The 230,686-nt window shown below is 69.6% G+C and carries 178 protein-coding genes, 1 tRNA gene, 4 pseudogenes and 1 riboswitch (1 of these 184 only partly in view); of the genes and pseudogenes, 106 read left to right on the top strand and 77 right to left on the bottom strand.

Features of this window, described 5'->3' with window-relative positions:
* Positions 1 to 1,122: 1,122 nt before the first annotated feature.
* The 19 genes and pseudogenes from NQK81_RS15530 (at position 1,123) to NQK81_RS15435 (ending at position 47,724) form a co-directional block, all read left to right on the top strand.
* On the top strand, positions 1,123 to 1,920 hold the full coding sequence (locus NQK81_RS15530) for a helix-turn-helix domain-containing protein (protein ID WP_371878873.1): 798 nt from the start codon (positions 1,123 to 1,125) through the stop codon (positions 1,918 to 1,920).
* A gap of 109 nt (positions 1,921 to 2,029) precedes the next feature.
* Positions 2,030 to 2,881: a prephenate dehydrogenase gene (locus NQK81_RS15525; protein WP_257488771.1), complete on the top strand. Its 852-nt coding sequence runs from the start codon at positions 2,030 to 2,032 to the stop codon at positions 2,879 to 2,881.
* A gap of 432 nt (positions 2,882 to 3,313) precedes the next feature.
* On the top strand, positions 3,314 to 5,260 hold the full coding sequence (locus tag NQK81_RS15520; RefSeq protein ID WP_257488770.1) for an ABC transporter ATP-binding protein: 1,947 nt from the start codon (positions 3,314 to 3,316) through the stop codon (positions 5,258 to 5,260).
* 32 nt (positions 5,261 to 5,292) lie between these two features.
* A pseudogene (locus tag NQK81_RS15515) lies at positions 5,293 to 14,600 on the top strand (amino acid adenylation domain-containing protein).
* 580 nt (positions 14,601 to 15,180) lie between these two features.
* Positions 15,181 to 27,153, top strand: a complete 11,973-nt coding sequence (locus NQK81_RS15505) for a non-ribosomal peptide synthetase (protein ID WP_257488767.1) — start codon at positions 15,181 to 15,183, stop codon at positions 27,151 to 27,153.
* 88 nt (positions 27,154 to 27,241) lie between these two features.
* On the top strand, positions 27,242 to 32,803 hold the full coding sequence (locus NQK81_RS15500) for a non-ribosomal peptide synthetase (protein WP_257488766.1): 5,562 nt from the start codon (positions 27,242 to 27,244) through the stop codon (positions 32,801 to 32,803).
* Between the two features lie 14 nt (positions 32,804 to 32,817).
* The gene (locus tag NQK81_RS15495; protein WP_126733878.1) at positions 32,818 to 33,027 is read left to right on the top strand and encodes an MbtH family protein; all 210 of its coding nucleotides are present in this window, start codon (positions 32,818 to 32,820) and stop codon (positions 33,025 to 33,027) included.
* 271 nt (positions 33,028 to 33,298) lie between these two features.
* On the top strand, positions 33,299 to 34,474 hold the full coding sequence (locus tag NQK81_RS15490; protein ID WP_126733876.1) for a cytochrome P450: 1,176 nt from the start codon (positions 33,299 to 33,301) through the stop codon (positions 34,472 to 34,474).
* Positions 34,475 to 34,497: 23 nt separating this feature from the next.
* On the top strand, positions 34,498 to 35,655 hold the full coding sequence (locus NQK81_RS15485; RefSeq protein WP_257488765.1) for a cytochrome P450: 1,158 nt from the start codon (positions 34,498 to 34,500) through the stop codon (positions 35,653 to 35,655).
* Positions 35,645 to 36,841, top strand: coding sequence for a cytochrome P450 (locus NQK81_RS15480; protein WP_257488764.1), 1,197 nt, complete (start codon positions 35,645 to 35,647; stop codon positions 36,839 to 36,841). The genes NQK81_RS15485 and NQK81_RS15480 overlap by 11 nt, the downstream gene beginning before the upstream one ends.
* 200 nt (positions 36,842 to 37,041) lie before the next feature.
* Positions 37,042 to 38,283 carry a cytochrome P450 gene (locus NQK81_RS15475; protein WP_257488763.1) on the top strand — a complete coding sequence of 414 codons (1,242 nt, stop codon included), beginning with the start codon at positions 37,042 to 37,044 and terminating at the stop codon, positions 38,281 to 38,283.
* 12 nt (positions 38,284 to 38,295) lie between these two features.
* Positions 38,296 to 39,453, top strand: a complete 1,158-nt coding sequence (locus NQK81_RS15470) for a glycosyltransferase (RefSeq protein ID WP_257488762.1) — start codon at positions 38,296 to 38,298, stop codon at positions 39,451 to 39,453.
* 21 nt (positions 39,454 to 39,474) lie between these two features.
* Positions 39,475 to 40,692 (top strand): glycosyltransferase, encoded by a 1,218-nt coding sequence (locus tag NQK81_RS15465; RefSeq protein WP_257488761.1) that lies wholly within the window; start codon positions 39,475 to 39,477, stop codon positions 40,690 to 40,692.
* A 15-nt stretch (positions 40,693 to 40,707) separates the two neighbouring features.
* Positions 40,708 to 41,922, top strand: coding sequence for a glycosyltransferase (locus NQK81_RS15460; RefSeq protein ID WP_257488760.1), 1,215 nt, complete (start codon positions 40,708 to 40,710; stop codon positions 41,920 to 41,922).
* 64 nt (positions 41,923 to 41,986) lie between these two features.
* Positions 41,987 to 42,760, top strand: coding sequence for a class I SAM-dependent methyltransferase (locus tag NQK81_RS15455; protein WP_443092898.1), 774 nt, complete (start codon positions 41,987 to 41,989; stop codon positions 42,758 to 42,760).
* A gap of 20 nt (positions 42,761 to 42,780) precedes the next feature.
* Complete coding sequence (locus NQK81_RS15450; protein ID WP_257488758.1) at positions 42,781 to 43,926, top strand: glycosyltransferase; 1,146 nt, start codon at positions 42,781 to 42,783, stop codon at positions 43,924 to 43,926.
* 32 nt (positions 43,927 to 43,958) lie between these two features.
* Positions 43,959 to 44,777, top strand: a complete 819-nt coding sequence (locus NQK81_RS15445; RefSeq protein ID WP_257488757.1) for a PIG-L deacetylase family protein — start codon at positions 43,959 to 43,961, stop codon at positions 44,775 to 44,777.
* Positions 44,778 to 44,790: 13 nt separating this feature from the next.
* Entirely contained in the window at positions 44,791 to 46,620 is a 1,830-nt protein-coding gene (locus NQK81_RS15440; RefSeq protein ID WP_257488756.1) for an ArnT family glycosyltransferase, read from the top strand.
* A 63-nt stretch (positions 46,621 to 46,683) separates the two neighbouring features.
* The gene (locus NQK81_RS15435) at positions 46,684 to 47,724 is read left to right on the top strand and encodes a methyltransferase (protein ID WP_192746246.1); all 1,041 of its coding nucleotides are present in this window, start codon (positions 46,684 to 46,686) and stop codon (positions 47,722 to 47,724) included.
* 356 nt (positions 47,725 to 48,080) lie between these two features.
* On the opposite strand, the gene NQK81_RS15430 is transcribed toward NQK81_RS15435, so the two are convergent.
* The gene (locus NQK81_RS15430; RefSeq protein WP_257488755.1) at positions 48,081 to 49,367 is read right to left on the bottom strand and encodes an aminotransferase-like domain-containing protein; all 1,287 of its coding nucleotides are present in this window, start codon (positions 49,365 to 49,367) and stop codon (positions 48,081 to 48,083) included.
* Positions 49,368 to 49,538: 171 nt separating this feature from the next.
* On the opposite strand from NQK81_RS15430, the gene NQK81_RS15425 reads away from it, so the two are divergent.
* The 15 genes from NQK81_RS15425 to NQK81_RS15355 all read left to right on the top strand — a co-directional run bounded on the left by NQK81_RS15425 (position 49,539) and on the right by NQK81_RS15355 (position 66,928).
* On the top strand, positions 49,539 to 50,369 hold the full coding sequence (locus NQK81_RS15425; RefSeq protein ID WP_257488754.1) for an alpha/beta fold hydrolase: 831 nt from the start codon (positions 49,539 to 49,541) through the stop codon (positions 50,367 to 50,369).
* The gene (locus tag NQK81_RS15420) at positions 50,366 to 52,102 is read left to right on the top strand and encodes an amino acid adenylation domain-containing protein (protein WP_257488753.1); all 1,737 of its coding nucleotides are present in this window, start codon (positions 50,366 to 50,368) and stop codon (positions 52,100 to 52,102) included. Before NQK81_RS15425 ends, NQK81_RS15420 begins: the two co-directional genes overlap by 4 nt.
* Before the next feature lie 14 nt (positions 52,103 to 52,116).
* Entirely contained in the window at positions 52,117 to 53,307 is a 1,191-nt protein-coding gene (locus NQK81_RS15415) for a cytochrome P450 (RefSeq protein WP_257488752.1), read from the top strand.
* 101 nt (positions 53,308 to 53,408) lie between these two features.
* Positions 53,409 to 54,467, top strand: a complete 1,059-nt coding sequence (hppD, locus tag NQK81_RS15410) for a 4-hydroxyphenylpyruvate dioxygenase (protein WP_257488751.1) — start codon at positions 53,409 to 53,411, stop codon at positions 54,465 to 54,467.
* Complete coding sequence (locus NQK81_RS15405; protein ID WP_257488750.1) at positions 54,464 to 55,537, top strand: alpha-hydroxy acid oxidase; 1,074 nt, start codon at positions 54,464 to 54,466, stop codon at positions 55,535 to 55,537. Before hppD ends, NQK81_RS15405 begins: the two co-directional genes overlap by 4 nt.
* Positions 55,538 to 55,606: 69 nt before the next feature.
* Positions 55,607 to 57,022 carry an NDP-hexose 2,3-dehydratase family protein gene (locus tag NQK81_RS15400; protein ID WP_257488749.1) on the top strand — a complete coding sequence of 472 codons (1,416 nt, stop codon included), beginning with the start codon at positions 55,607 to 55,609 and terminating at the stop codon, positions 57,020 to 57,022.
* Complete coding sequence (locus NQK81_RS15395) at positions 57,019 to 57,984, top strand: NAD-dependent epimerase/dehydratase family protein (protein WP_257488748.1); 966 nt, start codon at positions 57,019 to 57,021, stop codon at positions 57,982 to 57,984. The genes NQK81_RS15400 and NQK81_RS15395 overlap by 4 nt, the downstream gene beginning before the upstream one ends.
* The gene (locus tag NQK81_RS15390; protein WP_257488747.1) at positions 57,981 to 59,090 is read left to right on the top strand and encodes a DegT/DnrJ/EryC1/StrS family aminotransferase; all 1,110 of its coding nucleotides are present in this window, start codon (positions 57,981 to 57,983) and stop codon (positions 59,088 to 59,090) included. The genes NQK81_RS15395 and NQK81_RS15390 overlap by 4 nt, the downstream gene beginning before the upstream one ends.
* A gap of 16 nt (positions 59,091 to 59,106) precedes the next feature.
* Positions 59,107 to 59,724: a dTDP-4-dehydrorhamnose 3,5-epimerase family protein gene (locus tag NQK81_RS15385; protein ID WP_257488746.1), complete on the top strand. Its 618-nt coding sequence runs from the start codon at positions 59,107 to 59,109 to the stop codon at positions 59,722 to 59,724.
* A gap of 196 nt (positions 59,725 to 59,920) precedes the next feature.
* Entirely contained in the window at positions 59,921 to 61,624 is a 1,704-nt protein-coding gene (locus tag NQK81_RS15380; protein WP_257488745.1) for an ArnT family glycosyltransferase, read from the top strand.
* A 285-nt stretch (positions 61,625 to 61,909) separates the two neighbouring features.
* On the top strand, positions 61,910 to 63,010 hold the full coding sequence (gene dpgA, locus NQK81_RS15375; RefSeq protein WP_126733854.1) for a 3,5-dihydroxyphenylacetyl-CoA synthase DpgA: 1,101 nt from the start codon (positions 61,910 to 61,912) through the stop codon (positions 63,008 to 63,010).
* Positions 63,004 to 63,666 carry an enoyl-CoA-hydratase DpgB gene (gene dpgB / locus NQK81_RS15370; RefSeq protein ID WP_257488744.1) on the top strand — a complete coding sequence of 221 codons (663 nt, stop codon included), beginning with the start codon at positions 63,004 to 63,006 and terminating at the stop codon, positions 63,664 to 63,666. Before dpgA ends, dpgB begins: the two co-directional genes overlap by 7 nt.
* A complete protein-coding gene (dpgC, locus tag NQK81_RS15365; RefSeq protein ID WP_257488743.1) occupies positions 63,663 to 64,880 on the top strand; it encodes a (3,5-dihydroxyphenyl)acetyl-CoA 1,2-dioxygenase DpgC in 1,218 nt (405 codons plus the stop codon). The genes dpgB and dpgC overlap by 4 nt, the downstream gene beginning before the upstream one ends.
* Positions 64,877 to 65,674, top strand: a complete 798-nt coding sequence (gene dpgD, locus NQK81_RS15360; RefSeq protein ID WP_257488742.1) for an enoyl-CoA-hydratase DpgD — start codon at positions 64,877 to 64,879, stop codon at positions 65,672 to 65,674. The genes dpgC and dpgD overlap by 4 nt, the downstream gene beginning before the upstream one ends.
* Before the next feature lie 171 nt (positions 65,675 to 65,845).
* Complete coding sequence (locus NQK81_RS15355) at positions 65,846 to 66,928, top strand: 3-deoxy-7-phosphoheptulonate synthase (protein WP_257488741.1); 1,083 nt, start codon at positions 65,846 to 65,848, stop codon at positions 66,926 to 66,928.
* Positions 66,929 to 67,067: 139 nt separating this feature from the next.
* On the opposite strand, the gene NQK81_RS15350 is transcribed toward NQK81_RS15355, so the two are convergent.
* Positions 67,068 to 67,469, bottom strand: a complete 402-nt coding sequence (locus tag NQK81_RS15350) for a winged helix-turn-helix transcriptional regulator (protein WP_257488740.1) — start codon at positions 67,467 to 67,469, stop codon at positions 67,068 to 67,070.
* 28 nt (positions 67,470 to 67,497) lie between these two features.
* Here NQK81_RS15350 and NQK81_RS15345 point away from each other — a divergent pair, with 28 nt between their 5' ends.
* Complete coding sequence (locus tag NQK81_RS15345; protein ID WP_257488739.1) at positions 67,498 to 68,064, top strand: hypothetical protein; 567 nt, start codon at positions 67,498 to 67,500, stop codon at positions 68,062 to 68,064.
* 299 nt (positions 68,065 to 68,363) lie between these two features.
* On the opposite strand, the gene NQK81_RS15340 is transcribed toward NQK81_RS15345, so the two are convergent.
* A complete protein-coding gene (locus NQK81_RS15340; RefSeq protein ID WP_257488738.1) occupies positions 68,364 to 69,245 on the bottom strand; it encodes an oxidoreductase in 882 nt (293 codons plus the stop codon).
* An 88-nt stretch (positions 69,246 to 69,333) separates the two neighbouring features.
* Between NQK81_RS15340 and NQK81_RS15335 the strand changes: the two genes are divergently transcribed.
* The 4 genes from NQK81_RS15335 (at position 69,334) to NQK81_RS15320 (ending at position 72,274) form a co-directional block, all read left to right on the top strand.
* The gene (locus NQK81_RS15335; RefSeq protein WP_126733848.1) at positions 69,334 to 69,981 is read left to right on the top strand and encodes a response regulator transcription factor; all 648 of its coding nucleotides are present in this window, start codon (positions 69,334 to 69,336) and stop codon (positions 69,979 to 69,981) included.
* 243 nt (positions 69,982 to 70,224) lie between these two features.
* Positions 70,225 to 70,539, top strand: a complete 315-nt coding sequence (locus NQK81_RS15330) for a hypothetical protein (protein ID WP_257488737.1) — start codon at positions 70,225 to 70,227, stop codon at positions 70,537 to 70,539.
* Between the two features lie 34 nt (positions 70,540 to 70,573).
* A complete protein-coding gene (locus NQK81_RS15325) occupies positions 70,574 to 71,785 on the top strand; it encodes a peptidoglycan-binding protein (RefSeq protein ID WP_257488736.1) in 1,212 nt (403 codons plus the stop codon).
* Between the two features lie 78 nt (positions 71,786 to 71,863).
* Positions 71,864 to 72,274, top strand: a complete 411-nt coding sequence (locus NQK81_RS15320; protein ID WP_257488735.1) for a hypothetical protein — start codon at positions 71,864 to 71,866, stop codon at positions 72,272 to 72,274.
* A 6-nt stretch (positions 72,275 to 72,280) separates the two neighbouring features.
* Here the strand turns inward: NQK81_RS15320 and NQK81_RS15315 are convergent, their stop codons facing one another.
* Together NQK81_RS15315 and NQK81_RS15310 are read right to left on the bottom strand one after the other, a co-directional pair.
* Positions 72,281 to 73,267: a glycosyltransferase gene (locus NQK81_RS15315; protein WP_257488734.1), complete on the bottom strand. Its 987-nt coding sequence runs from the start codon at positions 73,265 to 73,267 to the stop codon at positions 72,281 to 72,283.
* A gap of 52 nt (positions 73,268 to 73,319) precedes the next feature.
* A complete protein-coding gene (locus NQK81_RS15310; protein WP_126737683.1) occupies positions 73,320 to 73,946 on the bottom strand; it encodes a TetR/AcrR family transcriptional regulator in 627 nt (208 codons plus the stop codon).
* A 55-nt stretch (positions 73,947 to 74,001) separates the two neighbouring features.
* Here NQK81_RS15310 and NQK81_RS45410 point away from each other — a divergent pair.
* Positions 74,002 to 75,405 (top strand): annotated as a pseudogene (locus tag NQK81_RS45410) (flavin monoamine oxidase family protein).
* Positions 75,406 to 75,455: 50 nt separating this feature from the next.
* On the opposite strand, the gene NQK81_RS15295 reads toward NQK81_RS45410, so the two are convergent.
* The gene (locus tag NQK81_RS15295; protein ID WP_257488732.1) at positions 75,456 to 76,271 is read right to left on the bottom strand and encodes a hypothetical protein; all 816 of its coding nucleotides are present in this window, start codon (positions 76,269 to 76,271) and stop codon (positions 75,456 to 75,458) included.
* Positions 76,272 to 76,462: 191 nt separating this feature from the next.
* Positions 76,463 to 77,203: a hypothetical protein gene (locus tag NQK81_RS15290; protein ID WP_257488731.1), complete on the bottom strand. Its 741-nt coding sequence runs from the start codon at positions 77,201 to 77,203 to the stop codon at positions 76,463 to 76,465.
* 160 nt (positions 77,204 to 77,363) lie between these two features.
* On the opposite strand from NQK81_RS15290, the gene NQK81_RS15285 reads away from it, so the two are divergent.
* On the top strand, positions 77,364 to 77,801 hold the full coding sequence (locus NQK81_RS15285; protein WP_257488730.1) for a hypothetical protein: 438 nt from the start codon (positions 77,364 to 77,366) through the stop codon (positions 77,799 to 77,801).
* 3 nt (positions 77,802 to 77,804) lie between these two features.
* Here the strand turns inward: NQK81_RS15285 and NQK81_RS15280 are convergent, their stop codons facing one another.
* The 4 genes from NQK81_RS15280 to NQK81_RS15265 form a co-directional block, all read right to left on the bottom strand.
* Complete coding sequence (locus tag NQK81_RS15280) at positions 77,805 to 78,362, bottom strand: M23 family metallopeptidase (RefSeq protein ID WP_257488729.1); 558 nt, start codon at positions 78,360 to 78,362, stop codon at positions 77,805 to 77,807.
* Positions 78,363 to 78,746: 384 nt separating this feature from the next.
* The gene (locus tag NQK81_RS15275; RefSeq protein ID WP_257488728.1) at positions 78,747 to 79,187 is read right to left on the bottom strand and encodes a hypothetical protein; all 441 of its coding nucleotides are present in this window, start codon (positions 79,185 to 79,187) and stop codon (positions 78,747 to 78,749) included.
* Positions 79,188 to 79,292: 105 nt separating this feature from the next.
* Positions 79,293 to 79,574 carry a hypothetical protein gene (locus tag NQK81_RS15270; RefSeq protein WP_192746216.1) on the bottom strand — a complete coding sequence of 94 codons (282 nt, stop codon included), beginning with the start codon at positions 79,572 to 79,574 and terminating at the stop codon, positions 79,293 to 79,295.
* Positions 79,575 to 79,585: 11 nt separating this feature from the next.
* Positions 79,586 to 79,852: a hypothetical protein gene (locus tag NQK81_RS15265; RefSeq protein ID WP_126737688.1), complete on the bottom strand. Its 267-nt coding sequence runs from the start codon at positions 79,850 to 79,852 to the stop codon at positions 79,586 to 79,588.
* 156 nt (positions 79,853 to 80,008) lie between these two features.
* Between NQK81_RS15265 and NQK81_RS15260 the strand changes: the two genes are divergently transcribed.
* From NQK81_RS15260 to NQK81_RS15250, 3 genes are read left to right on the top strand one after another with little or no spacing between them, the layout of a single operon-like run.
* Positions 80,009 to 80,431, top strand: a complete 423-nt coding sequence (locus NQK81_RS15260) for a helix-turn-helix domain-containing protein (RefSeq protein WP_257488727.1) — start codon at positions 80,009 to 80,011, stop codon at positions 80,429 to 80,431.
* Positions 80,432 to 80,433: 2 nt separating this feature from the next.
* A complete protein-coding gene (locus NQK81_RS15255) occupies positions 80,434 to 80,916 on the top strand; it encodes an ImmA/IrrE family metallo-endopeptidase (protein WP_126737690.1) in 483 nt (160 codons plus the stop codon).
* The gene (locus tag NQK81_RS15250) at positions 80,913 to 81,992 is read left to right on the top strand and encodes an MAB_1171c family putative transporter (protein WP_257488726.1); all 1,080 of its coding nucleotides are present in this window, start codon (positions 80,913 to 80,915) and stop codon (positions 81,990 to 81,992) included. The genes NQK81_RS15255 and NQK81_RS15250 overlap by 4 nt, the downstream gene beginning before the upstream one ends.
* Positions 81,993 to 81,995: 3 nt before the next feature.
* Here the strand turns inward: NQK81_RS15250 and NQK81_RS15245 are convergent, their stop codons facing one another.
* Genes NQK81_RS15245 through NQK81_RS15235 form a run of 3 tightly spaced genes read right to left on the bottom strand, consistent with a single transcriptional unit; the run spans position 81,996 to position 84,332 of the window.
* On the bottom strand, positions 81,996 to 82,667 hold the full coding sequence (locus NQK81_RS15245; protein ID WP_257488725.1) for an RlpA-like double-psi beta-barrel domain-containing protein: 672 nt from the start codon (positions 82,665 to 82,667) through the stop codon (positions 81,996 to 81,998).
* Entirely contained in the window at positions 82,667 to 84,166 is a 1,500-nt protein-coding gene (locus NQK81_RS15240; protein WP_257488724.1) for a glycosyltransferase family 2 protein, read from the bottom strand. The genes NQK81_RS15245 and NQK81_RS15240 overlap by 1 nt, the downstream gene beginning before the upstream one ends.
* Before the next feature lie 4 nt (positions 84,167 to 84,170).
* On the bottom strand, positions 84,171 to 84,332 hold the full coding sequence (locus tag NQK81_RS15235; protein ID WP_257488723.1) for a hypothetical protein: 162 nt from the start codon (positions 84,330 to 84,332) through the stop codon (positions 84,171 to 84,173).
* A 262-nt stretch (positions 84,333 to 84,594) separates the two neighbouring features.
* Here NQK81_RS15235 and wecB point away from each other — a divergent pair, with 262 nt between their 5' ends.
* A complete protein-coding gene (gene wecB / locus NQK81_RS15230) occupies positions 84,595 to 85,797 on the top strand; it encodes a non-hydrolyzing UDP-N-acetylglucosamine 2-epimerase (RefSeq protein ID WP_257488722.1) in 1,203 nt (400 codons plus the stop codon).
* Complete coding sequence (locus NQK81_RS15225) at positions 85,794 to 87,521, top strand: DUF2334 domain-containing protein (protein WP_257488721.1); 1,728 nt, start codon at positions 85,794 to 85,796, stop codon at positions 87,519 to 87,521. The genes wecB and NQK81_RS15225 overlap by 4 nt, the downstream gene beginning before the upstream one ends.
* Before the next feature lie 40 nt (positions 87,522 to 87,561).
* Here the strand turns inward: NQK81_RS15225 and NQK81_RS15220 are convergent, their stop codons facing one another.
* Both NQK81_RS15220 and NQK81_RS15215 read right to left on the bottom strand, forming a co-directional pair.
* Positions 87,562 to 89,283: a tetratricopeptide repeat protein gene (locus tag NQK81_RS15220; RefSeq protein ID WP_257488720.1), complete on the bottom strand. Its 1,722-nt coding sequence runs from the start codon at positions 89,281 to 89,283 to the stop codon at positions 87,562 to 87,564.
* Positions 89,280 to 90,470: an ATP-binding protein gene (locus NQK81_RS15215; protein ID WP_257488719.1), complete on the bottom strand. Its 1,191-nt coding sequence runs from the start codon at positions 90,468 to 90,470 to the stop codon at positions 89,280 to 89,282. The genes NQK81_RS15220 and NQK81_RS15215 overlap by 4 nt, the downstream gene beginning before the upstream one ends.
* Positions 90,471 to 90,621: 151 nt before the next feature.
* Here NQK81_RS15215 and NQK81_RS15210 point away from each other — a divergent pair, with 151 nt between their 5' ends.
* The 3 genes from NQK81_RS15210 (at position 90,622) to NQK81_RS15200 (ending at position 93,455) form a co-directional block, all read left to right on the top strand.
* Positions 90,622 to 91,686: a DUF5925 domain-containing protein gene (locus tag NQK81_RS15210; protein WP_257488718.1), complete on the top strand. Its 1,065-nt coding sequence runs from the start codon at positions 90,622 to 90,624 to the stop codon at positions 91,684 to 91,686.
* 52 nt (positions 91,687 to 91,738) lie between these two features.
* Positions 91,739 to 92,035 carry a hypothetical protein gene (locus tag NQK81_RS15205; protein WP_257488716.1) on the top strand — a complete coding sequence of 99 codons (297 nt, stop codon included), beginning with the start codon at positions 91,739 to 91,741 and terminating at the stop codon, positions 92,033 to 92,035.
* A gap of 313 nt (positions 92,036 to 92,348) precedes the next feature.
* Positions 92,349 to 93,455, top strand: coding sequence for a hypothetical protein (locus NQK81_RS15200; RefSeq protein WP_257488715.1), 1,107 nt, complete (start codon positions 92,349 to 92,351; stop codon positions 93,453 to 93,455).
* Between the two features lie 63 nt (positions 93,456 to 93,518).
* On the opposite strand, the gene NQK81_RS15195 is transcribed toward NQK81_RS15200, so the two are convergent.
* The 9 genes from NQK81_RS15195 to NQK81_RS15155 form a co-directional block, all read right to left on the bottom strand.
* Positions 93,519 to 93,887 (bottom strand): YciI family protein, encoded by a 369-nt coding sequence (locus tag NQK81_RS15195; protein WP_126737700.1) that lies wholly within the window; start codon positions 93,885 to 93,887, stop codon positions 93,519 to 93,521.
* 108 nt (positions 93,888 to 93,995) lie between these two features.
* Complete coding sequence (locus NQK81_RS15190; protein ID WP_257488714.1) at positions 93,996 to 96,707, bottom strand: helix-turn-helix transcriptional regulator; 2,712 nt, start codon at positions 96,705 to 96,707, stop codon at positions 93,996 to 93,998.
* A 9-nt stretch (positions 96,708 to 96,716) separates the two neighbouring features.
* On the bottom strand, positions 96,717 to 96,914 hold the full coding sequence (locus NQK81_RS15185) for a hypothetical protein (RefSeq protein WP_257488713.1): 198 nt from the start codon (positions 96,912 to 96,914) through the stop codon (positions 96,717 to 96,719).
* 534 nt (positions 96,915 to 97,448) lie between these two features.
* On the bottom strand, positions 97,449 to 98,003 hold the full coding sequence (locus NQK81_RS15180) for a hemerythrin domain-containing protein (RefSeq protein WP_192746200.1): 555 nt from the start codon (positions 98,001 to 98,003) through the stop codon (positions 97,449 to 97,451).
* 164 nt (positions 98,004 to 98,167) lie between these two features.
* On the bottom strand, positions 98,168 to 99,109 hold the full coding sequence (locus NQK81_RS15175) for a DUF5996 family protein (protein ID WP_257488712.1): 942 nt from the start codon (positions 99,107 to 99,109) through the stop codon (positions 98,168 to 98,170).
* 21 nt (positions 99,110 to 99,130) lie between these two features.
* Complete coding sequence (locus NQK81_RS15170) at positions 99,131 to 99,517, bottom strand: isochorismatase family protein (protein WP_257488711.1); 387 nt, start codon at positions 99,515 to 99,517, stop codon at positions 99,131 to 99,133.
* An 85-nt stretch (positions 99,518 to 99,602) separates the two neighbouring features.
* Entirely contained in the window at positions 99,603 to 100,382 is a 780-nt protein-coding gene (locus NQK81_RS15165; RefSeq protein WP_257488710.1) for a tyrosine-protein phosphatase, read from the bottom strand.
* Between the two features lie 41 nt (positions 100,383 to 100,423).
* Positions 100,424 to 100,789, bottom strand: a complete 366-nt coding sequence (locus NQK81_RS15160; RefSeq protein WP_257488709.1) for a hypothetical protein — start codon at positions 100,787 to 100,789, stop codon at positions 100,424 to 100,426.
* 116 nt (positions 100,790 to 100,905) lie between these two features.
* Positions 100,906 to 100,978: transfer RNA gene (locus tag NQK81_RS15155), tRNA-Ala, on the bottom strand.
* A 269-nt stretch (positions 100,979 to 101,247) separates the two neighbouring features.
* On the opposite strand from NQK81_RS15155, the gene NQK81_RS15150 reads away from it, so the two are divergent.
* From NQK81_RS15150 to NQK81_RS15110, 9 genes are all read left to right on the top strand, one after another.
* Positions 101,248 to 103,401, top strand: coding sequence for a pectate lyase-like domain-containing protein (locus tag NQK81_RS15150; RefSeq protein WP_371878872.1), 2,154 nt, complete (start codon positions 101,248 to 101,250; stop codon positions 103,399 to 103,401).
* A gap of 191 nt (positions 103,402 to 103,592) precedes the next feature.
* On the top strand, positions 103,593 to 104,147 hold the full coding sequence (locus NQK81_RS15145; protein ID WP_126737158.1) for an HdeD family acid-resistance protein: 555 nt from the start codon (positions 103,593 to 103,595) through the stop codon (positions 104,145 to 104,147).
* A gap of 38 nt (positions 104,148 to 104,185) precedes the next feature.
* A complete protein-coding gene (locus NQK81_RS15140; RefSeq protein ID WP_257488708.1) occupies positions 104,186 to 105,841 on the top strand; it encodes an NAD(P)/FAD-dependent oxidoreductase in 1,656 nt (551 codons plus the stop codon).
* Positions 105,838 to 107,259, top strand: a complete 1,422-nt coding sequence (locus tag NQK81_RS15135; RefSeq protein WP_257488707.1) for an ATP-binding protein — start codon at positions 105,838 to 105,840, stop codon at positions 107,257 to 107,259. Before NQK81_RS15140 ends, NQK81_RS15135 begins: the two co-directional genes overlap by 4 nt.
* Before the next feature lie 139 nt (positions 107,260 to 107,398).
* Positions 107,399 to 108,487: a hypothetical protein gene (locus tag NQK81_RS15130; protein ID WP_257488706.1), complete on the top strand. Its 1,089-nt coding sequence runs from the start codon at positions 107,399 to 107,401 to the stop codon at positions 108,485 to 108,487.
* Positions 108,487 to 109,641, top strand: coding sequence for a toxic anion resistance protein (locus NQK81_RS15125; protein ID WP_257488705.1), 1,155 nt, complete (start codon positions 108,487 to 108,489; stop codon positions 109,639 to 109,641). Before NQK81_RS15130 ends, NQK81_RS15125 begins: the two co-directional genes overlap by 1 nt.
* Positions 109,638 to 111,263 (top strand): vWA domain-containing protein, encoded by a 1,626-nt coding sequence (locus NQK81_RS15120; RefSeq protein WP_257488704.1) that lies wholly within the window; start codon positions 109,638 to 109,640, stop codon positions 111,261 to 111,263. Before NQK81_RS15125 ends, NQK81_RS15120 begins: the two co-directional genes overlap by 4 nt.
* Positions 111,260 to 111,856, top strand: coding sequence for a hypothetical protein (locus NQK81_RS15115; RefSeq protein WP_257488703.1), 597 nt, complete (start codon positions 111,260 to 111,262; stop codon positions 111,854 to 111,856). Before NQK81_RS15120 ends, NQK81_RS15115 begins: the two co-directional genes overlap by 4 nt.
* Positions 111,857 to 111,987: 131 nt before the next feature.
* Positions 111,988 to 113,181 carry a hypothetical protein gene (locus NQK81_RS15110; RefSeq protein WP_257488702.1) on the top strand — a complete coding sequence of 398 codons (1,194 nt, stop codon included), beginning with the start codon at positions 111,988 to 111,990 and terminating at the stop codon, positions 113,179 to 113,181.
* A 52-nt stretch (positions 113,182 to 113,233) separates the two neighbouring features.
* Here NQK81_RS15110 and NQK81_RS15105 read toward each other — a convergent pair whose 3' ends face one another.
* Both NQK81_RS15105 and NQK81_RS15100 read right to left on the bottom strand, forming a co-directional pair.
* Complete coding sequence (locus NQK81_RS15105; protein ID WP_257488701.1) at positions 113,234 to 114,028, bottom strand: LmeA family phospholipid-binding protein; 795 nt, start codon at positions 114,026 to 114,028, stop codon at positions 113,234 to 113,236.
* A 45-nt stretch (positions 114,029 to 114,073) separates the two neighbouring features.
* Positions 114,074 to 114,328, bottom strand: a complete 255-nt coding sequence (locus tag NQK81_RS15100; protein ID WP_093932065.1) for a hypothetical protein — start codon at positions 114,326 to 114,328, stop codon at positions 114,074 to 114,076.
* A gap of 175 nt (positions 114,329 to 114,503) precedes the next feature.
* On the opposite strand from NQK81_RS15100, the gene NQK81_RS15095 reads away from it, so the two are divergent.
* Complete coding sequence (locus tag NQK81_RS15095) at positions 114,504 to 115,208, top strand: class I SAM-dependent methyltransferase (protein ID WP_257488700.1); 705 nt, start codon at positions 114,504 to 114,506, stop codon at positions 115,206 to 115,208.
* On the opposite strand, the gene NQK81_RS15090 is transcribed toward NQK81_RS15095, so the two are convergent.
* From NQK81_RS15090 to NQK81_RS15080, 3 genes are all read right to left on the bottom strand, one after another.
* Positions 115,195 to 115,788, bottom strand: coding sequence for a maleylpyruvate isomerase mycothiol-dependent enzyme family protein (locus tag NQK81_RS15090; RefSeq protein WP_257488699.1), 594 nt, complete (start codon positions 115,786 to 115,788; stop codon positions 115,195 to 115,197). The two genes, NQK81_RS15095 and NQK81_RS15090, sit on opposite strands and share 14 nt — an antisense overlap.
* A gap of 7 nt (positions 115,789 to 115,795) precedes the next feature.
* Positions 115,796 to 117,205, bottom strand: a complete 1,410-nt coding sequence (locus NQK81_RS15085; protein WP_257488697.1) for a M20/M25/M40 family metallo-hydrolase — start codon at positions 117,203 to 117,205, stop codon at positions 115,796 to 115,798.
* A gap of 344 nt (positions 117,206 to 117,549) precedes the next feature.
* Complete coding sequence (locus tag NQK81_RS15080; RefSeq protein WP_257488696.1) at positions 117,550 to 117,960, bottom strand: DUF6228 family protein; 411 nt, start codon at positions 117,958 to 117,960, stop codon at positions 117,550 to 117,552.
* Between the two features lie 96 nt (positions 117,961 to 118,056).
* Here NQK81_RS15080 and NQK81_RS15075 point away from each other — a divergent pair, with 96 nt between their 5' ends.
* Positions 118,057 to 118,890 carry a hypothetical protein gene (locus tag NQK81_RS15075; protein WP_257488695.1) on the top strand — a complete coding sequence of 278 codons (834 nt, stop codon included), beginning with the start codon at positions 118,057 to 118,059 and terminating at the stop codon, positions 118,888 to 118,890.
* Here NQK81_RS15075 and NQK81_RS15070 read toward each other — a convergent pair.
* The 4 genes from NQK81_RS15070 to NQK81_RS15060 all read right to left on the bottom strand — a co-directional run bounded on the left by NQK81_RS15070 (position 118,887) and on the right by NQK81_RS15060 (position 120,970).
* Positions 118,887 to 119,360 (bottom strand): hypothetical protein, encoded by a 474-nt coding sequence (locus tag NQK81_RS15070; RefSeq protein ID WP_257488694.1) that lies wholly within the window; start codon positions 119,358 to 119,360, stop codon positions 118,887 to 118,889. The genes NQK81_RS15075 and NQK81_RS15070 overlap by 4 nt on opposite strands.
* A 121-nt stretch (positions 119,361 to 119,481) precedes the next feature.
* On the bottom strand, positions 119,482 to 119,787 hold the full coding sequence (locus tag NQK81_RS45405) for a CPCC family cysteine-rich protein (protein WP_371878871.1): 306 nt from the start codon (positions 119,785 to 119,787) through the stop codon (positions 119,482 to 119,484).
* A gap of 107 nt (positions 119,788 to 119,894) precedes the next feature.
* Positions 119,895 to 120,425 (bottom strand): hypothetical protein, encoded by a 531-nt coding sequence (locus NQK81_RS15065; protein WP_257488693.1) that lies wholly within the window; start codon positions 120,423 to 120,425, stop codon positions 119,895 to 119,897.
* A gap of 80 nt (positions 120,426 to 120,505) precedes the next feature.
* Positions 120,506 to 120,970: a VOC family protein gene (locus NQK81_RS15060; protein WP_257488692.1), complete on the bottom strand. Its 465-nt coding sequence runs from the start codon at positions 120,968 to 120,970 to the stop codon at positions 120,506 to 120,508.
* A 48-nt stretch (positions 120,971 to 121,018) separates the two neighbouring features.
* On the opposite strand from NQK81_RS15060, the gene NQK81_RS15055 reads away from it, so the two are divergent.
* Complete coding sequence (locus NQK81_RS15055; RefSeq protein WP_257488691.1) at positions 121,019 to 122,035, top strand: NAD-dependent epimerase/dehydratase family protein; 1,017 nt, start codon at positions 121,019 to 121,021, stop codon at positions 122,033 to 122,035.
* Positions 122,036 to 122,052: 17 nt separating this feature from the next.
* Here NQK81_RS15055 and NQK81_RS15050 read toward each other — a convergent pair whose 3' ends face one another.
* Both NQK81_RS15050 and NQK81_RS15045 read right to left on the bottom strand, forming a co-directional pair.
* Positions 122,053 to 124,404, bottom strand: a complete 2,352-nt coding sequence (locus tag NQK81_RS15050; protein ID WP_257488690.1) for a helix-turn-helix transcriptional regulator — start codon at positions 124,402 to 124,404, stop codon at positions 122,053 to 122,055.
* The gene (locus NQK81_RS15045; protein WP_257488689.1) at positions 124,401 to 125,534 is read right to left on the bottom strand and encodes an Hsp70 family protein; all 1,134 of its coding nucleotides are present in this window, start codon (positions 125,532 to 125,534) and stop codon (positions 124,401 to 124,403) included. The genes NQK81_RS15050 and NQK81_RS15045 overlap by 4 nt, the downstream gene beginning before the upstream one ends.
* Before the next feature lie 294 nt (positions 125,535 to 125,828).
* On the opposite strand from NQK81_RS15045, the gene NQK81_RS15040 reads away from it, so the two are divergent.
* The 5 genes from NQK81_RS15040 (at position 125,829) to NQK81_RS15020 (ending at position 132,167) form a co-directional block, all read left to right on the top strand.
* Entirely contained in the window at positions 125,829 to 126,902 is a 1,074-nt protein-coding gene (locus tag NQK81_RS15040; protein ID WP_257488688.1) for an IniB N-terminal domain-containing protein, read from the top strand.
* Positions 126,903 to 127,025: 123 nt separating this feature from the next.
* On the top strand, positions 127,026 to 128,792 hold the full coding sequence (locus tag NQK81_RS15035) for a dynamin family protein (protein ID WP_257488687.1): 1,767 nt from the start codon (positions 127,026 to 127,028) through the stop codon (positions 128,790 to 128,792).
* Positions 128,789 to 129,994 (top strand): GTPase, encoded by a 1,206-nt coding sequence (locus NQK81_RS15030; RefSeq protein WP_257488686.1) that lies wholly within the window; start codon positions 128,789 to 128,791, stop codon positions 129,992 to 129,994. The genes NQK81_RS15035 and NQK81_RS15030 overlap by 4 nt, the downstream gene beginning before the upstream one ends.
* 68 nt (positions 129,995 to 130,062) lie before the next feature.
* Positions 130,063 to 131,628 carry a long-chain-fatty-acid--CoA ligase gene (locus tag NQK81_RS15025; RefSeq protein WP_257488685.1) on the top strand — a complete coding sequence of 522 codons (1,566 nt, stop codon included), beginning with the start codon at positions 130,063 to 130,065 and terminating at the stop codon, positions 131,626 to 131,628.
* Complete coding sequence (locus tag NQK81_RS15020) at positions 131,628 to 132,167, top strand: TetR/AcrR family transcriptional regulator (RefSeq protein WP_126737180.1); 540 nt, start codon at positions 131,628 to 131,630, stop codon at positions 132,165 to 132,167. The genes NQK81_RS15025 and NQK81_RS15020 overlap by 1 nt, the downstream gene beginning before the upstream one ends.
* On the opposite strand, the gene NQK81_RS15015 is transcribed toward NQK81_RS15020, so the two are convergent.
* Positions 132,164 to 132,565, bottom strand: coding sequence for a PPOX class F420-dependent oxidoreductase (locus NQK81_RS15015; protein ID WP_257488684.1), 402 nt, complete (start codon positions 132,563 to 132,565; stop codon positions 132,164 to 132,166). The genes NQK81_RS15020 and NQK81_RS15015 overlap by 4 nt on opposite strands.
* Before the next feature lie 142 nt (positions 132,566 to 132,707).
* Here NQK81_RS15015 and NQK81_RS15010 point away from each other — a divergent pair, with 142 nt between their 5' ends.
* From NQK81_RS15010 to NQK81_RS14990, 5 genes are all read left to right on the top strand, one after another.
* Positions 132,708 to 133,925 (top strand): family 8 glycosyl hydrolase, encoded by a 1,218-nt coding sequence (locus NQK81_RS15010; protein WP_257488683.1) that lies wholly within the window; start codon positions 132,708 to 132,710, stop codon positions 133,923 to 133,925.
* Between the two features lie 307 nt (positions 133,926 to 134,232).
* Positions 134,233 to 135,201 (top strand): ABC transporter substrate-binding protein, encoded by a 969-nt coding sequence (locus tag NQK81_RS15005; protein ID WP_257488682.1) that lies wholly within the window; start codon positions 134,233 to 134,235, stop codon positions 135,199 to 135,201.
* Positions 135,188 to 136,090, top strand: a complete 903-nt coding sequence (locus NQK81_RS15000) for an amino acid ABC transporter permease (RefSeq protein ID WP_257488681.1) — start codon at positions 135,188 to 135,190, stop codon at positions 136,088 to 136,090. Before NQK81_RS15005 ends, NQK81_RS15000 begins: the two co-directional genes overlap by 14 nt.
* Positions 136,083 to 136,850, top strand: coding sequence for an amino acid ABC transporter ATP-binding protein (locus tag NQK81_RS14995; RefSeq protein ID WP_306856040.1), 768 nt, complete (start codon positions 136,083 to 136,085; stop codon positions 136,848 to 136,850). The genes NQK81_RS15000 and NQK81_RS14995 overlap by 8 nt, the downstream gene beginning before the upstream one ends.
* Complete coding sequence (locus tag NQK81_RS14990; RefSeq protein ID WP_257488680.1) at positions 136,847 to 138,583, top strand: aminotransferase class V-fold PLP-dependent enzyme; 1,737 nt, start codon at positions 136,847 to 136,849, stop codon at positions 138,581 to 138,583. The genes NQK81_RS14995 and NQK81_RS14990 overlap by 4 nt, the downstream gene beginning before the upstream one ends.
* An 84-nt stretch (positions 138,584 to 138,667) precedes the next feature.
* Here NQK81_RS14990 and NQK81_RS14985 read toward each other — a convergent pair whose 3' ends face one another.
* Entirely contained in the window at positions 138,668 to 139,840 is a 1,173-nt protein-coding gene (locus tag NQK81_RS14985) for a macrolide family glycosyltransferase (protein ID WP_257488679.1), read from the bottom strand.
* A 290-nt stretch (positions 139,841 to 140,130) separates the two neighbouring features.
* On the opposite strand from NQK81_RS14985, the gene NQK81_RS14980 reads away from it, so the two are divergent.
* The 6 genes from NQK81_RS14980 (at position 140,131) to NQK81_RS14955 (ending at position 145,737) form a co-directional block, all read left to right on the top strand.
* Positions 140,131 to 141,687, top strand: coding sequence for an alpha/beta fold hydrolase (locus NQK81_RS14980; protein ID WP_257488678.1), 1,557 nt, complete (start codon positions 140,131 to 140,133; stop codon positions 141,685 to 141,687).
* Positions 141,688 to 141,830: 143 nt separating this feature from the next.
* Positions 141,831 to 142,733, top strand: a complete 903-nt coding sequence (locus NQK81_RS14975) for an ABC transporter ATP-binding protein (protein ID WP_257488677.1) — start codon at positions 141,831 to 141,833, stop codon at positions 142,731 to 142,733.
* Positions 142,730 to 143,461 (top strand): ABC transporter permease, encoded by a 732-nt coding sequence (locus NQK81_RS14970; RefSeq protein ID WP_257488676.1) that lies wholly within the window; start codon positions 142,730 to 142,732, stop codon positions 143,459 to 143,461. Before NQK81_RS14975 ends, NQK81_RS14970 begins: the two co-directional genes overlap by 4 nt.
* Before the next feature lie 20 nt (positions 143,462 to 143,481).
* Complete coding sequence (locus NQK81_RS14965) at positions 143,482 to 144,111, top strand: hypothetical protein (protein ID WP_257488675.1); 630 nt, start codon at positions 143,482 to 143,484, stop codon at positions 144,109 to 144,111.
* Positions 144,108 to 144,431, top strand: coding sequence for a transcriptional regulator (locus NQK81_RS14960; RefSeq protein WP_034320046.1), 324 nt, complete (start codon positions 144,108 to 144,110; stop codon positions 144,429 to 144,431). Before NQK81_RS14965 ends, NQK81_RS14960 begins: the two co-directional genes overlap by 4 nt.
* The gene (locus tag NQK81_RS14955; protein WP_257488674.1) at positions 144,418 to 145,737 is read left to right on the top strand and encodes a DNA polymerase IV; all 1,320 of its coding nucleotides are present in this window, start codon (positions 144,418 to 144,420) and stop codon (positions 145,735 to 145,737) included. Before NQK81_RS14960 ends, NQK81_RS14955 begins: the two co-directional genes overlap by 14 nt.
* A 167-nt stretch (positions 145,738 to 145,904) precedes the next feature.
* Here NQK81_RS14955 and NQK81_RS14950 read toward each other — a convergent pair whose 3' ends face one another.
* Positions 145,905 to 146,324, bottom strand: coding sequence for a hypothetical protein (locus NQK81_RS14950; RefSeq protein ID WP_257488673.1), 420 nt, complete (start codon positions 146,322 to 146,324; stop codon positions 145,905 to 145,907).
* Positions 146,325 to 146,413: 89 nt separating this feature from the next.
* On the opposite strand from NQK81_RS14950, the gene NQK81_RS14945 reads away from it, so the two are divergent.
* A complete protein-coding gene (locus tag NQK81_RS14945; RefSeq protein ID WP_257488672.1) occupies positions 146,414 to 147,541 on the top strand; it encodes a CapA family protein in 1,128 nt (375 codons plus the stop codon).
* Positions 147,542 to 147,599: 58 nt separating this feature from the next.
* On the opposite strand, the gene NQK81_RS14940 is transcribed toward NQK81_RS14945, so the two are convergent.
* Entirely contained in the window at positions 147,600 to 148,625 is a 1,026-nt protein-coding gene (locus NQK81_RS14940) for a family 2 encapsulin nanocompartment cargo protein polyprenyl transferase (protein ID WP_257488671.1), read from the bottom strand.
* Positions 148,626 to 149,083: 458 nt separating this feature from the next.
* Between NQK81_RS14940 and NQK81_RS14935 the strand changes: the two genes are divergently transcribed.
* Both NQK81_RS14935 and NQK81_RS14930 read left to right on the top strand, forming a co-directional pair.
* Positions 149,084 to 149,848, top strand: a complete 765-nt coding sequence (locus tag NQK81_RS14935) for a bestrophin-like domain (protein WP_257488670.1) — start codon at positions 149,084 to 149,086, stop codon at positions 149,846 to 149,848.
* A gap of 4 nt (positions 149,849 to 149,852) precedes the next feature.
* Complete coding sequence (locus NQK81_RS14930; protein WP_257488669.1) at positions 149,853 to 151,073, top strand: DUF6923 family protein; 1,221 nt, start codon at positions 149,853 to 149,855, stop codon at positions 151,071 to 151,073.
* Position 151,074: 1 nt separating this feature from the next.
* Here NQK81_RS14930 and NQK81_RS14925 read toward each other — a convergent pair whose 3' ends face one another.
* Positions 151,075 to 152,091, bottom strand: a complete 1,017-nt coding sequence (locus NQK81_RS14925; RefSeq protein ID WP_371878870.1) for an autoinducer 2 ABC transporter substrate-binding protein — start codon at positions 152,089 to 152,091, stop codon at positions 151,075 to 151,077.
* Between the two features lie 270 nt (positions 152,092 to 152,361).
* Here NQK81_RS14925 and NQK81_RS14920 point away from each other — a divergent pair, with 270 nt between their 5' ends.
* Positions 152,362 to 152,844, top strand: coding sequence for a DUF4396 domain-containing protein (locus NQK81_RS14920; protein ID WP_371878899.1), 483 nt, complete (start codon positions 152,362 to 152,364; stop codon positions 152,842 to 152,844).
* Between the two features lie 86 nt (positions 152,845 to 152,930).
* On the opposite strand, the gene NQK81_RS14915 is transcribed toward NQK81_RS14920, so the two are convergent.
* From NQK81_RS14915 to NQK81_RS14900, 4 genes are all read right to left on the bottom strand, one after another.
* The gene (locus tag NQK81_RS14915) at positions 152,931 to 154,151 is read right to left on the bottom strand and encodes a glycoside hydrolase family 88 protein (protein ID WP_257489763.1); all 1,221 of its coding nucleotides are present in this window, start codon (positions 154,149 to 154,151) and stop codon (positions 152,931 to 152,933) included.
* Positions 154,152 to 154,245: 94 nt separating this feature from the next.
* Entirely contained in the window at positions 154,246 to 155,631 is a 1,386-nt protein-coding gene (locus NQK81_RS14910; RefSeq protein WP_257488666.1) for an FAD-binding oxidoreductase, read from the bottom strand.
* A 140-nt stretch (positions 155,632 to 155,771) separates the two neighbouring features.
* Positions 155,772 to 156,998 (bottom strand): DUF8814 domain-containing protein, encoded by a 1,227-nt coding sequence (locus NQK81_RS14905; RefSeq protein WP_257488665.1) that lies wholly within the window; start codon positions 156,996 to 156,998, stop codon positions 155,772 to 155,774.
* Between the two features lie 106 nt (positions 156,999 to 157,104).
* Positions 157,105 to 160,056: an AfsR/SARP family transcriptional regulator gene (locus NQK81_RS14900; protein ID WP_306856039.1), complete on the bottom strand. Its 2,952-nt coding sequence runs from the start codon at positions 160,054 to 160,056 to the stop codon at positions 157,105 to 157,107.
* A 143-nt stretch (positions 160,057 to 160,199) separates the two neighbouring features.
* Between NQK81_RS14900 and NQK81_RS14895 the strand changes: the two genes are divergently transcribed.
* Together NQK81_RS14895 and NQK81_RS14890 are read left to right on the top strand one after the other, a co-directional pair.
* On the top strand, positions 160,200 to 160,856 hold the full coding sequence (locus NQK81_RS14895) for a hypothetical protein (protein ID WP_219145448.1): 657 nt from the start codon (positions 160,200 to 160,202) through the stop codon (positions 160,854 to 160,856).
* Positions 160,857 to 160,899: 43 nt separating this feature from the next.
* The gene (locus tag NQK81_RS14890; RefSeq protein WP_257488664.1) at positions 160,900 to 162,471 is read left to right on the top strand and encodes an alkaline phosphatase D family protein; all 1,572 of its coding nucleotides are present in this window, start codon (positions 160,900 to 160,902) and stop codon (positions 162,469 to 162,471) included.
* A 171-nt stretch (positions 162,472 to 162,642) separates the two neighbouring features.
* Here the strand turns inward: NQK81_RS14890 and NQK81_RS14885 are convergent, their stop codons facing one another.
* Complete coding sequence (locus tag NQK81_RS14885; RefSeq protein ID WP_257488663.1) at positions 162,643 to 163,647, bottom strand: winged helix-turn-helix domain-containing protein; 1,005 nt, start codon at positions 163,645 to 163,647, stop codon at positions 162,643 to 162,645.
* Positions 163,648 to 163,791: 144 nt separating this feature from the next.
* Positions 163,792 to 164,952 (bottom strand): glycoside hydrolase family 88/105 protein, encoded by a 1,161-nt coding sequence (locus NQK81_RS14880; protein ID WP_257488662.1) that lies wholly within the window; start codon positions 164,950 to 164,952, stop codon positions 163,792 to 163,794.
* Between the two features lie 237 nt (positions 164,953 to 165,189).
* Between NQK81_RS14880 and folP the strand changes: the two genes are divergently transcribed.
* Positions 165,190 to 166,056 (top strand): dihydropteroate synthase, encoded by an 867-nt coding sequence (folP, locus tag NQK81_RS14875; RefSeq protein WP_126737369.1) that lies wholly within the window; start codon positions 165,190 to 165,192, stop codon positions 166,054 to 166,056.
* Here folP and NQK81_RS14870 read toward each other — a convergent pair.
* Positions 166,053 to 167,573 (bottom strand): sensor histidine kinase, encoded by a 1,521-nt coding sequence (locus tag NQK81_RS14870; protein WP_257489761.1) that lies wholly within the window; start codon positions 167,571 to 167,573, stop codon positions 166,053 to 166,055. The two genes, folP and NQK81_RS14870, sit on opposite strands and share 4 nt — an antisense overlap.
* A gap of 216 nt (positions 167,574 to 167,789) precedes the next feature.
* Between NQK81_RS14870 and NQK81_RS14865 the strand changes: the two genes are divergently transcribed.
* The 5 genes from NQK81_RS14865 to NQK81_RS14845 all read left to right on the top strand — a co-directional run bounded on the left by NQK81_RS14865 (position 167,790) and on the right by NQK81_RS14845 (position 172,585).
* Complete coding sequence (locus NQK81_RS14865; RefSeq protein WP_257488661.1) at positions 167,790 to 168,851, top strand: ABC transporter substrate-binding protein; 1,062 nt, start codon at positions 167,790 to 167,792, stop codon at positions 168,849 to 168,851.
* Positions 168,852 to 168,867: 16 nt separating this feature from the next.
* On the top strand, positions 168,868 to 169,650 hold the full coding sequence (locus NQK81_RS14860) for an ABC transporter ATP-binding protein (protein WP_257488660.1): 783 nt from the start codon (positions 168,868 to 168,870) through the stop codon (positions 169,648 to 169,650).
* Positions 169,637 to 170,530 carry an ABC transporter permease gene (locus tag NQK81_RS14855; protein ID WP_257488659.1) on the top strand — a complete coding sequence of 298 codons (894 nt, stop codon included), beginning with the start codon at positions 169,637 to 169,639 and terminating at the stop codon, positions 170,528 to 170,530. Before NQK81_RS14860 ends, NQK81_RS14855 begins: the two co-directional genes overlap by 14 nt.
* A 27-nt stretch (positions 170,531 to 170,557) precedes the next feature.
* On the top strand, positions 170,558 to 171,562 hold the full coding sequence (locus NQK81_RS14850; RefSeq protein ID WP_257488658.1) for an iron-siderophore ABC transporter substrate-binding protein: 1,005 nt from the start codon (positions 170,558 to 170,560) through the stop codon (positions 171,560 to 171,562).
* A 90-nt stretch (positions 171,563 to 171,652) separates the two neighbouring features.
* Entirely contained in the window at positions 171,653 to 172,585 is a 933-nt protein-coding gene (locus NQK81_RS14845; protein WP_126737373.1) for an acyl-ACP desaturase, read from the top strand.
* A 454-nt stretch (positions 172,586 to 173,039) separates the two neighbouring features.
* Here NQK81_RS14845 and NQK81_RS14840 read toward each other — a convergent pair whose 3' ends face one another.
* Positions 173,040 to 174,719, bottom strand: a complete 1,680-nt coding sequence (locus tag NQK81_RS14840) for a DEAD/DEAH box helicase (protein ID WP_257488657.1) — start codon at positions 174,717 to 174,719, stop codon at positions 173,040 to 173,042.
* A gap of 275 nt (positions 174,720 to 174,994) precedes the next feature.
* On the opposite strand from NQK81_RS14840, the gene NQK81_RS14835 reads away from it, so the two are divergent.
* Together NQK81_RS14835 and NQK81_RS14830 are read left to right on the top strand one after the other, a co-directional pair.
* The gene (locus NQK81_RS14835; protein WP_257488656.1) at positions 174,995 to 176,332 is read left to right on the top strand and encodes a serine hydrolase domain-containing protein; all 1,338 of its coding nucleotides are present in this window, start codon (positions 174,995 to 174,997) and stop codon (positions 176,330 to 176,332) included.
* A gap of 25 nt (positions 176,333 to 176,357) precedes the next feature.
* A complete protein-coding gene (locus NQK81_RS14830) occupies positions 176,358 to 178,088 on the top strand; it encodes an acyl-CoA dehydrogenase family protein (RefSeq protein ID WP_257488655.1) in 1,731 nt (576 codons plus the stop codon).
* A 66-nt stretch (positions 178,089 to 178,154) separates the two neighbouring features.
* On the opposite strand, the gene NQK81_RS14825 is transcribed toward NQK81_RS14830, so the two are convergent.
* A complete protein-coding gene (locus tag NQK81_RS14825; protein WP_257488654.1) occupies positions 178,155 to 180,518 on the bottom strand; it encodes a Tex family protein in 2,364 nt (787 codons plus the stop codon).
* A gap of 161 nt (positions 180,519 to 180,679) precedes the next feature.
* On the opposite strand from NQK81_RS14825, the gene NQK81_RS14820 reads away from it, so the two are divergent.
* Positions 180,680 to 182,170 (top strand): chitinase, encoded by a 1,491-nt coding sequence (locus tag NQK81_RS14820; protein ID WP_257488653.1) that lies wholly within the window; start codon positions 180,680 to 180,682, stop codon positions 182,168 to 182,170.
* A 135-nt stretch (positions 182,171 to 182,305) separates the two neighbouring features.
* Here NQK81_RS14820 and NQK81_RS14815 read toward each other — a convergent pair whose 3' ends face one another.
* Genes NQK81_RS14815 through NQK81_RS14805 form a run of 3 tightly spaced genes read right to left on the bottom strand, consistent with a single transcriptional unit; the run spans position 182,306 to position 186,590 of the window.
* Positions 182,306 to 183,973, bottom strand: coding sequence for a GMC oxidoreductase (locus tag NQK81_RS14815; RefSeq protein WP_257488652.1), 1,668 nt, complete (start codon positions 183,971 to 183,973; stop codon positions 182,306 to 182,308).
* Entirely contained in the window at positions 183,970 to 185,427 is a 1,458-nt protein-coding gene (locus NQK81_RS14810) for a flavin-containing monooxygenase (RefSeq protein WP_257489760.1), read from the bottom strand. The genes NQK81_RS14815 and NQK81_RS14810 overlap by 4 nt, the downstream gene beginning before the upstream one ends.
* Positions 185,428 to 185,474: 47 nt before the next feature.
* Positions 185,475 to 186,590 (bottom strand): winged helix DNA-binding domain-containing protein, encoded by a 1,116-nt coding sequence (locus NQK81_RS14805; protein WP_257488651.1) that lies wholly within the window; start codon positions 186,588 to 186,590, stop codon positions 185,475 to 185,477.
* Positions 186,591 to 186,668: 78 nt separating this feature from the next.
* Between NQK81_RS14805 and NQK81_RS14800 the strand changes: the two genes are divergently transcribed.
* Positions 186,669 to 187,697: an AraC family transcriptional regulator gene (locus NQK81_RS14800; RefSeq protein ID WP_126737379.1), complete on the top strand. Its 1,029-nt coding sequence runs from the start codon at positions 186,669 to 186,671 to the stop codon at positions 187,695 to 187,697.
* Here the strand turns inward: NQK81_RS14800 and NQK81_RS14795 are convergent.
* Entirely contained in the window at positions 187,624 to 188,289 is a 666-nt protein-coding gene (locus NQK81_RS14795; protein ID WP_257488650.1) for a TetR/AcrR family transcriptional regulator, read from the bottom strand. The genes NQK81_RS14800 and NQK81_RS14795 overlap by 74 nt on opposite strands.
* Before the next feature lie 125 nt (positions 188,290 to 188,414).
* Here NQK81_RS14795 and NQK81_RS14790 point away from each other — a divergent pair, with 125 nt between their 5' ends.
* Positions 188,415 to 188,681: a hypothetical protein gene (locus NQK81_RS14790; RefSeq protein ID WP_126737381.1), complete on the top strand. Its 267-nt coding sequence runs from the start codon at positions 188,415 to 188,417 to the stop codon at positions 188,679 to 188,681.
* 93 nt (positions 188,682 to 188,774) lie between these two features.
* Here the strand turns inward: NQK81_RS14790 and NQK81_RS14785 are convergent, their stop codons facing one another.
* The 3 genes from NQK81_RS14785 to paaI are packed head-to-tail and all read right to left on the bottom strand — an operon-like array spanning position 188,775 to position 191,037.
* On the bottom strand, positions 188,775 to 189,368 hold the full coding sequence (locus NQK81_RS14785) for a TetR/AcrR family transcriptional regulator (protein ID WP_126737382.1): 594 nt from the start codon (positions 189,366 to 189,368) through the stop codon (positions 188,775 to 188,777).
* The gene (paaK, locus tag NQK81_RS14780) at positions 189,365 to 190,651 is read right to left on the bottom strand and encodes a phenylacetate--CoA ligase PaaK (RefSeq protein WP_257488649.1); all 1,287 of its coding nucleotides are present in this window, start codon (positions 190,649 to 190,651) and stop codon (positions 189,365 to 189,367) included. Before paaK ends, NQK81_RS14785 begins: the two co-directional genes overlap by 4 nt.
* Entirely contained in the window at positions 190,648 to 191,037 is a 390-nt protein-coding gene (gene paaI, locus NQK81_RS14775) for a hydroxyphenylacetyl-CoA thioesterase PaaI (RefSeq protein WP_185927413.1), read from the bottom strand. Before paaI ends, paaK begins: the two co-directional genes overlap by 4 nt.
* A 201-nt stretch (positions 191,038 to 191,238) precedes the next feature.
* On the opposite strand from paaI, the gene paaZ reads away from it, so the two are divergent.
* Genes paaZ through paaE form a run of 6 tightly spaced genes read left to right on the top strand, consistent with a single transcriptional unit; the run spans position 191,239 to position 196,902 of the window.
* Positions 191,239 to 193,269: a phenylacetic acid degradation bifunctional protein PaaZ gene (paaZ, locus tag NQK81_RS14770; RefSeq protein WP_257488648.1), complete on the top strand. Its 2,031-nt coding sequence runs from the start codon at positions 191,239 to 191,241 to the stop codon at positions 193,267 to 193,269.
* Positions 193,266 to 194,210, top strand: a complete 945-nt coding sequence (paaA, locus tag NQK81_RS14765; protein ID WP_126737386.1) for a 1,2-phenylacetyl-CoA epoxidase subunit PaaA — start codon at positions 193,266 to 193,268, stop codon at positions 194,208 to 194,210. The genes paaZ and paaA overlap by 4 nt, the downstream gene beginning before the upstream one ends.
* Entirely contained in the window at positions 194,207 to 194,491 is a 285-nt protein-coding gene (paaB, locus tag NQK81_RS14760; protein ID WP_007034026.1) for a 1,2-phenylacetyl-CoA epoxidase subunit PaaB, read from the top strand. The genes paaA and paaB overlap by 4 nt, the downstream gene beginning before the upstream one ends.
* A 1-nt stretch (position 194,492) precedes the next feature.
* Positions 194,493 to 195,350, top strand: coding sequence for a 1,2-phenylacetyl-CoA epoxidase subunit PaaC (gene paaC / locus NQK81_RS14755; RefSeq protein ID WP_126737387.1), 858 nt, complete (start codon positions 194,493 to 194,495; stop codon positions 195,348 to 195,350).
* Complete coding sequence (gene paaD, locus NQK81_RS14750; RefSeq protein WP_005168083.1) at positions 195,344 to 195,832, top strand: 1,2-phenylacetyl-CoA epoxidase subunit PaaD; 489 nt, start codon at positions 195,344 to 195,346, stop codon at positions 195,830 to 195,832. Before paaC ends, paaD begins: the two co-directional genes overlap by 7 nt.
* Complete coding sequence (paaE, locus tag NQK81_RS14745; protein WP_257488647.1) at positions 195,832 to 196,902, top strand: 1,2-phenylacetyl-CoA epoxidase subunit PaaE; 1,071 nt, start codon at positions 195,832 to 195,834, stop codon at positions 196,900 to 196,902. Before paaD ends, paaE begins: the two co-directional genes overlap by 1 nt.
* A 50-nt stretch (positions 196,903 to 196,952) precedes the next feature.
* On the opposite strand, the pseudogene NQK81_RS45530 reads toward paaE, so the two are convergent.
* From NQK81_RS45530 to NQK81_RS14735, 3 genes and pseudogenes are all read right to left on the bottom strand, one after another.
* Positions 196,953 to 197,441, bottom strand: a pseudogene (locus NQK81_RS45530) (ATP-binding cassette domain-containing protein); the annotation flags it as partial.
* A gap of 627 nt (positions 197,442 to 198,068) precedes the next feature.
* A pseudogene (locus tag NQK81_RS45525) lies at positions 198,069 to 198,518 on the bottom strand (ATP-binding cassette domain-containing protein); the annotation flags it as partial.
* A gap of 966 nt (positions 198,519 to 199,484) precedes the next feature.
* Positions 199,485 to 199,622 carry a hypothetical protein gene (locus NQK81_RS14735; protein ID WP_257488645.1) on the bottom strand — a complete coding sequence of 46 codons (138 nt, stop codon included), beginning with the start codon at positions 199,620 to 199,622 and terminating at the stop codon, positions 199,485 to 199,487.
* Between the two features lie 55 nt (positions 199,623 to 199,677).
* On the opposite strand from NQK81_RS14735, the gene NQK81_RS14730 reads away from it, so the two are divergent.
* Positions 199,678 to 200,766, top strand: coding sequence for a dihydrofolate reductase family protein (locus tag NQK81_RS14730; RefSeq protein WP_257488644.1), 1,089 nt, complete (start codon positions 199,678 to 199,680; stop codon positions 200,764 to 200,766).
* A gap of 204 nt (positions 200,767 to 200,970) precedes the next feature.
* Here NQK81_RS14730 and cobN read toward each other — a convergent pair whose 3' ends face one another.
* The 11 genes from cobN to NQK81_RS14675 form a co-directional block, all read right to left on the bottom strand.
* The gene (cobN, locus tag NQK81_RS14725) at positions 200,971 to 204,552 is read right to left on the bottom strand and encodes a cobaltochelatase subunit CobN (protein ID WP_257488643.1); all 3,582 of its coding nucleotides are present in this window, start codon (positions 204,550 to 204,552) and stop codon (positions 200,971 to 200,973) included.
* A 35-nt stretch (positions 204,553 to 204,587) separates the two neighbouring features.
* Positions 204,588 to 204,701, bottom strand: a riboswitch (cobalamin riboswitch).
* A 32-nt stretch (positions 204,702 to 204,733) separates the two neighbouring features.
* Complete coding sequence (locus tag NQK81_RS14720; protein WP_257488642.1) at positions 204,734 to 205,411, bottom strand: response regulator transcription factor; 678 nt, start codon at positions 205,409 to 205,411, stop codon at positions 204,734 to 204,736.
* Positions 205,396 to 206,838, bottom strand: a complete 1,443-nt coding sequence (locus NQK81_RS14715) for a sensor histidine kinase (RefSeq protein ID WP_257488641.1) — start codon at positions 206,836 to 206,838, stop codon at positions 205,396 to 205,398. Before NQK81_RS14715 ends, NQK81_RS14720 begins: the two co-directional genes overlap by 16 nt.
* Positions 206,822 to 207,061, bottom strand: coding sequence for a hypothetical protein (locus tag NQK81_RS14710; RefSeq protein ID WP_257488640.1), 240 nt, complete (start codon positions 207,059 to 207,061; stop codon positions 206,822 to 206,824). Before NQK81_RS14710 ends, NQK81_RS14715 begins: the two co-directional genes overlap by 17 nt.
* A gap of 56 nt (positions 207,062 to 207,117) precedes the next feature.
* The gene (locus NQK81_RS14705) at positions 207,118 to 208,272 is read right to left on the bottom strand and encodes a glycerate kinase family protein (RefSeq protein ID WP_257488639.1); all 1,155 of its coding nucleotides are present in this window, start codon (positions 208,270 to 208,272) and stop codon (positions 207,118 to 207,120) included.
* A gap of 17 nt (positions 208,273 to 208,289) precedes the next feature.
* Positions 208,290 to 209,720, bottom strand: coding sequence for an SLC13 family permease (locus NQK81_RS14700; RefSeq protein ID WP_257488638.1), 1,431 nt, complete (start codon positions 209,718 to 209,720; stop codon positions 208,290 to 208,292).
* Positions 209,721 to 209,790: 70 nt separating this feature from the next.
* Positions 209,791 to 210,720: an aminoglycoside phosphotransferase/kinase family protein gene (locus NQK81_RS14695; RefSeq protein WP_257488637.1), complete on the bottom strand. Its 930-nt coding sequence runs from the start codon at positions 210,718 to 210,720 to the stop codon at positions 209,791 to 209,793.
* 124 nt (positions 210,721 to 210,844) lie between these two features.
* Entirely contained in the window at positions 210,845 to 212,098 is a 1,254-nt protein-coding gene (locus NQK81_RS14690; protein ID WP_257488636.1) for an HNH endonuclease signature motif containing protein, read from the bottom strand.
* A gap of 444 nt (positions 212,099 to 212,542) precedes the next feature.
* Positions 212,543 to 212,788 (bottom strand): helix-turn-helix transcriptional regulator, encoded by a 246-nt coding sequence (locus NQK81_RS14685; RefSeq protein ID WP_257488635.1) that lies wholly within the window; start codon positions 212,786 to 212,788, stop codon positions 212,543 to 212,545.
* 3 nt (positions 212,789 to 212,791) lie between these two features.
* Entirely contained in the window at positions 212,792 to 213,643 is an 852-nt protein-coding gene (locus NQK81_RS14680) for an ABC transporter permease (protein ID WP_257488634.1), read from the bottom strand.
* Complete coding sequence (locus tag NQK81_RS14675; RefSeq protein WP_257488633.1) at positions 213,640 to 214,545, bottom strand: ABC transporter ATP-binding protein; 906 nt, start codon at positions 214,543 to 214,545, stop codon at positions 213,640 to 213,642. The genes NQK81_RS14680 and NQK81_RS14675 overlap by 4 nt, the downstream gene beginning before the upstream one ends.
* 99 nt (positions 214,546 to 214,644) lie before the next feature.
* On the opposite strand from NQK81_RS14675, the gene NQK81_RS14670 reads away from it, so the two are divergent.
* The 3 genes from NQK81_RS14670 to NQK81_RS14660 are packed head-to-tail and all read left to right on the top strand — an operon-like array spanning position 214,645 to position 217,855.
* Complete coding sequence (locus tag NQK81_RS14670) at positions 214,645 to 215,733, top strand: ferredoxin-like domain-containing protein (protein ID WP_257488632.1); 1,089 nt, start codon at positions 214,645 to 214,647, stop codon at positions 215,731 to 215,733.
* Complete coding sequence (locus NQK81_RS14665; RefSeq protein WP_016332061.1) at positions 215,730 to 216,353, top strand: precorrin-8X methylmutase; 624 nt, start codon at positions 215,730 to 215,732, stop codon at positions 216,351 to 216,353. The genes NQK81_RS14670 and NQK81_RS14665 overlap by 4 nt, the downstream gene beginning before the upstream one ends.
* On the top strand, positions 216,350 to 217,855 hold the full coding sequence (locus NQK81_RS14660; RefSeq protein ID WP_257488631.1) for a precorrin-2 C(20)-methyltransferase: 1,506 nt from the start codon (positions 216,350 to 216,352) through the stop codon (positions 217,853 to 217,855). The genes NQK81_RS14665 and NQK81_RS14660 overlap by 4 nt, the downstream gene beginning before the upstream one ends.
* A 122-nt stretch (positions 217,856 to 217,977) precedes the next feature.
* Here the strand turns inward: NQK81_RS14660 and NQK81_RS14655 are convergent, their stop codons facing one another.
* Positions 217,978 to 218,607 carry a response regulator gene (locus NQK81_RS14655; RefSeq protein WP_257488630.1) on the bottom strand — a complete coding sequence of 210 codons (630 nt, stop codon included), beginning with the start codon at positions 218,605 to 218,607 and terminating at the stop codon, positions 217,978 to 217,980.
* Positions 218,608 to 218,701: 94 nt separating this feature from the next.
* On the opposite strand from NQK81_RS14655, the gene NQK81_RS14650 reads away from it, so the two are divergent.
* Positions 218,702 to 222,361 (top strand): nSTAND1 domain-containing NTPase, encoded by a 3,660-nt coding sequence (locus tag NQK81_RS14650; RefSeq protein WP_257488629.1) that lies wholly within the window; start codon positions 218,702 to 218,704, stop codon positions 222,359 to 222,361.
* Between the two features lie 265 nt (positions 222,362 to 222,626).
* Positions 222,627 to 224,810: an RNA polymerase recycling motor ATPase HelR gene (gene helR, locus NQK81_RS14645; protein ID WP_257488628.1), complete on the top strand. Its 2,184-nt coding sequence runs from the start codon at positions 222,627 to 222,629 to the stop codon at positions 224,808 to 224,810.
* A 90-nt stretch (positions 224,811 to 224,900) separates the two neighbouring features.
* Here helR and NQK81_RS14640 read toward each other — a convergent pair whose 3' ends face one another.
* The 5 genes in view from NQK81_RS14640 to cbiE are tightly spaced (at most 33 nt apart) and all read right to left on the bottom strand, a layout consistent with a single transcriptional unit that may run on beyond the window.
* Positions 224,901 to 228,005, bottom strand: coding sequence for an arabinosyltransferase domain-containing protein (locus NQK81_RS14640; protein WP_257488627.1), 3,105 nt, complete (start codon positions 228,003 to 228,005; stop codon positions 224,901 to 224,903).
* A 33-nt stretch (positions 228,006 to 228,038) separates the two neighbouring features.
* Positions 228,039 to 228,782, bottom strand: a complete 744-nt coding sequence (locus tag NQK81_RS14635) for a cobalt-precorrin-6A reductase (protein WP_257488626.1) — start codon at positions 228,780 to 228,782, stop codon at positions 228,039 to 228,041.
* Entirely contained in the window at positions 228,779 to 229,774 is a 996-nt protein-coding gene (locus NQK81_RS14630; RefSeq protein WP_257488625.1) for a Gfo/Idh/MocA family protein, read from the bottom strand. The genes NQK81_RS14635 and NQK81_RS14630 overlap by 4 nt, the downstream gene beginning before the upstream one ends.
* Complete coding sequence (gene cobM, locus NQK81_RS14625) at positions 229,771 to 230,532, bottom strand: precorrin-4 C(11)-methyltransferase (protein WP_257488624.1); 762 nt, start codon at positions 230,530 to 230,532, stop codon at positions 229,771 to 229,773. Before cobM ends, NQK81_RS14630 begins: the two co-directional genes overlap by 4 nt.
* On the bottom strand, positions 230,529 to 230,686 hold the final stretch of the coding sequence (cbiE, locus tag NQK81_RS14620; RefSeq protein ID WP_257488623.1) for a precorrin-6y C5,15-methyltransferase (decarboxylating) subunit CbiE. 982 nt of this gene lie beyond the right edge of the window; the window shows 158 of its 1,140 coding nt (coding positions 983-1,140); the start codon falls outside the window, past its right edge; it ends in the stop codon at positions 230,529 to 230,531. Before cbiE ends, cobM begins: the two co-directional genes overlap by 4 nt.

Genomic DNA, 230,686 nt, shown 5'->3' with positions numbered 1-230,686 from the left:
CGCGCGGACGAACCTCCTTCCGGTGGATCGATGGACGACGCCGCCGGAGAGGGCGGCGCGGATGAACCGGGGCCGGGTTCCAGCCTGCCACGCTTCGCTTTGCTCGTGGGTGTTCCCCGGCCGGGTGAGATTCCGCCCGGACGGTGGGACGAGGGCTCGGCCGTTCGTGTGAATAAGTATCGAAGAACGGAACATGAACCGCCGGTGCTGTGATCATCCCGGTAGAAGACGAGCCGCGCGAACGGCCTAACAAGACCTGCGAACAGGCTAACCGGGGACACCGGGAACGAGCTTGTACGCGGGCCCTTTACTTATGTTCGCCAATCGAGTCAATACCGCATGCGGAGTTCCGGATATTGATCTTGAGCGCCCGGTTACCTACGAAAATCACACTGTTCGTCAATTGCCGACATGGATTGTTCATGCCATGCTGCACAGGTGCGCATCAGCTGGGGCTGACATGGTGTGCACGCTTTGCTGGGGACAGAGGGGGTGCGTCGGTGACTCGCGACCACGAGGCAAACCAAAGACTTCACTCGCCGATCCTCTGAACCGAGCAGGTATGGAGTCCATAGATCGGACATGTCCGGGACCTCGCGCCGAAGCGGGTGCCGGTTCCGTCAGGCTGACCAGGTGTCGGTCCTGCCGGGCCGGAGTCGCCGAGCGTTCGTCTCGCAAATCGCCGTCGGGGCGATGGGAGGATGCCGTTCAGCTTCGGTAGTTCGTCGGAACACGCGCCAGCGGTCAACTGGGAGACCGTCGGGGCGAGCCGCCGCATGCGGTTCTTCCTTGTGGCGCTTGAGGGATCCTCACCGTCGAGGACACCCCGCCCTGCTGCCGAGGCCGGCGTCGGACGGGTTCATGGTGTCCAACCACCGAAGCCAAGCAGTTGGACGGTGAGGTTTCCGTGCCATGTCTGAAAGTTGCTGAATCAACAGATTCAATGGGGGCTAGGTGGATCCGACGAGAGTTGACTTGTCCGCTCTCCCTGTCGTCGAAATCGAGCTGTCGAGACTGTCCACTGCGTGTTCGCCGCGAACTTCGGGCGAGGATCCAGAGCATGTCGAGACACTGTTGTCGGCGGAGTGGGAGCTACCGCCCATTCTCGTTCACCGACCGACGATGCAGGTGGTCGATGGCCTGCACCGGCTGAAGGCGGCACGAGTACGAGGCGATACGAAAATCTCCGCGAGGTTCATCGACGGCGCCGAATCCGACGCCTTCGTACTCGCGGTGGAAGCGAACATCCGGCACGGTCTGCCGCTTTCCCTCGCGGACCGGAAACGGGCGGCCGTCCAGATCATCGGGACGCATCCGCAGTGGTCCGACCGGCGGGTGGCTTCGGCGACCGGCATCTCCGCGGGAACCGTGGCGGACCTGCGCAGGCGGGGCGGCGAAGGCGGGAACGGCGCCAGGATCGGGCGGGACGGGCGGATCCGGCCGGTGGACAGTTCCGAGCGGCGGAAGCTCGCCGCCGAGCTGATCCGCAACGATCCCGGCCTTTCGCTGCGCCAGGTCGCCAAGCAGGTCGGCATCTCCCCGGAGACGGTCCGGGACGTGCGCGGCAGGCTGGAGCGCGGGGAAAGCCCGACCCCGGACGGGAGCAGGCGGCTGCGCACGAAGCCGGATCCGTTGAGCCTGACGGAAACCGACCTCGGTCACTCGCTGGACCGGGAACGGCTCACCGTGCTGGAGCGGCTCAAGGCCGACCCGGCGCTGCGGTTGAGCGAGGTCGGCCGGATCCTGTTGCGCATGCTCGCCATGCACTCCATGGACGGGCAGGAATGGGAACGGATCCTGCACGGAGTCCCGCCGCACCTGTACGGCGTGGTCGCCGGTTTCGCCAGGGATCACGCCCGGGTCTGGGCGGGGTTCGCGGATCATCTGGAGAGCCGCGCGACCGATCTGGCCGCACGGTGATCGCTTAGGCGCGAAGGGGACTTTTCCGCGTGTGGCGCGGAGAAGTCCCCTTCGCGGTGCCCAGGCCGCGTGGCTCGACATCGACGGGAGAGCGGCCTAAGAAGTAGCTGTGACCATCGAGAAGGCGCTTGTCGTCGGCACCGGCCTGATCGGCACGTCGGCCGCGTTGTCCCTGCGGGAAAAGGGTGTCGCCGTCCAGCTCACCGACATCGACGAACACGCCGTACGAGTGGCGCGGGAACTCGGCGCCGGCCGTGACTGGACCGGCGAGGAAGTGGATCTGGCGGTGATCGCCGTCCCGCCACACCTGGTGGGGGAGCGGCTGGCCGCACTCCAGAAGCAGGGCGCGGCGCGGGCGTACACCGACGTCGCCAGCGTGAAGGCCGGCCCGATCGCCGACGCGGAGCGGCTCGGCTGCGACATGATCTCTTACGTACCAGGGCATCCGCTCGCGGGACGCGAGCGATCCGGTCCGGCCGCGGCGCGCGCCGGCCTGTTCGCGGGCCGCCCGTGGGCGCTGTGCCCCGGCGTCGAAACCGGGGCCGAGGCACTGCGGCTGACCCGCGAACTGGTGTCGCTGTGCGGGGCCGAGGCCGTCACCGTCGGCGCGGCCGAGCACGACTCGGCGGTGGCGCTGGTGTCGCACGCGCCGCACGTCGCCGCCTCGGCGGTGGCGGCGAGCCTGGCGGGCGGCGACGACGTCGCCTTGCGCCTCGCCGGGCAGGGACTACGCGACGTCACCCGGATCGCGGCCGGAAATCCTTTGCTGTGGCGGAAGATCCTCGCCGGGAACGCGCTGCCGGTGGCGGCGGTGCTCGACCGGATCGCGGCCGATCTCGCCTCGGCGGCCTCGGCGCTGCGGTCGGGCGACCTCGACGGCGTGACGGATCTGCTGTGGCGCGGGGTGGATGGCCAGGGCCGGATCCCCGCCGCTCCGGCCGGGCGGTCGGTAGCTGGGTGAAGGCGTCCTTCACCGCGTCTGATGCGGTGATGGGCCCTTTCGGCCCACGTCGGTCGTGAGGGAGGCAGGTGGCGGGGTTGCGAAAGTGGCTTTCGCAACGTCGCCGCGGGGGCTGAGGTGGCTGGCCTGCTTAGGTGGGCGTGGCGGGGTTGCGAAAGCTACTTTCGCAACCTTCGACGTTGCGAAAGCCACTTTCGCAACGTCGCCGCGGGGGCTGAGGTGGCTGGCCTGCTCAGGTGGGCGAGGCGTGTCGCGAAAGCCACTTTCGGGACATCAGGCGTCGCGAAAGTGGCTTTCGCGACACGGCCACCGGGCGGACAACGTCCTTTGTGGACGAACAGAACGCAGATGCTCCGCGGGGGCCACTCGTGGACATCGACACGATTCAGCACGATTGAACTCGCCGACTCCGTGCGTGAGAGGGATGCCCAAATGGAAGTAATGTTGCGCTTCGGGGCGTCGCCCAAGAGCGATGACGACCCCGATCCCTGGTCGAACCGGGTCCGGCCGGGGACGGTGCGCAGAGTCCTCGCGTATTTCCGCCCCCACGTCGGCAAGGTGGCGATCTTCGTCCTGATCGCCGCGATGGAGGCGTTCGTCGTCGTCGCGACCCCGTTGCTGATGAAGGAACTCATCGACGGAGGCATCCTGAAGAACGACTTCGGGGTCGTCATCCTGATGGCGGTGCTGACCGCCGGCCTCGCCGTGGCGGGCGCGCTGCTGTCGCTGTTGTCCGCCTTCGTCTCCGCGAAGATCGGGGAGGGGGTCACCTACGACCTCCGGGTGCAGGCCCTCGACCACGTCCGGCGGCTGCCGATCGCGTTCTTCACCCGCACCCAGACCGGGGTGCTGGTCGGCAGGCTGCACACCGAGCTCATCATGGCGCAGCAGGCGTTCGGTCATCTGCTGATGGCGGCCACCAGTGTGGTCACCGTCCTGCTCGTGCTGGCCGAGCTGTTCTACCTGTCCTGGCTGGTCGCCGTGGTCACGCTGGTGCTGGTCCCGCTGTTCGTCATCCCCTGGATCTGGGTGGGGCGGATCATCCAGCGCCGCACCGGAACGCTGATGGAGACGAACGCCGGGCTCGGCGGACTCCTCCACGAGCGGTTCAACGTCCAGGGCGCGATGCTCTCCAAGCTCTTCGGCCGCCCGGACGAGGAGATGGCCGACTACCGCAAGCGGGCGGGCAAGATCCGCAACATCGGCGTCAGCATCTCCATCTGGGCGCGGATGTCCTTCGCCATGATGGCGCTGATGGCGTCGATCGCCACGGCGGTCGTCTACGGCGTCGGCGGCGGGCTCGTGATCGAGGGGGCGTTCCAGCTCGGCACGCTCATCGCCATCGCCACCCTGCTGGGACGGCTGTTCGGGCCGATCACCCAGCTGTCCGGGCTGCAGGAGACCGCGCAGACCGTGGTGGTCAGCTTCGCGCGGATCTTCGAGCTGCTCGACCTCAAACCGTTGATCCAGGAACGCCCGGACGCCAAGGAACTTGACAAGAGCAAGGCGCCGGGGATCGAGTTCGACGACGTGGTGTTCCGCTATCCCACCGCGGACGAGGTGTCGCTGGCGTCGCTCGAACACCTGCGGACCAAACGGGAGAACGGCGACAAGACGGCGGACGTCCTGCGCGGCATCAGTTTCGAGGCGCCCTCGGGCACCCTTACCGCGCTCGTCGGCCCGTCCGGCGCGGGTAAGAGCACCATCACCCACCTGGTCTCCCGGCTCTACGACCCGAATGGCGGCGCGGTCCGCTTCGACGGGCACGATCTGCGCGACCTGACGTTCGACTCGATCCGCGGCACGGTCGGGGTGGTCAGTCAGGACGCCTATCTCTTCCACGACACGATCCGGGAGAACCTGCTCTACGCCCGCCCGACCGCCACCGAGGAAGAGCTGGTCGAAGCCTGCAAGGGGGCGCAGATCTGGGACCTGATCCGGTCGCTGCCCCGCGGGTTCGACACCGTCACCGGCGACCGCGGTTACCGCATGTCCGGTGGGGAGAAGCAGCGCCTGGCCATCGCCCGGTTGCTGCTGAAGGCGCCGACGGTCGTCGTGCTCGACGAGGCCACCGCGCATCTGGACTCCGAGTCGGAGGCGGCCGTCCAGCGGGCGCTCAAGACCGCGCTGCGCGATCGGACGTCGCTGGTGATCGCGCACCGGTTGTCCACGATCCGCGAGGCCGACCAGATCCTCGTGATCGACGGCGGAACGGTCCGTGAACGCGGGACGCACGACGAGTTGCTGGCCAGGGGCGGGCTGTATTCGGAGCTCTACCACACGCAGTTCGCCAGGCCGGAGAACAACGCGCCCAAGCCGGAGCCCGAGGAAGACGAGTTCGACGAAGAGCCGCTGGACACCGTGGTCTACGGAGGATGACGATGAGTTCCGCAGCGCAGGCCGCACCGACGGTGCTCGATCTCTTCGCCAGGCAGGTGGACCGGGCCCCCGGCGCGGTGGCCGTGGTCGACGGGGACCGGATCCTGACCTACCGCGAGCTCGACGAACTCGCGGGCAGGCTGTCCGGCCGGTTGGCCGCCCGTGGCGCCCGCCGGGTCGCGGTGATGCTCGACCGCTCGGCGGATCTGCTGGTCGCGCTGCTCGCCGTCTGGAAGGCGGGCGCGGCGTACGTGCCGGTGGACGCCTCGTACCCCGCGCCGCGGGTGGCGTTCATGGTCGCGGATTCGGGTGCGTCCCTGATGCTGTGCTCGGCCGGGACGCGCGACAGCGTCCCGGACGGGATCGAGGCGATCACCGTCGCCGACGAGGCGGGCGACGTCGCGGTGGTTCCGGCGAGCCCGGAGGACCTGGCGTACGTGATGTACACGTCCGGCTCCACGGGGAAGCCGAAGGGCGTCGCCGTCCCGCATTCGAGCGTCGCGGAGCTGGTCGGGGATCCCGGCTGGGCGATGGGCGCCGACGACGCGGTCCTCATGCACGCGCCGCATTCCTTCGACGCGTCCCTGTGCGAGATCTGGGTGCCGCTGGTGTCGGGCGCCCGGGTGGTGATCGCCGCGCCGGGGCCGGTGGACGCCCGACGGCTGCGGGAGGCCGTCGCGGGCGGGGTGACGCGGGCGCATCTCACCGCCGGCAGTTTCCGTGCGGTGGCGGAGGAAGCGCCGGAGTCGTTCGCGGGGCTGCGCGAGATCCTGACCGGCGGGGACCTGGTGCCCGCGCACGCGGTGGACCGGGTGCGCCACGCCGCGCCCGGCGCGCGGATCCGGCATCTGTACGGGCCGACGGAAACGACCTTGTGCGCCACCTGGCACGTGCTCGAACCGGAGGACGACCCGGTGGCGGTGCTGCCGATCGGGCGTCCGCTGTCCGGGCGGCAGGCCTGGGTGCTGGACGACTCGCTGCGGCCGGTCGCCCCGGACGTGGTCGGTGAGCTGTACCTGTCCGGTGCCGGGCTGGCCGACGGCTACCTCGACCGGCCGGGGCTGACGGCGGAGCGGTTCGTGGCGGATCCGTTCGCGCCGGGCAAGAGGATGTACCGCACCGGTGACCTCGCGAAATGGACACCGGACGGCGAGCTGCTCTTCGCGGGCCGCGTCGACGACCAGGTGAAGATCCGCGGGTTCCGGATCGAACCCGGTGAGGTCGAAGCCGCGATGACCGCGCAGCCGGACGTCCACGAGGCCGTCGTGGTGCCGATCGACGGCCGCCTGATCGGCTACGTGGTGGCGGACGTGGAACCCGCGCTCGTCCGCGAGCGGCTTCAAGCGGTCCTGCCCGACTATCTGGTCCCGGCCGTGGTGCTGGCGGTGGCCGCGTTGCCGTTGACCGGCAACGGCAAGGTGGACCGGGCGGCGTTGCCCGCACCCGATTTCACCGCGAAGGCCGAAGGGCGCGAACCCGTCACCGAGGCGGAGCGTGTCCTTTGTGGACTGTTCGCCGAGGTGCTCGGCATCGAGCGGGCTGGCGTCGACGACGGCTTCTTCGAGCTGGGCGGGGATTCGATCCTCGCGGTGCGTGTCGCGGCCCGGGCGGCGAAGGCCGGTCTGCTGGTGACGCCGTCGCAGATCTTCGGCGAGCGGACTCCCGCGCGGCTGGCCGCGGTGGCGGGTGCCGTGGAGGACCGGCTCGTCGAGGGCCCTCTGGTCGAGCTGACCGCGGAAGACGAGACGGAACTGGCGGCCTCGGTCCCGGACGCCGTCGAGGTCTGGCCGCTCGCGCCGCTCCAGGCGGGCTTGCTCTTCCAGACCACCCTCGACGACCAGGGTCCCGACATCTACCAGACCCAGTGGATCGTGGAGCTGACCGGACCGCTGGACGTGGCGAGGCTGCGGTCGGTGTGGGAGGCGGTCTTCGCCCGGCACCCCGAACTCCGGCTGACCTTCCACCGGCTCGCGTCGGGTAAGGCGGTGCAGGCCGTCGCCGGCCGTGTCGAGCTGCCGTGGCGCGAGGTCGACCTGTCCGGCGCCGGCGATGTCGAAGAGGCCGTCAAGGCGCTGTCCGCGGCGGAACAGCGGGACCGGTTCGACCTCGCCAAGGCGCCGCTGTTCCGGCTCGTGCTGATCAAGGTCGCCGAGGACCGGTATCGGTTGCTGGTGGTGAACCACCACATCCTGACCGACGGCTGGTCGGTGGCGGTGATCCTCAACGAGGTCTCGGCGGCGTACACCTCCGGCGGTTTCCCGGACCGGACGGCCGCTTCGTACCGTGACTACCTGGCGTGGTTGGACAGGCAGGACAAGGACGCGGCGTGCGCGGCCTGGCAGGCGGAGCTGTCGGATATCGATGTGCCCGCCCTGGTCGCCAAGTCGGACACGGCGACGGACTACGACTACCGCGTCACCCATCTCGCGCCGGAGCTGTACACCCGGCTCACGGGTTTCGCCCGCGACCACGGGCTGACGCTCAACACGGTGGTGCAGGGCGCCTGGGCGCTGGTGCTGGCGCGGCTCGCGCGGCGGACCGACGTCGTGTTCGGCACCACGGTCGCCTGCCGTCCCGCCGAACTCCCTGGCGTCGAGTCGATGCCGGGGCTGATGATGAACACGATCCCGGTGCGGGTCTCGCTGGACGGCGGGCAGTCCGTTGTGGACATGCTCACCGCTCTGCAGCGGCGACAGGTCGAACTGATGCCGCATCAGCACCTGGGGCTGACGGAGATCCAGAAGACGGCCGGACCCGGCGCGATGTTCGACACGCTGCTGGTGTTCGAGAACTATCCGCGGGACTTCGCCGATCAGTTCTCGTATCTGGGCACGGTCGAGGGGACGCACTACCCGGTGACGGTCGGGGTGATCCCGGGCGAGGAGTTCCGGATCCAGCTCGCCTACTGGCGCGGGCAGATCGACGAGGCCGTCGCCGACTCCCTGCTGGATTGGTTCGCCGGTGCGCTCGAAGCGGTCGTCGAGGATCCGTCCGCGTTCGTCGGACGGACCGGCATGGGCGAGATCCCGTTGCCCCGCTGGGAACCCGCGTTGATCGACGGCGAGCCGCTGCCGGAGCTGATCGGGCGGATGGCGGCCGAGCGGCCGGACGCGGTGGCGGTCACGGACGGCGAAGGCGACCTGACCTACGCGGAACTGTGGGACCGTGCGACGAGGTTCGCCTCCGTGCTGCGGGCGGCGGGCGTCGACCGGGAGCGCCGGGTCGGCCTGGTGGCCGGACGGTCCGCGTGGTGGCTGATCGGGATGCTCGGAGTGTCGCTTTCGGGCGGTGTCTTCGTCCCGGTGGACCCCGCGTACCCGGCCGAGCGGGTGAAGCTGATCTTCGGCAGCGCGGATCCGATGCTGGTGGTGTGTCAGGGAAAGACGCGCGACGCGGTGCCGGAGGAATTCGCCGACCGCGTCGTCGTGCTCGACGACCTCGACCTGGCGGCGGCCTCGGACGTGGTCTTGCCGACGGTGGGGATGCGCGACGCGGCGTACGTGATCTACACATCGGGATCGACGGGAACCCCGAAGGGCGTGATCGTCACCTACTCGGGCCTCGGCAACCTGGCGATGGCACATATCGACCGGCTGGCCGTGACGCCGTCGTCCCGTGTCCTGCAGTTCGCGGCGCTCGGCTTCGACACCATCGTGTCCGAGGTGATGATGGCGTTGCTCTCCGGGGCGACGCTGGTGATGCCGCCGGACGAGGATCTGCCGCCGCAGGCGTCGCTGAGCGACACCCTGGAGCGGTGGGACGTCACGCACGTGAAGGCTCCGCCGTCGGTGCTGGCCACCGTCGACGTGTTCCCGGCCGGGGTCCAGACGGTGACCGCGGCGGGGGAGCTCTGCCCGCCGGGACTGGTGGACAGGCTTTCGGCCGACCGCCGGATGCTCAACGCCTACGGGCCCACCGAAACCACGATCTGCGCGACGGTGAGCATGCCGCTGGCGCCGCGCGGCGAGGTGATCCCGTTCGGCGGGCCGATCGCCGGGGTGCGCGGCTATCTGCTGGACGCGTTCCTGCGGCCGTTGCCGCGCGGAGTGGTCGGTGAGCTGTATCTGGCCGGAATCGGGGTGGCGCGGGGTTATCTGGGCCGCGCGGCGCTGACGTCGGAGCGGTTCGTCGCCGATCCGTTCGTCCCCGGTGAGCGCATGTACCGGACGGGTGACCTGGCTTATTGGACGGACGAGGACGAGCTGGTGTCCGCCGGCCGGGCCGACGACCAGGTCAAGATCCGCGGGTTCCGGGTCGAGCCGCGCGAGATCGAGTTCGCGTTGTCCGACGATCCACGGGTCACGCAGGCGACGGTGACGGTTCGCCAGGGGCGTCTGGTCGCCTACGTGTCGCCGGGCGACGTCGACCCGGAGGCGCTGCGGACCGGACTCGCCGAACGGATGCCCGCGTACATGGTGCCCGCGGCGGTGATGGCACTCGACGTCCTGCCGCTGACCGCGCACGGGAAGATCGACCGGAAGGCGTTGCCCGAACCGGATTTCTCGTCGAAGACGGTCGGCAGGGAACCGGCGACCGAGGCCGAGCGGATCCTGTGCGAGGTCTTCGCCGAGGTGCTCGGGCTGGCGCGGGTCGGGGTCGAGGACAGCTTCTTCGAGCTGGGCGGGGACTCGATCTCGTCCATGCAGGTCGCGTCCCGCGCGCGTCGCGACGGCATCGCGCTGACCCCGAAGCAGGTGTTCGAGCACCGGACGCCGGAACGGCTCGCGCAGCTGGTGGTGAAAGCGCTTGTGCCACAGCAGGAATCGAACGCGGACGGGGTTGGTGAAGTCCCCTTGACGCCGGTGATGCGGCTGTTCGGGGACGGCGCCGCGGCGCCGGGCTTCGCGCAGTGGATGGTACTGGGCGCACCGGCGGACTTGACGGAAGAGACACTGACCGCAGGGCTGACGGCGGTGCTGGACACGCACGACATGCTGCGGGCGCGGATGGTCGACGGGCGGCTGGTGGTCGGTGAGCGTGGCGCTCCCGCGGCCTTCACCCGCGTGAAGGCCGACGACAGCACGCTGGACGAAGTGGCGCGGGAGGCCGTCGCGCGGCTGGATCCCGCCGCGGGCGTGGTCGTCCAAATTGTGTGGTTGGACGCCGGACCGGACCGGGTCGGCAGGCTCGTCGTGGTGGCGCACCATCTCGTGGTCGACGGGGTCTCGTGGCGCGTCCTGGCGGCGGACCTGCGAACGGCGTGCGAGGCCGCGGCGGCCGGGCGGAAGCCGGAACTGGAGCCGGTGGCGGTGTCCTTCCGCCGGTGGGCGGGTTTGCTTCAGGAGTGGGCGGTCTCCGCCGAACGGGTCGCGGAACTCGCGGCGTGGCAAGCGATTCTCGGACAAGGCGAACAGCCGCAACCGGCGGGCGCCGTGCGTTCGCGGTCATGGACGGTGCCTTCGGCCCAGACGTCGGTGCTGGCCGGGCGGGCGCCGGTGGTGTTCCACTGCGGCGTGCACGAGGTCCTGCTGGCCGGGCTCGCGGGAGCGGTGGCCCGGTGGAGCGCCGTGGACACGGTGCTGGTGGACGTCGAAGGCCATGGTCGCCATCCCGCCGAAGGAATGGACTTGTCCAGGACGGTGGGCTGGTTCACCAGCACGCATCCGGTGCGGCTCGACGTCGCCGGGATCGACCTGGACGGGGTGCTCGCCGGTGACGCGGCGGCCGGGACGTTGCTGAAGGCGGTGAAGGAACAGTCGCGCGCGGTGCCCGGCGACGGGCTCGGGTTCGGATTGCTGCGCCATCTCAACGCCGAGACCGAGCCGGTGCTGGCCGCGCTGCCGTCGGCGCGCATCGGGTTCAACTACCTCGGCCGGTTCGCCGCCGGTGAGAGTGGCGAGGTGCGGGCGTGGCAGCAGGTCGGCGAGATCGGCGGCTCCATCGACGCGGACATGCGGCTGCCGCACGCGCTGGCCGTCAACATGATCGTCCAGGATCTGCCGGACGGGCCGGAACTGATCCTCATGCTCGAATGGTCGGACGACGTGTTCGACGAAGCCGGAATCGAACGACTGGTCCAGGAACTGCTGGCCGTGTTGTCCGGACTGGCCTCCCAAGCGGAAGACCCCGCCGCGGGCGGGCACACCGCATCCGATTTCGGTCTCCTCGAATTGGATCAGGACGAGATCGAGAGCTTCGAAGCATTGGCAGCGGAACTCAGCGAAGGCCGGGCATCGTGAACACTTCGACGACAACCTCTGGATCGGCCCCTTTTGGATCGGCACTGGCCGAAGTCTGGCCGCTTTCCCCGATGCAGGCGGGCATGCTCTACCACGCGTCCTTGGACGACGAGGCGCCCGACATCCACCTCATCCAGCAAACGCAGATCATCGACGGACCACTGGACACGGAACGGTTCCGGAAGGCCTGGGAGACCGTCCTCGCGAGACACGCAGCACTGCGGGCGAGCTTCCAGCGACGGAAGAACGGCGAGACGATCCAGCTCATCCCGCGCGAGGTCAAGCTTCCGTGGGCCGAACGCGATCTGTCCGATCTGTCCGAAGTGGACGCGCTGGCCGAGGTGATCGCGCTCGCGGAGAAGGAACGCTCCACGCGGTTCGACCTCACGCGGCCGCCGCTGCTGCGGCTGATGCTGATCCGGCTCGGCCCGGACAAGCACTGCCTGGTGACCACGAGCCATCACCTGCTCATCGACGGATGGTCGCGGGCGCTCATCGAGGCGGATCTCCTGGAGGTCTACGCGACGGGTGGCGTCGCGCGTGCCCCCGGTTCCTACGGGAATTACCTCGCCTGGCTGGGAAAGCAGGACAAGGAGGCGGCCAAGGCGGCGTGGCGCGCGGAATTGGACGGGGCCGACGGAACGTCGCTCGGGCTGCCGGAAGCTCCGGGGAAGGCGCACGGGCTGCCGTCGAGCGAGGTCGTCCGTCATTCGCCGGAGTTCACCTCCGCGCTGGCCGAGTTCGCCCGCCGCCACGGGTTGACGGTCAACACGCTCGTGCAGGGCGCGTGGTCGCTGGTGCTGGCGAGGTTGGCGCGCCGTCAGGACGTCGTGTTCGGCGCGGTGGTCTCCGGGCGTCCCGCAGAATTGCCCGGCGCGGAGCAGACCGTGGGGTTGTTCATCAACACCGTGCCGGTCCGGGTGCGGTTGGACGCCGCCCAGCCGGTCTTGCGGATGCTGACGGAGCTGCAGGGACGGCAGTCGGAGATGATGGCGCACCACCATCTCGGCCTGCCGGAGATCCAGAAGCTGGGCGAAGCGGGTTTCGACACGATCGTCGTGTTCGAGAACTACGCCGATCCGGCGACCGGCTCGGCGTCCGAGCTGAGCCTGACCCTGCGGGACTTCAACCAGGCGACGCCGTACGCGATGACCCTCGGTGTCATGCCGGGCGAAAGCCTGGAGATCGAACTGCAGTATCACGCCGTCGAAGCGTCCGTCGCCAAGGCGGCGCTGAACGGGCTCACCCTCGTGCTGGAGCGGATCATCGCGGCGCCGGGGACACCGGTCGGCAGGCTGGACGTGCTGGACGACGCCGGCCGCGAGCTGGTGGTCGAGCTCTGGAACGAGACGGACGACATCGTGGACGCGTCGTCGGCGGTGGAGCTGTTCGGCCGTCAGGTGGCGCGGACCCCGCACGCGACAGCGGTCGTGGCCGCGGACCGGGAGTATTCGTTCGCGGAACTCGACGAATGGTCCGGCAAGCTCGCTACGGTCCTGATCGCCCGGGGGGTGCGCCGGGGCGACTGTGTCGGTGTCGTGGTCGAGCGGTCGGCGGAACTGCTGGCGGCCTGGCTCGCGGTGTGGAAGGCCGGGGCGGTCTACGTGCCGATCGATCCGGACTATCCGGCCGAGCGGGTCGCGTTCATGCTGGAGGATTCCGCGGCGACCGCGGTGGTGTGCCGGGCCGGGACCGCGACGCCGTCCGGATATCAGCGGATCCTGGTGGAGGATCCGGTCGAGGGCGAGGCGTCCCTGGTCCCGGTCGGGGCGCACGATCTCGCGTACGTGATGTACACGTCCGGCTCGACCGGAACGCCGAAGGGCGTGGCCGTCCCGCACGGCGCCGTCGCGGCGCTGCTGGGCTACCGGGTGTGGGATCTGCACCCCGGTGACGCCGTGCTGATGCACGCGCCGCACACCTTCGACCCGGCGTTGTACGAGGTCTTGGTGCCGCTAGTGGCGGGGGCGCGGGTGATCCTCGCCGGTCCGGGCGTGATCGACGCGGACACCCTTGCCGCGCACGCGGCGCGAGGCCTCACGTCGGTGAACTTCACCGCGGGCCAGTTCCGTGCGCTGGTGCAGGAGAAGCCGGACTGTTTCGCGGGGCTGCGCTACTTCCAGACCGGCGGGGACGTGGTGCCGCTCGGCGCGGTGGAGCGGGTGCGGCAGGCGTGCCCGGACCTGCGCGTCCTGCACACCTACGGGCCGACCGAAACCACGTTCTGCGCGTCGTGGAAGGTGATCCGGCCCGGTGACGAGCTGGGTTCGACGCTGCCGATCGGCAAGCCGCATCCGGGGCGGCGGCTGTACGTGCTGGACGTCTTCCTGCGGCCGCTGCCGCCGGGCGTCGCGGGCGACCTGTACATCGCGGGCGCCGGGGTGGCGCACGGTTACCTCGGCCGGACCGCGTTGACGGCCGAACGGTTCGTCGCCGATCCTTTCGCGTCCGGCGAGCGGATGTACCGGACGGGCGACCTGGCGTACTGGAACGACGAAGGCGAACTGGTCTTCGCCGGGCGCGCGGACACGCAGGTCAAGATCCGCGGCTATCGCGTGGAACCGGGCGAGGTCGAGGCGGTGCTGGCGGACCAGCCGGGCGTCGACCAGGCGGTGGTGGCGGTCCGCGACGGACGGCTGATCGGCTACATCGTGTCCGGCGCCGGGGTGGACCTGGTGCGGCTGCGCGACCGGATCGCCGGGCTGCTGCCGGAGTACATGGTGCCGTCGGTGGTGATGGCGCTGGCCGCGCTGCCGGTGAACGCGAACGGGAAGGTCGACCGGAAAGCGTTGCCGGAGCCCGATTTCAGCGGGCATATCGCTGGCAGGGAACCGGTCACCGAGATCGAGCGGCTGCTGTGCGAACTCTTCGCCGAGATGCTCGGGCTGGAACGGGTCGGCGCGGACGACAGCTTCTTCGAGCTGGGCGGGGATTCGATCGTCTCGATGCAGCTGGCGGCGCGGGCGCGGCGCGAGGGGATGACCTTCGGCGCGCGGGAGGTCTTCGAGTACCGGACGCCGGCGGGGCTCGCGTCGTTCGTCGAACTGGGGGAGGAGCCGGACGAGGTGCCCGCGGCGCGGAAACCCGCCGCCGACTTCGAACTAGTCGATATGGGGAAGGACGAGATCGAGGAATTGGAGTCGGAGTTCGACACCGTTTAGGGGCTGCGGTTCGCGTTGGGGTCGTGAGTGGCGTTTCGGGTTCTAACCCGAAACGCCACTCACGACCCCCTTTCGCTTTCCGGCGGTGTGTGGGGCGGTGTCGCGAAAGCCACTTTCGGGACATCAGGCGTCGCGAAAGTGGCTTTCGCGACGCGGGTTGGCCAGGTGAGGGGTTGCGAAAGCCACTTTCGCGACGCGGGGCTGGCCAGGTGAGGGGTTGCGAAAGCCACTTTCGCAACGTTGAAGGTTGCGAAAGTGGCTTTCGCAACACCCCGGCCTGAGGTGAGCTGGCGTGAAGGGGACTTTCGCCGCATCGGACGCGGGGAAAGTCCCCCTCGCTCCTGGCGTCCCTGGGTGCGGTGACGTTCAGTAGGAAGTGTGTGGAAATAGGGACACTCAACGTCCCTGTTTCCACACACCCCCGCGTTCACGGCAGAAAACGGGGCCCGTTGGACATGTTGTCCGGGTCGGCCCTTCGGGCGACGATTCGGTGGGGGGACATGCCGCATTCGACGTCGGCGCCTCGACTTCGCGCAGGACGGGATTCGCCGAAGAACTTCGCTGATCGAGGGAGATATTGATGGCTCAGTCGCGGATCGAGGACATCTGGCCGCTGTCGCCGTTGCAGGCAGGGCTGGTCTTCCACGCGGTCTACGACGGTGACGGGCTCGACGTCTACATCGGACACTGGGTCCTGGAGCTCGACGGCCCTGTGGACGCGGCGAGGCTGCGCGCGGCGTGGGAGGCGTTGCTGGCGCGGCACGCGTCGCTGCGCGCCTGCTTCCGGCAGCGCAAAACCGGCGAGACGGTCCAGATCATCGCCCGGCAGGTGGAACTGCCTTGGCGCGAGATCGACCTGTCCCACCTCGAAAACCCCGATGCGGCCGTACGGGAGCTGGCCGAGGAGGACCGGACGAAGCGGTTCGACCTCGCGACGGCGCCGCTGCTGCGGCTGACGTTGATCCGGCTCGGCGACGACAGCCACCGCCTCGTGGTCACGTGCCATCACGCGATCATGGACGCCTGGTCGCTGCCCATCGTGTTCGACGAGCTGTCGGCGCTGTACGCGGCGGCGGAGCTGCCGGAAGTGACGCCGTACCGCGAATATCTCGCGTGGCTGAGCCGTCAGGACAAGACGAAGGCGCTCGCGGCCTGGACGGACGAACTCGGTGACCTCGAAGCGCAGACCCTGGTGGCGCCCGCCGATCCGGGACGCGCGCCCGGCGTTCCCGAGAGCGTCACGGTCGAGCTGCCCTCGGAGCTCACGCGCTCGCTGGAGGACCTGGCCCGCGGCAACGGGTTGACGCTCAACACGGTCGTGCAGGGCGCGTGGGCGATGGTGCTCGCGCAACTGACCGGACGCACGGACGTCGTGTTCGGCGCGGTCGTTTCGGCGCGCCCGCCGGATCTGCCCGGCGTGGAAGGAATGGTGGGGCTGTTCCTCAACACCGTCCCGGTGCGCGCGCGGCTTCGCGGTTCGGCGCCGGTCGTCGAGATGCTGGCGGAGCTGCAAAGACGGCAGTCGGCACTCATCCCCGACCAGTTCGTCGGGCTCGCGGACATCCAGCAGGCCGCCGGACCCGGCGCGAGCTTCGACACCATGATCGTCTTCGAGAACTTCCCGCGCGAGCTCGGCGGGCCGGATTCCGCCGCGCCCTTCGGCATTCGCGTGAACCAGGGGCAGGAGGCGGCCCACTACCCGTTGACGCTGGTCGCGGTCCCCGGCGAGTCGATGCTCGTCAAACTCGACTACCTCACGGACCTGTTCGACGAGGCCGCCGCGCGAAACATCGTCGAGCGGTTCACCGGCGTGCTGCGCCAGCTGTCGCGTGACCTCACCGTCGCCGACATCGACGTCACCACCGCGGCCGAGCGCGAAACGGTCGGCCGGTGGGGTGTCTCGGCCGAGGCCGAACCGAACGTCCTGGCACCGGATCTGTTCTCGCGTCAGGACGAAAGCGCGGTCGCCGTCGTCGCCGGCGACGAAACGCTGACGTACGGGGAACTGGCCGAGCGCGCCGAACGGCTCGCGGGGTACTTGAGCGGCAAGGGAGTCCGGCGCGGCGACCGGGTCGCCGTCGTGATGGACCGGTCGCCCGAGCTGATCGCGACCCTGCTCGCGGTGTGGAAGGCGGGCGCTGCGTACATCCCGCTGGACCCCGCGTACCCGGCGGAACGCGTGAAGTTCATGCTCGCGGACGCCGAGCCGTCGGCGGTCGTGTGCACGGAAGCGCACCGGGACGCCGTCCTGGACGGAGGTCTCGCACCGATCGTCCTCGACGATCCCGAGACCCGGCGGGCGGTCGCGGAGTCCGCCCGGCTGTCGATCGGCGCCACGGCGGACGATGTCGCGTACGTGATGTACACGTCGGGCTCGACGGGCATGCCCAAGGGTGTCGCGGTGTCGCACGGCAACGTCGCCGCCCTGGTCGGCGAACCGGGCTGGGACGTCGGCCCCGGCGACGCGGTCTTGATGCACGCCTCGCACGCTTTCGACATCTCCCTGTTCGAGCTGTGGGTGCCGCTGGTCTCGGGCGCCCGGGTGGTGCTCGCCGGATCGGGTGCGGTGGACGGCGCGGCGCTGGCGAGCTACGTGGCGGACGGCGTCACGGCGGCCCACCTGACGGCCGGGAGTTTCCGGGTGCTGGCGGAGGAGGCACCGGAGTCGGTCGCCGGGCTTCGCGAGGTGCTGACCGGTGGTGACGCGGTGCCGCCGGCGGCGGTCGAGCGGGTGCGGCGGACCTGCCCGGACGTACGGGTGCGGCATCTCTACGGGCCCACCGAGGCCACGCTGTGCGCGACGTGGTGGGTGCTCGAACCCGGTGACGAGATGGGATCGGTGCTGCCGATCGGCCGTCCGCTCGCGGGGCGGCGGGTCTACGTGCTCGACGCGTTCCTGCGGCCCGTGCCCGCGGGGCTGCCGGGTGAGCTGTACGTCGCCGGAGCCGGTGTGGCGCAAGGCTATCTGGGCCGTTCGACGCTGACGGCCGAGCGCTTCGTCGCGGATCCGTTCGTGCCCGGCGGGCGCATGTACCGCACCGGGGACCTCGCATCCTGGACGGAGAACGGCACGCTGGCGTTCGCCGGCCGCGCCGACGACCAGGTGAAGATCCGCGGCTACCGGGTGGAGCCCGGGGAGATCGAGGTCGCGCTCGGCCGCCTGCCCGGGGTCGCCCAGGCCGTGGTGATCGCCCGTGGTGAGCAGCTGATCGGCTACGCCGTCCCCGAAGCGGGGCAGGATCTCGACCCGGCGCGCCTGAGCGGGCGACTCGCCGAGACGCTGCCCGAGTTCATGATCCCGGCCGCGATCCTGGTGCTGGACGAACTTCCGCTGACCGTCAACGGGAAGGTGGACCGGCAGACGCTCCCCGAGCCGGACTTCTCCTCGAAGGCGGCGGGCCGCGAACCCGCGACCGAGGACGAGCGAGTCCTTTGTGGAGTATTCGCGGACGTCCTGGGGCTGGAGCGGGTCGGCGTCGAAGACAGCTTCTTCGAACTGGGCGGCGACTCGATCTCGTCGATGCAGGTGGCCGCCCGCGCCCGGCGGGAGGGGATCTCCCTGACGCCGCGGCTGGTGTTCGAGCACCGGACGCCCGAGCGGCTGGCGGCGCTGGCCAAGGAGGCCGCAGCACCGTCCACAGTGGAGTCAGGGGTCGGCGAGATCCCGATGACGCCGGTGATGCTCGCCCTCGGCGAGAACGCCGTGCGCCCCGGCTTCGCGCAGGCACGGGTGATCGTCACCCCCGCCGAATTCGACCAGAACACGCTGGTCAAGGCCGTGCAAGCGCTGCTGGACACGCACGACCTGCTGCGGGCGCGGGTGGAATCGGGACGGCTGATCGTGCCCGAGCCTGGTGCGGTCGACGCGGCCGCCCTGGTGACACGGGTGGTCGCGGGGAACCTGGACGAGGCCGCCGAACGCGAGGTCCGGACGGCGACGGCCACGCTGGACCCGGCGGCCGGGGCGATGCTGCGCGTGGTGTGGATCGACTCTCCTGACACCGGGGAGGGACGGCTCGCGCTGGTGGCGCATCACCTGGCCGTCGACGCGGTCTCGTGGGGGATCCTGCTGCCCGATCTGCGCTCGGCCTACGAAGGCGCGGCGCTCGAACCCGTGACGACGCCCTTCCGGCAGTGGGCGCGGCGGCTGGCCGAGCAGGCGCGCGACGAGCGCACCGTGGCCGAAACCGAACGCTGGATCGCCCTCCTCGACGGCGCGGAACCGGCCGTGGAACCGAGCCCGGGCAAGACGCACTCGTGGTCCGCGACGGTGTCCGGGGACGCGGCGAACGACCTGTTGACCCGGCTGCCCAACGCCTTCCACTGCGGGATCCAGGACGTCCTGCTGGCGGGTCTCGCGGGCGCGCTGCGCGGAACCGGCGGCGCAGTGCTCGTGGACGTCGAAGGCCACGGCCGCGAGGCCGCCGACGGCGAAGACCTGCTGCGCACCGTGGGCTGGTTCACCAGCGTGCACCCGGTCCGCTTCGACGTCACCGCGGGGGACCTGCTGAAGACCGCCAAGGAACAGATCCGTGCGGTTCCCGGCGACGGACTCGGCTACGGGCTCCTGCGGTACCTCAACCCCGACACCGGCGCCCGGCTCGCGGAGCTGCCGTCCGCGCAGATCGGCTTCAACTACCTCGGCCGGACAAGCCTTTCCGCCAAGGACCCGGCATGGCAACCGGCGGGTGAAGGGCCGCTCGGTGGTGGCCCGGACATGATCCTGGCCCACCCCGTGGAGGTCGGTGCGGAGGTCCAGGACACGCCGGACGGGCCCCGGCTGGGGCTGGCCATCGACGGCCGGGACGTCGACCCCGCCACGGTGGAACGTCTCGGGGAGGCCTGGCTGGCGACGCTGAACGCGCTCGCCGCGGATGCCACCGCCGGCGGGCACACGCCGTCCGACTTCGCGCTCGTCGACTTGGCGCAGCAGGACGTGACCGAGCTGGAAGCCGCGACGCCGGGGCTGACCGACATCTGGCCGCTTTCGCCGCTCCAGGAAGGCATGCTCTTCGAGCGGGCCGTCGCCGACGACGGCGTCGACGTCTACCAGAGCCAGCGGATCCTCGACCTCGACGGGCCGCTCGACGCCGAGCGGCTGCGCGCCGCGTGGAACCAGGTGGTCGCCCGGCACGAGACGCTGCGGACCGGTTTCCACCAGCTGGCTTCCGGCGAGCCGGTGCAGGTCGTCGCCGCCGAAGCGGAAATCCCTTGGCGCACGGTCGATCTGTCGCACGTCGGGGAAGCGGACGCGGCCGCGGAGATCGAACGCCTGCTCGCCGAAGACCAGGCGGAGCGCTTCGACGTGACCAAGGCGCCGCTGCTGCGGCTGATGCTGATCAAGCTGAGCCCGGTGCGGCACCGGTTCGTGCTGACGTCGCACCACGTTCTCCTGGACGGCTGGTCCACGCCGCTCGTCCTGGGTGAGGTGTCGATCGCGTACGCGGGCGGGCAGGCGCCGTCGAAGTCACCGTCCTATCGGGACTATCTGACGTGGTTGAGCCGCCAGGACGAGCAGGCGACGCGGGCGGCGTGGCGGGCCGAACTCGCCGGTTCAGACGAGCCGACCGTCGTGGACGCCGACGCGGACAAGGCGATGGTCGTGCCGGGAGAGCACGCCGAACTGCTGCCCGAGGCCGCGACGCGTGCGCTCACCGGCTTCGCCCGCGGTCACGGCCTGACGCTGAGCACGATCGTGCAGGGCGCGTGGGCGCTGGTGCTGTCGCGGCTGGCCGGCCGGACGGACGTCGTGTTCGGGACGGTCGTCTCCGGGCGTCCCGCGGACGTGCCGGACGTGGAACAGATGGTGGGGATGTTCATCAACACCGTCCCGGTCCGCGTGCGTCTCGACGGGGATCTGCCGGTGCTGGAAATGCTCCAGGATCTGCAGGCCCGGCAGTCCGCGCTGTCCGAGCACCAGTACCTGGGGCTGTCGCAGGTGCAGCGCGCGGCGGGTTCGGGCGCGGTCTTCGACACCATCGTGATGATCGAGAACTATCCGCACGACGCCGACGGTCTCGGTGACGACGGCGGTGTCGCGATCAGCGCGGTCGAGACCCGGACCGGCACCGGTTATCCGCTGACCATGAGCGTTTCGCCCGGCAAGAGCCTGCTGATCCGCGTGGCCTACCGGCCCGACCGGATCGACGCCGGGACCGCGGCCGAGGTCGCCAGGCAGGTCGTTCGGGTGCTGGAGCGCGTGTCGGCGGAGGCCTCGCTTCCCGTGGGCCGCCTCGGTGTGACCAGCGAACCGGCACGCGTCTCCGTGGTGGAGCGGTGGAACGCGACAGGCGAGGCGACATCCGGGGTCACGGTGCCGGAGCTGTTCCGGCGGCGGGCCGCGAAATCCCCCGAAGCGGTGGCGGTCGTCGACGGGGATCGCACGCTGTCCTACGCCGAACTCGACCGGGAATCCGACGGGCTGGCCGGGGATCTGGCCGCGCGCGGGGTGCGGCGCGGTGACCGCGTCGGTGTCGTGATGGAGCGCGGCGCGGATCTGATCGTCGCCCTGCTCGCGGTCTGGAAGGCCGGCGCGGCGCAGGTTCCGGTGAACCTGGACTACCCCGCCGAACGGATCGAGCGGATGCTGGGCGATTCCGGTGCGGCGCTGGCGATCTGCGTGGCGGCTAGCCGTGATTCGGTGCCGGACGGCGTCGAGCCGGTGGTAATGGGCGCGACGGAGCACGCGGCGCCGCCGGTCATCGTCGGCGCGCACGACACGGCTTACGTGATGTACACGTCGGGATCGACCGGCGTGCCGAAGGGTGTTTCGGTGCCGCACGGCAGTGTCGCGGCGCTCGCGGGCGACCCGGGCTGGTCGCAGGGGCCAGGAGATCGCGTGCTGCTGCACGCTTCCCACGCGTTCGACGCGTCGCTGGTCGAGATCTGGGTGCCGCTGGTGAGCGGGGCCGCCGTCGTGGTCGCGGAACCGGGCGCGGTCGACGCGCAGCGGGTGCGGGAAGCGGTCGAACGCGGTGTCACCACCATCCACCTGACCGCCGGGACTTTCCGCGTGGTGGCCGAGGAAGCACCCGAATCCTTCACCGGGCTGCGGGAGATCCTGACCGGTGGCGACGCGGTGCCGCTCGCCTCCGTCGAGCGGATGCGCCGCGCCTGCCCGGACGTCCGGTTCCGGCAGCTGTACGGCCCCACCGAAATCACGCTGTGCGCCACCTGGCTCGTCCTCGAACCGGGTGCCGGGACGGGCGACGTCCTGCCGATCGGCGGACCGCTGGCCGGCAGGCAGGCGTACGTGCTCGACGCGTTCCTGCAGCCGGTGGCGCCGGGCGTGACCGGCGAGCTGTACCTCGCCGGTGCCGGTCTGGCGCACGGTTACCTGGGCGCTCCGACCGCGACGGCGCAGCGCTTCGTCGCGAGCCCTTTCGCGGCCGGTGAGCGCATGTACCGCACCGGAGACCTCGCGCGCTGGACCGACGACGGCGAGCTGCTGTTCGGCGGCCGGGCCGACTCCCAGGTGAAGATCCGGGGCTACCGCGTCGAACCGGGCGAGGTCGAAGCGGCGCTGACCGCGCTGCCCGACGTCGCGCAGGCCGTGGTGGTGGCGCGGGAGGAACGTCCCGGCGAGAAGCGGCTGATCGCCTACGTCACCGCGGAATCGGGACTGGAATCCGAAGCGGTCCGCACCCGGCTCGCGGAGCGGCTGCCGGAGTTCATGGTGCCCGCGGTGGTGCTGGTGCTGGACACGTTCCCGTTGACGCTCAACGGAAAGATCGACCGCGCCGCCCTGCCCGCCCCCGAATTCGCCGGGAAACCGGCAGGCCGCGAACCGCGGACCGAGGCCGAACGCGTCATGACCGATCTCTTCGCCGAGATCCTCGGCCTGGACCGGGTCGGCGCGGACGACAGCTTCTTCGAACTGGGCGGCGACTCGATCCTCTCGATGCGGCTGGCCGCCCGAGCCCGGCGCGAGGATTTCGTCTTCGGTGCCAAGCAGGTCTTCGAGCAGAAGACCCCCGCGGGTCTCGCAGCGGTCGCCGAACGCGGTGTGCGGGAGGCCGAGGCAGCCGACGGCGTCGGCGAGGTGCCGTGGACCCCGGTCGTGCGGGCGCTGCTCGAACGCGATCCCGGCGCGATGTCGCGGGGCGCGCTGGCGCAGTGGGTGACGGCGAGCGTGCCCGGCGACCTTTCTCTCGAGGTGCTGACGGCCGGTCTGCGTGCGGTGATCGACACCCATGACCTGCTGCGGAGCCAGGTGATCGATTCCCGCCTGGTCGTGGCCGAACGCGGATCCGTCGACGCGGCGGCGCTGCTCCAGCGGGTCGAGGCCGGAGCCGGTGACCTCGACGAAATCGCAGAGCGTCACGCGCACGAGGCCGCCGGACGGCTTGACCCCGTCGCGGGCGTGATGCTCCAGGCCGTTTGGGTGGATGCCGGCTCCGAGGGACGGCTCGTGCTGGCCGCCCATCACCTCGCGGTCGACGTGGTGTCGTGGCGTGTCCTGCTGGCCGATCTGCAAGCGGCGTGCGAGGAACCGGTGCTCGACCCACCGCCCGTTTCGTTCCGGCGCTGGGCGCGGACGCTGGCCGATCAGGCGGCGTCGCGGACCGGGGAACTGGAGCTGTGGACGGAAATCCTCGACGGCGCGCAGGCGCGGATCGGTGAACTCGATCCTCGGCGCGACACCATCGCGACTTCGGGGCGCAAGTCGTGGACCCTGCCGAGGGATCGCGCGAGCGTGCTCGTCGAGAAGACCACCACGGCCTTCCACTGCGGCGTCCACGAGGTACTGCTGGCGACCCTCGCCGGCGCGGTCACCCGGTGGCGTGGCGGCACCTCCGTCGTGGTGGACGTGGAAGGACATGGCCGTCAGCCGCTCGACGGGATGGACCTGTCGCGGACGCTCGGCTGGTTCACCGACGTCCATCCGCTGAGGTTGGACACCGCCGGGGCGGACACGCCCGGCAAGTTGCTGAAGCAGGTCAAGGAAAACGTGCGAGCGGTGCCGGACGGCGGGCTCGGCTACGGGATGCTGCGGTATCTCGACGCGGAGACCGGGAAGGCGCTGGCGGCGCTGCCGTCGCCGGAGATCGGCTTCAACTACCTCGGGCGGTTCTCGGCACGGCCCGAAGGCGACGCGGAACCCTGGCAGCTGGCCGGGACCATCGGCGGCACGGCGGAGGACGACCTGCCGCTGCGGCACGCCGTCGAGATCGACGCGGTCGTGCTCGACGGGGAGTTCACGCTGACTCTGACCTGGGCGGAACGCCTGCTCACGGAGGCCGACGCGGAGTCGCTCGGCCAGGCGTGGCTCGACATGCTGACCGGGCTGGCCCTCCACACGGAGAGCGGCGCGGGCGGGCACACGCCGTCGGACTTCCCGCTCATCACGCTGACCCAGCAGGAAGTGACGGACGTCGAGGCCCTCGTCCCGAGCCTGGACGACATCTGGCCGCTTTCCCCCCTGCAGGAAGGGTTGCTGTTCCACGCGGTCGACGAGCGCGGGCCGGACGTCTACGCCGGTATCCGCGACATCATCCTCGACGGGCCGCTGGACGTCGCCCGGTTCCGCGCGGCGTGGCAGACCCTGCTCGACCGGCATCCCGCGCTGCGGGCGGGTTTCCACCGCCTCGGCTCCGGGACCGCCGTGCAGGCCGTCGTCCGCGATGTTCCGGTGCCGTGGCAGGAAACCGACCTGTCGCATCTGCCCGAGGACGAGGCGCTGGCGGAATTCGAGCGGCTCGCGGCGGCATCGCACGCCGAGCGGTTCGACCTGGCGAAGGCGCCGCTGCTGCACCTGCATCTGGTGCGGTTCGCCGAGCGCAGGCACCGGCTGGTGCTCAGGTCGCATCACATCTCGGCCGACGGCTGGTCGCTGCCGGTGTTCCTCGGCGAGGTGATGGCAGCGTACGAAGATGACCGGCAGCTGCCCACGCCGACGTCGTACCGCGAGTACCTCGCCTGGCTTTCCCGCCAGGACAAGGCGGCGGCCAAGGAAGCGTGGCGGACCGAACTCGCCGGACTCGACGAGGCGACCCACGTGGTGCCGCCGGACACGATCGCCGTGCCCATCGAGCCGGATCGCGTCCGCTTCGAACTCGATGAAGATCTCAGCGGACGACTGATGGAGTTCACCCGGCGCCACGGCGTCACGACGAACACGCTTTTCCAAGGCGTGTGGGCACTTCTGCTGGCCAGGCTGACCGGACGCGACGACGTCGTCTTCGGGACCACGGTGGCCGGTCGGCCGGTCGAGATCCCCGGGGTCGAATCCGCGGTCGGCCTGTTCATGAACATGCTGCCGGTCCGGGCGCGGCTCACCGGCGCCCAGCCGTTCCTGGAGATGCTGGCGGATCTGCAGGCACGCCAGGTCGCGCTGATGCCGCACCAGCACGTCGGACTGACCGAGATCAACCAGCTCGCCGGTCCCGGCGCGGCCTTCGACACGATCGTGGTGTTCGAGAACTACCCGCCGCCGCCCCCGCCGTCCGACGATCCCGACGTCCTCGCCCTGCGCCCGGCGGGGATCCCGGACGACACCGGGCACTATCCGTTGTCGATCCGCGCTTCCGAAGGCGGCGGCGTGCACGGCGAGGTCATCTACCGGCCGGACGTTTTCGACCGGACGCGGATCGAGGAGATCGTCGCCTCGATCATCCGGGCGCTCGACCAGGTGGTGACCGAACCGCGGATCCCGGTCGGGCGGGTCGCCCTGATCGGGCCCGAGCAGCGCCGTCTGGTGATCGAGGAGTGGAACCGGACCGAGGTGCCGTTCGAGGCCGAGGCGCTGCCGGTGCTGTTCCGCCGTCAGGTGGAGCGGTCGCGCGACGCGGTGGCGATCGAGGACGCGAAGCGGACCCTCACCTACGGCGAACTGCTCGGCGAGGTCGAGACGCTGGCGCGGTTGCTCGTCGGACTCGGTGTCCGGCGGGAGTCCCGGGTCGGGGTGCTGGTCGAACGGTCGGCCGGACTCGTCGTGACCATGATGGGCGTGACGTTCGCCGGTGGGGCGTTCGTCCCGGTCGACCCGGACTATCCGGCCGAGCGGATCGAGCTGATGCTGACCAGTTCGGCGCCGCAGGTGCTGGTCTGCACGTCGGCTACCCGGGCGGTCGTTCCGGAGACCTTCGACGGCGAGATCCTGCTGCTGGACGAACTTCCCGCCGCGGATCCGTCGGTCGTGCTGCCGTCGGTGAAGACGACAGACGCGGCGTACGTGATCTACACGTCCGGGTCGACAGGGGTGCCGAAGGGCGTCCAGGTCACTCACTCCGGGCTGGGGAACCTGGCGACCGCGCATATCGAACGCCTCGGTGTGACGGCGTCCTCGCGGGTGCTGCAGTTGTCCGCGATCGGCTTCGACGCCATCGTTTCGGAGCTGTACATGTCCTTGCTGGCCGGTGCGACCCTGGTGCTGGCCGACGCGGAGAGCATGCCGCCGCGGGTGACCCTCGGCGACGCGCTGCGGCAGTGGGGGATCACGCATCTCACGGTGTCGCCGAGTGTGCTGGCGGTGGAGGAGGATCTGCCGGACACGCTGCGCGGCGTGCTGACCGGCGGCGAGGTGTGCACGCCCGCGCTGGTCGACCGCTGGTCGCCGGGGCGCCGGTTCATCAACGCCTACGGCCCCACCGAGACGACGATCTGCTCGACCATGAGCGCCCCGTTGTCACCGGGACACGAGGTCGTCCCGCTCGGCGGCCCGATCCGGAACGTGAAGCACTACATCCTCGACGCGTACCTGCAGCCGGTGCCGCCGGGGGTCGCGGGTGAGCTGTACATCGCGGGCGCCGGACTCGCCCGCGGGTATCTCGGACGGCCGGGTCTGACGTCGGAACGGTTCGTCGCCGACCCGTTCACGCCGGGCGAGCGTATGTACCGCTCCGGCGACCGGTTCCGCTGGGATCCCGACGGCGAGCTGATCTTCGTCGGCCGCGTCGACGCGCAGGTCAAGGTGCGCGGCTACCGGGTCGAACCCGCGGAGATCGAGAACGTGCTGGCCGGACATCCGGGCGTCGCGCAGGTCGCGGTCGCCGTCCACCGGGACGGACCGGGCGACAAACGGCTCGTGGCGTACGTCGTGCCCGCGGACGAGGCCGACGTTGCGCTCACCTCGGTGCTGCGCGAGATGGCGGCCGCCCGGCTGCCGGAGTACATGATGCCCGCGGCGTTCGTGGCGCTGGAGAAGATGCCGCTCACCCCGAACGGCAAGCTCGACCACCGGGCGCTCCAGGCACCCGACTTCTCCGGCCTGTCCTCCGGCCGCGACCCGCGCACGGCCATGGAGGCGAAGCTGTGCGAGCTGTTCGCGGAGGTGCTCGGCCTGGAGCAGGTCGGGCCCGACGACAGCTTCTTCGAACTCGGCGGCGACTCGATCATCTCGATGCAGCTGTCGGCCCGCGCCCGCCGCGAAGGGCTGGAACTGAGCCCGTGGCAGGTGTTCGAAGAGAAGACACCGGAACGGCTGGCGACGCTCGTCAAGGAGATCCCGCCCGAAGGCGAGACCACCCCGGAACCGCAGGCGGAGGGCGTGGGGGGCTCGCTTGTCGCACTTTCCGCGGATCAGTTGGAACAGCTTGAGGCCGGGTTCTCGTGAGTGGCGTTTCGGGTTCTAACCCGAAACGCCACTCACGACCCCCATCGCGAACGCGAGTTCACTCACCCACTTCACCAAGGAGCAGATCGTGACCGTTGACGACACTCGCGCGAAACCGCGTTCCAGCGTGGAGGACGTCTGGCCTCTTTCCCCGCTGCAGGAGGGAATGCTCTACCACACCGCCCTCGACGACGAGGGGCCCGACACCTACACCGTGCAGACCGTCTACGGCATCGACGGCCCGCTGGACGCGGCCCTGCTGCGGGCGTCGTGGCAGGCACTCGTCGACCGGCACGCCGCGCTGCGGGCCTGTTTCCGTTACGTCAGCGGCGCGCAGATGGTGCAGGTCATCACGCGGGACGCGCAGATCCCTTGGCGCGAAACGGATCTCACCGGGCTGCCGGAGGAGATCCTCGAAAGCGAAGTGGACCGGCTGGCCGCGGACGAGCTGGCCGAGCGGCTCCGCATCGAGGTGGCGCCGCTGATGAAGCTGCACCTGATCCGGCTCGGCCCGGACCGCCACCGGTTGGTGCACACGCTGCACCACGTGCTGACCGACGGCTGGTCGATGCCGATCATCCACCGCGAACTCGCCGCGATCTACGCCGCGGGCGGGGACGCCTCCGGGCTGCCGCCCACAGTGTCCTATCGGGACTATCTCGCCTGGCTCGGCAAGCAGGACAAGGAAATCGCCCGTGCGGCCTGGCGCGAGGAGTTCGCCGGGATCGACACTCCCACCGCGGTCGCGCCCGCGGATCCCGGCCGGGTGCCGGAGATCGACACGGCGATCGTCGAGCTGTCCACGGAACTCACCGACGGGCTGGCGAATCTGGCGCGGACCCACGACCTCACGCTGAACACCGTCGTGCAGGGCGCGTGGGCCGTCGTGCTGTCGCAGCTCGCCGGCCGCACCGACGTCGTGTTCGGCGCGACCGCTTCGGGCCGTCCCGCCGAACTGGCTGGTGTCGAGTCGATGGTCGGCCAGCTGCTCAACACCCTGCCGGTGCGGGTCCGGCTCGACGGCGCGAAGCGGGCCGTCGACCTCTTCGCCGAACTGCAGCGCGACCAGTCCGCGCTCATGGCGCACCAGCACCTCGGCCTCCAGGACGTGCAGGCCGTGGTCGGACCCGGCGCGGTGTTCGACACGCTCGTCATCTACGAGAACTTCCCCCGCAAGGGACTCGGCCAGGCGCACGGCGGCCTGACCCTGCGTCCGGTGAAGCGGGGACGCAACTCGTCGCACTACCCGTTCACCCTGGTCACCGGCCCCGGTGAGCAGATGCCGCTCATCCTCGACTACGACCGCGGCCTGTTCGACGAAAAGGTCGCCGGATCGGTCGTCGGCGCGCTCGCCCGCGTGCTGGAGCGGCTGGTCGCCGAACCCGACGTCCTCGTCGGCCGGTTGACGCTGCTGAGCGAGGCCGAACGCTCCTTGGTGGTGAACGAATTCAACGCGACCGAGGGGCCCGTGCCGGGCGACTCCGTCGTCGAGCTGTTCGCGCGGCGGGTGACCGAGGCGCCCGAAGCGGTGGCGATCACCGACGCCGCGGGCGCGGACCTGACCTACGCCGCCGTCGACCAGGCCTCGAACCGGCTGGCCGCGTATCTCGCTGCCCGTGGTGTCGGCCGCGGCGACCGCGTCGGCGTGGCGATGGAGCGGTCGCCGGACCTGATCATCGCGTTCCTGGCGATCTGGAAGGCGGGCGCCGCCTACGTCCCGGTGGATGTCGAGTACCCGGCCGAGCGGATCGCGTTCATCCTCGACGACTCCGCGGTCTCGGTCGTGGTGTGCACGGAGGCCACCAGTGGCGTCGTGCCGAAGGACACGATCGTCCTCGACGCACCGGAAACGCGGGCCGCCATCGACGCTTCCGCAGCCACGGCACGGGAATTCCGGCCGAGCGCGCACGATCTGGCGTACGTCATGTACACCTCCGGCTCCACCGGCCTGCCCAAGGGCGTGGGGATCCCGCACGGCGGCGTGGCGGGTCTGGCCGGCGACCAGGGCTGGCAGATCGGCCCCGGCGACGGCGTCCTCATGCACGCGACGCACGTCTTCGACCCCTCGCTGTACGCGATGTGGGTGCCGCTCTCGACGGGTGCGCGTGTCCTGCTCACCGAGCCCGGTGTGCTCGACGCGGCCGGGGTGCGGCAGGCCGTCGCGCGCGGCGCGAACTACGTGCACCTCACCGCCGGTACCTTCCGCGCGCTCGCGGAGACGTCGCCGGAATGCTTCGAGGGCCTGGTCGAAATCGGCACCGGCGGTGACATCGTTCCCGCGCAGTCCGTGGAGAACCTGCGCCGGGCCCAGCCGAATCTGCGGGTGCGCAACACCTACGGGCCGACCGAGACCACCCTGTGCGCGACGTGGCTCCCGATCGAACCCGGCGACGTCGTCGACCGGGAACTGCCCATCGGTCACCCCATGACGAACCGCCGGATCTACATCCTCGACGCGTTCCTGCGGCCGGTCGCGCCGGGTGTGGCGGGCGAGCTGTACATCGCGGGAACGGGCCTGGCACGCGGATACCTCGACAGCCCGGGCCTCACGTCCGAGCGCTTCGTGGCGTGCCCGTTCGTCCCGGGCGAGCGCATGTACCGCACCGGCGACCTGGCGCGCTGGACCCGCGACGGCGAGGTCGTGTTCCTCGAACGCGCCGACGACCAGGTGAAGATCCGCGGTTACCGCGTCGAACTGGGCGAGGTCGAATCCGTGTTGGCCGCCCAGCCGGGCGTGGTCGAGGCCGTCGTCATGGCGCGCGAGGACCAGCCGGGCGAGAAGCGGCTGGTCGGGTACTTCGTCTCCGACGGCGGCGACGCCGGACCGGAGGAGATCAAGCGGCAGATGGGTCTCGTGCTGCCCGCGTACATGGTGCCGATGGCGGTCGTCGCCCTGCCCGGCCTTCCGGTCACTCCCAACGGAAAGGTCGACCGCCGGGCGCTGCCCGCCCCGGATCTCGCGGGCCGCGCGTCGGAGAAGGCGCCGGAGAGCGAATCCGAAAAGGTGCTCTGCGAGCTGTTCTCGGAGATCCTCGGCGTCGACAACGTCGGTGTCGACGACGCCTTCCACGACCTCGGCGGCAGCTCGGCGCTGGCGATGCGGCTCATCGCGCGGATCCGCGAGGTGATCGGCGTGGATCTGCCGATCCGGCAGCTGTTCTCCTCGCCGACGCCCGCCGGTGTCGCCAGGGCGCTCGCCGCGAAGTCCCGTCCCGCGCTGGAGCCCGCCGAGCGGCCCGAGCGGATTCCGCTCACCGCACGGCAGCTGCGAGCGTGGTTGCTGGCCAACCCCGGTGAGGAGACCGCCGGACTGCAGATCTCGGTCGCGCTGCGCCTGCGCGGCAGGCTCGACGTGGCCGCGCTGGCGGCCGCGCTCGGCGACGTCGCGACCCGGCACGAGGTGCTGCGCACGACGTTCCCCGGAGACGCGCAGAACGTCCGGCAGCTCGTCCACGAGCCGGCGGCCATCGAGCTGACCCCGGTGCCCGCCACCGAGGAAGAGCTTCCCGTCCTGCTCGCCGGGCTGCGAGCGTCGGTCTTCGACCTCACTCGTGAGGTGCCGTGGCGCTGCGATCTGTTCGCGCTGGGGGAAAAGGAGCACGTGCTGCACCTGCGGCTGCACCGCATCCTCGCCGACGACGACTCGCTCGACGTGTTCTTCCGCGACCTGTCGGCCGCGTACGGCGCACGGCGTTCGGGCCGCGTTCCCGAGCGCGCGCCGCTGGCGCTGCAGTTCGCCGACTACGCGATCTGGGAGCAGCGGCTCCTCGCGGACGAGGACGAACCGGGCAGCCTGATCAACGAACAGGTCGTCTTCTGGCGGGACACCCTCACCGGGATCGAAGGGGAGACGGTGCTGCCGTTCGATCGGCCGCGTCCGGCCGTCCCGTCGCGCAAGGCGGGCACGGTCGCGCTGCGGCTCGGCGCCGAACCGTACGAACGGCTGACCAAAGCGGTGGAACGGCTCGGCGCGGAAACGATCCACGTCGTGCACGCCGGGCTCGCGATGCTGCTGAGCAAATCCGGCGCGGGCGAAGACCTGGTGATCGGGACGAAGCTGGCTCGGGACGAGGATCTCATCGACCTCGAGCCGATGATCGGGCCGTTCACCCGGCCACTGGCCCTGCGCACGGATCTCTCCGGCGATCCGACCTTCCTCGAGGTCGTCACGCGGGTGCAGGAGGCCGTGCGGGGTGCGCGCCAGCAGCTCGACGTGCCATTCGAGCGGATCGTCGACCTGCTGGACCTGCCGGCCTCGCTTTCCCGCCATCCTGTGTTTCAGGTGGGGCTGGAGGTCGACGAGGAGGACATCGGCGCGTGGGACGCGGCGGAACTGCCCGCGCTGCGCACCAGCGTCGAACCCGGCGGAACCGAGGCCACGGAACTGGATCTCGCGTTCAAGCTCACCGAGCGGCTCGACGAGGACGACAACGAGGACGGTCTCGAAGGCACTCTTCGTTATGCCGCGGACCTTTTCGACGAGGCCACGGCCGAATCGGTGGCACGGCGGCTGGTCCACGTCCTGGAGCAGGTCGCGGAGGATCCCCAGCGGCGGATCAGCGAGCTGGACCTCTTCCTCGACGAGACCGAACGCGGCCGTCCGGCGATCGCGCCGGCGCGGTGGGCGGGCGAGGTGCCTTCGGTCGTCGCGGAGCTGGGTCCGGTCGGCGCGCTGGTGCTCGACGGCCAGAAGCGGCCCGTCGCCCCCGGCGTCGTCGGTGATCTCTACGTCACCGGACCGGTGGTGGACGAGGGCAAGACGGGTGAGCCCTGCCCGTTCGGCGAGCCGGGACACCGGATGCTGAACACCGGCCTGCTCGCCCGCAAGACCCCGGCCAAGACCCTGATCGTGGTGGGGGAGCGGAAGCGCACGAGCACCTCGGTGAAGACGGGTGACTACGAGATCCTGTTGCCGCTGCAGGCGGGCGGCGATCGGCCGCCGCTGTTCTGCGTGCACGCGAGCGGCGGGCTCAGCTGGAACTACGGGCCGCTGCTGCGGCATCTTCCCGCGAACCAGCCGGTCTACGGCGTGCAGGCCCGCGGCCTCGCGCGGACCGAACGGCTGCCCGAGAGCGTCGAAGAGATGGCGGCCGACTACCTGGCGCATATCCGTGCCGTGCAGCCGACCGGGCCGTATCACCTGCTCGGCTGGTCGCTCGGCGGCCGGATCGCGCAGGCGATGGCCGCGATGCTCGAAGCCGACGGGGAAGAACTCGGCCTGCTCGCGCTGCTCGACGCCTACCCCGTCTACATGGGACGGAACGCGACCGGCACGGTGACCGAAGAGGCGGCCCGCGACGAAGACGGCCTCCAGAAACGGAAACAGCAGGATCTGGAGCTGGCGGGCGGAATGGTCCAGGGCCCCGGCGCCCGGGAGCGGCTGGAAGCGGTCATGAAGAACCTCTGGAAGGTGGGGCCGCAGCACACGGCGTCGCCGTTCAACGGCGACATCCTGCTCTTCGTCGCCTCGGAGGACCGGCCGGCGCACCTGCCCGTGTCGGAGGCCGTCGCCGGCTGGAAGGACTTCACCAGCGGCACGATCGAACACCACGAGATCCCGACCAACCATTACGACATGGTGCAACCCGCGGCGTTGGTCCAGATTGGATCCATCGTCGCCGAGAAGCTCCGGCCTCGGCCGGGCGCGTGAAAGGAAAAGCGATCATGAGCAACCCCTTTGACAACGAAGACGGTTCCTTTTTCGTGCTGGTGAACGACGAGGGCCAGCACTCGCTCTGGCCGACGTTCGCCGAGGTGCCCGCGGGCTGGACCCGCGTCCACGGCGAGGCCTCGCGCCAGGAATGCCTCGCCTACGTCGAGGAGAACTGGACCGACCTGCGGCCGAAGAGCCTGATCGCCGAAGTCAACGGCTGAGCGAGGGTGTCCAGCCGCTCAATCCGGGCGGTTGGACGAGCTCGGCGCCCGCTTGTGCTCGTGAGTGGCGATTCGGGTTAGAACCCGAATCGCCACTCACGACCCGCCGGAGCCCGCTCCCGACGGCGACCGGCGCTCCGGCGCGAGCGGCGAGGGCCCGAAACGAGAAGCACGCCCAGATCCGGGCGGTTGGACGAACTCGACGCTCGTCCGCCCAAGCCGAGAACATCATTCCCGCGCGCGACGGCCGGTCGAGGCGAAAGGAACTGCCGTGTTCGAGGAGCTCAACGTCGTCAAGGGTTTGGAAATCCACCGGAGGAACCGCTTCGACCCGGGGGCCGAACTCCTTTCCCTGATGGCCGAAGGCCCCATCTCCGCCCTGGGCACCGAGGAAGACGGCGAACGGCGGACGGCCTGGCTCGCCACCGGCTACGACGAGGTCCGCCAGGTCCTCAGCTCGGACAAGTTCAGCGCGCGCCTGATCTACGGGGGCACCGCGGCAGGCATCGCCTGGCCGGGTTTCCTCACCCACTACGACCCGCCGGACCACACGCGGCTGCGCCGGTTGGTCACCCCGCCGTTCACCATGCGGCGGATGAAGGATTTCCGGCCCGAGGTCGCGCAGATCGTCGAAGACGCCTTGGACACCATCGAGGACATGGGCGGTCCGGTGGATTTCGTCCCGCATTTCGGCTGGGCGATCGCCACGACGGCGACCTGCGACTTCCTCGGCATCCCGCGGGACGACCAGGCGGATCTGTCCCGCACCCTGCACGCCAGCCGGACCGAGCGGACGGACAAACGGCGCAACGCGGCGGGCAACAAGTACATGCAGTACATGAACAAGGCCGTCGCCCGCGTGCGTCGCGATCCCGGTGACGACCTGTTCGGCGTCGTGGTGCGCGAACACGGCGACGAGATCACCGACGCGGAGCTGGCCGGGGTGGCCGCGTTCATCATGGGCGCCGGCGGCGACCAGGTCGCCCGGTTCCTCGCGGCGGGCGCGCTGCTGATGGTCGATTTCCCGGAGCAGTTCGACATCCTGCGGGACCAGCCGGACACGATCCCGGACTGGCTGGAGGAGCTGAACCGGTATCTGACCACCGACGAGAAACTCCACCCGCGTATCGCCAAGGAGGACGTGACGATCGGCGGCCGTCTGGTCAAGGCCGGTGACACCGTCACGTGTTCCCTGCTCGGGGCGAACCGGGCGAAGTTCCCCGCGCCGGAGGACGAATTCGACATCACCCGGGAGAAGTCGCCGCATGTCTCGTTCGGGCACGGGATCCACCACTGCCTCGGCAGGCCGCTGGCGGAGATGGTGTTCCGGGAGGCGATTCCCGCGCTGGCACGGCGTTTTCCCAAGCTGAGGCTCGCCGAGCCCGATCGCAAACTCAAGTTCGGACCGCCACCGTTCGACGTGGAAGCCCTGCCGCTCGACTGGTAACGCCAGAAAGCCTGAGGAGAATCATGGTAGTTCCCTTGCCGCATCAGCGGATCCGGCTCGATCCGGCGCCGGAGCTCTGGGCGTTGCACCAAGAAGGCCCGCTGCACAGGTACGACACGGAGACGGGGCTGAACGGCCGCAGGCAATGGTTGGTCACCGGGTACGACGAGGTGCGCGAGATCCTCGCCGACGCCACGCGGTTCAGCTCGATGCGGCCGGTCGACGACGAGGCGGACCGCGCCCACCTGCCGGGGATCCTGCAGGCCTACGACCCGCCCGATCACACCCGCCTGCGCGGGACGGTGGCCGGGGCGTTCAGCGTCCGGCGGATCGAGCGGTTGCGGCCGCGGGTCGAGGAAGTCATCGAAGAGGGCCTCGACGATCTGGAGAGCATGGGTTCGCCGATCGACTTCGTCCGGTACGCGGGCTGGCCCATCCCTGCGCTGATCGCCTGCGAGTTCCTCGGAGTCCCGCGTGACGACCAGACCGATCTGTCGCGGATGATCCGGGACAGCAGGGAGAGCCGGATCCCCAAGCAGCGGGCCCAGTCGAGCCTCGGCGTCGTCAACTACTGCGAAAAGCTCGCCGCCCGCGAACGTCGCGATCCCGGCGACGAGCTGATCGGCTTCATCGTGCGCGAGCACGGCGACAAGGTCAGCGACGAGGAACTTTCGGGGCTCGCCGAGGCGATCCTGATCGTGGCCGTCGAGCAGATGGCCGCCCAGCTGGCGATGGCGGTGCTCCTGTTCGCGACGAACCCGGCGCAGCTGTCCTTGCTGCGCGAGCGCCCGGAACTGGTGGACAGCGCGACCGAGGAAGTCCTGCGCTTTCCGACGATCGTCGAGGCGCCCTCTCCCCGGACCGCGCTCGTCGACCTGAACATCGCCGGCTACGAGATCCACGCCGGTGACGTGCTGACCTGTTCGATGCTGGCGGTCAACCGCGCGCTCGGGGACAAGTTCGACATCACCCGGGAGAACAGCCCGGGGCATCTCGCCTTCGGTCACGGCATCCACCACTGTGTCGGGGCGCCGCTGGCGAGGCTCGAACTGCGGGTGGCGCTGCCGATCCTGGCGCGCCGGTTCCCGGCGCTGCGGCTGGCGGTCCCGGAGGAGGAACTGCGGTTCGTGGCGGGCAAACCCGCCCCGTTCAACATCGAGGAGCTCCCCGTTGAGTGGTGAGGACACGCGTCCGCTGCACATCCGCAGGCAGGACCTCGATCCGGCGGACGAGCTGCGCGCCGCCGGGCCGCTGTCGAAGGTCACGGTGGGCACCGGGGCGGACGCCGAAACCATCTGGATGGCCGCGGGACACTCCGTCGTCCGCCAGGTTTTGGGTGACCACAAGCGATTCAGTACCCGGCGCCGCTGGCACGAGCAGGACGAGGTCGGCGGGCAGGGCATCTTCCGGCCGCAGGAGCTCGTCGGCAACCTGATGGATTACGACCCGCCAGAGCACACCCGGATGCGGCAGAAGCTGACCCCGGGATTCACCCTGCGGAAGATGCGGCGCATGGAGCCCTACATCGAGCAGATCGTGACGGAACGGCTCGATGCCATGGAGGACGAGGGATCCCCCGCCGACGTGATCGAACTCGTCGCCGACGAGGTGCCGGGAGCCGTGTTGTGCGAACTGATCGGGGTGCCCCGTGACGACCGCGCCATGTTCCTCAAGCTGTGCCACGGACATCTCGACGCCTCGCTGAGCCAGCGGAGGCGGGCGGCCGCCGGTGAGGCGTTCTCCCGCTACTTGCTGGCGATGATCGCCAGGAACCGCGAGGAGCCCGGCGAAGGGCTGATCGGCGCGGTCGTCGCCGAACACGGCGACGAGGCCACCGACGAGGAACTGCGGGGATTCTGCGTTCAGGTAATGCTGGCCGGTGACGACAACATCTCCGGCATGATCGGCCTCGGTGTGCTGGCTCTCCTGCGGCATCCCGAACAACTCGCCGCGATCCGGGGCGACGGCCAGGCGGCGGATCGGGCGGTCGACGAGCTGATCCGGTACCTCACCGTGCCGTACGCCCCGACACCCCGCACCGCCATGGAGGACGTCGCCATCGGGGACGAGGTCATCAAGGAGGGCGAGACCGTGCTCTGCTCGCTCCCCATGGCGAACCGTGATCCCGCGCTGGTACCGGATCCGGACCGGCTCGATCTCACGCGGGAGCCCGCGCCGCATGTGGCGTTCGGGCACGGGATCCACCACTGTCTCGGCGCTTCGCTGGCGCGGCTCGAACTGCGGACGGTCTTCACGTTGCTGTGGCAGCGTTTTCCGGACCTGAGGCTCGCGGATCCCGAGAAGGACACCATGTTCCGCCTCACCACGCCGGCTTACGGGCTCACGAGCCTGATGGTCGAGTGGTGAGTGAGGGTGGCGGTTAGGCGTCGGTACAGCGGGTCGTGAGTGGCGATTCGGGTTCTAACCCGAATCGCCACTCACGACCCACCGGACCCACCCCGCGCCCGACGTCCATGGCGGCGCTGGACGTCCCGCCCGATCGCGGATGAAGATTGCGGCGCGGCACAACGGCCGGACCGCAGGTCACTGAAGGAGCTTCCATCGGTATGGAGCACGCAATCGACGAGGTCGCGCCGGCCGTGGAGCCGACGGCCAACTACATGATGCGGACGCACTGCGATCCGCACGAGGACATGTTCACGTTGCGGGAGAAGGGCCCGCTGGTCCGGATTCTCGGCGACGCGTCCACGCAGCTCGGCAAGGGCTACGTCTGGCAGGCGCTCGGGTACGACGTCGTGCGCAAGATCCTCGGCGACCACGAGAACTTCACGACGCGGCCCCGGCTCACCGAGGCGGAAGCCGAGCGGACGACGAACGGCGAAGACGTGCCCATGGCGCCGCAGTTCGTCGGCCAGATCTCGACCTACGACCCGCCAGAGCACACGCGGCTGCGGCGGATGCTGACGCCGGAGTTCACCGTCCGGCGGATCCGGCGGCTGGAACCCGCGATCCAGGAACTCATCGACGAACGTCTCGACGAGGTCGAGGCCGAAGGCCCGCCCGCTGACGTACAAGGACTTTTCGCCGACCCGGTGGGCGGCGGTGTCCTTTGTGAACTGCTCGGCATCCCGCGCGACGACCGCAACGAGTTCATCCGGCGGATCCGGCGCAACGTCGATCTCAGCCGCGGATTCAAGGCGAGGGCCGCCGACAGCGCGGCGTTCAACCAGTACCTGCTCGGTCTCATCACCCGCCAGCGCAAGGTTCCCGACGACGGCTTCCTCGGCATGCTCGTCCGCGAGCACGGCGACAACGTCACCGACGACGAGCTGAAGGGCCTGTGCACGGCACTGCTGCTCGGCGGTGTCGAGACCGTCGCGGGAATGCTGGGCTTCGGTGTGCTCGCGCTCCTGGACCACCCGGACCAGAAGCAGATGCTCTTCGAGGGCAAGGAAGAAGCGGATCGCGTCGTCAACGAATTGCTGCGTTACCTCTCGCCCGTGCAGCAGCCGAATCCGCGGATGGCGCTCAGGGACGTCGTCGTCGGCGGACAGCTGATCAAGGCGGGGGATTACGTCCTTTGCTCGATCCTGATGGCGAACCGGGACGAAGCGCTGACGCCGAACCCGAACGTCCTCGACGCGCGGCGCCCGCCGGTTTCGGACGTCGGTTTCGGGCACGGCATCCATTACTGCATCGGCGCCGCGATCGCGAGGTCGGTGCTGCGCATGGCTTATCAGTCCCTGTGGCAGCGGTTCCCCGGGCTGCGCCTGGCGGTGTCCAACGACGAGGTCAAGCTCCGGAACGCGTTCATCGACTGCCCGGATCAATTGCCGGTCACCTGGTAGAGGGGAAGCGAAATGCGCGTGTTGTTGTGGGCGTGTGGCTCACGCGGGGATGTCGAGCCGTTGGTGGCCTTGGCCGCGCGGTTGAAGGAATCCGGCGCCGAGGTGCGGGTGTGCGCGCCACCGGACAGCGCGGAGCGGCTGGCCGAGATCGACGTGCCGCTGGTGCCGGTCGCCCGGCCGGACCGCGGGATGAACGACGGCGAGGGCCGGGATCCCGAGCTCGCCGCCGCCGGGATCGCCGACCAGTTCGACCAGATGCCCGCCGTCGCCGAAGGCTGCGACGTCGTGGTCGCGACCGGTCTGCTGTCCGGCGCCGTCGCGGTGCGATCGGTGGCCGAGAAGCTCGGAATTCCCTACTACTATGTCGCTTTGTGCCCGATCCACCTGCCGAGCCACCTCGACGCGCCGCAACGCGAGATGTACAACCAGGGTGCAGACGGCCTGTTCGGTGACGCGCTCAACGCGAAGCGGGCCGAGATCGGCCTGGCGCCGGTGAAGAACCTCTTCGACTACTGCTCCACCGAAAAGCCTCTGCTGGCCGCGGATCCGATCCTCGCGCCGCTGGAGCCGCGGCACGAGGCCGTGCAGACCGGCGCCTGGATCCTGCCCGACGAACGGCCGCTTCCCGCCGACCTGGAGGCGTTCCTCGCCGCCGGCCCGCCGCCGGTGTACGTCGGTTTCGGCAGCTCGTCCGGCACCGCCGACGCGGCGAAGGTGGCCATCGAGGCGATCCGCGCGAAGGGGCACCGCGTGATCCTTTCGCGTGGCTGGGCCGGTTTGGACCTGCCCGAGGACGAGGACGATTGCTTCGCCGTCGACGAGGTGAACCTCCAAGAGCTGTTCCGGAGGGTCGCCGTCTCCATCCACCACGACGGCACGGGCACGACCCATATCGCCACCCGCGCGGGTTCGCCGCAGATCATCGTGCGGTCGATCGTCGGCCAGCAGTACTACTCCGACCGGGTCGCCGAACTGGGAATCGGGGTCGCCCTCGAAGGGCCCGCCCCGACGTTCGAGGCCATGTCCGCCGCGCTCACCACGGCCTTGGCCCCCGAGACGCGGGCCAAGGCGATCGAGGTCGCCGGCACGATCCCCGCCGACGGGACCGCGGTGGCCGTGGATCTGCTGCGCGACGCGGTCAGCCGGGAAAAGCCGTCGGTTCCCGCCTGAACTGAAAGAACGGGGAATTACGTGAAGCGCGTGTTGCTGGCGACGTCCGGAAGCCGAGGGGACGTCGAGCCGCTGGTGGCATTGGCCGTACGGCTGCGGGAGGCGGGTGCCGAGGTGCGGATGGCCGCGCCACCGGACTCCTCCGAACGGCTGGCCGAGGTCGGTGTCCCGCTGGTACCGGTCGGAGGTTCGACCCGCACCGCGATCAAAGGGGCGAAGCCGCCGTCCCCCGAGGACGGGCCGCGGCTTTCGGCCGAGGCGATGGCCGTCCAGTTCGCCGAGGTCCCGGCGGCCGCCGAGGGATGCGACCTCGTGGTGACGACCGGGATGCTGGCCACCGCGGTCGCCGTCCGGTCCGTGGCGGAGAAACTCGGAATCCCTTACTACTACGGCTTTTACTGCCCACGCTTCATCCCGTCGCCGCATTACGCGCCGCCGCCCCCGCTCGGCGAGCCTCCCGCGCCGGAAGGCACCGACAACCGGGCGCTGTGGGAGCGCAACAGCCGGAGTGCGCTCAACCGTTTCGGCGAGCCGCTCAACAGCCAGCGGGCCGCGATCGGTCTCCCGCCGGTCGAGGACGTCTTCGGGTACGGCTTCACCGATCACCCGCTGCTGGCCGCCGACGCGTCCCTCGCCCCGCTCCAGCCGACGGATCTCGACGTCGTCCAGACCGGTGCTTGGACACTGCCCGACCAGCGGCCGCTGTCCCCGGAACTGGAGGCGTTCCTCGCCGCCGGCCCGCCGCCGGTGTACGTCGGTTTCGGCAGCATGCGTGCCCCCGACGAGGCCGCCAAGGTCGCCATCGAGGCGGTGCGGGCCCACGGCCGCCGCGTGATCATCTCCCGTGGCTGGGCCGATCTCGCGCTGATCGACGACCGGAACGACTGCTTCGCCGCGGGGGAGGGCAACCAACAGCTCCTGTTCGGCCGGGTGGCCGCCGCCGTCCATCACGGCGGCGCGGGCACGACGACCACGGCCACCCGGGCGGGTGTCCCGCAGGTCGTGGTCCCGCAGATCGCGGACCAGCCGTACTTCGCCGGCCGGGTGGCCGAGCTGGGCGTCGGCGTGGCGCACGACGGCCCGACGCCGACCTTCGAGTCCCTGTCGGCCGCGCTCGAAACGGCACTCGCCCCCGGAACCCGGGAGCGGGCGACGGCCGTGGCGGGCACGGTCCGCACCGACGGGGCCGCCGTGGCCGCGAAATTCCTCCTCGACGCGGTCGACCGCGTTTCCGTCTGAAGCCAGGGGTACGAGATGCGTGTGTTGTTGTCGACGACCGGTCTCCGCGGAGACGTCGAACCGGTGGTCGCGCTGGCGGTGCGGTTGCGGGAACTCGGCACCGAGGTGCGGGTGTGCGCGCCGCCGGACACCGCGGGACGGCTGGCCGAGTTCGCCGTCCCGTTCGTCCCCGTCGGGCAGTCGTTGCACGCCATGATGCGAGGGATGACGGAAGGGCCGGAGCCCCGGCGCCCCGCCGACGAGCTCGCCGAGCAGTTCGACGCGGTCCCGGCGGCCGCCGAGGGCTGTGACGTGGTGCTGGCGACCGGCGTCCTCTCTGCCGCCATCGGCGTGCGGTCGGTGGCCGAAAGCCTTGGCATTCCGTACTTCTACGCCGCGTACTGCCCGATTTACCTGCCGTCGCCGTACTATCCGCCGCCCCTGTCGCGGGGCGACGGCCGCCCGCCCGAGGAGGCCATGGACGACAACCGGGCGCTGTGGGACTTCTACAACGAGGTCTTCTCCCGGCGGTACTCGGACGCGCTCAACGGCCGCCGCGCGGCGCTCGGCCTGCCGCCGGTGGAGAACCTCGTCCAGTACGGCTTCACCGAACAGCCCTGGATGGCGGCGGACCCGGTGCTCGCTCCGCCCCGGCCCGAGCTCGGCGCCGTGCAGACCGGCGCGTGGATCCTGCCCGACGAGCGGCCGCTTCCCGCCGGCCTGGAGGCGTTCCTCGCCGCCGGTCCGCCGCCGGTGTACGTCGGTTTCGGCAGCACGCCCGAAATCGCGGACACGGTGAAGCTGGCCGTCGAGGCGATTCGCGCGCAGGGGCACCGGGTGGTCCTCTCGCGGGGCTGGGCGGACATGGCACTGCCCGACGACGGGGCCGACTGCTTCGCCGTCGGAGAGGCGAATCTCCAGGCGCTGTTCGGCCGGGTCGCCGCTGTCGTCCATCACGCCGGCGGGGGCACGACGACGGTCGCCGCGCGAGCCGGTATTCCGCAGGTCGTGCTGCCCCAGATCACCGACCAGCCGTACTTCGCCGAGCAGGTGGACGCGCTGGGTATCGGCGTGGCGTTCGAGGAGTTCGGCCCGGCCCCCACTTTCGATTCCTTGTCCGCTGCGCTCGCGACGGCGCTGTCCCCGGAGACCCGGGCCCGCGCGAAAGCCGTCGCGGGCACGCTCCGCGGCGACGGGACGACCGTGGCCGCCGAGCGCCTGCGTGCCGCCGTCGGCCGCGTTTCCGTCTGACCATCAACCGACCAGGGTGAGGAAAATGTCCGATCTGGCTGCAGCACCGCACGAGAACCGGCAGATGGCGCAGTGGTTCGGCGCCGACGCCGAACGGTACGACCGCGCCCGGCCCACCTACCCCGAAGCACTGGTCGACCGGATCGTCTCGATGAGCCCCGGCAAGAACTTCGTGGACGTCGGCTGCGGCACCGGCCTTTCGTCCCGCCCGTTCCAGGCGGCGGGGTGCACGGTGCTCGGCGTCGAGCCGGACGCGCGGATGGCGGAGGTCGCCCGCAGGCGTGGTCTCGACGTCGAGGTGGCCAAGTTCGAGGATTGGGACCCGGCGGGCCGCACCTTCGACGCGGTCACCTCGGGAACGGCCTGGCACTGGGTGGACCCGTTCGCGGGCGCGGCCAAGGTGGCGGACGTGCTCGCGCCGCATGGCCTGATCGCGTTGTTCGACAACGGTTTCGAGCTGCCGGAGGCCGTCATGACGGCGCAGGGGGAGGCGTACCGGCAGGCCATGCCGGACGTGAAGTTCGAGCCGCCGTCCAAAAAGGACGAAGACGTCGAAGAGTACGTCCAGCAGGTCTACGCAAAGCAGTACGTGAAGGCAGCCGAAGGCATCCTCCGGACCGGCGCGTTCAGCCAGCCGGAGGAACTGCGCTTTGAGTGGTCGCGTGTCTGCACCCGTGACGAGTGGCTGGACCAGATCCCGACACAGGGCGGGCTCAACCACCTCGCGGAAGACGCGCGCGCCCGGTTCCTGGCGTACCTCGGCTCGGCCATCGACGAAATCGGCGGGTCGTTCACCATCAATTACGCCACGGTCGGCATCGCCGCGGTCCGGCGCTGAAGTACACCAGGGGATACGAAATGCGCGTGTTGTTTTGGTCGTACGGAACCCGCGGCGAGGTCGAACCGCTGGTGGCACTGGCACTGCGGTTGCGCGAGCAGGGTGACGAGGTGCGGATGTGCGCGCCTCCCGACTACACCGGGCGGCTGGCCGAGGTGGGCGTGCCGCACGTCGTCGTCGGCAAGCCCGTGCTCGAAGAGGCGGGCAAGCTGGGCGGGCCGCCCGAATCGCCCGAAGCCGCGATCGCGGGGATCGCGGAGCAGTTCGACAAGATTCCGGCGGCCGCCGAGGGCTGTGACGCGGTGGTGGCGACCGGCCTGCTGTCGGGCGCGATCGGTGTCCGTTCGGTGGCGGAGAAGCTGGGTATCCCGTACTTCTACGTCGTACCCTCGCCGTCGCTCGTGCCGTCGCCCGAACACCGGGGCATGTACAACAACGGGGCCGACGGGATGTTCGGCGGCGCGCTCAACGAGCTCCGGGCTTCGATCGGTCTCCCGCCGGTGAAGAACCTGTACGACTTCAGCACCACCGACAAGCCCTTGCTGGCGGCGGATCCGCTCCTGGCACCGGCGGCTGACGGCGTCCGGACCGGTGCGTGGATCCATCCCGACGATCGTCCGCTTTCCGCTGAGCTGGAGGCTTTTCTCGCCGCCGGTCCGGCACCGGTGTACGTCGGCTTCGGCTGTTCGCCCGCTCCCGCCGACATCGCCAAGGTGGCCGTCGAGGCGATCCGTGCCCAGGGGCGCCGGGTCGTTCTTTCCCACGGCTGGGCGGGTTTGACGCTGCCGGACGACGGCGCCGACTGCCTGGCCGTCGGTGAGGAAAACCTGCAAGCGCTCTTCGGCCGCGTGGCGGCCGCGGTCCACCACGGTGGCACCGGCACGACACATGTGGCGGCGCTCGCGGGGGTTCCGCAGGTCGTGGTCCCGCAGATCGCGGACCATCCGCATTTCGCCGCCAAGGTGGCCGAACTCGGCATCGGGGTGGCGCACGACGGACCGAACCCGACGGTCGATTCGCTGTCCGCCGCGCTCGTCACGGCGCTGGCCCCGGAAACGGCGGCGCGCGCGAAAGCCGTCGGCGGCACGATCCGCACCGACGGGACGACGGTGACCGCGGAATTCGTGCGCGCCGAAGTCCGGGCGCTGTCCAGGCTCACAAGTTGAAGCCCGACAAGGCGGTAACCAAAATCAGCACCATGATTCCACGCCGGCTGCTGGCGATCTCCCCGCATTTGGACGACGCGGTCCTTTCCCTCGGCGCGAGCCTCGCCCAAGCGGCGCTGGACGGCGCGGAGGTACTCGTCTACACGGTCTTCGCGGGAACTGCTCCGCCTCCCTATTCCGCGGCGGCGGAACGAATGCACGCGGTCTGGGGGCTTTCCCCGGAGGACGACGCGCCGCTCCATCGCCGCAACGAGGACATCGCCGCGCTCGCTCACCTGGGGCTGGCGTACCGGCACGGCCGGTTCCTCGACTCCATCTACCGGAGGCTGCCGGACGGCCGGTGGCTCACCGATCACGTGGAGGGCGGGCAAAAGCTCGCGGTGGCCCAGGATTCGCCGGGCGACGACGGTCTGGTCGCCGAGATCAGGGACGACATCGAGGCGACCGTCGCGGAGTTCGAGCCGACGCTGATCGTCACGTGCGCGGCCGTCGTCGACCATCCCGACAACCTGGCCACCCGTGACGCCGCGTTGGCGGCGTTCTCCGCCGCACGCGCGAAGAACGTCCCGATACGGCTCTGGGAAGACCTTCCCTATTCGATGTTCAACCCGGGAACGATCGAACTTCCCGCCGGCTTCCGGCTCGGCACTTCCGAATTCGAATCCGCGACGACGGAGACCTGGAAACGGAAACGAGAAGCCGTCGAGTGCTATTCTTCGCAGCTGGCGATGCTCAACGGCAGGAACAAGAATCTGTTCGCAAGGCTGGACGAGCACGCGCGGAAGAACTCGCCGCGGGGCGGATTCGGCGAAACCACCTGGCCCGTTCTCCTCGACGAAAACAACGGTTAAGCGAGGTACCGGAGTGTCCGCAACACTCACCCATCTGCCGTCACCCTCACCGGACCCCGCCCCTGAAGGTGTGCGCGGCCGCTGGGCGTTCTGGCGCTCACCCGCCGATCAGCCGCGGTGGGCCCGGCCGGTGCTGCTGGGCATCGCCTTCGTGGCCTTGGTGCTCTACGCCTGGAACCTGCCGAGGGTCGACTTCGCGCCGTTGTACTCGGACACGGCCAAGAGCATGTCCGAGAGCTGGAAGGCGTTCTTCTACGGCACCGTCGACCCCGGAGCGACGTACACGCTCGACAAACTCGCCGGATCGTTCGCGCCGCAGGCCATCTCGGCCAAGATCTTCGGCTACCACGAATGGTCGCTGGCGCTGCCGCAGGTGATCGAAGGCGTGATCTCGGTACTGGTGCTGTACCGGGTCGTTCGCCGCTGGGCGGGTGTCGTGCCCGGCCTGCTCGCCGCCGGCATCTTCACCCTCACCCCGGTGCTGGCGTCCATGTTCGGGCACAGCATGCAGGACGGCCTGCTCACCATGTGCCTGGTGCTCGCCGTCGACGCCTACCAGCGCGCCGTGCTCGAGGGGCGGCTCCGGTCGCTCGTCTGGGCCGGTGTCTGGGTCGGCATCGGCTTCCAGGCGAAAATGGTGCAGGCGTGGATGATCCTGCCCGCGCTGGCCATCGGCTACCTGCTGAGCGCCCCGGTGGAACTGCGCCGCCGGGTGAAGCATCTCGCGCTCGCCGGTGTGGTGACGCTGGCGGTGTCGCTGTCGTGGATCGCGCTCTACACCTTCACCCCGGACAGCTCTCGTCCGCATATCAGCGGCACCACGAACAACAGCGCGTTCGCCATGGTGTTCGGCTACAACGGTCTCGGCCGCGTCGGGATCCACCTGCCCGGCGCCGAGGACCCCAACGGCCGCGGTGGCCTGCCGTCGCTCGGCCCGGGCGGTCCCGGTGGCGGTCCTGGCGACTTCCCCGGTGGCCCTGGCGGGCCTGGAGGCCCCGAGGGCGGTCCGGGTGACGGCCCCGGTGGGCCCCAGGGCGGTCCGGGTGACGGTCCTGGCGGTGGCCCCGGTGATCCGCAGGGCCCCGGCGGCGGCCAGGGACTGGACGAGAACGGGAACTTCGGGACCAAGCACCAGGACGAGCAGAACGGCGACTTCGGCCCGAAGGCCGAAGGCGGCCAGCCCCTCGGCCCTGGCGGCCCGCAGCCGGACGAGTCCAAAATGGAGACTCGGGCGGATCCGATGGGGGCGACCAAACTGCTCGACGGTCACCTCGGCGTCGCGATCGCCTGGCTGTTCCCGCTCGCCCTCCTGTCCCTGCTGTGCGGGCTCTGGTGGTGGCGCCGCGCCGAGCGCACCGATCCGGTGCGCGGCGGGCTGGTGATGTGGGGCGTCTGGCTGGTGACCTTCCTCTTCGTCTTCAGCGCGAGCGCTGTCGCGCACACCGCGTACGTGGCCTCTCTCGCTCCGGCGATCGCCGCACTTTCGGCGCTCGGCATCGTCACTTTCTGGCGGGCGTACCACACCAGCGGCAGGCAGGGCTGGATCCTGCCGATCGCCATCGCGGCGGAGCTGGCTTGGGGCGCCTGGCTGTGGTCCCATTACCCGAACTTCCTGCCGTGGGCGAAATGGGGCACGCTCGTACTCGGGGTGGCCGCCCTCGTCGTGCTGATCGTGGCTCGAATGCGTGAGAACGCTTCGAAATCACTGGTCACCGCCGCCCTCGCCGTCGGTGTCGCGGCGATGATCGCCGCGCCCGCCACCTATGCCATCTCCGTACTCCATCCCGATTACTCCGGCAGCTCTTTCGACGCCAACGCCGGGCCGGCGTCCGGCTCGTTCTGAGGCGGGCCGGTGTCGTTCTCAACGTCTGCGGAAGTCTCCGCCGGCCGGAAAGGAAAACCGCCGATGCAGGAATCGCTCGACTCCACCGAGGTTCACCGCCGCTTCCAGCTGATCGCCAACGGTCCCGCCCTGTTCAACGCGGTGGTGTCCGGTATCGAGTTGGACATCTTCGACTTCCTGGAAGAGCGCGGCGGTGCCGACGCCGCGGCGCTCGGTGAGTTCACTGGCCTGGAGCCGCACAAGGTGCGCGTCCTGATGCTCGCGCTGACCACGTCGGGCCTGATCGAGAAGCGGGGCGTCGACTATGTGAACCACCCGGTCGCGACCGAACTGCTCGCCACGACCGGACCGGAGAGCTGGCAGCACATCCTGCTCAGCTGGAAGACCATCTACTACCCGGCGTTCGCGCGGATGACCTCCGCGCTGCGCGCCGGCACCAACGAGGCCCTCGACGCCCTCGACGGCCCCGGGGACACGCTGTACGCGCGGCTCGGCAACGACCCGGAGAAGGCGCGGATCTTCTACACGGCGATGTCGGCGTTCTCGCTGCAGACGATGCCGGGCCTGCTGGAGCACATCGACGTCAAGTCGTCGCGGCACCTGCTCGACGTCGGTGGCGGCGACGGGACCACGGCGGCGGCCCTGCTGAAGGCCAACCCCGGCCTCAAGGCCACGCTGCTCGACCTGCCCAGCAGCGTGGAGCTGGCCTCGCAGCGCGTGCCCGCCGAGGTCACCGACAGGCTCACCCTGCACCCGGCCGACCTGCTGACCGACGCTTTCCCCGGCGGCACCGACCACGCTCTGTTCAGCCACGTGCTCGACACCTTCACGGCCGAGCAGTGCGTCATGCTGCTGGCGAAGGCCTACGAGGTGCTGCCTTCCGGCGGGAAGATCTCGATCTACGGCTTCGCGGCCGCGGACGACGAGACCGGCGGCCCGCTGTCCGCGCGGCTTTCGTTGTACCTCAACATTCTCGCCACCGGGCGGGGGATGGCCTGGCCGCAGGCGGAGGCGTCGGCGTGGCTCAAGTCGGTGGGTTGTGTGGACGTGCGCTCGGTGGAGCTGCCGTTCGAGCACGCGCTGGTGACCGGGACCAAGCCCTGATCGGTTGCCCCGCCCGTGTCGCGAAAGCCACTTTCGGGACGTCTGATGTCCCGAAAGTGGCTTTCGCGTCGTGCTCTATCTGCTGCGGAGTACGTGAAGGACCCCTTCACGTACTTGTGACTGGTCCTCTCGTGGCGGGGTGTGTGGAAATAGGGACACTCAACGTCTCTATTTCCACACACCCCTCACGCAAAGTCACCTTCGCGCTTTTCGGCTCGCGAACCCAGGACCCGGAGGGTTGCGAAAGCCACTTTCGCAACCTTCAACGTTGCGAAAGTGGCTTTCGCAACGTCCCGATACACGAAAAGGCCCCCATCCCGAACCGCGGATGGGGGCCTTTCCCGTACCCAGCGACCTCAGGGAAGCCGAGGCGTGATGAGCGCCGCGAGCCGCGCGACGCCTTCCTCGATCAGTTCCGGAGTGAGCAGGCTGATCGACAACCGCAGCTGGTGGAAACCGCCCTTGCCGCCGAAGAAGTGGTGCATCGGCGTGAACAGCACACCGTGGTCGCGCGCGGCGATTTCCAGCAGTTCGTCGTCGACGACGAACGGGACGGTGACGGTGACGAAGAATCCGCCGGTGGGGGTGTTCCAGCTGACGCCGGCGCACGAGCCGAGCCGCCGGTCGAGTTCGCTCAGGGTGAGTCGCAGGTTGCGCTGGTAGATGGCGATTTCCCGCGCGTTCGCCTTGGTGAGGCTGTAGTCGTTGAGCAGGAGCTTCCCGGCGATCACGGCTTGAGCGATGGGGGAGGTGTTCACCGTGAGCATGCCCTTGAGCTTCGAAAGCTGGTCGGCGTACAGGCCGCCGTCGGCCATCCGCTGATCCGCCACCGCGAAGCCGACGCGGGCGCCGGGCATGCCGGTCTTGGCGAAGGAACCGATGTAGACCACGGAGTTCGACCGGTCGAGGGATTTCAGCGAGGGCAGCCGCTCGGAGCCGAACAGGCCGTACGCGTTGTCCTCCAGGAGCAGGATCCCGTTCTGCTCGGCGACGTCGAGGAGCCGATGCCGCGAGGGCAGATCCATGCTGGTGCCGGTGGGGTTGGCGAAGTTGGGGGTCACGTAGCAGGCGCGCACCCGCTTGCCCTGCTCGTCGGCCCGCTTCAGCTGGAGGACGAGGTCGTCGGGGTCGATGCCGTTTTCGGTCGAGCGCACCGGCCACACGGGGGTGTCGGTGAGCAGCGCGGCGCCGGTCAGCCCGACGTAGGTGGGGGCGGGCGCGAGCAGGACGTCGCGGTCGCCCGCGCGCAGGGTGCGCAGGAGCAGGAACATGGCCTCCTGGGCGCCGACGGTGACGACGACGGATTCCGGGGCGGCGTCGATGTTCTCGTCTTCGGCGATGTTCTTCGCGATGAGGTCGGCGATGACGCCCTTGGTGGTGCCGTATTGGAAGAGCGTGCGGGTCACCCCCGCCTCGTCCAGTTTCCGATCTTCGCGCAGATGTGCGCAATAGGCGTCGATGTACTCGTGGATGAGCCGGATGTCGAAGAACTCTTCGTACGGCCGGCCTGCCGCCATGGAAATGGCCACAGGGTATTCGTCGATCAGTTCGTTGAGCAGATTCATCGACGAGATGGCCGGATCGGTGAGCGATCCATGCAGCGTTTCCACGTTCCAGTGAGTGGACAGACCGTTTGAATCCATGAATACTAGGATTTCCATACGCCGTTGAGGTGTCAAGAACGGGCCGTGGACGCCATTTCGGCGATAATGTCCATCGTCGAATGGTCCGGACACTCGATCCCCGAAGGTACGGTCGGATCCGCGCCGCACCATCGAATCCCGGCGCAGCGGCCATTTTCCCGGAGGAACATCATGCTGATGACAACCGAGAACGGGATCCGGTTGTCCTACAACGACTGTGGTGACGGCCCGCCCGTTCTTCTGCTGACCGGCACCGGTGCGCCGAGTTCGGTGTGGGACCTCCATCAGGTACCCGCGCTCCGCTCGGCCGGTTTCCGGGTGATCACCATGGACAACCGCGGGATCCCGCCGAGCGACGACGGCGCGGGCGGGTTCACGATCGCGGATCTCGTCGACGACGTGGCATCCCTGATCGAGTACCTGGACGCGGTGCCCTGCCGGGTGGTCGGCACGTCGATGGGTTCGTACATCGCGCAGGAACTCGCGCTCGCCCAACCGGAACTGCTGGATTCGGTCGTGCTGATGGCGGCCTGCGGCAAGAGCAGTGTCGTCCAGCGGGAGCTCGCCGAGGGCGAGGCACAGCTGATCGAGCAGGGGATCGAGCTGCCGCCCGGTTTCCTCGCCGCCGTCCGTGCCATGCACAACCTGGGGCCCGCGACACTCGCCGACGACGACGCCGCGGCCGACTGGCTCGACCTGTTCGCGGCGTCGAGTGCTTGGGGGCCCGGCGTCCGGGCACAGCTGCTGGTGAGCGCGCTGCCGGACCGGCTGGGCGCCTACCAGGCGATCAAGGTGCCCTGTCACGTCATCTCGTTCGAGCACGACCTCGTGGCGCCACCCGCCGGCGGACTGGAGCTGGCCTCCGCGATCCCCGGCGCGACCTACCGCACGATCCCCGAGTGCGGGCATTTCGGTTACCTGGAGAACCCGGAAGCGGTGAACCGCGAGCTGATCCGGTTCCTCCGCGCCGGATCGCGCGAGACACTGGGAGAGACCGTATGACCGTCCTTTCGGCGGCCACGACACCCGATCTGTTCGAGGCGACCGCGGCCGTCCTGCCGGATCGGCAGGCGGTGGCGATGGACACCACCACCCTCACCTACGCCGAGCTGAACGGCGAGGCCAACCGGCTCGCCCGGCGGCTCGTCGCGCACGGCGTCGGCCCGGAGCGGCTCGTCGCGCTGGCGATGCCGAGGTCGATCGAGTTCGTCATCGCGATCCTGGCCGTGCACAAGGCAGGCGCCGCGTACGTCCCGGTCGACCCGGACTATCCGGAGGAACGCAAGCGCCAGATGCTGGACGACGCGGCGGCGCACTGCCTGCTGTGCCTGCCGGGGCAGGACGTGGACGGCGCCCCCGTCGTCCTGAGCGTGGAACGGGAACCCGGGCTGTCCGAGCCGAACCTGGACGACGAGGAGCGCATCAGCCCCCTGCGTCCCGACCACCCGGCGTACGTCATCTACACCTCAGGCTCGACGGGACGGCCGAAGGGCGTGCTGGTCACGCACCGCGGCATCCCGAACCTGGCCGACGACTACGTGCGCCGCCAGGAACTGGGGCCGGACAGCAGGTTGCTGGCCTTCGCCTCGCCGAGTTTCGACGCCGCCGTCGCCGAGTTCTGGCCGATCTGGCAGGCGGGTGGCTGCCTGGTGCTGGCCTCCGCGCCGGATCTGGTCCCCGGCGAGCCGCTTTCCCGCCTCGTGCGCGAACAGCGCATCACGCATGTCACGTTGCCACCGTCGGCGCTGGCGCCGCTGGAGGAGTCGGGCGGCCTGCCCACCGGGCTGACGCTGCTGGTCGCCGGTGAGGCGTGCCCGGCCCCGGTCGCGAAGCGCTGGGCGGTGGACCGCGTGATGATCAACGCCTACGGCCCGACCGAGACCACGGTCGCGGTCACCGCGAGCGAGCCGCTGACCGGTGAGGAGACGCCGCCGATCGGCAGGCCGATCACCGGTGTCCGCACCTATGTCCTGGACGACAGGCTGCGGCCGGTCGAGGACGGGGACGTCGGCGAGCTGTACACGGTGGGGCCCGGCCTGGCCCGTGGTTATCTCCGGAGGGCGGCCGCGACCGCGGAACGGTTCCTGCCGGATCCCTTCGGCACCCCGGGCGGCCGCATGTACCGCACCGGGGACCGGGTCCGCACGCGCGCGGACGGCCAGTACGTCTTCGTCGGCCGGGTGGACGACCAGCTGAAGGTGCGCGGCCACCGGATCGAACCGGGCGAGGTCGAGGCCGCGCTGCTGGCGGTCGACGGGGTGGCCCAGGCCGTGGTGACCGAGCACGAGAACCGGCTCGTCGCCTACGTGGTCGGCACCGGCGGCGAGCGCGTCCCCGCCGAACGCATCCTGACGCCGCTTCGCGCGCAGCTGCCCGGATATCTCGTGCCCGACGTGATCGTCGGGTTGCCCAGCCTGCCGGTCTCGCCCAACGGCAAGATCGACCGGGTCGCCCTGCCCACGCCCGAAGAGGAGCACGCCGGGCGCGCCGCGGCGGGCCGGGAACCGCTCACTCCGACGGAGATCATCCTGGTCGAGCTGTTCGCCGAGGTGCTCGGCGTCAGCAGCGTCGGCGTGGACGACAGCTTCTTCGAGATCGGCGGCCATTCGCTGCTCGCCACCCGGCTCGTGAGCCGGATCCGGGAACGCCTGAAGATCCGGCTGAGGGTGCAGGCGTTCTTCGACGCGCCGACGGTGGCCCGGCTGGCCAAGGTGCTCGACGGCGCCCACACCTGACCTGGAGACCAGTCATGCAGACGACGACAGCCGTCGACCTCGGAAATCCCGACCTCTACACGACTCTGGACCGGCACGGCCGGTGGCGCGAGTACGCGGCGGAAGACGCGATGGTGTGGAGCGAGCCGGGCAGCTCGCCCGGTGGGTTCTGGTCCGTGTTCTCGCATCGTGCGTGCGCCGCGGTGCTCGGGCCGTCGGCCCCGTTCACCTCCGAATACGGGATGATGATCGGCTTCGACCGCGAGCATCCCGACAACTCGGGCGGCCAGATGATGGTGGTCTCCGAACAGGACCAGCACCGGAAGCTACGCAAGCTGGTCGGGCCGCTGCTTTCGAGGGCGGCGGCGCGCAAGCTCTCGGAGCGGGTGCGGGCGGAGGTGTCCGCCGTCCTGGACCGGGTGCTCGACGGCGACGTGTGCGACGTCGCCGCGGCGATCGGCCCGCGGATCCCCGCCGCCGTCGTCTGCGAAATCCTCGGCGTGCCCGCCGAAGACCAGGACATGCTCATCGACCTGACCAATCACGCGTTCGGCGGCGAGGACGAGCTGTTCGACGGGATGACGCCGCGTCAGGCGCATACCGAGATCCTCGTCTATTTCGACGAACTGATCACCGCGCGCCGGGAGAGCCCTGGCGACGACCTCGTCAGCACTTTGCTTTCCGACGACGAGCTGTCGATCGACGACGTGTTGCTCAACTGCGACAACGTGTTGATCGGCGGCAACGAGACGACGCGCCACGCGATCACCGGCGCGGTGCACGCTTTCGCCACCGTGCCGGGGCTTCTGGCGCAGGTGCGGGACGGCGACGTGGACGTCGACACCGTCGTGGACGAGGTGCTGCGCTGGACCTCACCCGCGATGCACGTCCTGCGGGTGACGACCGGGGAGGTCACCCTCAACGGCCGCGACCTGGAGCCGGGGACGCCGGTGGTCGCGTGGCTGCCCGCGGCGAACCGGGATCCCGCCGTGTTCGAGGATCCCGACACGTTCCGCCCCGGGCGGAAACCCAATCGGCACATCGCTTTCGGCCACGGAATGCACCACTGCCTCGGGTCCGCGCTCGCGCGGATCGAGCTGGCGGTCGTGCTGCGGGAAGTGGCCGCACGAGTGTCGCGAGTGGAGCTCACGAAGGAGCCGTCCTGGTTGCGGGCGGTCGTCGTGCAGGGGTACCGGGAGCTCCCGGTGCGGTTCACGGGCCGCTGACCGTCCTATTAGGACCATCTGTCAAGCGGACAGCATTGATGCGTAGTCGGCTTCGCGCCATTCTTGCCATGAGGATCACATCTATTCCACGGAGGAATGTCTTGTCTGCTCACGAAAACACGCAGAATTTCGAGATCGACCATGTGGAGATGTACGTGGCCGACCTCGAGGCCGCCGCGTCCGGATGGATGGACAGGTACGACTTCTCCGTCGCGGCCACGGACCGGTCGGAGGACCACCGGAGCGTGACGCTGCGGCACGCCGGGATCGCGCTGGTCCTCACCGAGCCGCTGACCGACCGGCACCCGGGCGCGACCTACCTGCAGACCCACGGCGAGGGCGTGGCGGACATCGCGCTGCGCACCCCCGACGTGGCCGCCGCCTTCGAGACCGCGGTGAAGGCAGGCGCGCAGCCCATCCGCGAGCCGGAGAAGCGCGCGGACTCGGTCACGGCCACCGTCAGCGGTTTCGGCGATGTCGTGCACACCCTGATCCAGAGCGACGGCACCGGGGAAGCGCCGGAAGCCTTCCGCGGCAAGGGTGGCGTGGACCTGAACGAGATCGACCACTTCGCGGTCTGCCTGAACGCCGGCGACCTCGCGTCCACGGTGGCGTTCTACGAGCGCGCCCTCGGGTTCAAGCAGATCTTCGAAGAGCACATCGTGGTCGGTGCCCAGGCGATGAACTCCACCGTCGTGCAGAGCACGTCGGGTGCGGTCACCCTCACCCTGATCGAGCCCGACAAGACCGCCGACCCCGGTCAGATCGACGACTTCATCAAGGAGCACCACGGCTCCGGCGTCCAGCACATCGCGTTCACCAGCCCGGACGCGGTCCGCGCGGTCAAGGAGCTTTCCGCGCGGGGCGTGGAATTCCTGAAGACCCCGGACACCTATTACGACCTGCTCGGCGAGCGGATCGAGCTGGAGACGCACTCGCTGGACGACCTGCGCGAGACGAAGCTGCTCGCCGACGAGGACCACGGCGGCCAGCTGTTCCAGATCTTCACCGCCTCGACCCACCCGCGCAAGACGATCTTCTTCGAGATCATCGAGCGCCAGGGTGCGGGCACTTTCGGCAGCTCCAACATCAAGGCCCTGTACGAAGCCGTGGAGCTGGAGCGCACCGGCCAGAGCAAGCTGGGCCCCGCCCAGCGATGACCCCCCTCTGCCTGGACGACCTCGAACGTGCCGCGCGGGCGGCCCTCCCCGGCGAGATCTGGGATTTTCTCGCCGGGGGCAGCGGGGCCGAGTCCTCGCTGGAGGCCAATCGCACCGCGCTGGAGCGGATCTTCGTGATCCCCCGGATGCTGCGCGAACTCTCCGGTGGCACCACCGAGGCCGAGGTCCTCGGCCGGCGTGCCGCACTTCCCGTGGCGGTCGCGCCGGTCGCGTACCAGCGGTTGTTCCATCCCGAGGGTGAGCTCGCGGCGGCCCGTGCGGCGCGGGACGCCGGCGTGCCGTACACCATCTGCACGCTCAGCAGTGTCCCGCTGGAGGAGGTCGCGGCCGTCGGTGGACGGCCGTGGTTCCAGCTTTACTGGCTGCGCGACGAAAAGCGGTCGCTGGAGCTCGTGCACCGCGCGGAGGACGCGGGCTGCGAGGCGATCGTGTTCACCGTCGACGTCCCGTGGATGGGACGGCGGCTGCGGGACATGCGGAACGGTTTCGCGTTGCCGGAATCGGTGACGGCGGCCAACTTCGACGCCGGTGCGGCCGCGCATCGCCGTACCGAAGGGCTTTCGGCCGTCGCCGACCACACCGCGCGCGAATTCGCCCCGGCCACTTGGGAATCCATCGAGGCCGTCCGTGCGCACACGGACCTTCCGGTGGTGCTCAAGGGGATCCTCGCGGTCGAGGACGCCGTGCGGGCCGTCGACGCGGGAGCCGCCGGGATCGTGGTGTCCAACCACGGAGGCCGTCAGTTGGACGGCGCCGTACCGGGGATCACGATGCTGGGCGAGATCGCGGACGCGGTCTCCGGCGGCTGCGAAGTGTTGCTGGACGGCGGGATCCGGACCGGCGGGGACGTGCTCAAGGCGATCGCCCTTGGCGCGTCCGGTGTGCTGGTCGGACGGCCGGTCATGTGGGGGCTCGCCGCGGACGGCCAGGAGGGCGCCCGGCAGGTGCTCGACCTGCTCGCCGTCGAACTCCGGAACGCGATGGGCCTGGCGGGCTGCGATTCGGTGCGCGCGATCCGGCGGCTGAGCACTCGGTACAGCGGGTCGTGAGTGGCGTTTCGGGTTCTAACCGAAACGCCACTCACGACCCACCCGACCCACGCGAAAGGTGAGTCCCTGATGCTGCCCCTTCTCGCACCCGTGACGGTGCGCCCTCGCGACGACCGCGACCACGCCGACCGCATCGCCCTCTCGGCCGCGACGACCGGCGGCGTCCACATGGCGACGAAGGACGTCCGCTCGTGGATCGACGAACGCCGTGAGGCGAACGTCTTCCACGTCGAACGCATCCCGTTCGCCGAGCTCGACCAGTGGCGGTTCGAGGACGTGACCGGGAATCTCGTGCACAGCAGCGGGCGGTTCTTCGCGATCGAGGGCCTGCACGTGGTCGAGGCCGACGGCCCCCACGGCGACGGCCCGTACCGCGAGTGGCGGCAGCCGGTCATCAAACAGCCCGAGGTGGGCATCCTCGGCATCCTGGCCAAGGAGTTCGGCGGTGTCCTGCATTTCCTCATGCAGGCCAAGATGGAACCGGGGAACCCCAACCTGGTGCAGCTCTCACCGACCGTGCAGGCGACCCGCAGCAACTACACCAAGGCGCACGGCGGCACGAACGTCAAACTGATCGAGTACTTCGCCCCGCCCGACCCGGAGCGGATCATCGTCGACGTCCTCCAGGCCGAACAGGGCTCGTGGTTCTTCCGCAAGTCCAATCGCAACATGATCGTCGAGACCGTCGACGACGTGCCGATGTGGGACGATTTCTGCTGGCTCACCCTCGGCCAGATCGCGGAGCTGATGCACGAGGACGAGACGATCAACATGAACGCCAGGAGCGTGCTGTCCTGTCTGCCGTACCACGACGAGACCCCCGGCGCGCTGCTGTCCGACGTCCAGCTCCTGTCCTGGTTCACGAACGAGCGTTCGCGCCACGACGTGCGCGCGCGACGCATCCCGCTCACGGACGTCTGCGGCTGGAAACAGGGCGTCGAGGCGATCGAGCACGAGGACGGCCGGTACTTCAAGGTCCTCGCGGTCGCCGTGAAGGGCGGCAACCGCGAGAAGATCAGCTGGACCCAGCCGTTGCTGGAATCCGTCGGCACGGGGGTGGTCGCGTTCCTCGTCCGCGAGATCGACGGCGTGCCCCACGTGCTGGTGCACGCCCGCGCCGACGGCGGCTTCCTGGACACCGTCGAGCTGGCGCCGACCGTCCAGTGCACGCCCCAGAATTACGCGCACTTGCCTGCGGAGAGCCGGCCGCCTTTCCTCGACTACGTGCTGGACGCGCCGCGATCGCGGATCCGGTACGAGGCCATGCATTCCGAAGAGGGCGGCCGTTTCCTCAACGTCAGGGCCCGGTATCTCGCGATCGAAGCGGACGACACGGTCGAGGCCCCGCCCGGCTATGCCTGGGTCACCCCCGGGCAGCTCACCGCGCTCACCCGGCACGGGCACTACGTCAACGTCGAAGCCCGCACCCTGCTCGCCTGTATCAACGCCGCGTCGGCACAGCCGCAACGAGAGGGCTTGAAATGAAACAGATCACCGTCCTCGGGGCGTCGGGCTTCGTCGGCTCGGCCGTCACGCGCGCGCTGGCGCGGCAACCGATCCGGTTGCGAGCGGTGTCGCGCAGGAAGCTCACGCCACCGGACGGCCTGGCCGAAACGACCGTCGTCACCGCCGACCTGACCGACCGCGCCGCGCTGGCCGAAGCGGTCGCGGGCTCGGACGCGATCGTGTACCTGCTCCTCGCCGACGGCGGCTGGCGCGTCGCCGAGACCGAAGAGGCCGAACGCGTGAACCTGGGCGTGATGCGGGATCTCGTCGAAGTCGTGAGCGGACAGCCACTGGTGGTCTACGGCGGTGCCGCGTCGCAGGTCGGGGTGCCGCCCCGGGAGCCGATCGACGGGAGTGAGCCCGACGAGCCGGGCACCCCGTACGACCAGCAGAAACTGGCTGCGGAGCAGGTCCTCAAGAAGGCCACGGCCGACGGCCGCGTGCGCGGGATCAGCCTGCGGCTGCCGACGGTGTTCGGCGAGACCCTGACCGAGGGCGCGAACTCCGACCGCGGCGTCGTGTCCGCCATGGCGCGCCGCGCGCTCGACGGGCAGGACCTCACCATCTGGGGTGACGGCACCGTGCGCCGCGACCTGGTGCACGTCGAGGACATCGCGGCCGCCTTCACCGCGGCGCTGGCCGCACCGGACGCGCTGGTCGGCGGCCACTGGCTGCTCGGCGCCGGCCGGGGAGACCAGCTCGCCGACGTCTTCCGGCTCGTGGCGAAGGAAATGGCCGGGCACACCGGACGCGAGCCGGTGGACGTGGTCTGCGTCGAGCCTCCGTCGCACGCGCCGTCGACGGATCTTCGCAGCGTCACCATCGATTCGACGCCGTTCCGGGCGATCACCGGCTGGCGTCCGGAGATCTCACTGCCCGAAGGAGTGCGTCGCACCGTCGCCGCGCTGACCACCCCCGTTCACGGAAAGGCTCGCACATGACCACGCGCGTATGGGACTACCTCGCCGAATACGAGACCGAACGGCTCGATCTGCTGGACGCGGTCGAGACGGTGTTCAACTCGGGGCAGCTCGTGCTCGGCGCGAGCCTGCGCGGGTTCGAATCGGAATTCGCCGCGTACCACGGCGTCGGGCACTGCGTCGGGCTCGACAACGGGACGAACGCGATCAAGCTCGGCCTCCAGGCGCTGGGCGTCGGCCCCGGCGACGAGGTCATCACGGTGTCGAACACCGCCGCCCCGACCGTCGTCGCCATCGACGGCACCGGCGCCACCCCGGTCTTCGTCGACGTCCGCGAGGACGACTTCCTGATGGACACCGGCCTGGTCGAAGCCGCGATCACCGAACGCACCAAATGCCTGCTGCCCGTGCACCTGTACGGCCAGTGCGTGGACATGGCGCCGCTGAAGGCGCTCGCCGCGAAGCACGGACTGTCCATTTTGGAGGATTGTGCCCAGGCGCACGGCGCGCGGCAGAACGGCACGATCGCGGGCACGACCGGCGACGCCGCCGCGTTCTCCTTCTATCCCACCAAGGTGCTCGGCGCGTACGGCGACGGCGGCGCGGCCATCACCTCAGACGAGAACGTGGCCGCGAAACTGCGCCGTCTGCGGTACTACGGCATGGAGGAGCGCTACTACACCGTCGAGACGCCCGCCCACAACAGCCGGCTGGACGAGGTCCAGGCCGAGATCCTGCGGCGTAAGCTCAAGCGGCTCGACGCCTACACCGCGGGCCGCCGGGCGGTCGCCCAGCGCTATGTCGACGCCCTCGGCGACACCGAGCTGAAGCTGCCGAAGACCGTCCCCGGCAACGAGCACGTGTACTACGTGTACGTCGTGCGGCACCCGCGCCGAGACGAGATCCTCGAACGCCTCAAGGCGTACGACATCCACCTGAACATCAGCTACCCGTGGCCGGTGCACACCATGACCGGGTTCGCCCACCTCGGTTACGAGAAGGGTTCGCTCCCGGTCACCGAGAAGCTGGCGGGCGAGATCTTCTCGCTGCCGATGTACCCCGCGCTCTCGCCCGACCTGCAGGACAAGGTCGTCCACGCGGTCCGCGAAGTGCTGTCCACCCTCTGACCACAGGAGCAAAACCGTGCAAGCACGCAAACTCGCCGTCGAAGGCGCGATCGAGTTCACCCCGCGCGTCTTCCCCGACGACCGGGGCCTGTTCGTTTCGCCCTACCAGGAAGAGGCGTTCATCGAGGCCCACGGCGGCCCGCTCTTCCCGGTGGCACAGACGAACCACAGCCGGTCGAAACGCGGTGTGGTGCGGGGTATCCACTACACCGTGACCCCGCCGGGCACCGCGAAGTACGTCTACTGCCCCCGCGGCAAGGCACTGGACATCGTGGTCGACATCCGGGTCGGCTCGCCGACGTTCGGCAAATGGGACGCGGTCCTGATGGACCAGGAGGACTTCCGGACGATGTACTTCCCGGTCGGCGTCGGCCATGCCTTCGTGGCGCTCGAAGACGACACCGTCATGTCGTACATGATCTCCTCGCCCTACGTGGCGGAGAACGAGCTCGCCCTTTCGCCGCTGGACCCCGTGCTGGGCCTGCCGATCGACACCGACGTCGTGCCGATCCTGTCCGAACGGGACACGGCGGCCCTCACCCTCGGCGAGGCGGAGGAGCAGGGGATGCTCCCCGACTACGACGCCTGCCAGGAGATCGAACGGCGGCTGTCCGTTCTTCCGCTCTCCGTCTGACTTTCTCTTCATCCACGCCCGGCCGACGAGGGCCATCACGGACCCGACTCGGCGCCGCCCGAACGGCGGCGCCGACCGTGATGGCCCTCGAAGGCGCGGGCGCCCGGCCGGGTAATCGTTATCCAGGGCGGGCCGGGCGCACCGGCCCGCCGGGGGAAGGACGTCGAACTTGACGACCGATGGCCTTCAGCCGTCAATGGACACTTCGAAGTGGATCGCCTGGGTGCGGCGGCACCAGCGGTGGCTGCTCGCGGGCGCCGTGCTCGCCCTGCTCACCCAGATGGCGTTCGCGATGATCACGACCGCCGTGGAACAGTCCCCGACCATCGACGAGCCGGTCTACGTCGGCACCGCGGTGGTCTACCTCGAAGAGCACAGCCTGCGGTACAACCCCGAACATCCACCGCTGGGCAAGCTCATCATCGCGACCGGGGTGGCCCTCACCGATCCGAAGGTCGCCCCCGGCTTCACCGGCCACGAGTGGGAACTCGGCAAGCACGTCGTCTACGAGGCGGGCAACGATCCGGAACGGCTGATGCTGTTCGCGCGGCTGCCGGTGATCCTGCTGACGCTGTTGTTCGGGCTGGTCGTCTTCGCGTTCGCGTCCGATCTGGCCGGCCGCGCGGGCGGGCTGCTGGCGCTCACCCTGTTCACCTTCTCGCCAGACGTCATCGCGCACGGCTCGCTGGCGACGCTCGACGTGCCGGTGGCCGGGTTCCTGCTGACGTCGGTCTGGCTGGTGTGGCGTGCCCGGCGCCGCCCCGGTCTCTACCTGCCGCTCGCCGGGCTCGCCCTCGGCGCGGCCACGGCCACGAAAGTGCTTTCCCTGGTGGCGGTCCCGGTGCTGATCCCGCTGGCCGTGCTGTCCGTCTGGCACGCCCGCCGCGCCCGCGGTCTCGACCTGAAGTCCCCGGCGCTGCTCATCGGGCGTGGTGTGCTGGCGGCCGCCGGGATGGCGCTGATCGCGATCGCCGTCGTGTGGGCCTCCTACCTCGTGGTGGATCCGCGGCTGCGCTGGGAGACGTCGTCGGGAATGCAACCGCTGCACGGAATGCGCACCCTCGTCGAGTGGCTGCCGTTCCCGCAGCCGTTGAAGGACGGGATGCGGTTCCAGTTCGAACTCGAAGACCACGTGTGGCACAACTTCCTGTTCGGCAGGCACTACACGGGATCGCTGTGGTACTACGGCCCGGCCGCGCTGCTGGTGAAGACGCCGCTGGGCGCGATGGCGATCTGGCTGGCGGGCGCCGCCGTGCTGCTGTCGGTGCGGCGATTGCGCCCGGCCGCGCCGTACGTGCTCCTCCCGACCGCCCTGCTGATGGCCACGGCCATGGTCATCGTCCGCGACAACGGCGTGCGGTACCTGGCCTTCGCGCCGATGTTCCTCGCCGTCGCGGCGGCCGCGGTGCTCGTCGTCCGGAGACGGTGGGTGAAGGTGGCCGCGGTGACCGTCGTGGCCTTCGCCGCGGTCAGTTCGCTGATGACGTTCCCGTACTACCTTCCGTATTCCAACGAGGCGTTCGGCGGGCCGGAGAACACCCACCGGTACCTGCTGGATTCGAACGTCGACTGGGGACAGGACCTGGGCCGCCTGGCGGACCGCCTGAAGAAGGACTACGCGGGTGAACGCACCTGGCTCGTCTACCAGGGGAGTGGTCTGCCGTCCCACTACGGCATCGACGCCGCCGATCCGCTCACGGTGCCCGCGGACCAGGTGCACGGGGTGCTCGCCGTGTCGGATTCCGCCGTCCTGGGGGCTTTCTCAGACCCGATGGGCGGTGGCGGCACCGGCGGGGGCGGGCAGACCGGCGGTGTCACCGGCGATCTGGGCGCGCTGATCGCCGGGAGCACGCCGGTGGAGCGGGTGGGGCACTCCATGACGATCTACCGCCGCCCGTGACGCGCGGCCGGTCCACTTGAGACAGTCGCCCCATGTCGCGAAAGCCACTTTCGGGACACCAGATGTCCCGAAAGTGGCTTTCGCGACACGTACCAACCCGGTCCCGAATCGTGAGTCGGTAACGGTTTCCGGCGCGAAAAGGGCTTGGACGCGTTGACCATCGAGATCCGCGAAGCCTAATTTCGGAATTGTCCACTGAGATCCGCGAAAGGTGAGACCAATGCCCGCTGCGCAGGTCAAGCAGCTGCTTCGGAGCAAGCTCAGAACATGGGGGTGGATGTACCGATGACTACCATCATCGAACCGGCCGAAGACCTTTCCGTCCTCACCGGACTCACCGAGATCACCCGGTTCGCCGGCGTGGGGACCGCGGTCTCCTCGGCGTCCTACTCGCAGGCCGAACTTCTCGAAATCCTCGGCATCGAAGACCCGAAGATCCGCTCGGTCTTCCTGAACAGCGCCATCGAGCGGCGTTTCCTCACCCTGCCGCCGGAAGAGCGCGGCGGCGCCCGCGCGGCCGAACCGCAGGGCGATCTGCTCGACAAGCACAAGAAGATCGCCGTCGACATGGGCTGCCGCGCGCTCGAAGCCTGCCTGAAGTCGGCGGGCGCGACGCTTTCGGATCTGCGTCACCTGTGCTGTGTCACCTCGACCGGATTCCTCACCCCCGGCCTCAGCGCGCTGATCATCCGCGAGCTGGGCATCGACCCGCACTGCAGCCGGTCGGACATCGTGGGCATGGGCTGCAACGCCGGTCTCAACGCGCTCAACGTGGTCGCGGGCTGGTCCGCGGCGCACCCTGGCGAACTCGGCGTCGTCCTGTGCAGCGAGGCGTGCTCCGCCGCCTACGCCCTGGACGGCACGATGCGGACCGCGGTGGTCAACAGTCTTTTCGGCGACGGATCCGCGGCGCTCGCGCTCGTTTCCGGAGACGGGCGCGTGCCGGGTCCGCGCGTCCTGAAATTCGCCAGCTACATCATCACCGACGCGGTCGACGCGATGCGCTACGACTGGGACCGTGACCAGGACCGGTTCAGTTTCTTCCTCGACCCGCAGATTCCCTACGTGGTCGGGGCGCACGCCGAAATCGTCATCGACCGGCTCCTGTCCGGGACGGGTCTGCGCCGCAGCGACATCGGCCACTGGCTGGTGCATTCCGGCGGGAAGAAGGTGATCGACGCGGTCGTCGTCAACCTCGGCCTGAGCCGGTACGACGTCCGCCACACCACCGGGGTTCTCCGCGACTACGGGAACCTCTCCAGCGGCTCCTTCCTCTTCTCCTACGAGCGGCTCGCCGACGAAGACGTCGCCCGCCCGGGGGACTACGGCGTGCTCATGACCATGGGGCCTGGCTCCACAATCGAAATGGCGCTTATTCAATGGTGACGCGTAACGAGAACAATGGCGACCTGGTGCTGCGTTTCGACGGCTCCCGTCCGCTGTCCGCCGCGGCCGTCGAGGAGATCGCGGCGCTCTGCGATCGTGCCGAGGACCAGCGTGAGCCGGGGCCGGTGACCATCCACGTCACGGGTGCCCCGCCGGACGGCTGGGCGAAGGGACTCGCGGTCGGCCTGGTGTCCAAATGGGAGCGGGCCGTGCGCCGGTTCGAACGCCTCGGCAGGCTCACAGCCGTGGTGGCGTCGGGCGAATGCGCCGGGATGGCACTGGATCTCCTGCTCGCCGCCGACGTCCGGATCGCCGAGCCGGGTACCACGTTGCGGCTCGCCTTGGCGGGTGGCGGCACCTGGCCGGGGATGACCGTGTACCGGCTCACCAAACAGGCCGGCGCGGCGGGCATCCGGCGGGCGGTGCTGCTCGGCACCCCGATCGGGACGGACCGGGCGCTCGCCCTCGACCTGATCGACGAGGTGTCCGCCGACCCGGCCGCCACACTGTCCACAGTGGAGTCCGCGGTGGATGGCGCCGAGCTGGCGATCCGGCGCCAGCTGATCTTCGAGGCGGGCTCGACCGCCTTCGAGGAGGCACTCGGTTCCCATTTGGCCGCGGCGGACCGGGCCCTGCGGCGGGAAGCCAAGTCGTGACGACGGACAGTGCGCCAGGGCTCGATCTCCGGGCCCTGGCGGGCGAGGCCCACCGGGTCGACGACGAGATCCGGGCGGCGCGCACCGCCTTCGTCGAGGCGCACGCCGAAGAGATCTACGACGAACTGACCGACGGCCGGACGCGGTATCTGCGCCTCGACGAACTCGTCCGCGCCGCCGCGCTCGCCTTCCCCGGTCTGGTGCCGTCGGAGCAGCAAATGGCGGCCGAGCGGTCGCGTCCGCAGGCGGAGAAGGAAGGGCGCGAGATCGACCAGGGCATCTTCCTGCGCGGGATCCTGCGCGCGCCGAAGGCCGGTCCGCATCTGCTCGACGCCATGCTCCGGCCCACCGCCAGGGCGCAGCGGCTGCTGCCCGAGTTCCTCGAGACCGGTGTGGTGGAGATGGAGGCCGTCCGGCTGGAACGCCGTGACGGCGTCGCGCACCTGACCCTGTGCCGCGACGACTGCCTGAACGCCGAGGACGCCCAGCAGGTCGACGACATGGAGACGGCCGTCGATCTGACGCTGCTCGATCCGTCCGTCCGGATGGGACTGGTGCGGGGCGGGGTGATGAGCCATCCCCGCTATCTGGGGCGCCGCGTGTTCTGCGCGGGGATCAACCTCAAGAAGCTCAGCGCCGGCGAGATCCCGCTCGTCGATTTCCTGCTGCGGCGCGAAACGGGCTATATCCAGAAGATCTTCCGCGGTCTGCTGACGGACGATTCCTGGCATTCCAGGTTCACCGACAAGCCGTGGATGGCGGCCGTCGATTCCTTCGCCATCGGCGGCGGGACCCAGCTGCTGCTGGTCTTCGACCACGTGCTGGCGGCGTCCGACGCGTACCTCAGCCTCCCGGCGGCGAAGGAGGGGATCATCCCCGGGGTCTCGAACTTCCGGCTTTCGCGGATCGCCGGACCCCGTGTGGCCCGGCAGGTGATCCTCGGTGGCCGCAAGCTGCGAGCGGACGAGCCGGACGCGCGGTCGATCGTCGACGAGGTCGTCGCGCCGGAGGAGCTGGACGCGGCGATCGACGGCGCGCTCGTCCGGCTCGACGGGGAAGCCGTGGTCGCGAACCGGCGCATGCTGAACCTCGCCGAGGAACCGCCTGAAGAATTCCGCCGGTACATCGCGGAATTCGCGCTGCAGCAGGCTTTGCGCATCTACGGCGCGGACGTGATCGGCAAGGTGGACGGTTTCGCGGTGGGCTCGCGATGAGCGAAGGACCGGTGCGGTACGAGAAGAAGGACCACGTCGCGTACGTGACGATGGACCGGCCCGAAGCGCTGAACGCGATGAACCGGCGGATGCACGCGGAACTCGCCGGGATCTGGGACGACGTCGAAGCCGACGACGACGTCCGGGTGGTGGTCCTGACCGGCGCGGGGGATCGCGCGTTCTCGGTCGGGCAGGACCTCAAGGAACGCGCGCGGCTGACCGAGGAGGGCGTCGAGGCGTCGACGTTCGGCAGCAGCGGTCAGCCGGGCCATCCCCGGCTGACCGACCGGTTCACCCTGTCCAAACCGGTGATCGGCCGGGTGCACGGCTACGCACTGGGCGGCGGTTTCGAACTGGCGCTCGCGTGCGACATCGTCGTCGCCTCCGACGAGGCGGTCTTCGCGTTGCCGGAGGTCCGGCTCGGCCTGATCGCCGGGGCGGGCGGGGTGTTCCGGCTGCCGCGGCAGCTGCCGCTGAAGGTGGCGATGGGATATCTGCTGACCGGCCGGAGAATGGACGCGGCGACGGCACTCCAGCACGGACTGGTCAACGAAGTCGTGCCGTTCGCCGAATTGGACCGGCGCGTCGCCGAATGGACGGACGATCTGGTGCGCGCGGCCCCGCTTTCGGTCCGCGCGATCAAGGAGGCCGCGCTGCGCTCGCTCGACCTCCCGCTCGAAGAGGCGTTCAAAACCTCGTATCCGTGGGAAGAACGGCGACGGACCAGTGTGGACGCGAGCGAAGGACCCCGTGCGTTCGCCGAGAAACGGGATCCGGTCTGGACCGGTCGCTGAATTCGGGTTGGACCGTTGTTCCGTGTGGCGAATGGTGGAAGATTCCGGGTAAGAGACTTTCTCGCTCGAACAACGCCGGGTTTGTTTCTTCGTTCACCCGAGACCGCCGGCCGGGCCGGAAATCCCGGCTTTCCCTTCGCCCGGTGCCGGCAGAAATCCTGGATATCTGTGATGACAACGCTCGCCACGGTCGAACTCGACAACCAGCGCATCGACCGGATGGTCCCGCTGGTCACGCCCGCCCTGCTGCACCATGAACTGCCGCTCGGCGCCAACGCGGCCGACACCGTGCGCCAGGGCAGGGAAAACGTCCTGCGCGTCCTCGACGGCACGGACGACCGGCTGCTCGTGATCGCCGGGCCCTGTTCCATCCACGATCCCGCGGCGGCGCTCGAATACGCCGACCGCCTCGCCGCCCTCGCCGGCCGGTTCGCCGACGATCTCCTGGTCGTCATGCGCGTGTACTTCGAGAAGCCCCGCACGGTCGGCGGCTGGAAGGGGCTCATCAACGACCCGCACCTCGACGGCACCGGCGACGTCAACCGCGGCCTGCGCATCGCCAGGGACCTGCTCCTCGAACTCGCCGAGGGCGGACTGCCCGCCGCGTGCGAATGGCTGGACACCACCATCCCGGCGTACCTCGCCGACACCGTCTCGTGGGGCGCGATCGGCGCCCGCACGGTGGAAAGCCAGAACCACCGCATGCTGGCCAGCGGGCTGTCCATGCCGGTCGGTTTCAAGAACCGCCGCGACGGCGATGTCACCGTCGCCGTCGACGCCATCCGTGCCGCCGAAGCGCGCCACGTCGTCCCCGGCGTCGATCCCAGCGGCCTGCCCGCGATCCTGCACACGGTCGGCAATCCGGACTGTCATCTCGTGCTGCGCGGCGGCAACAGCGCGCCCAACCACAACCCGGCGTCCGTCCGCGCGGCGCTGACCACCCTGCAGAACGCGGGGCTGCCGCGGCGGGTGGTGATCGACGCCAGCCACGACAACAGCCGCAAGGACCATCTGCGCCAGGCCGTCGTCGCCGGCCAGATCGCCGAACAGATCAAGAACGGTCAGCGCGGCATCGTCGGCGTCATGCTCGAATCCAACCTGAAGGCGGGCCGCCAGGACCTCCACCCCGACCGCCCGCTTACCTACGGCCAGTCCATCACGGACGCCTGCATCGACCTCGCCGCCACCCAGGAGGTCCTGCGGACCCTCGCCGCCGCGACCTCCGCCCGCCGCTCCGGCGTGCGCGCCCTCTGACCACGCGAGTTACGCCCCCAATCACGCGAGTTACGTCTCCAATCACGCGAGATGCGCGTCTGATCACGCGAGATGCGCGTCTGATCACGCGTGTCGTCCGTCTGATCACGTGAGGCGTCCGTCTGGTCACGCGTGTGCGCTATCCGATCGACTCGGCGCAGCCCATCGCGGTGTTCGGCGCGGCGTCGCCCCGGGTGCGTTCGAGATGCGCCTCGCCCCAGACGCGGACGCCCTCGACCACGGGCAGGACCGTGACCCCGTAAGCAGTGAGCCGGTAGATGACGCGCGCCGGGACCGGCCCGGTCGCCACGCGTTCGACGAGTCCGTCGGCCTCGAGTTCGCGCAACTGCTCGGCCAGGACCTTGGGGGTGATGGGGGCGCCCCGGCGGCGGAGGCCGGCGAAATGGGTCTCCCCGTGAGCGAGCCAGTACAACAGGGTCAGCTTCCATTTCCCGCCGATCGCGGCGAACGCCGCGGCCATCGGACAGCCGGGCAGCGGGTTGGGACGCGGAAGGTTACCCGCAGGTGCCTTCTTGTCCATGGTCGTCCTCCGCTCGGATAGTCGGACCATGACCGTGCCATACAAACGAATCCTGACGGTGGGCCTTTCGGCCCTGATGCTGATCGCCTCGGCGGCGTCGGGCGCCGCGTCGACGTCGGGCACCGATCCCCAGCGGGCTTTCGACTGGGAGATCGGCACCTGGCGTTCCACGGTGCGGGTGCTCGCCGAGCCGCTTTCGGAATCCGCGGACCAGTGGCTCCAGTTCGCGGGCACCAGCACCGTCCGCCCGCTCATGGACCGGCGGGCGAACGCCCTCGAATTCGAGGTCTCGGGTCCCGACGGGCGCATTGACGCGCTCAACCTGCGGCTGTACGAACCGCAGGCGGGCCGGTGGAGCCTGACCTTCGTCAACATGCGGGACGGCCTGCTCACCCCCTCGGTCTACGGCGGGTTCCGCGACGGTGTCGGTGAGTTCCACGGCGACGACCAGCTCGGCGGACGTCCGATCAAGGTGCGTTTCCTCGTCTTCCGGCACGGCCCGGACGAGGCGCGTTTCGAGCAGGCGTTCTCTGCCGATGGCGGGACGACCTGGGAGACGAACTGGGTCGCCGTGGATCACCGGATCCGCCGCTGAGGCGCTTTGTGGACAGCTGAGGCTGGTCGGTCAGGGGCAAGGCAAAGGCGTGAGTGCGAAGGGAACTTTCGCTGCCGATCCGCACCAGGGGGTCGTGATCGGACGGACGACGCTCGGGAGAATACGGTCGTCGTCCACGTACAAACCCGTTCTGTACCGGTGGTTCTTGCTCGCCGGGGTCTTGCTGGGTGCCGGCCTTGGCCGTGTCGCGAAAGCCACTTTCGGGACATCAGACGTCCCGAAAGTGGCTTTCGCGACACACCTCCAGAACGGGACCGGAGCCTGACCGACAGCAGTCGCTAGCCGACACCGTCGAGCAATGCCAGCTCCTCCTCGCTCAACCGGATGCCGCCCGCCGCGACGTTCTCCTCCAGATGCCGGGGGTCGCCAGTCCCAGGGATGGCGAGCACGTGCGCGCCTCGGTGCAGGGTCCAGGCGAGCCGGATCTGCGCCGGGGTCGCGTCGTGCGCCGCGGCGACCTTCGCGACCTCGGCCTGCCCTGGAACGGCGTCGGGCGCGGCGACGCCGGGAAGCGAAGTGGTGACGGCGAAGAACGGCACGAACGCGATGCCGTGTTCGCCGCAGAGGTCGAGCAGCGCGTCGTCCTCCCGGTCGGCCAGGCCGTAGCGGTTCTGCACGCAGACCACCGGAGCGATCGTCAGGGCCTCGGTCAGCTGGTCCGCCACGACGTTGGAGACACCCAGATGGCGGATCAAGCCGGCCTCGCGCAATTCCGCCAGCGCGCCGAAATGTTCCGCCACTGAGCCCGGCTCCTTGCCCATCGCGGCCCCCCAGCGCAGATTGACGACGTCGAGGTGGTCGAGGCCGAGTTGCCGGATGTTCTCTTCGACCTGGCCGCGGAGCTGATCCGGGCGTGCGAAGGAGAATTCGCCGTCGCGGTCGCGGCCCGCGCCGACCTTCGTGGTGATCACGAGGCCTTCGGGGTAGGGCTGGAGCGCAGTGGCGATCAGTTCGTTCGCCGAGCGCGTAGGCGTGAAGTAGAACGAAGCGGTGTCGATGTGGTCGACGCCGAGTTCGATCGCGCGGCGCAGGACGGCGATCGCGCTTTCGCGGCTCTTGGGCTTCTCGTCCCACGGCATCCCGGTCAGCCGCATCGCGCCGAGGCCGATCCGGTTGACGGTGAGGTCCCCGAGCCGCCAGGTTTCGTGAAAGTTCGTCATGACCACCAGCGTCGTGACGAGGCCTTCCGTAGTCAGAAAATGGCAACAACCTGCCACCGGGTCGCGCGGTTGAGGCAGTATCGATGTCATGCGGACGAGTGATGCGGTCACGGTCGTACGCGGCGAGGAAGAGCTGTTCCGCCGGGTCGGGCACCTGTTCTCGACCGTGACCGACATGGCGTGCGCGGCCAACGACCTCGCGACCTGGGTCGCCGCCCACGGAGCGGGCGAGATCGCCGAGCGCCGGGCGGGCGAGGTCCGGATCCGCAAGATCTACCGGGCCGGTCTGCTGCTCGACCCGGGAGCCGCGCAGGAGCTCGCGAGGGTCCGCGACCGGCATGGAGCCCAGGTCCGCATTTCCACCGAGGACGTCAACGAGACGATCGTGATGGACGGCAGGCTCGTCATCCTGGCGGGGGATCTCGTCGCCGGGCAGCGCGGCTACAGCGTCATCACCCAGCCCGAAACCGTGCAGGGCGTGATGTCGCTGTTCGAGGCGACCTGGCGAGCCGCGACCGATCTCGCCGTCTTCGACGCGCGGGTGTCCGAGATCCGGCGGCTCGCGCCCGCGGTGCTGGACCTGCTCGGCAGCGGCGTCAAGGACGAAGCCGCCGCCCGGAGCCTCGGCCTCGGCGTGCGGACCTACCGGCGCCGGGTGGCCGAGCTGATGGCCGCACTCGGTGCCGAGTCCCGATTCCAGGCCGGCGTCCGGGCGCGCGAGCTGGGCTTGGTCTAGACGCCCGACCGGGTGAGCTTCGGCTGCTGGAGGCAGGTGCCGGGAGGGTAAGATCTCTGCGCCGAGGAAGCCGGTGAAATCTTCCGGGAACCAACGCGCCGCCGGATGCGTCGATGTACACGAACGGCGTCGACGCGTTTCGGGAAACGGCGCGCACACGTGGGTGTGAACTCATAGGGTGCGCGGGTAGACATCGTGGGTCAGGCAAGCACGCGCGCAGGCGCCGGACTGGAGGGATCATTCATGACTCGCCGATTCGATCCAGAGCAGATCGCCGCACTGGCCAAGAAGGTCGGCGGGCTCAAGGACGGCTTCACCGGCACGGGCAAGGACCTGGGCGACGGCGATCCCGGAGGCGCGTTCGGCGACCTGAAGAACGCGGCCAGCACGGGGACCACGATGAAGGGTTTCCACCGCGGCGTGAACGCCGAACTGGCGGCCGCCGCGAAGCTCGTCGACGCCGCGTCGAACGCGCTGGCCAACGCCGCGCAGCGGATGCGGAACGACGAAGCCGCGGGTGTCGACACCCTCCGCGGCAACGGTCGCGAGCGGGACTGATCGGACTGAAGACGGGAATCAGGGGGATTTACCGATGACCACCGCGGAGCGGAATCCGAGCACGCTCGACGACCCGTCGCACGACCGCCCGAAGTCGCTGGACGCCATCGACAAACACGCCCAGCAGACGCAGAAGCTCAACTCGGGCGCGGTCAACGACCAGGCCAGGAAGGTCGGCGGAGCCGCCACCAGGGCCAACGACCTCGGAGACGATCTCAAGGTCTTCCGCGACGACGTCCTGCGCCACTGGGAGGGCAAGGACGCCGACGCCGTCGCCGACCACCTCGAAAAGCTCGGCAAGGCCAGCTACAAGGTGAGCGACAAGGCCGAGGCGGCCAAGAACATCCTCCAGCGGGTGTCCGAGATCCTCGACGAGGTCAAGAAGAAGGTCGCACAGCTCGCCCAGGAAGCCAACGACAAGGACGCGGACAACCGCAAGCTGATCGACTCGGCTCGCCGCCGGAAGAACAGCTCCGAGGACGACAACGAGATCGCCGCCGCCGCGTCGGACATCGAGCGGCTCCGGCAGCTCAACGAAAAAGACTCGAACAGCAAGAAGGACGAGATCGAGAAGGCGCTCGACGACGCCGAGAAGCAGATCGACGATCTCCTCAAGCCGCTCGGCCTGGAGATCGAGGGCGGTTTCATCGAGCTCATCCCCGCCGACGACGGCCAGACCACGGCGTCGAGCGTCAACGCGAAGCCGGTCAACTCCAACCTCAGCAGCACACCCAGCTACGGCGGGGGAGACGGCGGCGGTGGTGGAGGCGGCGGCGGTGGCGGTGGCGGCCCCGCCGGGGTGCCGGGCGACGGCAGGCCCGCGAAGCCGATCGACGCCCGGGGCGACAACCCGGCGAAGATCGCCGAGCAGTTCCTCGGCCGCAACGCCGGCGACCTCAAGGGCAGCGGCGAGCTGCCCGCCATGCAGTCGTGGGTGCCGAACAACGTCAACTGCGCGAACTTCGTCTCCGGCTGTCTCGAGGCGGCGGGCCTGATCGACAAGGGGCAGGCCAGTGCCTCGGTCGCGGGCCTGACGGCCAACCTCGAAGCGGACGGCTGGAAGTCGGTGCCGCTCTCCGAAGCGAAACCCGGCGACGTGGTGATCTCGAACAACGGCGGGCACGTCGTGTTGTACGCGGGCGATGGCCAGTTCATCGGCTCGAACAACGTCAACCCCGACGGTTCGCAGAGGATCAGCATGGGCGGCGGTGGCGGCCTCGTGAAGATCCTCACCCCGCCGACCTGATCCGACAGACCGCCAGAGCAGCACCGGGCAGGCTGACGCGTTCGCTCGCGTCGCCGCCCGCCAGTGGGAGGTAGCTCGATGTACACCCCGTCCGCACGACCCGTCCCGGTGTCGCTGAACCCCGGCGACCCGGTCCGGGAGGCGGTACTCCAGGCCGCCACCGCCCGGCTCGACCAGGAATTCGGTGATCGGGTCCAGGTCGCCGTGGAACAGCTCGACCGGCTCGGCCCCTGGGTGTTCCTGCAGGGGACGATGCGCGGCACTGAACCCGGTCGCTCGTACTACGCAGGCACCATCTACGAGAACAAGCGGGCCGACGGCGTCATGTCCGACGTCTACGTCGCCCTGCTCAAGAAGAGGAGCGAGACGGGCGTCGACGACGACCCGCGGTCCTGGCGGGTGGCCAACTGCGCCATCGGCCCGACCGACGTCGCCTGGCTGACGTGGCCGGACGAGCACGAGGTGCCGCAGGAGCTCTTCGGCTTCTGAGCCGCTTTACGAGACCCAGTCCGGCAGGGCGCGGGCGATTTCGCCGGGGGAGGGCATCCGGGCGATCTCCCCGGCGATCGCCCTGGCCGCGTCGCGATGGTCGTTCCGCCCCAGCAGGTTCCCGACGTGTGCGGCGACGGCTTCCGCGCTCGGTTCGCCGGGGTGAAGACTCAGCGCGGCACCTGCCGCGCACAGGGCTTCGGCGTTGGCGAACTGGTCGGCCCCCTGCGGGAGGACCAGTTGCGGGACGCCGGCGGAGAGCGCGCCGAGTGTCGTCCCGCTGCCGCCGTGGTGCACGACCACGTCGGCGTGCGGCAGCAGCTCGGCTTGCGGGATCCACTCCCGCACCGTCACGTTGCCCGGCACGGCGCCGAGTTCCTCCGGGCGGACCCGGCCTGAGGCGACCACCACGTCCGCGCCGAGCGGAGCCAGCCCGCGGATCACTGTGCCGAGGAGTTCCGGCGTGCCGAAGGCGGTGCCGAGCGTCAGATAGATCAGCGGGCGAGCGGACTTTTCGACGCGCCACGGTGGTGTCGCCGGTTCGGAATAGGGCACGGGACGCAGCGCGACGCGTTCGGCCGTCGCGAGGAAGTTCTTGTCCTGCAAGGACTGTGGGCAGATGTCGAGATGCGGCCGGTCGGGCCTCGTCGGCGGTTCGAGCCCGATCCCGTCGGGGAACATGCGGCCGAATCCGTGCCAGAGACCGGGGATCCCGGCGCGCTCGGCGGCGATGGCCACCCCGGGCTGCCCCCATTCGTGCACGACGAGGTCGGGCCGTAGCCGGGCTAGATCCGCTTCGACATCCTCGGCGTAGATCTCGTAGAACGCGTCCGTCGGGCGAAAGGGCCTGAGACCGTTCTTCAGCAGCGGCGGGTGGACGTTCTCTCCGGCGGCGAAATGCACCTCGTGCCCTGCGTCCCTGGCGGCGATCGCGAGCGGGATCAGCGGATACGTATGACCGACCGAGGCGAGGCTGGCGAAGAGGATCCGCATGCGCACCAGTTTCATTCAGATGTTCAACCCAGATGTTGACGCCATCTGAATGCTAGCGCGGATTCCTGGGGCGCGCCGCGACGGGCTGCGGATCCGCCAGCAGCACGATCATGTCCAGCGCTCGTTCGAGGTCGCCGTGGGCGCGCACGGGGTCCGGATTGGCCACGTACTGCAGGATCAGGCCGTCGACCGAGGCCAGCGCGAGCCGTCCCAGCGTGTCGAATCCGACGGCGCAACGTTCGCCGGCGGCGATGGCGGCCTGTTCGCAAAGCCTGGTCACGAGCGAGATGTAGGCCTCGTACTGGGATCGGGCGAGGTCTGGCGCCTCGCTCCGGAGCGAGTAGCTGGAGAGCTCGTACTGCATGATCTGCAAGCCGACGTCGCCCTCGACGAGTTTGTCCCAGAACGTCGTCATGCCCGTCCGGAGCGCGTGCTCGAAGCCCCTGTCCGGGTCGAGGCCGCTGCGCAGCGCGTCGGAGATGTCCTCGACGACCGTGCCGATGACCGCGCGCAACAGCTGGTCCTTGCTGGGGAAGACGTAGTGCAGGGTGCCCAGCGAGATCCCCGCCTCGGCGGCCACCGAGCGGAGCGTGGTCCCGGGTACGCCGATCCTGCTGAGCACCCGGATCGCCGCGGTGACGATCTGCCCCTCGCGTTCCGCCGCCTTCACGTAGGCCATCCGGCTTCTCCTTCGTCGGTCGTGTCCGAGTTTCGCATATCGGCCCTTGTGCGGGGTGGACGCCTGTCCTACTTTAAGTCGGACAACCGACCGACAAATTGGGGAGTCTGCCGTGCGCACTGTCGATGTCGTGGTGATCGGAGCGGGCCTCGCCGGGTTGACGGCCGCTCGCGAGCTGACCGGCGCGGGCCGCACGGTCGCCGTGCTGGAGGCGCGGGACCGGGTGGCAGGCCGCAACCTCGGCCACGAACTGGTCAACGGGGTCCCGGTCGAGATGGGCGGTCAGTGGATCGGCCGGACGCAGACCGAGGTCCTGAAGCTGGTCGCCGAACTCGGCCTCGAGACGTTTCCGACCTACGACGACGGGGCGGCGGTGACGGTCTACAACGGCAGGCGCACCACCTACACCGACGTGACCTTCGGGCTGTCCGACCAGGCGCTGCTCGAAGTCGGCCGGATGAAGTTCGAACTCGAGGCGTTGGCGGACACCGTGTCGCTCGCCTCGCCGTGGACGTCAGCCGCGGAGCTGGACCGCAAGACCCTGGACGAATGGCTTCGCGCCGCCACGAGCGACGCCGAGGCCCTCGCGTTCTGGGGAGCCGTCGTCCCCGCGGTGTTCTCCGCGGAGCCGGCGGAGATGTCGTTGCTGCACTTCCTGTTCTACGTCAAATCCGCGGGGTCGCTGGACGTCCTCGTCGCCACCACCGGCGGTGCGCAGGAGCTGCGCGTCGTGGGCGGTACCCACCTGATCTCCTAGCGGCTCGCCGAACGGCTGGGCGACGTCGTCACGCTCGGGGCGCCGGTCCGCGGTATCGCCCACCACGCGGACGGGATCGAGGTGCGCCACGACGGCGGGCGGATCGCCGCCCAGCGGGTGATCGTGGCGATCCCGCCCACCCTGGCGGGACGGCTGCACTACGAACCGCCGCTCCCGGCGGCGCGCGACGGGCTGACCCAGCAGATCCCGATGGGCAGCGTGATCAAGGTGCAGGTGGCCTACCCGGCGCCGTTCTGGCGCGACGCAGGGCTCAACGGCTTCGCGTTCAACCTGGACGACCCGCTCTGCGTCACCCTGGACAACTCGCCGCCGGACGGCTCCTGCGGAGTGCTCGTCGGATTCTTCGAGGGCGCCCACGCCCGCGATGCCGCCCGTCTGTCGCCCCGGGAACGCCGCGAGGCCGCGGTGGCCACGCTGGTGAACCAGTTCGGGCCGGAAGCGGCGGAACCGATCGATTACGCCGAACAGAACTGGATGGAGGAGGAGTACACGCGGGGCTGTTACGGCGGCCGCCTCGGCGCGGGCGTGTGGACCCAGTACGGCGCCGCCCTGGCCGAACCGGTCGGGCGAATCCATTGGGCGGGCGCGGAGACCTCCGACATCTGGAACGGCTACATGGACGGCGCCGTCCGTTCCGGGCATCGTGCCGCGGCCGAAGTTCTCGCTCACCTGGAGGGGTGAACGCCGAAACCGGCGGCCGGGTGAAGTCCCGGCCGCCGGTTTTCCCGGTGTCAGGGGCGGTAGATCTCCTTGACCGTGGTGATCTGGTCCGCACCGTTCACGCTGATCCGCGCGAGCACCGGGTTGCCGTCACGCAACTGCTGGATCAGCTGGTCCTTGCCGCACGGCAGGTCGCCGTAGCCCTCGTCGTCGACGGTGACCGATTCGCCGGGGCACAGGGTGGCCGCGCTGAACACCTCCGCGCCGGACCGCAGCGGAAGCCGGTACGTCTTGCCGCCGGACTGGTCGGCCATCAGCTGGAAGCGCACCATTCGCAGATTGGCGTCGTATCCGGTGAACTGCACATCCTGCGTGGTGTTCGGGAATTTGCGGTTCTGTTCGCCGCCCGCGCGCCTCGTCTCCAATTGCAGGGAGCTGTTCGGCACGCCGCAGACCACCTCGGTGCCGGATTCCGTCAGACGGGCACAGGTCCATTTGCCCTGAACGTCGAGCACTCGTTCGCCGGGGCCTTCGGCCTGCGGCAGTTTCGCGTAATACTCGGTGATCACGTTGTACGCCTCGGTGCAGCCCGGTGTGGTGCCGTCGGTCGCGGCCACCGCGATCAGATCCATTCGCGGCCGCCCTGGGGCGCCGACCTGGCCACCGTGCTTGCTGCAGTTGACATCGCCGTTGGTCGACTCGGCGCCGGAACCTCCGGCGGCCGCCCCCTGGCCGCCACCCGCCTGCGCCTGTTCGACGGCCGCGTTCTTCACCGGAGAACCATTTCCCGCGACATTGTTCCCGCCGCACGCGGAAAGGAGTGCGGTGGCGGCGAACGCGCCGCCCACAATGGCGGTTTTGATCGTCTTCTTCGCGGTGAATTTCATTTCAGCGCCCCTCTCGCATCCGTTGTTCGAAGCTTTGTCCGGAAGACGCCGGAAGCGGAATGGGGTTGCTTCGAAAGGCCCGTGCGGCGCAGAGGTGCCCGAAGGTCCGGACCGCCGTGTCCGCGAGGGCACGACCTCGGTTTGCCACGCAACCTCCCCGGCATGGGCCGCCGGGGAGGTCGCGAAGGCGGTTACGGGATGACGCGGTTGCGCAGGTTGTTCGGGTACGGGCCTTCACCGTGGATGTTCAGCTCGTTGCCCACCTCGAAGCTGTAATACGGGTGCGAGCTGAAATAGCTGTCCAGATTGGTGCCGCCGAAGCAGATCAGGTCCGCGCCACCGGCCGCCCTCGGCCCGTTGCACAGGCTGAGCGTCGGGTACCGGAAGGAATCCACCGGCCGGAAACCGGCACCGCCGGGGCCGGGAACGGGCAGATGCCCGACCAGCCCGCCGGGGTCACCCGGCCAGTTCGACTCGACGGGCTGCCGCCGCCCGTCCGCGAACAGCACGCCCTGGATGTTCCGTCCGGGTGGTTCGGTTTCCAGCACCGTGCCCGCGACGAGGGCGCCGAGACTGAAACCGACGATGTAGACCTTCGTTTCGAGGTCGCAGCCATAGGTGACATAGAGGTTGTAAAGCGCCGTCCGGAGATTGGCGACCCCCGCGTCGACGTCGGCGTACAGATTCACGTCCCCGGCGCCGTTCGGATACGGAATGCGCACCGGGTCGGCGCCGCCGGGCGCGAACGCCCGGTCCAGGAGTTTCTGCGCTCCGCCGTCCTGGTAACCCGGCACGACGAACATGACGGGCCCGCACGGTCCGTCCGGCCGTGCGGGCGCCGCCTGCGCCGCGCCTGCTCCGGCGATGGCGCCCGCCAGGGTGACGACGGACAGGACGGCGGTCGCGAGCAGACGTGCTCCGGTTCTTTTCATCGGTTTCTCCCCACTGTCGGGTTTGCCCGCCGAACGCTAATGAGCGCCGATGAAATACCGATGAAATGCGGGGAATTACGGTCGCCGTACCCGCTTTCGGGTGAAATCGCCGTTATGGCCTCAAGTTCGCCGCCGTCGACCGTGAGGTAGTTTTCCCGATATGACGAAAAAGCGTGGGATTTCGCTGCTCGCACTGGTCGCGTGCCTGGCCATCGGGGGTTGTGGTGGTGATCCGCTGCCGCCCGCCCCGGCGGCAGCGGGATCGAGCCAGCCGGCGACCGGGACCCCGGCGGCATCGGGTTCGGCGTCGGCTTACCCGATGCCCGCGGGCTGGCCGTCGCCCGAGTTCCCGTTGCCGCCGGGTGGTACCGCGTCCGGTCCCCGGGCGACCGACACCGCGGTGTCGTTCCGGATCTCCGGCGTGGACACCGAGACCGCGAAGGGTTTCTACGCGGAGTCGTTGCCAGGTCTCGGTTATGCCGACACCCACAACGCGAACCTCGCCATCGTCCGCTACGAGGGGAACGGTCTGAAGATCCTGGTGCAGGACGAACAGAGCGGCACGGCGCGCGTCACCATCACGAAGACGGCGGACTGACTGTCAGGCCCTGGTGTTGACGCTGACGGGCCTGGAACCGGTGCGCGGGACGCCGCCCTGGAGGGTGGAGGAGATGCCGACGCGGGTGGAGCAGTTGATGACCTGGTAGTGCAGGTGATAGTCGGTGGACGCCCCGGTGGTGCCGGACCAGCCGACGACCCGGCCCTGCGGGACCCAGGTACCCGCGTTGTAAAGGGCCCGGTTCAGGTGCGCGTAGTGCGTGCAAGTGCCGTTGGAGTGCCGGATGATCACCTCGATACCGTTCTGCCAGTACGGCGACCAGTCCGAGACGAGGATCTGGCCGCCCTGCGCGGCGGAAACCTCGTAGTTGGCCGGAAGTGCGAAATCCCAGGCGTATTCGTTGTAGGGGCCGGTGTGGGAGAAGGTTCCTTCGGGTCCCTGGGAGACGGTGTAGGCCTCGCCCGCCGGGAACGGCAGTTCGTAGTAGTAGTTCGCGGCCGAAGCCGTGCCCGAGCCGGTGATCGAGAGACCGGCCGCCATCAGTACGGCGGCCGCGATCGTGCCGAGCCGGCGCGGTAATGCCCTTCCGGTGATGCCCATGGCGTCCTCGCTTTCCGAGTGATCAAGGCCCTGTCGTCGGCAGGGTGTCCCTGACTAAACAGGCAGGCCACGGCTCGGACAATGGTGCGTTCAGGGCTTGCGCGAAGGCGGCGAAAGGGTTATCGAGAGGTCGACTGCCGAGCAGGTCTCAGTGGTGCGACCGGATAGTCCATAAAGGACGGTAAGTCGTCGCGGGTCCGGTTTGGCTCTGGTTCGTTCGTGGCCCACGTCGGGGTTGGCGTGTTGCGAAAGCCACTTTCGCAACCTTCAACGTTGCGAAAGTGGCTTTCGCAACACACCACTCACGTTCCATCCCGCTGGGCAGGCGTGCGCGATGACGGTCCGGCGGTGTCCTCTTAAGACGGACGTTGCCCGCCGATCACGTCACCGGCGCCCGGCGTTCAGGATGACGAGGAACTGGCCTCCGCCCGGCTCGACGCCCGCGGTCACCGGCAATCCCGGTACCAGGCGGGAAAACCGGTCTTCGAGCCACTCCGCGGCCTCTTTGGCGTCTCGCTCCGTCGGGCAGCGGGCGACCAGTTCGCGGCCTCCCTTGCGCTCCAGCCGTCCGGCGACGGTGATCAGCGGCGCGGGGTCGGCCACGTGGAGGCGGTCCGGCCAGGCGATGACCACCTTGACCGCGCCCTTACGCGTGTTGCACCCGCGATGCGCGAGCCGCTCGGGGATCTTGGCCTTCCGGTCGGCGGTCCGGCTGTCCACGCTCGGCCCGCGCGGGTCGTTCACCGACATGTCCGGGTCGACCGGTTCGTCGCACACCCAGCAGCGCCAGCCGTCGCGCTCGGCCACGTCATCGAGAAGACTCATCCGGCCAACCTAGCCTGCGCGATCCGCGCGTTCGCCGGGGCGCGGGTGTCGCGAAAGCCACTTTCGGGACATCAGATGTCCCGAAAGTGGCTTTCGCGGCGCCGCCTACTTCGTGCAGTGGATCCCGGCTTCACCCCGGTACATCACGAAGCTGATCTTCACCGAGTACAGGTGGATGGTCACGCACTGGTCGGGCGTGTACCCGTAGACGGAGGCGTGATCGTAGGCCTGCTGCAACGCCGTCCGCTTGGCCGAGGCCGACGTCTTCTCCACGGTGGTCCCGAGGAACGCCCTGGTCTCCGCGGCGCTCGCCACCCCTGGCGCGAGTGTCATGAGTCCCGCGAGGGCCACGGCGGCCCCCGTCGCGCGGGCGATCGTCCTGTTCATGCTTTCCCCTTTCATCGCTGGCAGTAGAGCTCGACGATCGCGCTGTAGTAGTAGAAGTGCGACCGGACGTCGGACGCGCGGACGTAGCACTGCGAGTCCAGCCAGTTCGTGTTCCGGGCGTACGTCCGGGCGACCTTTTCCGCCGACCCGATGGCGTCCGACGGGCCCGGGCCGATGCCGGAGCCGTAGAAGTATCCGGTCTCCACGGCGAGTGCCGGCGTCGCCGACACGGTCATCGCGGCGGCCGCCAGTGCCACCGCGGTCAGCAACTTCCTCATGAGAGCTCCCCCTTCTGGGTCGTCAGCCAGAATCGACTGACTCCCTTCAGTCATTCATCTCAGCTAACGTGGTGACCGTAAGGGACCGCAGGCGTTTATGTCAACTCATGTGAACGTGACGAAGGCTGAGATTCATTTCAGCTTACGGAGGTGAAGATGACCGAACCACGGGCGACCACGCTCACCGACCGGATCGACCGCCTCTTCCAGGTGGTCCGGCGGCCCAACGGCGAGCAGCACAGCCACGAGGAGGTGGCACGGGCCTGCCGCGAGATCACCGGCGAGTCGTTTTCCGCCGCCTACCTCTGGCAGCTGCGGACGGGCCGCCGGGACAATCCGACCAAACGGCACCTCGAAGCGCTCGCGGCGTTCTTCCAGGTGCCGCCCGCGTACTTCTTCGACGACGAACAGGGAAGGGCTCTTGCCGAAGAGGTCGAGTTGCTGGGAGCGTTGCGCAACACCGCGGTGCGCAACCTGGCGTTGCGCGCGGTGACGCTGTCCGAGGAGGGGCTCGGCACCGTGACCGACATCGTCGAGGCGATCAAGCGGCGCGAGGCCATGCGTGACCAGGGGGAGTAGCGATGTTCGGCAGGAAGAGCGCGCTCTGGCGCAGATGTGAGCGGATCGCGGCCACCGTGCGGTTACCGGAACCGTTCGACGTCACCACGTTGTTCGGCGAGGTCGCGGCGATGCGTGGGCGGCCCATCGAACTGGTGGCGCTCGAGGCGCGGCCGGGGGCGCCGTGCGGGGTGCTCGCGGCCACCGACCGGGCGGACTACGTGTTCTACACGCGGGACACGTCTCCGTTGCACCAGCGGCACATCCTGCTGCACGAACTCGGCCATCTGCTGTGCGGGCACGTCGAAGGCGAGGTGCGGCCGGAGGCGATCGCCGCGATGGTCGCGCCCTCGCTTTCGGCCGACCTGGTCCGCCGGGTCCTTGGCCGCACCACGTACGCGCAGGAGCAGGAGAAGGAGGCCGAACTCGTCGCATCGCTGCTCATGCGCCGAGCCGTGAGCGCCGCGCCGGAATCCGACCGGCTGCGCCACGCCCTCGGTTCATGATCAGCTATCTGTCCGCCGCGCTGCTGGCGGCGATCGGCCTCGCCCGGCTGATGACGGTTCGCGCCGGGCCGAGGCATCTGGCCACGTTCTTCCTCAGCATGGCGGCGGGCCTCGCCCTCTCCGCCGACGCCACGGTCCGGTTCCTCGGCGACGACCTGCTCCCGCGGCTGGTCACCAACGCGCTGCAACTGCTCGCGATGCGCGCGCTCGTCCAGCTGGTCCGCAGCACCCGGTCACCGGAGAAGCCGACGCCGTTCTGGCCCATCCTGCTGTGCTGGGCGCTGATGGTCCTGTGCTACCTGGACATCGCCCCGCATCGGCTGGAGGTGGGCACGCCCGCGTTCCAGTGGCGGTGGAGCGTCGTCGTCTACCAGGTCGTCCTCACGACGTACGGGATGGCCTGCCTGGTGATGTTCACGCGCACGCTGGCCCGCAGTGCCAAGGTCCGTCCACAAGGGACATTCCGGACCGGGCTGCGGATCCTGGTCTGCGCCGCCGTCGCGACCATCGTGTGGGTGCTGTTCTCCGGGCTTCCCTCACTGTGGCTGGAGATCACGGACCTCGCGGACCTCGACTTCCTGCCGCGCGCCCGCCTGGTCGGCCTCTGCGCGATGGTGCTGTGGGTCGCCGGCGGATTGTTCACCACCTGGGACGGCGCGCTCCGGCTGGTGCGCGCGTGGCGCGGGATCCGGGCGGTGACGCCGTTGTGGAAGGAACTCGTCGCCGCCCATCCGCAGATCGCGCTGCCCGTCCGCCACGACCTCGAATTCACCTTGTACCGCAGGGTGATCGAGATCCGTGACGGTCTCCTCGCCGTGCGGGCACACGTTCCGCCGCAGCTCGGGGACTGGCTGCGCACCCCGGTCGACGGACCCACGCGCGCCGCCGCCGAACTCGCGGCGGCGCTGGTGATGCGGGAAGCGGGCCGCAGCTGGCCGAACCACCCGGCGGGTCCGCAACCCAGCGTGCGGGACGAAAGCGCCTGGCTGAGCGCCATGTCGTCCGCGTTCACGAAGTCCCGTGTCGTGCGGGAGGTACGCGAACGCGCGCTGGCGGAGGCCGGGCGCCTGTCCTGACGGTCAGGGCTTCCCGAGCTCCAGCGTGGCGTTGTGCAGCGACGAGTACATCGGGTCGGAGGTGAAATCCGGCCGGGTCTCCTCGCCGAGGTAGACGTCGATGTGCCGGTCGCCGCCGAGGCCGGGGGTGAACTCGTCCATGATCCGCCAGGAGGCGGAACGCAGCTTGTCGCAGACGGCCGCGTCGATCGCCGAGCCGTCCTCCGCGGTGCCGCAGCCGGTGATCCGCAGTTCGCGGCCGGCGCCGAGGACGTTCGGGTCCGCGGCGGCGGAGACGAACGGCTCCAGCGGGCGGCCGTGGCTGTCACGGGGTGCGTTGTCCAGCCAGAAACCGGTGTCGTGCGACCAGTTCAGGTAGCGGCCGGCGTGCCGCCCGCTGACGATGCGGCCGGTCCCTTCGGCTTCGACGGCCTGCACGAAACCTTCGGGGTAGCGCCCCAGAGGGTCGTCACCGCGTTCGCAGTCGATCACCAGGCAGCCGGTGACCGGCACGGGGTCGTCGTCGTAGTGCGCTTCGACGGCGGTGTAGTACACGGTCACGTACCACCCGGCGGACGACTCCTTCCCGGCGTCGCCGCGGTCGATGGTGGAGGCCGCGGCGAGGGCCAGCACGACGGCCGCGAGGACGAGAACGAGCCTGTTCCGTTTCGGGCCGCGCCGGTGCCGGCTTGCCATCACACTCGCTCCAGTCGCTGGGTCGGTTCGGCTTCGGCCAGCGGGTGCGGCACCGGCCGGGTCGGTTCGGCGGCGGCCAGGATCCCCGAGGGAATCGGCTGCGTGACACTGGGATCGAGCGTCGCCGGCGGGGTGGCCGGGCGCGGCGCGGGTGCGGGAACCGGGACGGGCAAAGGCAACGGCATCGACGGCATCGGTATCGGCGGCGCGGCCTGGCCGTCTTCGGCGAGCCGTTCGGTCTTGGCCCAGCCGTTGCGCCCGGACAGGAGCCGGAACAGCGCACGCCACGTCGCGATGATGCCCAGCGCCAGGAACCACGGGTAGAGCAGCCCGGCGAACAGGCAGCGGAAGATGTTCTCGTCGCGGAGCCGGATCCAGTAGACCAGCCCCCAGAGCAGGCTCGGCAGCATGGCCAGCCCCACCAGCATCGCGGCCGACGTCGGCAGAGTGTCCACTGTGGCCACCAGTCCGCCGAGGGTGCTTCCGGTGGCCAGCGCCACGGCGGAGGCCGCGACCAGCCCGACCAGCAGCAGCGACATGGGCACGGTCAGCCAGGGCGAGAGCAGGTAGATCAGGAAGTCGGCGAGGCCGACGCCGCTGACGAACCTCGACGTGGTCAGCCTGCGAAGATGCCGGAAGCATTGCAGATTCCCTTGCGCCCACCGGGTTCGCTGGCGCAGCAACCGTTTCACGTCGGTCAACCCCTGCTGGGTGACCCACGCGGATTTCGTGTAGCGCACGCGGATGCCGTCCAGGTGCAGCCGCAGGCCGAGTTCCAGGTCCTCGACCAGGCAGGCCGACCACGGGCCGGGGTGGAACCTGGCGAGGACGGACAGCCGGGTGAACTGGCCGTTGCCGCCAAGGCCGACACTGCCGACCAGGTCACGCAACGACTGCGCGGAGTCCGCGATGGCGCCGAATTCCAGATCCTGGAGCAGCGCCAGCGTTTTGTGCCGGTTGTGGATGCGCACGCGGCATTGCACGGCACCGACTGACTTCTCCGCCATCAGCTCGGCGATCTCGTCGAGCATGCCGTCGCTGCAGCGGCCGTCGCCGTCCACGATCCCGACGATCGTCTGCTCGATCGTGCCTTCCCGGCGCGCGATTTCGAGGATGTAGCGGTACGCCGTGTTGAGGCCCTCGCCCTTGCCCTGCCGGGCCATCGGGAGCTCGCGGCGCAGCACGTGCAGCCGCGGATCCCTGATACCGGCCAGGATCCGCGGCGTCGCGTCGTCGGAGGCGTCGTCCACGACGACGACCCGGACCGGCGTGTACCGGGTACCGGTGGCCAGCGCGTTGCGCACCGTGTTCGCGATGACGCGTTCTTCGTTCAGTGCCGGGATGACGATCCAGAACGGCACCGGATCCGGCGTCCGGCGCACACTGCGTGGTCGTTGCGGCGACCGCCAGGCGAACACCGCCAGGACGAGGTTCTGCAGCGGCCACCAGATCAGGACGCCGACCATGATGGTGGCGATGACGGACAGACTGGTCTCCATTTCGCTACTGCCCCCTTTCCGGCGCGGGCGCGATTCGGACGAGAATCGAGCGAATGGCGAAAAGCAACAGAATGAACGCGGCGAGTGACAGCGGCAGCCAAATCCCGGCGCTCGCGGTGAGCCCCATGGTCGCCGTCGCGCCGACCGCCGGTCCGATCCGGATCACAGACATGTTCTCCCCCAAGAGCTAGAAATGCTCAAATCCTTGTGTGCGAAGGATTGCGCGTGATGCGTCCGGGCCCCCCGGCCGGTCTCGCATCGTCGACTACGACGTGAGGAGCCGCGTCCCGGTTCCCTCGATCGGGTGAGGAAATTCGACGGGAACCGGACAGAACCACTCTGCGTCGCACCGGGCACAGCGCCCCGCACAAAGGATCTTGCGAAGTGCGCGGAGTCGCCGAAAACAATATTCGAACCTTGGGGGAGTAATGGTTTGGAATGAACAAGGAACCCGGCCGCGGGTGTGGCTCGTGATGGGGACCCGGCCGGAGGCGATCAAACTGGCGCCGGTCGCGGAGGCGATCGAACTGGCGGGCCGGATGGAGCCGGTGCTGGTCGCCACCGGGCAGCATCCGACGATGGTCGACCAGGCGCTGGAGACCTTCGGGGCCCGCGCGGACGTCACGTTGCCACTGCACCGCCGCGACGGCGGCCAGCCCGAACTGCTCGGCCAGATGCTGACCGGCCTGGACGAGCTGGCCGAACGCGAACACCCCGCGGTCGTGGTGGTCCAGGGGGACACCACGACCACGCTGGCAGGCACGCTCGCCGCGTTCTGGCGCCGGATCCCGGTGGTACATCTGGAAGCGGGCCTGCGCTCGTTCGATCTGGCCGCGCCCTTCCCGGAAGAGCTGAACCGGCGGCTGGTCACTCAGGCCGCGTCCCTGCACCTGCCGCCGACCCCGGCCGCGGCGGAGAACCTGTCGCGTGAACTCGTCGCCGCGGAGCGGATCCTGGTCACCGGCAACACCTCGGTGGACGCGATCCGCGCCATCGCCGACCGCGGGGCGGTGGACTACCGCGACGAACGGGTCGCCGCCGCCGTGGAGGCGGCCACCCGTGGTGAGCCGCTGGTGCTGGTGACCGCGCACCGCCGCGAATCCTGGGGCGAGCCCCTGCGCCAGGTGCTGCGCGCGGTCGCCGAACTGGTCGCCCGGCATCCCGGTGTACGCGTGGTCCTGCCCGCGCATCCGAATCCGGCCGTCCGCGAACTGGTCGGCGCCGAACTGGGCGGCGTGTCTCGCGTGGTGGTCACCGAGCCGCTGCGCTACGACGAACTCGCCGGCGCGCTCGCGGCGGCCACGCTGGTCCTGTCCGATTCCGGCGGGATCCAAGAGGAGGCGCCGACCTTCGGCGTGCCGGTGCTGGTGTTGCGAGAGGTCACCGAGCGGATGGAGGCCGTGCACGCGGGCTGTGCCCGGTTGGTCGGCACCGACCGCGAGCTGATCGTGCGGACGGCGTCGGAACTCCTCACCGACCCGCGGGCCCGGGCGGCCATGATGAGCAACGGCAACCCGTTCGGCGACGGAAAGGCCGCGTCGCGCACCGAGCTCGCGCTGGCGCGGTTGCTCGGCCTGACCGCCGAGCCGGTGGAGGAATTCGCCGCGCTGCCGGGAGGTGTGCTGGTATGACCGGGAAACGGAAGGGACACCGGCGCCGCCGGACACCCGCCGGGCTGAGGTTCGCGGCGCTGGCCGTCGTCGTCGCGACCGGGCTCGTGACGCTGGTCGTGTACACGCGTCCGGCCAGCGCGATCCTCGCGTCGCCGGCGGCCGCCCCGGTCTCCCTCGGCGACCGGCTGGCGCTGGGCAGCGAGGTCGGCAGCCCCGGGCCCGGCGGGAACCGCGCCCACCGCACGCTCGTGGTCTACGACGCGGGTGAGCGGGACGCGCCGAACCCGCCCGCCGCCGCGGACGAGGCCGGAATGGCCGAGGCGCACGCGATGCAGACCGCGAACCTGGTCTCGCGGGCGGGCAGCTGGACGATGCGCGCCGCGGCCGATTACCGGGCGGGCGAGATCGGCGGATACCAGGCGCTGGTCTACGTCGGCTCGATCAGCGAGGCCGCGCTGCCCGCCGCGCTGCTCGCGGACGTGGCCGCCGCGAAGGTGCCGGTCGTCTGGATGGGCGAGAACATCCATCGCCTGGCGGAACACGACCCCGGTATCACCGCGCGCTGGGGATGGACGCCGGTCGGCCGCACCCCGACCTCGCCGACCGAGGTCCGCTACAAGAACGTTCCGCTGGAACGCAATCCCGAGATCGGCTCGATTCCGTTGGTGCGGCGGGAAAACCCCGCAGTCAACGAAGTGCTCGCGGAGAGCGGGACGGGCGGTGAGCCCACGCCGTGGGCGGTGCGTTCCGGGACCTTCACCTACCTCGCGGAGGCGCCGTTCTCCTACGTCAACGAGGGGGACCGGTACCTCGCCGCCGCCGACATCCTGCTCGGCACGCTCGCTCCGAAGACCGAGGAACGGCACCGCGCGCTCGTGCGGATCGAGGACATCGGGCCGCGCACGGATCCCGGCCAGATCCGCCGGATCGCGGATCTGCTCGGTGGGCAAGGGATTCCGTTCTCACTCGCGGTCTACCCGTACTACGTGGACCCGCACGGCGTCGCGAACGGCGGCAGGCCGACCTTCGCCCGGCTCGTGGACAGTCCGGCCCTGGTCGACGCGCTGCACCACGCGATCCGGCGTGGCGCGACGATGATCATGCACGGCTACAGTCACCAGTTCGAGGAGCTGGCGAACCCCTACGGTGGGGCGAGCTCCGCGGATTACGAGTTCTACACGGCGATCGTGGACGAGAACAACCACGTCGTGGAGACCGGCCCGGTGCCCGGCGATTCCGCGGAATGGTTCCGCGGGCGGATCGCCACCGGGCTCGGCGAGTTCCGCCGGGTCGGGCTGCCGGAGCCGGAAGTGTTCGAGTTCCCGCATTACGGCGGTTCCGCGGTGGACTACAAAGAGGTCAGTTCGCATTTCGCGGCGCGCTACGACCAGGGCAGTTACTTCGCGGGATACTGCCCGCGCGGGGCCTGCGGTTCCACCTCGACCGTGTCGTACCAGACCAAGTACGGTCAGTACTTCCCTTACCCGGTAAGGGATGTCTACGGCGCGGTCGTGATCCCCGAGAACCTGGACCACGTCGCCCCGGAGCCGTTCAACCAGCATCCGGCCCGCCTGCCCGCGGACCTGCTCGCCGACGGCGCGAAGTCCAAAGTGGTCCGTGACAACGTGGCGAGCTTCTTCTTCCACCCGTTCCTGCCGCTGGAGCACCTGAGCACGGTCGTACTCGGCCTGCGGGCGCAGGGATACGAGTTCACCACCGCCAGCGAGGTCGCCCGCGGTTGAGCGTCCGGCCGGCGCCCCCGATCAGGGCGCCGGCCGCCGCTCAGGCACCGGTGACGTGGATGTGGGCGATACTCCCGTCCGCCCAGCGGAAGCCGAGCCGGTGCCCGGCGAAGTCGTAGACGACCGTGGCTTCGCCGTTGGCACGGTTCACCCAGCTGTTCTGCGGAACGGCCCCGTGCGCCCGCACGTAGGCGTCGACGGACCCACGATGCCCGCCGAGGTCGAGCCCGGAGATCAGCCGGTCCGCGGCCGGGCAGACCGCGACGTCGACACCGACCCTCGTCACCAGCCCGTCGAGCGCCTCGAGGTAGACGCCGTCGACGCTCGGCTCGTCGGGGACCAGCTCGCTCCGCCGGACGGTCAAGCCTGGGAAGAGCTCCCGCAGTTCCGCGCACGCCGGGGAATCCTCGGGCCTGCCCAGTGCGGCGCACATCGTCTCGATGACACCGGTCAGCGGCGTCCCGGGAGCGGGAAGCGGATCGTCCGTGGGTTCCTCGGTCTTCAGCGGTGCCGGCCGCGGGTCCCGGCCGCCGAAGCCCGCCACCCGGTCCCAGATCCAGTCCGCCATCGAGTCGGCGACGGGCTCGTCGGGCCGTCCCGCCCGGCGTTTCACCAGCTTTCCGAACGCGACGGCGACCAGGTAGGTCCCGGCGTCGTCGGTCATCACCTGGTCCCAGACCTCCTTCTCCGGCCAATCGGGGTGCGCCGCCTGGTCTGCCTCGATCTCGGCGTTCATGGCGAGGATCTCGGCCGCCGACATCAGGCGGAACGACTCGGTCCAGCCCCAGGTGGCACCGGAGCCGGGCGGCTGGCCGTCGTGCCAGGTGAGCAGCTCCTTCGCGACCATGGAGCCGACCCTTTCGTCGCCGTCGGCCAGATCGCCTGCCGTGGCTCCCGGCCGCAGGCTGTCGCGCAGCTCGGCGGGCATCACCGCGTCCAGCGCGGCCAGTGCGGAGTCCAGGTCGATGCCGAGCTTCAGGTCGCGGATCTGCTGCCACGCCATCTCGAGCGCGCCGGTGCCTTGGATATCCGCCAGGGTGATGTCGTCGCCGCGCGCCTTTTCGACGATCCGCAGCATCGTCCGGGCGGTATCCACCAGTGTCTGCAACAGGTCGTCGGTCGGATCCGTACGCAGCAGCCGAAGACCGAGTTGTTCGGCGTCGTCGAACCGGTACTGCGCCAGGTACGCGTAGCCGAGCAACATGGCGACCCACGAGTCCGCCGCGTTGGCCCGGATGGCCTCCTCGGCCGCGGGAACGAACCGTTCGGGTGGCGCGCAGCTCGCCAGCAGGTACTCCGCGCGTTTCGCCAGCGCTTTGGGGAGGTCGTCCGGCGCCGTCCGCGCGCACAGCTCCACCGCCTCGTCGAGTTGCCGCCACCCGGCCTCGTGCAGCCCGGAACGCGCCTGGGTGTTGCCCAGTTGCATGCGATCGTCCCAGTCCTCGTGGTTCCGGCCCAGCACGGTGCGCGCCCAGCGCAGCGCCTCGTCGTGGTTGTTCTCCGCCGTTTCCAGATGCCGGAGCGCACGAGCCGCCCAGATGAACTGGCTGTCGTGGCGACCGGCCACCCGGAGATAGAGGCGCCGCGCCTCGTCCGCGTCGCCCAGCGACTCACGGTGATAGGCGAGCACCATCGACGCGCTGCTCCGCTCCGGCTGGGCCGCGAGCACCCGCGCCGCCAGCTCGGCGACCCGGGGATGCGTCGGCTGCGCTTCGAGGAGTTCCCAGGCCAGGTCGAGGTCCCGCTCGACGGTGTCGCTCATCGCATGCCCCGCTTGACCCGGTACGCCCGGAGCTGGTCGAAGGTGCCGTCGTCGACGCCGTACTCCAGGACCGGCGCCACCTGGTCGAACCAGGACGTCGTGGACGGGACGATGTCGCCCACCGCGGCCAGCAGCGCGTCGGTGGTGACCGGCACCAGCTCGTTCCTGTTCATCGATTCGATCATCGCCTTCTGCAGCACGGTGGTCGTCAAGTGGCTGAGGTCGGCGCCGGAGAACCCCTCGGTCGCCGCCGCGACGGCCACGGCGTCGACGTCCGCGGCGGGTTTGCCCGCAAGGGCGCCCTGGACGATCGCCGCCCTGGCGACCGCGTCGGGCGGCAGCACCAGCACGGTCTTGTCGATCCGGCCCGGACGGCGCAGCGCGGAGTCGATGTCCCACGGCCGGTTCGTCGCGGCCAGGAAGTAGACGCCGTCGTTCGTGCCCGCCATGCCGTCGAGCTCCTCCAGGAGCTGGGTGACGAGCATCCGCATCGCGTGCGACCCGCCGCCACCGGAGGTACGTCGTCCACCGAGCGCGTCGAACTCGTCGAAGAAGATCACGCACGGTGTCGCCGCGCGGGCGTGGCGGAACACGCTCTGGATCGCTTTCTCGCTCTCGCCGATCCACTTGCTGAGCAGGTCCGCGAGGGTCACGTGGAGGAAGGAGGCGCCGAGATCGCCGGCGATCGCTCTGGCGATGAACGTCTTCCCGCAGCCGGGCGGGCCGTACATCAGCAGCGAACCACCCGGCTTCTGCCCGAACGCGGCCGCCAGCTCAGGGTTGCGCAGCGGAGCGAGGAACGCGGTGTTCAGGTGCTGCTTGACCTCGGCGAGCCCCGCGACGTCGCCCAGCGTCACCTTCGGGCGCTCGGCGTCCCACAGCGACGCCGACACAGCGCCTTCCTGGTGGTCCTCGTCGGCCGGGGCAGGAACCGCCTCGGTGGGCGGCGGGTTCGAGGCGCGCAACCGCGTCGCCATCAGCCGGGCGCGCAGCAGCCGGACCCGCCCCGGATCACCGCCGTGGGCCTCGAACGCCGCCAGTTCGGTGGCGGCGCGTTCCGGCTCCCGCTCCAGCAGAAGCGTGACGAAGTCCTCGCGCAGCGCCAGATTGCCGGGATCGGCTTCCACCTCGCGCGCGATGACCTCGACGAAGCCGTCGTCCGGATCTGCCTTGTCGTCTCTGGTCATGCGGTTCTCTCTCATATGAGCCGTGGCCATGTCCGTCCGGGACAGAAAAGCATCCCTTCGATCGCCGGGGCACCGGGGGTGGTCCCTGTCAGGGGTGAATTGGGGGACGGTCCCTGATGTGCGCCTGCCTCGCCGGATGGATCGTGGCGTGGTGACAGCAAGGACAACGGAAACACCCCAGCCCGTACCGATCGAAACGCTCGACCGCGCGATGTTCTTCGGCGGCAACGCGCCGATGGAAGGCGTGCTGAATTCGCTGGCGATGGAGCCTTTCATCACCGGCGCGCAGCCGCACTCACGAGCCGCCGAAATCACCGAGGTCTCCCCGGAGGCGACGCTGCTGCCGCCGGGAGTCGACGCGGATCTGACGTACGAACTGGACGGGCGGCACTCGCACCTCGCCTTCGGACCTGAATGGACACTCGTCGCGTTGCGGAGACGTGCCGGCGCCGCGACCGTATGCGTGTCCGCCACCTCCGGCGACCTGGCGGACGAGGTGCTCGCGGCCGCTGTCCGGACCGCACGGACCGGGACGCCGGGGGAGTCGGCCGTACCGGTCGGTTTCTGGCACGTGCAAGGCTGCGGTGGCGCCGGGGTTCGTGCGCCCAGGACGATGGATCTGCCGCCGTGGCGGGAGATCCGCGGCAACTACCCGCGCTCGGCGGTGACCGCGCTCGACACGCTCATGACGGTGCGGCCGCAGGACGTCACCGGCAGGCTGGTGCTCCTGCACGGCCCCGCGGGCACCGGCAAGACGACCGCCGTGCGCGCGCTCGCGCACGAATGGCGGGACTGGTGCCAGGTCGACAACGTCCTCGACCCCGAGGTCCTGTTCGCCGATCCGGGTTACCTGACGTCGGTGGTGCTCGGCGAGGAGCGGGCGGACAAGCGGAAATGGCGGCTGCTCATCCTCGAAGACTGTGACGAACTGGTCGGCGCGGACGCGAAACGCGACTCCGGGCAGGCGCTGTCCCGTTTGCTCAACCTGACGGACGGATTGCTCGGTCAAGGCCTGGACATCCTCGTCTGCCTGACCACCAACGAGAACGTCGCGCGGTTGCACCCCGCGGTGGTCCGGCCGGGCCGTTGTCTCGCGGAGATCGAGATCCCCCGGCTGCCGAAGGACGAGGCGGTCACCTGGCTGGGCGCGGGGGCGGGGATCGGCGCGGAGGGCGCCACGCTGGCGGAGCTGTACCGCCTGCGGGCCGCGGTTTAGCCGGGTTCGCCGTTCGCCGGATTCCCGGGGGCCGGGCTGTTAGGGTCCGGCCATGCGAGTGTGGTGGTGTGGCCTGGTCATCGGCGCGATCGCGCTGCTCGGCGCTTGCGGCGCGGGCGGGGTGGGGAAGGGGCAGGTGGTGCCCGCGACGACCACGACGACCCCTACGACTCCGACGACAGGCCTCGTGCAGACCACGACGCGGCCGCCGCAGACCCCGGCGACCACCACGACCCGGACGACGCCGGAGACGACGCGCACGACGACGACCCATCGCACCACGACCCACCGCAAGACGACCGCTAAGCGTCCGACGGCCCCGCGCTACACCGCTCCGCGGAGACGCTGACGGCTCATTGAGTCCGTCGTTCCATTGAGGACAACACGGCGGTTGCTTCGGCCGGGCCCGCCTCGTGCCCACGTCGCGAAAGCCACTTTCGGGACATCAGGCGTCGCGAAAGTGGCTTTCGCGACCCCTTCGGACATCGCCGGGCCCACGTCGCGATCTACCCCTGCCGACGTGTTGCGAAAGCCACTTTCGCAACGTTGAAGGTTGCGAAAGTGGCTTTCGCAACACGCCACCTTCGCCTTGACGACTGGGTCCCTTGTGGACAGTCGCACCATCCGCCCGCATCCAGGACGCCGTCTGCGATCCTTGACGGGTGATGGAGAGCGCGAGCCGCGAGCTGGAGCGGATGCGGGAATCGCCCGATGCCTGGCAGGAAGTGCGCTACGAGCGTGCCAAGGACGGCGACGCGAACGCGGTGCGGCGCGCGAAGGTGTTGTGGGCGCTGCAATACGACCGCCGGCCCGGCGATCTCCCGCTGGTGCGATGGCTGGCAGGCCAGGAGGCGGTGTGCCGTCACGAGGCGCCGTTCCAGGGGCTGAGCGAGGAAGCCGAGCTGGCCGGTTTCCTGCTCGCCGAATACCGGCAGGTCGAGGACGTGTGGCTGCACTGGGAGATCAAGGTGGCGAACTTCGACACCTGGTGTGGTTACGACCAGGAACACCTCTTCGCCGCGGGAGTCCGGCGCACCATCGCCTTCGTCCGCGACAGCGGGCATGCCGACCGTGACGCCGTGCTGGAGCGTCTGCTCGACGAGAAGGGCAGGCCCTGCGTTTCCGAAAAGGACCTGGCGAAGTGGTCGGAGCGCAACCGCTCCCGATTCCCCGCCGATCCGGCCGCCGAGGACCAGCTCACCTGGGTCAGGCGCGCCCAGCTGACCGGCGACCGTGAACTGACCCGTCAGGAGCTGGACCGGTGGGCGGCGGGCCGCGAGCGGGACAAGGAGACCCTGGGCCTGCTCCGCCATTACTTGGCCGGCTTGGGGGCGTTCGCCGAGGCGGCGCGGGCGCAGCGCGAGAGCCTGGCGTTCGCCGGAAACGACTGGGAATCGGCGTCGGCTTGGCGGACCCTCGCCGGACTGGAACGCCAGGCCGGCGACCACCACGCCGCCTGGGAGGCGCTGCGCGAGTGCCGTCGGGCCCTGGACGGCGTGTCCGGGTGGCAGGAGGTGGGGCTGGGCCGGATGTACGTCGAGGAACTGTTCCTGCTGGCCGGTTCCGCGGAGGGCGAGCTCGCCGAGTCGGTGTTCGCCGAGGCGGACCGTCAGGCTCGCGACGTGCCCGGCCTGTCCTTGGTGGTGTTGGAAAGCGCCGCCGAAGCGGCAGGCAAGGTCGGTGACCGGGCCAGAGCCGCGCACTACCGGAAGCTCCGCGACGCCGAGCGACAGCGCATCGACAACGCAATAGGTCGAGCCGGACGGTGAGGCCGATGTGCCGGCGCGGGTGGACCCACGAATCCGCGTCGGCACATCGGCCTCAGCGCACCGTCAGGCGCCGGGCTCCTCCTGGAGGGCACGCACCTCGACCTTGCTGCGCAGCGCACGCGAGGCCTGCTTGGCCCACTCGATCGCGACGTCGTCGTTCTCGGCCTCGATGATCCAAAACCCGCCGAGGTATTCCTTGGCCTCGACGAACGGGCCGGGGGTCAGCACGGGGCTGTCACCGGAGTAGTCCACCGTCGTCGCGGTCGACGGCGGCTGCAGACCACCGGCGGTCACGAACGCGCCCGCCTCCTCGACGGCGGTGTTGAACGCACCCACCGCGGCCATGATCTCCTGAAGCTCCGCCGGGTCCATGTTCTCCATCGTCGGCTCCTCGGCGGAGTCGTGGGGGAGGCTCAGGAAGTACTTCGTCATTGTCGTCTCCTCGTGGTCTGTGTCTGCCGGAAACGCTATGGGCAGGCACCGCGGTGACGCATCGGTCATCGTGACCCATCTCCGGCGACCGATGACCGGCGCAAGCCGTCAGACCAGGCCGGCCAGCCCGGCGCGACCGGTGACGCCGAGTTTCGGGTACGCCTTGTAGAGGTGGTGGCCGACGGTCCGCGGGCTGAGGAAGAGCTGCGCGGCGATCTCCTTGTTCGTGTGACCGGTGGCGGCCAGCCGTACGACCTGCAGCTCCTGCGGGGTCAACAGGGTGAGCGGGCCACTGCGCCGGGGCTCGTCGCCTCGCTCGCCGAAGGCGGCCAGCTCGCCCCGGGCGCGCTCGGCCCAGAGCTCCGCGCCGAGGTCCTCGAACGCGGACACCGCCGCCGCGAGATGGGCGCGGGCCTCGGTGCGGCGGCGCTGGCGGCGCAGCCACTCGCCATAGACCAGCTGGGTCCGGGCACGCTCGTAGGGGCCGCCGTGCAGCTCCTGAAGCCTTAGCGCCTCCGTGTACAGCGCCTCGGCGTCATCGGCCAGCAGTGCCCGGCAACGCAGGGCGAGCGCGGTGGCGACCGGACGGTCGACGTGCTCGGCCCAGTGCCGGAACGTGGCCAGCGGTTCGCGGGCGCGATCCGGCTCGCCGCAGCGCACGGCGGCCTCGACCAGATCCGGCACCGCCCGCATCAGGAGGTCACGGCTCGCGGGTCCCTGGTGCACCTTCTCGAGCCGGTCGATCGCTTCCTTGAACCGCCTGGCGGAAAGGTCGAGCATGCCGAGACCCCAGTCCGCGATCTCGGCGTTGACCCGGTGCCGGGCCCGGGCCCGCGGGAGCACCTCCTCGGCGAGAGCCCGGCAGCGTGGCTCGTCACCCGAGACGGCGTGGAGCCACACCTCCAGCGACCGGTGTGCCAGGCGTTCGGTCGTGTTCCCGAGTTCGGCGGCCACGGACGCGCCTTCCGCCACGCACGCGCGGGCGTCCGCGAACTCACCGCGGAACATCCTCGCCACCGCGAGCACGTTCAGGGTGTACGGGATCCAGCCCAGCGCTCCGGTGGCCCGCACCTGGGCCAGCATGTCCTCGGTACCGGCGGCGACGCCGTCGTCGTCCGCGATCAGGAGCCCGCCGAACCCGGCCGTGACGCGATGCATCAGGTCGTTCCCGCCGCCGCTCGTGGTGGTGTAGAGCTCGCGCATCGGCCCGACGGCCAGCTCCGGGCGTCCGGCGAAGAGCTCAGCCCACCCGAAAAGGGCGGTGACGACCGGTGCCCAGTGCTCCGGCGGGGTGAACCCGCGCATCAGGTCGACCACACGCCGCAGCAGGTCGTGCGCCGCTCCGTGCCGTGCGGCGTGCACGGCCTCGAAGAAGTTGAGCGCGGCGCGCTCCGGGTCGGTGTCGCGCACCAGCTCCGCGGCCCCGATCGCCAGCTCCGCATCGGCCCGCGGGGACGTGCGTTCGTACTCCACGGCGCCGCGTGTGTAGATGGCGTCGGCCCGGACGCCGGTGTCGGTGGTGAGCGAGAGCGCTTCGGCGGCCAGCCTGGCGGCGCGGTCGGCCTTGCCGGCATCGAACGCGGCCTGGCTGGCCAGGGCGATACGCCGGGCCTTCAGCTCCCGGTCGGCGCTGAGCCTGCCGGCGCGGTCGTAGGCGGCGGACACCGCCATCGCGCCGCCTCGGTGCCAGGCGCGCTCCGCCGCGCCTTCGAGTTCGGCGGCCACCGTCTCGTCGGGGGCCGTGGTGGCGGCGGCGAGGTGCCACGCCCGGCGATCGGCGTCGGCCTCCAGCGCGTCGGCGTACGCGCGATGCACCTCGATCCGCCGGTGCAGCGGCGCGTCCTGGTAGGCGGCCGCCCGGACCAGCGGGTGACGGAACGTGATCCGGCTGTCGATCCGGAGCAGCCGGTCGCGCTCGGCGGGCGCCAGATCGCCGGGGGTGCCACCGAGGGCCTCGATCACGTGCAGGATCGTCGCGAGCGGCGCCGCCGTGTCCGCCGCCGCGGCCAGGAGCGCGCGCTGGGTGGCTTCGGGAAGCTCGACGATCTGGCGGCGGAACGTCTCCTGCACGCGGCGGGTCACCGGCAGCGGGCGCACATGTTCGGCCGGGTCGGGCTCGTCGGCGGCGTGTGCCGCGAGCCGCGACGACCCGAGCTCGATGATCGCCAGGGGATTGCCGACGGACTCCGCGAGGACCCGGGCCCGCACCGGTTCGACGAGTTCCGGCGCGTGGTCGTGCAGCAGCCGGGCGGCATCGGCCGCGGCGAGACCGGACAGATCCACGACCTCGATACCGGCGATTTCGAACGGCGCCGACGTCTCGCGCACCGCGAACAGCATCGCGATCGGGTCGGCCACGAAGCGGCGGGCCGCGAACAGCAGCGCCTCCACCGAACCCTGGTCGAGCCATTGCAGATCGTCGACCACGCACAGCAGCGGGGCGTCCTCGGCCAGATCGGCGAGCAACGACAGGGTGCCGGCGGAGATCAGGAACCGGTTGGCCTCGTCCCCCTCGGCCAGTCCGAAAGCGCACCGCAAAGCCGTGGCCTGGGGAGCAGGCAGGGCGTCCAGCCGATCCAGGTGAGGAAACAGAAGTTGGTGCAGGCCGCCGTACGCCAGCTCGGAGTCGGACTCGACGCCCGCCCCGCGGACCACGCGCATACCCTCGGCTTCGGCGATCGACACGGCCTGGTCGAGCAGGACCGATTTCCCGATGCCCGCCGCGCCCCGCAGCGACAGCACTCCGCTACGCGCGTCACGCGCGTTCGTCAGCAGACGCCGGATCCGCGCCAGCTCGACGTCCCTTCCCACCAGCGACATGCGGCCACCCTAGAGGGTCCGGATCCGGCCCCACGGTTTGAAGACCGAGAGCACGGTGGCGAAGGTCAGGATGGCCAGGGCGGTGGCGGCGAGGAACGAGACGAACCAGATGTCCCGCAACGGCTGCTCGCCGGTGGAGAGCTCGGTGATGGGGTCGAGGAAAGCCAGCATCATCGCGCAGGCGACGAGGTTGATGGCCGGTTTCACCGGCTCGGGCCGGGTGTCCTGTCCTGGGCTTGCCCAGGACAGGACTGTGCCACTTTCAGATGCGGGGCGTGGCCGCTGCTGCCGTCACGGTCCAGGGTCAGCTCCGCCCAGACGGTCTCGTACTCGCCTCGGTTGCGTGTTCCGATTCGTGGCTGGTGCGAGAGGAGTCGTCGACCTCGATGAGCAGCCGCTCGCCCTCGTCCCTCAACTCCAGCCGGCAGGCTCGGGGCGCGTCACCGTGCCGGTTGGCGTTGCTGACCAGTTCGCCGGTCACCGGCACCGCGTCGTCGACGGTGAGGCCAGCAGATCGCGGACTCCGGAACGTACGTCCCGGCTCGGGGTCGCTTCCAGGTCGTAGGCCAAGTCGCAGGGCTTCGCCTCATTGCGCGGAAAATCAGGTCGTGTCGACATCCGTCCCACCCGCCTTCGGCGCCAGGTGACGAACTCGGACACATCGCGCAATGAAGAAGAGATACCCGGCCGTTGCAAACCTCGGGCCGAGACTGGCACCCGTCCTGGATTTCGGGACAGGACTCAGGAATCGTCGTCCTCAGAGGACAGTAAACCGGACTTTTCGGCCCGGGCTACCACCTTCTTGACGAACTCGATCGATCCGCAGTCCTGGTCGAGCAACGCGTTGCGGCGCGAGGCCCACGCCGTGCCCAGATCCTGCCGGACCTTCTCACTCACTTCGGTGCGCGCCGGATTGAGAATCGTCTGCTCTTCCTCGCCGATGTGGTGCATCAGCGCCTCGGCCAGCTTCTCGACCGCGTCATCGAACTTCTGGGTGTCGGTGCCCTTGCATTCCAGCAGGTTCAACAGCGCCTGGTTGCCTTCCGCGTGTTCCTCCTCTCCGTGTTCCTGCTCGTGTTCGTCGATGGCGTCCTTGCGCCGCAGGGCGGGATAGACGTCCTGTTCTTCGGCCTCACCGTGGGCGATCAGTGCCGCCGACAGCGCGGCCCGGGCACCTTCACGGTCCGCGGTCGCGTCCCGCAGATCACGGAGGAGCTGTTCGAAGAGGCGGTGATCGTCGAGGATGAGGTCGACGACGTCACCGGCGACAGGGCGGGGAATGGTCACGGCAGTCATATGTCGAGAATTCCCGTGCGGCGGCGGTCCGGCAACTCGAGGCACGGTCGCGGGCATGCCGATTACGTGGTGGCGAGCACTCGGGCTGCGGCGCGCGGACCCGAACGTACTTCCACACGGCGTGGGCGCGAAGCCACACTAAGTCCTCGGGTGCCGCTGTTTCCTTACGTCGTAAGGTTTCCGTGCCAGCGGAAGGGGTCGTCTTCCAGCGCGGAGCGGTCCCAGTTCCCGCGGTTCGCGGCGGCTTCGTAGGTGCTGTGGAGAAATTCGGCGACGGTGCGGTCGGGGTCGGGTGCGGTGCGGGCGGCCTCGTACGGCAGCAGGAACTGCTTGAACTCCGTGCTGAAGTACGCGCCGTCGGGGCCGATCGGCTGATCGGCGAACCCCTCCGGTTCCGGGTAGGCGTAGGAATAGAAGGCGCCTTCCTCACCGCCCCCGGGCCAGAACCCGCAGCTGGACAGTTCGCGGGAGTAGCCCTCGACCATCACCCAGTCGCCGCAGTTGGGCGCTCCTCCGGGATGTGGCGGGGCCGTCCGCCCGGAGAACCGGGTGCAGGCGAGATCCATGGCTCCCCAGAAGAAATGCACGGGACTGACCTTGCCGACGAAATGCGACCGGAACTCGCCGATCACCCGGTTCGCCTGCAACAGCTGGCGCCAGAACAGGGCGGCCGCCTCGCCGTCGTAGGAGGCGTGGGTGTGGTCCTCGGCGAAGGGGATCGCGGGCTCGACCTCGTTGGGGTGCGGCCGGATCGGCGCCTCGATCCCGAGCCGGTCGAGCGTGTCCATGATCCGGGCGTAGAACTCGGCGACCGGCATCGGCCGGAGCGGGAAGCTCCGCGTGCCGCCGTCGCTGCTGCGGACCTCGAGCCGGTGGCCGACGAAGTCGAACTCGATCTCGAAGGCCCCGGAGCGGTAGGGGATGGCCGAGGTCCTCAAACCACGCGGGCTGACATACAGCGTCACCTGCCACCAATGGTTGACCAGGGGAGCGTGCGCCATGCGGATCTTGCCCACGATCTGGGTCCACATGTGCAGGGTCTCGCGGGTGGGGGTCCAGTCCGATACCCGAAGGCTCGGCCAGCTCGTTGTCGCGGGGCTGGTCATCGGTCTCGCTTCCTCTCGGAACTAGGCGGTGGTGGCGGGCGTGTTGAGCAGCTGTGTTTCCCAGTCGAAGGCGACTCCGGTACCGCCTTGGTGCTGCGCGGCGATCTCCACGAGCGCCGGGATGGTCGCTTCGCGAGCCCAGTCGCGCTGCAGCTCGGCCTGGACAGCGACCCAGGTCATCGGCACCACACCCGCCTGGACCATGCGCCGAAAGGCCATGTCGTGCGCTTCGGCCGACACTCCGCCGCAGGCATCGGTCACGACGTAGACGGCGTAGTCGTCGTCGAGGGCCTGGATCGCGGGCATGGCAACGCAGATCTGGTCGATGGTGCGGCTCACCGAGGCGGGCCGGACGGCCATCGTCGCCGCCGCTCCCGCCCACGTCGCCGCTGTCCGGCGATACTTCATCGGGGCGCTCACCGATGCCGAGCTCGATGTCATCGGGCCCGCGCTTGAACGGGTCCTCGACCAGCTTCCGACGACGACGGATGATTCAGGCTCGTTCGATCATCCGGTCGCGAACAGTGCCGAGTTCATCGCTGGTGACGCCGGCGCTGAGCAAGTACCGCTCGACATCGAATCCGTCGAGGGTCGCGATGACGGCCTCTTCGGCCGTGGTGCCCCGATCCGCGAGGGCGGCCTGAATGGACGGTCCTTGGTCGGCGGTTCCCATGGCTGCGAACAGGGCTTTGAGGCCTTCGGCGGACATGATGTAGTCCGCGGCGATCGCCTGGGGTTCGACATCGGCCAGCGCGAGCAACAGAAGAGCGACGAGCCCGGTCCGGTCCCGGCCGGCGCCGCAGTGGAACAGGACACCACCGGGATCTGTGCGGGCGATCGCCTTGATGACGGCCGCGCAACGCTCGGCCTTGCGCTGGAGGAAGACGGGGTAATAGAGCGGGGAGCCGTTGAGCCGCTCACGGTTGACGTGCCGCCAGAACCCGATGTCGTCGATGTCGTCGAGCGGGACTTCGATCCGGTCGACGCCGGCCGGGGTGGCGGGACCTTCCGACGCGGCGGCGAACTGTGCCGAGCCCGCCTGTGCCGTGAGCGGCGTTTCCGTAGGCCGGATCTCGTCCGCGTTGCGGAGGTCGATCACCGTGCGGACACCGCACTCGCGTGCCTGGGCCCAACCCGTCTCCGTGACGAAACGGAGGTCCGCCGCCCTGAAGAACGCTCCATGACGCGTCGTGGCACCGGATTTGGTGGGTAGTCCGCCGAGGTCCCTGGTGTTGAAGAAACCCTCCCAGGCCACCGCTCTGCTCGTGCTCATCGTCCGGGCGCTCCCTCGTCGATCAAGCCGGGTCTGTGCCACTAATCATCGAGGTAGCGGTATCGCTTGTCGCCTGACGAGATGAGCACCTGCCCTTGGTGAATCCGCCACTCACTCATGCCGTCGGCCTCGTGGCTGGCGAAGAACAAGCCTCGGACCAGGTCGTTGTCCGGGTCGGACGCGGGGAGTCGCGCGATGCTTCCGAGCTGGCCGAGTACCCAATCAACCGCTTGTTGCCGGATATCGCCGCCGTAGAAGACGTAGCAGGTCCAGTTGAAGGGTTCGCGGGGCAGGCTCCAGCCGCGTGTGTAGAAGCCGTCGTCGTGCGCCGAGATGATCTCCTGGATGGCGGCGAGTTGCTTCTCCTCGCACTCCAGCCATCCTCTGACCGACACGTAGACGCCCATGGCCTGTCCCCTCGTGCGTGCTCCAGCTACTGAAGTTCGACACGCCGATTCGTGAGGAAAAACGAAAAAACCGCCCGACCTCGGCGAATCTGCCAGGTGGGCGGTGTTTCGTATTGTGGAGCTAAGGGGACTCGAACCCCTGACCCCCTCACTGCCAGTGAGGTGCGCTACCAGCTGCGCCATAGCCCCGGAGCGGTGTTGTTCTCCGCATCTCGTGTGTCCATACATTACACCGCCCTCCAGTGCCGTTCACGTGGGGGTCACTCTATGCACCCCTGACCGCCGTAAATCGCGCTGACCAGCATCTTTGAGTCTTATTTTTAGACGTGTATTGACTCCGCGTGTGACCGCCGTTACGTTTTCGACCATCGTGACGCCGAGGTCCCCGCCCGCTACGCCGCGTCTCCACTGGGCTCCGCCTCAGCTCGCCCTGCCCGAATGACGCGGAGGAGGTCCCGATGAGGGCCAGAGCAGCCCTGGTAGCCCTGTTTTCACTGGTCGGAGCGCTGATGGTGGTGGCTCCGGCGGCGCAGGCGGCCATCGTCCCCGACACCTGGTACACGGTGTCGACCACCGGCGGGAAATGCGTGGACGCGCGCGCCGCCGGAACGGCGAACGGGACGGTCGTCCAGCAGTACGCCTGCAACCAGACCTTTTCCCAGCAGTGGCAGTTCCAGCCCACGTCGGGCGGCTACTACCGGGTCAACACGCGAAACAACCCCGCCCAGGTGTGGGACGTCGCCGACGTGTCGACGGCAGACGGCGGGCTGATCCACCTGTGGGCCTACGGCGGCGGGAACAACCAGCAGTGGCCGCCGGTCGAGGAGTCGGGTGGGACGTATCACTTCGTGAGCCGCAACAGTGGCAAATGCCTGGACATCCCCGGCCTGTCGACCCAGGACGGCACCCAGCTCCAGCAGTACGCCTGCAACGGCACCGGTGCCCAGTCCTTCCGGCTCACTCCGGTCGCCGGCGCCGCGAACCCCGACCTCGGACCGAACGTGCTCGTCTTCGACCCCGGTATGTCGCAGGCGGCGATCCAGTCCCAGGTGAACAGCGTGTTCTCGCAGCAGGAGACCAGTCAGTTCGGCTCGAATCGCAAGGCGTTGCTGTTCAAGCCGGGTTCGTACAACGTCGACGTCAACGTCGGGTTCTACACACAGGTGCTCGGGCTCGGCCTTTCGCCCGACAACGTGACGATCAACGGCGCGGTGCACGCGGAGGCCGACTGGTTCCAGGGCAACGCGACGCAGAACTTCTGGCGTGGAGCGGAAAACCTGTCCGTCAACCCGGCGGGCGGCACCGATCGGTGGGCCGTTTCGCAGGCCGCGCCGTATCGCCGCATGCATGTCCGCGGCAACCTGCAGCTCGACGACGGCGGCTGGTCGAGCGGCGGCTGGATGTCCGACGTGAAGATCGACGGCCAGGTCCGGTCCGGCTCGCAGCAGCAATGGATCTCGCGCAACTCGCAGTTCGGGAGCTGGAGCGGCTCCAACTGGAACATGGTGTTCGCGGGCGTCGGCGGCGCGCCGGCGACCAGTTTCCCGAATCCGCCGTACACCACGGTGAACACGACGCCGGTCGTGCGGGAGAAGCCGTTCCTCTACGTCGACGGCGCGGGCGCGTACCAGGTTTTCGTGCCTGCCAAGCGCACCAACGCCTCCGGCATCACGTGGGGCGCCGGCCAGCCGGGATCCTCGCTGCCGATCAGCCGGTTCTTCATCGCGAAGCCCGGCACGACGGCGGCGCAGCTCAACGCCGCCCTCGCCGAGGGCAAGGACCTCCTGATCACCCCGGGCGTCTACCACCTCGACGAGACGCTCCGCGTCACCCGGCCGGACACCGTCGTGCTCGGCCTCGGCCTGGCGACGCTGATCCCGGACAACGGCATCACCGCGATGACGGTGGCCGACGTCGACGGCGTCAAGATCGCCGGGGTGCTGATCGACGCGGGCACGACGAACTCGAACACGCTCATGGAGGTCGGCCCGGCGAATTCGGCGCAGGACCACGCGGCCAACCCGACTTCGCTGCACGACGTCTTCTTCCGCGTGGGCGGGGCGGGCGTCGGCAAGGCCACGAACAGCCTGGTGGTCAACAGCGACGACGTCATCGGCGACCACCTGTGGATCTGGCGTGCCGACCACGGCAGCGGCGTCGGCTGGAACACCAACACCGCCGACACCGGCCTGATCGTCAACGGCGACGACATCACGATGTACGGCCTGTTCGTCGAGCATTACCAGAAGTACCAGACGATCTGGAACGGCGAGCGCGGCCGCACGTACTTCTACCAGAACGAAATGCCTTACGACCCACCGAATCAGGCCGCCTGGATGAACGGCTCGACGCGGGGTTACGCGGCCTACAAGGTGGCGGGCTCGGTGACGAACCACGAGGCCTACGGGCTCGGAAGTTACTGCTACTTCAACGTGAATCCGAGTGTGGTGGCCGATCGCGCGATCGAGGTCCCGAACAATCCGAACGTCCGGTTCCGCAGCATGGTCGCCGTCTCCCTCGGCGGGAACGGGACCATCGGCCGGGTGATCAACGACCGCGGCGGACCCGCCAACTCGGGATCGACCGTGGCCAACCTGGTCGCCTATCCCTGATGACCCCGGTGCGCGCCGGGATGGCGGTCGCGGCGCGCACCGGCCTTTTCGCCGCGGTGTTGCGAAAGCCACTTTCCCAACGTCGAAGGTTGCGAAAGTGGCTTTCGCAACACCTGTCGGATGCGGCACCGGCCTCACCCCAACGGGTGGCGTGCCGCGCGCTCGCGCACCGGCGCTCCGATACTCGGCGCATGCCTCTCGTCGGTCTCACCGTCGTCGAACCCCGCCTGGCCTGGCCGCTCGCCGCCCTGCGCGGGGTCTTCGCCATACTCTTCGGCGTTCTCGCGTTGATCTGGCCGGGAACGACCGTCCTCGCCCTCGCGATCCTCTACGGCATCTACGCCATCTTCGACGGCATCGGTGGCGTGGTGCAGGCCTTCCGGCCGGGTGACGCCGCCCATCGCGCCGCCTACGGAGTCCTCGGCGCGTTCGGCATCATCGCCGGTGTCCTGGTCCTGATCTGGCCGGGGATCACGGTGCTCGTGCTGGCGCTGCTGGTCGGTTTCTGGGCGATCTTCACCGGCATCATGGAGATCGTCGCGGCGATCCGGCTGCGCAAGCAGATCGAGGGCGAGGCGTTCCTCATCGCGGCGGGCGCGCTTTCGCTGATCGCGGGCATCGTGATCGTGTTCAACCCGATCGCCGGCGCGTACGGGATCGCGCTGCTGGTCGGGATCTACGCCCTGCTGTACGGCGTGATGCTGCTCGTGCTGGCCTTCCGGCTGCGGAAGCTCACCCAAGCCTGAAGGGCTACGGGCTCGGCAGGAGGGCTTAGGCTGATCCGGTGAGCCAGCCGATCCTGTTGACCGTCGACGACGATCCCGCCGTGTCCCGTTCGGTCGCCCGCGACCTGCGCAGACGGTACGGAAAGGACTACCGGATCATCCGGGCCGATTCCGGTGCCGACGCGCTCGAAGCGCTGCGCGAGATCAAGCTGCGCGGCGACGCCGTGGCCGCGATCCTCGCCGACTACCGGATGCCGCAGATGGACGGCATCGTCTTCCTCGAGAAGGCGATGGACCTGTTCCCGAACGCCCGTCGCGCGCTGCTGACCGCCTACGCCGACACCGACGCCGCGATCCAGGCGATCAACGTCGTGGACGTCGACCACTACCTCCTCAAGCCGTGGGACCCGCCGGAGGAGAAGCTCTACCCGGTCGTCGACGCGCTGGTGGAGACGTGGCGCGCGGTGGGGGAGCGGCCGGTCGACGAGATCAAGCTCATCGGCCACCGGTACTCCTCGCCGTCGTTCCACCTGCGCGACTTCCTGGCGCGCAACGCCGTGCCGTACCGCTGGTACTCCGTCGACGACGACGAGGGCCGCCGGATCCTCGAGGCGGCGGACGCGGCGCCGCAGGACATCCCGGTGCTGGTCACCCCGGACGGCACGGTGCTGCGCCAGCCGTCGGGGCCGGAGCTCGCCGACGCCGTCGGCCTGTCCACGCGCCCGGCGCAGGAGTTCTACGACCTGATCGTGATCGGCGGCGGCCCCGCCGGGCTCGGGGCGGCCGTGTACGGCGCGTCGGAGGGCCTGCGCACCGTCATCGTCGAGCGCAAGGCGACCGGCGGACAGGCGGGCACCAGCTCCCGCATCGAGAACTACCTAGGCTTCCCGGACGGCGTTTCCGGCGCGCAGCTCACCGACCGCGCGCGGCGGCAGGCGCTCAAGTTCGGCGCCGAGGTGCTCACCGCCCGCGACGTCGTGGGCCTGGAGGCACGCGGCTCCGCGCGCGTGGTCATGTTCGGTGACGGCACCGAGATCTCGGCGCATTCCGTGGTGCTGGCCAGCGGCGTCACCTACCGGGCGCTGGAGGCTCCGGGCGTCGCCGAGCTCGCCGGCCGCGGCGTGTACTACGGCTCGGCCGCGACGGAAGCGCCCGAGTGCAAGGGCGAGCACGTCTACATCGTCGGCGGCGCGAATTCGGCGGGCCAGGCGGCGGTGTTCTTCTCCAAGCACGCCGCCGACGTCACCATCCTCGTCCGCGGCCAGTCGCTCGAAGCGTCGATGTCGCACTACCTGATCGAGCAGATCGCCGGGATACCGAACATCCACGTCCGCACCCGGACCACGGTGGTCGAGGCGCACGGCGACGATCATCTCGAACGGCTGACCCTGTGCGAGAACGGCGGCGCGAGCGAGACAGTGCCGACCGGGCACCTGTTCATCTTCATCGGCGCCGCCCCGCGCACCGACTGGCTCGGCACGGAGATCCAGCGTGACGACCACGGTTTCGTGCGGACCGGCCCCGATCTGCTCACCGAAGGCAGCCCGCCGCCGGGCTGGCCGCTGGATCGCGACCCGCACTACCTGGAGTCGTCGATCCCGGGCGTGTTCGTGGCCGGTGACGTCCGCGCGGCGTCGGTGAAACGTGTCGCATCGGCCGTCGGCGAAGGCGCCATGGCGGTCACCCTGGTCCACCGGTACTTGGAGGAGCAATGAGCGTTCTGCCCAGGGAGGAACTGCGCGGGCTCTTCCTCTTCGAGCACCTCAGCGAGGAACAGCTCGATTGGATCGACGAGCACGCCGTGCTGGAGCACTACACCGGCGGCGAGACGGTCATCCGCGAGGGTGAACCGGCCACCTGCTTCTATCTCCTGCTTTCGGGCGCGCTGCGGATGACGCGACTCGTCGGCGGCACCGAGGTCGAGACGATCCGATCCGATCAGCGCGGCGCCTACTGCGGCGCGACGCAGTTCTTCGTGCATCAGGAGACCGAACACACCTATGGCGCTTCGGTGCACGCGGTCAGCGACCTCACCTTCCTGACCCTGCCCGCGGCCGACTTCGCGACCGAGTTCCGCCGCTGGTTCCCGATGGCGACGCATCTGCTGGAGGGCATGTACCTCGGCTGGCGCAACAGCGACACCGTGATCGGTTCGCGGCGCAGGCTGCTGGCGCTCGGCGAGCTTTCCGCCGGGCTCACGCACGAACTCAACAACCCGGCGGCCGCCGCCGTCCGCGCGACGGCGGCGCTGCGGGAGCGGGTCGCCGGGATGCGGCACAAGCTCGCGATGCTGGCGAAGAAGAACGTCGACCCGACCTTGCTGGAGCAGTTGCTGGACATCCAGGAACAGCTGGTCAAGCAGGTCGCCTCGGCTCCGAAGCTGACCGCGATGCAGCAGGCCGACCGTGAGGACGAGATCGGTGACTGGTTCGACGGTCACGGGATCGACCAGGGCTGGGACCTCGCCGACATCTACGTCCGCGCGGGCCTCACCGTGCCGGATCTGGACCGGTTGCTCGACTCGGTCGGCGAGACCTTCCTCGACGGCGCCGTCCGCTGGCTGGCGTACGCGCTCGAGACCGAGATGCTGATGGGCGAGATCGAGGATTCGACGACCCGGATCTCGGTGCTGGTCGGTAAGGCCAAGCAGTACTCCCAGATGGACCGCGCGCCACACCAGTGGATCGACGTCCACGAAGGACTCGACTCCACCCTCGTCATGCTCGCCGGGAAGATCGGGCCGGGAATCCGGGTCGTGAAGGAGTACGACCACGCGGTGCCGCGGATCCCGGCGTACGCGGGCGAGCTGAACCAGGTGTGGACGAACATCATCGACAACGCGCTCGGCGCCATGGGGGCCGAGGGCACGCTGACCCTGCGGACGTCCAGAGTGGACGATCACGTGCACGTCGAGATCGGCGACACCGGACCCGGTATCCCGGCGGAGGTGCGGCAGCGGATCTTCGAGCCGTTCTTCACCACGAAGCCGGTGGGGCAGGGGACCGGGCTCGGTCTGGACATCTCCTGGCGGATCGTCGTCGAACGGCATCAGGGCGACCTCCGGGTCGACTCGGCGCCCGGTGCCACGCGGTTCACCGTGTGCCTTCCGGTCTCGGAGCAGTCCGTGATCTGATTTTCCTTCTACCCCAACGTTTCGCCAGAAACCGACGACTTCTTCCGTTCATCGATCGTTCACTTCGAAATGGCTCGCCCGCGCGTCAAAAGAGTCGAACGGGCTGAAAGATCGAGCCCGTGAACGAGGGGGTGGGCCGGTGAAACGCCGTCTGTCGATCGGGTTGGCCGTGGTGCTGCTGCTGGCCGTGGCCGCCGTGATCGTCTGGGGCCCGGACGGTGACGAGAGCACCGCGCAGGGTACGGATCTGACCACGGTGCGCGGGGTCATCGGTTCGGAGAAGCTGGCCTTCTTCTCCGACAAGCGGGTGGCGGACGCGTTCGCCAAGCACGGGCTGAAGGTCGAGGCCGACACCGCCGGCTCGCGGCAGATCGCGAGTATGGACCTCGGGAAGTACGAGTTCGCGTTCCCGTCCTCGTCGCCCGCCGCGCAGCGGATCCAGCGCGACCACAAGGTGACCGGCGTGCACACGCCGTTCCAGTCGCCGATGGCGGTGGCGACCTTCGAGCCGATCGTGAACCTCCTGAGCGCCAACGGGATCGTGCGCAAGGGCGCCGGGGACTACCAGGTGCTCGACATCGCGAAGTACCTCGAACTGGCGCGCAACGGCACGCGCTGGGACCAGCTTCCCGGCAACACCGCGTTCCCGGCCCGCAAGAACGTGCTGGTCACGACCACGGACCCGCGCGAATCGAATTCGGCGGCGATGTACCTGTCGATCGTCTCCTTCGTCGCCAACGGCAACAACGTGGTCAGCACGCCGGAGGCCGAGGCGAAGGTGCTCCCCGCGGTGTCGAAGCTGTTCATCGACCAGGGCTACACGCAGAACAGCACCGAAGGCCCGTTCGAGGACTACCTCGCCGCGGGTATGGGTAAGACGCCGATGGCGCTGATCTACGAGTCGCAGTTCGTCGACCGGCTGGTCCGCGCCGACGGTTCGATCCGGCCGGACATGCGCCTGCTGTACACGGCGCCGACGGTGTACTCGAAGCACACGCTCGTGCCCCTGAAGCCGAACGGCGACCAGGTGGGCAGGCTTCTGGCGACCGACCCGGAACTGGGGAAACTCGCCGCCACCTTCGGCTTCCGCACCGGCGATCCGCGTCTGTTCGCCGACGTCGTCGCCGCGGCCAAGGCGCCGGTGCCCGCGGATCTGGTGGACGCCGTCGAGCCGCCGTCGTTCGAAACGCTGGAGCGGCTGCTCGACGCCGTGAAGAAGCAGTACTGATGGACGATTTCACGCTCACTCCACCCGAACCGGTGGAGGCGATCCCGGCCGAGCGGGCCGCCGGCCTGGTCACCCTCGCGCCGGAGGTCCACGCGGAGGTCGCGAAACGCGCCGAGGATTTCGCCCGTCGCCTCGAAGCGCTCGATGTCCGATCGCCGGAGTTCACCCGCGTCCTGGACGAATTGCTCGCCGTCGGCGAGTCCGACATGCGGGCGGCGGCGACCGTCGCGGGGGCGCTCCTGGATCGCTCGGCGCGGGCACTGGCGGAAATCGGGTCACCTCAGCAGCAGGCGGCGGTGAGCCTGGCCGGGCTCCGGCGGACCGTGGCGGAGATCGACCCGGCGAAACTGCCGCTCACCGGCCGCAAGCTGATGGGGCTGATCCCGGTCGCGGGCAGCGCGAAGAAGGCGCTGGACCGCTACCGAGCGGCCAACGAGCCGGTGAACGCGCTGGTACTGGAGTTGCGGGCACGGCAGGACGTCCTGCGGCGGGACAACGCCGCGCTCAAGGGCGAGCGGGAACGGTTGTGGGCGACGCTCGGCAAACTGTCGGAAGCGGCCGCGTTCGCCGAAGCCGTCGACACGGTGGTCGAACGCCAGGCCGGGATTTTCGACTTCACCGATCCCGCGCGGGCCAAGTCGCTGCGGGCCGACGCGCTGCATCCGATCCGGCAACGGCACCAGGATCTGCTGACCCAGCTCGCGGTCAGCGCGCAGGGCTACCTGGCGCTGGATCTGGTGCGGCGCAACAACGACGAGCTGATCCGCGGGATCGAGCGGGCGGTGTCGACCACGGTCGCGGCGCTGCGGGTCGCGCTGCTGGTGAGCGGGGCGCTCGCCGGTCAGCGCGACGTCCTCGACGAGGTGCAGGCCGTGCAGGCCACCACCGACGGGCTGATCAGGGCCAACGCGGAAATGCTGGAACTGCGCAGCGCCGAGATCCAGCGCGCGGGCAGTGATCCCGCGGTGGCGGTGGAGACGATCCGCGAGTCGTTCGAGCGGATCTACCGGAGCATCGACGCGATCGACGAGTTCAAGGCGGGGGCCGTCTCGACGATGGCGGCGACCGTGGAGGCGCTGTCGGGGGAGATCCGGCGGGCCGAAGACCATCTGCGCCGGTCTCACGAGACGGCGACGGCCGAGGGGGCATCGTGAAACGCTGGGCGGTCTTGGCGGTCAGCGCGGTTTGCGCGCTGTCACTGGTTTCCTGCGATTCGAGCGAAGGCGGGACGCAGAACCTGGGGGCGGCCGAAGCCGGCACGCTGCGGGTGCTCGCGGGCAGCGAACTGGCCGACCTGCAGCCGCTGCTGGAACAGGAGGCGGCCGCGACCGGGGTCAAGGTGAAGTTCCAGTTCACCGGCACCCTGGAGGGCACCGAATCGCTCGCGAACGGCAAGGTGGACGGCCAGTACGACGCCGTCTGGTTCTCGTCGAACCGCTACCCGGCGGCGGTTCCGGATGCGGCGAAACGGCTGGGCGAGCAGGTGAAGATCATGAGCTCGCCGGTGGTGCTCGGTCTGTCCGCGTCGTCGGCGCAGCGGCTCGGCTGGGCCGGCAGGCCGGTGGGCTGGGGCGAGATCGCCGAGCAGGCCGGGAAGAAGGCCTTCACCTACGGCATGACCGATCCGTCGGCGTCGAACTCCGGTTTCTCGGCGCTTGTCGGGGTGGCGTCGGCGCTCGCGGGGGCGGGCAACGCGGTCGACGCGCGGCAGATCGCTTCCGTCACCCCGAAACTGACCGAATTCTTCAGCGCGCAGGCGATGTCCGCGGGCTCGTCCGGCTGGCTTTCCGAGGCCTACCAACGACGCGCGACCGGACAGGATCCCGGCAAGAAGGTCGACGGCCTGATCAACTACGAATCCGTCCTGCTGTCGATGAACGCGAGCGGGAAACTTCCCGAGCCGCTGACGCTGGTGTACCCGTCCGACGGTGTCGTCACCGCGGACTACCCGCTGACGTTGTTGCAGAGCTCGAACTCCGACGCGCGGGACGCGCACCGCAAACTCGCCGAGCGGCTGCGGACACCCGACACCCAGCGCAAGATCATGGAGACCACGCAGCGGCGTCCGGTCGTCCCGGGAGTCCAGCTGGGGCAGCAGTTCGCGCAGAAGGACCTCGTCGAGCTGCCATTCCCGGCGACGCAGCAGGCGGTCGACGCGCTGCTGGGCGCCTACTTCGACAAGATCCGGCGGCCGTCGCGGACGCTGTACGTGCTCGACACCTCCGGTTCCATGTCGGGTGACCGCATCGAGTCGCTGCGCACCGCGCTGATCGGGCTGACCGGCGCCGACGGTTCGCTGACCGGCCGGTACCGCCGGTTCCGCAGCCGGGAAGAGGTCACGATGCTGCCGTTCGACACCGTGCCCGGCACCCCGGAGACGTTCACCGTGCCGGAAGGCGATCCGCAACCGGCGCTGGACAAGATCAAACGGTTCGCCGAAGGCCTCGACGCGAACGGCGGCACGGCGATCTACGACAGCCTTCAACGCGCGTACGACATCATGGGTCCCATGGTCGCGCGTGACCCCGATCGGTTCACCTCGATCGTGCTGATGACCGACGGGCAGAACGCGAACGGCTCCAAGTTCTCGGACTTCCAGCTGAGGTTCCCGTCGTTGCCGGAGGCGGTACGGCAGATCCCGGTGTTCACCGTGATCTTCGGCGAAGGCGACTCCGCCGAACTCGGCGAGGTCGCGAAACGCACCGGCGGCAACGTGTTCGACGCGCGAGGCGACGTGCTGCCCAAGGTGTTCCAGGAAATCCGCGGGTACCAGTGATCCGGTACCTCGGCTCCACGAAGAACCTCGCCGGCTGCGTCGGCGGGCTGATCGGGCTCGCGCTGTACCTGACCGGCGTCGTCGGCGGGCTGTGGCCGCTCGTCGTCGCGGGGCTGTACGCGGTGTTCGCCCTGCTCGCGCCGCCCGAACGGGTCCGGCTGGTCTCGGTGGACGCCGTCGCCGAGGCAGGTCAGTTGCGCGCTGATCTCGACTCGTTGGTGGGCAAGGTGACCGCGCGGGCGCAGCGGATGCCGGAGTCCTCTGTGGACGGTGTACGGCGGATCGCCGAGGTGCTCGAAGACCTGCTTTCCCGGCCGGAGCGATGGGCGGCCAACCCGGACGTCCAGCACGCCGTCACCCGGCTGGCGCGCACCGATCTGCCGCTTTCGGTGGAGACCTACCTGAATCTGCCCTGGTGGTTCGCCGCCAAACGCCGGGCCAGTGGCGAGCCGAGCGCGTCCGAGGAACTCCTCACGCAACTGGAGCTGCTGGAGACCGAAGCGCATCGAATCGCGGAGCGGTTCTACGCGGGCGATGTCCACCAGCAGGCCGATCACACGCGATATCTGCGCGAGCGCGGCGAATCCGGTTGAGCGGTCCCGGTCACCGGTAAGCGAGATCAGGTCTGCCGGTCTTTCTGCATGGGCAAGGCTGTTTTCCCGTGGTGGACTCGGGAAGCCGATCCGGTGGTGGTCGGTTTCCGCCAGTCCCAGGGAGTTCAGACGTGCACAAGTACAGACTCGGGGCGGCCGTCCTGGCCGCTGTGATGGTGTGTCTCGCCGGCGGTGTCCCGGCGAACGCCGAGGAGCGTGGCGAGCACTGCGTCGCCGACGCGGCGGGCGGCGCGATCCGGTGCTACGACAGCTTCGGTGAGTCCATCGCCGCGGCGTCGGGCGGCAAGGTGACCGGCGTGCCGGAGACGGCGGCGAAACCCGGCACCGCCGAGAACGGCCTGATGGCCGCGCGGATCGAAGAGTCCGGCAAGGTCGGGGCGGCCGCCACGGTGATCAGCGTGCTCTACGAACACGGGAACTTCGGTGGTGCGAGCCTCGCCATCCACGGGTCGCCGTGCACGGAGGGGACCGTCCAGTACCTCGACTACCTCGGGAACGACTGGAACGACAAGATCTCCTCCTTCCAGACCTTCAACAACTGCCACATCACGATGTACGCGGACGCCTACCGGCAGGGCGACATCCAGGATTGGTACGCCAACGACAGCGCCAACTACGGGCCGAACATGAACGACCGCGGCAGCTCGGTGCTGTACAAGCGAGGGCCCTCCCGAGCGGAACTGCTCCGGGACTGCGGCCGCGCCACCAAGACCTGCAACGCGCACGTCGACCAGCGCGGCCAGGACTTCTACGGCGACTGGGGCCGGGTCGACACGGTGTTCAACTGCAGCTCCAACAAGATCACCCAGGTGATCGGCAAGCGGGACACGCGCAGCGGGAAGAACACGGTGTCGAACGAGCTCAGCGTGAGCGCGGGCTTCGAGTTCCTCGTCCAGTGGACGGTCGCCTACAAGCGCACGTGGGGCCAGGAATGGGGCTGGGAGACCAGCGAGAGCGTCGAGACCCGGATCGAGGTCAACCCGGGTTACTGGGCGGGCCTGGACCGCTCACCGGTGATGAAGGTGTCCAGCGGCTCCTACGACATGTGGTACGACAAGCGCAAGTGGGGACACCATCAGTGGTACGTCTGGAACTTCAGCGGTGAAGGCCCGGCGCCCGGTGTCGTCGGCCAGACCAGGACCGTCGGCAAGAAGATGACCTCGGCCGAGAAGAAGAAGGTGTGCGGGAACTCGACCGGGCTCGTGCGGGCCAAGGCGGGGACGCAGGCGGAAAGTGCCGCGCTTCCCGCGGCGAAGCCGAAGGCGACCGCGTTGCCCGTCGCGCAAGGGCGGCTGCACAGCTGATCCATGACCCGATGACGGCCCTCGCCACCTCGTGGGCGGGGGCCGTCGCCGGTCAACGGCCGCCGAGTCCGGGCAGGGTCAGCGTGGCCACCGCCGTGGTCACCCAGCCCAGCAGATCGCCGAGCGGGATGGTGGACAGCTTTTCGGGCCATTCGTCCGCCACCGTGTGCAGGACCAGGTGACCGTCGTGCGCCTCGACCGCGGTGAGCCGGATCCCTTGCGGCAGTTCGGGTAGGGGCAGGACGATCGGTTTGAGGCGGGACGGCGGGCCGAACCGGCGGCGTCCGATGTGGACGGCCATCGGCCGGAGGACCACGGCGTCGTCCTCCACAGTGGACTCCAGGGCGAGATGTCCCCAGCGGGGCCGCTTTTCCCAGCGGACGTGGAAATGCCCGTCGTCGCCGGGGGTCACGATGATGCCCGGCCGGACCTCGGCGACACGCGCCTGGAGGACTTCCGGTGCCACCCGGATCGCCATCTTCACCTGCTCCGGGATGGCGGCCGGGGACGGGAGCGAGCGGAGCCGGACGTTCGACGCCAGCACGGTGATGCGTTCGAGCGGCGTCTCGGGCCAGTCGACGTCCTCGACGACGATGCGGACGTCGCCGACCTTGCCGGTCGCGGCCAGGCTGAGGCTGTCGGCCTGGTAGTCGAGCCCCGTCAGGGTGAGCCCGACGTCGTGCCCGTCCACCTTGGCCGTCAGCCGCCGCCCGACCAGCTGTTCGGTGACGGTCTTCAGGATGGCGGCCGGCGTCACGGGCACGCTGGGCAGCAGCGCCCGCCCGGCGGCGGCCAGGCCGAACAGCTCGGGAAGCGGGTTCAGGTCGAACCATCTGCCGTCGCTCATCCGTCCAGTGTCGCCGAACGGGACGCCGATCGCCGCCGCAGGGGGTCAGCGGGCCGCGAAACGGGCGATCACACCCGCCAGGATCACCCAGAACGCCGCGGCCAGACCGTAGTCGAGGATGACCGCGAGATTCGGGTCACTCACCGGGAAGAGTCCCGGCCAGAACAACGCCAGCGGTTTGGCCAGTGCCTGGATGAAGATGAAGAATCCGTTGCCCGCGTTGGCTCCCGCGAGCACCATCACCATGTACAGCAACTCGATGAAAGCGAACAGCGCGCCGATACCGGTGATGACCCGCACGGCGGTGTTGCTCCTGCTGGTGGTTCGCCATCTGGACATACCGGAAAAGTTCCCGGACTCCGCCGCGGCAAACGCTTCAGCGGCCAAGTTGCGCCGATCGGCCGTACCTCGCCCACTGCTTGGAGGCGGCCGGTGACGGAACGCCGCTTTGGTGATATCGATTATCATTACAGTTATGACGCTGGGGAACTGGAACGACAGCTGGGAGCGCCTCATGGTGAGGTACCAGCCAGGGCGGGAGCGGGCGATCGAGCGGATGATCGACCTGGTCGCGTCGCGCTGTGACGGCGGGGTTCCGCGGGTGCTGGACGTGGGTGGCGGCACGGGCACGCTCTGTTCCCGCCTGCTCGAACGCCTTCCCGGGGCGGAGGTGACGCTGGTCGATCTGGACCCGGTGATGCTGGCGATCGCCGGCGCGTCCCTGCCGTCCTCGGTGGAGGTGGTCCGGGCGGATCTGCGTGACCCGGAGTGGGTCACGCGGCTGCCGGATGGCGGCTACGACGCCGTTCTGGCGGTCATGGCGTTGCATTACCTGCCGCCCGGCAGGTTGACCGAGCTGTACACCGAACTCGCCGGGCTCGTGCGGGCGGGCGGATTCGTGGCCACTGTGGACGACATGCCGGACGCCGGCGCGGCGGTGTCCGCGGGTGACGACGTCGGAACTCCTTGGAGTGCTTGGTGGGAGCAGGCCGCGGCGGATCCGGTGCTCGGACCCGCGGTGGTGGAACGGGCCAGGTTGTTCGGCGATGCGCCCTCGGCCGAATGGCATCCGCCCGCCGCGTGGCATCTGCGTGCCCTGGGGGCTTGCCCGGTCGAGGAGCCCGCCGTGGTCTGGCGGGACGGTGTCCAGGCCGCCGTGGTGGCTTTCAGGCCTCGCTGAGTGGCGCGCCGCGCCACTGCCAGCCGGCCCGCGACGGGCGGCCCGGCAGCTCCGTCCGGTCCGTCGCCCACAGCAACGCCGTCCATGGATCGACGCCGGTGACGTCCACCTCCGGGAACATCCGCGCGAGCACCCGCGAACAGACGTCGCGCGGCGGATCGAGAGTGACGCCGAGCCCGCGGGCCATGTCCTCACCGTGGACCAGCACCTCGACACAGCCCATTCCGGCGAATCCTTCGAGGTCGGCGCGGCCGCTCGGGTGATACGCGCGGACGTCCGGGGCCACCGTGCGGAGGGTGGCGCTCAGAAGCCCGCCGCCCACCGTGACGAACTCCAGCATCTCCGCCGGGGTCGCGGCCCGGTCGGCGACGGCTTCGAAGCAGACGAACCGCGGCGTCGACGGCCGCGCGATCAGCAGACCGGCGTAGGAGATGAGGCAGTCGCCGAGGTGCTCGGCGGTGCGCCAGGCGTTCAGTTCGCCGGTGCCCGGCGCCGACGACCAGTCACGGCCCGACGCCTCGCGCAGGCTGTCCGTCATGCTCGCGATCGCCGCGTCGAGGTCGCCGGGGGTGACAGTCATCGTGACCTCAAGTCAAGGGTGTCGGGAACGCGACCGGACCGCGGCGGCCGTTCTTCCCGACCGCGCGCACACCGAAGAACACGTTGTCCTTCGACAGATCCACTTTAGCCTCGGTCCGGTCGCCGACCTTGATCGCGTGCGTCCAGTCGTCCGCCGTCGTCTCCCGCCACACGACCTCGTAACCGGCGAGATCCGGGTCCGTCCCGCGCCGCCACACCAGATCGGTGTCGTTCGTCAGCCGGTCGGTCCGGATCCGCACGTCCTCGGGGGTGCCGGGCGCGGTCGCCAGCGACCAGACCGTGGCGGCGTTGACCCGCGCGACCCTGGCGATGAACGGGAAGTCGCAGAACTCGGGCAGATCGCCGAACTGCTCGCCGTTCTCCACCCGGACGTCCTGGTGCTGGTGCGCGTAGTCCTCGTGCGGTTCGGTGAACCGCGCGGCCGGATAGCCCTGTTCGAGGAACGGGATGTGGTCGCCGCCCCGGAGGTAGCGGTCGCGCCGGTGGATCACCCGGACCGTCATGCCGGTGGCGTCGTTCTCCGCCACCGATCGCACGAACCGGGCCAGCTGGCGGGACGGCGAATCGTTCTCGCCGCCGACCGCGCGCCGGATGTCCGCCTGCGCCGGGGTTTCCGACGTCGGCACCCCTTCGGCGAACAACCGGATCGTGCGCGGGTCCCGCGTGCCGTCGTCCGCCTTGCTCGAACCGACGATGTCGTTGGTGAACATCGCCTGCACGTTCGTGCCCGCCGCCTTGTACAGCGTCGCCATGTGTCGCGCGCCGAACAGGCCTTGTTCCTCGCCCGCGACCGCCGCGAACACGAGGGACGCCGCCGGGCGGCGGGTGGCGAGCACCCGGGCGAGTTCCATCGCGACGGCCACGCCGGAAGCGTCGTCGTCGGCGCCCGGAGCGTCCTTCGTCGCGTCGAGCGGATCCGAACACCGGGAGTCGTAATGGCCCGACACGACGTAGACCCGTTCGGGGGTGGCGGAGCCGCGTAACGTGGCGACGACGTTGGTGATCGTGGTGGCGACCGGGATCCGGGGCGGGGCGGGCTGCTGGAGATAAGACTGCAGTTCGACCGTCATCCGGCCGCCCGACCGCTGCGCGGATTTCGTCAGCTCCGCGAAGATCCAGTCGCGGGCGGCGCCGATCCCGCGGACGGGATCGGTCTGCGAGGACAGCGTGTGCCGGGTCCCGAATCCGGCGAGCCTGCGTACGGTGGCCTCGATGCGACGTTCGTCGATCTCCCGGAGGATCGCCCGGAGTTCGGTGTCGGGGCGTTGCGGGGAGAGGTGTTCGCCCGGGCCTCGAACGTCTGGTTCTTCGGCGCCGGCCGGGACACCGGTGAGGGCGGCCGCCGAGAGCGCCGCCGTGGTGGACAGGAAAACTCGTCTGGACCTTTCCTCAGCCATTCCCCCGTTCCTACGCGCCTTGTGTTCGGGCGTCTAGCGGCGAAAGGGTGAGCCGTCGCGAGGGGGCTATGGCCTGGGAAGCGGTGTCGCGAAAGCCACTTTCGGGACGTCAGACGTCTCGAAAGTGGCTTTCGCGACATGATCGCCAGGGCGGTACGGTACTGTGCCCGGCCGCGGCCGACGTTGCGAAAGCCACTTTCGCAACGGTGAAGGTTGCGAAAGTGGCTTTCGCAACCCCCGGTCTAGGCCGGCACCCGGTAAGGCGCCCCGAAGCCCGAACTTTAGTCCTTTATGGACAGTCGTAATCCCTGTGAAGTCAGAGCTTTCGGGGCCTGACGCGCCACCTAACCCGTCAGGGACTTGATCTCCTCGGCGGCTCGCGACAATTGCTCTCCAGGCTCGATCGTCAAATCGCCGGTCGCGGTCCAGCCGTCGTTTCCCCAGTCGTGCCGAAACCTCTGGAGCGTGACCCGCAGCTGCACGTTGCCGTATCGGTGGGACGCATCGATCTTCAGCTCCCCTTCGAGGGACTCCCAGGTTCGGATTCCGTCCCAGCCACGCCAGTCGTCCGCGTGCCGCTGGAAGAACTCCGCGAGATCGGCGAACCCTGTCGCATAGTGGTGCGAGACCTCGACCGACGCGGAGAGGCCGTGGAGCCGCAGCTCGGCCAGCAGGGACTGTGGCGGCCCGCCGTCGGCGGCCTCGGCCGTCAGCCGCAGATATTCGTGGCCGGAGCCGATCCGTGTCTGGTTCACCGTCGCATCATGGTGTCGCGGATGCGAGTACGACAACCCGGTAAAAACCCGGAAAGTGCTATCCCGGCCGTCCAGGCCGGTCTAAGGTCGAGCCGCATGGAGCCTCTCAGCGGACTCGCCGCGAAGTCCGCGCCGAGCAGAATGAGCTTCTGCACAGCCATTTACCTGACCAGCGTGCTTCTTCCCGGGGCCGTATTGGTGACCGAGCTCCTCGTGTTCTGCGTGCACCTCGTCAGGCGCGGCCAGTCCGACATCGCGTTCATCTTGGACTCGCTGGCCAAGGTCAAGGGTGCCGGCATCGTGGTGCTGATCCTGGTGGCGATCGCGGCCAGCTTCGTGGTCGGCTATCTCGCCAGGGAGGTCGGCTTCAAGCTCACCGCCCTGTCGGAGCGGTTCACCCGGCGCAAAGGGTCGCCTCCGCTCACGGCATCGTGGACCAGGATTCGCGACACCTTCGGTGACGACTTCACCGAGCGTCTCACCGGGCTGCACCCGATCCTGCGGCATCTCGATTCCGGCGAGCAGGGCCGGAACGACGCTCTCGATCGCAGCCTGCCCGCTGGCGGCGGACATCAGGCGAACGCGTCCTTGCACCTGTTCACCTACAGCAAGCTGTGGCTGCGCGGGCGCGCGCCCGCACTGAGCGTCGACAACACCGAGGCGGAGATCAACATCCTGGTGTCGACCATCATGCCCGTGCTCCTTCTCGCCGTCGACGCGACCGTGCTGTCGGGAACGCCGATCGCGATCAAGATCATCGCCGTACCGGGAGCGGTGCTCATCAGTCTCGTGATCATGAACGCCGTGCGGCGCCTGCGCAAGACCGAGCAGGCCGAGGCGCTGCGCAACCTGGCGTTCGACTTCGCCATGCGCGAGGCGGAGGCCAAGTACCCCGACGTGGAACGGCGTGACGAAGAGGAAGCGGCCTAGCGCGAGTAGTGCCTGAGGTCGGGCAACATGCCAGAATCCGTTGGGCCGCAAAGAATGTAGAGCAGCAACCGGGTGTCGGCGTCGGCAAGGTACGCCGCCGCCGCGCGATGGTTGCCATCGAGGAGCACCACCTCGTCGCCGGCCCGGTAACCCGGAAGTGCCAGCTGCACGGGCCTGCCCGAGCGACCGAACTCCCGTCGTAGCGTGGTGATCATGGACGCGCGAGCGCGCGGCCAGGACGCTTCGGTGATCGCGACCTCCGACACCCGCAAGGGGCGGGCGCCTTGGTGGGCGTAGCCGGTGTCGCGTCCGGACTCGTCCGTGTACCACACGGTGCACAGCTCGCCGAGTTCCTTACGGGAGCGGGTGTACCGCTCTTCGACGGTGCACTCGTCATGGACCCGTCGCCAGTCCAGCCGCGCCCTTATACCTCCATCACCGAAGATCAGTGCGAAGGCCGAGGTGTCCATGCACGAGACAGTACCGGCCGGGCCCGGGGTGAGCAGAGCGGCAACGACGGGGGTGGCCGGTTGGGGACAAGTGGGCAGTCGCTGTCCGATATCTCGAAGTGGAAAGCACAGCGGCATGAGGTCAGGTGGGTTGGTGAGGCGGCACGTGAGGTCGTCTCACGCCACCGTCGGCGACGTATCGGGCTCGTGCGGCGTCGAGGCTGAGCCGCCCGTTCGGTCCGCCGCGGACGGTGGCGCTGTCGTGGTCGTCCTGCCCGTCATCTTCCCAGCCGCATTCTTCGCAGATTTCGTATCCGCCTCGCTCACCGAGGGTCGCGTGGCCGCAGCAGGGACAGGTGTATGGCCCTCCGCCGGGTGAGGCGAAGACGTTCCTGTGTCTCGTGTACGCCTGGAACCAGTCGCCGGAGTGCCTGGGCCGGCTTGGCATGCCGGTCTCTTCGGATCGATCATCGGACACGTGACAAGGATGCATCTTCGCGACCACTCGTGACGAGTCGTTCGGCCGGAAGGACCTGTTGTCCAGGTCCACCTGAACTATTGCCGGAATGTGGCGTCGCCGAAGCCCATGTCGCGCATTCGCTCGGGCGAGAAGACGACCATGATCTCGTCGCCACCGACGAACACGCGCTGCCAGTCCGGCGGCTGCGGCATGGCGGCGACGAACCACACCGATCCGGCGGCGAAGTCGAGGCGCAGGGCCAGCGGCACGTCCACGGCGCTCGCGGGCTCGACGACAGTGCCGTCGGCTCGCCGGCTCGGGCCCAGTTCCAGTCGCTCCCAATGAGCGGCGGTCCCGTGAATCGGCGACCGCAGGTATCGGTCCCACGGGCCCGCGGAGCCGACGTCGGGCCCGACGCGCTCCGGACCCTCGTCGCCTGCCCTGAGGTGGTCTTCGATCCGGCCGTCGAGGACCTCGACACCGTAGCTGTAGAAGGTGTCGGTCCAGGTGATCGTCGCCGGCCCCGCATCGGTGTCGATCCCGACGCCCATGACAGCGTGATGCCAGTTTCCGTAGTCCCACGGCGCGGGTTCGGAGGCGAAGTTGTGGACATCCCAGTATTCCACCGCCAAGATCCGTCGGCCCCGGAGTCCGCTCAGCCTTGCCTCGAAACGCGCGCGCGGATCGTCGACCTCATCCGGCGGTTTCATGGACCGGCGGCCGGGTCGTCGAATTCGAGCGACGGCATCGCCGCTGCGTCCGGGGCCCAGGTTTCGCGAAACCCCGGCTGGACCGCGAGATCGACCAGTTCGATTTTGGCCCCGATGCTGTCGAGCCGGTGGTAGGTGAAGGAACGACCGTAAGGGCACGAGTCGAACTCGATCGGCGCGCCCCGATCCGCCAGGCGCTGTTTGTCCGTCGTGACGTCCTTGGACCAGTAGCCGATGTGGTCGAAACGGGACCCGTCGGTCGCGTCCCACGGGCTGCCGGCGGGCCCTTGGATCACCTCGAAGAACGGTGGCCCGCCGGTGGAGAACACGATCTCGTAGTCCCAGTCCCCGAGGGTGCCCGCGCGGACCGGACTCCAGGTCACGCCGAGTGTGCGCGTTAGGTCCTCGGTCGCCCGTCCGATGTCTCGAACGACGAAGCACAGGTGGTAGAAGGCGTTCACCCGTCCTGTCTACCAACCCTCAGCGAACGAAGGCGTTATTGTTGATCGATGTCGCGCGCGGTCGTTCTCGGCGGGACCGGGCTGATCGGTCGCGCCATCTCACGCCGGTTGCTGGCCGGTGGTTGGGATGTGGTCGTAGTCGGGCGGGACTCCACCCGTATGCCCGCGGACGTCACGGTCGCGGGTGGCCGGTTCGTCGCCGCAGACCGCGCCGAACCCGGCGGACTCGCGGCAGCGCTCGGTGCGGGGGCGGATCTGGTGGTCGACTGTCTCTGCTTCACCGCCGCACACGCCCGTGAGCTGTTGCCACTGCTGGACGACGTGGGATCCACGGTGATGATCTCCAGCAAGGCCGTGTACGTCGACGCGGCGGGCAACCACGTGAACTCGGCCGTCCCGCCGGCCTTCGACGGCCCGATTCGCGAGTCGCAGCCCACCATGACCCCACGCGAGGATATCGACTTCCGCGCTCGCGACGGGTACGGCGCCAACAAGGTGGCCGCGGAACAGGTCCTCCTCGACAGCGGGTACCGGGTCACCGTTCTGCGGCCATCCAAAGTCCATGGAGAGGGAGCGACCAAGCCCTGCGAATGGGTGTTCGTCAAACGCGTAGCCGACCGGCGCGAAGTTCTCTTCCTGGCTAATGGTGGCCGTGGCGTCGATCACCCGAGTGCGGCCGCGAACATCGCCGCGCTGATCGAAACCGCCGCGGAAAACCCCGGCAGGCGCGTCCTCAACTGCGCCGATCCGGACGTGCCCGACGCCCTCGACATTTCGAGAACCGTCGCGAAATACCTCGGGCATCGGTGGGAGGAGGTGCTCCTCGACGACCACGCCCCCGCCGGACTCGGCCTGCACCCCTGGGACCGCCTGCCGGGTATCCGGCTGGACATGAGTGCGGCCGGACGGCTGGGTTACCGGCCGGTCGGCGACTACGCCACCACCGTGATCGCCGAGCTGGATTGGCTGGTCTCCTCCGATCGGCTCCCGGCAGGCTTCGACCACGACTATTTCGCGCCGATGTTCGACTACGCCGCAGAGGACACCTACCTCGCGGAGCGGTAGAAGGCGTTCACCCGGCGTCAGTCCTCGCCCGCCGGGAGCAGCTCCCGCAACATGGCCAACAGCTCCCGCCGGTCCCCGGCGCCGAGTTTCCCCCGGATCCGCGCCATGTGGTGCTCCACGGTCTTCCCCGAGATGAACAGCTTGCTCCCGGCCTGCTTGTAGGTCAGCCCGTCGACGACCAGCCGGGCGACCTCGAGTTCCCGTTCGCTCAGCGCGCTCAGCCCGGTGGCCGTGGTGGGTTCCGGTGCCCGCCCTTGGAACTGCCGCGCCGCTTCGAGCAGCTGGACCATCGCCTTCCGGTCCGAAGTCCGGATCGCCGCCTGCCCGGCCAGCCGGGAGGCGTCCCAGCAGAGCCCGAGTTCGTGCAGTTCCGAAGAGGACGCGGTAATCGCCTCGGGATCGACGGTTCCGGTCAGGACGGCGAGCCAGCCGGTCGCGGCGGCGGCGAGTGCGGCCGGGTAGCGGCCACAGGACGCGAAGTCGTTGAGCGCGGCCAGATGTTCGCCCGCCGACGCGTGGTCTTCGACGGTGATGGCGGCGTGCAGTTCGTGCCAGCGCAGAGTGGCTGTCCACAGTGGAGGGTTGCCGAGCGCGTCGAGCACGGAGTGCGCCCGTTCCAGCTGGCCGGCCAGTTTGGCGCCCGCGCCGCCCCGTGCGGCCGCGATCGCGAGTTCTCCCAGCGGCAGCAACGAATACAGGTCCGGTTGTTGCCGCATCGACGCCTGGTACGCCCGGTCCCAGGAGCGTTGCAGGCCGGGCAGATCGCTCGACCGCCGCGCCAGGCCCAGCTGCAGGGTGGCGGCGAAGAGTTCGTCGCGCGCTTCGAGGCCGTCCGGCGGCATCAAGGCCTCGGCGGCCGTCTTGAGGTCGCCCGCGGTCATCGCGACCCAGCCGAGCAGCAGCCGATGCCGTTTCGCGAGCAGGTCGCCGCCGATCCGGCCGTCCACCGCGCGTCTCAGCACCGACTCGGCCAGCGCGAGTTCGCCGGAATGCAGGCCCACCAACGCAGCGAGGGCCGCCGGGCTGTCCGGGAGCGGCGCCGGAGCGCCGGCCGATTCCAGCATCGAGGCCGCGCCCAGCAGGGCCGACAGCGTTTCCGCGCCGCAGCCGGACACCGAATCGGTGATCGCCCGCGCCATCCGTGAAGCGGCGCCGGCGAACAGGGTCGGGACCTCGGGAGTCTCCAGCACGCCGCGGGCGGCTTCGAGTTTTCCGGTGCCCAGCAACGCGATCGCGGCGAACGCCTTCGAGCCCGCCCGGCCGGACCATTGATACAGCTCGGCGCTGTGCGCGAGTTCGCCGCGATGCGCCAGCACGGTCGCGGCCACTTCGGCGCCCGCGGCCCGGGCGTCCGTGTCCGACGTGCTGCCGAGCATGCCGTCGCCGAGCCGCAGCGCCGTGTCGAGGTCCCCGGCCAGTGCCGCGGCGTGCGCCCAGCCGACGGTGAGCGCCGCGCCGCGCCCACCGGCCTCGGACGCCGCTTCGTAGAACCGCGCCGCGAGTTTCGTGTCGTCGGACATCGCCTCACGGGCGGCCGCCTCGAAGGCCGCCGCCGCGCTCGCGCCCGAACTTCCCGTGCCCAGCAGGGAACGAGCGAGCTCCAGCACCGGGAGCCCGTCCCGCAACTGGAGTTCCACCAGCCGCTGCAGCACCGTCAGCCGCCGCCCCGGCGAACCCCAGGTCCGGATGGCTTCGGCGGCGATCGGCAGCAGCGCGTCGTCCTCGCCGAGCAGGCCGGTCGCCCTGGCACTGTCGAAGATCTCGGGCAGCCCTTCACGATCGCGGTTCAGCAACGCCGCCAGCAGATCGAGATTCCGGCCCGCGCCCGCCTCCGCCGCGATCAGGTACCGGTGCACGTCGTCGTCCAGCTGTTCCAGCTCACCGCGGAAGTCCGCGAGCCTGCCGGTGACCGCGCGGAGCACGAACCCCGGGACACCGCCGGTCCTGGCGTGGACGTCTTCCGCCGTGGCCGCGTCACCGCCGGCGTGCTCGACGAGCCGCCGGACGTCGTCGACGCCGAACGCGCCCAAGGTCACCGACCGGCCGAAGGAATCGGCCAGTACGCGCAGGGTGGTCGTCCGTGCCGCCGGCCGGAACGCCAGCACCACGGGCGCGGTGGTTTCTTCGGCCTGTGCCTTGATCTTCGCGATCTCGTCGTCGTCGAGCTGGTCGGCGTCGTCGACCAGCAGCGCTTCGACCCCCGCCGCCGCGTAGTGACGTCCGAGCCGGTCGAGCAGATGGGTCTTGCCGTGCCCGCCGGGGGCGACGACGGTGACCCGCACCGGGAGTTCCGGGGCGGTGGTCACCTCGTCGAGCAGGCTCCGGGCACCCGGATGGATGATGCCGGGCTTGTCGAGCAGTGCGTTCAACAGCGACCTTCGGGGGTGGACGGCGTGGCACCGGGGGTGGCCGGCGCGCACGAGCTCGAAGTGGTGGGAGTGGCTTCGGGACCCTTGTCCGCGGTGGCTTCTCGGGTGGTCAGGGTGAGCAGCAGGGTGGTCGCGGCCAGCACCACGACCGCGGCTCCGGCGACGAGGGGCTTGCGCCGGCTGAGCAGTTTCGCCGCCCCGGTGCGTTCTGGCAAGGGGAAGGGGGTGATGTCGACCGGCGGCCGTTCGGGCCGCTCGGTGAGCTCTTCCGGCACGTCGACCCGGGGGAGCAGGGTGGTTTCGACGGCCGATCCCGCCCCGGCGGGTTGAGGAAGGTCACGTCGCGCGGCGATGTTGGCCGCCCCGATCGCCACCGTCAGCACCGGGTCGCTCGACGCGAAGACGGGGCACGGGGTCCGGCCGGGAACCGGCGGGGCCTCGCCGCAGAGCACGATGCCCGCCAGGGAGTGTGGCGGGATCCCGGCGCCGTGCGCGAGTTCGAAGACCTTGCCGACGGCCTCGGCGGGCTCGACGCCTTCCACCGTTTTGACCGGCTGCCAGCCGTTGACCCCGGCGGCCGCGATCGTGACCACCGTGCCGTCCGGGCCGAACTCGCAGACCCCGGCGGTGACGTCGCCGTGCGGGGCGAGGTACGCGTGCAGGGCGGCGACGGGCGCCGCGACCAGCGCGGCACGGGGGAATCCGGCCTCGGCCAGTGCCCGGCGCAGCAGGTCCCGGCGGAACGAACCCCAGCCGACGGGGTGCGTGAGCACGATGTGGCACGGTTTCTCGCCGAAGCGTTCGGCCGCTTGCTCCACCGCGGCGTCCACGAGGACCGCGCTGAGGGATTCGGGCGGGAACCGCTCACCGCCGACGATCACGGGGACGTCGTCGCCGACCCGTTCGTGGAACCCGGTGAGCAGGCGGGCGGGCGCCGACCGGCCCGCCTCGACCGCGGCGTCGCCGGTGAGCAGGTAGCCGTCGTCGTCGAGGAACACCGCGGACGCCGCCGCCGGGCCGCGCGCCCCGAGCCACGACGGCTCGGGCACGCCCCAGCCGTCGCCGGAGTCCACGCAGGTGGCGGCGGTGGTGCGGGTCGAGGCGATATCGATGCCGAGGACGTAGGGCAACGAGCATCCTCCTTCGCTTGACCAGCCCCTAAGGACCAAATAGGGCCACTCACCTGAACGGCTTGACCCATCCGGGTGAGGGTTGGCATTAAACCCAACCGAGTGCGTCTCGGTTAAGCCCCTAACGCCCTAACGATGTCATACCGATCCCCTATTGGCTGAGTGAGCGACGACCAGGAGTGATCCCCGATGTGCCCGGAGGCACCGGCTCACTAGCTTCGGTGACCTGCGCTCAGCCGTGCCCTCCGGCCGCTGTGCCTTCCCCACCGACTAGACCTCCAGGAGAGTCCTTTCATGGGTTCCGTCCAGACCCTGCACGACTTCACGCTCAACCTGCTGAACGACACCGCGGCCCGTGCGGCGTTCGCCAACGACCCGCAGCAGGTGCTGGCCGACGCCGGCCTCGGTGACATCAACGCCGCCGACGTGCACGAGGTCGTCCCGCTGGTGCTCGACTTCGTGCCGGTCGGCACCGTCACCGACCTCACCGGGAACACCGCGGCCACCGCCGACAGCCTGGCCGGCTTCGGTGGCGTCACGAACTCCACCGACGGCGAGTGCGCCGACGGCGTCCAGGGCGCGATCGACCAGCTCACCGCGCTGACCGCCGGCCTGCCGGTCGCCGTCCCCGGTGCCGACGCCCTCCCGGCCCTGCCCGAGACCGGTCTCCCGGGTGTCCCGGCCGTGCCGGGCCTGCCGGAGCTGGGCCTGCCCGCCGTCCCGGCCGTGGGCGACCTGCCGGTCGACGTCCCGGGCCTGCCCGCCGTCCCGGCCGTCTCCGACGTGACCGACGTGTCGAACGCCGCCGCCGGCGTGACCGCCCTCGCGCACAACACCGTCGGCGGCTTCGGCCTGAACGACGACCTTTCGCGCGGCCTCGACGCCGCGTCCGTCGGCCAGGCCGGCGACCTCGCCAACGCCGCCGTCGACACCGCGACCGGCCTGGCCCCCGAGGTCCCCGCCGTGGACGCCGTCCAGGTTCCGGCCGTCGACTCGGTCCCGGCCGTCGGCGACCTGACCGGTGACCTGCCGCGCACCGACGGTGTCGCGGGCGACGCCCCGAACTTCCTGTCCGAGGTGGGCGACCTGACCAGCACCATCGGTCACGTCGATGTCGCCGACGTCACCACCAAGGTGCACGACATCGCGAACAACTACACCAACGGTGACATCGCCACCAACCACGGCGACGTGGCCGGCGCGGTCACGGGCAACGTGGCCAACGAGGTGGCCAACGTCGCGAACCACGCGGGCGTCACCGAGGTCCACGACACGGTTTCCGACGTCACCGGCACCATCGGCAACATCGGCGACGTCAACATCGGCACCGGCGACATCGCGTCGAACAACGACATCCACATCGGCTGATACGAACATCTTTCAGCTTTGGCTGTCGGGGCCCCGCGACCGCACCTGGTCGCGGGGCCCGCACGGCATTGTTGGCCCATGCCACATTGATTCCGCGCTTGGTTAAGGGAACACTGCATCCCCGTGACAGCCCCCGCCTGGCTCGACGTGCTCAACGAGACCTTGGACGCCTGTGCCGCCCACGGTCGCGCCGACCTGGCCGAACGCCTCCGGCGCAGACGCGACCAGCGGGCGCCGGGCACCCGGATCGCGGTGGTCGGTTTTCCCAAGCAGGGCAAGGGTTACCTGCTCAACGCGCTGTTGAACGCGCCGGTCTGCGCGGTCGGGGACGCGAGTACGCCCACCGTTCCCACGGAGATCGGCTACGCCGCCGATCCCGCCGCGACCCTGGTCGGGCATGCCAGGGAAAGCGTGCCGGTCGGTGACCTGGCCAAGGAACTCGAAGTCCGGCCGCCCGGTTCGCTGCGCCGGGTCGAAGTCGGCCTGCCGCGCGAACTGCTCGGCACGGGGCTGGTGCTGGTGGACACCCCGGCGATCGGGGATCCCCGGTCCCCGCGCACGGCGGCCACCCTCGACGTCCTCGCCGACGCGCACGCGGTGATCCTCGTCTCCGACGCGACACAGGAACTCCAGCCCGCTGAACTAGCGCTGGCAAGGCATATCCGCACCTGGTGCCCGGCGCTGGTGCTGGCGCTGACCAAGATCGACGTGAGCCCGGACTGGCGGGAACTCGCCGCCCGTAATCGCGCGGCACTCTCCGAGACCGGTGTCGTCGCCGACGTCTTCCCGGTGTCCGCGACGGTGCGCCAGGCCGCCGCGAAGGCCGGTGACGCCGTCCTCAACGGACGGTCCGGTTTCCCGGAACTGCTGAACTGGGTGGGGGAGCAGGCCGCGCGCCCGATCGAACGCACCCGTGCGCTCGCCGCCGCGGTGAGCGTGCGCGCGGCGGCGGTCGAGCTGGTCGAGACACTCCAGACGCGGCTCAACGCGGTCTCGCAGGACAACGGGGTCGACCAGGTCACGCTGCTGCACCAGGCACAACGGCGCGCCGAGGAACTGCGGCGGCAGAACGTCCGCTGGCAGAACATGTTGTCGGACGAGATCACCGACCTGATCTCCGACGCCGAGTACGACCTGCGCGAGCGGACGCGGATGATCGTGCGGCATATCGACCGCACCTTCGACGAAGGCGATCCCGTGCAGATCTGGCCGGATTTCCAGACCTGGCTGGAAGAGAACCTCGCCGAGGCCGTCGAGACGAACTACAACTGGGTGTCCGACCGGTCGGAGTGGATCGCGCAAGCCGTCGCCTCGACCTTCGGCCCGCACTACGGCCACGCGCCCGACCTGCCGCTGACCGGATCCGGCGTGGACTCGATCCCCGAGGTCGGCACGCCCAAGATCGAGCGGTTCAAGATCGGGCAGAAACTCTTCACCGGATTGCGCGGTTCCTACGGCGGCGTGCTGATGTTCGGGCTGGTCACCAGTCTCGCCGGGCTGCCGCTGATCAACCCGGTGTCGCTCGGCGCCGGTGTCGCGTTCGCGACCAAGAGCGTGCGCGACGAAGGCGGGACCCGGTTGCAGCGACGTCAAGCGCTGGCGAAGGCCGCCGCGCAGCGCCACGTCGACGACGTGTTCATCCGGTTCAGCAAGGAGATCAAGGACGAGGTCCGCCAGGTGCAGCGGCGCCTGCGCGATCATTTCGCCGCGGTCTCCGACCAGCTGTCCGAAGAGCTGACGCGGCAACGGGAACTGATCATCGCCGGCTCCGCCGAACGGGACCGGCGCACCCAGCGGGTCAAGAAGGAGATCGACCGGCTGGCCGCCCTGCACCGGAAGGCGGGCGCGCTCGGCACCGGCGCCACGCCGCGCCGGGAGCTTTCGGCGTGACCCCCCTGGACGTCCGGGAACTCCTGAACGAAGCCGCGGCGCACTACCGGGATCGCCCGCACGCGGTGTCGATGCTGCGGGAATGCCTGGAGCGACTGGACGAACCACTGCGCGTCGGCTTCACCGGCACGCCGGGAACCGGAAAGTCCACTTTGGTCTCCGCGCTGGCGGAATGGCCGACGCGGGCCCTGCGCGAAATCGAGCTGTTCGACACCCCGGCACCCGCCGAACACGTCGACGCGACGGTGCGCCTGGTGCGCTATCTCGAACCCGACGAACTCGCGGGCACCCGGCAGGCAGGCGGTTCGGCGTTCGCGCGGCAGACGGCGGTGAACTCCGTACTGGTGCTCGCCCACGCGGACGAGGTCGGCGCGGGCCGGATCGACGCCTTGCTCACCGCGAAACAGCTGGCGCGGCGGGCCTGGCGCGAGAACCCGGATTGCGCGGGATTCCAGGGAGTCATCGCGGTCGCCGGGCAACTCGGGTACGCGGGGCGAGCGCTGCGGGACGACGAATTCGAGGTGCTGCGCGCGCTGGCGTCGGTCTCCCGGCCGGAGCTGGAACGGTACCTCCTGTCCGTCGATTCCTTTGTGGACGATCCATTCCCGGTGGGGGTCCCGCCGGAATCGAGGAAGCATCTGGTGTCGCGGTTCGGGCTCTACGGTGTCCGGCTGGCGATCACCCTGATCCGCACCGGTTGCGACAGCAGGCTGAAACTCTCGGCGGAACTCGTGCACCGCAGCGGTCTCGGTGACCTGAGGGACACGCTCGCGGGCTCTTTCGTCGCGCGCGCCGAGGCGCTGAAGGCGCGCACGGCGGTGGTGCGGCTGGAAGGTCTTCTCGCCGCGGAACCACTTCCGCACGGCGACCGGCTCGCCGCGCGCGTGGAGCGTTTCGCCGCGGCGGCGCACGACTTCCGGGAGCTACGGCTCATCGCCGGTATCCGCGGCGGCCGCACGGCGTTGTCCGGGGAGTTCGCCGAGGAGGCCGTCCGGTTGCTCGGCGCGCAGGGACTGGCGCCCACCGAGCGGCTCGGGCTCGCGCCCGACGCGGATCCGGCCGAGATCCACGCGGGTGCCGAAAGCGCGCTCGTCCGGTGGCGGCACGAGGCGGAACGGGCCGACGCCGCGCACGCCGAACGCGCGGCCGCCCGCGTGATCGTGCGCTCGGTCGAAGGACTGCTCAGCCTGTTCGTGGCTTGACGCCTGCCGGTCACCGAGTCACCATAGACCTCTCTATGGTGGCTCTGACCAGGCGAAAGGGGTCCGGTATGCCCGACGACGCGCGTCCGGATGTACGGCTTCTCGGTGAACTTTTCGCGCATTGGGCGAAGACGATCCCCGAGCGGGAAGCCCTCTCGTTCCAGGGTCGGAGGCTCACCTGGGCCCAGTTCGACGAGCGGGCGAGGCGGGTCACCGGCGCGCTGGCGGCTGCCGGGATCGGCAGGGGCGACAGGGTCGCCTTCGTCGACAAGAACACGCCCGCCTGCCTGGAGGTGACCTTCGGCGCGTCCTCGCTCGGGGCGGCGAACGCGGTCGTCAACTGGCGTCTCGCTCCGGAGGAACTCGCGTACGTCCTCGGCGACAGCGGCGCGCGGATCGTTTTCGCCGGCCCGGAATCACTGCCCGCCGTCGAGGCATTGCGCGATCGGCTGCCGTCGGTCGAGCGCGTGATCGTCGTCGGAGGGGAAAGCGACCAGTACGAGGACTTCCTGGCCGGCGCGGCCCCCGCCGGGGTGTCACCCGAGGTCGACGAACACGACGGCGCGCTGATCATCTACACCAGCGGTACCACCGGATTCCCCAAGGGCGCCGTGCTCACGCACCGGAACCTGTTGGCGCACAGCCGGAACGCCGGAGCGCAGTTCCCGATGGGCGACGGCGACCGCAATCTGGTCGCGATGCCGCTGTTCCATGTCGGCGGGAGTTGTTACGCGATCATCGGTTTCCACTACGGGCGGCCGACGACGATGACCCGCGAGCCCGACGGCAAGTCGCTGCTGGGCGCGCTGGCCGAAGGGGTCACGCACGCGTTCCTGGTGCCCGCCGTGGTCGCCGGGATCATGCAGGCGGGGGAGCAGGCCGTCGCCGCGTTCTCGCGGTTGAAGTACCTCGGTTACGGCGCTTCGCCGATGCCGCTCCCGTTGCTGCGGAAGTCGCTCGCGGCCTGGCCGGACACCAGGTTCGTGCAGGTCTACGGCATGACAGAACTGTCGGGTGTGGTGACGGCGCTCGATCCGGAGGCGCATCGCGACGCCGCCCGGCCGGAGCGGCTGGCGTCGGCGGGCACGGTGCTGCCCGGGGTGGGGATGCGCGTCGTCGACCCGGCGACCCTCGAAGACACCGAACCGGGGACCCCGGGGGAGCTGTGGTTCCGCACCGATCAGGCGATGGCGGGCTATCTGGGCAAACCCGAGGCGACGGCCGAAACGATCGTCGACGGCTGGGTCCGCAGCGGTGACGTCGGCAGGGTCGACGACGGCGGGTTCGTCTTCATCGAGGACCGCGTCAAGGACATGATCATCACCGGCGGTGAGAACGTGTACTCGCCCGAGGTGGAACGAGTCATCGCCGAACATCCCGCGGTCGGCGAGGTCGCCGTCATCGGTGTCCCCGACGAGCGCTGGGGTGAGCAGATCAAGGCGGTCGTCGCGCCCGCGCCCGGGCAGGAGGTCGACGCCGTCGAACTCGTCGAGTACTGCCGGGAACGCCTGGCGCACTACAAATGCCCGCGTACGGTCGAGATCGTGGAGGCGTTGCCGCGCAACGCGACCGGCAAGATCCTCAAACGCACCCTGCGGCGGCCGTACTGGGAAGGGCGGGAACGGGCCGTCTGATGCCGTCGATCGTCAGCCGCGAGGAGTACTTCGACGCGGCGCTGGACATCCTCGCCGAGTCGGGGTTCGCCGGGCTCAACGTGGGCACGCTCGGCAAACGCCTCGGCGTCACCAGCGGATCCTTCTACCACCATTTCGGCGGCTGGCCGGGTTTCGTCGGCGCGCTGCTCGAGTTCTGGGCGCAACGGCAGGTGCGGATCCTGCGGGAACTGGATTTCGGATCCGGCGGCCCCGAGGCGGATTTCGCCGCGCTGATGAGCCTGACCCGCGGCCTCCGGCATCGCGCGGAGGCGGCCATCCGCGCCTGGGCGGCGAACGACGAAACCGTTCGCATGGCGCAGAAACGCGTCGACGACGCCCGGGTCAGGACGGTCGGGAAGGTGGTGGCCGAGCTGATCCCCGACCGGCGCCGCGCCGAGGTCGTGACCTCGCTCGGGCTGGCGATGCTGGTCGGGTATCAGCAGGTGGCCTCGGCGGGCGGTTTCACCGACCTCGGCGACATCCTCGACGAGTACACCCGGCTGGTGCTCGCGGGTTAGGCGTTGCCGAGCACCCGGGTCACGGTGATCTCGACGACCACGCGCTCCGGGTTCGGCTTGGGCTGCCGGTAGCGCGCGGCGTAGCGGTTTTCGGCGTCGCGCACCGACTCCGGGTCTTCGCGCAGTATGGCGCGTCCCTCCAAAGTGGACCACCGCGGCCCGTCGATCTGGCAGGCGGCGACCGGAATGCCCTGTTCGCCCGCTTCCTTGACCAGGCGGGCCTTCTTGGACGAACGGAACGTGATCACCCTGGCGATCCCGGCTTCGAAGTCCACCGTGACCCCCACCGCGACGACGTGCGGGGTCCCGTCGGGGCGGACCGTGGTCAGGGTGGCGAGGTGCCGTTCGGTCCAGAAGTCCCGGAAGGACTCGCCGCGCGCGCTCAGGTCGATCGTCATGCGGCCTACGCTAGGCCACCGTTCACGAAGACGTCTTTTGAGGTAATAGTAAGGAAACTTTCTTAACTCTCTTGTTTTTGACCGTCCCTGGTGTCACTCTCGAAACGCGCCGCCGCCATCAACGACGTTTCCGGAGGAGCCGATGAGAAAGACCGTTCGGACAGTGCTGGCCGCGGCCGCGCTGACCGCCGGGCTGGTCGCCACGACCGCCCCCGCCGCCGCGGTGACCACTCAGGGGACCCCTTACCTGCCGGGCGTTCTGCGCCCGTCGGTCTCCCAGTCGGCGCAGGACGCGGCGCTCGCCAAGTACTACGACTACTGGAAGAAGAACTTCCTGACCACCAAGTGCGGGGCCGGCACGTACGCGGTCAAGGCGCCGGACGCCGACCACGCCTTCGTTGCCGAGGGTCAGGGCTACGGGATGACTATCGCGGCGATGATGGCGGGCAAGGACTCGCAGGCGCGCACGGTCTTCGACGGCATCCTGAAGTTCGTGAAGGCGCACCCTTCGTCGATCGACAAGGACCTGCACGCCGCCGAACAGAACGAGAGCTGCACGAGCGTCAACGGTGTCGACTCGGCGACCGACGGCGACCTCGAAATCGCCTACGGCCTCCTCCTCGCCGACAAGGTCTGGGGTAGCGGCGGTTCGGTGAACTACAAGGCCGAGGCGCTGCGGATCATCAAGGCGATCAAGCGCAGCGAGGTGCACCCCACCACCAAGTTCATGCGGCTGGCGGACTGGGCCGACAGCGGCAAGTACATCAACAGCTCGCGTTCCTCGGACTGGATGCCCGGCCACCTTCGCGCGTTCGAGAAGGCCACCGGGGACTCGTTCTGGGGTCAGGTCCGGACCCGGCAGGAGAAGGCGGTCACGCAGCTGCAGCAGCAGTACGCGCCGAAGACCGGCCTGATCCCCGACTTCGTGGTCAACACGAACTCCACGCCGAAGCCTGCTCCCTTCGATTTCCTCGAGGGCAAGGACGACAAGTACAGCTACAACGCCTGCCGCGACCCGTGGCGGCTCGGGGTCGACGGCATCACCGTGTCGGGGAGCCCCGCGCAGGGTCAGGTGCGGAAGATGAACACCTGGATCCAGCAGAACACCGGCGGCGACCCGGCCAAGATCACCACCGGCTACCTGCTGTCGGGCGCCAAGATCCCGGGGCAGACGGGGCAGCACCCCTGCTTCACCGCGTCGTTCGCCATCGCGGCGATGAACGACCCGGGCAGCCAGGCCTGGCTCGACAAGCTGTGGACCTCGATCACGACCTGGACGCCGAACGCCAAGGACTACTACGGCACCGGCATCACCCTGCAGGTCCTGCTCATCCTCTCGGGGAACTACATCGCGGTCTGACCGCACTCGCGTGAAGGCCCCCTTCCCTCGGCTCAGCCGCGTGAAGGGGGCCTTCACGCGCGAACCTTGCTGATCGCCACATGCGCCCCGCCTGCATCAACAGTCACAACGGCTGCGCGTGAAGGACCCCTTCCCTCGGCTCAGCCGAGGAAACTCGACCTTCACACCTTCAGGTGGGCAAGGTGCGGGTGGTCGTGGAAGTCGCGCGAAACGGACATCCACCGGACAGGATTTCAACTGTGAGTTGACCACTTCAACAGCCAGTTGTAGCGTCGGCGACCACCTGAAGCCCCCGTGGAGGTCCGTCATGCCGTCGACGCCGCTCACCTTGACCCGAACCTGGCGCCTGGCCGTGCTCACCGGCCTGGCCGCGCTCGTCACCGCGGCCTGCGGAGGCGGGCCCGACGGGGCCGGCGGCCAGGAACCCGCCGCCCCGGGCGCCCCCGCCGCGATCCCGGACACGGCCGCGCTGATCGAGTCCGTCCAGAAGGACGCCGCCGTCGCCGGCACCCTGCCCGCGAAGTACGCGCAGGCCGGGATGCTGCACCTGGCCTCGAACCTGCAGTCCGCGCCCAACAACTTCTACGCCGCCGACGGCAAGACCCCGATCGGCTACGAGGTCGATCTCGCCAAGGCCATCGGCAAGAAGCTGGGCGTCACCGTGCACCACCAGGACATGGCGTTCGGCTCGCTGATCACCAGCCTCCAGTCCGGCCGCGTCGATCTCACGATGGCCGCGATGAACGACACCAAGACCCGTCAGGCGCAGATCGACTTCGTGGACTACTTCTCGTCCGGTATCACGATCATGGTCCGCAAGGGCAACCCCGACCAGATCTCCGGCCCGGACACGTTGTGCGGCAAGAACGTCGCGGTCGTGCAGGGGACGAGCCACCAGAAGTTCGCCGAAGAGCAGAACGGCAAGTGCACCCAGGCGGGCAAGCCCGCGCTGACCGTGACCGCCACCGATTCCGACACGCAGAACCAGAACCAGCTCCGCACCGGCCGGGTCGCCGCCATCCTCAACGACCTGCCCAGCGCGGTGTACATCTCGCGGACCGCGGGCGAGGGCAAGTTCTTCGAGGTCGTCCCCGGCGAGCCGATCAACGGCGGACCGTACGGGATCGGCGTCAACAAGGAGAACAAGCCGCTCGCGGAGTCGATCCGCAACGCGCTGCAGTCGCTGATCGCCGACGGTGGCTACGGCAAGATCCTCCAGGCCTGGGGCGTCGAGCAGGGCGCGGTCAAGGAGGCGAAGCTCAATGGCGGAAGCTAGTGAGCCATTGCCGATCGTCCGGCTGAGGCACTGGGGCCGCTGGGTCAGCGCCGTCGTCATCCTCGCGCTGCTGGTGCTGCTCGGCATCGCGCTCGCGAACGCGCAGATCCAGTGGGAGTCGGTCCCGGAGTTCCTGTGGTACCGGGTGATGGCGGTCGGCCTGCTCAACACCGTGCTCCTCGCGGTGATCGCGCAGGGTTCGGCGATCGTCATCGGGATCGTGATCGCCCTGATGCGCCGCTCGGCGAATCCGGTGGCGCGCTGGTTCGCGGCGGGCTACATCTGGCTGTTCCGCGGGCTTCCGGTGCTGTTGCAGATCCTGATCTGGTACAACCTGGCGCTGGTCTTCGAGTTCATCTCGATCCCGTTGCCGTTCGGCGGCCACCTGCTCCACGAGCAGACCAACGTGCTGATCACCGCGTTCACCGCGGCGCTGCTCGGCCTGGCGCTCAACGAAAGCGCGTACATGGCGGAGATCGTCCGCGCCGGGCTGAACAGTGTCGACAGTGGACAGACCGAGGCGGCGAAGTCGATCGGGATGTCGCCGGGCGCGACGCTGCGCCGCGTGGTGCTGCCGCAGGCGATGCGGGTGATCATCCCGCCGACGGGCAACGACTTCATCAACATGCTCAAGGGGACGTCGATGGCGTCGGTGATCGGCGTGACCGAACTGATCCACGCCGCCAACAACATCTCGTCCAACAACCTGCTGGTGATGGAGACCCTGCTGGCCGCCGCGGTCTGGTACATGGTCGTGGTGACCGTCGCCGGGGTCGGGCAGCACTATCTGGAACGCGCCTTCGACTCCGAAGACCGGTCGAAGAGCCCGTTCTCCCGCGCCGCCAAGGCGTTGCGCACCGCCCCGCTGGTGAGGAGTGAACGTGTCTGAGCCACTGCTCAAGGCCGTCGGCGTCCGCAAGAGCTACGGCCACACCGAGGTACTGGGCGGGATCGACCTCGAAGTCCACAAAGGACAGGTGGTCTGCCTGCTCGGCCCGTCGGGCGCGGGGAAGAGCACCTTCCTGCGCTGTGTCAACCACCTGGAGACGATCGACGCCGGTCAGGTCTGGGTGGACGGCGAGCCGATCGGGTTCCGGCTGCGCAACGGCAAACTGTACGAACTGAAGGAACGCGAGGTCGCCCGGCAGCGGCGCGACATCGGCATGGTGTTCCAGCGGTTCAACCTGTTCGGCCACCGGACGGCGCTGCAGAACGTCGTCGAAGGGCCGGTGCGGGTGCTCGGTGTCCCCATGGAAGAGGCCAGGGAACAGGCGCTCGAACTGCTCGACAGGGTCGGCCTCGCGCACCGCGCCGACGCCTACCCGGCGCAGCTGTCGGGCGGGCAGCAGCAGCGGGTCGCGATCGCCCGGTCGCTGGCGATGAAACCGAAGCTGATGCTGTTCGACGAGCCGACGTCGGCGCTCGACCCGGAACTCGTGGGCGAGGTGCTGGCGGTGATGGGTACGTTGGCCGCGGAGGGGATGACGATGGTCGTGGTGACGCACGAGATGGGGTTCGCGGCCGAGGCCGCGGACGAGGTGGTGTTCATGGCCGACGGCGTGGTCGTCGAGACCGGCCCGCCGGGGGAGATCCTGAGCGCCCCGAAGCACGAGCGGACCAAGCAGTTCCTGGCACGGGTCCTCGCATGACGCGGATCTCCCCGCGGTATCTGCTGCAGTTCGACGAACCGGCCGGGTACCTCGACTTCGCGCGGTTCGGCCCCCCGTCGCACGCCGTGCTCGACACGACGGCGAGCCTGCTCGACGCCTCGACCAAGGCCGGTCCGTCCACTGTGGACGACCTGATGCGGCAGGAGACCAGGGCCAAGGCCGCCGCCGCGCGGCTTTCCGGCAGCGACACCGACCACACGGTGCTGTTGCCGCACACCAGTCTCGGGTTGTTCCAGGCGGCGTTCAACGCGCCCGGCGGCGAGGCGCTGGTGTCGGCGGCGGAGTTCCCGGCCAACACCTACCCGTGGGCGCGGGCCGAACAGGCGGGGCGGCTGACCGTGCGGCGGCTGCCGCTCGGGAACGTCACCGCGGACGCGGTCAATGCGGCGCTGACGCCGGAGACGTCGCTGGTCAGCGTGAGCGCGGTCGACTTCCGGACCGGCTACCGCGCCGATCTGGCGGCGATCCGGGACGCGGTGGGGGACCGGCTGCTCGTGGTCGACGGCATCCAGGGCTTCGGGGTGACCGAGGCGCCGTGGGAGGTCGCGGACGTGCTCGTCGTCGGCGGGCAGAAGTGGCTGCGGGCGGGCTGGGGCACCGGTTTCGCCGTGCTGTCCGACCGCGCGCTGGAGCGGATGGAACCGATCCTGTCCGGCTGGACCGGCGCCCGCGATCCGGGCCTGTTCGACGACGAGATCCATCCCGCCGACGAGACCGCGGCCTCGTGGTCGATCTCCAATCTGAGCCCGATCACGTCGGGCGCGTTCGCGGCCGCGCTGGAGCTGGTCGAGGAGGCGGGCGTCGGAGCCATCGCCGGCCGGATCGCCGAACGGGTCGGCGAACTCGAAGAGGTCGTGAAATCCGTGGGCGGGGAAGTGGTTTCGGCCGTCGACCGGCGGGCGGGGATCCTCGCCTTCACGCTGCCGGGGCACGCGGCCGAACAGGTGGGCTCCGCGCTGGCGAACGCCGGGATCGCCGCGACCGTGCGGCCGGAACACGTCCGGCTGTCGCCGCACGCGTCGACTCCGGCGAGCGCGGCGGAACAGGTGCGTTCGGCGTTGGAACGGCTGAAGAAACCGGTCTCCGTGGTCCAAGCGCCGGTCGTCGCGTCGGCGGCTTCGGGCGATCTGCTCACCGCGCTCGTCCCGGCGGTGCACGCGCTCGCGGCGATGCTGGGACCGGGCAACGAGGTCCTGCTGCACGACCTGAGCAGGCTGCCGGACTCGATCGTCGCCATCGCGGGTGACCTCACCGGCCGGACGGTCGGCGGGCCGATGACGGATCTGCTGCTGGGCCTGGTCCGCCGCGGCACCACGCAGGATCTGACGAACTACGAGACCCACGGCCCCGACGGCCGGGCGATCCGCTCGTCGACGCTGTTCCTACGGGACGCCGACGGTGTTGCCATCGGCTGCCTGTGCGTCAACCGGCTGTCCGACGGCGCGCCGAAGGCCGACGGGCACGAACCCGAGACGTTCCCGCCGGACGTCGACAGCCTGCAGCGGTTCCTGGTCGGGCGCGCGGTGGCGAAGGCCGGGATCCCGGTGGACCTGATGAAGAAACGGCACAAGGCGGCCGTCGTCCGCGAACTGGACGAGGCCGGGTTCTTCCTCATCAAGGACTCGGTGGACCACCTCGCCGGGGAACTCGACGTCACGCGCTACACGATCTACAACTACCTGAACGAGATCCGGGCGGGCGGAACCGCGTAACTCGCGTGATTGGAGGCGTAACACGGTGTTCCGCCTCCAATCACGTGAGTTACGGCTCCAATCACGCGAGTTACGTGAACGGGCCTAGCCCAGGAAGGACTCCACGGCGTCGGCGGCCTTGTCGATGCCGCCGTTCCCGCGCGTCTCGGCCCGCACCTCGGCCAGCCGCGCGGCCACCTCCGGCGACCCGGCGACCCGCTCGACCGCGGCCCGCAACGTCGAGGCCGTCACCTCGTCGGCCGGAAGCTGCTCGCCGACGCCGAGTTCCGCCAGTTTCGCCGCGTTGCCGAAACCGTCGGTGGCCAGCGGGATCGCGACGGTCGGCACGCCGTACCACAGCGATTCCGTGCTGCCGCCCATGCCGGCGTGCGTGATGAACGCCGACGCGGCCTCCAGCACCGCGAGTTGCGGCACGAACTGATGGACCTCGATGTGGTCCGGCAGCGGCCCGAGCTCGGCCGGATCGGTCTGGCCGATCGAGATGACGACGTGCCAGTCCGAATCGCGGAACCCGTCCACGCAGGCGCGGAACAGGTCGAGCTGGTCGGTGAACGCCGTGCCGAGCGACATCAGCAGGACCTTCCTGCCGCTGGACGGCGGGGTCCAGCTCCGGTCGGCGAGGCGTTCCGGGTCCAGCGCCGGGCCGACGAACCGGACCGACGACGGCACGCGTTCGACGTTCGGCTGCATCGCCTTCGGCAGGAGCGCGAGCACCTGGGGCGGATGGGAGATCCAGTCCCAGGCGTCGGCCTCGATGCCGTTCTCGTTCAGCCAGCGGGTGAACGTGGCGAAATAGTCCTTTCCGGACGGTGAGGTCCGGATCGCGGTCAGCATCTCGCCCATGTCCTCTTCGTAGCCTTCCCAGGCGACATACGTCGGGGAAAGCTGGACCGCGGGAACGTCGTACCGCCTGGCCAGCAGCGGAGCCGGGAGCCCGCCGATGTCGTAGAGCAGCAGGTCCGGGCGGTTGTCGTCGTAGAAATCGGTGAGCACCGGCATCGCCTGGATGCCCTCGTCGAGGAAGACCCGCATCTGCGACGCCGGATCCTCCGGCCACGCCGCCTGATCACCGAGCGGGAGGATCGACGGGTGCGCGACCACCTCGGCCCCGGTCGGCTCGATCAGCCCGGTGAGCGGCTCGCCCACGGCGTAGCTGACCCGATGCCCGCGAGCGACCAGCTCACGGATGATCGCGAGCGACGGATAGATGTGACTCGGGGCGGTGCTGCCGATCATGGCGATGTGCTGGTTCTGCATGATGTCCTGTCCGAATCCGTGAAGGAATGTCAGACGGCGCGCAGAAAGGGGGCCTCCCGATCGCGGGAGGCCCTGCGGTCACGCCGTCTCAGGCGGTGCGCATGCGGATGAAGTAGATCATGATCGACAGCCTAGCGATCCCCGCGAGGCCGCCCAACCGATTAACGGGTTGCCCGGTTTGCCGCGATCGGGACCCGCCGTTGGTAGGGACCTTCGCCGGAAGGCTTCCGCAGGTCATGGACGTGGATAGGGTTTCGGGGCTTTCACCTTTGGAGGGAAAGGGAGAAACCTTGAGACGTGTGCTCATCACCGCGCTGGCCGTCGCCACGCTCGCGTCGGTCGCGGTGACCACGCCCGCCGTCGCCGCGGAAGAGACGCAACCCGCCGAGACGATCACCTGGGGCGCCTGTACCGACCAGACGTTGATCAACGCGGGTGCCGAATGCGGTTACCTGCCCGTTCCGCTGGACTATTCGCGGCCGCGAGGCGAGAAGATCCAGCTCGCGCTCAGCCGTGTCAAGCACAAGACACCCGAGGCGCAGTACCAGGGCGTCATGCTCACCAACCCGGGCGGTCCCGGCGGCTCCGGGCTGCTGCTCGCCACCCGCGGGACGCGTGTGCCGAACCGCGCCGGCGACGCCTACGACTGGGTCGGTTTCGACCCGCGCGGTGTCGGGTCCAGCAAACCGGCGCTTTCGTGCATCCCGGACTACATGGACTACAACCGGCCGAACTACGTGCCGACGACGCGGCAGCTGGAGAAGACCTGGCTGCAGCGTTCGAAGTCCTACGCCGACGCGTGCGCGGAGAAGAACAGCCGCGCGCTGCTGGAGAACATCAAGACGACCGACACGGTCAAGGACATGGAGAGTATCCGCAAGGCGCTCCGCGTGGAGCAGCTGAACTTCTACGGGTACTCCTACGGCACCTATCTCGGCCAGGTCTACGGGACGCTGTTCCCGCAGCACGTCCGGCGGATGGTCCTCGATTCCACTGTGGACCCTCGCAACGTCTGGTATCAGGCCAACCTGAATCAGGACGTGGCCTTCGACGTCAACCTGAACATCTGGTTCGGCTGGGTCGCGTCGCACGACGACGTGTACCACCTCGGCAAGACGCAGGCCGCGGTGAAGCAGGTCTTCGACGAGCAGTTGAAGAAGCTGGCGGCGGTTCCGGCAGGCGGCTACATCGGGCCGGACGAGTTCATCGACGTCTTCCAGCAGGCGTCGTACTACCAGCTGCGCTGGACGCTGCTCGGCGACGCGCTCGCGAAGTTCGTCAACAAGGGCGACTGGCAGACGATGAAGGGGCTGTTCGAGGCCTTCGGCGGCCGCGGTGACGACAACGGGTACGCCGTCTACCTCGCCGTCCAGTGCACCGACGTGAAGTGGCCGCCGAGCTGGCAGCAGTGGAAGCGCGACAACTGGCGCACGTACGAGAAGGCGCCGTACTTCACGTGGCAGAACGCCTGGTTCAACGCTCCTTGCCTGTACTGGCCCGCGAAGCCCGCCAAGCCGGTGAAGGTCGACGGCTCGAAGGTGCCGAGTGTGCTGATGATCGGCGAGACGCTCGACGCGGCGACGCCGTACGAAGGCAGCCTCGAGGTGCGTAGCCGGTTCCCCGGTGCGCGCCTGATCGGTGAGCCGGGCGGCACGAGCCACGCCATCACCCCGCGCGGCAACGCTTGCGTCGACAACCGGATCGCGGACTACCTGGCTACCGGGGCGCTGCCCGACCGCAAGCCCGGGCGCACGGCGGACGTCGAATGCGCGCCGCTGCCGCTCCCGGTGCCGCCTCCGGCACCCGCTTCGGTTCCTGACGCGGCCACCTCCCGGGTGCCCGCCTAGGCAATGCGCGTGAAGGCCCCCTTCCCTCGGCTCAGCCGAGGGAAGGGGGCCTTCACGCGCATTCGGGGTTTCCGCGACAGGGGACTTTGTGTTACAAAGTGCGAGTGAGCTTTGTAGTTCAGAGTGCTCGAAGGGGGAAAGTCATGGCGGACGCGTTCAGCCTCGAAGGGCTGGTCAAGCGCTTCGGCGACGTCCTGGCCGTCGACGACGTCAGCGTGCGGGCCGCACCGGGGGAGGTGGTGGCGCTGCTCGGGCCGAACGGTGCGGGCAAATCGACCACCATCGACATGCTGCTGGGCCTGAGCAGGCCGGACGCCGGTCAGGTGCGGGTCGCGGGGCTCAGCGCGAGCGAGGCGATGGACCGGGGGATGGTCGGCGCGATGGCGCAGAACGGGACGCTCCTGCGGGACGCGACGGTCGCCGAACTCGCCGGCCTGTTCGCCTCGCTGCACCGGAACGCGCTGCCGGTCGGGGAGGTACTCAAACGCGCCGGCGTCGCCGAATACGCGAACCGCCGCTGCGGAAAGCTTTCCGGCGGTGAACAGCAGCGGGTGCGGTTCGCGCTCGCGCTGGTCGGCGATCCGGACCTCCTGGTGCTCGACGAGCCGACCGCCGCCATGGACGTCGACGGGCGCCGCCGCTTCTGGGCGTCGATGCGCGAGTACACCGAGACGGGCCGCACGGTCCTCTTCGCGACGCACTACCTCGCCGAGGCCGAGGACTACGCGGACCGCGTCGTACTGATGCGGCACGGCCGGGTGGTCGCGGACGGTCCGGTCGGTGAGGTCCGGGCCGCGGTCGCCGGACGTGTGCTGCGTGCCGTCGTCCCGCAGGCCACCGAGGCCACGCTCGCCGCGCTGCCCGGGGTGTCGCGCGCGGTGCTGCGCGCCGGGCACGCGGAACTGAGCTGTGCCGATTCCGACGCCGCCATCCGCGGCCTGCTGCGCGAGTTCCCGCTCGCTGCGGACATCGAAATCACCGCCGTGGGACTGGAAGAGGCCTTCATCGCGCTGACCGCCGACGAGGCCGAAGGAGCCGTGAGATGAACCTGAACTACCTGGCGCTGGAGATCAAGCGCATCGTCCGCAGCCCGCAGTTCGCGTTGTTCACCATCGGCATGCCCTTGGCGATGTTCCTGTTGTTCGGCGGGATCTTCGGCGCTCGCGACATCGCTCCCGGGGTCTCGACCGCGACGGTGACGATGGTGAACATGGCCGCCTACGGCGCCATGACCGCCGCGCTGTTCACCGGCACCCGCGTCGCCACCGAGCGCACCGACGGCTGGCAGCGCACCCTGCGGCTGACCCCGATGCGGGCGCCGGGCTATCTGATGGTCAAGGTGTCGGCGGGATTGTTCGTCGCGTTGCCCGTGCTGCTGGTGATCTTCGCGGCCGGGATGATCCGCGGCATCCGGCTCGAAACCGGCCAATGGCTGACCATCTTCGGCACGCTGTGGCTCGGGACGCTGCCGTTCGCGGTGCTGGGCCTGATGATCGGCCTGTTCGGCAAGGGTGACACCGTCCAGGCCGTGACCGGTGCGCTGATGCTGCCGCTGGGCATGTTCGGCGGGCTGTGGATCCCGCTGCAGGTCCTGCCCGGCTGGATGAACACCGCGGGACAGCTCATGCCGACGTACTGGCTCGGTGAGATCGGCCGCGCGCCGGTGCTCGGCGGTGCGGGCACGCTGACCGCCGTCGCGGTGCTCGCGGCGTGGCTGGTGATCCCCGCGCTCGTGGTGATGGCGAGGTTCCGGCTAGACACGGCGAGACTGTGAACCCGTGTTAGTTTTCCGAGGTGGTGGAGGATGAACGGGACGGCGACGAGCGGCCGATGACGCCCGAGGAGTCGCTGGCGCTCATCGCCACGCAGGCGGAGAAGACCCGCCGCGAGATCGGGCCGAATCCGGCGGTGCTGCTCGCCGTCTGGGGATTGGTGTGGCTGTTCGGTTTCGGGCTGATCTACCTCTCCGCCCCGCCGACCGCGCTGATGCCGCTGTGGGCCGCCGGCGCGATCACCGTCGCCGGGTTCGCCGGGGCCATGGTGTATTCGGCGATCTACGGCATCCGCTCGAGTCGCGGCGTACACGGGCCGTCCCGGCTCGTCGGGGCGATGTACGGGTGGAGCTGGATGATCGCGTTCGGCGGGCTGACGGTGGTGAACACCGCGCTGATCCGCCTCGGCCTCGACACCGAGCTGATCCCGTTGCTGTGGTCCGGCACCTCGCTGATGCTGACCGGCCTGATGTACCTCGCCGGCGGGATGTTGTGGCAGAGCAAGCTGCAGTACGGCCTCGGCGTGTGGATCATCGCGAGCGGCGCGGCGAGCGTGCTGGCCGGGGGACCGTACAACTTCCTCGTACTGAGCCTCGCGGGCGGCGGTGGCTTCCTGGTGGCGTCGCTGGTGTTCCTGGTGCGGGCGCGATGAGCGAAGACGGGTTGCCCCAGCTCGACCCGGTGATCCACGCGCAGGCCCGGCTGCGGGTCACCGTGGCGCTGTCGAGCCTGGGGCCGGGGGACAGCATCACCTTCCCGCGGCTGCAGCAACTGCTGGACATGACGCCGGGCAACCTGTCGACCCATCTGCGCAAACTCGAGGACGCCGGCTACGTCGAGATCACGAAGGCGTTCGAGCACCGCACGCCGGTGACGCTCGTCGAGCTGACCACCCGTGGCCGGGCCGCGTTCGAGGAATACACGAAGGCCCTGCACCGTCTTCTCGAGGTGCCGGGCGATGGGCGCGCATGACCGGTGGGTCATCCACCTCGACATGGACGCGTTCTACGCCTCCTGTGAACAGCTGACCCGGCCGACCCTGGCGCGGCGTCCGGTGCTGGTCGGCGGCGCGGGACCGCGGGGCGTGGTCGCCGGGGCGAGCTACCAGGCACGCGAGCACGGGATCAAATCGGCGATGCCGATGTCGCAGGCCCGGCGGCTGCTGCCGCCCAACGGGGTGATCCTGCCGCCGCGGTTCAAACTGTACGAATTGCTGAGCACCCAGGTGTTCGACCTCGTCGCCACGTACGCGCCCGTGCTGGAACGGATCTCCCTCGACGAGGCCTTCGCGGAACCGCCTTCACTGGCCGGTGCCTCCTCGGACGAGGTGCGGGAGTTCGGCGCGCGCCTGCGGGAGCACATCCGGTCGGAGATCGGCCTGGTGGCGTCGATCGGGGCGGCGTCGGGAAAGCAGGTCGCGAAGGTCGCGTCCGATCTGGCGAAACCGGACGGGCTGCTCGTCGTCGACCAGGGCACCGAACGCGACTTCCTCGCGCCGCTGCCGACCAGGGTGCTGTGGGGGATCGGCCCGGTGGCGGAAGGGAAACTGCGGGCGATCGGCGTCCGGACGCTCGGCCAGCTCACCGCGCTCTCCGACGCCGACGCGGTGTCCACATTGGGCAGTGTGGTCGGGCGGGACCTGCGGCGGCTGGCCACCGGCGTCGACGACCGGCCGGTGTCCGACCGCGCGGAACTCAAGCAGGTCAGCGCCGAGACGACGTTCGACCGGGACCTGATCGACCTGGCGAGCCTGCGGCGCGAGGTCCGCGACCTCGCCGTGCACGCGCACCGGCGCCTCGTCAACGCCGAACGCGTCGCGCGGACGGTGGTGGTGAAGCTGCGGCACACCGACTTCAGCACCGTGACGCGTTCGGAGACGATGGCCTCGCCCACCGACGAATTCGACCAGCTCGCCGCGATGGCGGAACGGCTGCTGATCGACCCGACCGAGTTCGGCGGCGTGCGGCTGGCCGGGGTCGCGTTCTCCGGGCTTTCGGTGCCGCATCAGGATCCGCTGTTCACGCTTTCCGTTCCGGCCGCCGAGACCCCCGTGGTCGAGCGAGCGCCCGCGCCGGCGGCCCCGGTGTCGTCGTCGAGCTGGCGGCCCGGGGACGACGTCGTGCACGACACGTACGGCACCGGATGGGTGCAGGGCGCCGGGCACGGGCGGGTGACCGTCCGGTTCGAGACGCGCACCAGCGGGCCGGGGGTGGCGCGGACCTTTCCGCAGGAGGATCCGGCACTGCGCCGGGGCGAGCCCGGCGACTGCCTGGCCTGAGGCTCCCGTGATTGAACGCGTAACTCGCGTGATTGGAGACGTATCTCGCGTGATTGAAGAGCGAACTCGCGTGATTGGAGGGCGATCACGGTGTGCGGCCTCTGATCACGCGAGTTACGTCTCTGATCACGCGAGTTACGTCTCTGATCACGTGAGATCGCTCCGGCTCAGCCGCGGCAGACCGTCACGAAGTTCGCGCTGGTCACCTTCACGTCGCGCGGGCAGTTGCGGAAGCCGAAGATGCACCAGTTCCCGTCGTCGCCTTCGATCAGCAGCGCGCCGTACGCGCGTTTCTCGTTCCGCTGGTCGTTCAGGACCGCCATGGCGGCCTGCCCCTTCTGGTCGACACTGCCGACGGCGACCGGCGTTTCGCCGGAGACCAGCTCGTCCGGAGCGGCGGGCTTGTCCGGCGTGCGCGGGCAGGTCAAGGCCAGAAGCGCGGGATTGTCGCCGTCGGTCATCGCCTTCGCGATCGCCCCGGCGGTGCCGTCCGCCGTCGTCCGGTCGGGCGACGAACCGCACGCGGCGGTGACCCAGAACGCGGCGGCGACGAAACCGATCAGGCCCCACCGGGAGTGCGCGGTCATGGCAGCGATACTCCGCGATCAGGCGTGACGCTGTCCAGTGACGGGCCGTAAGGCAGGATGGAGAGACCTTCACCCGATCGAGGGAACCGATGTTCAGCTCCCGTGCCCGTCAGACCACCGCCCTCCTCGGCGCCGCTCTCCTGCTCGCAGGGTGCAGCAGCGCTCCGGAACAGCAGCCGCGGCCCGCCACGTCCGAGGCGCCGGCGGCGAGCCGGGCGCCGGACGGGTCGTTCACCGTGGTCGCGACCGGTGACGTGCTGATCCACCCCGCGCTGACCGAGCAGGCGAAGGAGGACGGCGGCGGCAAGATCGACTACCGGCCCCTGCTGGCCGGGATCAAACCGCTCATCTCCGGGGCCGACCTCGGCATCTGCCATCTCGAGACCCCGATCGCGCCGAAGGGCGGGCCGTACAGCGGCTACCCCTCGTTCAGCGCGCCGCCCGAGATCGTCGACGCGCTCAAGGACACCGGGTACGACACCTGTTCGACGGCGTCCAACCACACGATCGACCAGGGTGTGGACGGCGCGACCAGGACGCTGGACAAACTCGACGAGGCCGGGATCAAGCACACCGGTTCGGCGCGTTCGGCCGAAGAGGCGAAGAAGCCGCTGATCGTCGACGTCAACGGCGTCAAGGTCGCCCAGATCTCCTTCTCCTACGGCTTCAACGGGATCAAGGTGCCCGCGGGCAAACCCTGGCTGGTCAACCAGATCGACCCCGAAGACGTGATCGCCGAGGCCAAGGCCGCGCGGAAGGCGGGCGCGCAGGTCGTCCTCGCGAGCCTGCACTGGGGCACCGAATACCAGCACGACCCGACCGCCGAACAGCGCTCGCTGGCGAAGAAGCTGCTCGCCGACGACTCGATCGACCTGATCATCGGCCATCACGCACACGTCGTGCAGCCCTTCGAACAGATCGGCGGCAAGTGGGTCGCCTACGGCCTCGGCAACAGCGTCGCCCGCCATTCGGAGCCGAGGGGGTCGACCGAACAGGGTGCGGCCGCGCGGTTCCGGTTCGTGCGGGACGGCGAACGCTGGAAGGTCGACAAGGCCGAATACGTCCCTACGCTGGTCCAGCTCGGCCCGCCGATCCGCCTGCTCGACCTGACCGCGGGCCCGGCAGGGAACGCCGGCGCCGAAGCGCTCAAGGCCACCGACGAGGTCGTCCTCAGCCGTGGCGCCGGTGACCAGGGGCTGACCCGGCCCGGCCGCTGACCCGAGGAGGACAGGGGTGGGCTCTTCCCCGCCCACCCCTGCCTCACCGCGCCCGCCTTCAATACCGTCGCCGCACCACCAGTTTCGCGAGGGCCGCGAGCTCGGCGCCTGGGCGGGGCACCGGGTTCGAGACGGCGAGATGGTGCAGCGCGCCGGTCAGGAGCGCGTCGGCCTGCTCCTGACTCCACGCCCGGCCGCCCGCGCGTTCCACCAGTGCCGCCGCGTGGGGCAATTCCGCGACGTCGAGGTTTTCCTTGCGGTACAAGGCATCCAGTTCTCGACCGGCGTCCGTCCCCGAGTGGAGCGCGGCCACCACCGGCAGGGACTTCTTCCGGTTGGACAGATCCGAGTGGACCGGTTTCCCGGTCACCGCCGGATCGCCCCAGATCCCGAGCAGATCGTCGATGTGCTGGAACGCCAGCCCGAGTGCCCTCCCGTACTCGGTCAGCCGGTCCACCTGATCGCGCCTCCCTTCCCCGGCCAGTGCCCCGAGCGTGCACGACGCCCCGAGCAACGCGCCGGTCTTCCCCTCGGCCATCCGCACGCATTCGGCGGTGTCGACGTCACCGCGTTCCTCGAACTTCAGGTCGGCGCTCTGTCCCTCCAGCAGATCGATCACGGCGGTGCTGAGCACCCGCAACGCGTCCTGCCCGAACGGGGCCAGCACCTCGAAGGCGCGGCACAGCAGGGCGTCCCCGGCGAGGATCGCCGCGCCGGTGCCGAAAACGGTCCACGCCGTCGGCCGGTGCCGCCGGGTGGTGTCGGAGTCCATCACGTCGTCGTGCAGCAGGGAGAAGTTGTGCACCAGTTCCACCGCGACACCCACCGGGACGGCGATCTCGGCGTGCCCGCCGACCGCCTGTGCCGACAACAGCGCGAGCGCGGGCCGCAAGGCCTTCCCGCTGTCCGAAGTGGACGGACGTCCGTGTTCGTCCCACCAGCCGAAGTGGTAGCCGGCGATGAGCCGCATCGATTCGGGCAAGCCGTCGACGGCGTCGCGCAGTGCCGGATCGAGCAGATTCCGGCTCCAGGTCAGCACTTCGCCGGCTGGACGTGCTCCGGTGCGGGTCTCGGTTGTCGTCAACGGACTCCCTTTCGGTCGACCCGGTGAACTGCTGTTTTCCGCAATTCTCGGATACCCATTCGAGCGGGGCGGGTGCAAAGTCAACATAGCAAGGCGTAATGCCCGGACAAACAACTCGATCGGGTCTGCGGAGAGGTTCACCTGTTTGCCGGACCACCCCCGGACGCGTGGCCGGGAGGCGGTCGTTCGGGTGCCAGGGCCACGGGAAATGCCGAGGATGCGGCAAGGTCGGTGACTTCTCGTGGCGGCCGCTCACTCGGTCGTGAAGCCGGGCTCTCCGACCGGTGACGCGCCTTTCCGGCGCGTGGCGGAAATTGTTTCGAGTGCTGAGAAATTGGGCCGAGACGGTGATGATCGGCCGGGCGTCGTCCGCCGCTGGTATGAATTGATTCAACCGGTCTTTTCCGCTCGTGGAAGCGTGAACTAGTTTCGGCAGTCTCCCGCCTGGAAGGACTCGAATGGGTATTTACCTGACCGGCATCGCCTGGGTCGTCGGCGCGGCCGCCCTCGCGGGCTTCGTCGGCTACCTCGTCCGCAGGTTCGGCTGGGACGAGGGACGCCCCGACAACAACGACGCCGCCGGCCAGGTGTTCACCATCGTCGGCGGGCTGCACGCCGTCCTGGTCGCGTTCATCCTGATCTCGCTGTTCGACTCCGCGACCGCGGCGCGCGAGGGCTCCTACCACGAGGCGGACAGCCTGGTCGCCGCCGTCTGGGCCGCCGATTCGCTGGGGACCGAGGTCAAGGACGAGGTGCGGAAGCTGAGCGCGGAGTACATCACCACGGTCGAGCAGAAGGAGTGGCCGCTGATGGCCGGGGGCGAGACGAGCCTCCCCGATCTCGGCTGGACACAGCTCGACATGTTGCGCAAGGCGGTGGACAAGGCCCCGTCGGACGACGACTGGCTCCGTGAACGCAAGACCGAGGCGTCCACCCAGCTCTGGCAGGTCTACGAGGCCCGGCAGGACCGGCTCAACGCGGTCGTCGGCGGCCGGGTCGGCGGCGTGGTCTGGTTCGCGCTCATCCTCGGTAGCCTCGTTTCGGCGCTGTTGCCCAACCTGTTCGGCGGCACCCGGCTGGCCGCGCATCTCGTGATCGTGTCCACGCTGGCAGGCACGGTCACGTTGCTGCTGTTCGCGATCTACCAGCTGCAGAACCCGTTCGGCGGCGGGGTGCGGATCCCGCCGGACGCGTTCACCTCCGCGCTGGCGAGGATCTCTTGAGCCGGTGAGCACAGTGGACCGGCTGACGCGGACGGCGGCGACGGTGGCCGTCGCCGGTCTGGTGGGCGCGTCGGCACTGCTGACCCCGATGGCCGCGCGCGCCGCCGAATCCTGCCTGGTGGTGCAGGCGGAGACCGGGTCGCACGGGAAGTCGAAGCTGCGCTGGCTCGACGCCGGATCGGGGACCACTTCGCGGGTGACCGAACCGGGCTACCGCCTCAACGCGCTCGGTTACTCCGCGACACGGAACCTCGTCTTCGGTGTCGCGGAAGGGCTCGGCCGGGGTACGCACGCGGTGACGATCGATCGTGAGGGCAAGACCCAGGATCTCGGCCCGATCACCCGCGCGGGGAACCGGCTGCCGGTGTGGAGCCCCGTCGCCGGGGTGACCGCCGGCGCGATCGGCGGGAATTCCTGGTACCTGCTCAGGAACGGCACACTGTACACAGTGGACTTGTCGCCGGGGGACCGGTACCTGCGGATCGTCAGGACGGTGTTCCTGCGGCCGATCACGCTCGCCCACGACGTCAACGATTTCGCGTACCACAACGGATTGCTCTACGGCGTGTCCACCACCTGGCGCGGAAAGGGCGCCGTGATCACCATCGATCCGGCGTCCGGCAAGGTCCGAGAAGCCGAAGACGCGCGTTTCCCGCCCGCCGACGTCTACGGCTCCGTCGTCCTCGGCCGTGACGGCGCTATGTACGCGATGGCGAATCGGATCGGCGGGCGCAGCGTCCTCTATCGCCTCGACCGGAGCGGGCAGGTGACCGTGGTGCGTTCGGGTCCGCCGCTGGCGGGTTCGGACGCCGCGGGCTGCCTCACCGCGCCCGAACCACCAAAGCCCGAACCACCAAAGCCCGAACCGCCCAAGCCGACGCCCACGCCATCTCCGACACCCACGCCGAGTCCGACGCCTTCCTCCACTCGGACTCCGACGCCTTCCCCCAGCCCGTCCTCGACGCCTTCGCCCAGTCCGTCTTCGTCACCGAGCCCTTCGCCGACGCCGTCGTCGAGCGCGGCGCCGACTCCCGCGCCTCAGGTGGTCCCGCCGCCCGCTCCCGCGCCGAAACCGTCTCGTTCGGCCGCGCCCAGGGAGCGGAAGGAGGCGGCGGAGACCGATTCCCTCGCCCGCACGAAGGAGAAGCGGCGGTGGGGATTGACCGCGCTGGTGCTGATCCTCGGCGGCGGCGCGGCGGCGGGTGCCGTCCGGCGGGGCCGGTGAGTCAGTACTTGAACTGATCCACGTTCTCGCGCGTGATGAGCAGCGGGTCGCCGAGGAGCACGGTCTTCCTGTCCTCCTCGTACTTGATCGCGGGCAGTTCGAGGTTGACCTTGTTCGACGGGCTCAGCCGTTTGCCCTCGGCGATCTGCTTGCCCGCCCACGCGGTGAGGTAGCCGAGCGATTCGACGTTCCACAGCACCGACAGCGAGGCGGAACCGTCCAGCAGGTACGGCTTGATCGCCTGCGGCGTCCCGACGCCGACGGTGAAGACGCGGCCGATCTTCTGCTGCGACCGCACCGCCTCGGCGACCCCTGGCGCGGACGTCGTGCACTCGCCGACCAGTCCGGTGAGATCCGGGTACTTGGCCATCAGCCCCTTGGCCAGCGCGGTGGCGTTGTCCTTGTCCTCGCCGGCGTAGACCGTCTCGACGAGCTGCGCATGGGGGTACTCCGTAGCGGTATACGTCCGCTGGACGGCGATCCACGCGTTGAGGTTCTCGGCGGTCTCGCCGCAGGAGACGATCGCGTACTTGCCCGCGTTCCCCATCTTCTTCATCAGTGCGTCGGTGAGCGCCTTGCCGATACCCTCCGGGGTCGCCTGGTTGACGAAGAGCTCGCGATCGGTGCCGGGCGCGTCGGTGTCCGAAGTGATCACATGGACGCCCTTGGCCCGCGCCTCGGTGATCGCGGGGGCGATCGTCCTCGGATCGTTCGGCGCGATCGCGATGACGTCCACCTGCTGGTCGACGAGGCCGCGCACGATGGAGACCTGCGCCGCGGGGTCCACCGTGGCCGGACCGGTCGATGCCCATTCGACCCCGAGCTGCTTGGCCGCGGCCTGCCCGCCGGTGTTCATCGCCTCGAAGTACGGGATGCCCGCGACCTTCGGCACGAACACGATCCGGATCGGCTTCGCCGCCGTCTCCGCGGGTTCTTCACCACCGCAGCCGGTCAGCCCGAACACCATGCCCCAAGCGAGCACAGTGGCAACGACGAGCGTCTTCGTCGGCCCTCGCATCTCCACCCCATAGTCACGGAACTACCTGAACCAGCCGATCGGTCTACGCGCGGTGGAGACCTCCGGCGAAACTAGGGGTCGTCGGTTACCCCGGTCAACCGGATGAGCGCAAAGGGTTACGGAAGTGAGTTCATCGACCTGGGCTGATTACCGGGTCGGCCTATGGGGGTGACGCTGAGCGATCGCGAGACGGGGGTCACTGCGCCATCTATACGGGTGGGGGGTATGGTTTCCCGCATGAACGAGACACGTCATGGAGCAAGCTGGTCGATGGCGGCGTCGGCGACCCTGCACTGCCTCACCGGCTGTGCGATCGGTGAGGTCCTCGGCATGGTGATCGGCACGGCGCTCGGCCTCGGCAACGTGGCGACGATCATCCTCGCGGTGGCGCTCGCCTTCGTCTTCGGTTACGCGCTGACCATGCGCGGCGTGCTGAAGTCGGGCCTGCCGTTCGGCACCGCGCTCAAGGTGGCGCTGGCGGCCGACACGGTGTCGATCGCGGTCATGGAGATCGTCGACAACGGGGTCATGCTGGTGGTGCCCGGTGCGATGGAGGCGGGGCTCGCGAGCCTGCTGTTCTGGGGCGCGCTGGCGTTCGCGCTGGCCGTCGCGTTCGTGCTGACGGTTCCGGTGAACAAGTGGATGATCGGGCGCGGGCTGGGGCACGCGAAGGTCCACGCGCACCACGGCGGGCATGGTGACCACAGTGGTCACGAGGGGCACAGTGGTCACGAGGGCCACCACGCGCACTGAGCGCTGCCCACCAGGTGGGTTGCGAAAGCCACTTTCACAACGTTGAAGGTTGCGAAAGTGGCTTTCGCAACGCCACGAAGGCCGGCTCAGACGCTCGACAGGTCGATCGCCTTGTCGATCTCCTTCGGCATCAGTACCCGCAGAAGACCCTCCAGCAGGTAGTAATCGGCGTAGGGCAACGAAACCTCGACACCGTCCTCCGCGCGGCGGTTGCGCGTCCCGCGCGCCACGATCGCCTCGGCGCGGGTGGACTTGGTGGTCAGGCAGGTGTCGCACAACGCGGTCAGGATCCGGATCGCCGCCTCGCGGTAGTGCGGCCGGTTCGCGACCTTCGCCAGGTCGAGCAGGCCGCACGCCATCACCGCACCGGCGGAAGAATCCTTGATGTCGTGAGGCGCCTGCGGGGCGAGGTAGTCCCACACCGGCACGTTGTCCGGGGTGAGGGCGCGCAGCGCGAAGTCGGCCAGGCGTTGCGCGGTCCGCAGGAACAGCGGGTCGCCGGAACGCCGGTACATCGTGGTGAAGCCGTAGATCCCCCAGGCCTGTCCGCGCGACCAGCAGGACGCCGGGCTGTAACCCTGCACGGTGTTCGGCCCGATCTCGGCGCCCGTTTCGGGATCGAAGTCGAACACGTGCGGCGTCGAGCCGTCCGGGCGCAGGAAGACCCGTTCGGTGGTCTTCGCGTGGGAGACGGCGATGTCGAGGTACTTCCGGTCACCGGTCTGCTTGCTCGCGAAGGTCAGCAGATCCAGGTTCATCATCGTGTCGATGATGACCCGGCCGGCGTTGCCCGGCGTGCCGAGCGCGCCCCACGCCCGGATGAACCTCCCCTTTTCGTTGTAGCGCTGGATGAGCGACGCGGCGGCGTTGAGCGCGCCGGTGCGCCATTTCTCGTCGCCGGTGAGCCGCCAGCCGGTCACCCACGACGGATAGAACAGGAATCCGAGGTCGTGGTCCCGCGTCTCGTACTGACGCGGCGCGAGCTTTTCCGCCGCCGCCATGGCGAGGGTGCGGAATTGCGGATCGCCGCTGTAGAGGGAGGCGAGCCACAAGGTGCCCGGCCAGAATCCGCCGATCCAGCCGCCGTTCTGCGAATAGGTCCATTTCTCGAACCGGGTGATCTCCGGAAAGGCCGTCACGCCGGGTGCGACCGCCCGCAATTTCGTCACCGCGTAATCGGCCGTTCGGCGGAAAGTCCTTAGGCTGTCGGTGGTTTCCTCGGCCGCTCCGGCGGCCGGGGTGATCGACGTCGCCGCGACGGCGGCACCGGCCGCGGTGGTCAACAGGGTTCGCCGGGAAACGCTCACAATGCCCGCCATTCGTCAGTGGGAAATGCGTCACGGGAGTTTCGCACGACGATGACGGGATTGTGAAGACCGTTCATGGTTGTGAATAAAAGGCTCACTCAGCGGGACGGATGTTCGCGTTGTGCCGGAACACGTTGTCCGGGTCGTACACCGCCTTGATGCCGGCCAGCCGCGCGTACTTCTCCGCGCCGAACGCCGTGCGCACCCGGTCTTCGTCGTATTCGTTCATGAAGTTCAGGTAGCCGCCGTAGTTGCTGGAATGCGGCAGGAGTTCCTCCCACAGCGTCCGCGCCCAGACGCGGTCGGCGGCCAGGAGTTCCGGTGTCGGGGCCGTGGCCGCCATCCCGACGACGAACCCGGGCGTCCGCGGCCCGCCGAACGCGGTCGCGTCTTCGCGCACCGTCGAGAATGTGTCCTGCAGCGGCACGATCGGCAGCACGGTCGTCGGCGACGCCTTGTCCGGCAGGCGCGCGGCGATCACGTCGATGACCTTTTCGGACAGCGAGGCGACGTACAGCGACTTCTCGTAGGCGAGGATTCCCCGTGGCGCGGTCGGGTCGAGCAGTTTCTGCAGTTCCGCGTACGGCATCGGCGTGACGAGTTCGAACGCCGCGGGCAGGCCGCCCCGGATCCGCTCGACCAGCCGGGCGTGCCGTTCGGGACCGTCGAAGCCGGCGACGACGAGCGCGAGGCCTGGCGCGAGGTGAAGCTCCGGCGGGACGAAGGGCGCGGGTGGCGCGTTGAGCCCGACGAGCATGGAACCGGTGCCCGACGGCAGGGACGCGATCACGTCCTTCGCGAAGCGCATCGCCTCGGGCGCGTCGGCCAGCGTCCAGAAGAACAGCCCGACCTCGGCGAGGCCGACGCGGTGCAGCCGGAACTCGAATTCCGTGACCACGCCGAAGTTCCCGCCCCCGCCACGCAGCGCCCAGAAGAGATCCGGATGCTCCGCCTCGGAAGCCCGCAGGATCCGGCCGTCGGCCGTCACGACCTCCGCCGAGAGCAGATTGTCGATCGTGAGCCCGTGTTTCGCGGTCAGCCAGCCGAAACCGCCGCCGAGGGTGAGGCCGCCGACGCCGGTGTCGCTCACCGTGCCGCCGACCGTCGCGAGCCCGTGCCGCTGCGTCGCCTCGTCGACGTCGGCCCAGAGCGCGCCGCCGCCGACCAGCGCGGTGCGGGTGCCGGGGTCGACGGTGATCCGGCGCAGCCCGCCGAGGTCGATCACCAGACCGTCGTCGGCGACGGCGGAACCGCTGAAACTGTGCCCGCCGCCGCGCACGGTGATCTCGAGTCCCTTGTCGCGGCCGAACGCCAGCGCGGTGACGACGTCTTCGCGAGTCGCGCATTCGGCGACCACCGCCGGGCGCCGGTCGATGTCGCCGTTCCACACGGCGCGGGCGGCGTCGTAACCCGGATCGGCGGCGGTGACCACCGTGCCGGACAGTTTTTCGCGCAGCGTGGTCGTTTCGGGCGGATTCATGCGGACCCCCTCAGGTCGTGGCTACCGCACGGTCTCTGAGCGGCAGGCAACGCCCAAGGTCCGTCCGCGTGGGCGAAAGGGCGGACGAAAGGGCGAAGGCCCGGCGTTATGGGGTACGCCGGGCCTTCGCGATCAGGGGGCTACGCGCACTTGGGCGCCACCGGCAGGTCCGAGCCGGTCTGCACGTAGGTATCGGAGACGTAGTGCCCCGGGCCGATCCGGTCCCAGACGTTGCTGGTGCCGAACTTGCCGGTGACGGTCTCGCCCTCGACGTAGCACTCGATGTTGACCTTCGCGTAGTTCGCCGCGAGGCCCTTGATCGCCGCGGTGGTACTCGCCGAGGCCCGGACGTTCATCGGGTCGCCGGCGGTGCTGATGACGCCGGTCGGGCCGGAGCCGGTCCACAGGTAGGAGACGTTGACCCAGCCGTTGTCGGTCATCTTCAGGCCGTCCCAGAAGGTGCCGTCCGCGAGGTCGATACCCGCCGGGTTGGCCACCCGGCGGCCGAACTCGTCCTTGCCGCCGTTGTAGCCGTCCTGGTACGCGGCCTGCGCCTCGGGCTTGCCCTGCGGCAGGTTCTTCCACATCTGGCGGGTGGCCGACGGGTTCCAGTAGTCGTCCTTGGTGTTCCACGGGCCGACGTCCCACACCGGGGCGTACTCGCAGCGGCTGTTGTCGGTGCGGCAGACGCGGACGGTGTAGTTGCCGGTGTTCTTCGGCGCGAGGCCGCGGCCCGAGGGGAGGGCGACGAAGTGGTCGCGGGACTTGATCACGTGGCCGTTGGCGGTGGTGCCGCCGACGAGGCCCTCACGGGTGCCGTAGACCCGGTACGTCAGCGCGGCGGCGGCCGCGCCGATCGCGTTGGTCTGCGGGCCGAGCTCACCCTGAAGGGTGACGTCGCTGACCTTCGCGGTCACTCCGTCGGTCACCGTGCGCAGTCCGATACGGACCTGGACCGTGGAGACCGAAGCGGACAGCTGGGCGGCGCCGCCCTCGGTGGGCGTCCACTCCGTCCAGTCCTGGGAGTCGAGCTTGCCCCGGACGTCGACCTCGACCTCGGTGCCCTTCGGCGCGTCGGCGGTCACCTGGGCGGTGACGCGGTTGACCGGCTTCCCGAGCTTCTGCTCGGCGAGCAGCAGGTAGCCCTGGCTGCCGATGGAGTCGGGTTTTCTGTGCCAGGCGGCGTTTTCCAGGCTGAGCACGCCACCGTCGCTGCGAACGTTGACGTCGTCTCCGTCCACAGTGGACAGGTCGGCGCGCCAGCTGCCTTCGGGCGCCGCGTTCGCGGGGCTGGCGGCCAAGGCGGTGACCGCCCCCACGGCCAGGACGGCCGCCATCACCCGGCGGGCCTTAACGGTCCGGACCATTCCGGTCTCCCTTCGAGCACTCTCGGTTGCTACGAAGGGAGCTTCGCTGGGGCCTGTACACGATCGATACAAAAGCGAGTCGGCACCTGGTTGCGCTGGGTGAAACTCAGGCGCTCGCGGAATCGTCGTATGACGCTTCGGCCGCCTCCTGCAGACGCGAGGCGAGCGCGGATTCCTGTGGGCGCGCGGAGAGTTCCCGCCACAACGCCAGCGCGCGTTCCGAATACGTCCGCGACCGCTCGGGCTGGCTCAGCGCCTCGTGCAGTTCGCCGAGCAACTGCGACACCTCGGCCTCGGACCGGCGGTCCCCGTTGCGCCGGTGCACGCTCAGCGAATTGACCAGCAGCAGTTGCGCGTGGGCCAGGTCTCCGCTGTGCAGATACAGCTCGCCGAGATTCTGGTTCGCGTAGCCGACGCAATGGTCGTCACCGAGTTCGTTGAAGATCGCGATGGCACGGTCGACCCGCTCCCGCGCGCCGGAGAGGTTGCCCTGGTGCTGGCGCAGCATGGCGAGCCGTTTCAACGCGTGCGCCTCGCGGTGCCGGTCGCCGATCAGGGCGGACTGCTCCAGCGCCTCGGTGAACCAGCGTTCAGCGTCGGCGAACCGGCGCCGCGCCAGCCACACCGCGCCGATCGCGATCCGCGCGACGGCCTCGCCGTGCGGATCGCCCGCCGCCGAGAACTGGTCGAGCGCCGCGTGACAGTGCTCCAGCGCGACGGTGTCCTCGCCCTTGATCCGCAGCACGGTGCCGAGCCCGGCCAGCGCGATCGCCGCTCCCCGCGTGTCGCCGATCTTGTCGAACAGCAGTTGCGACTGCTCGAACGCGACCAAGGCCTCGGCGTAGCTGTCCTGGTACAGCTGGATCTGCCCGAGGTTGCGCTGGATGATCGCCTCGCCGCGGACCTCGCCGGACCGGCGGGCGGCGGCCAGCGCGACGGCGTGCGTGTGCATCCAGTCGTCCTGGTGACCGCGCTGGTCGAAGTACGGCGCCAGCGCGGCGGCGAGACGCCAGGCCAGCGAGTCGAAGCCCAGATCGGCGGCGAGCGAGACGGCGGCGACACAGGTGTGCCGCTCGGCGGCGAACCACGCGGCCGGATCCTCGATCAGATGCGCGGTGCCCGGCGGCAGCGCGGGCTGGACGGCCGTGTCGTCCCGGTAGAGCCCGAAGAAATGGATCGGCATCCGGTCCGCGGCTTCGACCGCGAGCGCGAGATAGCCCTCCAGTACCCGTTTCGTGGCGTCGCGCGCCTTCAGCGGAACGTCCTGCGCGCGGAGTTCGAGGGCGTAACACCGCAACAGGTCGTGCAGGCGGTAGCGAGGCTCGCCGGTGGCGTCCGAGCCGCTGAGCTCGACCAGGTGGGCGTCCACCAGCACGTCGAGGACGTCCTCACCATGCGTACGGCCGAGCAGGGCCGCGACCACCCAGCCGGGGAACTGGACCGACCCGAGCCCGCCGAGGCCGCGGAACGCGGTCGCCGCCGACATCGGGAGGAGGTCGTAGCTGAGCGTGACACTGGCCCGTACGGCGAGATCGCCGACGCGGAGTTCGTCCAATCTTCGTCTTTCGTCGCGCAGCCGGTCGGCCAGTACGCGCAACGTCCAGCCCGGCCGGTGGGTCAGCTTCGCCCCGGCGACCCGGATCGCGAGCGGCAGATATCCGCAGTGGCGCAGGATCGCGGTCGCGCACTCCGGCTCCGCCGCGACCCTTTCCGTGCCGACGATGCCTTCGAGCAGCTTCGCGGCGTCGGCTTCGGGCAGCAGGTCGACGTCGACGGAAGTCGCCCCGGCCAGATCCGGCATCCGGATCCGGCTGGTGATCAGCATCGCGCAGGAACCCGCGCCGGGCAGCAGCGGGCGGACCTGCGCGGCGCTGCCGGCGTCGTCGAGGACGACGCACATCCGCAGGGTCGCGAGCCGGGACCGCAGTAACGCCGCGCGCTCGGGGAGATCACGCGGCAGCCCCGCGTCGGGAACCCCCAGCGCGCGGAGCAACTCGGCGAGCACGGTCATCGGGGGACGGGGCGAGGACGACGTCCCGGCGAGGTCGACGTGCAGCTGACCGTCCGGGAAGTCGTCACGGACCGCGTGCGCCACCCGGATCGCGACGGAGGACTTGCCGATCCCCGGCGCCCCGGACAGCACCGCGATCGCGGGCTTTCCCTGGGTACGACGCTCGTGGAAGAGGCCGACGAGCGCGCTGACCACCTCGTCGCGGCCGGTGAAGTCCGGCAGGTCCAGCGGCAGCTGGCAGACCGGTGTCATCGGCACGGTGAGGGCGGCGGCCACCGCGTCCTGGGTCGCGGACGGCGTGAGGACGAGTGAGGCCCGCAGTTCCCGCAGCCGCGGGCCCGGTTCGGTGCCGAGTTCCTCCGCGAGCACCTTTTCGGCCGTTTCGTAGGCCTCGATCGCGTCGGCCGTGCGGCCGTCGGCCCGCAGCGCGACGATCAGCTGCTGCCAGAGCTCTTCGCGCAGGGGGTGTTCGGTGACCAGGCCGCGCAGCTCGGCGACGGCCTCGGCGGTCCGGCCGAGTTCGATCCTCGCCCGAAGCCGCTGTTCCTGGACCGCGAGCCGCAGCTCCGTCAGCCGGGCGACGGTCGCGCCCCAGCCATGATCGTGGGGGAGGCCTTCGAGAACTTCCCCGCGCCACAGCGCTTCCGCTTGATCCAGCAGGTCGAGGGCCGATTCGGCTTCCCCGTGGCCGAGCGCGTCCTGCGCGCGGGCGGCCAATTCGCCGAAGCGGATGTGGTCGATCTCGTCGGGTGCGGCCTTGAGGATGTATCCGGATGCCCGGCTTCCGATGCGCTCCCCGAGTTCGGGGTCGTGGTCGGCGAGGCGTTTGCGGAGCGAATGGACGTAGGTGCGGATGTTCGCCGCCGCCGAACGAGGCGCCGACGAAGGCCACAGGACCTCGATCAGCAGTTCGGTGGAGACGACGACGTTGGGCTGGAGCAGGAGAGCGGCCAGCAGCAGCCGGGGTTTGGGCCCGCCGAGCGGCACCACCTGCCCGTCCACCGCCACTTCGAGCGGACCGAGAACGCGAAACCCGAGAATAGTCACCTAAACCGCCAATACGGCAGGAGCCCCATATCCGCCGATAATATTGCCGTCCCGCCATGGTTGGCTAGATCCATTCGCATGCATGTGCAGACAGCGGTCGGCGTTTGTACGTGATGTGTACGACGCCGGTCGACGCTGCGGTCATGAAGCGTTCAAGTGTCCGGCGGCTCGCCGGTTTCTTTCTCGTGCTGGTGACGGCGGGCGCCTTGGGCCTCGCCGGAGCCACTCCCGCACTGGCCGCGGCCACCGGGACCGTGAAGACGGCGGGTGACCCGCTGAACGTCCGCCGCGCCCCGAGCACCTCCGCGACCGCGGTGCGCACGGTGGCCAACGGCGCCACGGTGACCATCGACTGCCAGACGGTCGGGACCTCGGTCACCGGTCCGCTGGGCACCACGACGTTGTGGGACTACGTCCCCGCGCTCGGCGGCTACATCTCCGACAGCTACGTCTACACCGGCTCGGACCAGCGGATCGCACCCGACTGCGGAGTCGGTTCCGGCAGTGCCGAATGTTCCACCGGTGTCTGCGCGGGTGAGGGCCAGTTCCGCTCGTCGGACGCGCATTTCCTGGTCTACGACCGGAACGCCGACGGCAAGTCCGCCGTCGTCGCGTACTGGCTGAAGGGCGGCGCCGGCCCGTTCTACGTCTGGGCCTCCGGCGGCAACGGCACCCATGTCGACAAGGCCGTGCCGGTCGCGAAGGGATCGTGGGTCTATTACAAGGTCTGCGTCGCCGACGCCGCCGCCAATCCGGCGCTCGAAGCCTGTAGTGGCGGCATCACCGATTACGCCGCGTGAAATCCCTCCCCGTTCTTTCCCCACTTCGAAAGGTTGAATTTTCATGGGCCAGGTGAATCGGCGTGCGGTACTCCTCGGTGGGGCCGCGGCGGTTTCGGCGGCGGCGTTGTCGTCGACGGTGCCTTCGTGGGCGAACGCGAGAACGCTGGCGGCGGCGCCCGCCATCCACGACCCGTTCCAGCTCGGAGTCGCGTCGGGTGACCCGTTGCCGGACAGCGTCGTGCTGTGGACGCGGCTCGCTCCCGCCCCGCTGAACCCCGACGGTTTCGGCGGTATGCCGGACGCTTCGTACACAGTGGACTGGGAAATCGCCAACGACCAGGCGTTCTCCTCGGTCGCGCAGAGGGGAACCGTGACCGCGGCCCGCGCTTCCGGGCACAGCGTCCACATCGAACCGGTCGGACTGGAGCCGGGACGGGAATACTTCTACCGGTTCAAGACCAGCGGCCACATCTCGCCCGTCGGCCGGACGCGGACGGCGCCCGCCGCCGGTGCCGCGGTGAACCAGCTGAAGTACTGCTTCTCCTCCTGCCAGCACTGGGAGGAAGGCTGGTACCACTCGTACAAGGGCATGCTCGCCGACAACCCGGATCTGGTGCTGTTCCTCGGCGACTACATGTACGAGCGGAAGTCCGGCCGCGCCGCCGCCGACCGGAATCCGCGCCGGCTGGCGTTCACCGAGGACGTGACGACGCTCGCCCAGTACCGCGCGCGGCACGCCCAGCACAAGACCGACGCCGACCTCCAGAACGCGCACGCGATGGCGCCGTGGGTCGTGGTCTTCGACGACCACGAGGTGATGAACAACTGGAACGGCACCACCAGCCCGGCCACCGCGGAGCGCAAGGCCGCCGGTTTCCAGGCGTTCTACGAGAACATGCCGATCCGGTCCACCGCGAAGCCGAGCGGCGCGTCGATCCGCCTGTACCGGCAGTTCGGCTGGGGCAACCTCGCCCGGTTCCACATGCTCGACACGCGCCAGTACCGCAACGCGCAGGTGACCGATCCGTCCGGTACGACGGGCCCGTCGTGCACCGACATGCGTTCGACGTCGCGCAGCATCCTGGGCACGACGCAGGAGGCTTGGCTGCTGAAGGCGCTGGAGACGCACCCGGCGAAGTGGGATTTCCTGGGCCAGCAGGTCTTCTTCGCCACTCGTGACGGCGACGGCAACAAGGCGACCTGTGAGAGCCCCGATTCCTGGCAGGGTTACGAGGCTTCCCGAGACCGGATCGCGAAGGGCATCGTGGACCGCAAGGTGCCGAACCCGATCGTGCTGACCGGCGACGTCCACCGGCACTGGGCGGCCGACCTGCGCCGCGACTATTTCAACCACAGCGACCCGGTGTTCGGTTCGGAACTGGTGACGACCTCGGTCACGAGCAACAGCGACACCGCGACCGATCCGTCGTCGACGTGGCTGTCGCACAACCCGCATATCAAGTACTGCCGGGGAAAGCGCGGTTATGTCCGGGTGACGGCGTCGCAAACGCAGATGCGGGCGGACTTCATGACGGTTTCGGACACCAGCGAGTACGACTTCTCGAAGGTGGTCCTGGCCGCGGACCGTTCGTACGTGGTCGAAGCGGGGAAGCCGGGGCTCCAGCGGGTTTAGCGACTGGGGGAGTGTCGCGAAAGCCACTTTCGAGACATCAGGTGTCCCGAAAGTGGCTTTCGCGACACCAGGGGCGGCGGCTCGAGGGCGGCGGGAGCAGCGTTGCGAAAGCCACTTTCGCAACCTTCAACGTTGCGAAAGTGGCTTTCGCAACGTGCCGGGTGACCTGAGTCAGGACAGCAGATCCACCAGCGCGTCACCGCGAGGAGTCCGGGCCACGAGTACCACCTGGCCCTCGCGGTGCCGCTGGATCAACCCCGCCGAGACGAGCTGTTCGCAGTGGTAGGTCGCGGTGCTCGCGGCACAGGACAGCAGATTCGCGATCTCGCCCATCCGGGCGGGCTTTCCCAGGTGCCGCAACAGTTTCGCGCGGTGGGCGCCGACGACCAGGTCGAGCCCGTCGACGCCGGGGGCCGGTTCGGCCTTGCCGCTGTCGAGCAGGCCGTCGAGCCCCGGCAGCGGGTAGCCGATCCAGACGGCGTCCTCTTCGTCGAAGTTGGACACCACCGAGCGGCTGCCCGCGAGCATCGGGACCAGGATCAGCTTGCGGCCACGGACGGCGTACTTCGCAGGCTCGGCGTCGGGCAGCAGCAGACAGCCGTTGCTGAACCGGAAATGCGGCCGCAGCAGGCCGAGCACCGCGTCGGTCCCGCCACGGACGGAGGCGACGCCGATCCGTTCGATCTCGCGGTCGAGCAGGGGACGGGCCTTGGCCCAGAGGTTTTCGGTCGCCAGCCTGGTCGCGGTGAAGGCGTCCGCGAGCGAGGCGGCCCAGCGTCTCGGATGGTCGGCTGCCTGCCGCCACTGCGCGGGCACCCGGTCGCCGAAGACCTCTTCCAGGCCTTTCAGGACGTCCGATTCCGTCAGCTCGCGCAGCATTTCCGCCTGGGCCGCGGCGGAAGAGTCCTCACCGGGACTGATCGGGACGATGAAGTCCGGCTGCACCGAGGTGCCGCGGCGGGCGAGTGAGCTCGCCGCGCGGTAGCCCTGCTCGGGGATCGCCGAACCCACCTGACGACGCCAGGCGGCGGGCAGCCCGCGGTCGTACCCGCCGACGACCTCGACGAGCATCGAAACCAGGGAGATGTGCGGGGAAACCGTCACACCGACCGGGATCGTGCTGGTGTCACCGAGTTCGAGCCGGGTAAAAGAAGCCGGGGGCGGCGTCTCGCGCATCCGGTCGTCCCTCCTGGGAGTGGGCGTCGCAGCACGCGATGTTAGCGCCTCGGGTCAATACCCGGAATCCGCCCGCGAAACGACCGAAGGGCGCTTTCCCCAGGTCGGAAGCGGGGAAAGCGCCCTTCGGCCGATGCGGCGTCCTCAGCGGGCGAGTTGCTCATTCATGATGAGGAACGCGCCGAGACCGTGGAAATCGTTGGTGTTGCGTTTACGTGCGTAGTAATACGCCGTGTCCCCGACGTTCGTGCCTTCGGAGATGTTCGAGATGTCGGTCGTTCCGTCGGGTCCGGTCGAAACCTGGGACAAGACCCCGCGATACCCCTTCGCGGCCACGGGCCGGTACTCGGCGCCGACGTAGCCGCGTTCCACCGCACGGGAGAGCAGGAAGGTGTACATCGCCGAAGCCGAGGTCTCCAGCCAGTTGTCCTTGTCGCCGCCCCGGTCGACGACCTGGAACCAGCGGCCCGAAGCCCGGTCCTGCCAGCGGGTGTACCCCGCGGCGAGGAATTTCACGACGTCGACGAGACGACGACGTCGCGGATGGTCGCGGGGCAGGATTTCGAGGAGATCGATCGCGGTCATCCCGAGCCAGCCGATCGCGCGGCCCCAGTGGAATTTCGAATGCCGTCCGGGGCCCGAGGCCCACGGTTCCGAGCCGTCTTCGTCGTAGGCGTGGTAGAGCAGGCCCTTCGCGGGCTCCTTGAGCCGGTCGAAGTAGACGCTGACGTTCTTCGCGGCCTCTTCGTAGCAGTAGGCGGCATCGCCGAACGTCTTGCCGTACAGGGCGAGGAACGGCTGCGCCATGTACACGCCGTCCGCCCACAGCTGCCCGACCCGGCTCGTGGCGTGGAACATCCCGCCGTCGGACGTCCGGGGATAGGACGGGAACCTGGCGCGCAACTGGTCCGCGGCGGTCTTGTACTTCGCCTGACCGGTTTCGGTGTACAGCAAGGGGAACATCTGCCCGGAGCGCATCGCGTCCAGATTGGTGAAGTTGTTGGAAATCCCGCTTTCGGTGACGAATCTGTCGTACCAGGCGAGGATGAAGTCGAGGTAGGACTTCTCGCCGGTGCGCTGGTACACCAGGTACTGGCCGTAGAGGTAGAGCCCGCGGGTGTAGCCCCAGCCGCCGAGGGTGGCCGGGGTGTGCCGCTTCATCGTCGAGTCGACGACGGCGCGCGACCAATCCACCGGCGCCGCGGCGGCCACGCCGGGCAGGGCGAGCGCACCGACGGCGCCCGCGGTTCCCGCCAGCACCGTGCGCCGGGAAAGCCGTGCCGCGCGAAGAGGATCTGGGGACATTCGAGGCCCTTCCTGCGCCGGGGGAACCGGGGGAGTGAGTGACCGGGATGCCGATCCGCCGTCCGTCGCCATCCCGGCTGAACAACGTCTACCCGCGGTTTCGACGGCGAGTCAAGAGAGATCCGATCTCTTACGTCATATATCAGATACGCCACTCGAATGGGCGCTCCCGGTCGCCGGGACGGTCCCGATGGGCGGTACTCACCGGGCGAGCGTCCGCTCGCCTACGATCGGTGCGTGAACGAGCTGACCTTCCGCGGGCGCCGCGTCGCCCGGGACCGCGCCCTGGTCATGGCGATCGTCAACCGCACCCCCGACTCCTTCTACGACAGGGGGGCGACCTTCTCGGATCCGGACGCGCTCGCCGCCGTCGACCGGGCGGTGGCCGACGGCGCGGACATCGTCGACATCGGCGGGGTCAAGGCGGGCCCCGGCGCGGAGGTCGACGTCGAGGAAGAGATCCGACGGGTGGTCCCGTTCGTCGAACGGATCCGCGAACTGCACCCCGGCCTGGTGATCAGCGTCGACACGTGGCGCCACGAGGTGGGCAGGCGCGCGGCGGAGGCGGGCGCCGACCTGATCAACGACACCTGGGCGGGAGCCGATCCGAAACTGGCCGAGGTCGCCGCCGAGTTCGGCACCGGCTACGTCTGCTCGCACACCGGGAACGCCGTTCCGCGGACCCGTCCGTTCCGGGTGCGCTACCCGGACGTCGTCGCGGACGTCGTCGCGGAGACGACGGCGCACGCCGAAGCCGTCGTCGCGCTCGGCGTCCCGCGTGAAGGGGTGCTGATCGATCCGACGCACGACTTCGGCAAGAACACGTGGCACAGCCTGGCGCTGCTGCGGCACGCGCGGGAACTGGCCGACACCGGCTGGCCGGTGCTGATGGCACTGTCCAATAAGGACTTCGTCGGCGAGACGCTCGGCGTGGAGCTCGCGGAGCGGGTCGACGGCACCCTCGCCGCGACGGCCTGGGCGGTGGCCGAGGGGGCGAAGGTGTTCCGGGTGCACGAGGTGCGGCGTACGCGTCAGGTGCTGGAGATGGTCGCGTCCATCCAGGGGACGCGGCCGCCGTCGCGCGCCATCCGCGGGCTGGCCTAGCCGTCCAAGGGGATGACGGCCGAAACCGTGGTGCCCGAGCCGGGTTCGCTCGCGACGGTCAGCTCACCGCCGAGCGCACGGACCCGGTCACGGAGGCCGTGCAGCCCGGAGCCGCCGCCGAGGTCGGCCGTGCCGGTGCCGTCGTCGTGGACGTCCACCCGCAGGCGGTCGTCCTCGACACGGATGCACACGCGGACCTCCCCCGCCCGCGCGTGTTTCAAGGCGTTCGTGACCGCCTCCGAGACGACGAAATACGCCGTCGCCTCGACGGCACCGCTGAGCCGCGGCACGTCCGCGCCCGCGAGGTCGACGGAGAGCGGGACCCGGTCCAGCAGCGACCGGACCGCGGGGATCAGCCCGGCCTCGGTGAGGATCGCGGGGCGGAGCCCGCGCGCGAGTTCACGCAGTTCGGTGACCGTGGCCTGCAGTTCGTCGATGGTGCTCCTCAGCAGTGTCGCGACGGCGGGGGTGAGTTCGTCCCCGAGCCGGCGCTCCGCCATCCGCAGCAACAGGACGACGCTGACCAGGCGTTGCTGCGCGCCGTCGTGCAGATCCCGCTCGACCCGCCGCCGTTCGTCGTCGGCGGCGGCCACGATGCGGGCGCGGGAGGCCTGGACCTCGACGAGGCGCTCCTCCAGTTCCGCGGCGAGCCGCTGGTTGTCCAGCACCAGCCCGGCGGCCGCGTTGAGCGCGTCGATCGACCGGCTGTCCTTCCACACCTCGTCGTCCTGCACGAGCGCGGCCAGCCCGGTGCCGTCGCGTTCCAGCAGGAGCCGGATCATCTCCGCGTTGCCGACGCGCGCCCGCAGCACGCCGATCAGGAACGTCAGCGGCCACAGGCAGAACGAGATCCGGTAGACGTCCAGCAGGGGTTCGGCGAGCGGGTGCCCGGAGCCGAGCGCGCTGCCGATCGTGGTGCTCACCGCGCCGACGACGGCGATCGCGAGGACAGGGGAGAGCAGCCGCCGCTGCGGGATCCGCCCGGTGAGCCAGCGATACAGCAGCACCACCACGACCCCGCCACCGATCAGCGCGCCGACCAGTTCCAGCAGCCGTTTGACCAGCTGTTCGGCCTCCGGCGAGGCGGCGACGGCGGCGAGGTTCCGCGGATCGTCGTTGACCAGCAGGCCGAGGACGGCCGATCCGAAGACCACGGCGTAGGCGGAGAGGGCGAGCACCCGCTCCAAGCGCGACCGGAGTCTCCCGTGCGGGAAGGCGAGCACGAGATGGGCGATCACCGGGCTCGACGCGGCCGACAGCGCGAGGCCGGCCGTGTGCACCAGCGGTTCGTCGGCGAATTGCAGGTCTTCGGTGAACAACGCGAGCCCGGCCAGCGCGATGAGCAGGCCGATCGGGTTCGAGGCGCGGCGCACGTGCGCGACGGCGCCGGCGAGGAGGAAGAGGAACCCGGTCGTCGTGGACAGGGTGGTGTCGAGCACGGTGTGCGTGCCGTCGGCGATCTTGAGCGTCGACGCGACGACGCCCATCCCGATCCCGGCGGTCAGCACGCCCGCCATCGCGACGGTACGAGGGTGCGTCACCACTAAGCGTGATTCGCCCGTTCGGCCCGATCCGTTACACCGGTCCTGAAATGTGGAACAACAGTTCCGCCTGGTGTCAAGGATTCTCAGCATCTTTCCCGTCATTCGGATGGCGATGCAGGTACGCGGGTGAACATGCGACTCTCGCGCCACCACCCGAGCCGAGTCGTACCCTCCGAAAGGCGACCTTCCGTGCGCACCCACCACAGAACCCGCTTGCTGGCCGCGGCCTTCGCCGCCCTGACACTGGCCGGCGGGATCGCGGGATGTTCACGCGCGGACAGCGGCACCGCCCCGGCGGAGCAGAAGAGCCAGGGAGCCGCGGCCGAGGTGCGCGTCGGGTACTTCCCGAACGTGACGCACGCGCCCGCGCTGATCGGGGCCAAGAACGGCTTCTTCGCCAAGGAGCTCGGCTCGACGAAGCTCACCACCCAGACCTTCAACGCCGGCCCCGAAGAGGTCAACGCGCTGCTCGGCAACTCGCTCGACATCGCGTTCATCGGCTCCGGCCCGGCCATCAACGCCTTCACCAAGTCCAAGGGCGCCATCCAGCTGGTCTCCGGCGCGGTCACCGGAGGCGCGCAGCTGGTCGTGAAGCCCGAGATCACCGCGCCCGAGCAGCTCACCGGCAAGAACATCGCGACGCCGTCGCTGGCGAACACCCAGGACGTCGCGCTGAAGAAGTTCATCGCCGAAAAGAAGCTGCCCGACGTCAAGATCACCAACCTCGACAACCCGAAGACCTTCGACGCCTTCAAGAAGGGCGAGCTCGACGGCGGCTGGCTGCCGGAGCCGTGGTCCTCGCGGCTCGTGCTCGACGCGGGCGCGAAGGTCCTGCTGGACGAGAAGACGCTGTGGCCGGAAGGCAAGTTCCCGACCACGGTCGTGATCGTCCGCAGCGAGTTCCTGCAGCAGCACCCGGAGACCGTCACCGCCATCCTCAAGGGGGAACTCGCCGCCATCGAGTGGGCGAAGACCAACCCCGCCGAGGCGAAGAAGGTCGTCAACGGCGAGCTCAAGGCCCTCGCGGGCAGCACACTGAGCGAGGCCGTTCTCGACCGCGCGTTCTCCGGTATCGAACTCGGCATCGACCCGGTGGCGTCGACCTTCAGCCAGCTCGCGCAGGACTCGGTGACCGCGGGCGTGGTGAAGTCCGCGGTGGACCTCAAGGGGTTCGCCGATTTCGGCCCGCTCAACGCGGTGCTCAAAGAGCAGGGCAAGCCCGGCGTGAACGCGCCCGGGCTGACGAAGTGACCGGAGGGGATCAGCGATGACGACCACCTTGGAGCCCGGCCTGTCCACCGGTGTCGCCGTGCGCCTCGACGGGGTGCGGAAGGCTTTCGGGCCGACGGGCCGCGCCGTCGTGGCCCTCGACGGGATGGACCTGACGGTCGCCCCCGGCGAGTTCGTCTGTCTCCTCGGCGCCTCGGGCTGCGGCAAGAGCACCCTGCTGAACCTGGTCGCCGGTCTCGACCGGCCGACCTCGGGCTCGATCACCCTGGAGACCTCCCGGCCGGCGGTCATGTTCCAGGAGGCCGCGCTGATGCCGTGGCTGACCGCGGCCCGCAATGTCGAACTGCCGCTGCGCCTCGCCGGTTTCGGCCGGTCCGAACGTCGCCGGAAGGCGGCCGAACTGCTCGAACTCGTCCGCCTCGGCGGCGCGGGCGACAAGCGGCCGCACGAGCTTTCCGGCGGGATGCGGCAGCGCGTCGCGCTCGCCAGGGCGCTGGCCGCCACCCTGCGCGTCGGCGGTGACCCGGAGCAGTCGCTGCTGCTGATGGACGAGCCGTTCGCCGCGCTCGACGCCATCACCCGCGACGTCCTGCAGGGTGAACTGCTGCGCGTCTACCGCAGCACCGGCACGTCGGTGCTGTTCGTGACCCACGACGTCCGCGAGGCCGTCCGGCTCGGCCAGCGGGTCGTGCTGCTTTCGTCGCGGCCGGGCCGGGTCGTGCGGGAATGGCGCGACGTCCAGGCCTCCGACGCCGAGGAGCTGACGCTGGAGATCACCGGTCACCTCCGGGAGGTGATCAGTACCCATGCCGCGGCTTGACCGCCCCGAAACCGAGGCGGCGGACGCCGACGAGGCCGTCGGCGCGGGGCTCGACTCGCTCGACACCCCCACCGGGGAACGCCGGGAAAGCCGGGGCAAGCGGTTCCTGCGCGGCTTCGTGCCGCCGGTGGTCTTCCTGGTGTTGCTGGTCGCGCTGTGGCAGGCCTTGTGGGCCGCCGCGTTCTGGCCGGAGTCGATGCTGCCCGCGCCGCTCGCGGTATGGGGTGAGCTCGTCGGCATCACCGTCGACGGCGAGATCTTCGAGTTCGTCTGGACGTCGGTCCATCGGGCCGCACTGGGCTTCCTGATCGGCGTGGTCATCGGGACCCCGCTCGGGCTGCTGGTGGCGAAGGTCAAGATCGTCCGCGCCGCCGTCGGCCCGTTCCTGACCGGGCTGCAGAGCCTGCCGTCGGTGGCGTGGGTGCCCGCGGCGATCCTGTGGTTCGGGCTGAACGACGCGTCGATCTACTTCGTGGTCCTGCTTGGTTCGGTGCCTTCGATCGCGAACGGTCTCGTCTCGGGCATCGACCAGATCCCGCCGATCCTGCCGAGGGTCGGCCAGGTCATGGGGGCGAACCGGCTTTCGTCGGCGCGGCACATCCTGCTGCCCGCCGCGCTGCCCGGCTTCCTGGCGGGGCTCAAGCAGGGCTGGGCGTTCTCGTGGCGTTCGCTGATGGCCGCCGAGCTGATCGCGCTGTCCCCGGCGCTGGGCAAGGGACTCGGCGCGTACCTCAACGAGGGCTCGTCGTTCAACAGCATGGAAGGCGTGATCTCGGCGATCTTCCTGATCCTGCTGGTCGGCGTCGGTATCGAGCTGGTGGTGTTCCGTCCGCTGGAACGTTCGGTCCTGCGTGCGCGTGGTCTCACCGCGTCCCTTTAGGACTTTGGTCAGGCTAGCCTTACCCGCATGTCCGTTACTGGGGTGCGGGTCAAGGCGACCCTGACCGCGCTGATGTCGTTGCTGGTGGCCGGTTGTGGTTCTTCGCAATCGGCCGACGAGAGCCTGGTGCCGCCGGAGTCCCGGGGCACCTTCCCGGTGACCGTCGAGCACAAATACGGGTCGGCGACGGTCGAGAAGCAGCCTTCGAGGATCGTCACGCTCGGCCTGTCCGACCACGACGCCGTGCTGGCGCTCGGGATCCGGCCGGTCGGCGCCGTCGACTGGTTCAAGGAGCGGCCGTACGGGAAGTGGCCGTGGACCCAGGCTCGCTGGGGTGACAAGCAGCCGGAGGTCGTCGGCGAACGGGACGACTTCAACTTCGAGAAGATCGCCGCGCTGAAGCCGGACCTGATCCTCGCCCAGTACAGCGGGATGAAGAAGGAGCAGTACGACAAGCTCTCGCAGCTCGCGCCGGTCGTCGCGCAGCCGCCGAAGTACGAGGACTACGCGGCGCCGTGGCAGGAGATGACCCGGATGGTGGGCCGTGCGCTGGGGCTCCCGCGGAAGGCCGAAGACCTGATCGCCGGCATCGACCGGCGGTTCGCGCAGGCACGGGCCGAACACCCCGGGTTCGCGAAGCTGACGATGGTCGTCGCCGACACCTTCGAGGCGGGCAAGTTCTCCGCGTTCACCACGACCGACCCGAAGATGATCTTCATGACCGAGCTGGGCTTCCGGCCGTTCGAACCGGTCAAGGCACTGAGCAGACCGGAGAACAACGTCGTCGAGGTCTCGTCCGAACGGTTCGACCTGTTCGACGCGGATCGCCTGGTATGGCTGAACTCCGATCTTGGCGCGGAGACCAGGGTGCGGGCGGATCCGGTGTACCAGCGGCTGAAGGTGTCGGCGGAGAAGCGGGATCTGTTCATCACCTACGAGAACCCGCCGGTCGGGGCAGCGATCTCGTTCAACACCGTGCTGAGCATCCCGTACGCGATCGAACAGCTGGTGCCGAAGCTGGCGAGCTCCTGAGCGTTCACCTTCCGGAGGTGGCAAACCTACGACACCGTAAGTTACGGTGTCGTAGGTAGGCGTTTTCCGTACCCTGGAAGGACGAGACGCATGGCGGTCCCCGAAACCACCCGGCTGATGCTCGAGCTCGAGGGGACGGTGGAGGAGAACCTCAACCGGCATCTCACGGTCGCCAAGGAGTGGATGCCGCACGAGTACGTGCCTTGGGACGAAGGCCGCAACTTCGCCGATCTCGGCGGCGAGGCCTGGGATCCCGAGCAGTCGCGGGTGTCGCCGATCGCGCGGACGTCGTTGGAGGTCAACCTCCTCACCGAGGACAACCTGCCGAGCTACCACCGTGAAATCGAGCGCGCCTTCGGCCGCGACGGCGCGTGGGGCACGTGGGTGCATCGCTGGACCGCCGAAGAGGGCCGCCACGGGATCTGCATCCGCGACTACCTGCTGGTGACGCGCGCGGTGGACCCGGTCGAGCTGGAGCGGGCGCGGATGCAGACCATGCAGGCCGGGTACGACAGCGGCGACAAGGAGCTGCTGAACGTCTTCGCGTACGTGTCCTTCCAGGAGCTGGCGACGCGGATTTCGCACCGCAACACCGGGAAGTACACGCAGGATCCGCTGTGCGAGAAGCTGCTCGCGCGGGTCGCGATGGACGAGAACCTGCACATGCTCTTCTACCGGAACCTGGTGCAGGCGTCGCTGGAGCTCTCACCCGACGCGATGATGCGCGCCATCACCGACGAGGTCGTCCAGTTCCAGATGCCGGGCGCGGTGATCCCGAGCTTCGTGCGGAAGGCCGCGCTGATCGCGAAGGCGGGCATCTACGACCTGCGGATCCACCACGACGAGGTGATCTGGCCGTTGCTGCGGCAGTGGAAGATCTTCGAGCTCGAAGGGCTCGGCGAGGTGGGGGAGAAGGCGCGGGACGAACTCGACCAGTTCCTGAAGGCCCTCGACACGCAGGCTTCACGCTTCGAGGAGCGTCGGGCGGCCGCTGAAGCCCGCGCCGCCGCCCGCCAGTCCTGACCCGCCCCCTCCACGCGACCCACGCCCCACCCACGCGAGTTACACCTTTACTCACGCGAGTTACGCCCCCAATCACGCGAGTTACGCCTCAACCCACGCGAGTTACGCCTTCAATCACGGGAGTTGCGCGCTCAATCACGCGTGTTACGCCTCTGGCCACGCGAGTTGCGTGCTCAATCACGCGAGTTACCTCCCCAATCACGTGAGTCACGCCCCCAGACACACGTGTCCGCCCTCGAACCCGTGAGAGCCGACGGCCATCACGTGTGATCCGGCGGCCGACTCATGTGATCAGACGGACGACACGCGTGATCAGGCGGACGACTCACGTGTCGTCCATCGGATCACACGTGTCGTCCGCCGGAACACGCGTGCTTAAGGGCGTAACTCACGTGATTGAGGGCGTAACTCGCGTGATTGGGTGCGTAACTCGCGTGACGGGAGGCGGGGAGCGTCAGCGCGAGCGGCGCGAGCCGGCGCGGGTCCCGGAGGAGAAAGCGGCGGCACCGCCGCGACGGGCCGGAGCACCGCCGGACTGGGTCCGCGAGGACTGAGCCCGGCTTGATTGGGACTTGGCGGTACCGGAGCCGCGGCGCGGCTGGGAGTCGGCGGCGCGACGACCCTGGCCACCGCCCTTGGGCGCGCCTTCCCGACGTCCGGTGGACTCGGCCGCGCGACGGCCTTGGCCGGCGGGAGCACCTCGGCGGTCGCCCTCGGCGCGAGGCTGACGCGAACGCCCGTCGGAAGCGCGGCCGGAAGCGTCGCGACCGCCGCGAGAAGAGCCACGGCCGCCACCGGAAGCACCGCGGCCACCGGCGGAGGGGCCTCGGCCACGTCCACCGCGGCCGCCACGCCCACCGCTGGCCGGACGGTCTTCGTCCTCACCCTTGCCCGGAATGGCCTCACCGCTGGCGCTGACCCGCTTCGGCCGCGTGTCCACGATCGGCCGCCGCGGCGACGAGGTGAACGAACGCTCACCGGGCGCCAGCTCCGACAGCAGCGGGTGGCCGGGGCCGAGCTGCGTCGTGGTCGGCTTGATACCCGCCTTGCGGGTGAGGTCGCGGACGTCGCCGACCTGCGCGTCGGTCATCAGCGTGACGACGGTGCCGGACGCCCCGGCCCGCGCGGTCCGGCCGGAGCGGTGCAGGTACGCCTTGTGCTCGACCGGCGGGTCGGCGTGGATGACCAGCGTGACGTCGTCGACGTGGATCCCGCGCGCGGCGATGTCGGTGGCGACCAGCGTCTTCGCCGCGCCGGAGGCGAACGCCTCCAGGTTGCGCGTGCGCGCGGTCTGGCCGAGGTTGCCGTGCAGTTCGACCGCCGGCACGCCGGAGGCCATGAGCTTGCGCGTCAGCTGCTTGGCGCGGTGCTTCGTGCGGGTGAACACCAGCGTGCGGCCCGGCGCGGCGGTGAGGTCGATCAGCACCGGCAGCCGGTGGGTCTCCTCCAGGTGCAGCACGTGGTGCTTCATGGTCGAGACCGGCGACTGGGCCGAGTCGACGCTGTGCGTGACCGGGTCGTGCATGAAGCGCTTGACCAGCACGTCGACGCCCGCGTCGAGGGTCGCGGAGAACAGCAGCCGCTGCCCGCGCTCCGGCGTCTCGGCCATGATGCGCCGGACGTCGGGAAGGAAGCCGAGGTCGGCCATGTGGTCGGCCTCGTCCAGCACGGTGATCTCGATGTGGTCGAGCTTCGCCTCGCCGGAGCGCATGTGGTCGGCGAGCCTGCCGGGGCACGCGACGACGATGTCGACGCCGTCACGCAGCCGGGTGATCTGCGGGTTGGGGCTGACGCCACCGAAGATCGTGGTGACCTTGAGGCCGAGCGGTTTGGCCAGCGGCAGGAACGACGCCTCGATCTGGGTCGCCAGTTCGCGCGTCGGCGCCAGGACCAGCGCACGCGGGCGGCCGGGGCGGCGGCGGGTCGGGCCTTCGGCGAGCCGGGCGAGGACGGGCAGCACGAAGCCGTACGTCTTGCCGGAGCCGGTGCGGCCGCGGCCGAGGACGTCCCGGCCCGCCAGCGAATGCGGCAGCGTGGCGGCCTGGATCGGGAACGGGCTGGTGACGCCCTGTTCGGCGAGCGCGTCGACGATGGTCTTGGGCAGGCCGAGTTCGGTGAAAGTAGGTGTGCTCATAAGCGTGTGGGCGCGAAGCGCGCCCTGGTATCTCCGTAAGGATAGGAACGGTTGTCCTGCCCGGCGCAGACCTCGGGGGCCGCGGCGCGTGGTCTTCGACAACGAAACGCGGCCCGAGGCAGAACTGAGCGGACCGCGTCGTCCAGTGTACTGGGTCGTGATCTCCCGGGCTACGTGATATCGCCCGCACCGGCCCGGTGATGTTCGTCGGTTCGGACGAGCCGGAGGCGGCGCCGCGGTGAAACGCTGGCCCGACCGGACGAAAGGGGACACGGGTGTCGAACGTTCAGGAACTGCAAGGGGTGCTCGACGAGCAGGCGCGTCGCGCGAACGTCCCCGGAGCGGTGGTGGGGGTGACTTACCGGGGCGAGGAGTCGGTATTCGCCACCGGAGTGTCCAGTGTGGACACCGGGCTCCCGGTCGATCCCGGCACCCTGTTCATGATCGGCTCCACCAGCAAGACCTTCGCCGCGGCCGCCGTGCTGGCCCTGGCCGAGGACGGCGTGCTCGATCTCGACAGGCCGGTCGTCGACTACGTTCCCGATCTCCCGCTGGCGGATCCGGTGGCACGCAAGACGGTGACCCTGCGTCATCTGCTCACGCATTCCGCCGGTTTCCTCGGCGACGTCGACTTCACCACCGGGTGGGGTGACGACGCGCTGGCCCTCGCGATCGGGAAGTTCGGCGACCTGCCGCAGAACTTCCCGCCCGGCGAGGTGTTCTCCTACTGCAACGCCGGATTCCAGCTGGCCGGACGAGTCGTCGAGGTGGTGGCGGGCGAACCCTTCGAGGACGTGGTCCGCGCCCGGCTGCTCGAACCGCTCGGCATGACCGAGTCGTATTACCTGCCCTGGGAAGTGCTCACGCGCCGTCACGCCGTCGGGCACGTGCTGCGTGACGGCGAACCGGCGGTCGAGCACACCGTGGGACTCACCCGCGCGGACAGCGCGAGCGGCGGGCTGTGGTCGACGGCGGGAGACCAGTTGAAATGGGCCCGGTTCTTCCTGACCGGAGAAGCCGAGGGCGAGCCGCCGATCAGTGAGGAGACCCGCGACCTCATGCGCGCGCCGCAACGCAAGGCCGCGCTGGGGTTCGAGGAGGTCGGGCTGAGCTGGCTGCACACGACCCATGGCGCCGCCCGGCTGGTCCGGCACGGCGGCAACGTGAGCAACCTGCAGCTGTCGGAGTTCGTCACCCTGCCGGAACACGATTTCGCCGTCACGGTGCTGACCAACAGCGCGGGCGGGTCCGCGCTTGGCGCGAAGATCGTCGAATGGTGCCTGGTACATCTGGTCGGGCTGCCGCCGCTCGCGACCCCGCCGCCGGTGCGGCAGCCGGACATCGCCGAGTACCTGGGCCGCTACCAGACCGGTGACCTGGCGTTCGTGGTCGAGGACCGCGACGGCGCCCTCTGGGCCCAGCTGGTCGCCGACGTCGAGGGTTTCCCCTCGCCGCCGCCGTTCGAGGCCGTTTTCGTGGGCGGCGACGCGATCGCCCCCGCCGCCGACACCCGTAAACCCACCGCGCGTTTCCTGCGCGACGAGCGTGGACGGGTGACTTCGATCGAGTTCGGTGGCCGGACGGCGAAGCGAGGCGCTACGGTTACCGGGTAGTAACTTCGGCTGACCAGGAGTGACCATGAGCGAAAAGGCGACCGCGTTGTTGCTGAACCCGGGTGGGTACGACCCCCAGCAGTTCGACCCGGAGACGCGTCGCCTGTTGCGTGCCACCATCGAGTGGTTCGAACAGCGTGGCAAGCGCAAGCTCGTCGAGGACTACCACGACCGGACCTTTTACGCGGACTTCATCGAGTTCGCGGGCAAGGAAGGCCTGTTCTCGACGTTCCTCACTCCTGGCGCGAACGCCGAGGGGAACCCCGACAAGCGCTGGGACACCGCGCGGGTCGCGGCCCTGTCGGAAATCCTCGGTTTCTACGGCTTGAATTATTGGTACCCGTGGCAGGTCACCATCCTCGGCCTGGGCCCGGTGTGGCAGAGCGCGAACGAGGCCGCCCGCAAACGCGCGGCGGACTCGCTCGCGGCCGGCGGCGTCGCCGCGTTCGGACTGTCCGAAAAGGAGCACGGCGCCGACATCTACTCGTCGGACCTCGTGCTCACCCCGGACGGCAAGGGCGGCTACCGCGCGAACGGGTCGAAGTACTACATCGGCAACGGCAACTGCGCGCGGACCGTGTCGGTGTTCGGCCGCATCGACGGCGTCGAGGGGCCGGACCAGTACGTGTTCTTCTACGCGGACTCGGAACACCCGAACTACCGCGTGGTGAAGAACGTCGTGCCGTCGCAGATGTACGTCGCCGAATTCGAGCTGAACGACTACCCGGTGTCCGAAGAGGACATTCTGCACGTCGGCGCGGACGCGTTCTCCGCGGCGCTGAACACGGTCAACATCGGCAAGTTCAACCTGTGCTTCGGCGGTATCGGGATGTCGACGCACTCGCTGTACGAGGCGATCACGCACGCGCACAACCGGGTGCTCTACGGCAAGAAGGTCACCGATTTCCCGCATGTGCGCCGGGAATTCGTCGAGGCGTACGCGCGGCTCGTCGCGATGAAGCTGTTCTCCGACCGCGCCGTGGACTACTTCCGCAGCGCGAACGCGGACGACCGCCGGTACCTGCTGTTCAACCCGATCACCAAGATGAAGGTGACCACCGAGGCGCAGAAGGTCATCGGCCTGGTCGCGGATGTGGTGGCGGCCAAGGGTTTCGAGGCGGACACGTACCTCGCGATGTCCAAGAACGACATCGACGGCCTGCCGAAGCTGGAAGGCACGGTGGCGGTGAACCTCGCGCTGATCGCGAAGTTCGTGCCCGCGTACCTGTTCGCGCCGCAGGCCTACGAGCCGGTGCCGACCCGGTCCGACGCGGCCGACGACGAGTTCCTGTTCCGCCAGGGCCCCGCGCGCGGGCTGTCCAAGGTGCGGTTCCACGACTGGCGCGAGGCGTACGCGAAGGCGTCCGCGATCCCGAACGTCGCGCGGTTCACCGAGCAGGCCGAGGCGCTGGTGAAGCTGTTCACCGACGCGGCCCCGGACGAGGCGCAGCAGCAGGACATCGACTTCGGCCTCGCGCTGACCGAGTTGTTCACGCTGGTCGTCTACGGGCAGCTGGTGCTGGAGCAGGCCGAGATCACCGGGATCGAGACCGAGGTCGTCGACCAGATCTTCGCCATCCTGGTGCAGGACTTCAGCCTCACCGCGATCGAGCTGCACGGGAAGGCGTCCTCGACGGACGCGCAGCAGGCGCTCGCGCTGGCTTCGATCCGGAAGCCGGTCGTGGACGCGGCGCGCTTCGACCACGTGTGGTCGCTCGTCCGTGACCTCTCCGGCGCCTACGCGATGAACCCGTAAAGTCCCGTGAAGGCCCCCTTCCCTCGGCTCAGCCGAGGGAAGGGGGCCTTCACGCGCAAAGTGACCTTACTTGCCGAAGCCGGCCTTCCGGAGCGCGTCCGCCATGGCGCCGCCGCCCCCGGAGTTGCCGCCGCGGTCCCGGCCGCCACCACGGCCGCCCTGGCCGCCACGCTGCCCGCCGCCCTGACGCTGGCCGCGGTCACGACCGCCGCCGCCCTGCTCGCGAGCGGGTTTGCCGGGCTCGTCGTCCAGGCGCAGGGTCAGCGAGATCCGCTTGCGCGGCACGTCGACCTCCAGCACCTTCACCTTGACGATGTCGCCGGGTTTCACGACCTCACGCGGGTCCTTGACGAAGTTCTTCGACAGCGCCGAGACGTGCGCGAGGCCGTCCTGGTGCACGCCGACGTCGATGAACGCGCCGAACGCGGCCACGTTCGTCACGACACCTTCCAGCCGCATTCCCGGCTTGAGGTCGCTGATCTTCTCGACGCCGTCGGCGAAGGTCGCGGTCTTGAAGGCCGGACGCGGGTCGCGGCCCGGCTTTTCGAGTTCGGCGAGGATGTCGGTCACCGTGGGGAGACCGAAGGTGTCGTCGACGAACTCCGTGGGCTTCAGCGCCTGCAGCGTCCGCGTGTTGCCGATCAGCGAACGGATGTCGGTGCCGGTGGAGGACAGGATCCGCCGCACCACCGGGTACGCCTCCGGGTGCACCGAGGACGAGTCGAGCGGGTCGTCGCCGTCCGGGATCCGGAGGAAGCCCGCGCACTGCTCGAAGGCCTTGGGGCCGAGCCGCGCGACCTCCTTGAGCCCGCTGCGCGTCTTGAACGGCCCGTTCTCGTCGCGGTGCGCGACGATGTTCTCCGCCAGGGTCGTCGTGATACCCGAGACGCGGGTCAGCAGCGGCGCCGACGCCGTGTTGACGTCCACGCCGACGGCGTTCACACAGTCTTCGACCACCGCGTCGAGTGAACGCGACAGCGAGATCTCGGACAGGTCGTGCTGGTACTGCCCGACACCGATCGACTTCGGGTCGATCTTCACCAGTTCCGCCAGCGGGTCCTGCAGCCGTCGTGCGATGGAGACCGCGCCGCGCAGCGAGACGTCCATGCCCGGCAGTTCCTGCGACGCGAACGCCGACGCCGAGTAGACCGACGCGCCCGCCTCGGAGACGACGGCCTTCGTCAGCTTCAGTTCCGGGTGCTTCTTGATCAGCTCACCGGCGAGCTTGTCGGTCTCGCGCGACGCGGTGCCGTTGCCGATCGAGATCAGGTCCACCTTGTGCCGGGCGCACAGCGCGGCGAGTTCGGCGATGGACTGGTCCCATTTGTTCGCGGGCTGGTGCGGGTAGATCACGTGGGTGGCGACGACCTTGCCGGTCGCGTCGACGACGGCGACCTTGACGCCGGTGCGGAAGCCCGGGTCGAGGCCCATCGTGGCGCGCGTGCCAGCCGGGGCGGCGAGCAGCAGGTCGCGCAGGTTCGCGGCGAACACGCGGACGGCGTCGTCCTCGGCCGACTGGCGCAGCCGCATCCGCAGGTCGATGCCCAGGTGCAGCAGGATCTTCGTGCGCCACGCCCAGCGGACGGTGTCGCCGAGCCACTTGTCGGCGGGGCGGCCTTCGTTCGAGATGCCGAACTTGTGGGCGATGCGGTTCTCGTACTCGGTCGGCCCGGTCTTCGGTTCTTCGGAGGGCTCCTCCGACTCCATCGTGAGGTCGAGGATCTCCTCCTTCTCACCGCGGAGCATCGCGAGGATGCGGTGCGAGGGGAGCTTGGTGTAGGGCTCGGAGAAGTCGAAGTAGTCGGAGAACTTCGCGCCCTCTTCGGCCTTGCCGTCACGGACCTTCGAGGCCAGACGGCCTTCCGCCCACATCTTCTCGCGCAGTTCGCCGATCAGGTCGGCGTCCTCGGCGAAGCGTTCGACGAGGATCGCGCGGGCGCCGTCCAGCGCGGCCTGCGCGTCCGCGACGCCCTTGTCGGCGTCGACGAACACCGCGGCGGCGGCCTGCGGGTCGGTGTTCGGGTCGCTCAGCAGCCCGTCGGCGAGCGGCTCCAGACCGGCCTCGCGGGCGATCATCGCCTTCGTCCGCCGCTTGGGCTTGTACGGCAGGTAGATGTCTTCGAGGCGGGACTTGGTGTCCGCCGCCATGATCGACGCTTCGAGCGCCTCGTCCAGCTTGCCCTGGCTGCGGATCGACTCCAGCACGGCGACCTTGCGCTCGCCGAGTTCCCGCAGGTAGCGGAGGCGTTCTTCGAGGGTGCGGAGCTGGGTGTCGTCCAGCATCCCGGTGACCTCTTTGCGGTACCGGGCGATGAACGGCACGGTCGATCCGCCGTCCAGCAGGTCGACGGCCGCCTTGACCTGCCCTTCGCGCACACCGAGTTCTTCGGCGATCTTCTGCTCGACTGTCTGCAGGCCCTGCACGCTCACTCCCACGCTCCTGAATCCGCCCTCGGGTGCTCTCGGACCCTGCATTCTGCCGCTCGTGCCGAGCCGACTTTCGTATGGCCTCCTCTAACCGAACCCTTGACAGTTGTATTGGTCTGTACCATTTTGATGTGGCCGACATCACCCGTTCGTGGAGGCCAGTCGTGAAAGTGAAGCCCAAACACGCGTTCCTCGCCCTGCTGTCGTCACTGGCCGTGTGCCTGGGGGTGACTTTCGCGGTCTCGGGCAGCGCCTCGGCCGCCAACATCCTGACCAACCCCGGCTTCGAACTCGGGACCACGAGCGGCTGGACCTGCACCGGAGCGAACGCGGTGGTCACCACGCCGGTCCACTCGGGCACTCGCGCGCTCAGCGCCACCCCGGCGGGGCAGGACAACGCCCGCTGCTCGCAGAGCGTGGCTGTGAAGGCCAACACCGCGTACACGCTTTCGGCGTGGGTGCAGGGCAGCTACACCTACCTGGGTGTCACCGGCACCGGGACGGGTGACAAGAACACCTGGACCCCCGGCGGCGGCAGCTGGTCGCAGCTCTCGCTGAGCTTCACCACCGGCGCGTCCACCACGAGCGTCGAGATCTACCTGCACGGCTGGTACGGCCAGCCCGCGTACTTCGCCGACGACGTGAACCTCGACGGCCCCGGCGGATCGCCCACCACGACGCCGACGACCCCCACCACGCCGACGACCACGACCCCCACCACCAGCAACCCGCCGACGACCACGACGAGCACCCCGCCGACCGGGAACCTGCCGAAGCACGTGATCACCGGCTACTGGCAGAACTTCTACAACGGCGCGAAGGCGCTCAAGCTCGCCGACGTCCCGACGAAGTACAACATCATCGCGGTGTCCTTCGCCGACGCGACGGCCACGCCGGGCGCGGTCAGCTTCACCCTCGACTCGGGTCTGTCGAGCCAGCTCGGCGGCTACACCGACGCGCAGTTCAAGGCCGACATCAAGACGGCGCAGGCGCGCGGGCAGAAGGTCATCCTGTCCGTCGGCGGTGAGAAGGGCACGATCCGCGTCGACTCCGCGGCCGCGGCGACGAACTTCTCCAACAGCATGAAGTCGCTCATCGCGACCTACGGTTTCGACGGCGTCGACATCGACCTCGAGAACGGTGTCAACGCGACCTACATGGCCCAGGCGCTGCGCAGCATCCACGCGGCGGGCGGCTCGATCATCACCATGGCGCCGCAGACGATCGACATGCAGAGCCCGGCGGCGGAGTACTTCAAGCTGGCGCTGAACGTCAAGGACATCCTGACGATCGTCAACATGCAGTACTACAACAGCGGCTCGATGCTCGGCTGCGACCAGAAGGTCTACTCGCAGGGCACGGTCGACTTCCTCACCGCGCTGGCCTGCATCCAGCTGCAGAGCGGCCTGCGGGCCGACCAGGTCGGGCTCGGCCTGCCCGCGTCGACCTCGGCGGCCGGTGGCGGATACCAGGCGCCCGGCAACACGGTCAACGCGCTGAACTGCCTGGCAAAGGGCACGAACTGCGGTTCGTTCAAGCCTTCGACGACGTACCCGACGATCCGGGGCGCGATGACCTGGTCGATCAACTGGGACGCCTCGCAGGGCTACGCGTGGTCGAACACGGTGAGCGCGGGCCTGGCAGGCCTCCCGTGACGATCCGCTAGACCGGGGCGGGTGCCGGCGTCGCGCGGGCGACGGCACCCGCCCCTTCCATTGCACGCGCTTAGTCCTCTGGATGCGGTAGTTGGCAGGGCGAACTACCGCATCCAGAGGACTGAACGCGTGAGGTCAGAGCGGGGTGAGGGGGATGCGCAGGGCGGCCGGGGCGTGTGGGGGCACGACGGGTTTGAGCGGGGCGACAGGGGACAGGCGCCGGTAGGGGGAGCCGAGCGGCGGCCGCGGGTCGGGCTCGCCCTTGTTGGGCCACAACGACATCGCGCGCTCCGCCTGTGCGGTGATGGTCAGCGACGGGTTCACCCCGAGGTTCGCCGAGATCGCCGAGCCGTCCGCGATGTGCAGCCCGGGATAGCCGTGCACACGCTGGTACGCGTCGACGACGCCGGTCTCGGCGCTGTCGCCGATCGCGCAGCCGCCGATGAAATGGCCGGTGATCGGGATGTTCGCCAGATCCGTCCACGCGCCCTGCGCCAGCCCGCCGATCTTGTCCGCCACCCGCCGCGTGACCTCGTGCCCGGCCGGGATCCATTCCGGGTTCGGCTCGCCGATGCCCTGTTTCGTGGTCATCCGGCGGCCGAAGAGCCCGCATTTCGTGTACGTGGTCACGGAATTGTTCAGCGTCTGCATCACCAGCAACCCGACCATCCGCTCCGACCACCGTCGCGGGTTGTGCAGCCGCACCAGTTGCCACCGGTTCCGCCACAGTTCGCGCGCGCCCAGCACCCACCGGCGTTTGCCCGGCTCGGCGTCGACGAGCACCGTCGTCAGCAGGCCCATGAAGTTGCTGCCCTTGCCGTAGCGCACCGGTTCGACGTGCGTGACGGCGTCGGGATGGATCGACGACGTGATCGCGACACCGCGGGTGAAGTCGGTGTCCTTGCGCAGGGAACGCGCGGCGAGCACGGCCTCGGAGTTCGTCCTGGCGAGCAGACCCAGGCGCGGCGACAGCTTCGGCAGCGTTCCCGAGTCCTTCAAGGAATGCAGAAGCCGTTGCGTGCCGAGGGAAGCGGCGGCGAACACGACTTCGGAGGCGGTGAAGGTTCGCTCGCGTTTGCGGAACCACCGTCCCGTCCGGACGGTGTCGATCGCGTAGCCGCCGTCGATCGGCCGGACCGATACGGCGGTGGTCAGCGGATGGACCTCCGCGCCCGCTTTCTCCGCCAGGTACAGATAGTTCTTGACGGTCGTGTTCTTCGCGCCGACCCGGCAGCCGGTCATGCACTCGCCGCAGTGCGTGCACGGCTTGCGCAGCGGGCCCTCGCCGCCGAAGAACGGGTCGACGTCGCGCTCGCCGAAATGCACGCCGACCGGTGTCGGCCGGTAGGTGTCCGCGATACCCATGTCCTCGGCGACCTCGCGCAGCACGCGGTCGGCCGGGGTGACCAGCGGGTTCTCCACCACGCCGAGCATCCGTTTCGCCTGGTCGTAATGCGGGGCGAGCTCTGCCTTCCAGTCGGTGATGTGCGCCCACTGCGGATCCTGGTAGAAGGTGTCCGGGGGTTCGTAGAGCGTGTTCGCGTAGACGAGCGACCCGCCGCCGACGCCGGCGCCGCTCAGCACGAAGGTGTTCTTCAGCAACGTGAGCCGCTGGATGCCGTAGCAGCCCAGTTTCGGGGCCCACAGGTACTTCCGCAGCCGCCACGACGTCTTCGCGAACTCGTCGTCGGCGAACCGGCGGCCGGTCTCCAGCACACCGACGCGGTACCCCTTCTCGGTGAGCCGCAGCGCGGTGACGCTGCCGCCGAAACCGGAGCCGATCACCAGCACGTCGTAGTTCATCGCGCGCCCGCCGTGCGGTAGTCGCCGAGGTCGAGCTTCTTCGTCCGCCGGTCGTACTCGGTGACCAGGCCCGGCCAGTTCGTGCTCACCCGGCCGTTCTCCTGGCGGTACCAGCTGGCGCAGGACGTCCAGACACTGCGCCCGAGGCGTCGCTGGATCTCCTCGTCGTAGGCCTGCTCGACCTCCGGCACGACGTCCATATAGGACACTTCGGGTTTGGCGAGGTGCTCGACGGCCTGCCGGATGTAGCGGGCCTGGCGTTCGATCATGTAGATGATGGAGCCCGCGCCGAGGTTCGTGTTGGGCCCGTAGACGCAGAACAGGTTCGGGAAACCCGGCACGGTCATGCCGAGGTACGCCCGAGCCCCGCCCTTCCACGCGTCGGACAGCGCCCGCCCATCGAGCCCCTCGATCTCGATTTCACCGAGGAAGTCGGTCGCCGCGAAGCCCGTTCCGTAGACGATGACGTCGGCTTCGTGTTCGACGCCGTCTTCGGTGAGTACGCCGGACGGCGTGATCGCGCTGATGTGCCGGGTTTCCACGGCGACGTTGTGCTGCGCCAGCGCGGGCAGGTACTCGTTGGTGAACAGGATCCGCTTGCAGCCCAGCGGATAGTCCGGGGTGAGCTTCTCGCGCAGCGCACGGTCCTTGATGTGACGGCGGCGAAGCTGGGCCGTCCGCAGCTCGAAGACCTTGGCGAGCAATGGATGCCGGGTCATCGCGTAAGTCGCGTACTCGGCGAGGAGGAAGATCCGCAGCCTGCCGAGCAGCTGGGTGGCCGGGAGATGCCGGAACAGCCGCTGCTGCCAGCGCCGGTAACTCGTGTCCCGTTTGGCCATGATGTACGGCGCGGTGCGCTGGAAGACCGTCAGCTCGCCCGCCTGGCGCTGGAGTTCGGGCACGAACTGGATCGCGCTCGCGCCGGTGCCGATCACCGCGACCTTCTTGCCGCGCAGATCGACGTCGTGATCCCAGTGCGCGGAGTGGAAACTGGCGCCCTCGAAGGTCTCCTGGCCGGGGATGTCCGGCTGGACCGGGCGCGAAAGCTGGCCGACGGCGGGCACGAAGACGTTGGCCTCGAACGTCTCGCCGCCCGCGGTCTCCACCCGCCAGAGCCCGCGCTCCTCGTCGAAGGCCGCGGCGGTGACGCGGGTGCCGAACCGGATGTGCGGTTCGAGCCCGTAGCGGCGCACCACGCGCTTGAGGTAGGCGTGGATGTCCGGTTGCAGCGAGAACCGCTTCGGCCAGTCGGGATTGGGTTCGTAGGAGAACGAGTACAGCGGCGACGGGATGTCGCAGCCCGCGCCGGGGTAGGTGTTCTCCCGCCAGACGCCGCCCGGTTCGTCGGCGCTCTCCAGGATGGTGAAGTCGTCGAACCCGGCGCGTTTGAGCTCGATCGCCGTCCCGACCCCGCCGAAGCCCGTTCCTACGATCAGCACGCTCGTCATGCCGATCGAAGTTACCCAGCGGTCACCCCGCTAGGAAGTACACGAGCGGCCATTCAATCGAGATTTCCGGCCACGATCTCCACCGAATGGCTTTCGGCCGTCGGGTGGGCCCAGGCCAGGAGCCGATGAGCGGAGCTTTCGAGAGCGTCCAGATCCCGCTTCGGGATACGCTCGAACGGCGTGATCACCACCGACGCCGCCTTCTTCACGACCTTGATCTCCCAGAACCCCTTCACGAACCCGCCGACCAGGATCGTGCCCTTGACCAGGCCGTTCTGCGTGATGACGACCTTGCGGTACTCGTCGCTGATCACCCGCGTCCGGTCGGCGTAGGACAGGACGGTCTGGTCGAACGGCCCCAGCAGCCGGGCAGGTGCCGGGGTGTCCGGATCGGGGCGAGGGGCTTCGGGCAGGTCGAAGAGCTCGCGGCCGTTCTCGTCACGGAACGTCCGCAGCCGCGGCCGCAACCGCTCGGCGACCTCGCCGAGCTTCGTGATGCCTGCCCACGCCTGCGCGTCCTGCACGCTGGCGGGCCCGAACGCGGCCAGATAGCGCAGGAACATCGCGTCCGGGGACGGTGCCGAATCCGGCTCGGCGCCCAGCCAGTCCCCGGTCGTCTGATACGTCGGCTGCCCGGACTTGCCCCAGACGCCGCGCGGCGGGATCTGCACCAGCGGCAGCAGCGCCCGCGCGACGTGCACCAGCGACGACGGCGCCACGCCCTCCCACTGCTTCGCGAGTTCCGCGCCGAGGCCTGCCGCCGAAAGTGGCCGTTCGCCCAGCAGCTTGGCGGCGGTGCGAGCGATCTCCTGATGGTCGAGGCCCTTGATGTCCGGGCCGTGCTGGGTGTTGCCGAGCACCGAGCGGTCGTAGAGCGGTTGGACGATGGGGCGCCACGCGAGTGCGTCCGAAGGCGTGACCAGGTGCACCGTGCCGCGCATGAGCGCGATCCGTACGACGCTCTTGTCGAGCAGGAGGTTCGCCAGCTCTTCCTGGCGGAACCCGTGCAGCCTGGTCCACAGCGCGAAGTACGGCGGGTTCGGGGCCTGTGCCTGCAAGCCGGCCAGGTGCTCGACCGCTTCGAGCGCGGTCATCTTCGAACGCCGGAGCAGCAGCTGCCGGTCCAGCATGGCGCGGTTCAGCGCGCGCCTGCTCAACGTGTCGGACATGCCGCTCACCCTAATCGGGATCAAGGACAGTTACCGTCCTCAATGCGCCGAGCGTTGCCGGGATCCATAATCCCGGCCATGGAACTACCGCCGCCGGTGATCCGGGACTGGGACTACCCGCGCGGCACGGCGAGCATCGTGCTCATGGCCCGCTTCGCCGCCGAGAACGGCGTCACCGGGTTGGAGTCCTACGAGCACGCCCCCGTGGACGGTCAGGTCGACGCGCGGCAGGAACTCGCGGTGGTCCGGGCGCTGGTCCGCGGGCTCGGCGGCGGGGACGACGTCGCGCTGCGGCTGAGCAGGCGGTACCGGGTCAGCGCGTTCGGCATCTTCGGTTTCGCGTGCATCAGCAGCCCGACGCTGGGGGACGCGATGCGCTTCGCCCTGCGCTATCTCGACCTGAGTTTCACCTTCTGCATCCCGCACGTGACCGTCGAGGCGGGGCGGCTCGCGCTGGCCATGGACGACAGCCGCGTGCCGGGCGACGTCGCCCGCTTCCTGGTGCTGCGCGACCTCGGCGCCATCCACACCGTCATGCGCGACATCCTGCCGGACATATCCTTGCGCTCCCTGGCCTTCCGGCACGAGAAACCCTCCACTGTGGACGAATACACGCGGACCTTCGGGCTGACGCCGTCGTTCTCCGCGCCGTCGCATCTCGCCACCCTGGACCCGCTCTTCCTCGACAAACCGTTGCCGCAGGCCAACGACCAGACGGTCGCGGTCTGCGCCGCGCAATGCGATCTGCTGGTGTCGCGGAAACGGGCGCGCTCCGGGATCGCCCAGCAGGTCCGCGAACGGCTGGTACGGCTCGGCGGCGTCGACGCCGGGATGGACGAGGTCGCGCGGCAGCTCGCGCTCAGCCCGCGCACGCTGCGAAGGCGGCTGTTCGAGGCCGGGACCGGCTACCGCACGCTGCTCGACGAGGTCCGTCAGGCCTTGGCGGAGGAAATGCTCGACACCGGGGCGCTCAGCGTGGAGGACGTCGCGCTGCGGCTGGGTTACGCCGAAGCGTCGAGCTTCATCTACGCCTTCAAACGCTGGAAGGGGATGACGCCGGCGGCTTATGCCCGGCGGAACGCGTTGCGAGCACGGCCGGGTAGGTGACGCGCAGCAGATGCAGGATCGAGTCGGTGAGGAAGACCCGCAGCTCGTCGCGGCCGAGCGTGCCGCGGATCAGCCATTCGCGTGACGCCGCGCGCAGCATCCCGCCGTACGAACGGATCATCGCGCGAAGCTCTTCGCGACCCTCGGTGACCTCGCTCATCAACGCGGCCGCGAGCACGCGATCGGCGGCGATCTCGTCGGCCTCCAGCATGATCCGCTCGATCTCCGGGTCGCGGCCCACCGCCTCGGAGCCGATCGCGGTCAGCCACGCCTGCTCGTTGCGCTCGACGACCTCGATCCAGTGCTGGACGCTGATCGCGAGCCGCTCCTCGGCGCTCGTGTCGGGCAGGTTCTCGATCACCGGCGCCGGGACGATCATCATCTGCCGGACGACTTCCAGGTACAGCTCCCGTTTGCCGCCGAAGTAGTGGTTGATCAGCGGCCTGGCCACCCCGGCGGCCTTCGCGATGTCCGAGGTCGAAACCGAGGCGTAGGTGCCCGCGCCGAACAGCCGCCGGGCCGCGGTCAGGATCTCGGCGCGCCGGGCGGCCGGTTCGAGGCGGCGCCGCCGGTTGTCCGGATCGGTGCTCATGGGCCGAGCGTAACCGTTTCACGTGACCGCCTGCCGTTACGCATTCGGAACAACCCGCCGGTAACCCCTGGGGCCCGCACGGCGACGTTGGGGGCGGGGGGACCGGGTGTCATGGGTAGGGACGAATGGCCAGTGCCGAACGCGATCCGGTTCGCCGTACCGGACGGTGGGTCAGTGTGCGGCTGCAGCATCGTGACGTCCGCGTCCAGGACGAATGCGTCTCCTACGCGGGGATCGTGATCACCAGTTTCGAGAACGGCGCCGAGGTCGGCGAACGCTGGATCCCGCTCGGCGTCGATCCGTCGGAGGCCGACGACGAACAGCTCATCCAGCAGTTGCGCGACGCGCTGATCTGGCAGGCGCGGCGGCCCCCGAAGGCTGCGGGGGAGTAGGCGTAACTCGCGTGATCAGAGGCGTAACTCACGTGATTGAAGGTGATCCGGCTTCAATCACGCGAGTTACGCCTTCAAGCACGTGAGTTACGGCTATTGGGTCCGCAGGCCGTCGAAGGCGATCTTGCAGACGGCGTCCGCCAGTTCGGTTCCGGCCGAACCGCGGCGCGGCCGGTACCACTCGATCAGCGAGTTCACCATGCCGTACAGCAGCCGCGCGGTGACCGCGGGATCGATGTCGGGCCGCACGTCGCCCTCGGTTTCGGCCTGTTTCACCAATTCCGTGACGAGCCGGTCGAATTCGCGCCGCCGCGCGAGCGCCGCCCGTTCGATCTTGGTGTTGCCGCGCACCCGCAGCAGCAGGGTCACGAACGGCAGCTGCTCGACCAGCACGAGGACACTGCCCCGCACCAGATGCTCCAGCTTCTCGATCGCCTTGCCCTCGAAGGATTCCGTCTCGGCGGCGACGGCGAACAGGCCGTTCAGCGCGCGGTCGACGGCGAGCCGCAGCAGCTCCTCCTTGCTCGGCACGTGGTGGTAGATCGCGGATTTCGTGATGCCGAGCTTGCGGGAAAGGTCCTCCATGCTGGTGCCGTCGTAGCCGCGTTCGTTGAACAGCTTGACCGCGACCTGCAGCAGCGACTCGAGGTCGTAGCCGGGACGTCCCCGGCGGGCGGGGGTGCTCAACCGCGGTCCCGTTCGTCGAGTACGCGCCGCATCTTGCCCAGCGACCGTTCCAGCGTGTCCGGGTCGACGACCTCGACGCCGACGCTCACGCCGACCCCGTCCTTGACGCCGGCGATCAGCCGCGCGGCGGCCTCGGCGCGCTGCTCGGTGGACGCGTCCGGACGCGCTTCGACCCGCACCGTCAGGTGGTCCATCCGGCCCTTCGTCGACCGGACCAGCTGGAAATGCGGCGCGAGCGCGGGGGTCACCAGCACGACTTCCTCGATCTGCGTGGGGAAGACGTTGACGCCACGCAGGATGATCATGTCATCGCTGCGCCCGGTCACCTTCTCCATCCGCCGGTACGCCGGCCGCGCGGTGCCCGGCAGCAGGCGGGTCAGGTCGCGCGTGCGGTACCGGATGATCGGCAGCGCCTGTTTGGTCAGCGAGGTGAACAGCAGCTCACCCTCGGCGTCGGTGGGCTTCTCGGTGAACGGGTCGATCACCTCGGGGAAGAAGTGGTCCTCCCAGATGTGCAGCCCGTCCTTGGTCTCGACGCATTCCTGCGCGACGCCGGGGCCCATCACCTCGGACAGGCCGTAGATGTCGACGGCGTCGATGCCGACGCGGTCCTCGATCTCCGCGCGCATCTGCTCGGTCCACGGTTCGGCGCCGAAGATGCCGACCTTGAGCGAACTCGTCTGCGGGTCGATGCCCTGCCGTTCGAACTCGTCGAGCAACGTCAGCATGTACGACGGCGTGACCATGATGATCTCGGGTTTGAAATCGGTGATGATCTGCACCTGGCGCGCCGTCATGCCGCCGGACGCCGGGATCACCGTGCAGCCGAGTTTCTCGGCACCGTAGTGCGCGCCGAGGCCGCCGGTGAACAGGCCGTATCCGTAGGCCACGTGGACCTTGTCGCCCGGCCGTCCGCCGGCCGCGCGGATCGAGCGCGCCATCACCGTCGCCCAGGTGTCGATGTCTTCGGACGTGTAGCCGACGACGGTCGGTTTCCCGGTGGTCCCGCTGGACGCGTGGATGCGGCTGACCTGCGCTTCCGGCACGGCGAACATGCCGAACGGGTAGTTGTCGCGCAGGTCCTGCTTCGTGGTGAACGGGAACTTCGCCAGGTCTTCCAGCGCCTTGCAGTCGTCCGGGTGAACGCCCGACTCGTCGAACTTCCGCTTGTAGAACGGCACGTTCTCGTAGGCGTGCCGCAGCGTCCACCGGAGGCGCTTCAGCTGCAGCGCCTGGAGTTCGTCGATGGTCAGGTTCTCGGCTTCGTCACTGAAGGCGGTCATCGTGATGCTTTCTGGATGGTGCGGCTGCGGCCGCGGAATTCGGCGACGACCTCCGGCCCGTCGGGGGTCTCCCGGTGCACGGTGACGTCGTAGATGCCGTTGCGGCCGTAGCGGGTCCGCTCGGTGGCGGTGGCGATGAGGTGGTCGCCGAGTTTGCCTGCCGCGACGAACGAGATCTCCGCGCCGGACGCGACCGTCACCGGCCCATGGCTGTTGCAGGCGCAGGCGAACGTCGTGTCGGCCAGCAGGAAGACGTAGCCGCCGTGGGCGATGTCGTGGCCGTTGACCATCGTCTCGGTGATCCGCATGGTGGCGACGGCGTGCCCTTCGGCGGCCTCGACCAGCTCGATGCCGAGCGCCTTCGACGCCTGGTCGTCGGCGAACATCGTGTGCGCGGCGTTGGTCAAGCCAGACCCCCTGGTTACTGACCGAATGGACGGTTGTTAAAGGGTGCCGCAAGTAAAGGCGCGCTTCCGGGTGGATGTCAAGGATCCGCCGCCGTCCGGGGGTTTGCAAGACCCCGGACGCGAGCTACAGTGAATTACTGAACGGACGGTCTGTTAATCCACCACGTGAAGGGTCGACCCATGGCATTGCTGCGCAGCTACGTCTCCGGCGGGTGGCACACGGCGGAAAGTGACGGAGTGCCGCTGCACGACGCCTCCACCGGCGAAGAGGTCGCCCGGGTCTCGTCCGAGGGCATCGACTTCGCCGCCGCGCTGGACTACGGGCGCCGCGTCGGCGGCCCCGCGCTGCGTGAGCTGACCTTCCACCAGCGCGCCGCGTTGCTGAAGGCGCTGGCCTCCCACCTGCGCGAACACCGCGAGGAGCTGTACGCGCTCTCGGCGCGCACTGGCGCGACCAAGACCGACTCCATGGTCGACATCGACGGCGGCATCGGCGTCCTGTTCGCCTACTCCAGCAAGGGCAAACGCGAACTGCCGAACGACACCGTCTACGTCGACGGCAACGTCGAGCAGCTGAGCAAGGGCGGCACCTTCGTCGCCCAGCACATCGCCGTCCCGCTGCGCGGGGTCGCCGTCCAGATCAACGCGTTCAACTTCCCCGTGTGGGGCCCGCTGGAGAAGTTCGCCCCCGCGTTCCTCGCCGGGGTGCCGAGCCTGATCAAGCCCGCCAGCCAGACCGCGTATCTGACCGCGCGCCTGGTCGAGATCATCATCGAGTCCGGAATCCTGCCCGAGGGCACGCTCCAGTTCGTCGCGGGCAGCGTCGGCGACCTGCTCGACCACGTCACCGCGCAGGACCTCGTCTCCTTCACCGGTTCGGCGTCGACGGCGCAGAAGCTGCGCGCACACCCGGCGATCGTGCGCAACTCCGTCCGGTTCAACGCCGAGGCCGACTCGCTGAACCTGTCGATCCTCGGCCCGGACGCCAAACCCGGCACCACCGAGTTCGACCTCTTCGTCAAGCAGCTGACCACCGAGATGACGGTCAAGGCGGGCCAGAAGTGCACCGCCATCCGCCGCGCCTTCGTGCCCGCCGACCTGCTGGACGACGTCGCCGAGGCCGCGAGCGCGCGGCTGGCGAAGACCACCGTCGGCAACCCCACCGCCGAAGGGGTCCGCATGGGCGCCCTGGCCAGCCTGGAGCAGCGCGAGGAGGTCCGGCGGTCGCTCAAGGCGCTGCTGGACGCCGGCACGATCGTCTTCGGCGACCCGGAGCAGGTCGAGGTCGTCGGCGCGGACGCCGAACGCGGCGCGTTCATCTCACCCGTACTGCTGAAGGCCGACCCGGAGCGGTCCGAGCCGCACGAGGTCGAGGCGTTCGGCCCGGTGTCGACGCTGCTGCCGTACACCTCCACCGAACAGGTCGTCGAGCTCGCCGCGCGCGGCGGCGGCAGCCTCGTGGGTTCCGTCGTTTCCGCCGACAAGGAGTTCGTGCGTGAGGTCGTTCTCGGCGTCGCGCCGTACCACGGCCGCCTGCTGGTGCTCGACGCCGAAGACGCCAAGGAGTCCACCGGCCACGGTTCGCCGATGCCGCAGCTGGTGCACGGTGGGCCCGGCCGCGCCGGCGGCGGCGAGGAGATGGGCGGCGTCCGCGGCGTGCTGCACCATATGCAGCGCACGGCGGTCCAGGGTTCGCCCGCCGCCCTGAGCACGGTCACCGGCCGCTGGGTCGCGGGCGCGCCGCGTACCGAAGGCGACGTCCACCCCTTCCGGAAGTCGTTGGCGGAGCTGAAGATCGGCGACTCCGTGGTCGCTGGCCCGCGCACCGTCACCCAGGAGGACGTCGACCACTTCGCCGAGTTCACCGGCGACACCTTCTACGCCCACACCGACCCGGAGGCCGCGGCGGCGAACCCGCTGTTCGGTGGGATCGTGGCGCACGGGTACCTCGTGGTGTCCTTCGCCGCGGGCCTGTTCGTCTCGCCGGAGCCCGGCCCGGTGCTGGCCAACTACGGCCTGGAGAACCTGCGGTTCCTCACCCCGGTCAAGGTCGGCGACTCGCTGACCGTGACCTTGACCGCCAAGCAGATCACCCCGCGGATCGACCAGGAGTACGGCGAGGTCCGCTGGGACGCCGACGTCACCAACGCCGACGGCGACTCGGTCGCCAAGTACGACGTGCTGACCCTCGTCGCCAAGGAGCAGTCATGACGGCAACTCTGCCTGAGGAAGACCTCGAACGGCATTTCGAGGCCACCATCGAGCGCGACCAGCGCATCGAGCCGCGCGACTGGGTGCCTGAGGGCTACCGCAAGACGATGATCCGCCAGATCGCGCAGCACGCGCACTCGGAGATCATCGGCATGCAGCCCGAGGGCAACTGGATCACCCGCGCGCCTTCCTTGCGCCGCAAGGCGATCCTGCTTGCCAAGGTGCAGGACGAGGCGGGGCACGGGCTGTACTTGTACTCCGCGGCCGCCACCCTCGGCGCCGACCGCGCGGATCTGACCGACAAGCTGATCAACGGCAAGCAGAAGTACTCGTCGATCTTCAACTACCCGACGCTGACCTTCGCCGACGTCGGCGTGATCGGCTGGCTGGTCGACGGCGCGGCCATCTGCAACCAGGTTCCCTTGTGCCGCAGCTCGTACGGGCCGTACGCACGCGCCATGATCCGCATCTGCAAGGAGGAGTCCTTCCACCAGCGGCAGGGCTACGAGCTGCTGATGACCATGATGCGCGGCACGGAGAAGCAGCGCGAAATGGTGCAGGAGGCGGTGAACCGCTGGTGGTGGCCGTCGCTGATGATGTTCGGCCCGCCGGACGCCGATTCGCCGAACACCGCGCAGTCGATGGCGTGGAAGGTCAAACGGCACACCAACGACGAACTGCGCCAGCGCTTTGTCGACATGTCCATTCCGCAGGCCGAGGCGCTGGGCGTCACCTTCCCCGACCCGGACCTGAAGTGGAACGCCGAACGCGGGCACTACGACTTCGGCGCCGTCGACTGGGACGAGTTCAAGAACGTGTTGAAGGGCAACGGCCCCTGCAACGCCGAGCGCATCGCGCACCGGCGGCGGGCCCAGGAGGACGGCGCGTGGGTGCGGGAAGCCGCCGCCGCGCACGCCGCGAAGAAAGGTGCCTCGGCATGAAACACGACTGGCCGTTGTACGAGGTGTTCGTCCGGGGCAAGCGCGGGCTGAACCACGTGCACGTGGGTTCGCTGCACGCGGCGGACGACGACATGGCGCTGCACCACGCGCGGGATCTGTACACGCGCCGCAACGAGGGCGTGTCGATCTGGGTCGTGCGGGCTTCGGACATCACGGCGTCTTCGCCGGACGAGAAGGACCCGTTCTTCGCGCCCAGCGGCGACAAGGTGTACCGGCACCCGACGTTCTACGAAATCCCCGACAACGTTCCCCACATGTGACATGAGCTTCGACAACGCCTATGAGGCGATCACCGAGGAGAACGACTCCCGCTGGGCCTTCGGCACCGGGTTCGAGGATCCGCTGTCCGGTGTGGACACCACGGTTCCGTCCGGTGTGGACGGTGCGCGGCTCGCGGCCTACTGCCTGATGCTCGGCGACGACGCGCTGATCTTCTCGCACCGGCTGCAGGAATGGTGCACGAACGCGCCCGAACTCGAGGACGAGGTCGCGATCGCGAACATCGCGCTCGACCTGCTCGGGCAGGCCCGGCTGCTGCTCGCCCGCGCGGGCAAGGCCGACGGCAGCGACCGCACCGAGGACTCGTACGCCTTCTTCCGTGGCGAACAGGAGTACCGCAACGTCCGGCTCGCCGAGTTGGACGGTGGGCACTTCGGGCATCTGATCGCGCGGCTGCTGGTGTTCTCGATTTGGCGGCTCGCGCTGCTGCAGCGTTTGCAGACGAGCGTGGACCCGGTGCTCGCGGCCATCGCGGACAAGGGTGTCAAGGAGGTCGCGTACCACCGCGACTACGCCGCCCAGTGGGCCGTGCGCCTCGGCGACGGCACCGAGCTGTCCCACACGCGGATGCAGGAAGGGCTGGACGCGGTCTGGCCGTACGTCGACGAGTTGTTCACCGCACACGAGGTCGAGTTCGTCGACTCGCCGTCGCTGCGGCCGGAGTTCGACGCGATCCTCGACCAGGTGCTGGCCGTCGCGAAGCTGACGCGTCCCGAAATCGGTGCCATCGCCGGGGTTTCCGGCCGGATGGGTCGCGACGGCGTGCACACCGAGCGGATGGGCTTCCTGCTGGCGACCCTGCAGAGTGTCGCCAGGGAACACCCGGACGCGACATGGTGACCGCGTACGCCGTGGCGGCCACGGTCACCGACCCGGAACTGCCGATGCTCACCCTCGCCGATCTCGGCGTGCTGCGTGAAGTATCCGAAGAGGACGGACGGGTGGTCGTCGCGATCACCCCGACCTACACCGGCTGCCCGGCGATGGACACCATGCGCGACGACCTCGTGCACGCGCTGACCGGCGCGGGTTACGGCGACGTCGAGGTCCGCACGGTGCTTCAGCCGGCGTGGTCCACGGACTGGATCACCGAGGACGGCAAACGGAAACTGGCCGAAGCCGGCATCGCGCCGCCGGGGGCCGCGCCGCGGCGGACCGGGCCGATCCCGCTCACGCTGAGCCCGCCGGTGTCGTCGGTCCGCTGTCCGCACTGCGGTTCCGCGGACACCGAGGAGCAGTCCCGGTTCAGTGCGACGGCGTGCAAAGCCTTGCGCCGCTGCCGGTTCTGCCTCGAACCGTTCGAACACGTCAAGGAGATCTAGTGACAGCGACCCTGCGCCGCACGGGCTTCCACACCCTCAAGGTGTCCGACGTCCAGCGTTTGTGCGACGACGCCGTCGCGGTGACCTTCGACGTGCCCGAAGACCTCGCGGACACCTTTCGCTTCAAGCCGGGGCAGTCGCTGACCCTGCGCCGCGAGATCGACGGCCGTGACGAGCGCCGTTCGTACTCGATCTGCGCGCCCGCCGGTGCGGCGCCGCGGGTCGGCGTCCGCGAGGTGCCGGGCGGGCTGTTCTCGTCGTGGCTCGTGCGCGACGTGAAGCCCGGCGACGAGATCGAGGTCGCGCCGCCGACCGGCAACTTCAGCCCCGATCCGGCAGCCGCGGGTCACCACGTGCTGATCGCGGCCGGATCCGGGATCACGCCGGTGCTGTCGATCGCGTCTTCGCTGCTCAGCGACTCGGACGCGACGGTGACCGTGCTCTACGGCAACCGCCGCACGGACACCGTCATGTTCGCCGACGACCTCGCGGACCTCAAGGACCGTTACCCCGCTCGGCTCGAACTCGTCCACGTCCTGTCGCGTGAGCCGCGCGAGGCCGAACTGTTCACCGGACGGCTCGACGTGGAGAAGCTGCGGCGCCTGTGCACCGTGCTGATCCCGGTCGAGGACGTCGCGCACTGGTGGCTGTGCGGGCCGTTCGAGATGGTCACCGGTGCGCAGGAACTGCTGCGGTCCCTGGATGTTCCCGACGAGCGTGTCCACCAGGAACTGTTCTATGTGGACACTCCGCCGGAGCCGGTGCGCCACATCGACCCGGCCGTCGTCGGTGCGTCCAGCGAGGTCACGCTGGTGCTCGACGGCCGGTCGACGACGATGACGCTGCCGCGCGGTTCCTCGCTGCTCGACGGCGCGCAGAAGTACCGTCCGGACCTGCCGTTCGCCTGCAAGGGCGGGGTGTGCGGCACCTGCCGGGCGAAGATCTGCGACGGCAAGGTGGACATGCGGCGCAACTTCGCGCTGGAGAAGGCCGAGGTCGACGCCGGTTTCGTGCTCACCTGCCAGTCGGTGCCCGTCTCCGATGCCGTCACCGTGGACTTCGACGCCTGAAGTCTCGTGAGTGGTAAGGACGGTTCTAACCGTCCTTACCACTCACGAGGCTAGATCTTCAACCAGCGGGTGATACCGATGTCGGCGAGGAACGGGCGGTCGTGGCTCGCCACGATCAGCGTTCCCCGGTAGGCCAGCAACGCCTCGGTGAGGCGCCGCACGCTCGCCAGATCGAGGTTGTTCGTCGGCTCGTCGAGCAGCAACAGCCGGGGCGTGGGCTCGGTCAGCAGCAACGTCGCCAGCGTGGCGCGGAACCGTTCCCCACCGGACAGTGACGCCACCTCGCGGTCGGCCGCCTTGCCCCGGAACAGGAACCGCGCCAGCCTCGCGCGGATCTCGTTGTCCGTGAGCGACGGCGCGACCAGCCGCACGTTGTCCACAATAGACAGCGACTCGTCGAGAACGTCGAGCCGCTGGGGGAGCAGCCTGGCGGGCACGAACAGCCCCACCTCGCCCGACTCCGGCGGGATCTCGCCGATGATCGTGCGGAGCAGGGTGGTCTTGCCCGAACCGTTCGGGCCGACGAGCGCGATCCGCTCGGGGCCCATGACGTGCAGGTCCACCGCCGGGCCGAACCGGGGCACGGCGTCGATCCGGAGCACGTCCGTCCCGCGCGGGACCGTCGTCTCCGGCAGTTCGACCCGGATCTCGGCATCCTCCCGCACCAGTTCCCCGGCGGCCTTCATCGCCTCGACGGCGCCTTCCAGCCGGTCGGTGTGCAGGTTCCGGTACTTGCCCGCGGCGATCTGGGCATCCTCCTGACGTTTGCGCATCCGCACCTTGGGTTCGCGTTTCCGGTCCCACATCTGCTGGCCGTAGCGGGCCCGCCGGGCGAGTTTGATCCCGGCCTCGACCAGCTCCCGTTTCTGTCGTTTGACGTCCGACTCCGCCGCCCGCAGGTGCCGCCGTGCCGCCTCCTGCGCGACCTCGACGGCGTGTTCGTAGTCCGCGAGGTTCCCGCCGTACAGCGTGACCTCGCGGTCGCGGACCTCGGCGATCCGGTCGACCAGCCCGAGCAGCTCGCGATCGTGCGAGACGACCACGAGGATCCCGCCCCAGCCCGCCACCTCACGGTGCACGAGCTCACGGGCCCGCAGGTCGAGGTTGTTCGTGGGCTCGTCGAGCAGCAGCGCGGCGGGACGGCGCAGCAACAGGGCGGCCAGCCCGAGCAGCGTGAGCTCGCCACCGGACAGCTCGCCCGCCCTCTGGTCCAGCCGGATGGTGCCCAGGCCGAGCCGGTCGAGGATCGCGTGGATGCGCTCCTCGACATCCCAGTTGTCGCCGATGGTGGCGAAATGCTCTTCGGTGGCGGAACCGCCCTCGACGGCCCGGATCGCCGCGCGGATCGCGGTGACACCGAGGACGTCGTCGACGCGGCGGCCGGTGTCCAGGACGAGGTTCTGCGGCAGGTAGCCGAGCTCACCCGGTGCGGTGATGGAGCCCGTGGTGGCCCGCAGGTCGCCGGCGAGCAGCCTGAGCAGCGTGGACTTGCCGGATCCGTTGGTGCCGACCAGGCCGGTGCGGCCGGCGCCGATGGTGAGCGAAAGGCGCTCGAACACCGGGGAGCCGTCGGGCCAGGTGAAGGTGACGTCGGAAAGCGTCAAGGAAGAAGACATGAGACTCCCTGCGAAGGAGGTGGATGAGGGCGCAGGTTCGTCTCAGAAGATCACGGCGACAGGGTATCCCGCGGGTTGGCGCGTGGCGATCGATTTTCGCGGGGCCTGGCAACGGAGGGGCAGGAATGGTCTGCGGTTTTCGCGAGCCAGGTCGAAGTCGGTAGGACCGACCGTGGGAGGGTACCGGTCCCGGCCTGACGGCTGCGCGAAGCTGGTCGTCGATATTCGGTAACGGCGGCCGCGTGCATGGCGCCTGGCAGTGGTCGGCAGTGCGCAGACAGGTTTCTTGAACGCTGCCCTTGCGTTGCCGGATTTCGGTAATGGTTGCGAGTGTGTCGACCGCTGGTGTGCTGTCGGTGGTGCTCCGTGGCTGGTGGTTGCCGGATTTCGGCGATGGCACAGGCACCGGTCACGCGGCTTCGGGACGTTCCCGGGAGCTGTGGGCGGCTGTCGCCGGATTTCGGCGATGGCGGAGGTGTCGGTCTCGGTCACGTGGTTTCGGGTCGTTTCCTGGGACTCGCGGGGGGCTGTCGCCGGATTTCGGTAACAGGACGGGTGTCGGTCTTGGTCGCGTGGCTTGGGGTCGTTCCCGGCCACCGTAGGCAACTGTCGCCGGATTTCGGTGACAGCACGGGTGCCGGGTCTCGGCCACGTGGCTTGGGGTCGTTTCCCGGGACCTGCGGGCGGCTGTCGTCGGATTTCGGCGACAGCCCAGGTGTCGGTCTCGGCCGCGCAGCTTCGGGACGTTCCCTGGGACCCGCGGGCGGCTGTCGCCGAATTTCGGCAACAGCACGGGTGTCACCCCCGATCACCTGACATCGGGTCGTTTCCCGGACCCGTAGGCAACCGTCGTCGGATTCCGGCGACAGCCCAGGTGTCGGTCTCGGCCGCGCAGCTTCGGGGACGTTCCTGGGACCCGCGGGCTGTCGTCGGATTTCGGCAACAACGGGTGTCACCCCCCCCGGATCACCAGACATCGGCCCCGCTCCCCGGAGCCCGCAGCGAACCGTCGCCGAATTCCGGCAACGGCACCGACGCGACCCCGGGACGCCCCCGGATCCCACCCCAGCCCTTGCCGATTTCCGGCAACGAAGGACCTGCCACAACCCCCACCGTGCAGCCTCGGCGACCCGCGACCGGCGGGGGCATACTGGCGGTCGTGATCGAACGCCCTCATGTCCTGCTGTCCGCCGCGGTCTCGCTCGACGGCTACCTCGACGACGCGAGCGACACCCGGCTGGTGCTGTCCAACGACGAGGACTGGGCCAGGGTGGACGGGCTGCGCGCCGCGTCGGACGCGATCCTCGTCGGCGCGAACACGGTCCGCGCGGACGACCCTCGCTTGCTGGTCCGCTCGCCGGAGCTGGTCGCGAAAAGGGTCGCGGAGGGGCGCCCGGAGCAACCGGTCAAGGTCACCCTCACGCGGAGCGGGTCACTAGATCCGGCGGCACAGTTCTTCACCGTCGGTGAAGCCGAGAAGCTGGTCTACGCGCCGCCCGGCGTCGTCACGGGCGTGAAAGCGACCGTCGTGGAACTGACCGGCCTGAGCGAAATGCTGGCGGATCTCTACGCGCGCGGGGTGCGGCGCCTCATGGTCGAAGGCGGCGGCGCTATCCACACCCAGTTCCTCACCGAGGGGCTGGTCGACGAACTGCACCTGGCCGTCGCGCCGTTCTTCGTCGGCGACCCACGCGCCCCGCGTTTCGTCGGCCCTGGCGCCTTCCCGCGCGGGCTGACCCTGGTCGAAAGCACGAGGCTGGGCGACGTCGCCGTCCTGGAGTACCACGCGACACCGGAACCGTCCGATGTGGACATTCGACATCTGCGCGAGGCCATCGCGCTCGCCGAGAACTGCCCGCCGCGCACGTTCCGCGTCGGAGCGGTGATCGCCGCCGCCGACGGCGAAGTGATCTCCACCGGTTTCTCGGGCGACGGCGATCCCGCCAATCATGCCGAAGAAGCCGCCCTCGCCAAGCTCGAACCAGAGGATCCGAGGCTGGCGGAGGCGACGATGTACACGTCACTGGAGCCGTGCAGCTCGCGGACGTCACATCCGCGAAGCTGCACCCAGCTCATCCTCGACGCCGGCATCCCGCGCGTCGTTTTCGCCTGGCGCGAGCCGTCGGTCTTCGTCGACTGCGTCGGCGCCGAGACACTGGAGGCGGCCGGACGCCGGGTGGTCGAGGTACCCGCCCTCGCCGCCGACGTCCGCCGCGCGAACACCCATATCCCGGGTGTCCACCTCTGAACTCCTACTTGCAGGCGTCGCAGCAGCCGCAGCCCAGACCGGTGCACGCCGAGCAGCAACCGTGGCGAAGCACGACCTTCAACAGACGCTTGATCATCGCTGTCCTCCCGATCATTGACGTCCCACCGCCCTTGTCACGCTAAGTTCCGCGCATACGACAGTGGTACCGCCGGGAGTGCCACGGGCCTGCTCCAGCGGGTGATGTCAGGATTCGAGATCCCCCTCCAGCGACAAGTAGACCTCGCGCAGCTGAGCCAAAAGATCGGCGTCCGGCTCGGCCCAGAGTCCCCGATCGGCCGCCTCGTTCAGCCGTTCGATGATGCCGCGCAGCGCCCACGGATTGGCCTGGCGCAGGAACTCCTGGTTGACCTCGTCGAGCACGTAGGACTCGGTCAGCTTCTCGTACATCCAGTCGCCGACCACGCCCGCGGTGGCGTCGAAACCGAAGAGGTAGTCGACGGTCGCCGCCAGCTCGAAAGCGCCCTTGTAACCGTGCTTGCGCATCGCCGCCAGCCAGCGCGGGTTGACGACGCGGGCCCGGAAGACCCGGGCGGTCTCCTCGCCGAGCGTGCGCGTGCGGACCGCGTCCGGGGTGGTGCTGTCGCCGACGTAGGACGCGGGCGCGGTCCCGGTCAGCGCGCGGACCGTCGCGATCATCCCGCCGTGGTACTGGAAATAGTCGTCGGAGTCGGCGATGTCGTGCTCACGGGTGTCGGTGTTCTTGGCCGCGACCACGATCCGCTTGTACGAGTTCTCCATGTCCTCGCGCGCCGGCCTGCCGTCGAGGTCGCGGCCGTAGGCGAACCCGCCCCAGACCGCGTAGACCTCGGCGAGATCCTTGTCGTCGCGCCAGTTCCCGGAATCCATCAGCGGCAGCAGGCCCGCGCCGTACGCGCCGGGCTTGGAGCCGAAGATCCTCGTGGTGGCCCGGCGTTCGTCACCGTGCGCGGCCAGATCCGCGCGGGCGTGGGCGCGCACGAAGTTCTGCTCGTCCGGCTCGTCGAGGTTCGCCACCAGGCGCACGGCGTCGTCCAGCAGGGTGATCACGTGCGGGAAGGCGTCGCGGAAGAACCCGCTGATCCGCACGGTGACGTCGATCCGCGGGCGGCCGAGTTCGGCGAGCGGGATCGCCTCGATGCCGGTGACCCGACGCGACGCCTCGTCCCAGACGGGCTGAACCCCCAGCAGGGCAAGGACTTCCGCCGCGTCGTCACCCGACGTGCGCATGGCCGACGTGCCCCATACCGAGAGGCCGACCGAACGCGGCCAGTCGCCCGTGTCCTCCTTGTAGCGGCGGAGAAGCGAGTCCGCGAGCGCCTGCCCGGTCTCCCAGGCGAGACGGCTCGGGATGGCCTTCGGGTCGACGGTGTAGAAGTTGCGGCCGGTCGGCAGCACGTTGATCAGGCCGCGCAGGGGCGAACCGCTGGGCCCGGCCGGGATGTAGCCGCCGTCGAGCGCGTGGAGCACGGCGTCGATCTCGGCGCCGGTGCCCGCCAGCCGCGGCACGATCTCGGTGGCGGCGAAGGTCAGCACGCGGGCGACCTCCTGGTGTTCCGGCACCTCCGCGACGACTTCGGCGACGGCGGCGGGGGACCAGTCCCTGGCCTCCATCGCCTCGACGAGCGAGCGGGCCGTCTGCTCGATGGCGTCCACTTCGGACAGTGGGGCGTCGCTGTTCTCCTTGAGCCCCAAGGCGGAACGCAGACCGGGGACCGCGCCCTGTTTGCCGCCCCACATCTGCTGGGCGCGCAGCATGGCCAGCACGAGGTTGATCCGCGCCTCGCCTTCCGGCGCGGCGCCGAGGATGTGCAGGCCGTCGCGGATCTGGGCGTCCTTGACCTCGCACAGCCAGCCGTCGATGTGCAGCAGGAAGTCGTCGAACTCCGCGTCGTGCGGGCGTTCCTCGACACCGAGGTCGTGGTCCAGTTTCGCCGCCTGGATCAGCGTCCAGATCTGCGCGCGGACCGCGGGCAGCTTGGCCGGGTCCATCGCTGCGATGTTGGCGTGCTCGTCGAGAAGCTGCTCCAGGCGGGCCATGTCGCCGTAGCTCTCGGCGCGGGCCATCGGCGGGATCAGGTGGTCGACGATCGTGGCGTGTGCGCGCCGTTTCGCCTGCGCGCCCTCGCCGGGGTCGTTGATCAGGAACGGGTAGATCAGCGGCAGGTTGCCCAGCACGGCGTCCGGCGCGCACGAGCCCGAGAGCCCCGCGGTCTTGCCGGGAAGCCATTCCAGCGAACCGTGTTTGCCGAGGTGGACGACGGCGTGCGCGCCGAATTCCCCCTCCAGCCAGCGGTATGCGGCCAGGTAGTGGTGGCTCGGCGGGAGGTCCGGGTTGTGGTAGATCGCCACCGGGTTCTCGCCGAAGCCGCGTGGCGGCTGGATCATCAGGATGACATTGCCGGACTGCAGCGACGCCAGGACGATGTCGCCGTTGTCGACGTAGAGCTCGCCGGGCGCGGGGCCCCAGTGCTCTTCCATGCCCTCGCGCAGCTCCGCGGGCAGCTCGGCGAACCATTCGCGGTACTTGTCGGCCGGGACGCGGATCGGGTTGCCGGACAGCTGTTCCTCGGTGAGCCACTCCGGGTCCTGACCGCCCGCGGCGATGAGCGCGTGGATCAGCGCGTCGCCGTCGGGCTGGTCGGTGCCGGTGGGATCGACGCCGGGGAACGGGTTCTCGCCGAGGTCGTAGCCCTGGTCGCGCATGCGGCGCAGGAGTTCGATCGCGGACGCGGGCGTGTCGAGACCGACGGCGTTGCCGACGCGGGAGTGCTTCGTCGGGTACGCGGACAGCATCAGCGCGATACGGCGTTCCGGCGGGGGAGTGTGGCGCAGCCGCGCGTGGGCCAGCGCGATCTTCGCGACACGGGACGCGCGCTCGGCGTCCGGCACGTATTTGGGGAGGCCGTCGTCGTCGATCTCCTTGAACGAGAACGGGACGGTGATGAGCCGGCCGTCGAACTCGGGGACGGCCATCTGGTTGCCCGCGTCGAGCGGGGAGAGACCGTCGTCGTTGGCCGACCAGGTCTCGCGGTCGCTGGTGAGGCACAGGGCCTGGAGGATCGGGATGTCGAGCGCGGCCATCTCGGCGACGTCCCACGCCTCGTCGTCGCCGCCCGCGCCGACCTCGGACGGCCGGGTGCCGCCGGCGGCCAGCACGGTGACCAGGAGCGCGTCGGCCTTGGCCAGCTCGGCCATCATCTCCGGCTCGCGGGTGCGCAGGGACGCGCAGTGGATCGGGAGCGCGCGGCCCCCGGCGTCCTCGACGGCGTCGGACAGCGCGTGGACGAACTCGGTGTTGCCGGACAGGTGATGCGCCCGGTAGTAGAGGATCGCGATGACCGGACCTTCGGTGGACTTCGGCTCGCGCTCCAGGACACCCCACAGCGGCTGCACGGCGGGCGGCTCGAAGCCGTCACCCGTCAGAAGGAGCGTGTCGCTCAGGAAGCGGTGCAGCTGGGTCAGGTTTTCCGGCCCACCCTGCGCGAGGTACGCGTGCGCCTCCGCCGCCGTGCCCGCCGGGACCGTGGAGAGTTTCATGAGCTGCGCGTCCGGCGTCTGCTCACCACCGAGGACGACCACGTGCGCGCCGCTCGCGCGGACCGTGTCGAGTCCCTCCTGCCAGCTGCGTTCGGAGCCGAGGATCCGGACGACGACGATCGGGGCGCCCTCGAGCAGGGCGGGCAGCTCGGCCAGATCGAGCCGGGCCGGGTTCGCCAGCCGGTAGTCGGCCTCGCTGGAACGGGCGCTGAGCAGGTCGGTGTCCGAAGTGGACAGAAGCAGGATCACAGCATTCCTCACTCGGGGTGTCCGCGCCCCGGGTCGTGCGGTCGCGCCGGCCGGAGTTCCTGGCTTCCCCTCTTCACCGGGAGGGGTGACAGTGGCGGGACCGCCCCGGACTCTCACCGGGTTCCTCCACCTGCCGACGCGTGGTTTCTGCGGTTCACTCTCCGGTGCGGTCCGGCGGGAGTCAAGGTGATGTGCGGCCGGGGTCGAACGCGTACCCCATACCGCGGGCGGTGCGGATGTGACCGGCGCCGATCTTGCGGCGCAGGGTGCGGACGTAGACGTCGACGATGTTGGAGCCGGGGTCGAAGTCGTAACCCCACACGTGGGAGAGGATCTGCTCGCGGGTGAGCACCTGGCCCTGGTGGCGGATGAACAGCTCCAGGAGGGCGAACTCGCGTGAGGTCAGCTCCACGCCCGTGCCGTCGACGTCCGCGCGGCGCGTGCGCAGGTCCAGCGAGAGCGGCCCCGCGTGCAGCACGGTGGTCTCGGCCACGAGTTCGGTGCGGCGCAGCCGGAGCCTGATCCTGGCCAGCAGCTCGTCGAAGCGGAACGGTTTCGCCATGTAGTCGTCGGCGCCGCCCTCCAGCCCGGCCAGGGTGGTCTGGGGCGAATCGTGCGCGGTGAGGATGACCACCGGGGTCGTGTTGTGGTGCTCACGCAGGGTCCGCAGCACGGACAGGCCGTCGCGGGAAGGCAGGCCGAGGTCGAGGACCAGCAGGTCGTAGCCGTCGCCGAGGGCGTACTGGAGGGCCTGCTCGCCGTCGGCGACCACGGTGGTGGTGAAGCCGTTGGCGATGAGCCCCTTGCGGACGAACGAGGCGATGCGCTCCTCGTCCTCGGCGATCAGGATACGGGCCACGGCGTGCCTCCTTCGACGGCGTGAACAGGGATTTCGATGGTGAACCGGGCGCCGAGACCCGGTGCCGACTCCAGGCGCACCAGCCCGTGCTGAGCTTCGGCGATGGCGCGCACGATCGCCAGTCCGAGCCCGGCCCCGCCCCGGTGACCGCCCGGCTTCCCCCGGTTGAACCGCTGGAAGATCTTCTCGGCGTCCTCCTGCGGAACACCGGGGCCGTGGTCGGCCACCCAGAACGACACGGTGTCCTCGGTCACGGCGGAGCCGATCAGGATCTCGTCGCCGTCTTCGGTGTGCTGGACGGCGTTCTGGGCCAGCTGCACCACGGCCTGGGTCGTCCGTTGCTCGTCCAACGCCACCTGGCCCTCCCCGAGTGCCTCCAGCCGCCAGCGACGGTCGCCGATGGTGCGGACCTTGGCGTAGAGGTCGCTGGTCAGCTCGGTGACGTCGGTGGGCGCGAGGGTGACGAAGTCGGGCTGCTCGGCCTTGGCCAGCAGCAGGAGATCGCCGACGATGCGGTTCATCCGGTCGAGTTCGTCGACGCACAGCCGGATCGCCTCGGCCCGCGCGACGGGATCGTCGTCGAGCAGTTCGAGATGGCCGAGCACGATGGTGATCGGGGTCCGCAGTTCGTGGCCGGCGTCGTCGAGGAATCGCCGCTGCGTGGCGAACGCGAGGTCGAGCCGGTCGAGCATGGCGTTGAACTGCTCGGCGAGCGCGGCGACGTCGTCACGGCCGTCCACCGGGATGCGGCGGGTCAGGTCGTGTTCGGTGATCTCGGCGGCGGCGCGGCGCACCAGCCGCACCGGGGCGAGGATCTGCCCGGCGACCAGCCATGCCGCGGCCCCGGCCAGGACCAGCCCGAGCAAGCCGACGAATAGCAGGGTCCGCACGGTGGTGGCGATCTCGGCGCGGTCCCGATCCACGAAGTAGCCGACGACGAAGGAGCCCCGGTCACCCTCTCGGGTGCCGGACGCGTCGACGCGGATCCAGCGCATCTCCCCGGCGGGGGTCTGGGCGGTGCCGCTGCGCGCCGGGTCGGCGAGGATCGGATCCAGCACCGCCGGGCTCTCGCCCAGCCGGAACGGTTCCTCGCGGTCCTGCAGGATCGGACCGGAGGACGGCGTCCAGGCCAGCACCACTTCGTCGTCGTCGACGTACTGGCGCCGCAGATGCGCCGACAGCGCGGACCGCACGTCCGGGAACGGCTGCCCGGTGGCGCGGTCCACCCCTTCTTCCAGCACCTGGCCCAGTTCGGCGGCCTCCTGTTCGAGCGCGGCGTTGACGTCGCTGTCGACCTCGCGCAGCAACAGGTTGTACGTGACCAGCGTCGTCGCGACCGTCACCACGGCGACGAGCAGCAGCAGCCAGCCCATGATCCGGATCCGCGCGGGGATCGCCCGCGTCCTGCGTTCAGTCGTCGTCGGCACCGTCGTCGTCCTGGTCGTCGCCGGGCGGGACCACCGGGGGCGGTGGCACGACCACCGGCGCGGAACTGCTGGTCGGCGACGGCGACGGCGCCGGGTGATCCCTCAGTTTCACCTCGACCGGAGCCCGCGGCGCGGGCGGCTCCGGCCAGGCCCAGGTGACCGCCGCCGCACCGAGAGGGAGCGCCACGGCGGCGGCGAGCAGGGCGATACGCGAGCGGGCCATGGCTTCACCCTCCTGGTCGTCGATGTGGCGAAGATGAGGACAAGATGAAGAAATCTTCACATAACGGGCGTGGACAGACGGGTGCCGACCAGCACTATCCGCAGCATCCGCTCGGCGGCGTCGGTCAGGAATTCGGCGCCACGCAGGATCGCCTCGTCGAGCGCCACCGGGCCCGGCTGGATGGCCTGGAAGGCGTCGATGCCGACGGCGTAGGTGGTGTCGGCGTCCATGCCGATCCGGCCGGCGAGCGCGACCACCGGCTTCCCGTGCGCCTTGGCGCGGCGGGCCACTTCGGCGGGCACCTTCCCGTGCGGGGTCTGGGCGTCGATCGTGCCCTCGGCGGTGACCACGAGATCGGCGGCGGCGAGCCGGGCGTCGAGGTCGACGTGATCCAGCAGCACCTCGAACCGCGGCAGCAGGCGGGCGTCTAGCGCGGCGCACAGGCCCGCGCCGAGACCGCCGGAAGCACCCGATCCGGGGACGAGCGCGACGTCGGCGCCCAGGTCGTGGCGCAGGACGTCGGCCCAGTTGTCCAGCGCGGCGGACAGCCTCTCCACCTGCTCGGGGGTGGCGCCCTTCTGCGGGCCGAACACCCTGGCCACGCCGCGCGGCCCGCACAGCACGTTGTGCGGGTTGACCGCCAGCCGGAGCCCGGTGTGCGCGAGTCTCGGATCCAGCCCCGAGACGTCGACGTGCCGGGCCCGCGCCAGCTCCGCCCCGCCGGGGCCGATCTCCTGACCGGCGCGGTCGAGCACCCGGGCGCCCAACGCCTGGAGCGCCCCGGCACCGCCGTCGGACACGCCGGAATCGCCGCAGCCGACGAGCACCGAGGAACACCCAGAGTCGAGCGCGGCGATCATCAGTTCACCGACGCCCCGGCTGGTGGTGCGCCCGGGATCGCGGCGGTCGGCGGGCACCAGGCGCAGGCCCGCGGCCGCCGCCATCTCGACCACCGCCGTCGATCCATCACCCAGAATCGCGAAATGGGAGCGCACCGGCAGCCCGACCGGGCCGGTGACGACCGTGTCGATCACCCTCCCGCCGGTGCTCCCGGCGAGCGCGGCGGCCGAACCTTCCCCGCCGTCCACCAACGGGACACGGTCGATCTCCGCGAACGGGACGACCCGCAGCACCCCCTCGGCGATGGCGTCGGCGGCCGCTTCGGCGCCGAGACTTTCCTTGAACCCACTGGGGGCGACGACGATCCGCATGACTTCCTCCTGATGGATCACGGCACGAGGCCGAGGTACGGCCAGATGAGCAGGGCGAAGACGGCGACCACGGCCACGTGCAGCGGTGCGAGCACGGCCGAAAGCCGGAGCAGGTCGCGAGCCGAATAGGTCGGCACGCCGTCGATGTCGGAGAACAGGGCGACGGGTTTGGCGGACGAGGTGAGGGTGTGGCAGAACCCCGCCGCCGCGGTGGACGCGAACACCGCCGCGGCCGGGGCCAGCCCGGTGGCCGCCGCGAGCGGGATCACCACCGGCACCAGCACCGAAGACCGCGCCGAACGGGACTGCACCGCCAGATGCGCGGCCGTGCTCACCACGATCACGGCGAGCAGCACCACCCACGCCGGCGCGCCACGGACGGGACTCAAGGCCACGTCCGCCACCCATGCCGCCGCACCCGACCCGACCAGCGCGCTGCCCAGCGCGGCCGTCGCGGCGGTGAACAGCAGCAGCGACCACGGCACGGTCTTCAGCGCCGCGCCGGTGGTGACCCGATGGGGTGGCACGCACATCGCCAGCGCGCCGATGAGGCCGACCAATGCGGGCGGCAGACCGTGCCACGATTCGGTGCACCACAGCACCAGCACCACACCGGTGGTCACGGCCGCGAACCGCTCGGTCCGCGTCCACGGCCCTCGCGGTGGGAACCGCGCGCGCAGGTCGAACCGGGCACGGCGGTCTTCGCGCGTGGTGAACAGCCGCAGGACGACCTCGACCGCGAGATGGGACGAGACCGCCGCCAGCGGCAGGCCCAGGACCAGCCAGCGCAGAAAGCCGATGCCGTCGCCGGTCGCTTCACGCAGGAGCTGGTCGGCCACCAGATGCGCGCCCGCGCCGATGAGCGTCGAGACCGCCGACAGCAACACCACGGTCGGGAACAGCACCGCCAGCGCCTTGGCCATCCGCGGGAGCGCGCTCGCCAAGGCGGTGAACACCGGCACGGCCAGCGCCGCCCGACCCGACGTCGAGGGGACCACCAGCGACGAGACCACCAACGCGACCGTCGACAGATGCGCCAGCCCCCGCACCGACCGCGCCCGCGCGGGCAACACGGCCACGAACCGGTCGACCAGCCCCGAACCGGTCAGCCCGGCCGCCAGCACGAACGCCGCGATCAGCAGCCACACCAGATCCGCGCCGAGCGTGGCGAACAGATCGGCGGGCGCCAGGATCCCGGTCACGGCAAGGACGGCCACCGCCGCGAGCGCGACCCAGGTGTCGTCCAGGCTGGTCAGAACCCATGCGCCCACGGCCGCGGCGAAGACGGCCAGCACCAGTGCGCCTTGCCAGGTCGGTCCGCCGGGCACGAGGGCGGTGGCCGACGCCGCGATGGCCGCGGCCGCGATCAGCCACGTCTTGTTGTGCTTCTTGGGTTCCTGGGGTTTCTGGGTCGGGGTCGCTCGGGTCGTGTAGGTGTAGGCGGTCACGGTGACCAGCCTGTGGCGCGCTCCTGAATCGTCCGTTAAGGACAGATGAGGAGGTCTTCATGTTGGCGGGCTACCGCTTTTGTGGCCCTTCCTCGGCCCGGCGGAGGCGCTCGCGAGCCTCCTCCTCCGACAGTGAGGTGACGGGTCGCCCGGCCGCGTGCTGGAACTTGGCGTCGTAAGCCCTGGTCCAGACGCCCGCCGCCCACGACCGGCGGAGTTCGCCGGCGCCGAACTCCCGGCCACGAGCACGGCCATACGCCTCGAGGAACCGTTGCGTGTCCTCGACGGTCGCCAACTCGTCCGCGCTGACGGTCGAATACAGCGCGGCGGCGAAGCCGACCAGAACGGCTTCGTCCTCCATAATCACACTGTCCCAGTCGTGCACCACCAGGAGCGTGTCACCGCTCCAGCGCAGATTGCCTGCCAGCCAGTCGCAATGGCCGATCACGGCGTCGGATCCGCCGTCGCGCAGCAGGTCACGGGCACGGCGTCCCGCGTCATCGATCCACGCACCGCCGGGCACTCCGTCGAGATCTTCCGGACCCGGCCACAGTTCGTCCCCGCCGTGATCCCAGTTCGCCCAGGAAGGTGCCGGACCGAGCGCGGGCATCTCGTCGGGCGCGGGAGCCAGCCGGATCAGCCACGCGAACGCCTCGGCGAAAGCCGTGGCCGCGTGGTCCGCGCTGGGGAGCGTGGCACCGCCAGGCACGTAAGCCTCCGCGGTGGCGACGTCGCCACCCAGCGGCGCGGCGCCGGTGAGCGGCCGGGGGCACGGATAGCCGGCCAGGAACAGGCGGCGCTGGACTTCCACACAGGCCGCTACCCTCGGCGAGTCCGGACGTATCTTGACCACGACCTCCCGGCCGTCGGCCAGCCGCAGCCCGATGACGGTGGACAGGAAGCCGGATCTGAAGAGCTCGCCGGCCGGCGGGCTGCCCAGATGGTCCCCGCACCACTGGGCGAGGTGTCCAGGATCGACGGCACGAGTGTGGGGTGGCACCGGCACATCCTCACATGCGTTCGTGGTGTCGGTGTCCCTTGTGGACTATCGGTGACGTGTTGACGATGCCCGGTGGGCATGCCGAAGGGCCCGTCGCCGGTGTGGCCGACGGGCTCCTCGGGGTTCAGCGGTGGTGGAGGGTGTTGCGGCGGGGTTGTCGGAGTGGGTCTCGGTATTGGGGTGGGATGAATTCCGGTAATCCGTCGGCGGCCGTCCGTACTTCCCAGTCACCGTGGTGGATCAGGCGGTGATGGAACCCGCACAGGAGCACGAGATTCCGGAGGTCGGTGGGTCCGCCGTCCACCCAGTGCTCAATATGATGAGCGTGGCAATTCTTCGGTTTGCGGTGACAGCCCGGGAACGCGCAGCCGCCGTCGCGGATATTCAGCGCCCGGCGTTGGCCGGGCGTGACGAAGCGTCTGAGTCGTCCTACGTCGAGGGGTTCTCCGGCGGTGCTCATCACGACCGGGAGCATCAGGCAGTCGCAGGCGGCGAGTCGGGCTTCGCGGGCGGTCATCGTTCCGACGAAGTCGAGGCAGGCGGTGCCGAGGCCGGATTTGAGTTCGTCGAGTTCGATGGTGACGTGCACGAGGGTGCGGTAGCCGCTGGTTCCGGGTTGGTCGGGGCAGGCGATGGCTAGGTCGAGGAGTTCGGCCCAGGCGTCGCCCAGGCGTTCGCACTTCATCCGCAGGTCGGCTTGGCCGAATTCGTCGACTGGCCGTGGTTGGGCGTAGGCCTCCAGGGCGGCGGCGGTGCGGGCGCCGGTCTCGTCGTCCAGCAGGCCGGTGAGTTTCCAGAAGCCGTCCCTGCGGCGTTCCAGGGTGATTTCGCGGCGTGGTTGTTTGGGTTCGGGGTCTTGGGGTTCGTTGCCGTCGGGGTCCAGCCAGCCCAGGAGGTTCGCTTCGGCCTTGGCGAGCTGCTGCGGGCCGGCAGTCGGGGCGAGGTCGGCGAGGATCTTCTCCGCGACCGCCTTATCTTCGGCGGAGGTGTCGGCGGGGAGTCTCTTCAAGATCTCCAGGATCTGGTCGATCCGCTCGTCCCCGACCAGCCCCTCGGCGGCGACCGCGGCGGTCTCGGGTGCCACGGCCGGGGCTTCGGTGCCATCCAGGTTCCGTGTCGGGTTCAAAGCGATCGCCCGCTTCACCACCGCACCAGCCTCGGCCCGCGACAAACCGGCCATCTCCGCGAACCAACTCGCCGTAGTCCCATGCCCGAACAAGTCTTTCGCACCCCGGGACTCGACCTCCGCCAGAAACCGCCCCAAACCCGCGGTGGCCATCCGAATCACCTGCAACGACTGCTGCACGCCATGGGCAAGCTCCAGCTTGCCGGCACGCCACAGTTCCTGCGGCAACTCGGGAAGGAAGGTCTCGGACACGCCTCCATAATACCCGAAAAAATCGAACATGTGTTCGTAATTTTAAGCGACAAGCGAAATGCGTGCGCAACACTGAAGGGTGAATCCGTCGCTTTGGTGATTCACCCTGAGCGAGCCTCGCAGTTAGTCGACTAAATGCGTGCGTTGGGGACGCGAAAAGCCACGTAGGCGGGGTGGCGAGGCCTCCACGTCTGCTCTCAGGACGGGCAAGGAGGCTCGCGCGGTCGCGGGGACTGCTCGACCTATCGCCGTTGGGGGTTGCGAAAGCCACTTTCGCAACCCCCAACGTTGCGAAAGTGGCTTTCGCAACCCCAGCCCTCGATAGCCCGAGGAACGCCGGGGGCGAGGCTCGGTGTCCGGAAGCGTGTCGGAACCAGGCCGATTCACCCCGGGCAAGACGCCCGAAGCACCGCATTTAGTCGGCTAATTGCGAAACGGACGGGCTCAAGCCGACCGGTCCGACGAAGAGTCACCGATCCGCGGGAAAGGGGCGGTGGAGAAGATGATCTCCACCGCCACCTCGAAGAACTCCGCGATCCGCAGGGCGAGGTAGAGGCTCGGGCTGTACTCGCCGCGTTCGAGGTAGCCGATGGTCTGGTAGTGCACGCCCAGCGCATCGGCGAGTTCGCGGCGGGAGATGCCCCGTTCCGCCCGCAACATCGCGATCCGGTTGTAAACGACCTCGCTCATGAGCTAGCCAATTCGCTGCATCGCCTTTTCCCGTCGTGCCGCCACCGAGGACCCGGACTCGCGCCGCGCCATGCGCCGCAGGACGACCGGGGCCAGCGTCAATCCGATCACGGCCCACACCGACAGCACGCCGAGGGTCTCCCATGGCCGCCAGGACTGGCCGATCTCGATGACCACCGTCGAGTCCGGCAGCAGCGCCGACCGCATGCCGAGGCCGAGCCAGTACATCGGGAACACCTGCCCGAGGTACTGCAGCCACTCCGGCAGCGCGGTGATCGGGTAGAAGATCCCCGAGATCGCGCCGATACCCAGCGTCGGCAGCATGATCAGCCCGATGCTGCGCGCGTTCGTGGTCAGCGAGCCGAAGATCGCGCCGATCGGCATGGTGGCCAGCAGGCCGAGCACCAGCACCCACAGCAGGCCCAGCCACGACGTCAGCCCGCCGGGCGCGATGCCGTCGAACAGGAACAGGCAGGGGACCAATACCAGCAGGATCCCGATGACCGTGTTGAAGGAGACCGTGACGACCTTGCCGACGAGGTAGCCGATCATGCCGTTCGGCGTGGCCTTGGCGCGCAGGAGTGTGCCGTCCTCGCGTTCGACGGCGAGGACGCCCGCCATCCCGAGCATTCCGCTGAACACGATCGACGCGCCCAGCACGCTCGGCACGGTGGCGGCGCCGAGCGAGAACTCGGTCCCCGGCAGCTTCGAGTCGCGCATGAAGAACATGACGACGATGAAGATCGCCGGGAAGAGGAAGGTGTTGAAGAGGTCTTCCCGGTTGGTCATCATCTGGCGGGCTTCGAGCCAGCCGCGCCGGACGCCCAGCCGGACACTGTGCTGAATCGTGTTCATCGCGCGCCCACCGCCTCGAGGGATTCGGCCTTGCGGACCAGGGTCATGTACGTGTCTTCGAGCGACGCCCGCCGGACCTCCAGATCGCCGATGGCGTCCCCATGCTGTTTGAACAGTTCGTGGACGTACTTCGTCGATTCGGTCGTGGAGTGCACGAACCGCTGGCCGTCCAGTGTCCAGCGCACCTCGGCCTCGCCGGCGATCTGCCTGCTCAGCGCGTCGGCCGAACCGTCGGCGACGATGCGGCCGTGGTTCAGGATCAGGATCCGGTCCGCCAGTTTCTCGGCCTCGTCGAGGTCGTGCGTGGTCAGCAGGATCGTCGTGTCGTCGTCATCGGTCAGCCGGTGCACGAGTTCGTGGAACTCGCGCCGCGCCTCCGGGTCCAATCCGGCGGTCGGCTCGTCGAGGAACAGCAGTTCCGGGCGGCCGACGATGCCGATCGCGACGTCGAGACGCCGCCGCTGCCCGCCCGAGAGCATCCGGACCTTCTTGTCCGCGTGCTCGGTCAGGCCGACCGCGGCGACCAGTTCGTCCGGATCCCACGGCCGCTTGATGCGGTCCGTGGAGTACGGCGCGTAGTAGCCGCCCAGGTGCTCCAGCAGCTCACGCACGCGCCATTTCGCGTGGTCGCGCCAGGCCTGGAGGACGACCCCCAGCCGCGCCCTCCAGTTCTCGTCCGCGTGCGCCGGGTCGGCGCCCAGCACGCTGACCTCGCCCTCCGACCGCATCCGGAAGCCTTCGAGGATCTCGATCGTCGTGGTCTTGCCCGCGCCGTTCGGACCCAGCAGGCAGATCACCTCGCCGCGATGCGCGGTGAAGTCGACGCCGTGGAGGACGTCGTTCGTCCCGTACCGCATGCGGAGATCTTTGACGGAGATCATCACGTCGTGTGGATCTCTCATTTGGTCACCCCCATCTCAATGATGCGATCGAATGTAGCACACCTACTACATATGATCTGAGACATACTCTCGTCGGAATCGGCCATCTACAGTGAGCGCATGTCCACGAGCGCACGTGTCCGAGCCGACGCGTGCCCTGGTGTTTTCGCCACGCACGACGCGGCCGACGGTCCGCTCGCCCGGATCCGGCTGCCCGGCGGCGCCATCACCTCGGGCCAGTTCGAGGCGCTCGCCGACGCCGCCGGCGACCTCGGGGACGGCGCCCTCCACCTGACCTCCCGCGGCAACGTCCAATTGCGTGGCGTCACCCGGCCGGGTCTCGCGGGCAGGCTCGCCGCGGCCGGGCTCCTGCCCTCGCCGTCGCACGAACGTGTCCGCAACATCCTCGCGTCGCCGCTCAGCGACACCGCGCAAAAGCTCGCCTCGGCGCTCGACGAAGCCCTGTGCGCGGTCCCCGAGCTGGCCGAACTCCCGGGACGCTTCCTCTTCGCCCTTGACGGCGGCCAGGGCGACGTCGCCGGCGAGGGCGCCGACGTCTGCTGGCGCGACGGAGCCGTGCTGCTCGCCGGCGAGGACACCGGCCTGCGGATCACCGCCGAGCACGCCGTCGAGACGCTGCTTTCGGTCGCGCGAGCGTTCCTCCGGACGCGAGGAACGGCTTGGCGGGTCAGCGAACTCGCCGACACCGCACCGCTGATCGATGGCATACCGGGGGAAACGACGGAGCCGCGGAAGTTCGAGGTGAATCCCGGCCTTCCGATCGGGCCGATCGGGGAGGCGACCGGGGTCGCCCCGGTCTTCGGCAGGCTCACCTCGGCTCAGGCGCGCAAGATCGCGAAGGCCGGGAACGCCGTGGTCACCCCGTGGCGGTCGATCCTGGTCCTCGGCCCCCTGGAAGCGGATCCGGGGCTGATCACCGATCCGGACGCGCCGTCGCTCGGGATCAGCGCCTGCGTCGGGCAGCCGGGCTGCGCGAAGTCGCTCGCCGACGTGCGGGCCGACGCGGCGAAGGTCGGCCGGACCCCGAGAGTGCATTTCGCCGGGTGCGCCCGGCGATGCGGAAAGCCCGCGCACGAGCACGTCGACGTGCTCGCGACGGAGGACGGTTATCTGGTCGACGGGGCGTTCGTCCCGGTCGGCGAGCTGACAGAGACTTTGGCGACGTTGGCGGAGAAGGGACAGCAGTGATCGACTACATCCGGGACGGGGCCGAGATCTACCGGCATTCGTTCGCCACCATCCGTGAGGAGGCGGATCTCGCGATCCTCCCCGACGACGTCGCGGTGCTGGCCGTGCGGATGATCCACGCCTGCGGGATGGTCGACCTGGTCGACGACCTCCGCTACAGCCTGGACGTGGTGGAATCCGGCCGCGCCGCGCTCGAAGCGGGCGCGCCGATCCTGTGCGACGCCAACATGATCGCCTCCGGGGTGACCCGCAAACGTTTGCCCGCCGCCAACGAGGTGCTGTGCACGCTGTCCGACCCGAAGGTGCCGGGGCTGGCCGAGCGGATGGGCACCACCCGGTCCGCGGCCGCGCTGGAGCTGTGGCGCGACAAGCTGCCCGGTTCCGTGGTGGCGATCGGCAACGCGCCCACCGCGTTGTTCCGCCTGCTGGAACTGCTGGAAGAGGGCGTCGGCGCGCCGGCGGCGATCATCGGGGTCCCGGTGGGTTTCATCGGCGCCGCCGAGTCCAAAGTGGAGCTCGCGAAGCGGGCACCCGCCCCGTACCTGGTGGTGCACGGACGCCGCGGCGGCAGCGCGATGGCCGTCGCCGCGATCAACGCGATGGCGAGTGAGGTCGAATGAGCGGGCTCGGGAAACTCTGGGGTGTCGGGCTCGGACCCGGTGACCCGGAACTGATGACGGTCAAGGCGGCCCGCCTGATCGGCGAGGCCGACGTCATCGCCTATCACAGCGCGCGGCACGGCCGGAGCATCGCGCGTTCGGTCGCCGAGCCGTACCTGCGGGACGGCCAGATCGAGGAGAAGCTGGTCTACCCGGTCACCACCGAGACCACCGACCACCCCGGCGGCTACGAAGGCGCCATCGCCGACTTCTACGAGCTGAGCGCGAAACGGCTGGCCGAGCACCTCGACGCCGGCCGCGACGTGGTCGTGCTCTGCGAAGGCGACCCGTTCTTCTACGGCTCCTACATGTACATGCACGAACGGCTCGCCGACCGCTACGAGGCGACCGTGGTGCCCGGCGTGACCTCGGTCAGCGCGGCGTCCTCGGTACTCGGCCGCCCGCTGGTGCAGCGCGACGAGGTCCTCACCATCCTCCCCGGCACGCTGCCCGCGCCGGAACTCGCGCGGCGCCTGGCCGACACGCAGGCCGCGGCGGTGCTCAAACTCGGGCGCACGTTCGGCAACGTCCATGAGGCGCTGGCCGAAGCCGGGAAGCTGGACGACGCCTTCTACGTCGAACGCGCGACCTGGCAGGCGCAGCGCGTCGAGCCGTTCGCCGACGTCGACCCGGATTCGGTGCCGTACTTCTCGCTGGCACTGCTGCCCAGCCCGGCCTACGCGTCCCGGCTCGCCGACGAACCCGAAGTCACCCGGAAGCAGGAAACGCACACCGGTGGCGAAGTCGTGGTCGTCGGCCTCGGTCCGGCCGGTCCCGGCTGGCTGACCCCAGAAGCGACCGAGGAACTGGCCGCGGCGGAGCACGTCGTCGGCTACGGCCCGTACGTCGCGCGAGTGCCGCAGCGCGCGGGCCAGCAGCGGCACGCGTCGGGCAACCGTGTCGAGGCCGAACGCGCCGTCGAAGCGCTCGAACTGGCCACGAACGGCGCCAAGGTCGCCGTCGTCTCGTCGGGTGATCCCGGCGTGTTCGCGATGGCGTCGGCGGTGCTGGAGCAGGTCGCGGCCGGGCACGGCGCGGGCGCCCGGGTGCGGATCGTGCCCGGCGTGACCGCCGCGCAGGCGGCCGCGTCCCGGGTCGGCGCGCCGCTGGGCCACGACTACTGCGTGCTTTCGCTGTCCGACCGGCTCAAGCCGTGGGAGATCATCGAACGACGGCTGGACGCGGCGGGCGCGGCGGATCTCGTGCTCGCGCTGTACAACCCGGCGTCCCGCACGCGGACCACGCAGCTCGCGCAGGCCCGCGACGTCCTGCTCCGGCATCGCGCGCCGGAAACCCCGGTGGTCGTCGCCCGCGACGTCGGCGGGCCCGAGGAGGACGTCCGCGTGGTCACCCTCGGCACCCTCGATCCGGCCGGTGTCGACATGCGCTGCCTGCTGATCATCGGCTCGTCGAAGACGCGCGCCGAGAACGGCGTTGTCTGGACGCCCCGCACTTACGAGTGATCTCGCGTCTCGGCGTGGCCTGGCCCGCGTGACCGGACCGGTCACGCGGGCACTGTGTGGATTTCTGGTCGTCCAACGCCCCAAAATCCACACGGTCGCGTCCTCGGGCGGACGCCGCGCGCTTACGAGTGATGCCCGAGGCCCGCGTTGCGGGCTTGGGCGAGCAGCACCTCCCGGTCGTCCGTGCCGGCCTTGGCGTGGATCGCCGAGACGACGTTGCGCACCGTCTTGGGCGCGAGCCCGAGCCGACGCGCGACGGCCGGGATCTCCAGCCCGTCCGCCAGGAGGCCGAGCACCTCGTGCTCGCGTGAGGTCAGCCGCGGGAACGCCCGCATCGGCTGCGACGCGGCCAGCAGGCCGTAAAGCCGGTCCGCGGCGCGCTCGCCGAACACCACCGCCCCCGCCGCCACCCCGCGGATGAACCGGACCAGGTCGTCGTGACCCGCGCTCCGGGACAGGACGCCGCGCGCGCCCGCGAGCATCGCGGCGACCACGAGCTCGCCGTCACCCGGTGGGGTCAGGACGAGGACGGCGGTCCCCGGCACGCGCGAAGCCACTTCGCGTGTGACGGCGAGCCCGTCCAGTGCGGGCGGGTGAACCGGGAGGACGAGGACGTCCGGACGAAGGGCCGTGGCGTGCCAGACCGCTTCGCGTTCGTCGGGGGTGTGGGCGACCACCTCGAGCTCCGGCGACACGGGCGGTTCGGGGACACCCGCGAAGACCACGCTCACCGCTTGGGTTCGAATCGGCACGCCATCGGTTGTAGCGCAGAACTTTTGTACAGTGTCGGGCCGTTTTCGGTGAACAATGTCCAATCGGTAACGGTTCGACGATCAGGGGGGCCTGGTGCCGAGACGTGAGCGTCCGCTGGGGCCGGGCGACGACGTCGTCGTGAGCTTCGCGGCGGACCTTCGGCTGCTTCGCGAGAAGGCCGGAGGGCCGACGTACCGCGAGCTTTCGACCCGTGCGGGTTACTCGGCCGCCGCGCTCTCCGAAGCCGCCGGCGGACGGAAGCTGCCGGGGCTCGCGGTGACGACCGCGTACGTCACCGCGTGCGGCGGCGACGTCCCGGCATGGGAGGAGCGCTGGCGCACGGTCGCCGCCGGGCTCGCCGCGGCCGCGGGCGAACGCGACGAAACCGAACTGCCGTACCTGGGGCTGGCCGCGTTCCAGACGGCCGACGCCGCACGCTTCTTCGGCCGCGAGCGGCTGGTCGCCGAACTGGCAGGCAAGCTCGCGGAACGGCGGCTCGTCGGTGTCTTCGGCGCTTCGGGATCGGGGAAGTCGTCCGTCCTGAGGGCCGGGCTGGCGGCGTCGAGCGAACGTCCGGTCGTCCTCCGCACACCAGGCGCGCATCCACTCGAAGAGGACCTCGACGCCGAGGGACGGCTGCTGATCGTCGACCAGTTCGAGGAGGTCTACACGCTCTGCCGGGACCAGGCCGAACGCGAGAAATTCGTCGACGTGCTGCTCGCGCTCTCCCGCGACGAGCACGGGACGCGGGTCGTCCTCGGTGTCCGCGCGGATTTCTACGGTCACCTCTGCCGTCACGCCGGTCTCGTCGAGGCGCTCACCGACGCGCAGGTGATGGTCGGCCCGATGACCGCCGACGAGCTCCGGACCGCGATCGTCGAACCCGCCGTCCGCGCGGGCTGCCGGGTCGAGGCGGCGCTGGTCACGACGCTCGTCGCCGACGCCACCGGCCAGCCCGCGATGCTCCCGCTGGTCTCGCACGCGTTGCTGGAGACCTGGCGGCGGCGCCAGGGGATCACGCTGACCAGCGCGGCCTACGAGGCGGCGGGCGGGATCCTCAACGCGATCGCGCAGACCGCCGAGGCCGTCTACACGGATCTGGAGCCGGACAGACAGCGCCTCGTGCGGCAGATCTTCCTTCGGCTGACCGCGCTCGGCGAAGGCACCGAAGACACGAAGCGCCGCCTCAACCGCCGCGAACTCGACGACGACCCGGCGACCACGGAGGTCCTCGAACGCCTCGCCGAGGCACGTCTGCTGGTCCTCGACCGTGACGGCGTCGAGATCGCCCACGAGGCGCTGATCCGCGGCTGGCCCCGGCTGCGCGACTGGCTCGCGGAGGACCGCGAAGGGCACCGGCTGCATCGCCAGCTCGCCGAAGCGACCGAGCTGTGGGAGTCGCTGGATCGCGACAAGGGCAGCCTGTACCGGGGCACGCGGCTGGGACGCGCGGCGGAATGGGCGGAACGGGAGCCCGGCGCGCTGAGCGCACGCGAGCGGCAGTTCCTCCAGGCCGGGCTGGACGCCGAAGCCGAGGAAACCGCTGTCGGCCGCAAACGGACGCGGAGGCTGCGAAGGCTCGTCGCGCTCCTCGGCGTCCTGCTGCTCCTCGCGGGTGTCGCCGTCGGATACGCCGTCGATGCCGGGCGGACCGCCACCGATCAGCGGAACGTGGCACTCGCGCGCAAGGCCGTCGTCGACGCGAAGGCGTTGCGGGACTCGAATCCGGCGCTGTCCACGCAGCTCAGCCTCGCCGCGTACCGGCTCGCGCCGATCCAGGAGACCCATGACGGTCTACTCGCGGCCATGGCGGCGCCGTTCCCCACCCGGATGGTCTTCGACCCCGGCGAGGTCACCGTCGCGCTGAGCGGGCAGCTCATGGTCACTTCGGACAACTACCGGGCGACGCAGGTGTGGTCGATCGCTGACACGCGGCATCCGGCGCTCCTGGCGACGCTGCCCGGATCGGAGGAGATCCGCGGGCCGCTGGCGTTCAGCCGCGACGGGCGGGCGCTGGCGACCGCAACCCGGGATCACCGGGTCCGGTTGTGGGAGCTGACCGATCCGCGGAACCCGGTGCGGAAGGCGGACCTCACCGGGCACCGGAACACGTTGCTGTCCCTCGATTTCAGCCCGGACGGCCGCCGGCTCGCCTCGGGTTCGGTCGACCGCACCGTCCAGCTCACCGACGTCGGGGACCTCGGCGCGCCGAAACCGCTCGGCGGTATCCCGGCCCCCGAACTCGAACGCGCCGTGTTCAATCCCGACGGCACGATGCTCGCGGTCACGAGCACGAACTGGACGGCGGAGCTCTGGGACGTCACGGCGCCGTCCGCGCCACGGCGGCGCTCCGTCCTTTCCGGACACAAGGACCTCCAGCTCACCCCGGCGTGGAGCCCGGACGGGCGGCGGCTGCTCACCACCAGCTGGGACCGCACCGCGAAGCTCTGGGACGTCGCCGATCCGGCGGCGCCTCGGTCGCTTTCGACGCTGACCACCCCGGCCGTGGTCTGGGCGGCCGGGTTCAGCCCGAGCGGCAGGCTGGTGGTGACCGCGGGGGACGACCAGTCCGTGCGGCTCTGGGACGTCACGGGGCCGGCGAAGGAACTGCCGCCCCTTTCGGGGCATACGAACGCCATCTGGTGGACCGCGTTCTCCCCGGACGGCAAGACCATCGTCTCCGCCAGCGCCGACCGCACCGTGCGGCTGCAGGACGTCGGCGAACTGGCGCTGGCTTCGAGCGTGGGCTGGAACGCCGGGGCGTTCACCGAACAGGGGCGGATCCTCGTCACCGCGGGGGACGACGCGCGGCTCTGGGCGATGGACGATCTCCGTGCGCCGAGACAGCTCTCGAAACTTCCCGGCCCGGCCACCGTCACCGCCGTCGCGCTGAGCCCGGACCGGCGAAGCCTCGCGCTGGCCGCGCACGCCGGCGCCGGTGTCGGCGGGACGTTCGTGCTCCAGCGCTGGGACATCGCCGATCCGATGGCGCCGCGGCTGCTGGCGTCGACCGAGGTGAAACCCACGTACTCGCTCGCGTTCAGTCCCGACGGGAAGACCTTCGCCTCCGGCCACGACGACGGTCCGGTGCAGCTCTGGGACGTCGGTGATCCCGGCCGGTTCGCCGAACCGCGGGTCCTGCCGGTCGGGGACGGCACCGTGTGGTCGCTCGCGTTCACCCCGGACGGGCGGACGCTCGTGGCTGCCCAAGGGCCGGATTCGTCCGCGGTGACCCTGTGGGACGTCACCGATCCCCGGCGCCCGGGGCTGGCGTCGACGCTGAAGCCCGACGCCGGGGCCGTGTTCAAGGCGGCCGTCAGCCCGGACGGCCGCACGGTGGCCGCGGGCAGCAGTGACCGGAACGTCTACCTGTGGGACATCGCGGATCGCGCGCACCCCGTACGGCTCGCGAAACTGGGCGGCAATCCCGAAGGCGTCGGGCATATCGCGTTCGGGCCGTCCGGCCGGGAGCTGGCGGCTTCGGCGTTCCGGACGGTGCGCGTCTGGGATATCGCCGATCCGCGGAAACCGGTGGAGAAGGCGCAGCTCACCGGGTTCGCGGCGACGGTCAACTCACTGGTGTACCGGGACGACGGGCATACGCTCGCCATCGGGAGCAGCGGCGTCCAGCTGTGGCAGACGAACACGGACCGCGTGAGCGAGGAGATCTGCGCGCTGGCGACGCCGAGGATCACGCGGGAGGAGTGGGAGCGGTATTTCCCGGGGCTCGACTACGCGCCGCCGTGCGGATGAGGGGGCTGCCCGGTCGTCGCGTGTCGCGAAAGCCACTTTCGGGACGTCAGGTGTCTCGAAAGTGGCTTTCGCGACACGCGATGGGTCCCGAGTCTCGGCAAAGGAACGCCGCCGACTTACGTGGACCATGGCCCGACAGGGCCGAGAAAGAGACGGAGTAACTCCCTCCGTAATAAACATATAGCGCATGGGGGGACTTGCCACAAGACCCCGGTGATGCCTCAGACTCACTCGCCGTAGCCGAAACCGGGCGAAATGGGAGTCTGTGTCAACTCAGGGTCATGAAGAAGAGCTGCGGTCCGAACGCGAATACGTCGCCGGGCTCTACACGCGCCTGGACGCCGAACGCGCGCGGGTGAAGGGGGAGTTCCAGTCGGCGCTGGGCGGGACCGGCGGGACGGCCATGGAACGCGACGTCGAGGTGCGCGCGCTGGCCAGGGAGTCGCGGCGGCTGGACGTCGTCGACAACGGTCTGTGCTTCGGCAGGCTGGACAGTCTCGCGGGGGAGACCTCGTACATCGGCCGCATCGGGCTCTTCGACGAGGAGAACGACTACGAACCGGTGCTGCTCGACTGGCGGGCACCGGCGGCGCGCCCGTTCTACACCGCGACCGCCGCGACGCCGGAGAAGATGCGCCGTCGCCGTCAGTTCCACACGCACGGGCGTGAGCTGCTCGGCTTCACCGACGAGGTGTTCGGCCGTCCCGGCGGCGACGCGGAGGGTGACGCGGCGCTGCTGGCGGCCGTCAACGCGCCGCGCGGCGAGGGGATGCGGGACATCGTCGCGACGATCCAGTCCGAACAGGACGAGATCATCCGGCACGAACATCCCGGGGTGCTGGTGATCGAGGGCGGGCCGGGCACCGGGAAGACCGTGGTGGCGCTGCACCGCGTCGCCTACCTGCTCTACACCCAGCGCGAGCGGATGGAACGCCACGGCGTGCTCGTGGTCGGGCCGAATCCGGCGTTCCTGCACCACATCGGCCGGGTCCTGCCGTCGCTGGGCGAGACCGACGTGGTGTTCATGACGACCGGCGATTTCGTTCCCGGCAAGCATGTCACCGCCGAGGACGGCCCCGAAGCCACCCGGCTCAAGGGTTCGCTGAAGATGCTGGACGTCCTCAAGGCCGCCGTCGCCGATCGCCAGCGGCTGCCGGAGGAGCCGGTGCTGATCGATCTCGCCGACGTCACCGTCCGGATCGACGCCGAGACCGCGGAATGGGCAAGGGACGAGGCGCGCAAGAGCGGGCTGCCGCACAACGAGGCGCGCGGGACGTTCACCGACATCGTCACCTACGTCCTGACCGAGCGGGCGATCGCCCGGATCGGCCGAGGCTGGCTCAGCCGGGACGACCGCGACGAATGGGAGCGGCTGCGGAAGGACCTCCTCAAGGAACTGGCGGAGAGCGAGACGTTCACCACCGCGCTCGACGAACTCTGGCCGATCCTGACGCCCGAAAGTCTGCTGGGCTCCCTGCTCTCGTCCCCGGAGCGGCTTCGCGCGGCGGGCGCCGACCAGGCGTTGCTGCGTGCCGAAGGGGAAGCCTGGACGGTGTCGGACATGCCGCTGCTCGACGAACTCGTCGACCTGCTCGGCCGTGACAAGACGGCGGACGCGGCGGCGGAGAAGGCGCTCGCGCGGGAGAAGAAGGCCGAAGCCGAGTACGCCGAAGGTGTGCTCGACACGATGAAGCTCGACCGCGAAGAGATGGACGAGGACGTCATGCTGTCGGCTGAGAACCTCCTCTTCGCCGACGAACTCGCCGACCGGTTCGTGGAGCACGACACGCGCAGCCTCGTCGAACGCGCCTCCGCCGACCGGGACTGGACGTACCGGCATGTCGTGGTCGACGAGGCGCAGGAACTGTCCGAAATGGACTGGCGGGTGCTGATGCGGCGTTGTCCCAACCGTTCCTTCACCGTCGTCGGGGATCTGGCGCAGCGCCGGTCCGAGGCCGGGGCGCGGTCGTGGGACGCGATGCTGAAGCCGTACGTGCCGGGCCGGTGGGTCTACCGGTCGCTGACGGTGAACTACCGCACCCCGGCGGAGATCATGGCCGTCGCCGCGTCGGTGCTCGCCGAGTTCGCGCCCGACGTCCGGGCGCCGGAATCGGTCCGGTCCAACGGGGTCCGGCCGTGGGCGCGGCAGGTCTCCGGGGAATCCCTCGCCGGTGCCATCGAGGAGTTCGTCAAGGACGAAGCCGGGCGTGAAGGAACCAGCGTCGTGATCGGCCCGCCCGGAGTGCCGGGCACGGTGCCCGCGTCGGAGACGAAGGGGCTCGAGTTCGACGCGGTCCTCGTCGTGGACCCGGAGCGGATCCTGGCCGACGGCCCGCGCGGTGCGGCTGAGCTCTACGTCGCGCTCACGCGTGCTACGCAGCGCCTCGGCGTCCTGCACGAAGGCCCGCTGCCGCCCGCACTGGCGGGCCTGAACTCGTCACTCGCGTGATCAGAGACCGCACTCGCGTGATTGGAGGCGTAACTCACGAGTTACGCCTCCACTCACGTGAGTTACGGGTTCAAACACGCGAGTGACGACTCAGCGCGTCGGGTCCTTGCCGTTCGGCTGCCGCGGACCCGGACCCGGCGACCACCAGCCGGGGACGACCTTCTCGCCGTGGACGATCGTCGGCGCGATCCCCTCGGTGAACGGTTCCACCTGCAACAGCTGGCCCCAGGACTGGCTCGGCTGGCCGATCAGGTAGCTGGGCACCTCGGGTTCGGCCGCGACCTCTTCGAGCCAGCCGATCGGGCCGCCGTTGGTACTGGACGCCCAGTTCGCCTCGTCGGCGACGGTGCCGGGGGTGATCCGGTAGTCGGGCATCTTCGAAATGCCGTCGTGCGAGGTCACCGGCTGCACGCACGGGTAGACGAACGACGCCGGCCAGTCGACGTACACCTGCTTTCCCGCGATCTTCTCGGTCAGCGTGGTGAACGTCGGCACGCGCGGCGCGGACGCGGCGATCCAGCCGTCCTCGGTGAGGTCGTTGTCGACGATGTTGATCCGCACGGACGTCGTCTCGGGGGGAAGGTCGCGCAGGTTGATCCGGGTGTCGTTCCAGCCGTTGGTCCCGGCGCCCGGCGGCAGCACGAACTGGCTGCGGACGACCTTCACGCCTTCGCCGGTGTTCACGCCGTAGTCGAGGCTGACCGACGTCGGCCGCCGGGCCGCGCCCGCGGTGGCGACCACGATCTGGCCGTCGGCGGGCTTCTCGGACAGGGCGTACCAGTCGCTGCGCAGACGTCCGGCCCGCGTCTCGGGGTCGAGGAAGCTGCTCCACATCGGGACTTCGTCGGGTTTGAACCCGTGCGGCGGCTCGGCCAGCGGATCCTTGTCGTCGATCGCGCGGGTGTGGAACCCGGTCTGCACGCGGCCGTTGTCCTGTTCGGGATCGGGCAGCGGCGGCGGGGTCTGCCCGGCGGGCGGCTCTTCCTTCTTCACCGGCACCGTCCGCTGTTCGGGCTGGGTGCGCAGGATGCTGGTCGCGGCGTCGCGTTCCACCATCACGTGGTCGGAGAGGTTGCAGCTCTTGCCGAACAGATGCCCGAAGTTCGCGGCGCCGAGGCTGTAGGACCCCGACTGGTTGTGGATCGCCCACGCCATGCTGACGAATTCGCCCGTCGCCATCAGACCGCAGACGACCACCAGCGAGAGTGAACCGAGCCGCAGCGACCGGCTCCGTCCTTCCTGTGGCCCCGCCTGCAGGCCGGGCCGGTGTGCGCGGACGTTCTCCACGAACGCGTACACCCCGGAGATCGCGGCCGCGACCAGCAGGATCGTCGACAGCTGGATCCCGCCGATCGACGGCGCCACCGCCGTCCACTGCACGCCGAGTTTCGAGACGAACCAGTACGAGTTGGGCCCGGTCGCGGCCAGCGCGCCGACCACGAGCAGCCCGGCGAGGAACGCGGCGCGGTTGCGCCTGGACCTCAGCACCGTCGAACTGGTCGCCAGCGCGGTCAAGGCCGCCATCGCCGCGCCGACCGCGGCGAACGCGCCGAAGTGGTGCGTCCACTTGGTCGGGGTCAGCGCCAGCAGCAGGAAGAACAGCGCGACCGTGCCGATCAGGCGGCGGCTGGGGCCGAGCGCGGCGCCGGGGATCCGGCCGCGGCGCAGCAGCACCACCAGGCAGGTCCCGGTGCACAGCAGCACCAGCAGCACGGGGAACCGGCGTGGCACGGAGCCGTCCGGCAGGCTTTCGAAGAGCAGCTGGTAGCGCGCGAGTTCCTGGAACCAGGACAGGTTCGGGCCGACCAGGGTGCGGATCCGGGTCGCCTCCTGCACGGTGGCGAAGGTCTGGTCGGCGAACACCACGACCAGCACCAGCAGCCCGGCGGCCAGCACCGGCGCGAGCACCGGGAGCCAGCCGTTCTCGGCGCGCTGGCGGACCAGTTTGTACAGCGGGCGCGCGGCGACCAGGAACGGCGCGACCGCGATCAGCCCGGTCGGCGTCGCGGCCAGGGTGAATCCGGCGGCGGTCAGGCCGAGGCACAACGGCAGCAGGCGGCGGGTCACCAGCGCGCGCTCCACGGCGCAGATCGCCAGCAGCGAGCCCAGCGCGGCGACCGGTTCGGGCCGGACACCGTTGTTGAACGGCATCCACCAGACCAGGAAGACCGCGGCGGCGGCCCAGCCGGCGGCGCGGCTCGTGCGGACCTGGGTGCCAAGGCGCGGCATGACCTCGCGGCTGATCAGCAGCCAGCTCAGCACGCCGAGCAGGAACGACGGGAGCCGGATCCACGGCGGCACCGTGCTGACGTGCGCCATCAGCTGGTACACGTGGTAGAACCAGCCGAACGGCGCTTCGGCGACGCCGAACCAGCGGTGGTAGTTCGTCAGGTAGCCGGTCTCTTCGGCCACTCTCGACATCGTGAGGATGTAGCCGTCGTCGGAGGTGACCGGGCCGATGAAGACCCACGCGCCGAGCGCGATGATCACCGTCGCGTCGCGGGCGGTCAGGCGCCACCAGCCGACCGGCGCCCAGCGCGGCGCGCGGCGGGCGAACCCGGAGTCCATCCGCCACACCGCGATCAGGCAGCCGATGAACGACAGCGCCGCGATGACGCCGATGATCCACTTCCACACCGTCGGCGAGGTCTGGTAGCGGGTGTCCGGGACGACCGAGACGTGCAGTCCGGCGATCGGGTCCTTGCCCGCGTTGATCGACGAGTAGATCCCGACCAGCCGCGGCCGGACGTCGCCCTCGGCGTGGAATACCACGGTCTTGGCGACGGTCAGCGTCATCTGGTTCGCGTCCGCCGACAACTTGACGTCGCAGTTGTTCTCCGGCAGCGGCTGCTGCACGATCTGCTGACCCTGGCTGGAGGCGAGCAGCACGCCGTTGTCGATGCGCAGCTGCAGGCCGACGCCCTTGCCCGCGCGCGGGTCGGTGCGGCCGTCGGGCACGGTGGAGAACAACAGCGCCTGGCCCTGCGAACGCGCGTCCAGCGACCGGACGGTCGTGCACGGCAGATCGACGCGCAGGTCCTGCGCCCAGTACCCGGTCAAGGGCGCGTTGACGGAGCGGGTGTCGCCGCCCGTTGGCCAGACGACCTCCGCTGTGTCCTGCACCACCGGCAGGAAGGGGAAAGCCAACGCGCACAAGGCGGACAGCAACCCCAGCGTGACAGCGATCAGACGCATCGGCGCAACGCTAACGGGTCTGCTCCGAACGGCTTACGCAGGGCTGCCCTTCGCCGTGCCGCTCAACCAGGTTAGGGCGTCCTGGACTGTCGTTACGCTGGCCGTTTCCGGCCGCGACGGCCGTCGGACGACGACCACCGGAACGCCGAGCCCGCGGGCGGCCGTGAGCTTCGCCGCGGTCATCTCGCCGCCGCTGTCCTTGGTGACGAGGACCTCGATGCCGTGCCGCCGCATGAGCGCGCGTTCCTTCTCCACCGTGTACGGCCCGCGGTCCAGCAGGATCTCGTGACGCCGGGGGAGCGGCACCTCGGGCGGGTCGACGCAGCGGATCAGGAACCAGAGATCCAGCCCGGCGAAGGCGGTGAGCCCTTGCCGTCCGCTGGTCAGGAACACGCGGTCGCCGAGCGACGGGAGCAGCCGCGCGGCGTGGTCGAGGTCGTCGGCCCAGTGCCAGGTGTCCCCGGGCCGTTCGGTCCAGCCGGGCCGGGCGAGCCTGAGCAGGGGGGTGCCCGTTTCCCGCGCCGCGATGGCCGCGTTCGAGCCGATGCGTTCGGCGAAGGGATGCGTGGCGTCGATCACCGCGTCGACGTCGCTCTCGGTCAGCCAGCGTGCGAGACCTTCCGGGCCGCCGAAGCCGCCGACGCGGACTTCGCCCTCAGGCAGCTTCGGGCGCGCGACGCGGCCCGCGAGCGACGACACGACGTGCTCGCCGCGTGCCACCAGTTCCTTCGCGAGCTCGCGTGCTTCGCCGGTACCGCCCAGGATGAGCAGCGTCATCGCGCCACAGCGGCCCGCCACCGCTCCAGCGTGCGCAGGTTGGCGAGCGTCTCCGCCCAGGTGAGTTCGGGCGCCTGCCGGTCTTCGAGGTGTGTGGCGACGTGGTCGGCCTCGCGAGCGAAGAGGCCTTGAGTCGCTTCGACTTCGATCACCTCGGGCTCGCCACCTTCGGGCGTGAGGATGATCTGCGAGGTCTTGGGCTTGCGCATTTCGTGGATCCACGCCGGTTTCGGCACGTACAGCTGCCCTTCGGAGCCGTACACGCGGATGTGGTCGTCCTGCGTGAGCAGGAAGCCGCAGGCCAGCTGCGCGAGGATCCCGCCCGGCAGCCGCAGGAGCCCGAACGCGACCTCGTCGACGCCGTTCTCGTCGAGTCGCGCCATCCCGAGCACCTCGTCGGGCTCGACGACGTCCTGCCCGGTCGCCGCCTGCGAGACCAGCCGCGCGAGTGACGTGCAGTAACAGCCGACGTCGAAGATCCCGCCGCCGCCCAGCGCGGGATCGGTGAGCCGGGGCACGGCGAAGTTGTAGCTGAAGGTGACGTCCACGGCGCGGACCTCGCCGATGGCGCCGCAGGAGATCAGCTCGGCCAGCCGCCGGATCTGCGGATGCAGCCGGTACATGAACGCCTCCATGAGGAAGACGTCGTTGGCGCGGGCGGCGTCGATGACCTTCTCCGCCTCGGCGACCGACATGGTCAGCGGTTTCTCGCACAGGATGTGCTTGCCGGCTTCGGCCGCGCGGATCGCCCATTCACCGTGCAGGGGATGCGGTGTCGAGATGTAGATCGCGTCGACGCCGGGATCGGCGAGCAGGTCTTCGTAGGCGCCATAGCATTTCGGGATCTCGAAGCGGCTCGCGAACTCGGCCGCCCGGTCACCGGATCGCGCGGCGACGGCTTCGAGGACACCGTGTCTGCTCTCTTCGACGCCCGCCGCGAACTCGGCGGCGATGGTCCCGGCGGCCAGCAGGCCCCAGCGCACGTTCTTCACAGCGACTCCGGTTGGTTGGCGCGATCGCGGGTGGCCGAGTACAGGAAACTGTCGGGAAATCCTTCCGCGGCAAGGACTTTCCCGACGAAGATCATCGCCGCGCGGCTGATCCCGGCCTCCCGGGACTGCGCCGCGATGGTGCCGAGCGTGCCGCGCAACACCTGCTCACCCGGCTGGCTCGCCAGCGCGACCACCGCGGCCGGGCAGTCGTCGGGGTAGAACGGCCGCAGTTCGTCGACTACCTGCTCGATGCGGTTGATCGCCAGATGAAGTGCGAGCGTGGTGCCGGTGCGCGCGAAATTCGCCAGGGTTTCCCCTGGCGGCATGGCGGTCGACCGGGCCTGCGCGCGCGTGATGACCAGACTTTGGCCGACCTCGGGCACCGTCAGTTCGCGGTTGAGCAGCGCGGCCGCGGCGGCGAACGCGGGCACACCCGGCGTGACGTCGTAGGGAACGCCGGCCGCGTCGAGGCGGCGCATCTGCTCGGCGACCGCGCTGTAGATCGACGGGTCGCCGGAGCAGAGCCGCGCGATCTCGTGGCCCTTCCCGTGGGCCTCGACCATGCGCTCGACGATCGCGGGGAGGTCGAGGTTCGCGGTGTCGACGAGCACCGCGTCGTCCGGGCAGTAGGCGAGCAGGTCCGTGGGTGTCATGCTGCCGGGGTACAGGCAGGTTTCGCAGCGGCCGAGCAGGTCACGGCCTCGCACGGTTATGAGGTCGGCGGCGCCGGGCCCGGCTCCGATGAAGTGCACTGTCAAGGTTTGCTCCACTGCGTCACGGCTCGCGCCGGGGTCCAGCCGGTGAATCCGCCCAGCGGCGCGGCCTGTTCGACGGCGACGCGGATCAGCTCCCCGCCGTGCTCGCCGTACGCGCGGGCCAGCGCCTGTTCGGCTTCGAGGGTCACGCCGTGCG

This window comes from Amycolatopsis roodepoortensis (assembly GCF_024628825.1).
Taxonomy (GTDB): Bacteria; Actinomycetota; Actinomycetes; order Mycobacteriales; family Pseudonocardiaceae; genus Amycolatopsis; species Amycolatopsis roodepoortensis.
The sequence above is the reverse complement of the archived record's forward strand: the minus strand, read 5'-3'. Positions and strand labels throughout refer to the sequence as shown.

Excerpts from the sequence above, each read along its gene's own strand:
- NQK81_RS14660 (WP_257488631.1), top strand. The coding sequence starts at position 216,350 with ATGAGCGGGCTCGGGAAACTCTGGGGTGTCGGGCTCGGACCCGGTGAC.
- NQK81_RS15070 (WP_257488694.1), bottom strand. The coding sequence starts at position 119,360 with ATGGACACCTCGGCCTTCGCACTGATCTTCGGTGATGGAGGTATAAGG.
- NQK81_RS15380 (WP_257488745.1), top strand. The coding sequence starts at position 59,921 with ATGGACACTTCGAAGTGGATCGCCTGGGTGCGGCGGCACCAGCGGTGG.
- NQK81_RS15075 (WP_257488695.1), top strand. The coding sequence starts at position 118,057 with ATGGAGCCTCTCAGCGGACTCGCCGCGAAGTCCGCGCCGAGCAGAATG.
- NQK81_RS14850 (WP_257488658.1), top strand. The coding sequence starts at position 170,558 with ATGTCCGTTACTGGGGTGCGGGTCAAGGCGACCCTGACCGCGCTGATG.
- NQK81_RS15240 (WP_257488724.1), bottom strand. The coding sequence starts at position 84,166 with ATGGAGACCAGTCTGTCCGTCATCGCCACCATCATGGTCGGCGTCCTG.
- NQK81_RS14840 (WP_257488657.1), bottom strand. The coding sequence starts at position 174,719 with ATGAGCACACCTACTTTCACCGAACTCGGCCTGCCCAAGACCATCGTC.
- dpgD (WP_257488742.1), top strand. The coding sequence starts at position 64,877 with ATGAGCGAAGGACCGGTGCGGTACGAGAAGAAGGACCACGTCGCGTAC.
- NQK81_RS15295 (WP_257488732.1), bottom strand. The coding sequence starts at position 76,271 with ATGAAATTCACCGCGAAGAAGACGATCAAAACCGCCATTGTGGGCGGC.
- NQK81_RS15010 (WP_257488683.1), top strand. The coding sequence starts at position 132,708 with ATGAGAAAGACCGTTCGGACAGTGCTGGCCGCGGCCGCGCTGACCGCC.
- NQK81_RS14970 (WP_257488676.1), top strand. The coding sequence starts at position 142,730 with ATGAACCTGAACTACCTGGCGCTGGAGATCAAGCGCATCGTCCGCAGC.
- NQK81_RS14960 (WP_034320046.1), top strand. The coding sequence starts at position 144,108 with ATGAGCGAAGACGGGTTGCCCCAGCTCGACCCGGTGATCCACGCGCAG.
- NQK81_RS15435 (WP_192746246.1), top strand. The coding sequence starts at position 46,684 with ATGCAGGAATCGCTCGACTCCACCGAGGTTCACCGCCGCTTCCAGCTG.
- NQK81_RS15090 (WP_257488699.1), bottom strand. The coding sequence starts at position 115,788 with ATGACTGTCACCCCCGGCGACCTCGACGCGGCGATCGCGAGCATGACG.
- NQK81_RS15165 (WP_257488710.1), bottom strand. The coding sequence starts at position 100,382 with ATGAGCACGAGCAGAGCGGTGGCCTGGGAGGGTTTCTTCAACACCAGG.
- NQK81_RS15270 (WP_192746216.1), bottom strand. The coding sequence starts at position 79,574 with ATGAACAGGACGATCGCCCGCGCGACGGGGGCCGCCGTGGCCCTCGCG.
- NQK81_RS45405 (WP_371878871.1), bottom strand. The coding sequence starts at position 119,787 with ATGCCAAGCCGGCCCAGGCACTCCGGCGACTGGTTCCAGGCGTACACG.
- NQK81_RS15225 (WP_257488721.1), top strand. The coding sequence starts at position 85,794 with ATGACCGGGAAACGGAAGGGACACCGGCGCCGCCGGACACCCGCCGGG.
- NQK81_RS15335 (WP_126733848.1), top strand. The coding sequence starts at position 69,334 with ATGCGGACGAGTGATGCGGTCACGGTCGTACGCGGCGAGGAAGAGCTG.
- NQK81_RS15040 (WP_257488688.1), top strand. The coding sequence starts at position 125,829 with ATGGGTTCCGTCCAGACCCTGCACGACTTCACGCTCAACCTGCTGAAC.
- NQK81_RS15350 (WP_257488740.1), bottom strand. The coding sequence starts at position 67,469 with ATGGACAAGAAGGCACCTGCGGGTAACCTTCCGCGTCCCAACCCGCTG.
- NQK81_RS14925 (WP_371878870.1), bottom strand. The coding sequence starts at position 152,091 with ATGCGAGGGCCGACGAAGACGCTCGTCGTTGCCACTGTGCTCGCTTGG.
- NQK81_RS15255 (WP_126737690.1), top strand. The coding sequence starts at position 80,434 with ATGTTCGGCAGGAAGAGCGCGCTCTGGCGCAGATGTGAGCGGATCGCG.
- NQK81_RS15320 (WP_257488735.1), top strand. The coding sequence starts at position 71,864 with ATGTACACCCCGTCCGCACGACCCGTCCCGGTGTCGCTGAACCCCGGC.
- paaC (WP_126737387.1), top strand. The coding sequence starts at position 194,493 with ATGAGCTTCGACAACGCCTATGAGGCGATCACCGAGGAGAACGACTCC.
- NQK81_RS14895 (WP_219145448.1), top strand. The coding sequence starts at position 160,200 with ATGAAGCGTTCAAGTGTCCGGCGGCTCGCCGGTTTCTTTCTCGTGCTG.
- NQK81_RS14870 (WP_257489761.1), bottom strand. The coding sequence starts at position 167,573 with ATGGCGGGCGTGCTGACCGCCGGGATCGGGATGGGCGTCGTCGCGTCG.
- NQK81_RS14710 (WP_257488640.1), bottom strand. The coding sequence starts at position 207,061 with ATGGCCCGCTCGCGTATCGCCCTGCTCGCCGCCGCCGTGGCGCTCCCT.
- NQK81_RS15180 (WP_192746200.1), bottom strand. The coding sequence starts at position 98,003 with ATGACTGCCGTGACCATTCCCCGCCCTGTCGCCGGTGACGTCGTCGAC.
- NQK81_RS15055 (WP_257488691.1), top strand. The coding sequence starts at position 121,019 with ATGTCGCGCGCGGTCGTTCTCGGCGGGACCGGGCTGATCGGTCGCGCC.
- NQK81_RS14830 (WP_257488655.1), top strand. The coding sequence starts at position 176,358 with ATGAGCGAAAAGGCGACCGCGTTGTTGCTGAACCCGGGTGGGTACGAC.
- NQK81_RS15425 (WP_257488754.1), top strand. The coding sequence starts at position 49,539 with ATGCTGATGACAACCGAGAACGGGATCCGGTTGTCCTACAACGACTGT.
- NQK81_RS14800 (WP_126737379.1), top strand. The coding sequence starts at position 186,669 with ATGGAACTACCGCCGCCGGTGATCCGGGACTGGGACTACCCGCGCGGC.
- NQK81_RS14815 (WP_257488652.1), bottom strand. The coding sequence starts at position 183,973 with ATGAACTACGACGTGCTGGTGATCGGCTCCGGTTTCGGCGGCAGCGTC.
- NQK81_RS15340 (WP_257488738.1), bottom strand. The coding sequence starts at position 69,245 with ATGACGAACTTTCACGAAACCTGGCGGCTCGGGGACCTCACCGTCAAC.
- NQK81_RS15260 (WP_257488727.1), top strand. The coding sequence starts at position 80,009 with ATGACCGAACCACGGGCGACCACGCTCACCGACCGGATCGACCGCCTC.
- NQK81_RS15085 (WP_257488697.1), bottom strand. The coding sequence starts at position 117,205 with ATGGCTGAGGAAAGGTCCAGACGAGTTTTCCTGTCCACCACGGCGGCG.
- NQK81_RS15330 (WP_257488737.1), top strand. The coding sequence starts at position 70,225 with ATGACTCGCCGATTCGATCCAGAGCAGATCGCCGCACTGGCCAAGAAG.
- NQK81_RS15355 (WP_257488741.1), top strand. The coding sequence starts at position 65,846 with ATGACAACGCTCGCCACGGTCGAACTCGACAACCAGCGCATCGACCGG.
- NQK81_RS15145 (WP_126737158.1), top strand. The coding sequence starts at position 103,593 with ATGCCTCTCGTCGGTCTCACCGTCGTCGAACCCCGCCTGGCCTGGCCG.
- NQK81_RS15095 (WP_257488700.1), top strand. The coding sequence starts at position 114,504 with ATGACGCTGGGGAACTGGAACGACAGCTGGGAGCGCCTCATGGTGAGG.
- NQK81_RS14985 (WP_257488679.1), bottom strand. The coding sequence starts at position 139,840 with ATGCAGAACCAGCACATCGCCATGATCGGCAGCACCGCCCCGAGTCAC.
- NQK81_RS15405 (WP_257488750.1), top strand. The coding sequence starts at position 54,464 with ATGACCCCCCTCTGCCTGGACGACCTCGAACGTGCCGCGCGGGCGGCC.
- NQK81_RS15460 (WP_257488760.1), top strand. The coding sequence starts at position 40,708 with ATGCGTGTGTTGTTGTCGACGACCGGTCTCCGCGGAGACGTCGAACCG.
- NQK81_RS15470 (WP_257488762.1), top strand. The coding sequence starts at position 38,296 with ATGCGCGTGTTGTTGTGGGCGTGTGGCTCACGCGGGGATGTCGAGCCG.
- NQK81_RS14935 (WP_257488670.1), top strand. The coding sequence starts at position 149,084 with ATGGGTATTTACCTGACCGGCATCGCCTGGGTCGTCGGCGCGGCCGCC.
- NQK81_RS15475 (WP_257488763.1), top strand. The coding sequence starts at position 37,042 with ATGGAGCACGCAATCGACGAGGTCGCGCCGGCCGTGGAGCCGACGGCC.
- NQK81_RS14685 (WP_257488635.1), bottom strand. The coding sequence starts at position 212,788 with ATGAGCGAGGTCGTTTACAACCGGATCGCGATGTTGCGGGCGGAACGG.
- NQK81_RS15395 (WP_257488748.1), top strand. The coding sequence starts at position 57,019 with ATGAAACAGATCACCGTCCTCGGGGCGTCGGGCTTCGTCGGCTCGGCC.
- NQK81_RS14790 (WP_126737381.1), top strand. The coding sequence starts at position 188,415 with ATGGCCAGTGCCGAACGCGATCCGGTTCGCCGTACCGGACGGTGGGTC.
- NQK81_RS15215 (WP_257488719.1), bottom strand. The coding sequence starts at position 90,470 with ATGACCAGAGACGACAAGGCAGATCCGGACGACGGCTTCGTCGAGGTC.
- NQK81_RS14905 (WP_257488665.1), bottom strand. The coding sequence starts at position 156,998 with ATGGTCCGGACCGTTAAGGCCCGCCGGGTGATGGCGGCCGTCCTGGCC.
- NQK81_RS14805 (WP_257488651.1), bottom strand. The coding sequence starts at position 186,590 with ATGTCCGACACGTTGAGCAGGCGCGCGCTGAACCGCGCCATGCTGGAC.
- NQK81_RS15175 (WP_257488712.1), bottom strand. The coding sequence starts at position 99,109 with ATGACCAGCCCCGCGACAACGAGCTGGCCGAGCCTTCGGGTATCGGAC.
- paaI (WP_185927413.1), bottom strand. The coding sequence starts at position 191,037 with ATGTTCGCCGACGACCAGGCGTCGAAGGCGCTCGGCATCGAGCTGGTC.
- NQK81_RS15445 (WP_257488757.1), top strand. The coding sequence starts at position 43,959 with ATGATTCCACGCCGGCTGCTGGCGATCTCCCCGCATTTGGACGACGCG.
- NQK81_RS14910 (WP_257488666.1), bottom strand. The coding sequence starts at position 155,631 with ATGAATCCGCCCGAAACGACCACGCTGCGCGAAAAACTGTCCGGCACG.
- NQK81_RS14945 (WP_257488672.1), top strand. The coding sequence starts at position 146,414 with ATGTTCAGCTCCCGTGCCCGTCAGACCACCGCCCTCCTCGGCGCCGCT.
- paaK (WP_257488649.1), bottom strand. The coding sequence starts at position 190,651 with ATGACCGCCTTCAGTGACGAAGCCGAGAACCTGACCATCGACGAACTC.
- NQK81_RS14955 (WP_257488674.1), top strand. The coding sequence starts at position 144,418 with ATGGGCGCGCATGACCGGTGGGTCATCCACCTCGACATGGACGCGTTC.
- NQK81_RS15455 (WP_443092898.1), top strand. The coding sequence starts at position 41,987 with ATGGCGCAGTGGTTCGGCGCCGACGCCGAACGGTACGACCGCGCCCGG.
- NQK81_RS14855 (WP_257488659.1), top strand. The coding sequence starts at position 169,637 with ATGCCGCGGCTTGACCGCCCCGAAACCGAGGCGGCGGACGCCGACGAG.
- NQK81_RS14845 (WP_126737373.1), top strand. The coding sequence starts at position 171,653 with ATGGCGGTCCCCGAAACCACCCGGCTGATGCTCGAGCTCGAGGGGACG.
- NQK81_RS14705 (WP_257488639.1), bottom strand. The coding sequence starts at position 208,272 with ATGCGGATCGTCGTCGCCCCCAGTGGGTTCAAGGAAAGTCTCGGCGCC.
- NQK81_RS14975 (WP_257488677.1), top strand. The coding sequence starts at position 141,831 with ATGGCGGACGCGTTCAGCCTCGAAGGGCTGGTCAAGCGCTTCGGCGAC.
- paaB (WP_007034026.1), top strand. The coding sequence starts at position 194,207 with ATGAAACACGACTGGCCGTTGTACGAGGTGTTCGTCCGGGGCAAGCGC.
- NQK81_RS15020 (WP_126737180.1), top strand. The coding sequence starts at position 131,628 with ATGCCGTCGATCGTCAGCCGCGAGGAGTACTTCGACGCGGCGCTGGAC.
- NQK81_RS15285 (WP_257488730.1), top strand. The coding sequence starts at position 77,364 with ATGACGAAAAAGCGTGGGATTTCGCTGCTCGCACTGGTCGCGTGCCTG.
- NQK81_RS14640 (WP_257488627.1), bottom strand. The coding sequence starts at position 228,005 with ATGCGTCTGATCGCTGTCACGCTGGGGTTGCTGTCCGCCTTGTGCGCG.
- NQK81_RS15170 (WP_257488711.1), bottom strand. The coding sequence starts at position 99,517 with ATGAAGTATCGCCGGACAGCGGCGACGTGGGCGGGAGCGGCGGCGACG.
- NQK81_RS14890 (WP_257488664.1), top strand. The coding sequence starts at position 160,900 with ATGGGCCAGGTGAATCGGCGTGCGGTACTCCTCGGTGGGGCCGCGGCG.
- NQK81_RS15005 (WP_257488682.1), top strand. The coding sequence starts at position 134,233 with ATGCCGTCGACGCCGCTCACCTTGACCCGAACCTGGCGCCTGGCCGTG.
- wecB (WP_257488722.1), top strand. The coding sequence starts at position 84,595 with ATGGTTTGGAATGAACAAGGAACCCGGCCGCGGGTGTGGCTCGTGATG.
- NQK81_RS14670 (WP_257488632.1), top strand. The coding sequence starts at position 214,645 with ATGTCCACGAGCGCACGTGTCCGAGCCGACGCGTGCCCTGGTGTTTTC.
- NQK81_RS14950 (WP_257488673.1), bottom strand. The coding sequence starts at position 146,324 with ATGACCGCGCACTCCCGGTGGGGCCTGATCGGTTTCGTCGCCGCCGCG.
- dpgA (WP_126733854.1), top strand. The coding sequence starts at position 61,910 with ATGACTACCATCATCGAACCGGCCGAAGACCTTTCCGTCCTCACCGGA.
- NQK81_RS15150 (WP_371878872.1), top strand. The coding sequence starts at position 101,248 with ATGAGGGCCAGAGCAGCCCTGGTAGCCCTGTTTTCACTGGTCGGAGCG.
- NQK81_RS15265 (WP_126737688.1), bottom strand. The coding sequence starts at position 79,852 with ATGAGGAAGTTGCTGACCGCGGTGGCACTGGCGGCCGCCGCGATGACC.
- NQK81_RS15280 (WP_257488729.1), bottom strand. The coding sequence starts at position 78,362 with ATGGGCATCACCGGAAGGGCATTACCGCGCCGGCTCGGCACGATCGCG.
- NQK81_RS15520 (WP_257488770.1), top strand. The coding sequence starts at position 3,314 with ATGGAAGTAATGTTGCGCTTCGGGGCGTCGCCCAAGAGCGATGACGAC.
- NQK81_RS15160 (WP_257488709.1), bottom strand. The coding sequence starts at position 100,789 with ATGGGCGTCTACGTGTCGGTCAGAGGATGGCTGGAGTGCGAGGAGAAG.
- NQK81_RS15310 (WP_126737683.1), bottom strand. The coding sequence starts at position 73,946 with ATGGCCTACGTGAAGGCGGCGGAACGCGAGGGGCAGATCGTCACCGCG.
- NQK81_RS15345 (WP_257488739.1), top strand. The coding sequence starts at position 67,498 with ATGACCGTGCCATACAAACGAATCCTGACGGTGGGCCTTTCGGCCCTG.
- NQK81_RS15315 (WP_257488734.1), bottom strand. The coding sequence starts at position 73,267 with ATGCGGATCCTCTTCGCCAGCCTCGCCTCGGTCGGTCATACGTATCCG.
- NQK81_RS14990 (WP_257488680.1), top strand. The coding sequence starts at position 136,847 with ATGACGCGGATCTCCCCGCGGTATCTGCTGCAGTTCGACGAACCGGCC.
- NQK81_RS15205 (WP_257488716.1), top strand. The coding sequence starts at position 91,739 with ATGCGAGTGTGGTGGTGTGGCCTGGTCATCGGCGCGATCGCGCTGCTC.
- NQK81_RS15390 (WP_257488747.1), top strand. The coding sequence starts at position 57,981 with ATGACCACGCGCGTATGGGACTACCTCGCCGAATACGAGACCGAACGG.
- NQK81_RS15420 (WP_257488753.1), top strand. The coding sequence starts at position 50,366 with ATGACCGTCCTTTCGGCGGCCACGACACCCGATCTGTTCGAGGCGACC.
- NQK81_RS15530 (WP_371878873.1), top strand. The coding sequence starts at position 1,123 with ATGCAGGTGGTCGATGGCCTGCACCGGCTGAAGGCGGCACGAGTACGA.
- NQK81_RS14885 (WP_257488663.1), bottom strand. The coding sequence starts at position 163,647 with ATGCGCGAGACGCCGCCCCCGGCTTCTTTTACCCGGCTCGAACTCGGT.
- NQK81_RS14860 (WP_257488660.1), top strand. The coding sequence starts at position 168,868 with ATGACGACCACCTTGGAGCCCGGCCTGTCCACCGGTGTCGCCGTGCGC.
- NQK81_RS15290 (WP_257488731.1), bottom strand. The coding sequence starts at position 77,203 with ATGAAAAGAACCGGAGCACGTCTGCTCGCGACCGCCGTCCTGTCCGTC.
- NQK81_RS15430 (WP_257488755.1), bottom strand. The coding sequence starts at position 49,367 with ATGGATTCAAACGGTCTGTCCACTCACTGGAACGTGGAAACGCTGCAT.
- NQK81_RS15495 (WP_126733878.1), top strand. The coding sequence starts at position 32,818 with ATGAGCAACCCCTTTGACAACGAAGACGGTTCCTTTTTCGTGCTGGTG.
- NQK81_RS15415 (WP_257488752.1), top strand. The coding sequence starts at position 52,117 with ATGCAGACGACGACAGCCGTCGACCTCGGAAATCCCGACCTCTACACG.
- NQK81_RS14880 (WP_257488662.1), bottom strand. The coding sequence starts at position 164,952 with ATGTCCCCAGATCCTCTTCGCGCGGCACGGCTTTCCCGGCGCACGGTG.
- NQK81_RS14920 (WP_371878899.1), top strand. The coding sequence starts at position 152,362 with ATGGCGGCGTCGGCGACCCTGCACTGCCTCACCGGCTGTGCGATCGGT.
- NQK81_RS15195 (WP_126737700.1), bottom strand. The coding sequence starts at position 93,887 with ATGACGAAGTACTTCCTGAGCCTCCCCCACGACTCCGCCGAGGAGCCG.
- paaD (WP_005168083.1), top strand. The coding sequence starts at position 195,344 with ATGGTGACCGCGTACGCCGTGGCGGCCACGGTCACCGACCCGGAACTG.
- NQK81_RS15505 (WP_257488767.1), top strand. The coding sequence starts at position 15,181 with ATGGCTCAGTCGCGGATCGAGGACATCTGGCCGCTGTCGCCGTTGCAG.
- NQK81_RS15135 (WP_257488707.1), top strand. The coding sequence starts at position 105,838 with ATGAGCGTTCTGCCCAGGGAGGAACTGCGCGGGCTCTTCCTCTTCGAG.
- NQK81_RS15105 (WP_257488701.1), bottom strand. The coding sequence starts at position 114,028 with ATGAGCGACGGCAGATGGTTCGACCTGAACCCGCTTCCCGAGCTGTTC.
- NQK81_RS15220 (WP_257488720.1), bottom strand. The coding sequence starts at position 89,283 with ATGAGCGACACCGTCGAGCGGGACCTCGACCTGGCCTGGGAACTCCTC.
- NQK81_RS15325 (WP_257488736.1), top strand. The coding sequence starts at position 70,574 with ATGACCACCGCGGAGCGGAATCCGAGCACGCTCGACGACCCGTCGCAC.
- NQK81_RS15485 (WP_257488765.1), top strand. The coding sequence starts at position 34,498 with ATGGTAGTTCCCTTGCCGCATCAGCGGATCCGGCTCGATCCGGCGCCG.
- NQK81_RS15125 (WP_257488705.1), top strand. The coding sequence starts at position 108,487 with ATGGACGATTTCACGCTCACTCCACCCGAACCGGTGGAGGCGATCCCG.
- NQK81_RS14680 (WP_257488634.1), bottom strand. The coding sequence starts at position 213,643 with ATGAACACGATTCAGCACAGTGTCCGGCTGGGCGTCCGGCGCGGCTGG.
- NQK81_RS15450 (WP_257488758.1), top strand. The coding sequence starts at position 42,781 with ATGCGCGTGTTGTTTTGGTCGTACGGAACCCGCGGCGAGGTCGAACCG.
- NQK81_RS14635 (WP_257488626.1), bottom strand. The coding sequence starts at position 228,782 with ATGACGCTGCTCATCCTGGGCGGTACCGGCGAAGCACGCGAGCTCGCG.
- NQK81_RS15190 (WP_257488714.1), bottom strand. The coding sequence starts at position 96,707 with ATGTCGCTGGTGGGAAGGGACGTCGAGCTGGCGCGGATCCGGCGTCTG.
- NQK81_RS14675 (WP_257488633.1), bottom strand. The coding sequence starts at position 214,545 with ATGAGAGATCCACACGACGTGATGATCTCCGTCAAAGATCTCCGCATG.
- NQK81_RS15000 (WP_257488681.1), top strand. The coding sequence starts at position 135,188 with ATGGCGGAAGCTAGTGAGCCATTGCCGATCGTCCGGCTGAGGCACTGG.
- paaZ (WP_257488648.1), top strand. The coding sequence starts at position 191,239 with ATGGCATTGCTGCGCAGCTACGTCTCCGGCGGGTGGCACACGGCGGAA.
- NQK81_RS15275 (WP_257488728.1), bottom strand. The coding sequence starts at position 79,187 with ATGAGTCTTCTCGATGACGTGGCCGAGCGCGACGGCTGGCGCTGCTGG.
- NQK81_RS15250 (WP_257488726.1), top strand. The coding sequence starts at position 80,913 with ATGATCAGCTATCTGTCCGCCGCGCTGCTGGCGGCGATCGGCCTCGCC.
- NQK81_RS14795 (WP_257488650.1), bottom strand. The coding sequence starts at position 188,289 with ATGAGCACCGATCCGGACAACCGGCGGCGCCGCCTCGAACCGGCCGCC.
- dpgB (WP_257488744.1), top strand. The coding sequence starts at position 63,004 with ATGGTGACGCGTAACGAGAACAATGGCGACCTGGTGCTGCGTTTCGAC.
- NQK81_RS15015 (WP_257488684.1), bottom strand. The coding sequence starts at position 132,565 with ATGACGATCGACCTGAGCGCGCGCGGCGAGTCCTTCCGGGACTTCTGG.
- paaA (WP_126737386.1), top strand. The coding sequence starts at position 193,266 with ATGACGGCAACTCTGCCTGAGGAAGACCTCGAACGGCATTTCGAGGCC.
- NQK81_RS15025 (WP_257488685.1), top strand. The coding sequence starts at position 130,063 with ATGCCCGACGACGCGCGTCCGGATGTACGGCTTCTCGGTGAACTTTTC.
- NQK81_RS15245 (WP_257488725.1), bottom strand. The coding sequence starts at position 82,667 with ATGGCAAGCCGGCACCGGCGCGGCCCGAAACGGAACAGGCTCGTTCTC.
- NQK81_RS15400 (WP_257488749.1), top strand. The coding sequence starts at position 55,607 with ATGCTGCCCCTTCTCGCACCCGTGACGGTGCGCCCTCGCGACGACCGC.